We start from the raw sequence: 230686 nt of genomic DNA, 5'->3' as shown, positions 1-230686 counted from the left end.
ACTCATAAGCCATCTCAAGCCTGATTCGCCAACCGTCTTCGCCAGGTAGTTGACTGGGTTTTTCAGGAATATTGTCACCGTAATAAATCACAATTGGGATTTGAGTCAGCTTGTTAAAATCATCCTGAGGGACCTCTACCGCAGTTAATGGGCCACTGCTACTCTGCTTGGGGGCAGGCGCTTCGCCTTTAGGGAAAACAAAGTTACTACCGGGTTCATAAGAAACAATGGCCTTAATGTGCTGACTCTGCATGGCTGCCTGCCACCCCATGCCACCACTGTGTGAATGGGTAACCAGGATGCCATCGCCAATCTTGGTAAATAAGGCTTCAACCGCATCAGCATTTACATTGATATTGATAGGGCCGACATCAGGCACGATTTGTCGAAAATATTGTTCTAACGACGCTTCATCTGTCGGAAACTGCACATTGGGGAAGTAGTCAGGCCATGTACCAACGCGAAAAGTATTGAACCACATTTGCTCATTCGGAATCGGCTCGTAGCTACCAGGTTGTGTGCCTTTTGCGGCGTTACCACGCCGGGGTTGTTCAATCAAATAAACGCCGTACCCTTTGCGTAGGAATATATTCTGGTAACCTTCACGGCCATCTGGTGTAGATTCCCACGTTTTCGAGAACTGCCCGAAACCATGCCACATTACTAACGGGTATTTTCGTTCATTTACTGGAATTTGATAAAAGACATAAGCGTGATCGCCATGTAACGTTTGCCCGGCAGACGTCAATTTTATCGGATCAAATTCCCCTTCTTTTTGAATGACAGTCCCACCCACTGCGAAACTACCTTGTTCTGCGAGCATTAAAGGGGATGCTGAGTCATTTGTCTTATAGGTAGTGCTACATGCACTCAGTACCAGAACTGTTGACGCCACTAGAGTCAACGAACGATAGCTTCTTATGATCGAAATCATGTCATTAACTCCTTACTTCAATACGTCATCAAAGAAGTGGCTGAGTTGCGTCATGGCTTGTGAAACGTATTCAGGCTTCCAATAGGTCTCAATGTGTGTAGCACCCTCGATAAGAAATAATTGCTTATCCTCAGACTTGGTCGCTAATTCAAACGCGTTCTTGGTCATGTACAATGAATCCGCTTTACTACCGGCAATCATCAATAAGGGCTGATTAATAAGATCCATATTCGTCGCCGCATCAAAATTCATCAGCGACAACAAACTGCTCTCTGTATAGCGAAAAGTTGAATTTGGATGGGCATGGGTTTTGCCATAATATTCGAATCCTTGTCGGTAAAGATCGAAGGGCAAGGCTGCAATTTGTTCGTCGGTTAGCTTTGCATCACCGACATAACGGATTTCTCCCGTCTTGGCTTCGATTTCTCGCGCTTCAGAAGCGGACGTTAAACGTTGCTGAATGGTATCTAGCGCAGAGTCCATGTAACCGTTTCGGCGAACACGTCCAGAATTAAACATGCTAAGTGTCGCGATGGATTTGAAACGTTTGTCGGATTGCGCTGCTTTAAGGGAGTAGCCACCGCCACCACAAATGCCAAGAAGTCCTATCTTGGATGTTGAAACCCCAGGGTAGGTAGAAATGACGTCCGCCATGCCGTTGATGTCTTCAATACGGTTAGCCGGTTTATCAATATTTCGAGGCTCACCTCCGCTGGCACCTTGGTAAGCGGCATCAGCAGTGATGGTGATGTAGCCTTGTTCCGATAGTCGTTGAGCATACAGCCCCGCAACCTGCTCTTTCACACCACCGTTAGGGTGAGCGATGACAATCGCAGGATATTGTTTCGACGGGTCAAAACCAGGTGGAGTGTACACATTCGCGGCGATGTCGATGTTATTTAATTTATAACTCACCGCATGAATATTGACCTTACCCTCAACGTTTTTCGTAATGGCCCCTTCGTACGTCAACGTAAATGGATTCTGTCGATAGTCCGCCGACAATACTTCAGCAGACAATAGATTTGCCGCCAGTAGGAATGCAGCCGTTTTAACCAGTGATTTCATATTTTTCCCGTTACTTAAAAAGGTGCCAAATAGCGCTCACACATCAATAGTGAATCTCACGTTATTTAGGATAGTAACGGCGAGGAAAAGTCAGTATTCAAATTCTGTTCGATAATTGCCTATTTCTCTGAGTACAAATTAGATCTATGTATTAGCGCCTTCACAGTGGCTATACTGGCCATATATAAAACACCTGTAATATGGCAAAAAAGATGAAGACCGATCCTGTCCATGTAAACAATATGAAGCACTTAGCATCAAGTATTTCGAAGCTGACCGTACACGATGATTACTGCCCAACAAATGTTCCTGGATTGACGGTATTCAGGAAAGTAGACGCGAACATTCCGATGGCAGGTGCATATGAACCCAGTGTGTGTTTGATTGCACAGGGAGCAAAGCGCGTTCAACTGGGTGAAGAAACCTTTTTCTATGACACAGAGCACTATTTGTTTTCAGGTGTTCATTTACCGGTAGTAGCGCAAGTGACAGAGGCAAGCGCCGAACATCCATATCTTGGTCTTAAACTGACTTTCGACTATCAGGAAATCACGCAATTGATGGCAGACAGCCAATTGCCGCCCCCCAAGGGGCAGCGCTCAGATCGAGGAATGGCAACGGGTAAACTAACGCCAGCGTTAATCAGCGGGTTTCAACGCCTGCTTGATTTGGCTGATGAGAGTGCAAATATTCCGATGCTCGCGCCCATGATAAGACGAGAAATATTCTATCGACTGCTGGTCGGGGAACAGGGAGAAAAGCTACGACAACTCGCCGCAATGGGGACACAAACGCATCAGGTAGCAAAGGCAATCGCATGGCTCAAGTCTCAGTTTTCTCAACACATCAAAGTGGAGGATTTGGCTCAGGTAGCAAACATGGGTGTATCTACTTTTCATCACCACTTTAGAAATATGACTGCGATGAGCCCGCTGCAATATATAAAGCAAATCCGTCTTCAAGAAGCCAGACGTTTGATGTTAACTGAACATCTTGATGCGGCTACTGCTGCGTTTCAGGTTGGTTACGAAAGCCCATCTCAGTTTAGTCGTGAATACGGACGAATGTACGGGCGCTCCCCGGCGAAAGATGTCAACGAGTTGCGATATAAATTGGCGCAAACGGGAAATTAAAGGTAATGAAGTGAATAATCTGCGTGATTCATAGGCATCAGCTTCACTATCTATTTTTCGCAAATTGAAGTCGGACATATTTACTTGAATCCCTGCGAGTGACTATAAATTGTCTAATTGAGTCACTAAAAAAGTCGTATTGACCGGCATTGTGTTGTGAGTTCAACCGGTGAATGCAACGCTATACTTATTTTGAGAACGAGGTGATACCATGAAGTCTCATAAATAAGCTGATATTTGAATTAGAAAGGTATGTCATTAGACCAAAGGTTTGAGAAATTTTTACTTTCATTGCCATCGGTTGAAGGCATCGATTCAATTGAGCTTGATTACGTTGACAGGAAATCTAAAAAAGCTGACTACCTAGCAATGGGGAGAAAGTTTGTCATCGAACAAAAATGCATAAATGAAGACCAAGCAGGCAAGATACAAATCGAAGTGGAAAAATATGCAAACACTGAGGACTACCCAGTTTTCTATGGAAAACGTGACCTTAATCTTGTATTAGAAAAACTTCCCAATAGGGATGAGGTAAAAAGGAAGATTTATTCAAGGGTGACTAAAATGCTTGAGTCATACCTTCGACAAGCTGATAAACAAATTGAATCGACCCAAGCATTATTTAATCTAAAAGAGTCATGTGGAGTTCTTCTTATTCTCAATGACAAAGTCAAAGTTCTCTCACCTGAAGTAGTGACTACTCGGATCCAACAACGGCTAAATGAGAAAAGAGATGATTTCCCACGGTTTAAAAATATCGATTATGTGATTTTTGTTTCTGAGACACATAATGTTAAAGGTGTGCCTGTAATCGTAGTTATAGAAGGTGCTTATGCTTCAAGCAAAAGTTCAGAGATATCCGAACATTTACTACTTAATTCATTCTTGGGGGCAATTCAATGGCGGAGGATGTCAGGAGTTTCAGGATGTCGATGCTTACGTTGAGATGATAGAAGAAAATAGTGAACCAATACCAGAGAAAATGACAAGGTCAGAGGCTCGGATTTTATGGTATAGAGAAAATAGATATATGAAAACTTGGACAAATGACCAAGTATCAATGAGAGCCGCAGCTTTAATCGATAAAATTCAACCTTTTGTAATGAAAGGCGGCCCCAAGATCTCCAAGGAAAAGTTAGCTGACCAAATGATGCAATTTGGTGATTTTATCGAAGAATCAAACCTTAGAGGTTTGGACATTAGAGAGTTTAAAAAATTTCACCAAAAGTGAAAGTCACTTAACAAAATACTTTAATCGTATTCTCAATGCTTGGCGTTGTTGGCTTGCTTCAAGTTAACTTTTTGCGGCAGAATGCTCGAAGTTCAATGATCTGCATAGGTCACTTTGATACGACATTAAAAGGCCACCTTTTTGTCTATTAGTTCCGTAAAATAAGTCTTGCTTGGTCTGCCATACTTAAGTTTCCTTAACAAAAGGGGAAACTTATGAAAAACCAGAATCATCAACCTTGGAACAAAAACCAAATTATTGGTCAAAAAAAGCCTTTGCAGGTCTCCCATATTTGGGGAATTCGTATACGGCTTGAACTTGAGAAGCGGGCACGAGATTTAGTGCTATTTAATTTGGGTCTCGATAGTAAGTTGAGGGGTTGCGACCTAGTAAAACTTAAAGTGTCCGATGTCGTTTGCGGACGCTCGCCACTTAAACGGACAATGGTTGTGCAGCAAAAAACTGGAAGCCCAGTTCAATTTGAAATTACTCCGAATACCGGAGAGTCGATTCTAGCTTGGGTAAAAAAAGCCGGACTGAAGGGAGCAGATTATTTGTTTAAATCACGGATAAACAGTTCTGAACATATTTCAACTCGACAATACAATCGCATTTTTAATGGTTGGATTGAAAAGCTTGGATTAGATTCAACTCTCTACAGCACGCACTCGATGCGCAGAACTAAGCCTTATTTGATATACAAAAAGACTAAAAACCTGCGAGTTGTTCAATTATTACTAGGTCATAAGAAGTTGGAGAGCACTGTTCGCTACTTGGGCATCGAGGTAGACGATGCGCTAGAAATATCGGAATCAATTGAAGTCTGAAGTTACGTGGGCTGCTTATGCAGCCCTAATGTACGTGAAGCAGACATTTCATATTCTTTCCCATGGATATAGTTTTTCAGGGGAAAAGGGTGTTACGATGAAGTTTCGGTAATATACTGTTATGAGTTTTATGTATATGTTTAAAAAATTAGTTAAAAGTATAACTTCAATCTTTACCAATAGTACTAAGCAAGAAATTGCTCCTGTTACGGCTCATCCGCAATCTGAAATTAAAATCAAAAGTGATGAACAATATTCTGAGGAGCTTGTTGATTTATTGCTTGAAGTATTAGAAAAGAATCAATATTTCTTAAATCTGTATCTATTTGGTTCTAGAGCTAGAAGTGATCACAAAAGTAACAGTGATCATGACTTCATGGTCGTTTTCGATAGCAAATCACCTGAAAGTTACCAAAATGGACATTTAGATAACTGGAAAATATTACATGAGATAAAGAGTGAACTAGCAGAGAAAGGGTTTACAGACCATATTGATATATTTACTAATCTTAAACACAAATTTGATGCAGCTAAACATCAACAAGGCTCTTTATCCTATCAGTGCTTAGACTATGGTATTCAATTTAAATAACTCATAACATTTTGCCGTTTAACGGAGCGTTGATAGTCCGTTCCTTGTCTATTTCCGACTGTCAGCAAGACCGAGACTTTACATAATACCGGTTAGCTCATAAAGAACACATCATAGGACGAACATCAGCTTACACAATGCCTTGCTAAGCTAGACCTTAGCGAAAAACTGCCCTAAGGCAGATTGCACTATTTAACTTCAAGCTCCATCACAACACCGTCTTCGTCATCTTCCTCGGTTACAACAAAGCCGAACTGTGAATAGAACTTTCGCATTGCATGGTGCCCTGGCATATAGAGTATTGTTATCTTTTTACAGGCAGGGATTGCGCTCATTTCTTTAATAACTTGTTCGGTCGCAATTTTTCCAATGCCTTGCCCCTGATGTTTGACGTCAACCATAAATTGCGCAATATAAAACTCGTTGGGTAGGTTTTCTTCTAACTCTTGATAATATTGAATAAACCCTACAGCTTCATCACCTTGATAAATAGCTCTGTTAACATAATAAGGGTAGAAGCTTGATTCGGCGATAGATTCCGAATTTAACGCCACATAGTTTTCTTGCTCTTTTGTAATTTCTAGATGAATAATATCTAGCCAATTGTCTTTGGTGACTTCCCGTAAACTAATATCCATATAAATCCTCAATGCTTCCCAAAAGAGATAAAAATATTTAGGCATAGTGATAAAAAAACAATGCTACAAGGAGAAATAGATAATCAGTGAGGCAATAAGATGAGCGGTTCATGAAAATAAAAAAGGAGCAAGTTACGCTAGTAACTTGCTCCTTATATTTTACGTGTTGCAATTTCGCTCAATGAAATTGGGCGATGAACACTTACTTTTGACGTTCCCGCAATACTGACAAGGCATCATCAAGCGACATGTCGCTCGCTTGTAGTAAAACGGTTAGGTGGTACAGCAAGTCAGCGGCTTCGTTTTTAAGCTCTTCTTTATCGTGTACTGTAGCAGCAAGTGCGGTTTCAACACCTTCTTCACCCACTTTCTGTGCAATACGCTTAATGCCTTTATTGTACAAGCTGGCGGTGTAGCTGCTTTTCGGATCTGCGCCTTTACGGGCAGCCAATAAGCGCTCTAAATCAGCCAAAAAGGTAAAACTAGGCGTGTTGCCTTCAAACCAGCAGCTTTCAACGCCTGTATGGCACGTAGGGCCGTTAGGGTTGGCTAACACTAATAGCGAGTCGAAATCGCAATCGGCGGCTACGCTGACTAAATCTAACGTATTGCCTGAGGTCTCGCCTTTTTGCCACAAACGCAGTTTTGAGCGACTAAAAAAAGTGACTTTACCGCTATCTAGTGTAGTGGCTAGTGCATCTTGGTTCATGTAACCCTGCATCAGTACTTTGCCTGAAAGGGCATCTTGTACAATGGCTGGAAGCAGGTTGTCCATTTTTTCCCATGCGAGGGTATTACTGTTTTCGGAAGTGACAATCACGGCTTTATTCCTTGTGCGTTCGGTAGGGCGTGACGCTTACGCATAGGTACGCCGTTAGCGGTTAAATTGGCCTTTAGGTCATCAATGTTAATAATGCCTTTATGGAATACGGAAGCGGCTAGTGCGCCATCAACATCGGCTTGTTGAAATACATCGTTAAAATGTGAAATTTCACCCGCGCCGCCAGAAGCAATAAGGGGTACTTCGCACACTTCACGCACTGCGCTAAGCTGGGCTATATCATAACCTTTGCGTACACCGTCTTGGTTCATGCAGTTAAGCACAATTTCACCGGCACCGCGTGACTGCACTTCTTTTATCCAGTCTAGGGTTTGCCATTGGCTCTTTTGAGTGCGGTTCTCATCGCCAGTAAACTTATACACTTCGTATTGACCGGTAGCGTCATTGTAAAAGCTGTCTACCCCAATGACTACACACTGCTGGCCGTACACGTCATGCATGGCATTAATTAATGCAGGGTTGTTTAGGGCAGGGGAGTTAATTGAAATTTTATCTGCGCCCATTTCTAAAATGCGCCCAGCATCTTGAATGCTTTTAATGCCGCCGGCTACACAAAATGGAATGTCGATAACCTGTGCAATACGGCTTACCCAGCTTTTATCTACCACGCGCTCATCTGAGCTTGCAGTAATATCGTAAAACACCAGTTCGTCAGCACCCGCTTTTGCGTATTGCTCTGCTAAGGGTACGATGTCGCCAATAATTTCGTGGTTTCTAAATTGAACGCCTTTAACGACTTTGCCGTCGCGAACATCTAAACAAGGAATTATGCGTTTTGCCAACATGCGATAGCCTCCTTCACGGTGAATTTACCTTCAAGCAAGGCACGACCCAAAATCACACCGCCAACGTTGGTTGGTTTCAACGCCGAAATGTCATTTAAGCTACCTATGCCGCCAGATGCTTGCCAGCTAACATTAGGGAAGCGTGCACTCATCTCTTCGTAAAGTTCTACATTAGCGCCTTGTAGTGTGCCGTCACGGCTAATGTCGGTGCAAAGCACATGTGTAGCACCAACCGATGCAAAGTCGTTTAGCAAGTCTTCTAGGGCTACCCCTGAGTTTTCCTGCCAACCATGAGTGGCAATTAATTTTTCGCCATTTTCACTAATGTTAATATCTAAGGCCAGTACGATATGCTCAGCACCGTATTTAGTTACCCACGATTTCACAAGTTCAGGTTGTTTAACCGCTAAAGAGCCAATCACCACGCGGCTTACGCCAATATCGAGTAACTGGGCTACTTCTTCTTCATTACGAATACCGCCGCCGGCTTGAAACTGCATGCGCTTGGTATCTACCATTGATTTAATCAAGGTAAGCTGGCGCTTGCTGGTGTCTTTCGCGCCAGTTAAATCAACAATGTGCAGCCAAGTAGCGCCTTGGTCGGCATAGTCATTTACCACGTCTACCGGATCAAATTCGTATTTTGTTTTTTGCTCGTAGTCGCCCTGATACAAACGCACTACGCTGCCATCGATAAGATCAATTGCTGGAATAATCATTATAGGTTCACAAAGTTAGTCAGTAGTTGCGCACCAGCATCGCTGGAACGTTCAGGGTGAAATTGCACGCCAAAGAAGTTGTCTTTATTAATGGCCGCTGAAAACGGGTTACCGTAGTTACAGCTGGCTAGGGTATGGGCGTACTCTGGTACGGCAAAGCTGTGCACAAAATAGAAATAGGTATCTTGCGGAATGCCTTTAAACAAGGTGTCGTCGTTATGAGAAACCGTGTTCCAACCCATGTGCGGCAAACGCAAGCCATTCGCTTCCATACGAGCAACACGACCAGGCATTAGTGACAAACAAGGAATGTCATCCTGCGTGTCTCCTAAGCGGTTCTCTAAGCTACCTTCAGCGCTGCTTTCAACCATTAACTGCATACCTAAACACACGCCTAATACAGGTTGGGTTAGGCTTTGTAATGTGCTTGATAAGTCTTTTTGCGTAATGCTTGCCATGGCAGCAGCAGCTGTACCAACACCGGGTAAAAATACTTTGTCGGCGCGGGTAATCACATCTTTGTCGTCAGATACTTCAACGGTTACACCTAAACGCTCTAGCGCAAAGCGAACCGATGAAATATTTGCGCAGCCTGTGTTCACAATGACTATTTTTTGTCGTTGTGATTTTTGTATTTCAGGCATTAAAGCGCTCCTTTACTGCTAGGCAATGCATCGCCTTGTCGCGTAATGGCTTGACGTAACGCACGGCCAAATACTTTGAATAAACTTTCTACCTGGTGGTGAGCATTTCCTTCGCTGGTGGAAAGGTGAAGCGACAGCCCCATGCTTTGCGCCAAAGAATAGAAAAAGTGCGGCACCATTTCAGTGGCCATTTCGCCCACTTGGTCGCGGCTGAAATCAGCTTCAAACTTAAGGTGAGGGCGGTTTGAGATATCCATAATGCATTCTGCGCGGCACTCATCCATAGGCAAGGCAAAACCAAACCGGCCAATACCACGTTTATCACCTAGGGCTTTCTTAAGGGCTTCACCTAATGCCAATGCGGTGTCTTCCACACTGTGGTGATCATCTATGTGCAAATCGCCATCTACGGTCACGTTTAACTCAAACCCACCGTGGGTCGCAATTTGATCGAGCATGTGGTCGAAGAAACCCAAGCCAGTGTGAATGTGCGACTTCTCGGTAGAGTCTAAATCTACGCGCACCTTAATGTCGGTTTCTGAGGTAGTGCGGATAACTTCGGCAATACGTGAAGACGACAACAAGGTTTTTTGAATATGGTCCCAGTTCAAGGTTTCAGGGTTGTATTGCAAACCTTTAATACCCATGTTCTCGGCAAGTTGCATGTCGGTCATGCGATCGCCAATCACGTATGAACGGGTGAAATCCACCTTTCCTTGCTGAAGGTAGTCTTTCACTAACCCCAGTTTAGGCTTACGGCACGTGCAGTTGTCTTCTTCAAAGTGCGGGCAAATAAGCACGTCGTCAAACGTAATGCCTTGGCTTTTGAAAATGGCCATCATGGCATTATGAGGCGCGTCAAAATCAGCTTGTGGAAAGCTATCGGTTCCAAGGCCATCTTGGTTAGTGACCATGACAAACTTAAAGCCTGCTGCTTTCAGTTTTAATAGCACAGGAATAACGTTTGGCTCGAAAACCAGCTTTTCTAAACTGTCTAGCTGTTTATCTACCGGTGGTTCTTCTACAAGTGTACCGTCGCGGTCGATAAATAAAATGGCTTGCTGACTCATGCCGCTAGCTCCTTTTTAAATTCGTTGATCAGTTGCAATAAACGCTGGTTTTGTTCTTCAGTTCCAATGCTTACTCGCAAGCAATTTGTAAGGTTAAGCTGTTTAGATTGGTCGCGTATTAATAACCCTTTGCTCACCAAATATTGCATGAGTTCGCTAGCACGCTCGTAGCGAAATAGCACAAAGTTTGCTTTTCTATCGCCAACCAATTCAAAGCCGTCAATATCGGCAAGCGCGGTTGCCAGTAGGTCTTTTTCTCTATTGATGGTATCTACCTGCAACTGAATTAATGTCAGTGAGTCAGTAGATAACGCCTGTGAAGCAATTTGTGCCACAGGCTCTGCAATAGGGTAGGGGGCAATGACTTTTAGCAACGCTTGAATAACCGGCGCTTGGGCTAGAGTAAACCCACAGCGTAAACCCGCTAACGCAAAGGCTTTTGAAAGCGTGCGTAGTACTACTAGGTTGGGGTAATTCGCTATTTCATTTGCCCAGGTATTATCGGAATCAAACTCAATATAGGCTTCATCCACTACCACTAAAGCGCTATCGGCAAAGTGGTTGAGTACCGCTCGTATATCGTCTCTGGCAACCTGTGTACCCGTTGGGTTATTTGGCGCACAAATAAAGATAACATTGGCGTTATCAATTGCGCACACACCTTCAACGTCTAAACTAAAATCGCCTTTTAGTGGCACAGTAGTAATACCCACATCACAAGTTTCTGCACTAATGGCGTACATGCCATAGGTGGGCGGGCAAATTACTATGCTGTCTTTACCTGGAGTACAAAAGGTACGAATAAGTAATTCAATGCCTTCGTCTGCACCACGGGTAACCATCAACTGAGAGGTATCAATACCTGCATAAGCCGCATAGCTTTCTACCACCGATGAAGGCTGGCACGACGGGTAACGATTAAAGTTACTTGCATCTATCGCATATTCATTTGCATAGGGCGATTCATTGGCATTTAGCCAATCTTGACCGCCTGAATACAAACGCCTGGCCGACTCATAAGGCTTAAGCGGCACTAAATTGTCGTTAATTAGGTTATCAATAAGGGTATCTACAAGCGCAGACATTAGGCATCTCCCTTATCGTTAGCAAGCTTTTGCATACGAAGCGCTACTGCTTGTTCGTGAGCATCAAGCCCCTCAGCGCTAGCCAATGCCATAATAGCTGGGCCTAAATTGCGCATGCCGTCTGCAGATAACTCTTGAATGGTGTAACGACGCATAAAGTCGAGTAAACCTAAACTAGAATAGTTCTTCGCATAACCGTACGTAGGTAATACGTGGTTAGTACCCGAGGCATAATCACCGGCAGATTCTGGCGACCAAGGGCCTAAAAATATTGAACCTGCGTATTTGATTTTCGGCAGTAAACTACGGGCATCTTCAATTTGCACTATCAAGTGTTCAGGCGCATAGGCATTGCTCACTAAAATAGCGTCATCTACTGAATCGGCCAAAATATAGCGGGCATTTTCCATTGCAGGGCGAGCAATGTCGGCACGTGAAAGGGTCGACAACTGGCGTTCAACCGCTGCCTTCGCACTTTCAATCAGTGCTTCGCTGTTAGACACTAAAATGGCTTGAGAATCTGGGCCATGCTCTGCTTGAGAAAGTAAGTCTGAGGCAACAAATTCAGCATCGGCAAATTCATCAGCTAACACCAATACTTCAGACGGGCCTGCTGGCATATCAATAGCCGCACCATCAGCACGCAAACTTACTTGCTGTTTGGCTTCAGTCACAAAACTATTGCCCGGGCCGAATATTTTATCAACCTGCGGGATAGTCTCTGTCCCTAATGCCATTGCTGCAATGGCTTGCGCGCCGCCACAAAGGTATATGGCTTCAATGCCACATTTTCTTGCGGCATAGGCAATTTCAGGGGCAATTAAGCCTTGCTTGTTTGGTGGCGTACAAAGCAGTTTGTTTTCACAACCCGCTACCAGCGCTGGTACACCTAGCATTAGCACCGTTGAAGGCAAAGGTGCACTGCCACCTGGAATATACAAACCTACTGCGTCTAGTGGGGTGAAGCGCAATTCGCAGTTCACACCAGGCGTAGTGGTTAGCGCAATATCACTTGGCAACTGAGCATCGTGAAACGCTTTAATATTGTTAAATGCAATATCAATCGCACCTGCTACTTCAGCGGTAACCGAACTTGCTAACGTGTCGATGCTTTCTTGCGATAACACTAACGATTGCAAATCAGGGCAATCAAACTGACGAGTGAAGTCGATAACAGCGGCATCGCCTTTACTTTCAACGTTAGCGATAATGTCGCCCACGGTTTGTTTTAACTGTTGGCTATTGGCCATAGCCGGGCGCGAAAGCGCTGTTTTTTTCTCAAGCTTTGATAGAGATGACCAGATAATCATAATCTTTTGCCTTTTAACCCATCATTTTTTCGATAGGCATAACTAATATTGAAGAGCAGCCTAGGGCTTTTAGTTTTTCCATGGTTTCCCAAAACAGGGTTTCAGTAGAAACAACATGAATAGCCACATGCTCTTCATTGCCAGACAAAGGCAATACGGTTGGGTTTTCAGCGCCCGGTAACAAGCTTTTCACTTGTTCTAGGTAAGCTTTTGGTGCGTGAAGCATGATGTACTTGCTTTCTTTTGCCAGCAATACACCATCAACACGTGGCAAAAGGCGATTAACAAGCGTTTGCTTTTCATCACTCATGTTGCCGTCGGCACGTTGAATTAATACTGCTTTTGAGCGGAAGATGACATCTTCTTCAACCAGACCGTTCGCTTCAAGGGTAGCGCCCGTTGATACCAAGTCACAGATAGCGTCGGCAACGCCAGCGCGTGGTGCAACTTCAACCGAACCTGTAAGCATTACTGCTTTAGCATTAATTTTTTGCTCTGCAAAATAACGCTCTAATAGGAATGGGTAAGTGGTAGCCACTTTCTTGCCTTCTAAAGACTGAATGTTGGTGTAGTCCATTTCAGTAGGCACGGCGATAGACAAGCGACAACCGCCGTAGTCTAAACGACGTAATACTTCATAATCAGAAGGCTTGTTAGATGCTTTGCGTTCTAACATTTTTTCTTCAAGTTCGTTTTCGCCAATGAAGCCAAGGTCGGCTACACCGTCCATCACTAATCCTGGAATGTCGTCATCGCGAACACGTAATAAATCGATAGGCTCGTTGGTAGAATGCGCAATCAGCAGGCGATCACGAATGTTCAATTTTATGCCAATAGCCTTAAGTAGAGCGATGCTGTCATCACTTAAACGGCCTGATTTCTGTATGGCAATTCGAAGTCTTTTGCTGTTACTCATTGAAACGTTCCTTACACGTTGTACTACTTTTTACTGTCTTAACGATTACGCCTAAAACGAAAAACCCCCGGAAGTTTCCTTCCGGGGGTCGAGAATTTTTTCTATCTGCGCCACTGGAAGGAATAATAGACCTTCCAGCACGAACCTGAAAGGCTATGCTTTATGATGGTGGTGATGTTTTACAACGCAGTTATTCATTTAATTTCTTAATACCTATTTCCGAACGGCTGAAACATTAGCGGTTTGCCCCCGATTTTGCAAGGCGAAAGTGAACTCTTTTTGCAGTTTCAGTCTAAATTAATATGTATATAGTAAAACTTTTTGATCTGAGCCAATGTGATCGTTTTCCCTATTAGGTAATGTAGTGGATGAAATATCACAGAATTAACCTTAGCGGGTTGGGGTAGCCATGAGTAATGATCTAATTTTTTCCATTTTACCGCGAAATACCAAAGTGCCCATCGAAACTGATAATCGGGTAAAAAAAGTGTCGCGCAGCGAAAAGTCAGAGGCGCTCAACCAAGACGAAAAAGAGCAGCACGATGAAGTGCATATCGTTGATGAAATGGAGCAACGGGAACGGCACGAGCAAAATGAACACCCGAGCAACCAAGAAAATCGCCAACAAGAAGACAGCCAAGGCGACAAATCGATAGGGCGGCAATTGAGCGAAAATGAAAACCGCGCATTAAATACCGCAGATGCAACGGGTACTAAAATACCGCGGGGCATTAAACATGTGGATATTACCATTTAACCGTGCAGGTTGTTTTCGGGTTCCTTCCCGTCATCTCTTAAATGTTGCCGCTCAGTATCACTGAAGTAGAAAGACACATTCAGCGAGCTTATATTATTTACTACCGTTGTCTTTGATCGCACGCTTTAGTTCAGTAGGCAGTAAAAACGCATAGCTGAAAAACATAAGCGCGATGCCAGTCACAATAAACAAATCATCTGCATTTAAAGAAAGTAGCGCTGTCATAATAATACCTCTAGGCGTTGAGAAGGAATGTAATAAACTACAACCCAATATTACCATTTTCGTGTCTATAAAATAGGGGGAGGCTACCCAACTTTAGTTTAAAAATCAGGCGCTTTTAGACTAATTGATTAATCACAGGTTATGGGTGGTAACTGAGGCGGTTGAGGCGGTAATTCAATGTCGTCAACAAGCAGTAAATCTAGTGCAAGGTTAACTTTCCCATTAGAACCCTTAAAGCGGTCGGGATCATTGGCTTCTAAAAACAAGTCATTCTCATACACTTGCTCATCAACCACTTGTTGACGCATTTCAAAGACCCGCGCTGAGCAATCATCCATACCTAATTTTTCGTGTAAACCAACGCTGGCGGGGTTAGGTAGCGTTATACCTCCTAATCATTACCGGCAACACGCATCAGACAGAAAGCCAGATGCAGGGTTGCGAGCACACCAAACCCTCCAGCCACCGCGGAAGGTAAGAAGGCGTTACGGCCAAATACGATCAAAATTGCATTTGCGACTATGGCAACAACACCTACTAGCGCAGTCACTCCACCTAAGGGCTTAGCGCCATCTTTCATTTTTGCAATGCCAAAAATAAGCGCCGCAAAGCCTAGCAGGAGCTTGGCAGCGTAATAAATCATGAAGGACAAGGCTACTACTGCGCTGGCTAACGGCATTAAGCTCTCATTTTGTGTTGCAGCTTCACGAAAGGGTGTAAACATAGTAAGGCCAACACTCACTTGTACTAAGTTGAGGGCTGCACTGAACGCAATGGCAGACCATCCTACATGGTTGTCCTTTGTGTGTTTATCTTCAACGCCGCTAATACTCGAATCTAAAGGCGGTTAAGGTATCTATATTAACCGTACGTTTACCTAGGGGTAAACTCAATACATTAAAGGTGTTAGCTGCACACAAAGTTAGAGTTAGGCGCTTTAAAACATTCTTCGTCGGTAGGATTTTTATAGACTTAAGTCTTAATTTTCGATTGGTCGCAAAAAATTGTTAATTTAACGCTTTACATACGAATGAGAATGCTTATCATCTTCGCTATGTTTGACTTAATCGATTAACTCTAGAATGAAATATCCTCAATCACTCCTTAGCTTGGCGGTTATCGCCTCTTTTTCAACGGCAGCAGAGCAGGCAGTCACAAAAGATGTTGAAAGCATCACGGTGACAGCTTCTGGTTTTGAACAACTTTTGTCGCAAGCGCCTGCGTCAGTAAGTGTTATTGATCGTAAACAGCTTGCTCAGCGTGCTTACAAAGATGTGACTGATGCATTGAGAGATGTGCCTGGAGTAACTGTAACGGGTGGCGGATATCGACAAGATATTAGTATTAGAGGTTTACCTGCCCAGTACACCAGTATTTTAGTTGATGGTAAAAAGCAAACAGGAAGGGAATCACAACCTAATGGCAGTGGCGGTTACGAGCAAGATTGGTTACCACCACTAGACAGCATTGAACGAATTGAAATAGTGCGTGGCCCTATGTCTACTCTATATGGTTCAGATGCCATGGGCGGTGTAATCAATATTATTACACGCAAAAATTACCGTAAATGGAGTGGAAACCTGCGCGCTGAAACCCGGTTGCAACAGCATTCAGATTCGGGCTCAGATAGCCAAGTTCAACTTGCCGTATCAGGGCCGCTAATTGCAGATTTATTAAGTTTGAGTTTAAGCGGCCTTTACCAAAAGCGTGGTGAGGACGATATTGAGCGTGGTTATGCAGAAAAAACACTAAGTAATGTGAGAAGTGCGTTTCATTTAACGCCTACGAAAACCGATGTTTTTTCATTGGAATATGTAACACAAGATCAAACCCGGGCGTCTAACCCTGGACAGTCGCTACCCGAAACAAGTAATGCTTCAGAAACGGAAAGTGAACGAGAGTCTGTCGCTTTAACCCACGAAGCGAACTACGACAGCGTGAAGGGCCGTACTTATGTACAGCAAGAGTCGGTAGAAAACGTTGGAAGAGATATTACTATCGATAACCTTGTCGTTAATTCTCAGTGGTCTTTTTCTGCCACTGACAGTCACAAAGTGACGTTGGGCGCTGAATATCTAGAAGAAACCCTAGATGATTTCGATACTAACGGTGGCGATGCAACTGAAATTAAAAATAGTCAGTGGGCAGTTTATGGCGAAGATGAGTGGGCTATTTCTAAATCTGTGGCGCTAACTGCTGGTATCCGCCTAGACGATAACGAATTGTTCAATTCTGAAATTAGCCCGCGTTTATACGCGGTATGGAATATGAGCGACGATTGGGTATTAAAAGGTGGTGTTTCAAGTGGATATCGAACGCCTGAATTGCGTGAAATGGCAGCCGGGTGGATTCAAGAAAGTCGTGGTGGCGACATTCATGGTAACCCCGAACTGATGCCCGAAACTACTCTTAATAAAGAGCTTGCACTTTATTACATAGGCGCGCAAGGCTTTGAAACGAGCGTTACCGTTTTCCATAACGACTTTGAAGATAAAATTGCCATTACGAGTTGTGAACTGGATACCTGTTTAGACGACGCCGATCGTTACAATATTAATATCGATGAAGCAGAGTCTTACGGTTTTGAATTGGCTTCACGATTGAAACTAGAAGATTGGTCTTTCAATGCTGCGTATAGTTTTACTCGCTCCGAGCAAAAAACAGGTGACAATGCAGGCTTACCATTGGTACAACAACCTAAACATTTATTTACGCTAAATACCACATGGACACTGAGCGAAGATTCAGAACTCTGGTCTAGATGGACGGTACGCAGCGCAGAAACAGCATTAACCTCAGTATCGTCTCGCTCGGTACTGACACCTGGGTTAGGGTTATTTGATATTGGTTTTAACACCAAGTTGACTCGCAATGTTAAGTTGCAAACAGGTCTTTATAACCTGTTAGACAAAACCATGCGATACAGTGAGTATGGTTATGTGGAAGATGGACGCAGATTATGGGTTGGGGTGAATTGGGTATTTTAGAACGGATGAAAATTGATGGAGGCAGAGCGCTCGCGCTTGCCTCCGTTACCACGCTATTGAAATTAATGTGCATGGGACTAGTCGTTAGTCCAATGCACATTGCTTTTGCCAATACCGCCTCATCCTATACAAGCACAAGCGAGACAGTCTCAGGCAACTCATTTCAAGCAAACTTAAAGAGCGAAAAGCCCGATAGCCGTGGTGTTTTTTCTGACGAAATCGCACCGTCTGAAAAATTAACTGAAGCTCGAACGTTTGCAGACACGGGGCTCAGTTTCTCACATATGTACCCCGGTTTTGCTGATTTGTGCGATATCGATTCACCATTGCGTAATATGTCTATAAAGCGAGAGCCAAGATCAAATAAATCAAGTCGCAATAGCAAAAGGCAAGTAAACCAAGATACCGCAAAGCATAAACGTAGCGCACGACAACCTATTGCACCGCAGCGCGTATTCGATAATCTTTATTATGTGGGTGCAGGTAACGTGGCTAGTTGGGCGATAGATACGGGTGATAGCATTGTGCTAATTGACGCCTTAAATAATGCAGCACAGGCAAGCAAATACATTGTTGATGGGCTAGCAACACTTGGCCTAGCAGATAAACCCATTTCACATTTAATTATCACCCACGGACATGGCGATCACTATGGTGGTCAAAAGTGGTTATCTACCCGCTATAACGTTGAAGTGATAATGAGCGACCGTGAGTGGAGGTGGCTGCAAGACGGTGGTGATGGCTTCTCTAGTCCAAGTTGGGGGGCGGCGCCTGAAGAGGGCACCGCGGTTAGCAATGGAAAAATTTTAGAAGTCGGTCATATGCGGTTTCAATTCTTTGATACACCAGGCCATACGCCGGGCACGCTCTCGGTCGTGTTTTCAGTAGTGGATAATGGCGCTGCACACAAAGCCGTATTATGGGGCGGCACCGGGCTAAACTATGGGCCTGATGCAAACCGCATTAAAGCGTATACCCAATCGGCAATTAAAATGCAGCAGGTAGTGAAGGATCAACAGATTGATGTCTTTCTATCTAATCACCCCAAGCGAGATGGCACTTTGGGTAAAATGAAAGCCCTACATCATCGCGAGCCTAATCAGACTCATCCATTCGTGGTGGGAAGTGACATAACCGCCGCAGGTTTTGAAATGCTTGAGAACTGTACCAAAGCGCAGTGGATGAAAATTGAAGCTTTGGCAGAGGAAACTAAGTAGGAACACTCAGTAGAGTGGACTTAATTATAAATGCGCATACGAATTGTGTAGTAGTGGATAGCTCGGTTTACCTAATTCCTAAGCAAACCGAACGAAGTTATAAAGCGGATTTTCAATTAGTTAAGTTCTTTATCTACCCAGAACTTGGTACCTTTCACTGTGGCTTGCAAGGCTAGGCCGCTTTCGGTCATGGTATAAACCGTAACATTGCCTAAATAGCCTTCGCCTTCCGCTGACATACCTTTGTTACCGGCTTTAGCTGCAGCATCAGCATTACCGCCTACTGTCCAACCATTCTCGATAAAGTAGTTCATGGCTTTTTGCGTATGGAAAACCATCACTACGCGGTAATCTTTCGCACCTAGTCCAAGGCCAACACCGCCTTCAGCCATATTCATATATGTTTTTGTGCCAGTGACTTGGTTGTTCACTACGCCATAACCCGTACCAGCAGCAAAGAAAATGACGTTAATATTTGCATTCGTGAATACCGCGTAGCCAGCCGCATCACGAACTTGAGAACGAGTATCAGGCTTTTCTGTGTATAGCCTAGCTAATGCATTTTGCTGCATATCTAATATAGCTTGTCGCTTTTCAGCAACACTGCCGTCACCCATGGAGGCGCAGCCCGTTACTGCGAGTAAAACGAAACCTACCAACGAAAGTGAAGCTAAGTTTTTGAAATTCATATTTTTTCCTTTGATTCAATTTTAAATCGTACAGTCTAAACTTTGGGTTTAGGTATTGAAGAAACCTAAACGGGTCGGTTTAATGGTTTATTGCATGTCACTACAATCGTAGTACGCAAAAAATGTGCTCAAAGGTTAATTTTAAATGTAAATGTTACCGCTATTGCACCTTCTCAACCTTGAAACCATGCTGTTCTAGCATGTTTAATACACCCAATTCACCGGGCAAATGCAATGCGCCTACCAGCACAAATTCAGTGGGCTTTGTTGCCAATGCTTTCACTAAAAATTGCATCCACGCTTTGTTTCTAGATGATAGAAGCGTATCGAATATATCTGGGTATTCGGATTTAAAATCGGCCATGCTTTCTTCGTACATTGTGTCGAGGTCGCCTGCTTTCCAACTCGCTTTTAACTTAGGTAAAACCTGAGGGAGGGTTTTAACGTCTTCAAGGGTGTATTGAATAAATGCATCTTCATCGCCATTGCCCATTTGCTGAATAAATGAAAGTTGTTGCTCGGGGCTTTCTAGCCAAAGAATGGTTTTATCGTCGTTTTTGCTACGATTAAAAAAATGCTTATCTACGCCTTCACTGGTTAGCCCCATGATTTGAAGTTCAATCATACTCAAGGTAATGCTTAAAAAAGCAGGCTTGTACATCATAAAGTTAGAAAGTGATAAACCACGGGCTTCCATGTGTGCTGATAGATTCGCTAAGGTTTTTTCTGAAAGATCATTGGCAAGGCTGCTACCTTGGGTGTAAGTCAGCTTCTTCATCATAGACTGCGCAAATGCTTGTGTTTCTAAGGCATCTAGGTCTGTTTCAAACACTAACGTTTCTGATTGTTGATAAGCAGAGTCGTAGGCATCAGGAAGGGGGTAGTCGCTCTCGCTGAGTAAGTGGAGCGTACCGCCAATGTAAAGGGTGTTTTCGCCGTTACTAACTTTGAAAACAGAAGCAGAAAAGGCTGGCGTGGTTAGCCCTACTACACAACTTGTAAGTAAAAGCGCTAAGCTAAAAGCACGTGGGCTGAACTTCATCATATTGTCCTATTAGATGAGAATCAGCCACTTTACCGAGTAAGTTTCCTCTATTCAACCAGCATGTTGTGTAACTCATTACCGCTGACAATAGGCGAGTTAGCGGTGCCAATCAATTTCGAGCTCCAACGCATCTGGAATCTCTGACTGACCTACCATTTCCTCGTAAGGAGTGGATTGCCGCAGCCATACATGTTCAAACTCCTCGGAATTAAAGTGATCTTTAATTTCATTTAGACAATGAAATGTTTTGGGTCGAGAGGTCTTATCTCTGACTAGCGTGCGAGATGCACCTCGCCCTGTCGCTGCTAAATAACTTCCGCCTTCAATTGACTCTATGTATAGATTCATAATTGTTCTCCGAGATAACACGAATAGACATTACTATTTGTAGTTCATAGGTGGAAAAATGGATATTAAATTTAATTTAAACTTCGCTTCAATAAAGCTAACGCGACAGGCGCATTTTGCAAAACTAGGTTTTCCACCAATGATTACGGCATACCATAATGCCTTCATTACCTAGTGTTTCTTTTAGTAATGCGCGATCCTCAAGATTAAGAAATTCGCCCAAGACAATGCGTTGTTCGCCATCCACTAAGGTAACGATGGGAAGGCGCCAATCGTTTTCATCTTCGGTAAATTCAACGTGCGCGGATGGGCGAGCAAAAGAGATGGTGCGGTGTCGGGTGCAAAAGTGAATAGTGTGGGGGGCAATATCAATGGTTTCCCACCGGTATGTACTGCGAGACACTTGGTACATGATAAAAATAAGCAATACGACTTCTATGCCGGCAAAGGGTAATATTACCCAAACCCCCACCACCGCCCAGCCTATAGCAATAGTGAATACAGCAACGGCAAAAATTAACATCAGCCATTTAGTATCTTGCCAGCTTGCTGAACGGTTAGGCGTGAGCCGCAATCTTTTCTTACCTTGGAGTGAGATTGTTTCTAACATAAAGTTCAAAGGATAAAACGGGAACTACCTAGTAATATTAGTAGGCATTGGGTATTTTGCCGTCGTGATTTGTTTAAATAAAAACACTCGCCGTACACGAGAGTTCCATCTCCATGCGCCGTTTAGGAGAATGTGTTGAATCGTTTATTTCAATGGGTAATACAAAGCCCATTAAAAATTCTTTTGGTTGTACTGTGGGTAGTGGTGATTTTTTCTCAATCCGCGCCGCTAGTGCTTATTGCCGAAAATAGCCTTTTTAGTTTGCTTGGCATTATTGGCGCTATTTTCGCAAACGCGACCGGCGCGGGTGGGGGCGTGGTATTTGTTCCTTTCTTTAACCATTTACAGTTTTCATCTCAGAGTGTGGTGGCCACCAGTTTCGCTATTCAATGCTGCGGCATGACTGCTGGCGCTATTACGTGGTGGCGTTATAAACGTTGTCATCATCAAACCGACAGTCAATGGCGCGCGTTACCTTCAAGCTTAATGCTAAGCGTACCTGCCTCACTGTGTGGTGTGTGGTTCGCTCAGTTTGGCCCAGAGACGTTTAGTGTGCTTTCACCCATCAAAGGAGGAATAGAACAGATTCACTTAGGGTTTGGCGCATTTTCTATATTGCTTGCCGTGGCTATCTTTGCCTCTATTCCTTTTTTAAAACGGGTTGCCTTAAAACACGATGCTGAGCAATTCGATATTGTTGCATTGCCATTTGTTTCTTTTTTCGGGGGGATTGTTACTGCTTGGCTTTCGGTGGGGGTAGGCGAGCTGGTGGCTGTCTATCTTATCATCAGAGGGTTCAACGTGACTATGGCGATTGCTGTTGCAGTCATCTTGTCAGCATTTACCGTTTGGGGCGCTGTAATTTACCACGTTTTAGTAACCCAAGCCGTAGTTTGGGACGTAGTGATATTTGCAGGTGCGGGAGCAATTATTGGTGGCATGCTAGCAAAGTATGTTGTGTTGGCTTTTTCACCCCAAAAACTTAAACTTTTCTTTGGCACTTGGGTTCTTTTGCTCGGCGTATCTGGTTTACCTATTTTCTGAGTGCATATTTTGTAGAGGAATAGTTTGGCAAAAAAGGATGCATGGATGACAATTCAGACAACTCCCAAGAAAATTTATCGTGTAAAGCAGCCCGAATGGTCGAAACATGCCGTTATCTATCAGGTGAACACTCGCCAGTTTTCTGTATCTGGTACATTCAAAGAGGTGACGAAACGCTTAAATCATATTTGTGATTTAGGTGCTGATATTCTTTGGCTTATGCCTATTCACCCTATAGGTGAAAAAAATCGAAAAGGTGAACTTGGTAGCCCGTACGCGGTTAAAGACTATTTGGGTATTAACCCTGAGTTTGGCAATGCAGACGACTTTCAAGAGTTGGTGCAAGAAGCGCACAACCGGAATTTAAAAGTTATCCTAGACTGGGTGCCTAATCATAGCGCTTGGGACAATCCTCTAGTGGATACTCATCCTCACTGGTATGCCAGAGATCACCACGGTGAGTTTCGCCCGTCTCCTTGGTGGGATTGGTCAGATATTATCGAGTTTGATTACGACGAACCTGCGCTACGTGATTATATGATTAATGCCATGCGCTATTGGGTAGAACGCTTTGATATTGATGGTTTTCGATGTGATGTAGCGGGGTATGTGCCGAACGATTTTTGGCATCAAGCGCGTGTTGCCTTAGATGCCATAAAACCCGTATTTATGTTGGCAGAGTGGGAAAATCGCGATTTACACGAAACCGCTTTTAACATGACTTATGCATGGAGCTGGAATGAAACCATGCATGAGCTCGCTCATGGGCGATGTTCTCTTGATAGACTGAGAAAATATTATTCATGGAATGAACGGGCGTGGCCGCACAGTGCTTATCGAATGACGTTTGTGAGTAACCACGATAAAAATGCGTGGGATGGTACTCAGGCAGAGCAATTTGGCGATGCGTTAAAAGGCGCCATTGTATTGTCGGTGTTAGGCGAAGGTATGCCGCTCATTCATAATGGCCAAGAAGCCGGGGAAACAAAGCGGTTAGCGTTTTTCGAACGTGATCCCATTGAATGGCAACCTCATAGCATTGGTGATTTGTATAAAGCGCTCATTAAGATAAAAAAATCTATTCCTGCCTTGGGCAATGGTGAATTTGGTTCACGTATGATTCAGGTGCCAAGTAACGCTATGTCACAGGTATTCAGCTTTGTGAGAATGGATGAACACAATAAAGTGTTAGTGATCATCAATTTTTCAGACACTTTAGGCAACGTCACGTTTAATGACCCTATTCTTAATGGTCATTATTATAAGTGCACGCTCGATTCAAGTTCTTCCCACCACGAGAGTAAAAGCGAAACCGAACACTTGCATATTGATAAGGCCGTTCAAATTGACCCGTGGGGCTATCAGGTATGGATTAGCTCTTATTAATTGGCAAGTATGGCTGAGCTTATATGACTGAGCTTATATAGAACAGCAAGCCGCTATGAGTAAAGGTCAGTGTTAAATGAAATCTGTCATTCGGTATGGAATTTTTGTGATTACTAACCATTTTTCGAAAAACTTTGGCATAATGCACCGCTTTGTGGCCTAGCGGCCAAATCTTCACTTTTACGTTAAGTACACTATGCCAACTATCGATGACATCTTTTCTTCCACGGGTTTACTTGCTAAGACCATCAATGGCTTTGTTCCCCGTGAAGCGCAAACAGAAATGGCGCAGGCGGTAAAAGAAGCCATTGATGAAACCGGCTCCCTAGTGGTTGAAGCCGGGACCGGTACGGGGAAGACCTTCGCTTATCTTGCACCAGCACTGTTGGCTGAAGGCAAAGCGATAGTGTCGACGGGAACGAAAAACCTGCAAGAACAGTTATTTCATCGCGATTTGCCTTTAGTGAAAAAAGCCCTTGGCAACAGGCGCAAAACGGCGTTGTTAAAAGGCCGTGCTAATTACCTTTGCCTGCACCGACTAGAACAACATGGCGGTAACTCCACGTTAGTGGAAAAAGAGGTGTTAGGGCAGCTATCTGAAGTGAAACTATGGTCTACCACTACTAAAACTGGCGATATGGGCGAGCTGAAAAGCTTACCTGAAGATGCTCGGGTGTTGCCATTAGTGACGTCTACCGTTGACAATTGCCTTGGTCGGGACTGCCCCGATTATGAAGAGTGTTATTTGGTTAAGGCACGGCGTAAGGCGTTAGATGCCGACATTATTGTGGTGAATCATCACTTATTTTTCGCTGACATGGCATTAAAAGATACGGGGTTCGGTGAGCTTATTCCAGAAGCTGACGCCATTATATTTGATGAAGCCCATCAAATACCCGATATTGCCGCAGACTACTTTGGTGAATCGCTTTCCACGCGCCAAATTCAAGATTTAGCGAAAGATATTACCCTTATTTTTAGAACCGTGTTGAAAGACGCGGCACAGTTAGATAAAGCAGCCGACAAATGCCGCATGATTGCTGCAGATTTGCGCTTGTTATTTCCTGATACTACTCAGCGAGGAAACTGGGCCGAAGCCTTGATGCGTGACGATGTGCGCTTAGAAGTGGGTAAACTAGCAGAAGCGCTAGGGGTACTACATGAAGTGTGTAAGCTGCATATTGGTCGCGACAAAGATTTAGATAATCTTTATGAAAGAATAGTGTCCGTTAGGGAACAACTTGACTCGTTAAGCGATGAGAAACAAGAAAATGTGAGCTTGTGGTATGAAACCACGACGCGCCATTTAATTATGCATTTAACGCCGTTGTCTATTGCAGCTAAGTTCCGCCGTTTTGTGGCATCGCCGCCTCGCGGGTGGGTATTTACCTCGGCGACCTTAATGGTTAACGGCGGCTTTGAACATTTTCAGCGCAGAATGGGGTTAGAAGACTCAAGAACGCTAGGCTTAGATAGCCCCTTTAACTACCCTGAACAAGCCATGTTGTGTGTACCTCGGTATTTACCCGAGCCGAACAGTTTTTCTATGCGAGAAACGTTGTTGAATACGGCAAAAAGGTTGATTAAAGCCAGTAAAGGCCGGTGCTTTTTGTTATTTACCAGTCATGCCATGTTGCGTGAAATAGCTGGTAAGCTAGAAGATGAAATTGATAACCCGCTATTAGTACAAGGCACAACAACTAAGCAGGCGTTATTAGATGCGTACTTGGCTGACGAAAAAGCCGTGTTAATGGGCACGGGCGCTTTTTGGGAAGGGGTAGATGTACGAGGGAATGATTTGGTGTGCGTCATGATAGATAAACTGCCATTCGCATCACCAGATGACCCACTGTTACAAGCCCGAATGGACGATGTTAAAAAGCGCGGCGCAAACCCGTTTGGTGTTATTCAAATACCCCAAGCTGTGATTGCCTTAAAGCAAGGTGCAGGGCGATTAATTCGCGACCCTACCGATAAAGGCGTACTGGTTATTTGCGATAACCGATTAGTGACTAAACCCTATGCGAAAACTTTTATAGGTAGCTTGCCGAATATGCGCAGAACCCGAAGTTTAGACGAAGTAGAGTCTTTCCTTGCAAGAATTGATGAAGAGTAAAGAATGAAAATTTTAGCCATAGACACGGCAACAGAAGCCTGTTCAGTAGCACTAAATACCGGTGACGCTGTTGTTTCACGTTTCGAAATTTGCCCACAGCAACATAGCCAGCGTTTACTGCCTATGTTGGATGAAGTGTTAAAAGATGCAGGGCTTGTTCTGGCCGATTTAGATCTACTAGCGTTTGGGCGAGGCCCAGGCAGCTTTACCGGCGTGCGCATTGCTACCGGCATGATTCAAGGTTTATCACTAGGTAGTGGATTAAAAGTGGCCGGCGTAAGCACCCTTGCGGCGATGGCACAGCAAGCGGTAATAAGTAAACAGGCTACTTGGGTAGTGTGTGCTACCGATGCCCGCATGGGCGAAGTGTATTTTGCCATGTATAAGTCCGGCAACGGATTATTGAGTGAGGTGATTGCAGAGCAGGTGTGCCCCCCTGAAGCTGCTGTAGAGCTTATCAATGAAGCCATAGCAGCCAATCAAGGTGAGGCTATTGGTGAGTTTGAGCCTGTTGGTACAGGCTGGCAGGCCTATCCGGCACTTAAAGCATTGCTGTCTGAAGACCATGAAGTGTCTATTGAATTTCCTGATGCGGTTTACATGCTTCCACTTGCTGAACAACTCGCGAACAAAGGCGATGTACAAGTGGCCAGTGAGGTAAAACCTGTTTATCTACGAGACAAAGTAACATGGAAAAAGTTACCGGGCCGCGAATAAGGGGGGAAGCCCTCAGGCTGATATACGTTTAAACCACATTCTCTGCCGTTAACTATGTCTTATCCTGCATGGCTCACGATTAAATAAGGAAGCGTGCAGTAACTGGGCGCGATTTTTGCAGTCGCTTCTTGCAACATAGGCTTCTTGAAGCATAGATTGCAACGTAGCGAACAACATTGAACCTTGTATCGCTCAGAAGATGGCTGTTGCGACATTGAAATTCGATGTAGTCGTCTCACTACATATATTAATTGGTTTAATTTAAAAGACTGACACGTTTTGGTATGCATATAACTAACAATTTTTCGATACCTTCATCACATCAATCAGAGCCTTCGCAAGGGCGCGTCGCTAAAGTTAATAAAGATGCGCAGCAGCAGAGCAATAGTGAGGGGAAGCAGCAGAACAACCATATTGTGGTGGCCCCAGATGCGCAAGGCACCGACAATGCACAGGCTTATCAACGTTTTGTACGTGAAGATAGTGCGGGCTATTCTCAACAAGCCATCGCGTCGTATACCAGCTTTGAAAAGCAGCAAGAACGTGAGTCTGTACAAAGCATGTTTGGGGTAGATATTTATGCCTAGTATTCACATTAAATCAGTGCATTTCTTGCGCAGTATTGCCTTCATTTAACGTCTTCCCACTAAGCGTTATAAAACCTAACTAAACTTTTTGTCAAAAATCCCGTCTAAAGATTGATAATCTTTTAAATCAATGTTCTTTATGGCATTTGTTATGTATCAATGCTAACTTTTAAGTCAATGTATTCCATCGGTAATGGTATTTTTTAATGATTGTCTCGAGTGAATGTGCGGGTTAACAGCCTTACACCGTTACTCAGCGCAATGTGGTTCGATTCGTTACTATTTGTAGTACTATATATTTTCTCGGCGCTTAGTTTCAGCTCCAGGTTAAAAGTGCTTAGGCGGCCAAAAGGAGGCTTCATGCTGGTTAGAATGTTAGTGATAGTAAGTGTGGTACTTTTCGCAGGGTGTGCGATTGTGCCAGAAAGCGTAGAGGTGCCTGAAGGTACTGAGCTAGTTTCTTATTCCAAAGCCGTTACCTCTGGCGCCAACGCACAAGGTAAAATGGCGCGGTGGGGCGGTGTTATTGTTGGGGTCGAAAATAAGCCAAACAAAACATTCATCGAACTTGTTCATTTTCCACTAAACAACTATGGCAAGCCTAACAGTAGTGGCGAAACGGTTGGGCGCTTTAAAGTGCAAATAGACGGTTTTGTTGATCCCATTGTTTTTGAAGAAGGTCGTTCGGCCACGTTTGTTGGTAAATTGGTACCGCCCACATCAGGCATGGTAGGTGAACAACCATACATATATCCTACAATATTGGCTGATGACTACCACATGTGGCGTAAACAAGAGGTTTACGACGTGAACATGTATTATTTTGATTATGGTACTGGTTGGTATTCACCGTTTATGCGACACAGACCCTGGGGTTATCCAAGTTATAGAAGAGTTCGGGTAACTCGCTACGATAATTCTCCGTCTAGTCCTAAACCTATAAAGACGCAATCTAACGTTAACACTATTTCAGGCCCGCATGACAAAATGCGCAAGGATAAATCGAAATAGGTAGACTACCAGATGAAAATTTTCGTAAAGATAACCGTATTTAAATAAAAATATGTATTTACTAGGGAGGCAGGATTTTGCCTCCCTATTTTTTTATCTGGCAGTATTTTGTTCTGTGTCGGCAATATATTGCCGCCATATTGTGTAAGGGAGCAACATGATAGAAACTGAATTTACAGCAGGAAATTTACACTTAGCCGCGCTAGAAAACCAAGGTGCTGGAACCGTAGTAATAGGGCTGCATGGGTATTTAGATAACGCAGAAAGCCTACGATTACTTGCTCCGTATTTGCAATCTCAACGCTTTATTGCGCTTGATCTTGCTGGGCATGGCCGTTCATCGCACCGACCGATAGGCATGCACTATAATCAAGCTGATTATTTACAAGACTTGCATGCATTGATAGAAGATCAAGGGTGGGAACAGGTTATACTGTTGGGGCACTCTATGGGCGGCATTTTGGCAACATTATATGCGGGGCTATTTCCTGAAAAAGTGAAAGGTGTGATAAGCCTTGATGCGTGTGGCCCCTTAACGTTAGCGGCGAATACTAGCCAACAGCAAATGCGGGACGCCATTCTTAGCCGCAAGAAAAAACAGCGCAATAAGTTAACCTTGGTTAATTTAGAAGATGCAGTGAAAGCCCGCTGCAAAGTCTCTGATATTCCAGCTGAGCATGCGCGCGCAATTCTAGAAAGGAATCTTACGCAAGATGCCGGTGGCCATTGTTTTTGGTCGAGCGATCCGCGTCTTCGCACTAAATCTGTGCTTCGTTTAACCGAAGAACAGGCAGAAAACATCATGAGTGCGATAGTTTGTCCTATACTTTTCGTTGGTGCGTCAAGTAGCTTTAAAACCTTGGACAGTGTTTATGACAAAAGGCAGTCTTGGTTTAAAAATGCTCGGTTTGAGCAATTAAAAGGCGGTCATCATATTCACATGGAAAAAACTGATGAAGTTGGCGTGCTAATCCGTCAGTTTGTTGAGCAAATGTAAACTGTATAGTTTATTTTTTTTTACACTTCCTATACTATTCGCAAGTTATTAGACCAGTTGCTCAAACGCGCGTGAGACAACACGCGCCTTTGTGTTAAAAATAAGTGAAGGAGGTTTTGGTGGAAAAAACCTGGCTCAAGTTTTACGATCCTCGTGTATCTGCAGAAATTGATGCAGATCGTTACGCATCCGTTGTCGATATATTCGAACAATCAGTAAAAAAGTTTAAAGACAAAGTTGCGTTTATCAACATGGGTCAGTCGATGACCTTTGGCGAACTCGACAAATTATCTGCACAGTATGCTGCTTACTTACAAAATAGTGGGTTGAAGCGTGGTGATGCCGTGGCAATCATGATGCCGAACTTACTACAGTATCCTGTAGCTATGTTTGGTGTACTTCGTGCTGGTATGGTTGTGGTTAATGTAAACCCGCTGTATACCGCAAGAGAGTTGAAGCATCAATTAAACGATGCGAATGCAAAGGCAATTGTTATTGTTGAAAACTTTGCGTGCACTCTTGAAGAAGTGATTAGTGAAACAAATATTCAAGAAGTGTTTCTTACTTCGCTAGGCGATATGTTGCCTATACCTAAACGTTGGGTAGTGAATGCGGTAGTGAAGTACGTGAAAAAAATGGTACCGGCTTTTAATTTGCCTGCTACCACGTCATTCACCAGCGCGATAAAGAAAGGGCAATCTTTAACCTACACACGCCCCAATTTAACCAACGATGAACTGGCCTTCTTGCAGTACACAGGTGGAACAACTGGTGTGTCTAAAGGCGCCATGTTGACGCATCGCAATATGATTGCGAATCTTGAGCAGGTTTCTGGCATTTTAGAAACGGTAATAGAAGAAGGCGAAGACTTTGTGGTAACTGCGTTGCCGCTTTATCATATATTCGCATTGCTTGCGAACTGCCTGATGTTCCTTAAATACGGTTGCCAAAACTTACTGATTACTAACCCACGAGATATGCCTGGGTTTGTAAACGAACTGAGCAAATACCCATTCACTATTCTTCCGGGTGTAAATACCTTGTTTAACGGTTTGTTAAACACACCAGGGTTTAGCGAACTTGATTTTAAGAACTTCAAGTTTGGTTTAGGCGGCGGCATGGCCGTTCAGCGCCCTGTTGCTGAAAAGTGGGAAAAGGTTACCGGTACCGTACTTCTTGAAGGCTATGGCCTTACGGAATGTTCACCTGTTGTAACGGTAAACCCACCACAAATTGACGCTTACAAAGGCGCCATTGGTATGCCAGTACCTTCTACCGACATTAAACTTCTTGATGATGATGGTAACGAGGTAGAAAAAGGCGAACCAGGTGAGCTTTGGGTGAAAGGCCCGCAGGTGATGAAAGGGTATTTAAACCGCCCAGAAGCCACCGACGAAATTCTTAAAGATGGCTGGCTTGCCACCGGAGACATCGCCACGGTAGACGATGAAGGTTATTTCTATATTGTTGACCGTAAAAAGGATATGATCCTCGTCTCTGGATTCAATGTGTTTCCAAACGAAATTGAAGAAGTGGCTGCTATGCATGACAACATTGTTGAGTCAGCAGCGGTTGGTGTGCCAAATGAAGCCAGTGGTGAAGTGGTGAAGTTGTTTGTTGTTCGCAACAACGATTCGCTCACTGCTGAAGCGGTTATTGCGCACTGTAGAGAACACTTAACAGGCTATAAAGTGCCTAAGCAGGTAGTCTTCAAAGAAGATCTACCTAAAACCAATGTAGGTAAAATTCTGCGTCGGGAACTACGAGATTAATTCGGTAAGTGAATTAGGAAAACTGTAGAGCCGGCGTAAGCCGGCTTTTTATTATTATGCAATATGAATTAGTAACCACCTTTGAAAGACTCGATAGTGTGTGCAACCTTGCCCAGCAACAAAAAGCGGTAGCGCTAGACACTGAATTTGTTCGCACTAGAACGCTGTCACCTCATCTTGGTTTAATCCAGTTATATGATGGGCATCAGTTAGTACTTATCGATCCGCTTGCGATTGATGATCTCTCGCCCTTTGTTGCCTTAATGGAAAATACCAGTGTGGTAAAAGTTCTACACTCGTGCTCAGAAGATCTTGAGACTTTCCTGACCGCTTTTAACTCCGTACCAACACCCGTATTCGATAGTCAATTTGCGGCGAGTATTTTAGGCTTGGGAGCATCCCTAGGATACGCAAAGCTGGTGGAGTTGTTGTGCGATGTTAGCCTAGATAAAGGCGAATCTCGTACCGACTGGATAGCACGCCCTTTAAGGGAAGCACAGCTTAGCTATGCGGCCAACGATGTACTGTATTTATTACCTTGCTACGAACATTTAGTAGAAAAAATAAATGAAGCCGGAAAGTTAGATTGGGTATATCAAGAAATAGCCCAGTTAGCAGATAAAAAGCGCAGTCAAATGCCGGAAGAATTTGCGTATATGCAGATTAAAAACAACTGGCGTTTATCAAAAGAGCAGCTTACCGTACTACAAGCACTTGCCGCATGGCGACTCGCCACTGCCCGTAAAAAAGACATGGCATTGAATTTTGTATTTAAGGAAATACATCTTTATGAAGCTGCGCGTCTAATGCCTTCAAGCAAATCGGGTCTGTCTCAACTTCACGGTGTGAACCCACAATCGATTAGGCGCTACGGTGAGACTATAATTACGCTAATAAGCGAAGCTCGAGATAAATATGCCGCTACTTCTGAGCCACAGAGGTTACCTAAAGTAAGTCGCTTAATTGACGTTGCAAGCTACAAGCAAACATTAGCATCACTAAAAGCCGTGAGCGATAAAATTGCCAGCGAAAATAATGTGTCGCCTGAAGTTATAGCGTCTAAAAAACAATTGAACCAGGTGTTAAAATGGTACTGGTTCGACAGTGACGAAACCCGAGTGCTAGGCCTTAAGCCAGATGTATTATCTGGTTGGAGAGCGCCGCTATTTGAACCCCATTTAGAAAAGTTACTAGGTAAAAATCCTAGTCTCTAACGTTGAAGAGTTTACGAAATGATGTTGTGCGCGATTTATAAATCACGAAAACACCTAGGCATGTATTTATATGTGCCTAATAAAGACCAATTTGATGATGTACCTGAAATACTAAAAGAGAAGTTTGGCAAGCCAGAGTTAGTTACGGTGTTATCGTTAGATAAGCACGAGAAACTAGCCGGGGTGGATAAGCAAAAGCTTGTAAATGAGCTTGAAGAGAAAGGTTTTTACCTTCAAATGCCACCTAAAGAAGACGACTTATTGATGGCCCATCGCACGTCTTTGGGTTTGCAAGCTACACCAGATAAAAAGTTTTAAGCATGGCTAAATGGTTAACTGCATCGCTACTTGCAGTAGCGGGGGTTGTGGCAAGCATTGCTTTTGCCCAAGCCGAAGACAAAACAGCACAAGGGTTTGCCGAGTACGTAACAGCGTTAAAAGCCGAAGCCCAGCAAAAGGGCTTTGATGAATCATTACTTAACGACGCTTTTAATGATATTAGTTTCCGCCCAACGGTTATCAAGTCTGATAAAAATCAACCTGAAAAGAAAATTACCCTTGATAGTTACTTAGCCAGTCGTGTGCCTGACTGGAAAGTGCAACAAGCGGTTGAAATGTACAACAAGCACAAGTCACTGCTTGAAGAGATAGGGCAGAAGTTTCAGGTTCAACCTCGCTTTATTGTTGCGCTGTGGGGTAATGAATCGAATTTTGGACGTATTCAGGGTAATTACAGTGTGCTGTCTGCCTTGGCGTCACTCGCGTACGAAGGCCGCCGAGAAAAACTGTTTAAAGACAACCTTTTTGCCGCGCTGACTATCCTTGACGAAGGGCATACCAGCGTTGATGCGTTGAAAGGTTCTTGGGCTGGTGCCATGGGGCAAAGCCAATTTATGCCAATCTCCTTTTTAAACTACGCGGTAGATTACGATGGTGATGGCAGAAAAGATATATGGCAAACGGAAGCCGATGTTTTTGCTTCTATTGCAAACTACCTATCATCAGAAGGGTGGGATAATAACGGCACGTGGGGTAGGCAGGTATCTTTAACTCAGCCTATAAAAGAGTTCGGCCTTTCAAAAAGTCTTTATAAGCCTTTAGCCGATTGGCAACAAGCTGGCGTTAGACGTTTCGACGGTAGCGATTTGCCAAACGCTGATATTCCGGCTTCTCTTATTATGCCTGATGGCAGCGAAGGGCGTGTTTATCTTGTTTATAATAATTTTCATACCTTGATGAAATGGAACCGCTCTAGTTACTTTGGTGTGTCGGTAGGTTACCTTTCAGAACGTATAAAGCGAGGGTATTAATATGTATCAACATTTAGAACTTCAGGGCAATCCCATTGCATTGCCCACAGGTAAAGTGGCGTGTATTGGTCGCAACTATCTTGATCATATTGAAGAAATGAAATCTGTAGTTTCAGCCTCACCCCTGTTGTTTTTAAAACCCAAAGCGGCGTTGTGCGACATGGGCAAACCGCTCAGTATTCCTACCGACCAAGGTGAATGCCATAACGAACTAGAAGTTGCTGTGCTGCTAAAGCTCACGGTGTCTAAAGCAACAGAAGATGAAGTGTTAGCGGCCATTTGGGGTATTGGTCTTGGTTTAGATTTAACCTTGCGTGATGTTCAGCGCGAGCTTAAGGCGCAAGGCCAACCCTGGGAACGCGCAAAGTCCTTCGATTTAAGTTGCCCAGTGTCAGGCTTTGTTCCAATCGATACCATCACTGACTTACAAGATTTACATTTCACGTTAAGTATAAACGGTGAAGTGCGTCAATCAGGGCATACTGCAATGATGCTGCACAAAATAGTGCCGTTAATTGCCCACATGTCGCACACTTTTACCCTTGATGCGGGTGATGTGGTGCTAACCGGCACCCCGAGCGGGGTAGGGCCATTGCTTGCGGGTGACACTATCGAAGCCATCTTACACGATAAAATTACTGTTAATACAAAGGTTGTACGCTAATGACTGCCCCTTTTTGGGAAACCAAAACCCTTGAAGAAATGACCCAGAAGGAATGGGAGTCATTATGCGATGGCTGTGCAAAGTGTTGCTTACACAAGTTTATTGATGATGAAAACGAGGAAGCGCAAGCGCCGACGGATTACATCAATGCCAATGAGCAAATTCATTACACGAATATTGTCTGTTCGCTGCTAAATACAAAAAGTTGTGAATGTACCCAATATGCGAAGCGAACTGAACTTGTGCCAGACTGCGTTCAGTTAACTAAAGCGAACCTAAAAGATATTTTCTTTATGCCAACTAGCTGCGCTTATCGCCGTCTGCATGAAGGGCGAGGTTTGCCGTCTTGGCATCCACTATTAAATAAGGGCAAGAAACATGTGATGCACAAAAATGGCATGTCTGTTCGAAACAAAACGGTGTTTGAAACCGATGTAGATTTAGACACCTTCGAAGATTATATTGCCATTTGGCCATTGGAAGATTTAGATTAAGCGATAATACTGTAAAGTAGCGCATCTCGTCCAAAAATGCGTTTGCGGCAAAGTCCTTCTTTTTCAGCACCAATTCTCTCGGCTACGCGCAAACTGGCTTTGTTGTTAGGTTCAATTAGGCATTCCAGTCGGTGTAAATTCATTTGATTAAAGGCTAATTTCTTTAACGCCTCACAAATGGCCGTTGCTAGGCCTTTTCCACATGAGTCTGAACGAAGCCAATAACCCAAATTCGCGGTTAAATGGGTGTGGTGGATATAGTTGATAATTCCCATGCCCAAACAGCGCTCATCGTGCATAAGCAAGTAGGTTAAGCCATAGCCTGACTCGCGTGCGGCTTCCATCGATTGAATACATTGTTTCGCCAAGGCGGGAGTAACTGGGCACAGTGCAGCACCAAGCCAGGGTTTTACATGGTGAATAGATTGCTGTGAAGCCTCACACAAGGCTTCAATATGTTTAGGGGCTATGCGCTGTATTGTCACCGGCCCCTGTTCTGTGTGGATTGGAGGGAGCCTAGACGGCAAGATAGAAAGGTCTATCAAAAGGGCTTCTTATCCAGCAATCGGCATGCAAACACAATAGCAAAAACCGCAAAGTAAGCGGCAAAGATAATCTGCATCCATTCAGCCATTCCCATTGAAAGAAACTGCCAACTGTCCTCCAAGCAATCACCCTCGGCGGCAAAAATGGCAGGTATCCACTCATGCAATTGCAGCCATGATGGAAAGTTAGGCACTATTTCGCAGCTGGCGAAAAAAGGGTTTGGTGCATTTAAAATACCAATATGTTCTTTGGCGACTAAAAAGCCCCAGCCAGCAGATACTGCCCAACCGGCAAAACCGACCATACGAGTAAGGCCGTTATTTTTAATCAATACAAAAAGTGCTGACAGTACAATGCCGTACATAGCAGTACGTTGGTAAATGCACATGATGCAGGGCTTAAGGCCCATACCATATTGAAAATAAAGTGCGGCTAGTTCTAGCCCCAGAGATGTGGCGAAAAGCACAAGCCATGAAGACTTGTGCTCTGCCCAGTGACTAATGCGATGTACTACTGAACGCATGTCTAATTCCTAGTGTGAAAGAACACCGCTAACAGCTTCTGTTGCGGTATGATGTTCGATTAAGTGCATGTCATACAACCATTGAGTTGCATCGGCTAAGCCTACATAGGTAGCCACCAAGCCCACAATGGTTAGCACAATGGTGTATGGTAACGCCATCATCACCATGCGGCCGTAAGACAAACGTAGTAAAGGCGCAATAGCCGAGGTTAGCATGAATAAGAATGCAGCTTGACCGTTAGGCGTAGCAACACTTGGCAAGTTAGTTCCTGTGTTAATCGCAACGGCTAGCATATCGTACTGGTCACGGGTAATTTGGCCAGCTTGCAGGGCTGCAGTAACTTCTGTGATATACACGGAGCCTACAAATACGTTGTCACTCACCATAGATAGCACACCATTGGCGAGGTAAAACATCACCATCTGAGTTTCACCTTCAAAGCTTAGTACCCAATGAATAACCGGTTGGAATAAGCCTTGGTCTATAATCACTGCTACCACGCCAAAGAATATGCAAAGCAATGCGGTAAACGGAAGGGCTTCTTCAAACGCTTTACCTAAGGCATGTTCTTCAATAATACCGCTCATTGAGGTTGCTAACACAATAACAGAAAGACCGATTAACCCTACTGACGCCATGTGTGTAGCCAAGCCTACTACTAACCATACGCCAATCAAGGCTTGAACCACTAGCTTAGCCGTTTCACGTTTACTGCGGCTTTTATCCATATGTTCGCTGTAATCGGTAAGGATTTTTCTCACTGAATTGGGTAGTTTTGCACCATACGTAAACCAACCTGTTTTCTCTAAAACCATGGTGGTTAATAAGCCGAATACGAAAACAGGTAAGCTAACAGGGGCCATACGGATAAAGAATTCGACGAAATCCCAGCCGGCCTTATCAGCAATAATAAGGTTTTGCGGTTCACCTACCATAGTCATCACGCCGCCCAGTGCGGTACCTACCGCAGAGTGCATCATTAGATTACGAAGGAAGGCACGGAAATTTTCTAGGTCATTGCTGCCTAGCGAATCTACTCCGTCGTCACTTGTATGGTCATGATCTGAGTGGAATTCCTTGCCTGAAGCCACTTTATGGTAAATAGAATAGAAACCTAAACCCACACTGATGATTACAGCAACCACGGTTAGCGCATCAAGAAACGCCGATAAAAAGGCTGATGCAAAGATAAACGATAGTGACAAGACCATTTTGTTTTTAACCCCAATCACTAACTTGGTGAATAAAAACATAAGCAGGTCTTTCATAAAGTAGATACCGGCAACCATGAAGACCAGAAGCAACAACACTTCAAGGTTGACCTCGATTTCGTGCATCATGTGTCCGGGGGTTGTCATCCCAATGAACATGGCCTCAATCAATAGTAAACCACCTGGCTGCAATGGATAGCATTTGAGCGCCATTGCGAGCGTAAAAATAAATTGGATCACTAATGTCCAACCCGCCAAGTAGGGGTCAACCATAAACAATACTGGGTTTATAATGAGAAAGGCGATTATGGTTTGCTTATACCAATTTGGTGCGTGTCCCAGAAAGTTACTATAGACCGCCGAGATCATTGAGGTTTGCATGAGTTCCTATTCCTTTTACAACAAAGGCGCTAACGTGCGTCTTTACGTTTTGAATTTCTGGTTATTGCAAACATAAACTGACTTTCATCGAGGGCAAGTGATTGCAAGTTATCGATAATCGGGCAGTTTTGCTGCTTTCATTATAATAGTCCGAAATTAAGCGTACATGATATTACAACCTTGAGAAAGCAATTCACAGACCCCATAAAAGGAAAGTTAGCGGAAATACTCAAGTTAGGTTGATAATCAACCTAACAATGTAGTTTATTGCGTTGAGGAAGTCTGCTTTTGCGTGATAAAAAACCATTAACGCAAAGGTTTTAGGGTTATTTTAATGAATTGTTAACAAATGTTGTTGGCATGGGATTTTTCATTGTGATAATAAAAGCGCATCTGGTACAATCAGTCGCAGAATAACAATAACGTGCAGGCGAATAGTTATGATTTATAAGGCGCAGAGTCCCGCTGGATTTGCCGAAGAATATATTGTTGAATCGATTTGGAGTGGACGCTTCCCGCCGGGTACAATTTTGCCTGCCGAAAGAGAGCTTTCAGAACTTATTGGTGTAACACGCACAACCTTGCGTGAAGTTTTACAACGTTTGGCGCGTGACGGTTGGTTAACCATTCAACATGGTAAACCTACAAAAGTGAATAACTTTTGGGAAAGCTGTGGCTTGAACATTCTAGAAACCTTGGCTCGTCTTGATCAAGAAGGTATTCCTGAATTAGTGGACAACCTTTTAGCCGCGCGTACTAATTTAAGTGCTGTGTTTATCCGAGGTGCAATTCGTCACAATCCCAAAGCGTCAGCCGAGATTATTGCGCGTTATAAAAACGTGGAAGAAGACGGTGCTGCTTTTGCGCAATTCGATTACCAAATGACCCATGATTTAGCATTGGCATCAAACAATAATGTGTTCGTGTTAATGATGAATGGTTTTAGAGGTATGTACTCGCGTATTGGTGGGTTCTACTTCGATCATCAACAAGCGCGAGACGTGGCTAAAGCTTATTACGCGAAATTGCTCGATGCGGCAGAAAACGAAAGACACGACAAGGTACCTGTAGTGGTAAGAGATTATGGTATCGAAAGTGGCAAAGTTTGGCAGCAAGTACGAGACAGCATGCCTAAAGATATCGTGGATTAGCACAATGGCAGTAGGGGGAAGCGAATTCACCCTCAAGCTAAAACCGTAGTTATTAGCGTATTATTAAAAACGTCCTATTCAGGGCGTTTTTTTGTTTTAAGACACAGCTTGTAACTATTTAGAACTAAGTTTGGTCGCATTAGTGCTTTTTAACCCTATATTAACGTTAGAAATTACCTATACTTTGGGGTTAAGTTTTGTCACATATCATCTCCCGGAAAAGGAACTATCATGAAATCTTTATGGATAGCATCGTTTATGACGTTGACGGCGAGTCTCTCGCTAGGGGCGTGCAGCGATAACAGCACTAGCGTGGAACAATCCTCACAAACAAAATTAGAAAAACAGCAAGGCGTTAAATTGATTACTGATATTCCAGCACCGGTTGCACAGAAAATTCCTCATGAGTTAACGGCTCACGGTGTCGTTCGCAATGATGACTATTACTGGATGCGAGATGATAGTCGAGAAGATGAAAAAGTGTTGGCACACTTAGAAAAAGAAAATGCGTATTTAGAATCTGTTATGGCGCCATTAAAAGCTAACAGAGAAACACTCTATGAAGAACTGATTGCCCGAATAGAGAAAGATGACACAACGGTTCCTTATTTAAAGAATGATTATTGGTACTTCACCGAATACTCTGGGGAAAATGAATACCCTATTTATCTGCGTAAACCATCGATGGATGCAGAGGAACAGGTATTACTGAATATGAATGTGATGGCCGAAGGTCATGATTACTATAATATTGGCGACTACTCAGTAAGCACCGACAATAACTTACTCGCGTACTCTGAAGATACATTGAGCCGCCGAGTTTATACCATTTTTGTGAAAAATTTAGCCACGGGTGAGTTGCTGTCTGACCAACTGACAGGTACCTCTGGTGCAGTAGAGTGGGCTAACGACAATAAACACCTTTTCTATGTGAAAAAAGATCTGCAAACCTTACTAGGCTTTCAGGTTTATCGTCATGTGCTTGGCACACCCCAAGAAGACGACACGCTAGTGTTTGAAGAAACTGACCCTACGTTTTATACCTACATTAGTAAAAGCAAAGATGATGACATGATTTACATTCATCATAGCCACACAGACAAAAGTGCGGTGACCTTAATTGATGCGAATCAGCCCACTAAGGCGCCAGTCCCATTTTTGCCCATTAGAGAAGATGAGGAATACAGCATTGAAAAGTCGGGTGATAGTTACTTTGTTCTGACTAACAATGCAGCAACTAACTTTCGAGTCATGAAAGCGCCAGCTTCTGCAACCGATGACATGTCCAAATGGGAAGAGGTGATTAGCCATAACCCTGACGTATTCATTCAAGATATTGAAGTGCTGGGTGACTTTTTGGTTGTAAAAGAAAAGCAAGATGGTGTTTTACGCTTGGTTGCGCACAATTTAAACACTGATAAAGCCACAGTAATACCTACTGATGACCCTATTTACGGCGCTTACTTTACCGGCAACACTCAGCAAGATACCAATACCTTACGTATTTATTATAGTTCGTTAACTACGCCCGCAAGCATTGTAGATATCGATTTAAACACCTTTGATAAAGCGGTTCTTAAACAAACTAAGGTCTCTGACACATTTTCTTCAGCGGCTTATACCTCTGAACGTGTCATGATTAAAGCGCAAGATGGGGCAAGTATTCCCGTTTCGTTGGTTTATCGTAACGATATGTTTAACAAAGATGGCACTAATCCACTGTATCAGTATGCGTATGGTTCTTACGGTGCCACGATTGAGCCCACATTTAGAAGTAGTTGGTTATCGCTAGTAGATAGAGGCTTTGTGGTGGCGATTGCCCATATTCGGGGCGGCCAAATGTTAGGCCGACAGTGGTATGAAGACGGTAAGATGCACAGCAAAATTAATACATTTACCGACTTTATCGACGTATCAAAAGGCTTGATTGAAAAGCAATATGCCGATCCTAATCGTGTGTTCGCGATGGGCGGCAGTGCGGGTGGTTTGTTAATGGGCGCGATTGCGAATATGGCACCTGAACTTTATTTAGGGATTTCTGCGCATGTTCCGTTCGTGGATGTTGTTACTACCATGAGTGACGACACCATTCCTTTAACCACCGGGGAATATACAGAGTGGGGTAACCCTGCGAATAAAGATGAATTCGACTATATTTTATCTTATTCACCGTACGATCAAGTGAGTGCCCAAGATTACCCTCACATGTTAGTGACAACAGGGCTTCACGACTCACAAGTGCAATACTTTGAGCCGATGAAATGGGTTGCGAAACTACGAGACTACAAAACGAATGATCATTTGTTGTTGTTTCAAACAGATATGGAAGCAGGTCATGGTGGTGCATCTGGTCGGTTCAAACGTTTTGAGTCAACAGCGCTAGAATATGCATTCGTGTTTTACCTGGCAGGTATAGAAATCTAGCGGTCGAGAATTAAGCTAGCATCACTATGTTTTACTGACATAACGAACAGGCAAGTGCTTTAGCATTTGCCTGTTTTTACATTTAGCATTTGTTAATACTAAAAGGAAACATGCTATGAACAGTAATCCCGTTGGTTGGTTTGAAATTTATGTTGAAGATATGCCTCGCGCGCAGGCTTTCTACGAAAGCGTGCTGAAGGTTTCCTTAGAAGCACTGGAAGATCCCTCAGCAGATAAATCCCAAGGCGCATTCAGTATGATGACGTTCCCCTCTGATATGGAAAACTATGGCGCCAGTGGTGCATTAGTTCATATGGAGGGCGCCCCAGTAGGTAAAAACAGCACCTTAGTGTACTTTGCATGTGAGAACTGTGCTGATGAAGCGGGTAGGGTAGTTGGCGCAGGAGGCGTTCTTGAAAAAGAAAAAATGGCGATTGGTGAATATGGGTTTATTGCGTTAGCCACTGATACAGAAGGGAATATGATTGGGTTCCATTCCCAAGTGTAAACTTATTATGGTTTTGTTTTTTTATTAGTATGCGGTTTCTAATTGTACTTTGTATAGTGACTCTGTAATCGAACATTCACAGGAGCTGACGATGACAACCACTGATACCATTAAAGGTAAAATTAACGAAGCAGAAGACATGGCTCGCAAAATTTGGCTAGCAGGGCTTGGCGCGTACGGAAAAAGCGTAGAAGAAGCGCAAGGTCGTTACGAAAAGCTAAGTGAAGACGCGAACAAAATGTTTGATGACTTAGTGACCAAGGGTGAAACGCTGGAAGACGATGCGCGTAGTAAGTTTAAGTCGACCACCAATGATGTTGAAAACCGTGTAGCAGATGTACGAAAAAAATTGGGCCTAGATACCGACCCTGCAGATCATCGTATTGAAGAGCTTTCAGCAAAAATTGACGCGTTAACGGAAGCCGTAGCAAAGCTAGCGGCGAATAAATAGCACATCAGATGCATTGTTGCTATTTTTCAGCAAGGTAGTTGCTTATAGTACTAGTACTTACAAAGGGATTAGCGCAAATGCTAGTGCCAATGCTAGTGTAAACTACCTTGCCCTATTCGTTTTCGAAGCGGGAGGTTACATGCCTAAGAATCACAAATCATCACCCTTATTTGGATGGCTTACAGCAGGTTCTGATTTAATATCAGCGCAACTTGAAAGTACGGCGACTACAGTCAGTAAAAAAATTGACGATACTCACTCTTCAATTGAGGCTATGCAGCGCAAGGGCGCTGAAGTTGAAGGTGAGTTGAAGCGTCGATTCAATCCAGTATCATTAGTTGATAGCGCACAACAGTTAGTGATGTCGACGCCACTTTTTAGCTTACTTTCAGGTGGAAAAGCACGAGTTGAAAGAGAGTATCAGATAGAGCTACTCTCTGCTAAAGTTGATTTATTGGTAGAGCAAGTGGCGTTACTTGCCGCGAAGCGTGCAGCTGAGAAAGCCAAAGCTCCTGCGAAAGCGGCACCAAAGTCGACCGTCAAGGCCGCTCCAAAAGCGACACCTAAAACCGCCTCAAAACCTGCCATCAAAACAACAGCTGCGGCAACTAAAGCGAGTGGGACGACCAATAAAGCTACTACAGCTAAAAAAGCACCTACCACGGTTAAATCAACCACTACTGCTGCTACAGCTTCGAAGCCAGCAGCGGCAAAAACTACAGCGGCTAAGACTTCAGAAGCTAAACCCACAGTAACCAAGCCTGCAACATCGAGCAGTACATCAACGGCGACCAAAGCTTCTGGCGACAGCAAGACCGATAGCGACTCTTAAACCTGAAGTTAAGACAATGCTGATATGGTACTGTAAAGATAGAGCTCAAAAAGCGGATAGCGAAGGCAGTGTTTGGTAGGGTAGGTAATGACTTTTGCCAATGCGGTATCGGTAGAAAGTTACACCCTAAGCGCAACAAGAAAGAAGAGGGTAGACACTCTCTTCTTGTAGCTTGTTCACGCTTTTAGCAGCAGCGGATGGTTGATTTTAACGTTTAGCCATAGGGCTAACTCGTTTTGCTCCACAGACTTTGGTGCTTCTTAAAACTGAAGTAGTCGTAAGGCTCCCAAAAGCTGGGAAGCAAATCATCTATCGCGTCTGGGGTGAAATTACTGGAAAGCTGGCTCATGATTTCTTTCAAGCGGGCTTGATCCACATTCATTAATTTTTTTCTGCTAGCGGGGAAGTAGAGGTTTCTGCTTTTCTCAATAACTTCGATATGACCACTGCTAATATGCTTTTGATTGCGCGTGGTCACTTTGCAGATTGGCTCAGCGGGTTTAGTTGGATTTAATCCCACCACCACCGCACATTCATATTGGTCTTTTTCTTGGCCGTTTTCATTTACGGGAATGAAAGTAACACCGAAGCCTTGCGGGAAGTAACCGACCAAATCAACAAAGTCCTCTGCTAGCTTTTTATTTAAGGCCCCTTTTTTTGATAGCTGCTCAATAAGTAAATAGCCTTTAGGTAAATTTTTTCGGCTGTAATCAGCTTTTGTTGAAAAAATAACAGACGCATAAATTTGCGGTATTTTAATCAGCTCACCTAAGCCAGTTTTACAAACAAAGGCATCTTTTACCAACTGGCTAACAAAATCATTGGCTTCATTGTGGGTTTGCACAAATCGGTCACGTTCTTCTTTCACGTTCCCCACATAGGCAGGAATGCCTAAACCTTCAACCAGGTATTTCATGGTGAATTGATAGTTTAGCTTCAACAAGTCTTTTCGCTGAGACTCTTCAAGTAATCGGAATTCATCTAGATTGTTGTTTGCGCCACGTAATATCGTTAATGCACCTGGGCTTTGTAAACCTACATCTTGTAACAAAGAGGCAGTAATTAGTGGACGGCCTAATTCTACACGCCACTTTTCACGCCAATAGCGGTTACCCCGCATCCGAGAAATTGCGTCACGATATTTTGAAAGGTACTTGTGCGCAATGGTATCGTGTTTAAGTAATTTATCGGTAAGCCTTAGTACCAATACAGCTTTATAAAGAGGCTTAAAGCGCTGGTGAATGCGGGCAAACTTACCCTCAGGGCCTTGAGTGAGTAACATTAAGGTGCCAAGAAATTTTGCACTTAGCTGCTGGGTTTCTTGCCAGCTATCTCCCTCGCATAGCTTAATAAGCTTATTGCTCACTTCATCAATGCGAGCAAGCCGCGCAAGGCGTTCCTCTTCGAGCTTTTGGCTAGAGTTTTTAATTTGCTTTTTGAGTTGATCTATCAGTACTTCTTTCTTTGCTGAAGCTTTCGCTTTTTTTAACTGCGCCTTTAATTCTTCAACGTGCGCTTCCAGCTCAGGGGTTAAAGAAAAAAAATGTTTTGCATCTTCAAAGACTGAACCATAGCCAACCTCTTGCGGGTATACCATGTTTATTAATTGTTTAACTTGCTGCGTGTAGATGCTGTCTGGGCTTTGAGTTTGTGCGCTCACCGATATCCTTCGTGTTTGTTTAACCCCAAAGCTAGCCAAATTCTTGCGTGGGGTGGGTATTTAGGCACTGTGACCTAATTCAACCGCTTCTCTTTGTTTCAATTTACCAAGATAATACCGCAAACTTTCACTAATTTTGGTATTTTTTTCAATAACATCTAGCTGCGGCCAAGTTGCTTTTTCTCCACTCACGATAAGCGCGTTTATACTTTCTAAGCTGGGATTCGCGATAACCTGTGTCAAATTGCGGATTTGTCGCTTGGGAAGAATGTTTATGTTCCCAACATATTGCTGATCGATAATAGACTTCACTTTATGAATAGCAAGTTTAGCGCCCTTATTGTCAGTCATATTTTCAATTATATCGATGGCAAAAATACTGTTACTTTTTAAAAGTTGCCCCACGTGACGCGTTGATAGCCCCCACAATGATTGAGGGTTGATGCGCGTAGATTGAATGAATGGCACGGCGAGCGGATTGGTTTGGCTTACAATGCTGTGATTAACACCGTACAATCTTGCAAGCCTGTCAAAGGGCAAATCGGCCATTAGCGAGCCGTCAGCGAAACGTCGGTTAGGAATATAAGGGACAATATTACCTGCAGGTGTTTTAGCGCGAAGTTGAACAGGGCTGAATACTACCGGCACGGCACAAGACGCTCTTACCGCTTGGGTGATAATGGCGTTAGGCGACGTTTTGGCATTTAGTAGCCTAGAATGCTGGTGTAAATCTGCAGGCGATACCGTTACGGTTACATGGCGACGGGTCTTTTTATAAGCTTCCTCAAAGGTGGTTAAATCGAAAAGGTTGATTAATGCATTCTCTAAGGCAGTGCTATCAAACAAACTATTTCTGCCAAACCCCGCCCAACTTCGCCATTTTTTGAAAGTTTCGTAGATATTTTCAGCACTTAACGCCTCGAGTAGTTCATCATGAGTGCGTGTGCCGACCAAGGCGGCAATAATGGAACCAGCACTTGCGCCTGACACAACAGAAGGTAACAGCTCTTTTTCATTTAACGACTTTACCACCCCGCAATGAAAGAACCCCAATCCAGCCCCGCCAGATAGCATAAGACAGCTGCGTCCGAATGCATGGGCGGTTTCTTCAAAAAATGACAGCTTCTCATAAAAGTCAACATCGTCTTCATTGGCTTGGTAAATTTGATCAAGAGCTAGCTTGACCTCTTCAATGAATTGCACGATGAGATACTTAGTGCCCAACTTGCATTTGCGGCGCATAGCTGGGTTTGCAATATTGCCCAGATTCCCATGCAAGCCTTCATGAATAATTGACATAAGCGCATGCATGTCGCCATTGCCTCTTGCAATTTTTAAGCGCTGAACCCGTTTTTGGATAAGTATGTAATCGTAATCATCTGATGCATCATCGGCTTTCCACGCTTCTGCACCGGAAATTTCGTCATGCGCTAAGCAAGCTTCTTGGTACGCTTGATAACTTGATGCATGGGCAATGTCTTGGTCTAATTTTTTTAAACGTAAGTCAAATAAAGCCATATTTTCATTGTCACGAGTGAGCATACAAAAAGTGTACAAAGGAAATTTAGAATGCGCTACCTAACAAGAATCAACCAAAATTAAGAGGGTTTATTTGATGTATTTTAATAAATTTTGGAAACCTTCGTGCATTTAGAGATAAAACATTGACCAATTCGTAAGCACTCAGTAGCCTGAAAGAGAATAAATATAATTCGAGCAAGTTGTTCGCCATATGGAATGGAATTTAGAAACACTGAGTTTGCTGTCAATTCCGCTGATAAGCGCACTGGTTGGCTGGTTAACAAATTACCTCGCGGTAAAGATGATGTTTTATCCCATCGAGTTTGTCGGGATAAAGCCTATATTTGGCTGGCAGGGGTTAATTCCAGCTAAACGCAGACAAATGGCGGAAATTGAGGTTGAGCTTGTTTTAGGCAAGTTGCTAAGTGTTGAAGAGCTCGCGCAGCGCATCGACCCTAGCGATCTTACCAAAGCAATAGAACGACGGCTTGGCCAGGTTACCCGTAAAGTCGTTAACGACGTTATGTCCGAGTCTGCCCCTCAATTGTGGGCAGCGCTTCCCGTGCAAGGAAAAAACCTTGTATATCAGCGTATCGAAAATGATATTCCCAATGTGGTTCACAAGATGGTGGATGACTTTCAGCACAATGTAGCCGAAATTCTAGACATAAAAGAACTTGTTGTTGAGCAACTGGTAAATTCACCTTCGTTAATTAATGAAATTTTTCTTACCGCAGGTAGTAAAGAGTTTCCCTTTATAGTGCGCTCAGGTTTCTATTTTGGTTTCCTTTTCGGGCTACCCACCATGGTTTTATGGTATTTCTTTCAAAACTGGTGGATTCTACCTCTTGGAGGACTTCTAGTGGGCTATGCAACAAATTGGATTGCGATAAAAATTATATTTGAGCCTAAACGACCCTTTAAGTTTGGCCCAATCACCATACAAGGGATGTTTCTTAAACGGCAAAAAGAAGTGTCTGAGGTGTACGCTGAGATTATTGAGCAGAAGTTGATCACGCCTAAAAATATTACCCACGTTATATTGCATGGCTCTGGATCAGCTCAACTTTTGGAGCTTATAGAGCTTCACGTTAACGACGCTATTGAGCGCTATGTCGCTATCACTCAGCCTTATTTTGCCCTGGGTGTGGGCTCAGAAAATTATCATAAAATGAAAGCCTTGGCGGTGAAGCAGATATTCGATAATTCAGATAAATATCTGTTGTATGCCTATGATTACGCTAACGACGCGTTGCACGTAGGCCAAGATTTAAGCGAACGAATGCAAGCCTTAAGCGCACAAGAGTTTGAAGGGGTGTTACGCCCCGCTTATCAACAAGACGAGTGGAAGCTTATTGTCACAGGTGCCATATTGGGGCTACTGGCTGGCTTCGCTCAGTTGTATTTGGTGTTTTTATAAATGAAAACATCACAGCGAATTTTACTCACGGCACTCACCTTGTTTAATCGGCACGGGGAGAATGGTGTTACCAGTGTGGATATTGCCATGGAGTTGGATATTAGCCCTGGCAATTTGTATTACCACTTCAAGGGCAAAGAAAGCATGGTGAGTGCGCTTATGCGTATGCATGAAAAGCAGATGCAGCGTATGCTGGTACCCAACGCTTTAGATTCACTTACCGCAGAAGATGTCATGTATTACTTGTATCTGCTGGTAGACAGCTTGCACGTATTTCGGTTTTTTTATCGAAGCCCAGCGGATATTGTTGAAAAATATCCGTTAATTGAAAAGCCCCGTAAAAATATTCTTTCAAGTTTACGCAAGCAGCTTTCTCAATTACTGACTACGTTGAGCAATAAGAAGGTATTGGTCGCATCGCATTCAGATCTCACATTGCTGGTTGATTTACTTAGTCTCATTATTACCCAGTCTTGTCAATTTGATGAAACTAACAGCCATATGGATGAAACATCTCAGCGTTATCATGCGCTGTCGCTCATGATGGTTAGCTTACTGCCACGATTAGTACTCAGTGAAACACAACAAAACAGTATTTTAGATGCGTTGCGTTCACATGCATTAGCGAATGTCACTGAGCATGTGCCACAGGATATGTTTAATACAAAGGAATAGTCGATGAGTAAAACACTTAGTTTTCTTGATAAATCCTTTTGGATTACGGAATCCGACGACAACCCAAAACATGTTGGATGTCTTCAATTACTTGAGATGCCAGAAGGGGCGAAAAGCCCTGAATATGTGCCCGCTATTTATAATGAAATTAAAGGTTTTGCAAAAGGGACTTCACCGTTTAATTGCGTTGTAAAAACCGTGCTAGGCTATCCGGTAGGACTTTCTCCAGTGAAACATTTGAACATGGATTATCATGTTCAATTGCATCACGTTGACGATGTGAGTAACCGACAGAATCTAGATGAATTTGTCGCGCAACTGCACGCTGCACGATTAGATCCCGATAAACCTCTGTGGCAATACCATTTCATCTTCGATACTAATAGTAGTACCTATGCCATTTACGCCAAGGTACATCATATGTATGGCGATGGCGCGACCTTAGTAAGGTGGTTTCAGTCTTGCTATGTTTCTGCTTCTAATAATTCTGAATTCACGCCTATTTGGGCGGTGAAACGACTACGACATAAACGCAATGACTCCCCCAGTTTCTACAAACGCTTACTGAGTGTGGGAAGCGCTATAAAAACCGGTTTCGATTTGCTGGTCATCTTAATACGCATTTTTTTGAAGTTGTTGAGAGTGAATCCCCATTATATGCCCGTGCCTTTTTCAGGCACTAAAACTGTGTTAACTGGGCAGGTTGAAGCGGGAAGGGTAGTCACTACAACAGATATCGATTTTAAACGGGTGAAAGCGCTAGCCCGACGCACCCGAGCCTCTGCCAACGAGATACTTTTGTGTGCCTTTGATATTGGCGTGCACCGGTTACTAAAAGATCATGGTCAGGTTTTTAAAAAAGCATTGTTTACCAATATGCCCATCAACCTCAGAAAGCCAGGAGAGAAAACCACAGGCAATAAAATTGCTATTGTGCCGGTACAGTTGGCCCATGGCGATCAAGACCCTTACCTGCGTCTACGCCAGATTATTATTAACCATAGAATAGTTAAACATGCCGCTATGCGAGCCCGACCGGCTTCTTTCAGTGGTTACACCATCGTGATCCAATCCTTAGCATTGGTATTTGAATGGCTTAATATTTCCAATGTGGTTAAACCTATCGCTAATATTTTGGTATCGAACATACCTGGCCCACGAGATACGCGATATTTAAAAGACAGTAAGCTACTAGCCTGTTATCCCATTTCCACCATGACCCCAGGCGGCGGGGTAAATATCACGTTGATGACTTATGCAGGGGTGGCCAATGTAGGTATTGTTTGCTGCAACAAAAATATCAGTACATTGCAGCCGTTAGCCGGTTATGTGCAAGAAGCTTTCGAGATGTTAGAGGCTTGTATAGATAATCCACGACTGCGTATTACTGATATAGGGGAACATGAAGAATCGGTGCCTGTGTCGATTGTAAGCGAACATTAAAAATAGAACCGTAGCGAGGCTTGTTCGACTCTAACCGTTTTTCCATAGCGTGCAAAAAGCACTTCCCGCCATTGATCTTCGCGCATTATATGGTGAAGAGGGAGTGTAGCCATTTTGTCCAATATGGCTTTTTCAATTTGAGGCTTATGGAAATCAAGTACGGCTTGTTTCGAGCCGCTTAAAAATAGCTTCAAATATTCTGCCGCTTGGTCGGAAGTACCCACGGTTACCAGTGATAATATACTTTTAAGCGAGCGGCCCAATAATGCATCTAAATTTCCGGGCACAAAGCGAGAAAGTAAAAATTGCGTGTCTTTTAATAAGGCGTAGTCGTCATTCACCATCGTAATGTTATCTACCTGCTTCTCGGTAAAATAAAGGGTAGATTCATGTTTGTTGTAGTCCGGTGATGCACTTAGCGTAATGATAAGGTGGGCACGATAAATGGTCGTTTCAGCAACGTTAATGGTGATTGACGCTAATAATTGAATGCATAGGCGGTTGCTTGGGGCATTAAAGGTTAATTTGCCACTGTTTACCACGACATGAGCTTGGCCTGCCGGTATGGCTAAGGGGAACGATTGAGGCAGGTTTTCAGACAGTAACATATTGAGTTCATCGGCTGAAAATTGGTCGTAGCGAAGCTTTCCTAGCTTGATTAAAAGCTGGGAAATAAGAAGCATACCTCTGTCGCGCAAACCTAGTTTCATTTTTTCATGCTATGCATTTAATTACTCGGGCGGGCTATGATGGTCTTAACTCGTTATACATAAAACAGTTTTTAAAATATATAACATATCACTTTTAGATGGGCTGTTTATTTTGATAGTCTGGTCTTACCACAATGCTGCATATCATTTTATTTTTGATAATAAGTGACTAATACTAAGCATCTAATAATAAGAGTCGGCACAGCTCAGTCATGCGCCTACAATTCGTAATTGCATAGTAATACAGGCATTAACTGAGTATTTCACCGCGTAAACGTGTTTTGGAGCAATGCATGAATGAGATTCAGGGTAAGTATGACTATATCATCGTAGGCGGTGGGTCTGCAGGTGCGGTATTAGCGGCACGATTATCTGAAAACCCAGCTCTGAAAATTCTTATGCTAGAAGCCGGTACGAAAGACACTAACCCGCTTATTCATATTCCTTTTGGTTTATCGCTATTAAGCCGATTTGAAGGCATAGGGTGGGGGTATCATACCGCACCACAAAAAGAACTATACGATCGTGAGCTATTTTGGCCTCGAGGAAAAACACTAGGCGGCAGCAGTTCCGTTAATGCTATGTGTTACATTCGTGGTCAAAAAGAAGACTACGATTATTGGGTAGAGCAGGGCGCAGCTGGCTGGGGTTTTGAGGACGTGCTGCCTTACTTCAAACGCTCTGAAAACTTCTTCAAAGGTGAAGACGAATTTCATGGAGAAGGTGGGCCGCTGCATGTTTCTCAACTTAAGCACACCAGTGTGCTTTCCGATGCTTTCGTTGAAGCCGCAAGCCACGCAGATTTTAATGTTGTAGATGATTTCAACCGCGATATACGTGAAGGCATTGGCTATTATCATGTTACCCAAGTAAACGGACAGCGTTGCTCAACCGCAAAAGGCTATTTAAGCCAAGCACTTCACCGCAATAATCTTACTGTACTTACCGGTGTGGCCGCGGAAAAAGTACTATTTGACGACAACAGAGCCATTGGCGTGCAAGTACGAGAAAAAGGCAAAATTGCGCGGTATTCTATTAACCGTGAAGCGGCTAATAGCGAAGTAATACTCTGCGGCGGCGCTATCAACTCTCCCCAACTACTTATGCTTTCCGGTATCGGGCCAAGAAACGAATTGGAAGACCAAGGCATTTATGTCATGAATGACCTGCCAGGGGTGGGGCAAAATTTACAAGACCACCTAGACGCTATTGTTCAATTTACCTGTAAAGCACGAGAAGGTTATGCGATTGCTGCTGGTGCATTACCCTCGTACCTAAAGGCCTCGTACGATTATCTTTTTCACCGTAAGGGAATTTATTCTTCTAATGTGGCTGAAGCGGGCGGTTTTGTAAGTTCAAGCCTTGCTACCCGAGGGCCAGACATTCAATTTCATTTCTTGCCCGCTATATTAGATGATCACGGGCGAAAGTTTGCCTTTGGTTATGGATACGGCGTGCATGTGTGTTGTTTGTACCCTAAAAGCAGGGGCAGTATTACACTGCAAAGCAGCCATCCTGCCGATCACCCGCTTATCGACCCAGGTTACCTCACGGAACCTGAAGATAGACAAGTAATGATTGAAGGCATACGAATGGCAAGAAAGCTGTTAGCTGCACCTACGTTTGATAAATTTGAAGGCAGTGAACTGCATCCAGGCACTGATGCTGAGTCTGATGAAGCGCTTCTTGAGTTTCTAAGGGAGCGGGCTGAAACCATTTATCATCCTATCGGTACTTGTAAAATGGGGAGTGAAGGCGACCCTATGGCCGTGGTCGACAATCAGCTTAAAGTGCGCGGCGTAAAAGGCCTGCGTGTGGTAGATGCATCTGTGATGCCAAGCCTTATTGGCGGAAATACTAACGCGCCCACAATCATGATTGCGGAGCGAGCGGTCGATTTTATTAAAGCCGAGCATGAAGGGCGTGTTGCGCCCATTTAGCTAATGCGTTAGTTTTTCGACACTTGCATAAACAAATCGGCGGCGCAGTCACACATTTCATCAATGTGACTGCGATCAGCATAAATCCCATCAATCAATAGCCGTGCAATGCCATGCAAAGTACCCCACGTCACTTGCGCCATGCGAAGCGCATCTTGCCCTGCCGGTAGTAGGCCTGTTTGCTGCCAGTATTTCGTCATATCAACTTGAAACTGAAAGCAAGGGTAAGCCACTTCTTTGAGCCCCTGTGTTGCGCCATTGTCGTGCCAAATAGTACGACCGAACATAAGCTCATACATTTGCGGGTTATCCGCCGCGTACCCTATATATTCATGAATAAACTGACGAAATCGCAACTGGGGTGCCACATCATGCTGATCGAATATTCGCTTGGCGGTGGTATGCCACTGGCTAAAACCTTTTGCCGCAATAGCACTTAACAAGGCGCTTTTGTCTTTAAAATGATGATAGGGTGCGGTTCGCGACACACCAGCATCTTCCGCAAGCTTTCTAAGTGACAAGCTGTCTATGCCGAATTCTGCCACCCGTTTGGTTGCCGCCTCTAATAACGCCGTGCGTAGATCGCCATGATGATAAGTTTGTGCTGCATTTGTCATACTGGTGTAAACCAAACCCTATTTTATGGTTGAGACGAATAGATAACGTTTTATCTTGACAGTGTCAACATTGCATTTTATCTTGACGCCGTCTAGTTTGCAAAAATGTTAACAGGAGAGTGAAATGGAAGCCGAGTCAATGTCACAAGAAAACCCGTATTCTACCCTTGAAGTGATACAAGAAGGGTATATTGCAAAGGTCGTGTTAAACAGGCCAGAAGCCATGAACAGCATGAATCCTGCCTTTTGGACAGAATTCCCCGCTGCCATTCGCGCGATAGACGACGAGGGCACCGCCCGCGTTATTATCATTTCTTCTACCGGAAAGCATTTTTCAGCTGGCATGGACTTGTCGGTATTTTTGAACATGGCACAAGACTTTAAAGGCGACCCATCAAGGCGTGCAGAGCGCATGCGCCGTATGGTGATGCTATTGCAAGATAGCTTTACCGCCATAGAGCAAGCCCGCATGCCGGTAATTGGAGCAGTACAGGGCGGTGCCATTGGCGGCGCAGTAGACTTACTTAGCGCCTGTGACATGCGTTATTGCACCAGTGATGCCTTCTTTACCATTAAAGAAACGCAATTAGGCATGACCGCCGATGTAGGCACATTACAACGTTTACCTAAGCTTATTCCTATTGGTGTAGTAAAAGAGTTGGCGTATACCGGCCGTAATTTTGGCGCCAAAGAAGCTCAGCAGTTAGGCTTCGTGAACAAGGTATTTGATGACCAAGACATCATGCTAAGCGAAGTGACTAAAGTTGCGCAGTCTATCGCGATGAATTCTCCGGTTGCGGTAGCAGGCACTAAAACCATGATTAATTTCGCGACCGAGCACACTATTGCTGAGAGTTTGACTTACATGGCTACGTGGCAAGCCGGTATGTTCCAAATGGAAGATGTGATGAAAGCCATGGAAGCACAGAAAACCCAATCGCTTCCTGATTTTGAGCCACTTCATGGCGCAGTAAATAAGATGAAAGACTAGCGTGCAGGCAACCGAATAGCCTACGAGTAACACGCTGTAAAAGCAGAATATAAAAGCATTAAGAAACAGGCACTAGTTAAGGATTTATGATGAATACGACCGTTACCGATCATCCTGTATACCCAAGTTTATTTCGCCCGTTAGATTTAGGTTTTACCCAGCTTAAAAACCGTGTGCTAATGGGCTCTATGCATACTGGCTTAGAAGAAATGCCAAAGGGCCATAAGCATATGGCGGCGTTTTATGCAGAGCGTGCCAGAGGCGGTGTCGCCCTTATTGTTACCGGTGGAATTGGCCCGAATGAAGAAGGCTCAACCCATCCATCAACTCGCCGACTAGATACAGACGAAGCTATCAATCACCACAAAGAAGTTACCGATGCCGTGCATATTGCAGGTGGTAAAATTTGTATGCAAATATTGCATACCGGTCGTTATGCTTATAGCGATAAATTGGTGGCGCCTTCTGCAGTGCAAGCGCCCATTAATCCGTTCAAGCCAAAGGCATTAGAAGACGACGAAATAGAACAGCAAATTAAAGATTTTGTATTTTCAGCCACTCAAGCACAGCGTGCTGGTTACGATGGCGTTGAAATTATGGGCTCTGAAGGTTACTTCTTAAACCAATTTATTGCTAAGCGCACCAACCATAGAGATGATGACTGGGGCGGCGAATATGAAAACCGTATCCGCCTACCTATTGAAGTGGTTCGTCGTGTTCGCGAAGCAGTGGGTAAACACTTCATTATTATTTACCGTTTATCAATGCTAGACCTTGTTGAAGGTGGCTCAAACTACGAAGAAGTGGTTCAGCTAGGTAAAGAGATTGAAAAAGCCGGTGCAACTATCATCAATACCGGTATTGGTTGGCATGAAGCCCGAATTCCTACTATTGCGACAAAAGTGCCCAGAGCCGCTTTTACCTGGGTAACAGCGAAGTTCCGTGAAGCCTTGAGCATTCCGGTGATAACCTCAAACAGAATTAATACACCGGAAGTGGCGGAAGAAGTGTTGGCGCGCGGCGATGCCGACATGGTGTCGATGGCACGCCCTTTCTTGGCCGATTCGGATTTTGTACGCAAAGCGCAGCAAAATCGCGCAGATGAAATAAACACGTGTATTGGCTGTAACCAAGCCTGCCTTGACCATGTATTTAATGGCAAGTTAACCAGCTGTTTAGTTAACCCTCGTGCCTGTCATGAGTTAGAACTTAACATTGTGCCGGCCGACACCAAAAAACGCATTGCGGTAGTTGGGGCAGGGCCAGCAGGTTTAGCGTCAGCCGTAACGTCTGCCCAGCGTGGTCACGACGTAGTGATTTACGACAGTGCTAACGAAATTGGTGGTCAATTCAATGTAGCGAAACAAATTCCGGGTAAAGAAGAGTTCTATGAAACCTTGCGTTATTTTGCTCGTCAAATTGAGCTGCACAAAAATATTACGTTAAAGCTAAATACCAGAGTTGATGCAGCCATGCTTAATGATGAAGGCTTTGATGAAGTGATGGTGGCCACCGGTATTAAACCGCGCACGCCTGCCATTGAAGGCGTTGAGCATGAAAAAGTGATGAGCTACTTAGACGTGCTTAAAGCGAAAAAGCCAGTAGGGCAGCGCGTAGCCATTATTGGGGCCGGTGGTATCGGCTTCGATACGGCCGAGTTCTTATCACACGGTAAATCGACCCCAAGCCAGGATATTCCTGCGTTTATGAAAGAGTGGGGTATTGATATGACCTTTACCGCGCGTTCAGGAATTGAAGGGGTTAAGCCACAGCCTGAGCCGTCTAGTCGCGAGATATTCTTGCTACAACGTAAAACCAACAAAGTGGGGGCTGGCTTAGGTAAAACCACGGGCTGGGCTCACCGCGTAGGGTTGTTAGCGAAAGGGGTTAAAATGATTCCAGGCGTAACCTACGACAAAATTGACGATGAAGGCTTACATATTACTGTTAATGGTGAAAGCCAACTACTTCCTGTCGATAACGTGATTATTTGTGCTGGCCAAGAGCCAATGCGCGACATCGTTGAAGGGCTTAATATGCCTTATCACCTTATTGGTGGTGCTGATGAAGCGCTTGAGCTAGATGCAAAACGTGCTATCGACCAAGGTACGCGAGTGTGTGCTGCGGTTTAAGTTGATGTTTGGGATTTTGCAGCAGGGTTAGGAAGATACGTTAATATTTACTAACCCTAATATAGATTCCAACATTGATAATTTTCTAAAAGGCCTATTCCTGCGGGAATAGGCCTTTTTATTTGCTGCGGTATTTTATAGGCAGCTAAGCGCCAGTAATAGCCTTTTGGGGCTATTTGGGTATGCGGCAGCTTTGTACGTGATGCAGACCTTGAAGTTATGAATTTTCCACCCTAAAGTTTAGTAGACTCTCACTATTATCAACTGCACACTGATAGACCAGTCTATGGTAGAGAGTGGTTGACTGGTTCAGTCAATGTGGTTTGAGCGTCAGGTTTCTTTGAAGCCAATACGGTCGTCATGCCAGACTTGATCCGGCATCCACTTCAAACAGGCAGTATCAACACTTGCCAATTAAGTGAACAATGACCATGCTAGATAATAGGCAGAAAAATTCACCCATAATTCAATAAACTCGTGTAAAAACAACGGAGTGTATTCACACAATGGTGTCGACTAATACCGAACAGGAATGGAATCGAAAAGAGGTTGAAAAGCGGCTTGATACTTTATGGGAAAAAGACAACTTATGGCCAGCGGTATTAGCCGCCCGTGCCGCTCTGCGTGTATTTCCACTCTTTGGTGTTGAAGGGCATTTTAACTTTTTTATCGGCAGTGAAGGGCATCAGCACGCATCTGAAAAACAGCATGATGACGCAGATGAAAAGGAAAATTCACATCCCGAACAGGATAACCGTGCGCGTTTTTTATTGGCGAGCTTTTTCGCTATTCGCTTAATACTGCAACAGGCGAGTTTACCCACTGAGCAGCGACAAGTGGACAAGCTCGTCGGCTCCCCCGCCAGAGCCGCCGGCGCAGCCATCGACGCCATAGCCTGGGACGCCGCAGCCTTCGACGCCGCCAGAGCCGCCACCGCAGCCATAGCCGCCTTCAACACCGCCTCCTCCGCCAGATCCACCAGAGCCTCCTCCACCTCTTCCGTCGAGGTCGCCTCGTCCGTCGACGTCGTCAGAGGCGCCTTTTTACAGGATCTCAAAACCGCCGAAAATGGAGATTCGACTAATAGTGTACTGAATAGTCCACTTTGGTTAGAAAGCTGCCCGGAAGAAATAAAGGCGATAAAAGACAACAAATTTAGTCCCGCTGTCAACTCCCTTATTCGCGAAATACCCGATTCGAATCCTGACAATGTAAATGCACTGGCACACATGCTAACCCTCTATGAGGGGTATTTGAATGGAAGCGCAACGGCGGATAAAGACACTGCTATCTCGGAAACCTTGTATGAGGCACAGAGTAAACTAACCGCCGAAGACGCCAATAGTAAAAAAGATACCTTAAACCGCGGAGCGTTGGTTAGCGGACTGGCAGGTATTCTTTGTGATGACGCGCATACCCAACCGCTTACTATCGGGTTAATGGGGCACTGGGGTAGCGGCAAAACCCAAGTGCTGGCATTACTGAAAAAAGAACTTAAATCCCGCGACTGTAGACAGCCATTTCTCTTCGGCGAGTTTAACGCCTGGGCCTATGAGCATGCCAAAAATAGTCAGGCGGCGATGGCTCACGAAGTGATTTCGGCGTTAACCTGTTGTGACCGGCTACAGCCTGTTGACACCAAAAGCAAGTGGTACAAGCGCCTAACATGCTCGATGTTGAATCTTGTCCGACAGTTACTATGGACAGTGGGCGGGCGTATTCGGCTTATTTATGCCTTTGCCATGCAAAAGCACTTTACCAAAGTGCTCCAATCAATGGGCTGGTTTGTGCTTTTCGTCGCAGCGTTGTCATGGTTAGTAGCTGATGGGCTAAGCCAAAATACTTTACCTGACTTTTCAAAACCATTAACCAGCGGCGCGCTTGTTGCCTTATTGGCCAGTTTGTGGCAATTCCCTAAACAACTGCGTGATATTGTTTCCCAACCCATGACCAAGGAATTCCTTACCTATATAAAGTTGCCGAACTACGTCTCGCATATTGGTGAAATTACCGAAATGCAAAAGGATATTCGTCTGATCGCCAATATTCGCCTCGGTTTTGTTGAAGAACAATGTCATGATCATTTGGGCAAAGTATCGAAGCCCCGACGTTTATTGTTCGTGGTGGATGACCTCGATCGCTGCAGTCCAAAAGGCATAGTAAAAACCTTTGAAGCAATTCGGCTGGTACTGCATATACCCCAAGTCACCGTGGTTGTGGCGGTTGATCAGCGCATTGCACTGGCTGCGTTGGCGCTGCATTACAAGGATATTGAGCCGTACCATACACTGCAGGATGCGCGTGCCATTGCTCGCGATTATCTGGCGAAAATGATTCAACTGCCTGTGGTAGTAAGTGATGGTGACAACAAATCGCTAACAGGATTTTTAAGTGACATCTGGCAGGAAAAAGGCGATAAAAAACTGAATTGGTTGAAAAATATCGCCGAAGACAGAGAACCAAAAAAACAAGAGATTAATGCTTCGACTCCAGATCTTGATGAACCAGATATCGCTGCCGTGACCACGGAGATGCGGAAACGAGATGCAGATTCAGATATTGAGGGCGAGGGATTTACCGAAGTTGATTGGGTAAAAATGATATTAGAGGATGATCCTAAGCCTGAACCAGAGATTCTTCCCGGCTTAAGTGATCATCAAAAAGCCGCGCTTTACTATTGGACAACCCACTTTGGCTTATGTAACGCAAGGCAGTTAAAGCGTTTGGACAACAGTTATAATCTCATTCGGCTGGTGACTGATAAGGAAGATCAAATCGGATTGCAACAGGCTGTCGGCACTATGAATAGCCAGCAGTCGAAGTTCAGCTATGGCTATTTGGTTACTCTGATGACACTGGAGTTTATTAACGGGATTGAAGTTACTGCACTGCGCGAAGACGCATCACGTTTTCTACGCAAAGGTGATGAAGCCAAATTGAACAGTATGGCTAATCAACAGCACAAAGAAACGCTGATGGTTGCTCGGATTATTATCCAACACACGGCCGAACAACTTTATCTCAAAACAGACAGCCATTTAGCCTTTGATCAACTACTGCGCTACATCGAAAACTTCGTGCTTCCTGCCATCGACGGCTTTGATATTGATACTGAAACTGCCTCAAGCTTTTAACCTGAAACTCATGAACATGCTAAATAAGCGCTAGATTGCTGCAAAATAATGCGCAGGCAGTTCCCACGACAAGGTGAGCAACTCACCATTCCATTGCTGAATAGTCAGCCATATTTTGTCACCTGCTGAGAAGCTTGGTTGGCTTAACGCGTGCACATGATTGCCGTGTTTTGTGCCGTGGAGAATGCTGGGTTTTTCATTGGCCATTTCTTCAATGGGTAGCGCGCTGGCTGCCAATATTTGAGCCTAGAGAGTGACTGTCTTTGTTTTGTTGTTCTTCTGTTTTGCTTGGTGGCCGATACGTGATTGCTGGAAATAATTGAGCTCGATTTGAAGCTTAGCTTTCAAAAAAATTTTAATTAAATCATCAAAGGCAATTAAGCTTAGTTGCTGTGGCTGCAATAAACAACAGCCGTATCACCTATAGAAATCTTATTGCTAATGGCCCATGTGACCAAATTCAGAATTAGGAAAATGACTTCGTTGAATGTCCGCTGTTTGTCTTTTGGTGCCAGTCAGCTTAGCTCATGGGTCTTCAAAGTACGTAGAGCAGACATTTAACCTTTCCCATGAAAACACCAAAAATGGTTTTTCAGTGGAAACGGGTGTTACTATGAAGTCTCAGTAATAAACTGTTATGTTCATGGAGGATAAATCATGTCACCTGAAGAACTGATAATTAAGGCGTTAGAAAAAGCAGTAATTCCTGAACAAAAGAATAATCTTATTGAATTGGCAAAGCAGGTTTTGCCTCTGCTAATCACTTTAGCAGTTGCATGGCTAGGCTTTAAAGCAACATTGAAACAAGCTGAAAAAAGTTTTGATGCTCAATTAAAGACCGCTCTCATCTCTCGAAATACTGAACTAGATAAACAGTTCATAGAAATGAAATTGTCTCACTTTATGGAGGCACAAAATTCAATCGAACAATTCAATAATACCTTTTCTGACTATTGTGCAAATGTTAGGAATTGGAATGATCACCAAAGAGATGGAAATTACGAAAAACTACCATACTGTGATGAAGAGCATACTAAGTTAGAAAGAGAATGCTATGCAGCGTTTTTGATCCTTTCCTGTGCGGAGTCAAAGTTATTAATTTTAGGAAAGTTGGAAGTGCACCAAAACTTTCAAAAGTACAGAGATCATGCGCGTCAAATATATAGAACGGTATACCTTAAAAAAAGTTCTAAAGGGTGGGAAGAAAAAGATTGGAATGAATATACAAAAAATATTCAAGAACAGTCCGATGAGTTAAATGAATATAAAAGAGCGTTAATGAAACAGCTTGGGGAAGAAATTGAAAATGAACATAACAAGCAAATTAACAGGAAAACGTAACGCTTGCTTAGTTTCGTATCTCAACATTTTAGCAAGCGTAACTTAGCCCGTTCTTTGGACGTTAGCACTTAGGAGAGTTCATGCCAGAAAAGAGAAAAAGACCGAATTCATTCAATACCGGTATTGCTGCTGAGTATTTCATCTTGTCTCAGTTATATCGCCGAGGTGTTGAGGCATATGTCAGCCAAGGAAATAAGAAGGCAATTGATATTCGTGTAGTTCTGGAAAATGAAAAAGCCATTTCAATTGATGTGAAAGCTGTTCGGGGTTATTCATCACTAGTAGTTAATAACGTTGTACCTACGGAGAATCATTTTTGGGTTTTCGTTATTTACAATAATAAATTCGAAGATTTGAATGTTTCACCAGATGTTTTTGTGGTTCCAAGTGACGCAGTTCCAACAATCACGAAACAATGGAAAGAAGAAAAGCGCGTGATGAAAGGTGATTTAACACCCTACTTAAACAAATGGGAATTACTGTGCTAAAACCACTCAGAGGGACAGCCAAACCGCTGCGTGCTGTGGCTGCCCGTGCTGGCGGCGTTGACCGTCTGCTCCTTGTCTGAAGCGGTCGCTTAATACCTTCAAGGGTAGTGAAGCGGCTATGAAGTATGTTTCTACAAACTATCTGCCATTCATACAAAACTGTCTAGTAAATGCGTTCTTTAGCTACGCTAACGCTTTCATCTAGTTGAAATAAAATAATCATCAATAAAGCATATAATGAAACGATAGAATCCCAGACATCTATAAATAAAACAGGTTATTAATTTATAAGCGCTGTTTTTTCACTTTAAGCTATTAAATCATTACGAACATGAGATTCATTTATTATGTGGATTGTTTATGCTTTGCTCGCAACCTTTTTCTTTGGTTTGCGAGGGATCTTGTATCAATGGACATCGCAGAAAAGCTTAAATCGCGATCTACTACTATTTGGTGTTTTCTGTATAGGTTTTATCATCAGCGTAGTAGGGGTACTGTTGTTAAATCAACGATGGTACGGCTGGGCAGATGTCGCTGTTGGTATGGGGCTAGGCTTTGGATCTTTCGCCGCTAATACTGTTTTACACAAAGGGTTTTCAGTAGGAAAAGCATCACTCATCAGCGTTCTAGCAGGGTTGACGCCTTTGTTTGTTCTCATCTTTGCCTTTTTACTTTGGAATGAGACGTTAACATCCATTCAATTAATTGGATTTGTAATTATTTTTTGTGGTCTTTGTATTATTAGATATTCTTCAGATATCTCTATTAATAATTTAAAAGGGGCGCAATGGGGGCTACTGGCTGCACTGTGCTTTACGTTTACTGATTTAATGGGTAAACAGTCCACACTTTTAGAGGCAGATGTTTTTGCGACGTTAACGTCTATGTTCGGCTTTGGAAGTTTCCTTTTTGCCATGAGATGGTTAGCAAAGCGTAAGAAATTTATAGGGTCTCAATATTCAGAGAAAACTCATTGGTCAGAAATAAAAACCTTCTCTTGCGGACTGATAGTAGGGGTCGCAAATGTAAGTGGAATGGTTGCAATAATATCCGCTTTTTCTATTGGTAATACTGGGTTAGTTTCCGCAATTTCAGGAATGAATATTTTACTTATTCTCCTTTATTCTCATATTGTTTTGAAAGAAACATTTAGCCGTCAAGAAGTGCTAGGCTTAACCGCTGCTTTTGTCGGCGTTATCGTGCTTAGATTGAATTAAACCTTTTTTGCCAGTAGCTTTTTCTGCCAGTACCTTTACCTGCAAGCACCTTTTTCTGTAAATACCTTTGCGCGCAAAAATACCAGCGCAATCGCGATGGCCGGCTGGTAGGTTTTGCGCTCAAGGGCTTAAGGAAAAGAGTAGCGAACAATGCGTTTTAGTACGCTAGCGTACTGCTTCCAAAAACTGCCAGTGTTGTAGTGCATGCCGTGCTGTTTAAATACGGCTTGTACTTTAGGGGCCATTTCTCGGTATCGTCTGGCGGGAATGTCAGGAAATAAATGGTGTTCTACCTGAAAACTTAAATGCCCAGTAAGTACGTGAAATAAATTTCCGCCCTTGATATTTGATGAGCCTAACGCCTGACGATAGTACCACTGGCCGCGGGTCTCATTTTTGCAATCCTCTGCTTTAAAGGTTTCCACATCACCGGTAAAGTGCCCGCAAAAGATGATGGTAGATGTCCATAAGTTACGTAGCAAGTTGGCTATAAGGTTGCCTGACAATACCCATAAGAACAGCGGGCCAGCCAGCAAAGGGAAGAGCACATAATCTTTTACCAGCTGACGTGCGCCTTTACTGAAAAAGCGTTTTTTAAGCTCGCTATGGGTTACTTGGTTTTTGCGGCTGTCTTTCTTCTTGCCGAAGAATACGCGTTCTGCGGCCATCTCGTGATACGACACACCCCACTGAAACATTACGCTAAGCAAAATATAGGTAGCGAACTGCCAAAGGTTTTTTACCCGCCATCTAAAATCATTCGATAAGCGAAGTAGGCCATAGCCAAAGTCTCTATCCTTGCCAATAATATTGGTGTAGGTGTGATGTTCGTAGTTGTGCACGCGGTTCCAGCTTGCCCCATCGCAGGCAATATCCCACTCATAGCGCTTTGAATTTATATGACTGTCGTTCATCCAGTCATACTGACCGTGCATCACGTTATGGCCAATTTCCATGTTATCCAGTATTTTCGCTGCTGCTAAACTTAGTACGCCAGCTACCCAAAGTAGAGGCTGTAAGAAACCAAGCATTAATAATATGCGGCCACTCCATTCACAAATACGCTGGATAAGTATAATACGTCGAATATAGGCTGCATCTTCAGCGCCGATTTTATCTTTTACTTCCGACTTTATTGCATCAAGTTGAGTTTCCAACATGTCGTAATCGGGTTTGCTTACGCTCTGCGGTGGGGTAGTTGCTTGTTGTAATCGCGCGTCAGTTTTACTAGGCGCTTGTTGTCGTTCCTCGGTATTAATTAAGACGCGAGTGTTCATAGTTGAATCTCCAAATCGGTTACGGCTTGCGATACACACAGCTGAATAAGTTGCTCGGCACTATCGGATAACTCGCCGGTGCGGGTATCGCGCACTACGCCCCGCTTTTTCACACATTGGCATTGATGGCAAATACCCATACCACAGCCATACGTTACAGGCTGTTTGGCTTCTTGAAGCTGCGAAAGCAGAGATTTCTGATTATTCACCGATAAATGCTGGCCGTTGTGCATCAAAGAAAAGGTTTCTTTTTCGCTCAAACTTCCAATGTTCACAGTGGGCAATGCGGCAAAATGTTCACTGTCTAACGTTGCCCTCACCAGTTTTGCTACTTCACGTACCTGCTCGTACATCGCTTTAGGGCCACACACCAACCAGTGGGCATCAGCAAAGTGGGATAGGTAATCCTTTACATCGCCATCTTTTTGTCGAGTTAACACGGCAAAAGTAAAGTTGTTGGCGCGTTTTTGAAGTGCTAGTAATTCGCTTTGCAACACGTGCTCGTTGGGTTTTGCAAAGTAAAGCAGATGAACAGGTGCGCGGTGTATTAGCTTATTTTCATTGGCGTCTTCAAGCATAGCGATAAACGGCGTTATGCCTGAACCTCCAGCCACCATAAGTACGGGTTTATCGGTATTAGGTAAGGTGAAATTCCCCTTAGGCGCTGAAATATTCACCCATGTATTGGGTGTTACCGAGGACAGGTACGGGGTAAGTGCACCTTCGTTATTGACCTTAGTGATAAGCCGAATATTTTTCGTTTCGCGGTGAAAGCTTGCACCACAAGCGACGGTAAATACACGGGTAGTAAGCCTTCCATTCACTTCAATGGTTAGCGCGATATGTTGCCCTGCAATATGACTAGGCCAAGCTTTTTCGGGCTTTAGAATAACTTCCAGCATGTCAGAACTAAGATTTCTGACAGCTTCAACTTGCGCTCTGTAATAGCCATCTCGCCACGCAGGTTTAAACTGCTGTATAAGCACTTCCCAATATCCTCTCCATGAATTGTGATGGAGCAAGCGATGGGCTAGATTATCGAGTAATAGTTTCAACGTTGAGATCACACCTATTAATTTTTCAAAACGGACTTAACTAGAGAGTAAAAATAATTTAAGCGTACAAGTGTATGCTCAGTCAGCGCACAAGTGTAAGCTTAAATTTATTCTCGTCAAGTGAATAGTTAAAAATACGTACTCACGCAGGTTGATTTTTGGCAGGTAGGTTTTTGTAAGGTTTGTAATGGTAGTTGACTGGTGCTGCAGGAACGTTATGAATTCGAGGAAATAATTGGCATTTCGATTAAACCCGAGTTTTGTTCGAAGCGCTACGAGTTCATAAAGCTAGCGCTCTTTGAGCCGTAGCCCTGAGCATAGCCACATGGGAAGCCCAGCAATTGCGGTGTTGGCAGATAATTTCGCGAAGAAAACCGGCCTTCCTTCTAAGAAAACCGTCTTTTTAATGCTTAAGTAGATGTCGAGCTGGTTAAGACGCTGTATTGAGCTAGATATGAATGAGTAGAAGTTAGGATGTACTCGGCCTAGTCTAAAGCGTTATTTTCTTCTCGTACTTTTAACGTAAGCTCGCTGTTTTGGGGGCTAATGGAAAAGTCGAATTTTCCTAATATATTCATTCCTAATAACCCATCTGCGTTGGGTAAAGCGTTTGTTGGTAGCACTAACGCAGAAACGTCGTTAAATCGATAGCCAGCAAAAAGGAAACTAGGTATATGTACCAAAGGGGCATTAATGGTGCCCGACGCGGTATTTACGTCAAAGTTACCAATAAAAGTAAGGCGTCCCAAACCGCCTAATCGGTTGAATAAGTCCGTGGTGATAGCAGTAGTGCTTGCTCCAGTATCTAACACCATGTCGGCGGTTTGATTGAGTGCTTCAACGTTTACCCGGTACTGATCGCCTTCTCGAAGGAGTGCCACGCGAGTAACGTCCTTACCTAAAAGTTCACTTCTTGGCAACGTCTCGTCTGTAGCAACTTCATTGTCATAGTTTCTTTCTCTATATGCGATATTTCGTATAGCATTGGCGGCGTTATCATCGTAAGCCAAGCTTGCAAGAACATCTTCCATTAAGGTTATTTTTTGCTGTCTAGCATAAGCTTCGGCAAGTTGAAGCGTATATCGTCTGTTATCAGGCACTCGCTGGAACAAAGGTTCGTTCAAGCTTGCCACTAAATCCCACTGCCTATTTGCTTTAAGCTCTTCTTGCGCGTTGTCGTATAGGCTAGTAATCCGGCTTTCAACGTTATCTTGCATGTTAGGTGATAATGGTAGTTCAGCTAAATCGTGAAAATAAATAAGCGCTTCGGATAATGGCTGAGTTCTTAATACCAACTCGGCTTCTAACAGTAAAAGATCTTCATTGTTAGGGAAGCGCTGTAATTCATAGTTCAGTTGTTGATTAAGGAGTGCGTAGTTACCGCTACTTAACAGTTGATGTAATGCATCAATGTTCGTTTCAGATATACCTGCCTCACGGTATGCTCTCGCATTATTGGTTGACGAGATAAACCCCTCGCTAGGATCTTGGCCGTTAGTTGACGTTGAGTGCCCAGTACCTTTTTCATTCGCAGCGTTTTCTTTGTATGCAGCGTTTTCATAATCAGACATGCTATTTGACGTAGCTATATCTACAGCCTGGTTTAATGACAGCCATAAATAGCCGTTCAGAAATACGGATGCAGCAAGTACCACAACTAAACATGCTAATAGCCCTTTATTCATAATTAAAAACTCCGTTGGGCTTCGCAATTAAAAATTGGGTTCAATACATGCTTTGCCATAAATCACCTTAAAGGGTTCAGGCAATCGCTTAGGAGAGCCAGTATCTAAACTCACGCAAACAAAGGTGGTTAAAGCTTCAAATACGGTTTTTTGTCTGCGCTCACAAACAAATTGAAAGTGTCGTTTTAGGGTTAGCTTGTTATCACAACTCACAATCCACGTTGCACATTGTAGACTGTCACCTTCGTGAGAGGGCAGGTGGTAATCAAGTTCATGGCGTTTAATCACCATGGCGCGGTTGAGCGACTGATAGTCAGAAAACTGCAAGCCAAGTGAATTGGAATGGGCCCACGCCAATGCTTCTACTTGGGTTAAGTAAGCCACATTATTAACGTGGTTATAGTGATCTAAGTGGCTAGCATCTATTTGCCAAGATTTGATAAAGGGCGATTCATATCGCCATGGTAATAAAGACTCTGGCATTCGGGGTAAACTCAGTTGCTACCTTGGTGCGACTCTATAAAAGCCCACATCAGGTGGTTAAATTAGTAGAAACGATAGGAAGCGGGTTATCTTCTGGCAGAGGGACTGATTCATCAAACAACGTATGCATAAGCACTTCTTCTCGTTCGAGTACAGGATGAATAAAGCTTTGCACATCGCCAATGGCTTTAAATGAGTGGAAACCATTTTCTAGCAATTCGTGAAGCGACAATAAACCAGCTAATTTGGCGGGGCGTCTTGATAAGCTAATCAACATACCGATTCCCCTAATTTTAATCACATCGCCGAGTTGATCGCCAAGGTGTGCAATAATATCGAGTTGGCGTTGCCTGTCTTGCTGCCGGCCCGTATTGCGGTAGGCTAGGGCGTAGCTGTCACGATTTAATGGTGCTCCTTTGAGTTGATGTACCATTTGCATATCTAAATCGAATGACAGGGCGTTAAGTGCCAACGCATCATTCATGGCGTTCATGGCTTTGTCGGGAAGCACTTTGGCAAGCTTGGGGATCACCCTAACTAAGTCAGCGTCACGCTGGCTGAAATCTTTTGGGCCATACAGTTCATCTACAAAAAATTGCATGGCTTTTTGATAGCGCGCTTGTTTGGCTAAATCATCGTGAGACACCAGCAAGCGCTCGCATTGCCAATGCTGAAGTTCGTGAATATTATCCATAATACCCACTTTAAGCGCTAGGTCTCGAAGCGCATTCACTCTGTGTATATGCTTAACGATATTCTGTGACACGCAAATAATATCCTTCCGTAGTGCTTTAATACTAGCTTGACGCAAGCGAGTGGCGCATGCAAGCCGCTAAGCCTATTCCCGCCATATTTTCACTGTTATAATACCCGCCCTTAAATGTATGGCTAACGGGAAACGTCTTTGAATTTTAGTACTCGGTGCAATCTAACTCGGCTAACTTATTCACTCGCTGCTGGAGTTATTCTGCGTGGCGAATGAGATAGACCCTGACGTACCTGCGCTTATTACTTTGTTTAACAGCACCTTTACCGACTTTCAAACGAAGCTGGTATTAGGTGATGACGAGCCTGTTTATCTTCCTGCCACTGAAGATATTCCTTATCATCGCATTGTGTTTGCCCACGGCTTCTTTTCCAGCGCGCTGCATGAAATTGCCCACTGGTGTGTGGCAGGTGAGAAGCGTCGTTTGCTCGAAGATTACGGTTATTGGTATTGCCCTGATGGGCGAGATGCCAAACAGCAAGCCGAATTTGAAAGTGTAGAGATTAAGCCGCAAGCTATTGAGTGGGCGTTTACCGAAGCCGCAGGGCGAAAATTTCAAGTGAGTACCGATAATTTAAATGGTGCAGAGCCCGATAGAAAAGGTTTCACTAAAAATGTAGAAGCCCAGTTAGCGTGGTATAAAAACAATGGCTTCCCCCCAAGGGCGGCACGCTTTATCGATGCTTTAAAAAAACACACAGAAATTAACGGGAGCGCAGTAACCCAATGAACAAGCCGGTATTTCGATTAGGTGTGGTAGTTAACCCTTTTGCAGGTATAGGCGGCGCGCTTGCATTAAAAGGCAGTGACGGTGCCGATGTGCGTGAAAAGGCGTTAGCAATGGGCGCTGAAAAAAAAGCTAACGAAAAAATGGCCAATGCGCTGTCTATAGTAGAGGGCTTGTCAGAACAGTTCACTATCGTTACCGCCGGTGGCGAAATGGGCGAAGACGTGTGTGCTTCTTTAGGTTTACCCTTTGAGGTGGTGTACAAGAGTGCATCGCAACAAACAGAAGGGGAAGATACCGAGCGTGCCGTACAGGCTTTTCTTAGCTGTAATCTTGATGTTATTTTATTTGCTGGTGGCGATGGTACTGCCCGCAATGTATGTAAAATTGTGGGTGACAAAGTGCCGGTGCTGGGTGTGCCGGCGGGATGTAAAATCCATTCGGGCGTTTACTGTGTTACCCCGTCTGCCGCAGGGCAGGTTATTAGCCAAATGATCAAGGGCGAAATTGTCAGTGTGATGGAAGGCGAAGTACGAGATATCGATGAAAACGCATTTCGAACCGGAAAAGTGATAGCAAAACACTATGGCGAGATGCGAGTACCCGCCGAACTAACCTACGTGCAAGCAGTAAAAATGGGTGGTAAAGAGGACGAAGCGCTCGTCCTCGATGACATTGCCGCTACCATTAGCGAATTAATGGACGACAACACAGACACCTATTTTGTTATGGGGTCGGGCTCTACCGTAGGCGCGGTTATGGAGTTTCTGGGTTTAGAAAATACCCTACTAGGTGTTGATGTGTTGCAAGACAAAGCGCTTGTAGCCAGCGATGTAACTGCATCTGAATTGCTTTCGCTTACCCAAGGAAAGCCAACCCAAGTGGTGTTAACCGTTATCGGAGGGCAAGGGCATATTTTGGGGCGTGGAAATCAACAGCTTAGCCCAGACTTTATCCGCGCTATTGGCAAAGAAAATATGCGGGTTGTTGCGACTAAACAAAAGTTACAATCGCTTGGTAATAAACCATTACGATTAGATTCTGGCGATGCTGAGTTAGATGCATCGCTACAAGGTGCGTTCACCATTATTACCGGTTACAAAGACAAGGTTCTTTATAACGCCGAATAGTTTTAAAGTTTTAGATTACGTTTAAGAATAGGAGAAATACGTGTTACCTCCGGCTTCAGCCCCCCAACAAGTAGTAAACCAAATTGCAGCGATAGAGGCTGCGTTAGATGATGTAGTTAATCATGGTAGTGACGATGAGCTGTTTACAGCCAGTTACTTACAAGGCCATTTCGCCGTGGTGTCTCGTCAGCTAGAAATGCAAAGCAGCGCAACTATGCAGCAACTAGATTCAGATATGGCAGCAAGCTTGCAAGCCGCATTTAACAACAAAGAACTAGAGGGCGATGATGCTGCGCAGGTTAAGAGCCTTTGGTCACGATTATTTGACCAGGCGCGCAGCTAAGCGCCAAAATGTCGCACAACAAAGCGCTATGCGTGGAATCTGGAAACGGAATAATTATCCGGCAAATTACGCCTGAAAGCGGCATGGCTTTGCCGCTTAGGCACCCTCACTTTCTCTCAATCGTTGGTGTTATTTTAAACACCCAGCCACGTTGATTGGCGTTCCTTTTCTAAAGGTTGCTAACTACAATACATTCTCTCTAAGCCCCCAAGTAGCGGAGTAATGCGGCGTACGGCTGTGTTTTATAGGCTTTCTGACATCGCTTGCTTTAGCTCGGCACTTGTTAGCGTTAACCTTTTTTCAGTCTTTATGCGCTACATGACACGCCCCCACAGGTTGTGGTGCGAATATTGCTAATTCTTGTTGTTGACAAGAAAAGACAAGTAGTGTGACACAACGCGCTTTTTACAAATGGCTTATTTCTAGGTGAATATATGTTCGGTTTAATTCAACTTGCGAGTTACAAGCGTAGCGCTAGTAACACACCCAAAAGAGCAAGGTACTGCACGGTGCGCTGTACCTTTCGCTGTATTTTGCGCAACACTTCGCGAGCGATTTCTGCCGGATTAATACTTGCCATCATTGGCGGCTGTCAATCGTCGAACGACCCTAAAGCCCAAATGTCACAGTCTGATCCCTTGGCGATTCCAGCCCTTGGGAATGTTGAATATCACACCTACATTTTAGCCAATGAGCTGTTTGCCGATTTGCGACCTTCTAGGCAAGCGCGCTATGCCGTGGCGGGATTTGTGCCTGTTGATACCATGAAATACAACAAGAATGATCAACATCCATTGATGATGTTAGGGCATCAATTAGAACAGGGTATGATGACCGAAGCCACAAAACGTGGTTTTACTACTCAAGAATTTAAGCTTTCGAACGATATAATTGTTAATGACGAAAGCGATAGAGTACTTACGCGCAATATCGACCAATTGTCCGATATCGAACGGGTCGATTTCTATATAACAGGTACCTTGGTTTACCAACAGTCTGGGGCTGTGGTTAACGCAAGAATTATCAATGTTAGAAATAAAGACGTGGTGGCGGCAGCTACCCGCTTTTTTCCCGCTGAGATTTTCTGGGAAGAAGAGCGAGTGACGAGCCGTAATGGTCGACTGTACAGAACTGAAGGTGGAAGGTAACGGGATGAACGCACTATTTAAATGCACGGCATGTATCCTAGCAATATCAACGTTAACCCTGAGCGGTTGCTCTATGATGTTAGGCGAAGAAGAAGTGGCAGTTGAAGAAACGTCTCGACCGGCCATGAATGTAGTAGATATTATGGCGATAGACCGTCCTTCACCACAAAAAGAAGACGACGAACAGTCAGACGAGCAAGAGGGAATGGATGCTTTCGGCGCCTTGGGCCAACCTACACTTTATTCGAGTGTTCAAGGGGCCTATAAAGGGCGACCGCTAACTAAGCATATTGGTGATTACGTAAAAAATATGACCCAAGACCTTATCGCGAACATGGAATATGTGAATGAAAAAACGCCTATAGGCGTAACGCATTTCGCGCTTATTGATACCAATCTTCAAGAAACGGATTTGCTTGGTAAGCAAATGGCAGAATCATTTGTTCACGAGTTACATAAATTTCGTGTGCCCGTTATCGATTTTAAAGCCACAGACTACATTCGTATTACCGACGGTGGCGACTTCGTTCTTAGCCGCGACTATTTAGAGTTAAGCAGCAGTTTACCCATAGATTACGTACTTACGGGCACCATGGCTAAACACCAAGGCGGCGTGTTAGTTAACGCCAGAATATTAGGCATAGAGTCTCGCGCGGTAGTGGCGAGTGCACAAATGCTGGTGCCATTTTATGTGGTAGAAGCGTTGATCCCTAGCGACGGTAGCCAAAAGAACGGCATGCGTGATGGCGTTAAATTAAGTAGAGGTTAATCATGAAAAGGCTTATTGCTTTGCTGGCAATGGGGTTAGTCGCTAACCTCACCGCGTGTACCAGTACTGAATCAATCGGCTCTTTTTGGCTAGGTGATGACGGAGAAATTTCTCACTCCGCTGAGCCTGTTCCTGTGCCAAGGGGATCAGGCCTTGAGTACCACCCAGACTCTCGCGACCGTGAATACCAGCAGCATGTTGCCGTAGACCCAGGCTACAGAGACCCATTGCACCAAGGATTTTCTCCTTCACAAACCCACAAACGCTTAAATGACTATGCATCGCAATTGGCGATGGACTTAATGGATAACGCAACCCGCCTTACTCAGCAAGACATGGTGGGGGTGACCAGCTTTGTGCGCCTGAATGAATCTTTAGGCGATAGCACGGTGTTAGGAAATCAACTTTCTGAATACCTTATTGCCGAACTTCAAGATTTTGGGCTAGCCATTGTTGACTTTAAAATGGCTGGTGGCGTGACAGTAACGCCCTTTGGTGATTTTGTATTAAGCCGCAAAGCGAATGCACTGGCCAAGCAAGTGTCGATGGACCATGTAGTGACAGGCACTATTATTGAAGACGACAGGGGCGTTCGCATTAATGCCCGTATTGTTTCAATGCAAAACAAGCAAGTTGTTGCCAGTGCGAATATCTATATTCCCGCGTTCATCGTGACCGATTTAAATAAAGGCTTAACGGCGCAGGTGCCAGTACAATAACGGGTTACGCATCGGTGAGTTTCTAACTGCCGGTGACAATCGAATTAAACAAAAAAGCGCAGTCTGAAGTGGGCCAGTAAAATAGGCGTTCAGCACTGCGCTTTTTTATTGCAGCTTAAAAAATTGCAGCTTAAAAATAGCGATAAAAGCCATCGCTATTCATCAAAGATATTTCGTATACAGTCTCTCACCATAAACCGTGCAGGATGTACCGCTTGGCACAAATCATTGTTTAGCGGCAAAGGCTCATGGGTTAACGTGCTTGCTAATAATTCCGCCATTAAAGGCGCGGTAGTGAGGCCGCGTGACCCTAAGCAGCATAATGTGCTTACTGGAGTTGCTGGCAACGGGGCAGCGGTATAAAGCGGCTTACCTAACGACAACCCAACATATTGAGTTTTAAGTGCCGAAAAATCTGCAAGCATACCAGACACAGGTTGATGATCTGGTGAACCTAACCGCGTGGCAGCCCTTGCTTCGCCATCATGCTCGAGCTGTTGTACAACATCAGTATTCGCCATGGCTTGCTGGTGGGTTTGCAGGTTTTGTTCACTTTCCTGAGCTCGTACTTCTGTAGATAGGTCGTTTTTGATGTAGGTTGAGCCAAGCGCATGGCGGTTATTTAATGCTGGAGTCATATAGCCTTTGTGGCATATCACAGTGGTTAATGCGTTTATGGGCGCTTGAGTAGTAATGGCTTCTACTTGCCCGCGCACGGGGCGCAGCGGTAACGAAGCAAAGGCACTACTGCCCACAGCACCAGCACCTGTGGCCAAAATAAGATGATCAGCATACAAGGTCTTATTATTTGATGAATCCTCTATGCCCGCCGTTACACTAAACTCCACGGCAAGGTGGTGTGCTTGGGCAAGCGCATCCGATAATGATGTTTTGTCACTGTCATTCAATACAGTGTGAGAAAGGTACTCATGGTGACATAATACGGTCACATCTGCGTACTGTTTTGCTTGCTCAATTAGCGCACGCACTAAGTCAGGTGGCGATATCCAGCCCCCTTGCTCTATAAACAGTCCATCATAAGGTAAGGCGATGCTCGCTTTTTCCGATAGCGCCTCAGGGCTTATTGGTTTGATTAACGCCTCTGGCCATACACCATTAGCCACCAGTTTTTTCTGCCGAACAGCGACCTTCTCGTTAAAGTTAAGCTGCGCAACACCGCAAAAGTCGTATGCCACAGTCGTTTTTTTCAACGCAACGTTTGTTGAATCTTCTTGCTCATCAAGCAAGGTGTGGTAAATATGCGAAGCATACAAAAAGCTATGCGCTTGGATACGGCTGGCAATACTGGCCTCGGAATGAAGCTGAGGGAAAAAACCTCCTTGTGGGTTGCCCGATGCGCCTGTGGCTAAAGCCTCTTGATCATGACATACCGTAACGTTAATGCCACGCTTGGCTAAAGAAAGTGTCACCGTTGCTGCCGCAAGGCCATTGCCCACCACAATAACGTGGCTTTTAGGAGCAATAGCAGCTTGATTGTAACGATAGTAGGGGCCTTCGAAGGCACGCTTTTCAGCTAATGTCGACGCGGCTTCTGTTTCATAAACACCCACCAACATATCGCGTTTTCTACCAAAGCCTTTACGTTTTGATACGGTAAATCCAGCGGTAGCCAACCCGCGCTTTACAAAACCCGCCGCTGTAAAGGTGGCAAAAGTAGCACCTACTTTAGACAATCGCGCCATTTGCTCAAATAACGTGTCGGCCCACATGTCAGGGTTTTTACTGGGGGCGAAGCCATCTAAAAACCATGCATCAATCAGCCCAGCTGTTGGGCTATGCCATTGAGGCAATAAATCGTGTACATCCCCAATCCACAAATCCAACGTGGTATCAAATTCATCGAAATGACGCCTATGGCACCCATCTAGCTCCATAGGATAGCGCGTACTTAATGCGCCAGCTTCTTCTTTCAAAGCGGGAAATGCCAGTAATGCCTTTTCCATATCTGGTTTGGGTAGTGGGAATTTTTCCGTACTTAAAAAGAATAATTGTTTAAGCGGGTGGCTGGGATTGGCGTTTCTAAAGTGTTTAAACGCTTGCATGGCAACCAGAAAGTTAAGCCCAGTGCCAAAGCCGGTTTCAGCAATCACAAAGCTAGGGTTGCTATGTGCCAGCCAACGTTCAACAATGCTATTTCCACCCATAAATACATATTGGGTTTCATTAATACCACTGTCATTGGAAAAGTATACGTCGCCAAAATGGTCGGCGACAGGCGTGCCGTTTTCATTGAAATGCACGCTTGCTTGTTGAGATTTCACCGGTGTAATTTAACTCTTTATGCGGTTGATAACTAACTATTCAAAGACTATCTGATTGCGACCTTGTTCTTTGGCTTTATACAGCCTCTCGTCGGCGACCTTGTAGATTTCAGACAATGCTTGACCATTTTCAGGCCAGCGGGCCACGCCGATACTTACGGTCATTTTAGCGTCAAAGCCTTCTGCGTTTAACGTGTGTTCAACTGAATGCCGTAAGCGCTCTGCAATGCTATGTGCTTGAGAAGGCGTAACATCGGGTATAAGTAAACAAAACTCTTCGCCGCCGAATCGAAAAGCCCAATCGTTTCGTCTGCGCATACTATTGATAATACGAGATACGTCAACAAGTACTGCATCGCCCACGCCATGACCATATTTGTCGTTCACCTTCTTAAAATGATCAAGATCGACTAACACCATAGATACATTTTTTTGTTTCTCGGGCAATGTTTCGCAGAGCATGTCGAAAATAGAGCCTAGAAGCAAGCGGTTGTTCAGCCCTGTAAGCGGGTCTAATGATGCCATTTCCTGCAACCGCTTCACGGTTTGAGCCCGCTTTTGCTCGTAGGTATACGATAACGCCCAAATAGCAGTCAGGGTTAGCGCAATGTTTACAATGGCAATGACAGGCGTGTCGGGGTTATGCACGATATGTCGGTATGTCAGAATACTGCAGCCTGAAAATACATATAAGACAGAGTAGATGGTGCCTAATTTGGTACCCAACAGCAAATAGGAAAGAACTGGCACAATGAATAGCCAACTGTACAGTGCTGAGGTAAATGAGGCAGAAAGAATGCCAATAAGAATAACCGTATACAGGGCGAATAAAAATACGGAAGACCATAATTTTAAGTTCGGTGTCTTTTTATGAATCGCTAGAATAGCGAGGGAAAGAAAGACAACCAGCAACTCAACAAAGGCCAATACTTTGTGGCCTACAATCCAGTTATTGATAGTAAAAATGACACCTGCAACAATGATAACAAGTAGAACAACTCTTAATACCGTACGACGAAACTCAAGTTCGTTGCCCCAGAAGTTAGAAGTGGCCATGGTGATGTGTATTCCCGCACAAATTTTACTAAAGATTTTTATGTTATAAGAACTGCACGCAGTAGAACGCGCTGGTGAATAGTGATAGTACACAATTTTATCTGAATTGATTCAAAGAGTTTATCTTAATTGTTAAAGATAGACGAATGGATAAGAGATGTGAGCAGTTTTGTGAAGTTAAACAACTATATCGATACCCATCAATACAGTTGCCTTGCCATAGACCGAATGAACTGCTTAAAAATTTAGTGAAGCTTTTGTGAACTTGCTATTTTCTTCTAGTATTTGAATGTGCCTTTCATGATACATTGATTGAAGCAATTCACGTGGCGCAAAAATAATTAAAGCAAATGCATCAGGATGCGGTTAGAAAAAGTGAAGTGCTGGGTCTTAAGCTGCAAAGCAGACCACTTTACCAATCAAAATCGTTACCATAGCCGCATCAACGCAAAGGGTAAACTATGAGAAGAGCAGTTATCACCGGTCTTGGAATTGTTTCAAGTATCGGCGTCAATAAACAAGATGTACTTGCTTCATTGCAAGCAGGTAAGTCAGGTATTACACACTCTGAGCAGTTCGCTGAGATGGGCCTAAGAAGCCAAGTGTGGGGTAATATCGATATCGACCTTAAAGAGCACATCGACCGTAAAGCTATGCGGTTTATGGGTGATGCGGCGGCCTATGCTTATGTTGCAATGCAACAAGCCATTGAAGATTCAGGCCTTGAAGACAGCGACATTTCTAACGATCGCACCGGCATTATTGCTGGCTCTGGCGGCGCGTCTTCTGAAAACCAAGTACTTTCGGCAGACATTCTGCGTGAAAAAGGCGTAAAACGTGTGGGGCCGTACATGGTTCCTCGTTGTATGGCGTCTACGGTTTCAGCATGCCTTGCCACGCCGTTTAAAATTCGCGGTGTGAACTACTCAATTGCGTCGGCATGTGCAACCAGTGCTCATTGTATTGGTAATGCCATGGAGCTTATTCAACTGGGTAAGCAAGACGTTGTATTTGCAGGTGGCGGTGAAGAATTGCACTGGGCACTGTCAAGTCAGTTCGACGCCATGGGCGCACTGAGTTCTAAATATAACGACAACCCTTCAGTAGCATCACGTACTTATGATGCAGCACGCGATGGCTTTGTTAGCTCTGGCGGCGGCGGTATGGTTGTGGTTGAAGAGCTTGAGCACGCATTAGCCCGTGGCGCAAAAATCTATGGTGAAGTGGTTGGCTACGGCGCAACTTCTGATGGCTTCGACATGGTAGCACCATCAGGCGAAGGCGCAATCCGTTGCATGAAAATGGCCATGCAGAATGTATCTGCACCCATCGACTACTTGAACACCCACGGTACTTCAACACCTGTAGGAGATGTGAAAGAACTGGCGGCTATACAGGAAGTATTCGGCCAATCTGGTGTGCCAATTAGTGCAACAAAATCACTAACGGGTCATGCATTAGGTGCAGCTGGCGTTAACGAAGCTATCTATAGCTTGTTAATGATGGAAAATAATTTTATTGCGCCATCAATTAACATCGACACGCTAGACGATGCCGCCGCTGGTCTCGACATTGTCACACAAGCACGTGAAGCAACGTTGAACACGGTTATGTCTAATAGTTTTGGTTTTGGCGGTACTAACGCAACGTTAGTGATGCAGCGCTACCAAGGCTAGACTATAACGATAAGCAAGTTCGTATCGGACTTGTTGATATACTTGATGGGGAGCTTGATTTTCCCCATCGAGTTAGTAGTTTTCACCTGCTATCTTGCCGTTCGTACCTGTGACTATCTAACTATCACGCCTCATCTACAAGCAGCGCGAACAAAGCCTTTGGTCGACTGATGGTTATTTTTCCATAATGTAAATGCAGTAATCCTTGGCTTTGCAAGTCGCCTAAGAGTTGGTTCACCGTTTGTCGGCTACTGTTTATCATTTGCGCTAAAGATTCTTGCGATAACGTTAAGGTAATAGCGTTGTCTTGGGGGAGATGCTGGCCGTAACTGGTGGTTAGCATCAGTAGGCGCTTAATTAACTGGTGTTGTAAGTTTAGCCCAGCGCTGGAATCGATAAATTGAAATGCACTTCTTACTCTTGAACACAGCAGGCGGGCAAAGTGTGGGTAAAGCTCAGGGTGAGCCTTTAATACTGCGTTAAACGCACCTTTTGGGATAACCGCAATCACAGTATCGATTTCACACACACTATTGTGAGTGCGGGGTAAATCGTCGAAAAGAGAAATTTCACCAAACCACGTGCCAGGCCCAAGCAATGCAAACAGCATTTCCTTGCCATTAGCACCAATATTCATTACACGCAGGCGGCCTTCGCATACGCCATAAAAACCAATGCCTTCCTCGCCTTTAGCATGCAGTTGTTGACCTACTTTTAAATGACGAATACGTACCTTAGCAAGCAAGGCGCACTGCAAGTTTTCAGGGAGTGAAGAAAACCACATTGAGCTGGTTAAAACGGTTGAGTATTCTTGAGTTAACATTTTCATTACAGTGTCGTTTATCCGACAGTTTAGCCTGTAAATTAGGCGTAAGGTAGAAAAAAATGTAGGAGATGAATTATGAATTCAGAAGTCAAAGCACAGGTGAGTGAACAAGAGTGGCAAACCCGTGTGGATCTAGCGGCGTGCTATCGTGCAGTGGCCATGTACGGTTGGGATGATTTAATTTTTACCCATATATCTGCAAGAGTGCCAGGGCCCGAGCATCATTTTTTGATAAACCCTTACGGCATGATGTTTGATGAAGTCACAGCGTCAAGCTTGGTGAAGGTAGACTTACATGGCAACAAGGTCATGGAAAGTGAGTACGACATCAACCCCGCGGGCTTTACTATTCACAGTGCGGTGCACGAAGCTAGAGACGATGCGAAGTGCGTGATGCATTTGCATACTACTGAAGGGGTTGCACTTTCAGTATTAGAGGAAGGATTACAAGCGTACTCACAGCAGTCTTTGTTTCCGTTAGCCTCTTTGTCTTATCATGCCTATGAAGGCGTAGCCTTGAACCCTGATGAGAAAGCGCGCCTAGTACGCGATTTGGGTGAGACACAATTTATGATTTTACGGAATCACGGCTTGCTTACCTGTGCCGACACCATTCCCGATGCGTTTTTGTTTATGTTCATTTTTCAGCGAGCTTGCGAAATCCAGTTAAAAGCTCAGGCCACAGGCCAGAAGTTAATCCCTATTCATTCTGCTATTTTGCAAGGGATCCGCGCACAAGCGTCTGAAGTTACAAAACAAGCGGGGGGAAGCCTAGCGTGGCCAGGAATTAAGCGGCGGGTTGCCCGACGATTCCCTGGTTTCGACAAATAAGCGCTAAAGTAGACTAAAAAACTGTATTGATTCATGGTGCTCAAGGTTACTAATCCAAAGGATTGAGGTAAACTTAGCATCATGAAAATACTCTTTGAAGATACAATTCCTTTAGGCCGTGAATACTTCAGCGGCTTAGGCGATGTTAGCAGTTATGCATGGCAAACCCTTACTCCGGAAGATATCAAAAACGTAGATATCTTGGCTGTGCGTTCCACTACCAAAGTCAATGAAGCCTTGCTTAGCCAAGCGTCGCAACTCCAGTTCGTTACCACTGCCACCTCTGGCACTAACCACATGGATAAAACCTGGCTTAATAGTCAGGGGATCAGCTGGAATTCCGCGGGCGGTTGTAACGCCGTTGCCGTGGCCGAATATGTACTTAGCGCATTATTTTTGGCTGACCAAGCAGGTAAGATAGACATTAATGCTATTACCGTGGGTATAGTGGGGGCAGGACATGTAGGCACGGCCTTGGCTAAACGATTAGCGGCATTGAACATTGAATATAAGTTGTGCGATCCCCCATTAAATGAGTCGGATGACCCACGCAGTTTTGTTGGTTTTCAAGACATTATCGATTGTGATGTGATCACGCTTCATGTGCCCTATGTGAAGACAGGCAACCATGCCACGGGTAAGTTGATTAATGCTGATGTGCTAGGGCAACTAGGGAGTAATCAGTTGCTTATCAATGCATGTCGTGGTGAGGTGATTGATGAACAGGCTTTGTTAAATCGGCTGAAACAACCAAACGCGCCCTCGGTGGTGTTAGATGTGTTTGAAAATGAGCCCGCCATCAATCTTGAACTATTGCAATATTGTTGGCTTATGACACCTCATATTGCGGGGCATTCAGTAGAGGGTAAAGTGCGAGGTACTCAGTATGTTTACGAACAAATATGCAATTTGCTGAAAGAACCTTGTACTAAAACTCTCGGCGAATATTTATCCGCTGTTGAACCCATAGAAGTAGAATTGACCTCAGCATCAGCTTCCACATTGTCGAAACAAGATTTAATAGGCTTAATGCTAAAAGTTTATAGCTTGCGTGTTGACGATAAAGCATTTCGAGAAGGGGTAGGGGATGTATCGAGGCAGAAAAGTGAAAGTGCGAATAGCGAAAAAATTTCTGCCTGCATTAGCCACACCTTTGCTACTATGCGCAAAAGCTATCGGGTAAGACGGGAATGCAGTGCGTATACGCTGATATTGCCCAGTAACACATCAGATGAAATTAAACAGCAATTGAGAGGGTTAGGCTTTTTGTTGCAAGCCTAGCTTGCCAGCCTAACGTCTTCTATTTTTAAGCAACACTATTAGCAGGAGAAACAACACTTATGTCACAAGCCTTTGACGTTGCCGTATTAGGCGCGACCGGTCTAGTTGGGCAAACCATGATAGAACTACTGGCAGAGCGTGGCTTTCCAGTAAATCGTTTATATCCACTAGCCAGCAAACGTTCAGCGGGAACCAGTATTAGCTTCAAGGGCGAAGATGTAGAAGTGTTGGATGCAGATACGTTCGATTGGTCGTTGGTACAATTTGGCTTTTTCTCTGCAGGCGGCAGTATTTCTGCTGAGTTTGCGCCACGTGCCGCTGATGCAGGGTGTATCGTTATCGATAACACGTCTGAATTTAGGTACGAGCCAGACATTCCGCTTGTCGTGCCAGAAGTTAATGCCCATGTACTGGCTGATTTTCGCAATAGAAACATTATTGCCAACCCTAATTGTTCAACCATTCAAATGATGGTGGCGTTGAAACCAATACACGATGCTGTGGGTATTGATCGTATTAACGTAAGTTCGTATCAGTCTGTATCTGGTGCAGGAAAAGAAGCGATGGAAGAGCTGGTGAAGCAAACTGCTAGCCTGCTAAACGCGCGAGAGCTAGAAACAAAAGCGTTTAGCCGTCAAATCGCCTTTAACGTTATTCCTCAGATTGATGCGTTTCAAGACAATGACTACACCAAAGAAGAAATGAAAATGGTGTGGGAAACACAAAAAATTATGGGCGATGACAGCATCTTGGTTAATGCAACGGCAGTAAGAGTGCCAGTATTTTACGGGCATGGTGAAGCCATTCACTTAGAAACTCGCGCTCCAATTGATGCTGAACAGGTTAAGCAATTACTTGCTGATGCACCAGGCGTAAAAGTTTATGATGCTGCCGATCAGTTTCCTACCCAGGTAAGCAGTGCCAGCGGCAATGATATGGTCCATGTTGGGCGTATTCGAAACGATATTACTCACCCTTGTGGTCTTAACCTTTGGGTTGTGTCAGATAATATCCGTAAAGGTGCGGCGACAAACAGTATTCAAATTGCTGAAACCTTAATTCGCGATTACATGTAATCATAGGGCTAAGTAGGCAAAACCCAAATTAGGGCATTTAACATTGATTTCGCCGAGTAAGTAAACATTTTGCTTGCTCGGCCGATAAGCAGTTATATCGATATTCAACAAATAGATACCGAAAACAGAAGGGCTAACTAGATTGCCTTTAATAACTGGTTTATAGTTTCTTAAACCAGATTACAAATACCGTCGACCCAAGTGGTGTTGTCAATACATCAGCGAAGGTTAAAAATAGCGGTAAGCAATGTAGAAAATCTGTATTGATAGGGCATTTTCATTCGTGCGCAGGCGCTATCAAATGATAAGAATAAAAAGCTGAACCCGTTTGCAGCATTTAAGTGCAAATTAGAAGAGGTTTAGCTACGAATCTCCACCATGACACTTGGTGGTGTTGACGCTTGAGGGCATATAGGATTGCTATGAAATTGCATTTGACGGGCTTAGTTTTACTTACTTTATGTTTACTAGCCCCCCACAATAATGTCGATGCACAGGAACGCGCTACCCTGCTGAAAGGGCCCAAGAACGCGACCAGCCAGTATTCTGGATTAGAATACGGCCCCATTGATTCTCAAGATACTCTTTGGCGTATAGCCGAGCGCTATCGCCAAAATAATAACCTGTCGGTTTATCAGGTTATGTCAGCTATTTATGAACTAAACCCCAATGCATTTGAACAGCAGAACTTAAATTTACTGGTTGATGGTTCAGTACTGAAATTGCCATCAGAACGGTATATTTCTCGTATCGATGCTAGGCAAGCACAAATACGCGCAGAAAGTGACGAGCGAACCTTTGCTGAGTTGCTAAACAAACCTGGTAGCAGCGTACGAAATATCAAACCGCCTGCGCCTTTGGTGAATCAAAACGATTTAAGCCAAACCCAATCCAATATTGAACAAAAAATTACGCGTTTAGACCAAGAGCAAACCCGTCAGTTTGATGAACTTCGGATGCAATTTGCTGCGTCATTAGAAAACGTAGAAGCTTTATTAAATGAAAATCGCAAACTGTATGAGCGGGTAGACGAGGTTAACGGTGAACTTCAAGAGCTTCGTAATCAGGTTGAAGGTGATGTTAAAACACAAATAGATACGCAAGTTGCGCTGCAACAAGAGTTGCTCGAGATGATGAGAGCCGAGCAAATGCAGCGAGAAGCGGAAAAACAAAACTCGATGTGGAGTTCGCTTTCTAGCCCAATGCTTCTCATTATAGGCTCCGGCATTATTACCTTATTGTTGGTCGGCGGACTGATTGCTTGGTTATTGAAACGTAAACCGGCAGAAGCTACACAAACACCAGAAGTTCAAGAAGTTTCTGATGATGTGCCAGTGCCCGATACTGACATGGCCGATTTGGCCAATGCGCTGGAGCCAGATCTTGGCGATAGCATGGAGTTGACGGATGACGATCTGTTTAACGACGACGACTTGCTTGATGATGTGCTTACGTCTGAGTTAGAAGAAAGCCTTGATGATGATTTAGAAACCTTTGGCGACCTCGACGATGACATGCTGGTGCCGGAAGATGATACCGATGATTTATTTGAGTCGGGCAGCGATGAACTCGATCAGAATGAGCTCGACAGTTTGTTCGATGATGATGATTTGTCCGATAAGCTCAGTGAAGATGACAATAACAGTTTAGAAGGGTTTGATTTATCTGGTGATGACGATGATTCACTTGATACCGAGCTTGATACAGACCTAGGTGTAGGCGAAGCACAAGATGAAAACGATATTGAAGAAGCGCCAGATGCGTCTGAACCCGATGCCTTAGATGACGACTTTGATATCGATGATATTTTAGATGGTGCAATGGCTGAAACTGCCACGAGTGACGAAGTAGACGACATTTTCGAAGCAGCACAATCAGCTTCGAATGAAAGCGAAGAGGATATTGCCACCTTACCCAGTGTGGATGACGAAGACGAAACGCCTGAAATCAGTATTGATGATTTGCTTGAACAAAATGCACCAGAGCCCACGCTGCTTGATGAATTAGACAGTAAAGATGAACTTATCAATGAAGAAATGATTGATAAGCTTGATGATGAAATTAATCAGCAGAATCAAGAACTCGATCGAATTACCGATGATTTGCTCAACGAGATTGAGCAAATCGAAATGATGGGTGGCCTAGATGAAGGCGACGAAGACAGCGAAAGCGAAGAGGATGCAATAGAGTCTGTTGCATCAGCACCTTCACCACAAGCTATTCAAAGCCTAGACAGTATTACTGGCGACTTAGAAGAAATTGATGTTGAAGACATGGAGAATGCAGAGGATTTCTCTGATCCATTGTCGGATGACTTAATTTCCGAATTGCAGGCTGAAAGCGAAGAAGAGCTAGGATTCGATGAGAATGCATCTGAGGAAGAGACTGATTCTGAGGTAGAAGAATCCGCAGATGATGATTTTTCTGACCCTGTTACAGATGACTTACTGGCCGAGCTTGAAGCAGACATTGAATCGGATGATGACGATGTTGAGCCTGAATCAGCGGACGCTGAGATGGATGGTGAATCAGACAATGAAAATGCTGATTTTGACGATCCGTTAACCGACGATTTGCTCGCAGAGCTCGAAGCGGGTATCGAGTCGGAAGATGATGCGTTAGCGCCCGAAGCAGCAGATGAAGCTGCGCCTGCCTTCGACGAGAATGGCGATTTTGATGACCCGCTTACTGATGACTTATTAGCAGAGCTAGAAGCTGAAAATCAGCCAGATGAAGCGCCTCATGACTCCCCAGAAGAAAACCCTGTAGTTGCTGAAAACTCTGAGGCCGACAGTGACATTGATGATCCGCTTACCGATGATTTACTCGCTGAGCTAGAAGCAGATATTGAATCAGATGAAGACACAAATTCCGGCGATGCGCTTGCAGATGAGCTTCTCGCTGAACTTGAAGCTGATATCGACAGCGACATCGAAGAAGCTCCGTCCGATGCGCCGTTAGATAATGATGAAACACTATCAATTGACGACCTGAGCGATGAAACCGATGCGCTAGAGAATGAAGTCGTTGAAAATGATACCTTTGAAACTGTAAACACAGACAGTGAAATCGAGCAGCAAGAAACGACAGATTCTGACGAGGCTGGCGAAGCACCTGTTGATGAAGCGCTTGCTGACGAAGAACTTGAGGTCGCTGCACTAGCACCAGAGCCCGAAGAATTAGCACTAGACAATGTAGATGATGCGGCTGCCGAAGAACTGCCAGTTGAAACAAACCCCACCGATGAAGAGCTTGCATCAGACGAATCTGATGACGCTGCACCAGCAACAGAGTCAGAATTTGCCGAACTAGATGAAGCGCTGGAAGATACTCCAGCAGAAATTACGCCTGAAGATGAAGATAACGCCGATGGGCAAGATGAAATCGATACGCCTATCGAAGAAGCGATAGAGGATGCTGGGTTAACAGTACAGGAGCCAGCAGAGTCACCAGAAGAGTCATCAGAAGAGCCAGCAGAAGCACCGGCGGAACTAGAACAAGAGCCCCTCCCCAGTGATGACGCTGTGCAGCCTAAAAGCGACGGTGAAAGTGAAACTCACGATGCTTTAGCAGATGAATTGTTAGCGGCCAGTCACGCCGATAGTGATTCAGAGGTTGAGCTTGGTGTTGATAAGCCGCTTCCAGCAGACGAAAATGCAGATGAGTCAGTTTCAGACGAATCAGAAACAGACGAATCAGAAACAGACGAATCAGGTACTGATGAATTGGATTTAAGCGATGATGAGCCGTCAGACGAACTTGAATCTTTAGGTTCCGCTGAGCAAGTCATTGATGATCCAGATGCAGAAATACAAGATATAGCCTCGTTAGAAGAAGCCGAGTCAGAAGATGACATTGACGGGTTTAATGAAGACGAAGTATTAGATGAAGCACCGCCAGCTGAAGCTCAGCTAGACTTTGATGATGATGATGATGATGATGATGATGACAGGGACGATGCTCTCGAATCTGCTGAACCCGAAAGTGTAGAAGTAGACGGTGCCCACAGCGACGAAGAAAGCAACAGCGATGTAGAAAGCGACAGCGATGAAGAAAGCAACAGCGATGTAGAAAGCGACCGCGACGAAGAAAGCGACAGCGATGAAGAAAGCGACAGCGACGAAGAAAGCGACAGCGATGAAGAAAGCGACAGCGATGTAGAAAACGACAGCGATGTAGAAAACGACAGTGATGAAGACGAGTTACTGACTGAGGACTTACTTTCTGAGCTTGATTCTGACATTGAAGCGGGCCTAGAGGTTGCGCCAGATGAGCCTCAAGTTGATGAAATTAATGAAGATAACTTAGAAGATAACTTTGACATCGAGCCCGATGCTGATGAACGTCTTGCCGAAGCCGAAGCCGAAGCCGAAGCCGAAGCCGAAGCCGAAGCCGAAGCCGAAGCCGAAGCCGAAGCCGAAGCCGAAGCCGAAGCCGAAGCTGATCCACTTGATGATGCATTGGCGGCGTTTGATAAACAAATGATGGATGATATTCCTACATTTGGTGAATCGAGCGATGATGTTGAAGAGCCAGAGCCAGAGCCAGAGCCAGAGGCCGAAAGCAACGATTACGATGACAGTATTCTTGATAGCGCATTCGATGAAATTGATGAATTTGAATTAGAGCATGAAGTCGATGGCTTGGTGGCAGAGCCTTTAGCCAATGAAGAGCCCTTAGCGAATGTAGACCCTTCTACCGATGAAAAAGATCCTAGCGACTTCGACGAGCTAGAAGATGTGCCAGGATTAGATGACTGGTTGTCGGGAACTGAAGAATCAGAACAAGAAGAGATATTTGACGATTTAGATGGTGCAGAATTTGATGAATTGCTGCAAAGCATCGAATCAGAGCAAGAAGATGAACCAAGTATTGAAGCGAATACCGCTGAATCGGCAGAGAGCCTAAATCTTGAAGAAGGCCCCGAGCCTGAACTTAAGCTCGACAACCCAGACTTAGATTTAAGTGCACTATTAAACGATGTGGAGCGCGATGCTGAAACCGAACCACGTACACCGCCAGAAGATTTCTTGGATGTGGAAGCGCTCATGGATGATGGCGAAGATAACGAGATAGATCCAGACAGTGCAGAACTTGATTTAGATGTAAGCCTTTCTGATTTCACCGGTGTTAATGATGCCGATGACGTCATTGATATTGATAAAGATGCTGGGCAAAACGCGAACCTCGACCTCGCACGGGTTTATCTAGAAATGGATGATATCGTTGCTGCGAAGGAATTACTCGAAGATGTGATGAATCTGGGTAGTGAAGAGCAAAAGCAAGAAGCTGAAGGTATTTTAAAATCCATCAGTTAATTGCATGTTGAGTGCGGTATGACTACACTTAGCGGCTTTTCTATTTAGAGGTGTTTGAAACATGGGGCGAATCGCCTTAGGCATCGAGTATGATGGTGCATCGGTACATGGTTGGCAACGTCAAAAAGACGTGGCTAGCGTGCAAGAATACCTAGAGAAAGCACTCACCGTTATCGCAAATAAGCCTATTATAGTATTTTGTGCTGGTCGCACCGATGCTGGTGTACATGCAACTGGCCAGATAGTCCATTTTGACAGCGATGTAGAGCGTCCAGAGCGTGCTTGGACACTCGGTATAAACGCTAACATGCCTGACACGATCGCCGTAACCTGGGCCAAACCTGTCTCTGATGATTTTCATGCCCGCTTTTCGGCTACCCATCGTCGTTATCGCTACGTTATTTATAACTCCCGTATGCGACCTGCTATCCTGCACAATGGTGTTACTCACGAATACCGCGAGTTAGACGCAGAAAAAATGCATGAAGCCGCACAGGCGCTGGTAGGGGAGCACGATTTCACTACATTCAGGGCTTCGCTGTGCCAAAGCAAAACGCCTCACCGAACCGTAAGTAGCGTGAGTGTACATAGGCAAGGTCGTTATGTGGTGTTAGATATCCGTGCGAATGCGTTTTTGCATCATATGGTACGTAACATCACGGGTTCACTGCTTTGCATTGGGGCAGGAGAGCAACCTGTCGATTGGATGGCGCATCTACTTACCCTAAAAGACCGTGCAAAAGCCGCTACCACCGCCAAACCTAATGGGTTGTATTTGGTAGATGTGACTTACCCTGAGCACTTCGGTATACCAAAATCATCTCTAGGGCCTCTTTTTCTTCCAGAATCTTAAGAGCGTGAACGGTAGCAATGGGTTACCGTTCAACTTCTTAGACCAGTTTTGTTTTTTCCATTTTACTGTATTGTGGTCTAATAGCGCGCTATATTAGGTGGTTGTACTAACGTAGTGCGTATTTTTCTCTTGCGCTACAATAAAGTAACCGAAATATTCATGTAGTATTGACACAAAGCACGAATGAAAAAACAGTGTCGGTGCGCTAATAAATATAAAGGATTCCTTTTCCATGAGCTGGATTCAAAAAATTCTTCCGCGTACGCAAACATCCACAAAAGGTAATGTACCTGAGGGGATTTGGACAAAATGCGGCTCTTGCCAAGCTGTGTTGTACAAAACTGAGTTGGAAAAACTTCAAGAAGTTTGCCCTAAGTGCGATCATCACATGCGTATTACGGCCCGTCGCCGTATAGACGGCTTTCTTGATGAAGGCGACCGCGTAGAACTTGGTGGTGAATTTGAACCACAAGATATCTTAAAATTTAAAGATTCAAAACGTTATAAAGACCGAATCGTAGCCGCGCAAAAGCTAACCAATGAAAAAGATGCCTTGGTAGTTATGCAAGGCAAACTAAAAGGTATGCCAGTTGTAGTAGCCAGTTTCGAATTTGCCTTTATGGGGGGCTCAATGGCCTCTGTGGTAGGTGCTCGCTTTGTTGCTGCGGTAAACGCTTGTCTTGAAAACAACACGCCACTTATTTGTTTCTCTGCTAGTGGTGGTGCACGTATGCAAGAAGCGCTTATGTCGCTAATGCAAATGGCAAAAACATCTGCGGCATTGGCAAAAATGAGCAAAAAAGGTTTACCTTACATTTCTGTGCTAACAGACCCAACAATGGGCGGTGTTTCTGCCAGTTTAGCGATGCTAGGTGATGTTAACGTTGCTGAGCCAAAAGCGTTGATTGGTTTTGCTGGTCCTCGTGTTATCGAGCAAACAGTACGCGAAAAGCTACCACAAGGTTTCCAGCGTAGTGAGTTCCTTGTCGAGAAAGGCGCTATTGATATGATTGTTGACCGCAGGGAAATGCGTGATAAATTACACGGCTTGTTACTTAAGCTGCATCATCAGAATTAGTGAATACACAAAAAAATCAAAATACTGACTCAACAACCACGTTGAGTCAGTGGCTTTCTCATCTTGAATCTATTCATCCAAGTGCCATTGATATGGGGCTTGAACGCGTTAAATCTGTGGCAAATGCCATGGGTATCCATCTAAAAGACTCTCTACTTATTACCGTGGCCGGTACTAACGGTAAAGGCACAACTTGCCGCTTGTTAGAGCAAGCTATGCTTGCGCAAGGTAAAACCGTCGCGGTGTTTGGTTCTCCTCATCTAGTGAGTTACTGCGAGCGTGTGCGGCTAAACGGTGAATTGGCTGAAGAAGGCGCATTTTGCCGTGCTTTCGAGCTTATCGAAAAAGCCCGAGGCGATATCACGTTAACCTATTTTGAATTCGGCACCTTAGCTGCAATGAAAATGATGCAGGATTGGGGTGTTGATGTGGCCGTATTGGAAGTAGGGCTAGGGGGAAGGTTAGATGCCACCAATATTCTCGACCCAGATTTAGCCATCATTACTACCATTGACCTTGATCACCAAGACTGGCTGGGTGATACCCGCGAAGCAATTGCTCGTGAAAAAGCCGGTATAATGCGAAAAAATGGTAAAGCTGTTATTGGTGAGCTTTTTCCACCAAGTTCGCTACGTGAAGTTGTGTTTGAATTAGATGTTGATGCTCGATGGGCGCAGCAAGACTTTTTCATTGTTGATAATACCGCGCCTGACTATAGCCTTAGCGCTAGCACCAGTCGAACGTGGCAATGGAAGGGTAAGCATACTGAATTTACCCAGCTACCATACCCGCATATTCCGCAGCAAAATGCAGCAACGGCACTTGCGGCACTGGAATTATTGGACTTACTGCCAGATGAAACAGCGATAAAGCAGATTATTGCCAATACCCGTTTGCCAGGCCGCCAGCAAGAAATTAGCCATAACCCGCTAGTGGTGGTGGATGTCGCGCATAACCCCCAAGCAACCAACGCAATGCGGGAATGGCTTAAACGTTACCCCGCAAGTAAAATACGCGTGGTAGCGGGTATGTTAAAAGACAAATCTATTGTAGAAACCCTTGCGCCTTTGTCATCGCTGAATGCACAATGGTACTTAGCAAGCACTTCAGGCCCTCGAGGGTGCGATGCAGACGTGCTAGCGGATGCACTTTTGGATGCTCAGCTTGATAAAAGCTATATCCAAACCTTCAATGATGTGACTAATGCTTATAAAGCAGCACGTAATGATTACCATGAAGGCGAACTTATATTGGTCTTTGGTTCCTTTGTTACCGTGGCTGAAGTGTTAAATTATACCAACGCAAATGAACAACAATAAAATCGAACAATAAGTTCAACAGGAGATAATAGTGACGTCGGCATTAAAGAATAGACTCGTGGGCACCATCATCATTGTGGCGCTGGCAGTTATTTTTTTACCAGACTTTCTCGATGGCAAGAAGCAAACCAATAAAGAACCGTTTGTATCTGTTCCTGCAAGTCCCCCTAAGAAACCTATTGTAGAGCCCGAAGCCTTTCCAAGTGAGCGGGTAGCTAAAGCTGCACAGTTGCCCGTAACGGTAACGGATGATAAGGCGTTGGATGATGAAGGTGCAACGTCCAATGTGCCCAGTGAGACTCAAGCGTTGCCTGAGCCGGTAGAGGCTTCAATAACGCCAGAAGATTCTCTTGCCAGTCAAACCATTGTTGAAGCACCGGATTCATCTACTGTGGATGACGCAGGTTGGGTTATACAACTTGGCAGCTTTCGCCATGAGAAAAACGTAAAGTCATTATTGAATAAGCTTGAAAAAGCGGGATATCGTGCGTTTAGCCGCCGGATAATGACTAACTCTGGCCCGCTTAACAAAGTGTTTGTTGGGCCAGACTTAGAAAAACAAAAATTAGAGGCAGCATTGCCACATTTACGTGAACTCACTGACCTGAAAGGGAAGGTCACCACGTTTAAAGTAGAATAGTGTAAACCCATTTATACACAGCACTTTCTACGCTATGAAAATCAGAAGCTAAAAATATTACACATTGGTAATCTTTCTGGCTTCTGTTAGAATGCGCGCCATCTCGCCAACGGCATGTCGCTACTAACAACTTCCGCGACTATAACGCAATTAAGAGACAATGAACTGGGTAGACTTTTCCATATTGGGTATCGTTGCGGTATCTACCTTAATAAGCCTTATTAGAGGGTTTGTTAAAGAAGCCATCTCTCTTGTGGTATGGTTTGGCGCACTCTTTATTGCCAGCCATTTTTATGCCGACTTAGCCGTATACTTTACTGCCATCGATGATTTGTATCTTCGAAATGGCGCTGCCATTGCCGCTTTATTTGTATCAACTCTGATGTTAGGCGGCATGTTAAATTTTGCAATTGGACAACTGGTTCAGGCAACAGGCCTGTCAGGTACCGATCGCGTTTTAGGCATTGTATTTGGAGCGCTCCGCGGAGTACTTATCGTTAGTGCGCTTCTCTTTTTCATGGACACTTTCTCTGCTGCTGCCTCATCGCAGTGGTGGCAAACGTCGGTACTTATTCCCGAATTTGGTGTCATTATTGAGTGGTTTTTCACGTATGTGAAAGGCTCCTCCAGTTTCTTAAATCCCGCTTGATATAGGTAACGCACATGTGTGGTATTGTCGGAATAGTTGGTAAAACACCAGTAGCTCAGTCTTTGTACGATGGTTTAACGGTAATCCAACATCGTGGACAGGACGCTGCTGGAATAATGACCATCGACCAAAATATGTTTAATTTGCGTAAGGCAAATGGTTTGGTTCGTGATGTATTTCATACGCGTCATATGAAGCGCTTATCGGGTAATATGGGTATTGGGCACGTTCGCTATCCTACCGCAGGTACCTCGAGTTCAGCCGAAGCACAGCCATTCTATGTGAACTCACCGTTTGGTATTGCTTTTGCGCACAATGGTAACTTAACCAATGCTCACGATTTGCAAGAAGAAGTATTTCGAATTGCCCGTCGTCACATTAACACCACATCTGATTCAGAGTTGTTGTTAAACATTCTTGCTCACGAGCTACAGCAAGTGGCAGGGCTAAGTGTTACTGCTGAACATATCTTTGAAGTAGTAACCAAAGTACACAAGAAAATTCGCGGTGCTTACGCGGTGGTAGCCGCAATTATCGGCCAAGGTATTGTGGCATTTCGTGACCCACACGGTATTCGCCCGTTAGCGCTAGGTAAGCGTATGACAGAGCTTGGCGAAGAGTGGATGGTAGCATCAGAAAGTGTGGCACTGGATGCGGTAGGCTTTCAATTCATCCGCGATGTGTCGCCAGGTGAGGCGGTGTACATTACTGAAAATGGCGAGCTTCATACCAGACAATGTGCTGAGAACCCCATTACCTCACCCTGTATTTTTGAGTTTGTGTATTTTGCACGTCCAGATAGCTTTATCGACGGTATTTCAGTTTATGCGTCTCGCGTGAATATGGGCCGTCGATTGGGTGAGAAAATTTCTCGTGAATGGAGTGATTTAGACATTGACGTCGTTATTCCTATTCCCGAAACGTCTATGGATGTGGCACTTCAAATTGCCAACACTTTAGATTTGCCGTACCGTCAGGGCTTTGTGAAGAATCGCTACATTGGCCGTACGTTCATTATGCCTGGCCAAACTATGCGTAAGAAGTCTGTGCGCCGTAAGCTAAACGCTATCTCGTCTGAATTTAAAGGCAAGAACGTACTGTTGGTTGATGACTCTATTGTTCGTGGTACTACATCAGGCCAAATTATTGAGATGGCCAGAGAATCTGGTGCTAAGAAGGTATACTTCGCCTCTGCAGCGCCTGAAATACGTTTTCCTAACGTGTATGGTATCGACATGCCTTCTGCCAACGAATTGATTGCCTATGGCCGAGAAATTGATCAAATAGCCGACCTTATTCAAGCTGACGGCCTTATCTTCCAAGATATCACTGATTTAGTGGAAGCTGTAAGGGAAGAAAATGATGCAATTCAACGTTTTGAAACTTCAGTCTTCGACGGTAACTACATTACCGGTGATGTAGACCAAGACTACCTTGAACGTATTGATATCTCGCGTGGAGAGAAGTCTCGTGAAGCGCCAATTCTGCAAGCAGAGTTGAGCAATTTAGATATGCACAATATCGATTCAAACGACTAGGCCATTTGCCAGCAGATAGTTATGGCTATGTGGTTAACTCATAAAAAAAGCCGCTATTAAGCGGCTTTTTTGTGTTTATTATTTTATGGCTGAATGGGTAAAGTAATTAACACTTTCTTTTTATTCGCTAGCTGGCGAAAATAGGGCCTGTTGTAATACCCCACAATAGTACTGCGCCAGTCATTAGAATAACCATTAACACGAGTCCACAGGTAACCACTGAGCTGGAATAGATAAACCCTTTTTCTTGTGGCAATTGCATCAACAAAGGCACACCAGAAAAAAGCAGATAGACTGAATAACCTACACCAACTAATAGTGCTGCCATTACCACCCAAAGCTCAGGGTACAAACCAGCAAAGCCCACCATAAATAATGGAGTAGCGGTGTAAGCGGCTAACTCTAATGATTGCGTGAAAGTAGTTGATGATTCAAACGCTTTAGCGAGCTCATGAATGACTACAGCCAAGGCTACTACGCCAGCAACTAAGCCGAAATACATACCCGTCGCCATTAATAGCGCACTGCTTTCGCTTAATTTTATTAGGTCTGAGCCCATACTCCAACCTGTGTAGGCCGTTGAGTAATACGCCACAATAGTGGGTATTAACGCAATAATAGCAATGTGGCTAAAAGCGTAGAAAAAGGTTTCTTGGCGTCGATCGATATTACGGCATTCTTCTTTTGGATGCGTGTACATCCCAATAACATGGTTTAAAAGCATTGTCCTTCGCCTCTGAGAAAGTCTGAAGAGTATTATTTATTATAAGAATCAATGTTAATGCTGAAGTATAAAATGCAACATTTATTTTACACGGCAATTTTGCTACAGGATGATGAATCAGTCAAATAAATAGTGTGAAAAACAGGGCCTAAAATGCACTTATTTAGCTAATTGATGAAGGTGCACCAAGATGGGTCGAAGTCAGGCAGTCATTTGAGAGAAATGATGGCTAAATAGCCTAACAAATATAAGGATTATCTTAGGTAATGCGATGCCATCAATTAGGTATGAGCAACCAGATTTGGACATATTAACAAGAGGTAATAGTAGCTATGCAAGACTAAAAGGGAGTGAAACGAGAAGGTAGCAAGAAACGATGAGTTAAACGCGCGGCATGACACCACGAACTTCCACCCCTTCATTTTAGAAAGCCTGTAAGGGCGTTATAAATACCTTAAGCTGGAAGCCCGCTATGGAATTTAAAATCGCTGTCACTGGTAGTGATTAATTCAGCTTCTACCTCACCAAAGTACGCAATTCTTTCTGAAATATCTTTGCCCGCGATATCGGTGGCCAGCGACAAGTAGTCTTGATAGTGCCTAGCTTCGGAGCGAAGCAAGGAAATATAAAATTCACCAAGCTTTGCATCTACGTGGGGCGCTAATTTTGCGAATCGCTCGCAAGAGCGTGCTTCGATATAAGCGCCACATATTAGTTTGTCGACTAACGCATCTGGCTCATGAGTTTTAACGTGCCTAAGTAATCCTTTTGCGTAGCGCGAAGGGGTGATGCTTCGATACTCAATATCGAAATGGTCCATCATCTCCAATACTTGATAAAAGTGATGTAACTCTTCTTTAATCAGCAGCACCATTTTATCAATAAGGTCTTGGCCGTATTTTGAATCAGAGCGTGGGATAACAGATTTCGACAGTTTATTTTTAGATAGTAAGTCTCGCCAGTCACCTTCACGTTTATACACGTATTGCTCGAAGGGTTGCAGCCACGCCAAAAGGGCATCGCTACTTTCTTTATCGACGGCATATTTTCGAATAAGAAACATGGCCGATTGAGATGCTTTAAGCTCACAAATCAAATGATCTAAAAGCAGCATGGAAAAGTTTTCAGGCTTTGTAGCTTCTTCAACCCATGCATCTGGTGTTGTAGCGTGTAAAAACCTATTTATGGGGGCGAGTAATTCTGCTGTATTCACTGTCTTTAAAACTAAATTAGGGCTAACGTAAACCACAATTGTACCACATTCATACTTCGAACCGATGGGGGACCTAGCAAATACCAAACAATATTTGTAGGGGGAAGCGATTTGCTCGTTAATTGGCGTATAATGGGACAATGAATTACCTCGCTCATCTTTTTTTAGCCCAACCCAATGCTGATTCTCACTACGGCAATTTACTTGGCGATTTTCGCAAAGGTGTAGCACTCGCCACGCTCAGTAATGGCGTTAGTAAAGGCCTAGAAAACCACTATACGGTAGATAAGTTTACTGACAGTCATGCTAGTGTGAAACAAGCAAAAGCGCTGTTTAAACCTGAGCACAGGCGTTTTGCACCCGTGGCGATAGATATGCTGTTCGATCATCTATTAATTACGCATTGGGCGCGGTTCTCTAACATTCCCTTTGAATCATTTTGTGAGCACAGCTTTTCGTTATTGGAAAAGAAGCTGCCTGTTATGCCCACATCTATGCAGCGTAGTGTTTCTCATATGATTACGCACAACTGGTTTGCAGACTACGCGGAGTTTGAAGGGATAGGTTTCGCTATACAGGCGGTAGCGAAGCGCATACGATTTAAAAATGATTTTGCTCAATGCGTGCAAGATATAGAAGCAAACTTCACGCCCTTGAATAGCCTATTTCTAGGCTTTTTTCCTGCCCTAATTGAACATGTTCAGCAACACGGGCCTGAGCGCGGTACTCCCAGCGGACTTATCACGGTTTAGATTCGCTCCTCGGCAAAAATACCTGCCGTCACCAACTGTTGTAATTGGTATTGGCATTGAGTCCTAAGGGTATCTCTTAGCAACCTTACGGCGGGCGTTATGGATTGCCTACTAGGGCAAATTAGCCATAATTGGGTAGGTTTAACAATATAGTCAGGCATTAACGCCACTGCGCGGTTATTAAGTAGGTCGTCGCACATGTCTAAACTAGACTTTACCGCAAGGCCATGACCATTCACACACCATCTTCGCACCATGTCGCCGTCATTAGCAGCACGGTTACCCTGCATTTTAATTTTCACGGGTTGATTGTTGCGGGTAAGTTCCCACTCGTTATAAATAATATCGTGTAGCTGATAAAAAAGGCCGTTGTGTTTAGGTAAGTCTTCTAAGGTTTTTGGTGTGCCGTGCTTCTTTAAATAAGCGGGGGAGGCGACCAACAACCTAGGGACCTCACATATTTTAAAGCCGTATAAACTGGCATCGTTTGGCGAGCCGTAACGAAGGGCGATATCAACAGGGTCGCGATAAAAATCGATATTGCTGTCACTTAAATGCAGCTTCATGGTGATACCAGTGTGCTCATCCATAAAGCTATTAAGCCTAGGGGCAATAACATTGCGGCCTAAATCTGACGATAAGCCTATGCGTAATTCGCCCTCAATATTTCCCGTATCTTCTTGCAAGTTTTGCTTTGCGTGTTCAAGCATGGTGATGGCTTGCTCGCAAACAGGTAAATAACGCTCACCCGCAGCAGAAAGGCGAAGCGAACGAGTTGTTCGAATAAAAAGGTCGGAACCTAGCGTACTTTCAACTCGTTTAACTGCAGCACTAGCAGTTGCTGTGCGCATGTCTAAGCTAGATGCTGCGGCAGTAATACTGCGAAACTCAGCGACCTTTAAAATAACAATGAGATCTTCAAGTAACATAGATTATCTATTTTCTATTGAAAATGTTTCAAATATTGTGCTGTTTAATTTGAAACAGTCAAGGCGTATTATATTCTCATTGCATATGAATATGCACATTCGTTCAGTATTTTACTTAAGCAGAAGGGGATTTCTCGATGAAAGCAATTGGATACACTACATCTTTACCTATAACAGATGAAAACGCACTAACGGATGTAGAGCTTGCCAAGCCTGCCGCGTCGGGACGGGATGTGTTGGTGAAAATCAATTCTATTGCCGTTAACCCAGTAGATTTTAAAATTCGCCAACGTGTATCGCCTGAAAATGGTGAACCTAAAATTTTGGGGTGGGATGCGGTAGGTGAAGTGGTTGAAGCTGGTGATGATGTAGAAACCTTGGAAGTAGGTGATAGAGTGTATTACGCGGGCGATTTAACGCGCCAAGGCACTAATGCTGAATTCCAGTTAGTAGACGAACGCATTGTTGGCCGTGCTCCGAAAAGCTTGTCTGATAGCGAAGCGGCGGCATTACCGCTTACCGCGATAACTGCATGGGAATTATTGTTCCAACATTTGGCGCTTGAAAAACAACAAGCGGGTAATACCAAGAAAACTGACGAAACCGTGTTGGTAGTAGGCGCGGCTGGCGGGGTTGGTTCAATCATGCTTCAACTGCTAAAAACCTTAACCGGTGCTACGGTTATTGCCACTGCTTCTCGTGAAAGTTCTATACAGTGGGTTAAGAGCTTGGGTGCTGATTATGTCGTTAACCACCGCCAACCATTAGCTGAACAAATTACTGCGCTAAATATTGGGCCAGTTACACATGTGGCAAGCTTGAACGCCACTGATGCATATCTCGATGCCTACGTAGAAATCATGAAGCCTATGGGTAAAATTGCGCTTATTGACGACCCTGAAGCATTAGATATTTCAAAGCTCAAGCCTAAAAGTATATCGTTGCATTGGGAGTTTATGTTTACCCGTTCAATGTTCCAAACAGAAGATATGAGCGCCCAAGGTGAGTTGCTATCCGATGTTGCCGCGTTAATTGATGCAGGCCACGTAAAAACGACAGTAGGCAAGCATTTGGGTAAGATTAATGCGGCGAACTTAATTGAAGCGCATAAGACCCTAGAAGCAGGCACAGCAATTGGAAAAATCGTTTTAGAAGGTTTCTAACTTGTTTGTTGGGGGATCGTATATCGAGTTTGATGTGATAAAACTAGCTCAATGCAATTTTGACTAGCGAAACATAACGTATTCAACGTGGCGTACTAAGTGGTACGTCACGTTTATCATCCTATTCACGTTTTTATTTAGTACCTGCCTATACAAGGTTTTTTAGTAAAAATACTACAGCTGATTGCATTTTGAACAAATGATTGATTGTTTTTGCGTTTTCTCCCAGTGGTCAGCTTTTATACCTTAGAGGTTCTGTTATTGTACTAATCCTCAATTCGCTATCTTCTTATTAACAATTTTTACCCTACACCCATTGTTAATAAATTCTAAAAAGGCGAAGTGTTAAAAACGGAACTTATAATATGAATATAAAAAAATTTACCCTTACGTTATTAACGGTGGGCATAACTATGTCGCCTTTTACCCTGCAAGCAACAGAACACCCTAATCTTATTCTTACCAAACCTGGTGTGGAAAGAATGAGAGACAATTTAGGCCAAGTTCCCCTGTTTGACACAACATTATCAAGTGTTAAACAGGAAGTAGATGCAGAAATTGCTATGGGAATAGATACGCCTATTCCTAAAGACTTTTCAGGCGGTTATACCCATCAACGCCACAAGCAAAACTTCTTTGTAGCTCAAAAAGCCGGTGTGTTGTATCAGGTATTGAACGACAAAAAATACGCAAAATACATTCGCGATATGTTGTTTCAGTATGAAGCCATGTACAAAGATTTACCGCTTCACCCTCAAGAACGCTCGTATTCACGTGGTAAATTGTTTTGGCAGTGCTTAAACGACAGTAACTGGTTGGTTTACATGAGCCAAGCTTATGATGCCATTTACGATTATCTTTCTGCTGAAGAACGGGAAACGCTAGAAACGAATTTGTTCCGTCCGTTCGCTGATTTTATCTCACTAGAGAACCCGCAGTTTTTCAATCGCGTTCACAACCATAGCACGTGGGGCATCGCGGCGGTCGGTATGATTGGCCTAGTAATGAACGACGAAGAACTTATTCAGCGTGCCTTGTATGGTATTGAAGATGATGGTTTAGAAGTAGGCGGTAAAGATAACGACGGTGGCACCATTAAGGTAGAAGGTCAGCGCAAAGGCTTCTTTGCTAACTTAGAAGAACCTTTCTCGCCCGATGGCTATTATACCGAAGGACCATATTACCAACGCTATGCAATGTATCCTTTCCTTATTTTTGCTTTAGCAATGGACAACAGCCGTCCAGACTTAAAAGTACTTCAGCACAAAGACAATGTGTTATTGAAAGGCGTAAACGCGCTTCTTAATTTGTCTGATGCTGATGGTGAATTCTTCCCAATTAACGATGCCCAAAAAGGGATGTCTTATTACAAGAGCTCCTTGGTGAGTGCGGTGGATTTAGCTTATTTCTACGGTGATAAGAATCCACAACTGCTTAGTGTTGTTGAAAAACAAGGCGAAGTGTTATTGCAAGAATCAGGGCTACAAGCGGCAATTGACGTTCGCGATGGTAAGGTTGAACCTTTTATCAAGCAATCAGTGAACTTAAGTGACGGCGTGAATGGCAAGCAAGGTGGCATAGGTGTGTTGCGCCAAGGTGATGAAGATATGACCTTGGTGTTTAAGTATGCGGGCCAAGGCTTAAGTCATGGCCATTACGACAAACTTTCTTTTTCAATGTATGAAAAAGGCGAGGAAGTATTACAAGATTACGGTTTAGCTCGTTTTGTAAATATTGAGCAAAAAGGTGGCGGTAACTACTTAAAAGAAAACAAAACGTGGGCGAAAACCACCATTGCGCACAACACGTTGTCAATAAATCAGAAGAAACATTTTAACGGCGATTACGATATTGCAAGTCAGCATCATTCTGAATTATTTACTTTTGATGCTGAACGTGAAGATATCAAAGTGGTGAGTGCGACAGAAGAAAATGCGTACCCTGGTACCTTGATGCACCGCACTATGGCTATGGTCGCTAACGACAACTTCGAAAAGCCGTTCGTGTTAGACATTATGCGTGTTGAGTCAGATAAGAAAAATCAGTATGACTTTCCGTTCTACTATTTTGGCCAAGTATTAGATATGAACTTCAAATACGATACGCCAACGAGCCTGAATCCGTTAGGTGATGATAATGGCTATCAACATTTATACGTTGAAGGAAAAGGCGATGCGGCTGACCACAACACTCAGTTTTCGTGGTTGAGTAATGGTAAGTATTACACCATCACATCTATCACTAACAGTGAAGATGAAGTGTTTGTTACCCGTATAGGCGCTAACGACCCTGAGTTTAACTTACGACGCGATCCTGCCATCATGCTTCGCAGAAGTGATACACAGGATACCCTGTTCGTATCGGTAGTAGAGCCTCATGGGTCATATAGCCCAGTAAGTGAATCATCACAGAATTCAAAAAGTAGTATTACTGATTTGAGCGTGATGATTGATAGCGAAGCCTATACAGGTATTAAAATTACCGACGTTAAAGGCACGGAGCAAGTGTTTATTATCTCCAATGAAGATGCGTCGCAAAACGCGAAACATAGTGTGAAAGTAGACGGTAAAAAGTATAGCTGGACGGGCCCTTACTTTTACCAGTAATTTGGTCGCTATAGAAATTACGGCATAAAATCAAAGCATCGTAATGACAGGTTCAAGGAAAAGTGTAAGTGAACGCTGTTTTTAAATAGCAATGCTTTTCGTAATGAAATGCGCAGTGTAACTAAAGCCGCACCAACTCCAATAGTCGTCGTTAGCATTCAGATGTTATCGGCAATCTAAAGAGCGTGCGGTTTTTCTTTTTTAAATCGCAACATCAAATGCTGAACCAAACATAAAAAGAGGGCGTAGTGAAAAGGTGAACGACAAATATTCAGCTAACTCATGAGCAGTAACGGATTGATAGCTGTACGGTATAGGAAAACGCCATGTCTACACTTTTTGTAAATGAAGAAGCTTACCCCCTCCCTGAAGATCCAAGAACCACGCTACTCGATTTTTTACATCAACATCTCTCTATGTTTGGCGCCAAAAAAGGCTGCGACCACGGTCAATGCGGTGCCTGTACCGTATTAGTTGACGGAGAGCGAATAATTGCGTGTTTGGTTTTCACCTTTCAGCTTGAAGGAAAATCGGTTACCACTATTGAAGGAATAGCCAAGAATGATGAGTTACACCCCCTACAAAAGGCCTTTGTAGAGCGGGATGCTTTTCAGTGCGGCTATTGTACTTCGGGGCAAATTTGCTCAAGTGTGGCATTGCTTGGTGAGCGAGCAGCAAAGAACCCCAGTGCGGTAACCTGTGGTCCTGATTACTCATCTAAAGAAGATATCAGGGAAAGAATGAGCGGCAATTTGTGCCGCTGTGGCGCTTATCCCAATATTGTTGATGCAATACAAGATGTTATTGCTTTGGAGCCACAATAATGAACCCCTTTAGCGTACAGCATATAAAGCATACTCAAGATATTACCGGTTTATCAACCGAAGACCGCGCTAAGTATATTGCTGGAGGTACTAATCTTATCGACTTGATGAAACTTCAGGTTGAAACCCCTTCACAGTTGATTAATTTAAGCCAATGGGAAGATGAGCAGAGTATTACTGAATACGACGATCATTATCGTGTTGGTGCCATGGTTACGAATACGGCACTCGCCAACTATGCCTATCACAAGCCATCACTCTCCTTGCTATCTCAAGCATTATTAAGCGGCGCCACGGTACAACTTCGAAATAGAGCGACCACCGGAGGCAATCTACTACAACGAACGCGGTGCTACTATTTTTACGATACCACTAATGCCTGCAATAAGCGCCAACCTGGTTCAGGGTGTGCGGCATTAACAAGCATGAACCGTATTCATGCCATTTTAGGTACTAGTGATGATTGCATTGCCACTCATCCATCAGACATGGCTGTAGCTATGATAGCCCTAGATGCAAAAGTGCTGCTAACCGCAAAATCAGGTGAGGAAAGGGGGGTACCAGTACGTGAATTTTACTGCGAGCCCGGTAGTACACCTCATATAGAAAATATTCTCGAGAATGAAGAGGTTATTACTGCCGTCATTATTCCAAAACAACGTCATGGCAGCCAATATTACCGTAAGGTGCGTGACCGTTCTTCTTATGCCTTTGCTTTGGTATCGGTAGCTGCTGGGCTTGTGGTAAAAGGCAATAGAATTGAAAAGGTTACATTAGGCTTTGGCGGGGTAGGAACTAAACCTTGGTTCCCTGCGAGCGCTATTAAAATGCTTATAGGCGCTGAGTTTTCTGATGAAGTTTTAGACCTCGCTATTGATGCTGAGTTGGCCGATGCGAAGGTATATGGCAGTAACAATTTCAAACCTGATTTACTCCGTAATACATTCAAAAGCGTACTGAATTCACTTTATGAACATCAGTGTGAAAATGATGATTACGAAGGAGCGCTTTATGAAAATTGATACTTCGAAAAACGTATTAGGAAAGCCGATAAATCGTGTAGATGGTGTTTTAAAAGTAACTGGACACGCACGTTATGCAGCCGAGCAGCAGTTCGATGAAAAAGCGTTAGTGGGGTGGCTGGTAGCTTCCGACACTGCCGTAGGAGAAATTACTCATTTATCAACAGAGAAAGCTGAAAAGGCAGAGGGCGTGCATGCTGTACTAACCTATAAAAATGCTGGACCGCTTAAGCCATTCAGTAAGCCCGCAAGCGAAAGCCGTTTTACGCAGAGTAGGGCTGTACTAAACGAGCCTCATATTCGTCATTTTGGTGCGCCAGTTGCTTTAGTCATTGCTGATACATTGGAGCAAGCCCGTTATGCTGCGAGTTTGGTTGAGTATACGATTGATGCTAAAAGTCCAGATTTGCTTCTATCTTCAGAGCAGGCCACTACCGTGCCTGATTCCCTTGATGGCGGATTTGAAGCTGATGTCGAAAGTGGAAATAGCAGCCATGATAAAAAGGCAGTGGAGATAGAGGCTGACTATACCACCCCCTCTCAAATATCCGCGGCCATGGAGCCACATGCAACCATTGCAAACTTTGATGGCGAAAAGCTAAGCGTGTATACCAGTGTGCAAATTATTGCATCAGCAGTGGAAGCGTTAGCGGTTACTTTCGAATTAGATGAAGAGAACATTGAGGTGAAAAGCCCCTTTATTGGGGGAGGTTTTGGTTCTAAACTAGGTTTGCATTACGATGCCGTATTGGCCTGTTTAGGGGCGCGATATTTGAAGCGACCGGTGAAGGTTGTTCTAAGCAGACGCCAGGTATTTTACAATGCGCCTCATAGAGGACATAGTTTTCAGCAGATGCATTTGAGTTGCGACAGTGATGGTTTGATAGGTGATATTGAACATCATAGTGCTATGCCGAAAGCAAAAGGTTACGAGTTTGCCGAGGCTACTGGAGCGGGAGCACGTGTAACGTATGCTGCAGAATTTATAAACAGTACCCATAGAATAAAGGATGCAGACACCCCGCTTATCGATTCTACACGTTCGCCTGGCGATGCCATTGGCTCGCTGGCGTTTGAATCGGCCATAGATGAATTAGCCCTAAAAGCGGGGATAGATCCGCTTACCTTTCGAATTAAAAACCTACCTGAAGTTCACCCTGTTAGTGGTAAGCGCTTTACTACCCATAGGTTGGGAGATTGCTTACAAGAAGGGGCACAGAAATTTGGGTGGCAATATAAACCAGCGCCCAAGCCTGGGAAATTAATAGGCCATGGTGTGGCAAGTGCTATGCGTATGAACGTTCTGGTACCCAGTGCAGCCAGCATAAGCCTCGACAGCAATGGAAAGCTTACTGTGCGTTCGGATATGACAGATATCGGAACGGGATCTTACACCATTTTGGCGCAGATAGCGGCAGGCGCATTCCATTCACAGCTTGATAGTGTAGATGTACAACTTGGTGATAGCAGCTTGCCACCATCCTGTGGTTCTGGGGGCTCTTTCGGCGCGGCAAGTACAGGCTCAGCATTAATGAAGGCCTGCGAGTTGTTGAAGCAATCGTTGAAGAAAACACTCAAACAAAAGTTGCCAAACCTTACGTCGGAATGTGAGTTGGTGTTAGAAGGCAACATGCTGGTGGTTTACGAAACCGATGTGGACACCCACACTACAACAAATCTGGACACACACATTAAGAGAACAGATGTGGACACACACACTAATAGTAGTGAGCCGCAGCGTTTTCTTTTAAGTGAGCTTATCGATAAGGATAATTTTCCACTAACTGAAATAGGTGAAGTGGGAGAAGATGATACAAGTGAAGACGAACAGTATTCTTGTGGCGCTCATTTCGTAGAAGTGGAAGTGGACACCCACACAGGTGAAGTGCGACTGAAAAGACAATATGGCATTTTTTCAGCGGGTAAAATCCTCAATGTTAAAACGGCGTCTTCGCAAATTAAAGGCGGTATGGTGTGGGGGGCAGGGTATGCACTTACCGAAGCCATTCATCATCACACCGATTCGGCCAGTTTTATCAACCCCGACTTCGGCGAGTATCATATTGCAGTTAACCGCGATATTGCTGATGTCACCTTAGATTTCTTAGAAACGCCAGATTATGAAGCATCTCCTATTGGCGCCAAAGGCATTGGCGAACTCGGTATTACAGGCGCAGGAGCTGCTATTGCCAATGCGATTGCAGATGCAACGGGCGTGCGAATTCGAGAATTTCCGATCACAATGGATAAGGTAATGGAAGGACTGCAAAATAAGCGTGGAGGTTAGGCATGAGGTTCGTTAAGGATATATGGCGAACCAATAGGCTTTAACCGAAAGAGTAGTAACTATTATATTCAATTTTGGAAAGATAAAATTATGTGTGACTCATAATTCGCAAGGACGCGATGAGTCACACGTCGAGAGGTTTGATATAAATTGTGTGATTCATGGACATCATTTCAATATATTATGACTCTATGAACAAAGAAATTAAACAGCGTTTAAAGTGGATTGAGCTATACGAAGAGACCAATAATGCGGGCCTAGTTTGTCGTCGGTGTGGATTGAACAAACACCGCTTTGGGAAGACGTTCACGCTAACTACGAAACTGAAAAAGAACGCATTCAGCTATCGAATTATCAGCGTGATCTTCAACTCCGAAAAATGAAATGATGTCTATGAATCACACATATAAATCACATAGATTATTTTAAAATTATTTCACGTAACATATATTCCCCGGTCAAGGTACGGATTTTGGGGTACCCGGCGCTGAGTTCTTCAGACATAGTTTGATTGTCTTCCCCCCATTTTTTCATAAAAGCTTCATATTTTTTCTTACTGGGCTCCAAATCAGAGAGCTTCTCATAGGTAACGACTAATAGCATATTGAAGTCACCAGTTAATGGGAGTTCACTTGCGTATATTTTCCAGTCCTTGATGTAACCCATATCTTTTTGAATTTGGACTGCTTTAGCCCATGATTGCTGTAACCCGGCTAAATACATGTCTTCCATATTGGGGGCGACTTTAACCATGGTCATTGAGACAAGCTCGGTACCAATATCAAAATCTTCATAGATATCAAGGCGATCTTTGGCTTGTAGGTTTGTACAAACGCCAATTAACGTAAGGATTAAAAGTATAATTTTCATTCATTATCTCCTGATAATATTGAAGTGAGTTAATGCCCCCTACTTCAAATTCCAAGAGACTTGCGGAGTGTAACAGTTTTTATGGGTTGGTTAAATTTCATACAGATTTTATTTTTACTTCAATCTAAAAATCGAGTATCTCGATAGAGCTCCAATATCTAAAAGCTCCAATATTTAGACACCCATACTTCTGCAACGATATAGGGTACTTATCTATCTGAAGTTTTAGTAATTCGCTTAAACCTTCAACCTTGAGACACTCACTCAAGTTCAAACTGCTAATGCAATATAATCACATTTCTCGGGCTATAAAACAGGAGCAAATTAAGACAACCACCTTTAGGGAATGTATAGAATATCTGCTTTTAGGAGTAAATCATTTCCCTTCTCGTTGCTGGAAGTGACTTGTCAGTGAGGTTGGAACAATACGTATATCGCTTGTAACTATTGCTTGAAATCTAGCATTTTTTATAAAATGGAACGAACGCTTAGTTACTATTAGAAGAGTTGCGCTGAGGGTGCCGTTTAGGTTTATACAGTTAGTTAAGCGGTTTCCAGTATCTTCTGTCTCCGTATAGCTATTGAAAGACTAATTGACGATGAAAACTGTTTTTCAATCCCTTGGCACATGCCTTCCCAGTCAATATTTTGTAGTCCAGTGCGAACAAGAATAGGTGAGAGAATATTGGAAATATAGCCATTTTGATCCGAACGGATTTTTCTTCCCAATTTATCGACGAGCTCTAGGTAATCATCGAGTAGAAAAGGGAGCCCTTTAATTGTATTCCCGTTACCTGCAAAAGGTTGTAAATGCCGAGGTTGCTTTCCAATCCTAGCTGCAGCAACTCTTTTTTTGATACTTGTGAAATCAGATTGTTCTGGGGTTTCTGATAAACCTACGCGCAACGGATTCAAATCGACATATGCCATGCAGGCGGCCAAGGCAGCTTCATCAAGTAATGATTGAGATTTAAACCTACCCTCCCAAAAACGTCCGGTACATTCGTCTTCTTTGTTTGCTAGACGCGCAATAAACTCATTTAAAAGCCGCATAAACCAACTGATATCGTGCAACCTTTGACGATATATATTTGCTGTTGCTATTACGGATTCTATTTGGGCGTCTGAAAGTAAGCTACGCTGTTCAGCTTGCATATACTGACGGGTTAAGTTTGTGCCTTTGTGGAGCGTATGCCAACGTTTCAATACTTCGTGAGTAGTCCACGATAAGGCTTCATCTCTGTCGACATGCAAAACGACGTGTGTGTGGTTGCTCATCACTGCATAGGCACAAACGTTAATAGCGAATATACTGGCTAGTTTAATTAGCCTAGCTTCAACCCACTGACGGCGATGCTCGTAGCTCTTTCCGCTGTAATGGTCTTCACCACACAGGAACGCTCTGCGCACGCACCGCGAAATACAATGGTAGTAAGGGGTATCTTGTAAGCAGATGAGCGATTTTCGAGGGCGAGGCATAGCGTAAACTCAGTAATCTTTATAAGTGTCACAATAGTGCCGTTTACATGAATATTAATATACTGAACTTGGGGCGGGTTTGTGTGGCTGTCCAAGCTTAAGTTGCTAGTTTAAGCGAGGCATCGAAAATGAAGTTCGGTGGGTGTCCAAGTTTTGCTTAGAGAAAGTGAAAATAACCTATCGATATGAAATAAAGAAGCCCCTGAAAGGGGGCTTCTTTATGAGTTTATCGGCTACGCAATACTATTCCGCCAATGCATCGGGTTCAGGAGGTTTGGGGGCTTTTATGACAGGTGCGTTAGCAGCTGTACCTGTTAGTATTTCACTTTTGCCAGTAAGTAAGTCATCGAGGGTACCACTTTCACTGTTTACCAAGCCGACTTCCCGAAGCATTGCGTCAACTACAGGCGCATTTGCTCGGTAACTTAAAGCCGCTTGTGTGACCTGGTCTGCTAAACCGCTACCTGTCGCAACGGTTTGGCCACTACCAGATTGACCGCTCCCTTGACCGTAGCCTTGAAGAATTTTAATACCTTCGATGTTCTCAAGAGGCTTAACTGCTTGCGCGATAAGCTCAGGTAAAACTTCCATCATAGCTAGCGACTTTTGAAGTTCGATCTGTTCATCTTTAAGTGTATTTTCTGCTTCATAAAGTGCCTGTTTACCTGCGGCTTCTACGGCAAGCACTTTCTCGTCTGCTTCAGCTTGTAGCATTTTCGCATCAGCGCTGGCTTTTGCTTCCGTTAAAATGGCTTCAGCAGTATTTTCAGCAGCCTCTTTCTTTGCAGCTGCTTCAACAGTAATATTCACCGCATCACGTTCCGCTTCTTTTTGCGCATCAATGACTTCAATTTGCTTCTTACGTTCAGCATCGGCTACCAATTTAGCGGTGATAACAGCTTCTTCTTTTTCTACCTTGGTTTTCTCTGCTTCTGCGGCTTTCGCGCGCGCCGCCGATTCTTCTTCAGACTTATTTGCAACCGCAATTTGTTTTACTTGCTCAGCAACTTCTACTTCTTGCTGTTGACGAATACGCGCTTGTTCAAGAGCCTGACTTTTAGCGATTTCTTGAGTTTCTATCTCGCGAGACTTTTCAATTTCGGCAGCTTCAATTGCGCGATTTTTAGCAATCTCTGCTTCGCGCTCTTCACGCTCTTTCATTTCTCGCTGCTTCGAGATTTCCGCTTTTTGTTCTTGGCGTTTAAACGCAAGGGTTTGCTCCTGCATCAAACGGGCTTCTTCTTCATCGCGCTTTACTTCTAAAGACTGTTTCTCTGCAGCCAAGTTACGTTGTTCAATAAGAATACGGTTCTCTTGTTGAATATCGTTGGTTTCTTTGCGCTTTTCTTCAATAATTTTAGCAAGACGAGCACGACCTTCAGCATCGAATGCGTTGTTTTCATTGAAAAATTCAAGGTCGGTTTGATCGAAACCAGTTAAACTGACTGATTCCAACTCCAAACCGTTCTTTTCTAAATCGTTAGCCACACTTTGTTGCACTTTTTGTACGAAATCGGCACGTTGTTCGTGCATTTCCGTCATGGTCATCTCGGCTGCCACGGCGCGAAGCACGTCAACAAACTTAGACTCCATTAGCTTTTTAACTTCTTCAGCTCGGGTTGTGCGTGTACCTAATGTTTGCGCTGCCATAGAAATTCCGGCTGAATTAGGCGCTACACGAAGATAGAAGTCAGCTTTAACATCAACGCGCATTCTGTCTTTCGTTATAAGCGCATCTTTCTGCGTTTTTTCCACCTCTATCCGCAGTGTGTTCATATTGACTGGAATAATTTCATGTACAACAGGAAGTACAATTGCCCCCCCGTCTTTAATAACTTTTTCACCACCAAGTCCGGTTCGAACAAAGGCGGTTTCTTTGGTCGCTCGAGTGTACAGTTTGGCAAAAATAAGCCCAATAGTGATAAGGGCTACTACAATAATACCTGCAATAAATAGCAATGAAGGTAAGTTTGACGTTTGAAGGGTTTCCATACTCAGTCTCTTATTTATTATTGATAACGGGTGGCTAACCAGCTGTGGGTGGTTTTCTTAACAAGGATTACGCGCTCACCTTGCTTGAAGAGTTCATTGTCTTCAAAAGGTTCGACTAAAACATAGTGGGGCTGTGCATAATCATCGGTGAATTTAGCTTCTGCCGGATTCCCCTTCGATGCAATCCCAATAGTTATATGTGCTACCGCACCTATGAAGTCGTCGTTTTGAATAGCAGAAGTTTGAAATTTTGGAATTACAGCCGCAATTATCACACTTACTTTCGATGTGAGTAAGGTACCGACAATCGCGGAAAAAGGGAGCGTTACCCAAACGGGTAGGGTGGTATTAGCAATAGATTTGGTGGCGTAATTAGTCACAAACCCAAGTAAACCGAAAATGCTTAAAAGCACCACCAGCCATATTAGCAGCGGGACTCTATCTAAATTGAGCCAGCTCCCAAAACTAAGAATAGAGCTACTTTCTACATCAATATTTGAGCTAGGCATGTCGTCAAGCAAACCAATCATGCTTATGCCAAAAACAAGCCCCACAATTTCTATAATGAATAGAATGGCTACCGTGGCTAACGCGATACTAAACCAAAAATTCGCATCGCTCAGCAAAATATCTAACATTTACACCGTCCCTGATGATGTCTTTATTAACCTTTTTATATCACATTCTGTTTATATATCCAGTCAAAAACGACCAAACTAGGGACAGTTTTATATGATAAACCTAAAGTTTAATGACGGTGACCTTCACCTATCGCATTCCCATTTTGGTCATAAAATCCGCTAGCGCCTGCTTCTATAAAACCCTGATTTACCATGTTAGTTAAAAAGGGGTCGGTATGATCATCGCCAATGTCAGCATAATCGGTAGCTTTGTATTTATCACGGCTTTCAAAAAATGCTTCTAAGTTTACATTGTCGTCAACTGAAACTAATGACCACTCTCGGGTAGTATTCTTTTCATTAACACGAAACTGTTGGATTAGTTTTAACTCAGGTAGCCAAGCGAGCGTCATATCCACTTTGCTATTTTGATAAGTTAAATACTCAATTCTCATACAACCTTTGCCTTCAGAACGCTCTAAAGTCATTTTGTTTAGCAAAGTATTGCTAATTAATTGATAACGAAATGAAAAGTCTTTTTCTACTCGGCCGTGAATACTTTCGCCTGGCTGATATTCGATAGCGCGTTCGTGCTTATCAAAATAACGAACAGGCTTGATTAGCTTGTTTCGCACCATTGTCCAAGTTTCAGTAATGCCAACCTGGGGGTACTGATGAGCAACCGTATTGTTATAGCGCAAAAGCGAAATTTCCGTGCTATTGCCGGGAGTGAATCCGCGGCGGGTAGTGACGGTATAGTCAGCTTTCAGGTTGCCTGCTTCAAGTTCGCATTTTGTGTGGATGTCCAAGTTACTGGAGTGGGTGTCCAAATCTGTGCTAACAGACGTCGCGTGGCTAGGCGCGATAGTTAGCAGGGCTGAAATAACATACGTGGCTAAAGCTAACGAGGGTAAAACTAGGTACTTCATGTATATAAAACTCCGAAATAAGGGAGCGCAAACGCTCCCTTACGAACTGACGATAAACGTAATTTTTTATTCCACTACGGCGTCTGCTTGGGTAACGAAGTCACCCGCGAAGTCCATAATATGGAAGATTACGCTTTGTTCGTTTGTGCCATTTACTAAGAAAGCGCCAGGGCCCTTAGCATGAATACTCACGTCTTCTCCTGAGTGAGTTTCTGAGCCCATAGGAACTAACGCTTCTTGGTGATAACCCGGGGTAGTAGTGTCGATATCAGTAAGGTCTTTGCGACCAGTATCGTACGCTGTAGCGTAACCCGCATCTGAATTGGTTTCGTCTCCAAGGTTTCTGAAGCCAAGACCATTGGTGTAACCCAACGTGGTATAGGGTGTACCATCAGACGCTGTAGCGGCTTCGTCAGCGCCAACATTTACCACTTTACCTAATATGGGATTACCACGTTTAGGGTAGCCGGCAATGGTAAATACATGGCCATGGTCAGCAGTAACAATAATGAGTGTATCTTCATCGTTAGTCAGTTCGTCAGCCATGGCAACAGCGTCAGCAAAGGCTAAGGTATCGTATAAAGCGCCATAAGCATTTCCAGCATGGTGAGCATGGTCAATACGACCCGATTCAACCATAAGGAAGAAGCCTTCATCGTTATTATCAAGAATATTGATAGCCGCTTCAGTCATTTCTGCCACCGAAGGCTCACCAGCAATATCGTTGCTGCGATCAGCTTCATACTGCATGTGCGATTCATTAAACAAACCAAATACGCGTTCGGTCGTTTCGGTGTCTAAGCCGTCAAAACCAGATTGGTCGACGATATAAACACCATTTTCATACATATTCTGCCATTCCGCTGTAAGGTCTCGACCATCCGTTCTATCACCTTCAACTTCGCTTGCAGCATCTACACTATTAAACGCAGCATCGTTGGGAAGAAAGTGGCGGCGGCCGCCGCCCATTACTACTTCCAAGCCATCCACGTCTAAGCCTTCATAGTTAGCTTCTAAGTTAGCTTCGAAGTTTACTAGCTGATCGGCTATATCAGGGCAGCCAGCAGTAACCGCATCTTCAGGCATATCAGATACATCTTCCCAGTTGCGATCGGCCGACTTGGCGTAGGTAGCTGCTGGTGTAGCATGAGTAATGCGAGCAGTAGAGATAATACCGGTAGATTTACCCGCTATTTCTGCAAGTTCTAATGCGGTCACGAGTTCGTTGCCAGCAACCGTACTGCATTCGCCGCGCTCAATATCTTCATCAACGCCAATAACACCCACATCGGTTTTTACACCACTAACCATGGCTGTCATGGTGCCAGCAGAGTCTGGAGTTTGCGCATCAACGTTATACGTTTTAGACAATCCAGAGAATGGGAATTTACCAAAGCTAAGCTGGTTTTCTTCGCCATCAAGCCCTTTTAACTGGCCATCTAGAATTCGTGCGGCTGTAATGGTTGAAATGCCCATGCCGTCACCAACGAACAGAATAACGTTCTTCGCTTTACCGCGAAGGTCGGCTACCATAGCCTGTAACTCTTGATCGTTGGCTACTTGAGTAACTTCGATGTTAGCGCTCGAGATACTTGCTGAGGTGCCTGTCGCATCCATCCACACTTGCTTGTTGTTTTCCACTTTTGCACTGGCGGCTATAAACCAGTCGTTGTTCAAAGTGGTAAGCAGCTCACCGGTTGCAACTTCAGAACTGCCGGGTGCACAAACGTAACTTGTATCGGTGATTTCGTCGTCACCTAACGTGCCATCTGCATTGGTATCTAGGCCAGAATCAAACTGTACACCGCTATTCGGGCAGTTTGCATCGCCTACTGCTAACGCAGTTTGCACGGTTAAGCTATTAAGGCCATTTGAACCATCAACACCTGCTGCGCCATCGTTTCCGTCATCGCCTTCAAGAGAGCAGGCGGTTAGTCCGGCAACTGCTAATGCAACAATACTCAATTTAAAAAGTTTCATTGTTCTTCTCCACTTATTCGTTTATCAGGCCAAGGGCTTGGTTGATTAGGTGGAAAACAACATTTTGTTCTATCACACCTTGTGCTAATTGACTTCCTGGTCCAGTTGCGTGTAATGCTATATCTTCACCAGAGTGTGTTTCAGATCCAAGTGGAATAAGTGCTTCTTGGTGATAACCGGCGGTAGTGGTATCTACATCGGTCAAGTCCATACGACCTGCCGCATTGTCGTAGTTGTAACCTTCATCAGAATCGGTTTCTGTTCCTAGGTCACGAAAACCTAAGCCATTGGTGTAACCTAACGTGGTATATGGCGTGCCATCGGACGCTGTTGCGGGTTCTTCTGCTCCAACATTAACCACTTTACCTAAAATGGGATTACCGCGTTTTGGGTAGCCTGCAATAGTAAATACATGGCCGTGATCAGCAGTAACTAAGATAAGTGTTTCAGAAGGGTCGGTATTATCATAAGCGGCCATAACAGCGGCTTCAAACGCCAAAGTGTCTGTAAGTGCACCGGCTGCATTACCAGCGTGGTGGGCATGGTCAATTCGGCCTGACTCAACCATTAAGAAGAAACCAGTGTCGTTGTTATCTAAGATGTTTACCGCAGCTTCGGTCATTTCAGCAATAGATGGCTCGCCCGCTACGTCATTAGCGCGGTCTGCTTCGTATTGCATGTGCGACTCGTTGAACAAAGCAAAAACCCGTTCAGTCGATTCAGTGTCTAAAGTGTCGAAGCCTGCTTGGTCAACAACATAGACACCATTTTCATATATCTCTTGCCACTCTGCGGTAAGGTCACGGTTGTCTGTACGATCGCCTTCTACTTCGCTAACTGCATCAGCACTATTAAAAGCCGCATCATTAGGTAAGAAGTGACGACGGCCACCGCCCATAACCACTTCAATACCGTCAACATCAACACCTGTATATCTGTCTTCTAGGAAGGTTTCAAAATTGACTAGTTGGTCTGCAATATCAATACAGCCGGCCGCAGCAGCCTCTTCTGGCATATCTGAAATATCTTCCCAGTTACGATCAGCCGATTTAGCGTAAGTGGCCGCAGGCGTAGCGTGTGTAATACGTGCAGTAGAGATAATACCGGTTGCTAAACCTTTAATTTCAGCAAGTTCAAGTGCAGTAATAACTTCATTGCCAGCAACGGTAGCGCATTCACCGCGTTCAATATCTTCGTCAACGCCAATAACACCCACATCCGTTTTTAGGCCCGACATCATCGCTGTCATCGTACCTGCTGAATCTGGAGTTTGTGCATCAACATTGTAGGTTTTAACCAACGCTGTGTGAGGGAAGGTTTCAAATGCCAAGTAACCTTCTTCGCCCAACCCGCCTTCTAGCTGCCCTTTGTGGATGCGCGCAGAAGTAAGTGTAGAAACCCCCATTCCGTCGCCTACAAACAAAATCACGTTTTTGGCTTTGAACTGGTTGTTTGTCACTAGTTTTTCAGTAAGTTTGCTTTGCGCATCTGAATACCATTCGTTATCTGTTTGGTGTTCGGGTAAAACAGCTGCTTGCAAACCAGATGAAGCAACCAGTGCAAGAGCACTAAGCTTCGTTTTCCAAGTACGATTCATCGTCGTTCCCTACATTGAATTTAAATTGTGATGGTCAGTTTTATTGTTAATTAGTACGCAAGTCGCCAAATGAAATTGATTCTCGTTATCATTTAAATGCGCTATTTTCAACGATATATCGGGAAAGTGACGTTTATTTGACAGATTTTTGAACGGGCTTTAACAAAGCAACTACTAAGTACAAAATTTAAGAGAAGGAGGGCAAGACTATTTGTAAATTATCTTTACAAATTAGAGTGTTGGAAAAGCGTATTTTGAAGACAAATAATAAAATTAAATTTATGAAATTTTTAGTATGACAGGAAGCTAAATATCAGATATCGCTACTTAAAAGTGTGATGTTGTAACATAACATTGGAGTGTGATACACACAATGTGCTGCCTTGATCATACCAGTCACCTAACACGATTCTGGTTGCAGGTTTGCCATTGGCGGTAAGAGAATGAATGTTAGGGCGGTGTGTGTGTCCATGAATTAAGCGTTGAACATTGTGCTGCTCCATAACCTTAATCACTTCTGTGGGTGTCACATCCATAATATCTGGTTTAAGATGCTTTTGGTTCTCTTTACTTTCCGCTCGACCATTTCTTGCAACGCGGCGTCTGTACCATAAAGGCAAGGCTAGCATTAGCCTAGGCCACCACCAACCGCGAGATTTCTTTCTGAATTTTTGATAGGCCACATCGTTAGTGCAAAGCTCGTCGCCGTGGGTGATAAGTGTGGGTGTCCCGTATAGGTCAATAACGGTGGGTTCGTTGATAAGTGTCATTCCCGCCTTGTATGTCCAGCCTTCGCGTATCGCAAAATCGCGATTGCCATGCATAAAGTAAATAGGCACATGTTGGCTTAAAGTCTTGAATGCCTCTGCAATAGCGGTATTAAATGGGGTAACGTCATCATCGCCAATCCATACTTCAAATAAATCGCCCAACACATATAAGGCATCGGCTTCCTTTGCATCGCTTTCTAAAAATTGCATTAGGCACGCGGTGATGTCAGGGCGGTCTGCACTTAGGTGTAAATCAGCGATGAAGTAGGTAAATGACATAGAAATGGACAACTTTGAAAGGCGTTTCGAAAAAAGAGGCCGCTTTGAATGAGTACGGCCTTTGCTTAATAAGATGTAGCGATAGTGAGCATTTAAGGTTTTAAATGCTCACTTAACAGCACTAAGCTACAACCGCTTTTTCAATAACAACTGGCTCAACAGGTACATCTTGATGATAACCGCTTGAACCGGTTTTAACGTTTTTGATTTTCTCAACTACGTCCATGCCGTCGGTAACTTTACCGAATGCGCAGTAGCCCCAGCCATTCACTGATTCGCTAGTGTGGTTAAGGAAGCTGTTATTACCCACGTTAATGAAGAACTGCGCAGTTGCTGAATGCGGATCATTAGTACGTGCCATCGCAATAGTACCAATTTCGTTAGCAACGCCGTTGTTTGCTTCATTTTCAATAGTATCTTTGGTGTCTTTCTGATCCATATCTGCAGTGAAACCACCACCTTGAATCATGAAACCGTCAATCACACGGTGAAAAATAGTGTCATCGTAAAAACCTTCTTTAACATAAGCTAGAAAGTTCTCTACAGTTTTAGGGGCTTTGTCTTCAAATAATTCTAGGGTGATGTCACCAAAGTTTGTTTTGAGAGTAACCATTTCTTCGTGTCCTGCCTTTAAATAAGTAAATACCCAGTAATATTACCGCATAACCAGCCATGCGGGGAAGTAGCGATGCTAAAAAGCATCGCAAAATCTTACCATTTGGCCACATACAGTGCTAAACTTTGCGGCCATTTTGATACTTAGGAATTCACTTTATGCTACACCTTTACAATACCCGTACCCGTGACAAGGCGAAATTCGTGCCGCTTCAAGAAGGGAAGGTGGGCTTGTATGTGTGTGGTATTACCGTGTACGACCTAAGCCATATGGGGCATGCTCGCACTTACCTTAGTTTCGACATACTTGTTCGATACCTGCGTCATTTGGGTTTTGATGTGAAGTACGTTCGTAATATCACAGATATTGACGACAAAATTATTGCCCGTGCTAATGAAAACGGTGAAACCTTTCAAGCGTTAACTAAGCGCACCATTGGCATGATGCATGAAGACTTTGCGGCTATCAATTTACTTGAGCCAGACGTAGAGCCAACCGTTAGCGGACATATGGTTGAGATCATCGATATTATTAAGATATTGATGGATAAAGGCTTTGCATATCAGGCCTCAAATGGCGATGTATTATTTGATGTAAGCAAATTCCCTGAATATGGCAAGTTGAGCAAGCAGGACTTAGATCAACTTCAATCTGGATCCCGTGTTGAAGTAACATCGGACAAAGATGACCCGCTAGATTTTGTGTTGTGGAAACCCGCTAAAGCCGGTGAGCCTGCATGGCAATCGCCGTGGGGTGAAGGCCGCCCCGGTTGGCACATTGAATGTTCTGCTATGAACAAAAAGCATTTGGGTGCACATTTTGATATTCACGGTGGAGGTTCTGACCTTACGTTCCCGCACCATGAAAATGAAGTGGCGCAGTCTTGCTGCGCATTTGATACACCGTACGTAAACGTGTGGATGCACGCAGGCATGGTGCAAGTAGACGATGAGAAAATGTCTAAGTCGTTAGGTAACTTTTTTACCCTTCGTGACGTACTACAAGAGCACGATGCTGAAACCTTGCGCTTCTTCTTAATGTCGGCACATTACCGTAGCCAGTTAAGTTACTCGCAAGATAACATTACCCAAGCAAAAGCGGCATTAGAGCGTTTATACACTGCGCTTCGTGGTGTATCAGTAGATGAATCTACCGACCTTAGCTACGGTGGTTATTTAGCGCGCTTTGAAACCGCCATGAATGACGATTTAAACGTACCTGAAGCATTTTCAGTATTGTTTGATGTGGCGCGTGAAATAAACCGAAATAAAGATAATACCGAAGAAGCGAGTAAATTAGCGGCGGTGCTTAAAGGTTTAGGTGCTATTTTGGGAATGCTGCAAAGCGACCCAGATGCTTACCTGAAAGGCGGTAGCGAAAACGATGATGAAGCCGCTGAAATAGAAGCGTTGATAAAACAGCGGAACGATGCTCGTGCAGCTAAAGATTGGGCTGCAGCAGATGCTGCGAGAGATGCACTTAACGCTAAGAATATAGTGTTAGAAGATGGGCCTGCTGGCACGACTTGGCGCAGAGGCTAGGTGCTAAAAACAAAAAAGGGCTTAGCTGACATCATCAGCTAAGCCCTTATTATCAAAAAACATTCGCTTAAAAACGCTTTTCAATACCAATTTCAAATCTACGTTGTGCACCATACCAACAGTTATTCGTGTCGTAACATGCACCAACATACTCTTTGTCGGTCAAGTTACTTACACTGCCTGTTAGTTTTAAATCGTACTCTGGCATGTCGTAAGACAATACCGCATCAACCAAGGTGTAAGAAGGCACAGTGTCGGTGTTGTACTTATCTACTTGGGTTTCACCCACGTAACGTACACCTGCACCTAACATTAATCCGTCTAGAGCATCGTCGAAAAAGTAGTTTGCCCAAACAGAGGCACTTTCTTCAGCAACCCATACCGGTGTTTTACCTACTACGTCTGGGTCTAATGTATCTTCGGTCACTTCCATATCAAGGAAAGTCGCATTTGCTTGAACCGATAGTGCGTTGGTCACGCGGGTATTAAGTTCTAGCTCAATCCCTTTAGATTCAACTTCACCATTTTGTGTATATTGCGCAAAGTCTGACGTATTGACCACTACATTTTGTTTCGTCAGTACGAAGTACGCCCCCGTAAACGTGGTTGCGCCATCACCGCTAATATATTTAGTACCCACTTCAACTTGGTCAGCTGTAGTAGGTTTGAAAGCTTCGCCAGTAACTGAGTCGGTGCCTGAAACAGGTTCGAAAGATTCAGAGTAGTTCGCATACATGCGCCACCCTGAGTCAAACGTGTACATAGCTGCTACACGGCCTGAAAACTCATTCTGGTCAATTTCTGTGGTGCTGCCGTAAGGGAAGCCAGCGTACTCATTTTCAGCTACATCGGTACTTTCAAATTGATCATATCGACCATTAAGTAAGAACGTGAAATTATCGATACGAATTTCGTCTTGAAGATAAAAGCCAATTTGCTCAATGTCGATAACGTGATCTTCTTGATAGAAATCCAGTGGCAGCGAACTTACATCGAAAAGGTCGTTATCAATATTGCTTAAATCAAGCACTGGCGTATCTGTGGTTAATGTATCGCGATACGCTACGGTTGAGTCGGAATTTTGATAATCCACACCGAATAACAGGTTGTGTGATACATCGCCAGTTTTCACAAAACCTGCGACCTGCGTATCAACGGTCACACCATCAATTTCTTCATCGGTAAGGTACGCTGAACGGGTAAGGAAAATTCCATCCGTTGGTTCACCAGAATGATACGAGTTTTGCTGCAGGGCATCCGCATCGGTGTAGCGAAATTTTTGTAATACTGACCAGTTTTCACTAAATTCATGGTTCAGTTTATAGCCAAGCATAAGCACTTCGCGAGAATAACTGTTCCAGTTTTTATCACCGGCGTAAACACTAGCGTCAAGCTTGCCATAAGGTGCTTCGTAAAGGGTACCAACGCCTGGAAGTGGGGTAGAGGGCACCATTTCAGGGTCGTCTTGATAGTACGCAGAAAGGGTAAGCTCCGTTGCCTTGCTAATATCTACGGTTACAGAAGGCGCAATGGTGTAGCGCTCATTCTCAGTAGTGTCCTGAAATCCATCTTGTTTTCTACCAAGTGCCACAATACGAAAGCGCGCGTTGTCGGTAAGTTGGCCGGTAGTATCTACACCAAGCTCAAATAAGTTATCTGAACCTACCGCTGCACGAACCAAAGTTTCGTCTTCGTCTTTTGGATATTTGGCCACCTGATTCACCATTCCACCTGGAGGAACTAGTCCATAAAGTGACGATGCAGGGCCTTTTAGAATTTCTAATGATTCAGTGGCGAACGAGTCTACTTGCGGGTACAAATTCCAACTGTTGTTACTTAAAAGGGGTAGGCCATCGTAAAAAGTTTGGTAGGTATCGAATCCACGAATGGTAAATTGGTCAAAAATAGTGATGGTTGGGCGACTTTCAGTCGTTACACCGGAGCTATAGCGCAAGGCTTCTGACACAGATTGTGCTTGGCGCAATTGCAAAAGTTCTTGATCGATAACACTAATACTGACAGGCGAATCGATAGGGCGCAAAGAAGACTTAGTCGCCGTACTTCTGTACGACTGCATAGGGTTAACTTCAATGTGCTCAAGGCTTTCATCGTCTTGTTCTTGTGCAACTGGTGATGTAGCTACCGCTATCGCTAATGCGGTTAAGGAAGGGTAAAACCAACCTTTACGACCGTTCGGCATTCTTTATTTCCTCAAAATGTAAGACTAACAACCAATGGTATTGGTCAGAAGTCTACCATATGAGTATTGAAATGATAATGGTTATCATTAGGTTTTAATTTTGCAAAGGTGTATCTACAAGTTCCTTTTTATTGTTGTATCCTCTGAAGGCGCTGTTACTGGCATCGTAGATTCTTTTTTAGCGAGCTCTGATTTCCAGCGCTGTTGTGCAATGTGTCCTTTCATCAATTCTAAGCATTCATTCACCACCTGTAATACTTCTTTATCTAATGCATCGGCTGTAGGGGTGTAATCATGCATACCCACTGAGATGAAATGGTCGATGCGATCAGCATCTAAATCAGACAACAAATTTACCAGCGACATGGTGACAATATCGGTTACCGATTCCTCCAGTGTGTTTTCAATTGTTTTACCAATTATGGGTAAGTAATTAAGCGTAGACACCTGGGAGTTTCCACGTACCGCTTTGCCTACACTTTTGCGAACATGTTCACGTATCACTTCACCATGTTCGTCGTTACTTATCGATTGCCCTAAGTGATTAATAACACCCGCCATCCATTGGGTAATAACAGGGCGGCGTGGTGCAAGGACTTGCTCGGTAATCTCATCTACCAATGGTGAGCCTGCGGCAATGTCTTTTTGCGCATCGCTTAATACTTTCACCACAATTCTGTCGCTAAGCTCTTCAACAAATACATCGTAATAGAAGGCGAAGAACCGAAAAATTGCGGTGCGGTTTAAATCAATAATTTGATATTTGTGCAGCCGATGCAAAATTGAAAATATGCGTAGGAAGCGGAACAGCCGCGTAGCCCCAAGAGGAATTAGTCCAACTAAATCGTACCAATGCAGAAAAGGGAAAAAATACCAACGCAGGTGCTCTTTGCGCACGATGGCAACAATCCACCTAAAACAAAACTCAGTGAGAAAAATGCCAATGAAGACTAAATCAACCAACAAGAAGTTGTGATGAATGGGGTCGTAAGCGTTAATTAAAGCGGGGAAGAAGGCATCTATTTGAGAATAGATAAAATCGGTAGCGTACAAGGCATCGAAAATTAGCCATGCTAGGTTTAAAAATAAAATACCCAGCATGACTAAATCTAAGATTAACCAGGGCGTTTCATGACTGTTACGTAAATTGTCCCGGTTAATCCTTAGCATTGCTCTATCCTTTGCTATTTAGCCTGTGCTATTTAATCTAGTGACGTCTACAAACAGCTTTAGCTTCTGGCCCGGCTGTAAGTAACGCGATGTATTAATGTTATTCCATTTACCAATATTGCTGATGCTGACATTGAATTTATTCGCAATGCGCGACAGGGAATCACCGTTTCTAACCGTATAGGTTACGCGTTTGGTTATAGCATCAGCGTTTTTTGAGTTGCTATTGTTATTCTGCCAAACCACTAATTTTTTCCCAAGATGGAGCATGTCGCCAGGCGCCATATTGTTCCAACTCGCTAGTTTTTTAGTAGTAACGCCATATTTACGTGCAATATCCCATAACGTATCACCTGAGCGAATAGTATGGGTAACTTTATATGCACCGTGCTTTTTGTTTTGCACACTGGCTAAACGCTGGCCTTGTGATAGGTCGTAATTATCTAGCGCTTTCAAGGCCACAGGTACCATAATGGGTTGGCCAATACGAATAACGTTAGAGTTAAGCTCATTAACTTGCTTAATCACTTTTACAGTGGTGTGATATTTATTCGCAAGTTTCCCTAAGCTATCGCCAGGCTTCACCGTATGACGTACCCAATTCAATCGGTCGGTACGATCAATTTTAGCAAGCGCATCACTAAAATCAGCGGCTTCGGTTAACGGTAACACTAATCTATGCGGGCCCTCTGGAGCAGTAGCCCAGCGGTTAAAGCCAGGGTTCAATGCATGTAACTCTTTAAGCGTCATGCCCGCAAGGTCGGCAGCAAAGGCCAAATCTACCTGTGAACCAATATCAACCACTTCGATAACGGCGACGTTTTCAACTTCAGGCCATGCAAAAGCATATTCATCACGATGTTTTAAAATGTCTGCCAATGCTAATAATTTCGGTACATACGCACGCGTTTCACGAGGTAAGTTTAACGACCAAAAATCGGTAGGCTTACCGGCTTTTTTATTTGCGCGAATGGCTTTTGAAACTCTGCCTTCGCCACTGTTATACGCCGCTAGAGCATGTAGCCAATCGCCATCGAACATGTTCGATAAATAGGTTAGGTAATCTAAAGCACCTTTTGTGGACGCTATAACGTCACGACGCCCATCGTACCACCAGGTTTGCTCCATTCCGAAACGCTTGCCCGTGCCGGGAATAAATTGCCACATACCAGCGGCTCGGCCATGAGAGTAGGCAAAAGGGTCGAAAGCACTTTCAACAATGGGCAATAACACCAATTCCATTGGCATATCACGCTTTTCTATTTCATCAACAATGTAGTAAAGAAACGGCTTGGCACGAGTAACCACACGTTTCATGTACTCTGGATGCTTTAAATACCAGTTTTTTTGCACATCAACGCGGCGATCATCGGGAATGTATAAATCAAGCCCATCGCTTACTCGCTGCCACACGTTGGTAATAATGGCTTCGGTTTCTACTGAAGGATCGTCAATAAGCTCTTCTGCTTCCGACAGCAGATTATCTTTAGGGTGCACTACATCAATAACGCCTTCGCGCGCTATTTCACAGTCTTCAATTGCTTCTGGCGTGTCGTATAATGTGTTGCAAGGTTCAGTAGCGCCTTCAACATTTTGTACATTCGCCACGTCTTCTTGTATTTGTTCTTCGGTGATTTGGCACCCACTTAGCCCTAACGCTAATAAAACGGGTGACAAAACAAACAACTTCAACTGCATGTAGAAGGGACCTCTCGAATACCTGCAAACCGCACATTCTACCTTCAGTGCGTTAGTTTTGCATTAAAACTCATCTTTCCAGCGCCGAACTGCAGCAAATACCGCTACATCGTCGCCCATGTTTTTTTCGCAATAAGCTTCGGCAGCAGTTTGTACAGAAAGTTCATGAGAACGTAAGAAAGGGTTAATTTGTTTTTGCTCTGCCAAATATGAGGGCAGGGTTGGCATACCCATTTCTCGCTTTTTATCTACCCACGATGAATAGTTTTGTAGGTTTTGATTTTCTGGTTCTACTTCTAATGCGAAGCGTACGTTCGATTGAGTATATTCGTGGGTACAGTAAACCAGCGTGTTGTCGGGCAAGCGCTTCAGCTTGTTCAACGAGTGCAACATTTGTTCAGGCGAACCTTCGAATAACCGGCCACAACCTGCTGAAAATAATGTATCACCACAAAACAAAACGTTGTGGCCAAAAAACGCAATATGATCGAGTGTATGACCGGGCACTTCCATTACTTGGAATTCTAAATCTAATACAGGAAGCTGTAAGGTATCGCCTTGCGAAACGGATTTAGTGATGCCACGAATATGTCCCCCTCTTGGGCCGATAACGGGAAGGCCTGGGTTTGCCGACATTAATTTGGCAATGCCACCCGTGTGGTCATGATGATGATGCGTAATTAACACGGCCGCTAAATGTAGGTTTTCACTGTTTAAAAACGAGAGTACGGGCTCCGCATCGCCTGGGTCGACAACGATCGCTTGGTCGTTATTGTGAATACACCAGATGTAATTGTCGCTAAATGCTTCTATTGGAAAAATTGAAATGCCGTGAGGAAGAACGTCAGTCGTCATGGTGCACCTGCTTGTGTAGGTATAATTATGCGATACTATAAGAACTTGTTGTACACAGAGCAACCTTAAGGCACGCTTAGCATCTATGAGATCAGCATTTCGCTCCCAAGCACCCCGTTATCCTGAAGACTGGACCGACTTTCCAGCAGGAGAGCAAATTAAGCAAGCCATCACGCAAGTGTGCGACGACTACACCCAACGCATTTTTGGGTATCACTTCGTGAAACTCGGCAGTTTAAGTGCTCAAATTCCTTTGGTGAAAAGCCCAATACGTAACATTGTTAGCCAAGTGCCATTTAGTGCGATGCATTTAGAGCGTGATGAGATAAGTGAAAGTGCGAGTAATAGTGATGGGCGGATAGAAAGCGTTGATAGTTCAGCAAGCCCCAAAATAGTAGGACAGTCACATCAGCTGCCATTTTCTGAAAACAGCATAGATGGCTTTTTACTAGCCAATGAATTGGACTTTGCGCAAGACCCTCACGAAATTTTACGGGAAGTAGACAGAGTTATTACTCAAAGTGGTTACGTTATTATTAGCGGGTTCAACCCGCTGAGTTTAGCCGGCATCGCCAAGTACTTACCGGTCAAGCGCGACAATAAACTGCATGACGCTCGTTTTTTTACCTCATATCGCATTAAAGATTGGTTGCAGCTGTTGGGCTTTGAAATTGTAGAACAGCGCCAAATTATGTTTTCTACATTGTTTTTTGAACAGCGATGGGGTTACGCGAATAACATTCAGCAATACCTTTCCACTTACTTCCCGTGGTGCAGTGCCGTTTACGTAATATTGGCCAGAAAGCGGGTAATGCCTATGACGGCTATTCGCCCGAAACTTCAACTAAAACGTCAGTTCTCTCCTGTTGGTGCCGCGAGCGCCAGAACCTCTTCCTATAATAAAGCCAAAAGCTGAGACACCCACAGTTTTAGTCTAAGCCGAAACTAACCATGGACACCCACGATATTTCTGGGGCTCAAACTCGGACACCCACGTTAATTTGGAATATTAATCAGTGGATGTCCATTTTTTGATTGGGGTTAAAACATGGATGCCCACCTTTATCACCGATTTGACGAGAGCCAAAAACAAGACACCCACAATTCGCCTTGGCAATATAAAAGTGAGTGTCCGCAATAGAACTGGGGTTTTAAAAGTGGGTGTCCATGTTTTTAGTGGGCGTTAAAACATGGATGTCCACTTTTAAACTAGGCAGAGAAACAAGAAAATCTACATCATTTTCCCACAAACAAAAAAGCCGTGTTGAGACTATCAACACGGCTTTCAAATTTTCTAGCGGTTCGTTTACCTAAAAAGTCAGCAACCCAATATTACTTAACGCGCATACCAGGCAATGCACCTTCGTGTGGCTCTAAGATATAAAGCTCATCCCCCCCCGGGCCGGCAGCTAAAACCATGCCTTCAGACATACCAAAGCGCATCTTACGCGGTGCTAGGTTAGCCACCATTACGGTATGCTTTCCAATTAACGCTTCAGGTGAGTAGGCAGACTTAATACCGGCAAATACCTGCTTTGTTTCGCCGCCTAAATCTAGCTCTAAACGTAGAAGTTTATCGGCCTTTTCAACATGTTCAGCGTTGGCGATACGTGCAATACGTAAATCTACTTTAGCGAAGTCATTGAACGAGATTGTCTCGCTGATAGGATCTTTACCTAACGGGCTGTCTGGGTTAACCGTTGGCTTTGTTGGCTCTAGGTTTTCTTTTGAATCATCAACCATGGCGTCTACTTTCTCCATTTCTACACGTTGCATCATTGGCTTAAACTTGTTGATGGCGTGACCCGTTAGCACGGTTTCAAGAGACGACCACGTAAACTCATCGTTCAAGAAGCCTTCTGCTTTTTCTGCCAATACTGGAAGCACAGGTTTTAAGTAAATGACCAACAGGCGGAACATATTAATACCCAACGAACATACATCGTGAGTGAACTGCTGTTTGGTTTCGTCTTTGATAGTTACCCAAGGGGCGTTGGTATCAATGAACTGGTTGGCTTTATCGGCCAATGTCATGATTTCACGTATCGCTTGATGGTAACGACGGCGCTCGAATAAATCGGCAATAGTGTCGGCTGCATTTTGGAACTCGGCAATAAGCTCGGGCTCTAATACGTTGTCAGACAATTTGCCGTCAAAACGCTTAGTAATAAAGCTGGCACAACGGCTAGCAATGTTTACTACCTTACCTACTAAGTCTGAATTCACTTTTTGAGCGAAATCGGTAAAGTTTAAGTCGATGTCGGTTACGCTATCGCCAAGCTTAGACGCAAAGTAATAACGTAAGTACTCTGGGTTCAAATGGTCTAAATAAGTGCGCCCTTTAATAAAGGTACCGCGAGACTTAGACATTTTCGCCCCATTCACCGTAACAAAACCGTGAATATTTACACCAGTAGGCTTACGGTAACCCGCACCTTCTAGCATCGCAGGCCAAAAAAGGCAGTGGAAGTAGGTAATGTCTTTACCAATAAAGTGGTAAAGCTCGGCGTCTGAATCGGCTTTCCAGAAATCGTCGAATTCCAAGTTATTTTGGTCGCAGAAGTTTTTAAAGCTGGCCATGTAGCCAACGGGGGCATCTACCCATACATAGAAAAACTTATTCGGGGCACCTGGAATTTCAAACCCAAAATAAGGGGCGTCGCGGCTAATATCCCACTGCTGCAAACCTTCGGTAAACCACTCTTGAAGCTTGTTGGCCATTTCTTCTTGCAGGGCACCCGAGCGGATCCAGCCTTTAAGCATGTCTTCAAACTTAGGAAGGTCGAAAAAGAAATGTTCAGATTCTTTCAATACTGGCGTAGCGCCAGATACCACACTGCGTGGGTTTTTAACCTCAGTAGGGCTGTAGGTTGCGCCGCACACATCACAGCTATCGCCGTTTTGATCTTCAGCACCACAGCTAGGGCAGGTACCCTTAACGAAGCGGTCTGGCAAAAACATTTCTTTTTGCGGATCGTATAATTGATTAATCGTACGCTTGCTAATGTAACCGGCGTTATCTAAACGAGTGTAAATTTCTTCACACAACGCCCTGTTTTCAGGCGAATGGGTTACATAGTAGTTGTCGTACTCTACGTGAAAATCGAGCAGATCTTGGTGATGCTCTGCACGAGTTCTGGCCACCATTTCTTCTGGTGTAATACCCAGTTCCTGCGCTTTAAGCATAACAGGTGTACCGTGTGCATCATCGGCACAAACACTGTAACATTCGTTTCCACGCAGACGCTGAAACCGTGTCCAGATATCGGTTTGAATGTGTTCAAGCAAGTGGCCTAAGTGAATAGAGCCATTGGCGTAGGGCAACGCACTGGTTACCAGAATGCGGCGATTTTCAGACATAATAACGTATAGATTCTTCGCGTTTCAAAATGGCTGCAAATACTAGCGGAAATCCGCGTTTTTTGCATTACGAAATTCACAAAATACCCCGTAGACAGGATAATTTATGTTCTTTTCCCGTAAAGCTAAGCCACTCATAGACAGAGTTGCGGCTATTTTAGCCAGCTATTTCAGTATTGAAGCCGACATTACCGCACAATGGTGTGCAGATAAGTTAGGTTCAGATCAAGCCATTGGTGACAAAAAAGCTGGTAGCGAAAAAGCTGACAACAAGAAAGCTGATCACGAAACTCCTTCCAACACATTCACCATCAACTTACCGTTTTGTTATAAAACTCAGCAAGCAACAATTAAAGCTTACGTGCTAGAAGCACTAAAAGGCGAGCTTTCCGAGCAGCAACTCATCGTTAGCCAAAACATAGCGTCGGGCGAAACTAAAAACACTGCCGTAAATAATATTAAAAATATTATTGCCGTGGCATCAGGCAAAGGCGGGGTAGGGAAGTCGACCACAAGTATTAATTTGGCCTTTGCACTTATGCAAGAAGGGGCAAGTGTAGGCATTTTAGATGCTGACATTTACGGCCCATCTGTGCCTATTATGTTGGGCAATACGGATGCACACCCTCATAGTAGTGATAACAAACACATGCAGCCGTTAAGCGCCCATGGATTGGTGGCAAACTCTATCGGCTACCTAGTGCCACAAGAAGACGCAGCAGTATGGCGCGGCCCAATGGCGAGTAGGGCATTAAAACAGCTTATTGACGAAACCTTGTGGCCAGTGCTCGACTACTTAATTGTAGACATGCCACCGGGTACTGGCGACATTCAGCTTACTATGGCACAACAAGTGCCGCTAACTGCTGCGGTAGTAGTAACCACACCCCAAGACTTAGCTTTAGCCGATGCCCAAAAAGGCATTAGCATGTTCGAAAAAGTGAGTGTGCCAGTATTGGGGCTAGTTGAAAACATGAGTTATTACCAATGTCGCGCCTGTGGCACCAAAGACTATGTGTTTTCAAAAGATGGCGGCGAAATCTTAGCTGAGCGACATGGCTTGCCACTACTAGGCCAATTACCACTCGATATCACCGTGCGCGAACACGCCGATGCGGGTACGCCACTGTTGGTAAGTGCACCTGAGAGCCCATTAAGTGAAAGCTACCGCGAAGCCGCTAGAGCGTTGTCGATGCAATTAGCGTTAACCGTTGTGCCCAGAACGCAGCAAAGCAAGCATATTAAAGGCGACCCCATTGGCGTTAACAGTAAGCTGTAAATGATAAATTTAAACAGAAATTAGTCACTTTTAACCGTCTCAGTTATTAATTTTGGTATTTAAAGTAAATAGTCGCTTATAGCCAGTTGATTGGCGAGTGCTACATACGCATAATACCGCACACTTTATAGTAAGGACTTACCGCTTATGCGCCTTTGCGATCGCGATATATACAAACATTTAAAAGCTGGGAAAATAAAAATAGACCCAACCCCCGACTACGAAGAAATTAGTGGGGTGACGGTAGATATTCGCCTAGGTAATAAATTTCGCGTATTTGAAGATCATCAAGCACCTTACATCGATTTAAGTGGCCCTAAAGCGCAGGTACAAGAAGCGCTAGACCATGTAATGAGTGACGAAATTGAATTACCTGAAGGTAAAGCATTTTTCTTGCACCCAGGCGAGCTTGCACTGGCAATCACTCATGAATCTGTGACGTTGCCAGATTATATTGTAGGCTGGTTAGATGGGCGCTCATCGCTAGCAAGATTAGGCCTGATGGTACATGTAACCGCGCACAGAATCGATCCAGGTTGGTCGGGTAATATTGTGCTGGAATTCTATAACAGCGGAAAACTGCCTTTAGCCCTTCGCCCAAAAATGAAAATTGGTGCGTTAAGCTTTGAAGTGTTATCGAACCCCGCCGAAAAGCCATACAATGCCCGCGTAGATGCCAAATACAAAGGGCAAGACGGTGCCGTGGCCAGCCGTATATCGTCAGACGATAAAAACAGCGCCTGAATTCTACAGCGAATAAATTCTATAAAGCAAAGCATGTAACAAAACATGAAATAAAGTATAAATAAGGATGCGCAATGAGTGCCGATAAGCCGTTCGACAAAAGCTCGTTTATTATTCTTGTTGCCCTTATTACTTCACTAGCGCTTGGCTCAGGTATTTATTTTTCAAATATAAGCGCTGATATTGCCCTTACCGCAGGCATTACCTTGTTTGTGGCTATATTATGGGTGACGGAAGCACTGCCCATACCAGCCACTTCACTTATCCCGTTTGCACTATTTCCTCTTGCCGGTGTATTGACCCATACCGAAGCGGCTTCATCGCTAGGTAGCCACGTTATTATCTTGCTAATGGCGGCGTTCATGCTATCGAAAGGGTTAGAGAAAGCTAACCTGCATCAACGGTTCGCTATTTATATGCTACGAGTCACCGGGGCGGGAAGCCCGCTAAAGCTAATATTAAGTTTTATGCTGACCACCGCTATTTTAAGTATGTGGATAAGTAATACCGCCACCATTTTAATGATGCTACCTATGGCCATGGCCATTATTAATGCTATGGAAAACCCACGATTTGGTGTAGCCCTTATTTTAGGTATTGCTTATGCCGCAAGTCTAGGCGGCGTGGGCACGCCCATTGGCACGCCGCCCAATATTATTTTTATGAGCGTTTATGAAGAAACGCAAGGGCATGAATACAGCTTTATTGAGTGGATGAAAACTGGGGTGCCCATTGTACTGGTCTCTATTCCGCTAATGGCGTTGTGGCTAGCACGGGGATTGACGCAAGTGGGTAACATTGCTTTACCTCAACCAGGCAAATGGGCAGTGGCCGAAAAGCGCGTTTTGGCGATATTCGGCACCGTCGCCATGGCATGGGTATTCAGGCCGTTCTGGAGTGCGTGGTTAGGTATTACCACTATTAGCGATAGCACCATTGCGGTAGCCGGTGTTGTGGCCATGTTTATGACCAATAACGGTGAAACAACGCCTGCCACTGAAACGCGCAAAGGCCAACACGACAAATTACTCGACTGGAAAACCGCCAATAATATTCCTTGGGGCATGTTGTTATTGTTCGCTGGTGGTATTTGTATTGCTAAAGCGTTTAGAACATCGGGCTTGAGCGTGCTAATGGGGGAGTGGCTTACCGGGCTTTCAACCCTACCGGTAATTTTCCTTATTCTGGGTATCTGTTTATTTGTAACCTTCTTGACCGAAATTACATCGAATACCGCCACAGCCACACTACTTATGCCAATATTAGCGGCAGCAGGCTTTGCGGTAGGTGTAGATCCTAAACTACTAATGATACCCGCCGCTATTAGCGCTAGTTGTGCGTTTATGCTGCCAGTAGCTACGGCGCCAAACGCAATTGCTTATTCCACCGAGAAGTTTGATATAAAAACCATGGCACGAGAGGGCATAGTGCTTAACGTAATTGTCGCCGTAGTGGTAACCGGTGTATGTTATTTAACGTTATAAAAACGGCGTTGTGCACCAAAATTTGCAGTATTATTTTACAAACTGATTAGCAATTAAGCGCTTAACCAAGGATTTGTGTAATTGTCGTTGCATTGTGACTAAAAATAAGTAGACTTATCGGCTCTTTCGGTCGGTGTGTGGCGCAGCTTGGTAGCGCACTGTCATGGGGTGTCAGGGGTCGGAGGTTCAAATCCTCTCACACCGACCAACTTCTCTGCTCCCCGCAGTATACATGACCAAATCATATCTATTTATTCAAGTACACCAAAATCACGTTAAGTCCACGCCAGAACCAATTGTCCTAAAGAATTAAGACATTTTTCGTTCAACGAAGCGCTTTAAACAAGCCCATTCTTTTTTTGCTGAAGCCTTAGTACCATCAAGAGTCATGAAGCTGGCAAACCAACCTAGTGTTAAAATCATCAGTACAGCTCCATTCGTGTCTTTATCATCAACAACTAAAGCCATAGCAAGCATTACGCTGGCCCATATTATCGCATGACCGAGCACTAATGGTGAATCTGACGAGGAATTGCCTTCAATTTTATTTATTACTCGACATATTCTTTGAATAATTTTGGCTCGGCCAGAAGACGCCTCCATCTCTGCTTCGGGGTAGCCCAATTCACTGGTCGCTTTTTCGAAAGCGAGCTGTTCATTGGTACCTGAATTTACATCTTGTTCGATAATGCAATATAAGTGGTCTTTCAATTCATCAATTTTATCTGCATCCCAAATGTTGTGAGAGACAACCTTATTACACCAATTTTCAACAGCGTTATCGAGATCAAACATACGTTATTCTCCTTTAAAAGACATAAGTAAAGTGTATAGCTGATGCCACTGCTCTTGCATCTTGAGTAATTCTTTGCGGCCTTCATCCTGCAAGGTGTAATACTTTCGCTTTCTACCCGTGTCGGCCTTACCCCAATAGGATCTAATGAAGTCGTTTTTCTCCATGCGATGTAAAATGGGGTATAGCATTCCATCTGCCCATTCAAGCAAACCGTTCGAATGCTCTTTTACCTGCTGAATAATTTCGTAACCATAACTGTCACCATTCTTCAAAATAGAGAGTATCAACGGTGTTGCCGAAGCCGCGACTAAGTCTTTTGCAATTACTGAAGCCATAGCGTCTCTTTGCATAGAAGTGTTATGTATAACTTACATAATACTTCTATGTATGGCAATGGTTATTTTTTGAGCGGGAGCTAAGCTGTTAAAACGTAGAAGAAAATAGCAGTGTTCAGTAAGTTTATATTTGATTATCCGCTGGCGGTGGTTGTCCAATGATTGCCGCGCTCACTAGTCAATTGAAACGTTCCATCACAATTTAACTGCTTTTAGTGTTTACTTATTGTGATATAAACACTTATTGAAGCCATTGTATTAATCGTTCAGGAGTACGTAAATGGAATTAGACACCTTACTGGGATACGTTTTTTCGTATCAAATTATCTTACTTGTGCTAATTGTTATTACCCTTAAATCGTCAATAAAATTTGTACCTCAAAACCGCGCGTACATTATTGAGCGTTTTGGTAAATACAACACTACCTTGGAAGCCGGTCTTAACTTTATTGTTCCGTTTATTGATAAGGTTGCTGCAAATCGCTCTTTAAAAGAGCAGGCGGGCGACGTTCCAGAGCAATCTGCCATTACTAAAGACAACATCACGTTAAGCGTTGATGGTGTGTTGTATTTCAAAGTGGTAGACCCTTACAAAGCCACCTACGGTGTAGAAGATTATACGTTTGCGGTAACGCAGTTGGCGCAAACCACCATGCGCTCTGAACTTGGAAAAATGGAATTGGACAAAACCTTCGAAGAGCGAGACTTATTGAATACCAATATTGTGTCTGCGCTTAACGAAGCCGCTGCGCCATGGGGCGTTCAGGTATTGCGTTACGAGCTAAAAGATATTAACCCGCCGAATTCAGTGCTAGATGCGATGGAACAGCAAATGAAGGCGGAACGATTAAAACGCGCCCAGATTTTAGAATCTGAAGGTGATCGTCAAGCAGCCATTAACCGCGCCGAAGGTGATAAACAAGCCATCGTTCTTGCTGCTGAAGCCGATAGGGAAGAGCAAATACTAAAAGCCGACGGTGAAGCGCAAGCGATTATTCGTGTTGCTCAAGCAGATGCAGAAGCCATTGAAACGGTGGGTAAAGCGGCCGCAACCCAAGAAGGGCAAAAAGCGGTGCAGCTTGAGCTAGCGAAAGGCGCTATTCAAGCGAAAGAGAAAATTGCAAAAGAGTCTTCCATTGTATTGCTGCCTGATAGTGGAACAGAAATAGGTAATGTTGTGGCACAAGCAATGACGATTGTGAACACAATAGGTAAGAAGGCGTAGCCATGGACAGTATGTTTACCAACTTACCGCACTTTTTAATTGGCATAGGCTTATTATTGCTAATTATCGAAGTATTAATGGGTTTCACCACAATACTCCTGTTGACGTTGGGCATTGCAATGATGCTGGTGTCAGGTCTTATGTATATTGGAATACTCAATGAGGCATTGTTAGATGCGTTTATTGCCATCGCGATTATTGATGCAATCCTTACATTAGTGCTTTGGCGTCCATTGAAGCTACTTCAAAAAGATCGTGCTCCTAAAGAGGTAAAGTCAGACTGGATAGGAACACAGTTCGATTTAGAAAGTGACGTGGCTCCTGGGGCGCCCGGTACCGCGCGATTTTCTGGCGTGGTATGGACAGTTAAATCTTCATCGGCCATAAAAAAGGGCGCAACGGCAGAAGTGGTGAAAGTGGAAGTAGGCGTTCTACACGTTCAGCCGGTTTAACAAAAAACCAAAAGGGTCAGAGTTAATTCAACATTTCAAAGTACTCTGATCCTCTTATCCCTTTACCGTTTTCCTCCTTCACGCTTTCCCTCTCATCAAATACTGGCGGTGGGTATCCACAAAATCTCCAATTTGATTGTAGCTCGCTGTGGGTGTCCATAAAGTTAGATGTCCGTAAAATTATTGTGGGTGTCCACAAATCCCCTCTCAAATTTTAACTCGATTTCCACATCTTTATTTGCGAGTTTGGTGTAAAATACGGTTATCACACATGAGGTGTTGTTCTAGCTTATTTGTGCGAAGGCATCTGAGTATATCTAAGTATAAAGGGTGCGCTTATTTCTGATCTTTCCATCTTTTTTGAACGGTGCAGGAAGTTGAACCGCTACACATCTATTCACGTTGAAAGCTAGAACCGCTGTAATATTGAACATACAAAACATGAGATTTATAAATGACAAAATTTGATGACAGAGTTAAAGAAATAGTGGCTAAACACCCTAACTTAACGCAAGAAGAAGCGATTAAAATTGTAACCGACAAGAACGAGCGAAAGAAAAAGAAAAGAGCGGAACGTTCTGATAAGAAATAGCCCGTTTAAAACCTAGCGATAAAAGTGGGTGTCATAGCTATAAAATATTAGGCATTGTGTAGTTCAACTCCCACGCATCTTTAAGTTTCGTTCTTATCTAATTTGAATATCAATAAAAAGCCCCAAACACTTCGTGTTTGGGGCTTTTGTGTAGCTATTTAAAATAACGTTAATTCAAACGTTACCGATTGAAATTAGTTATCTTCAATCGGCGTATTTTCGGTGATAGGCACAGTATTAACGTCGGTATCCAAGGTTTCTACCGCGTGCTTCACACCCGCAGCATAATCTGGATGTACTTTTTCTAACACGGCATACCAGCGCTCTTTTACGCTATCTGAGCATGGGCCCATCGCCGCCGCGTAGTTTTTATACATACGCTCTTTTTGTGCGTCATCGAACATCTCATAAAGTTTACGAGGTTGAACGTAATCAACATCCGCATCTTCTTGATGATATCTGTCTGCATCGCCGTCTATGCGAAGTGGCGGCTCTTTAACCGAGAAATCTGCCACAGGGCCTTCGTGTTGGTTTGGCTCGTAATACGCATCTGGATTGCCAAAATCATTGGTAAAGAAGCGCATTGCACCGTCTTTATGATAGTGGTTCACCTTGCTGTTTTTAGGCGCGTTAGCGGGTAACGCTTCATAATGCGTACCTAACCGGTATCTGTGTGCATCAGCATACGAAAAGATACGAGCTTGCAACATTTTGTCAGGGCTGAAACCAATGCCAGGTACAACGTTGGATGGGCTGAATGCCGCATTTTCAATCATTTGGAAATAGTTTTCAGGGTTTTGATTCATTTCCAGCTCGCCTACTTGAATAAGCGGGTAATCATCATGCGGCCACACTTTCGTTAAGTCGAAAGGGTTAAAAGCTTGCTTACCCGCATCTTCTTCAGGCATAGCCTGAATGTACATGGTCCATTTAGGGAAGTTCCCTTCATCTATGGCGCTATACAGTTCTTCTTGATATTTCTCACGGGTACTACCAATAATTTGCTCAGAGGTTTCATTGGTGTAATTCTTAATGCCTTGCTGTGTTTTGAAATGGAATTTCACCCAATGGCGTTTGCCGTCTTTGTTCCACATGCTGAAAGTATGGCTTCCATAACCATTCATATGCATAGGCGATACGGGTATACCTCTATCAGACATCAGAATAGTCACTTGGTGTACACTTTCTGGCTGGCCTGCCCAGAAGTCAAACATCGCTTCTGGAGAGCGAAGGTTGGTTTTCGGGTGGCGTTTTTGGGTGCGAATAAAATCAGGGAATTTGTAGCCATCACGAACGAAGAACACCGGGGTATTGTTACCTACCATGTCCCAGTTGCCTTGTTCGGTATAAAACTTCAGGCTGAAACCACGCACATCGCGCTCGGTGTCAGCCGCGCCAGATTCGCCTGCTACGGTTGACCACCTGCTTAGCACTTCAGTTTGCTTGCCTACATGTGAAAAAATATCAGCGCAAGAATAGTCAGTAATATCATGGGTAACCGTGAAAGTACCTTGAGCTCCCCAGCCTTTAGCGTGAACAACGCGCTCTGGAATACGCTCTCGGTTTTGGTGAGCTAGTTTTTCTAGCAATTGATAATCTTGAAGAAGAGCGGGGCCGCGTGCTCCTGCCGTTTTAGTTGTTTCATTACTCGCAACTGGCGCACCAGCTGACGTTGTTAGTTGGGGGTTTTTAGCCATTGTAAATATCCTTCAGGGCTTTGAATAAAGCCAGTTTCCGTTGCAATCATGGTCGCTCGACCGTGGGCTTATTATTGCTACGGCACAATGCGTGAAAGAGTTTAGAAATGATTACGCAGGTGAAAGAATAAAATCAGAAGCGGGTGGGGAAGTTTACTTACTCTTTGTTCATTGACGGCTCTATAAGGTTAACAATCTGCCTCTACAATAGATGTCAGTATGGTATTAATAATATCTGGAAGTGGTTCACCGATAACTTGCTCGGCAGCTAACGACACTTTGTAATTGGCACTTTGCCCCTGCATAACCAGGGCTGCATTTATATCGTCAGATAAATAGGGCTGTACAAGAGTTTGAACGTCCGACCAAGCGATATCTTTACATTCCACGACAACCTTGTGTGATTGTCGTGTTTGCTTGGGGTCAAAAGCGTAGCTGTTTACTGAAAGTGCCGTCAGTATTAATGCAAATGCAACGTACTTCATTGCTGGTGCCTTATAAAGGTAATTAGGAGCGTAGTGAAAAGTTACACTATTGCGGCAAGCAATAGCCAGTAGTAATAACGTTTTTTGTTCAGTTTAAGGCAATCGTAAAAGGCGCTTTAAATTGGGGTTTTGGCTTCCCGTCTGCATCCGTTTTCCTAATTAACCATGCTTGAACAGTCATGTTCACTTTGCCGTCTATTTTGTTAAAACCAATTGTCATCATGTGTTCATTCGTTTTCTCCCGCCAGTATGAAGAAAACCATCGGCCTTTCGTTGTGGTGAGTTTGTATGGCTTATCATAATAGTCAACGTCACTATCTGGCCAATTTACATCTAGCTTGGCTTTCGGGTCGGGAAATTTCTCGGGGCAATAGCTTGGCTTAGATGAGGCAACAGAGTTTACCCCAGTAAGGTTCGATGTTGGCGATGCAACGACTTCAATGAGTTTAATGCCCTGTGTACCAATATCTACCGAGCATATACGGCCAAAGTGCACATCGCCCGCCAGTACAACAATGTCATGGCTGGCAGTAGCAAGGGCATTTAAAAGCGCGGTGTATTGTTTTTTAAAGCTTAGTAAATTGCGTTCTAGTTTATTTTCTTGGGTGACTAAAACCTGTGGAATGACCAATACCCCAGGCATTGTAAGCGTGGTTATCCATCCAATGAGCTCAGCAAATCCCGCTTTGTTGATAAACTGGGTTTTTGACCGTGAAGAGCGTAAATCGGCGATGCAAAAAGACAAATCGTTACCAATGGTGAAGGTTTCAACCAGCGCTTTCGTTTGCTGAATGCGCTTAACACCATCTTCAGATGCGCCTTTCCACGCAGCGCGAATTTTAGGAATTCTCAACATGTATAGGGTAGGTACTATGCCATCATAAAACGGGTAATCATTCCAATATTCGTGGTCGTCCGGTAGCATCCAAGTGCCGCCACGAGAAAGCATGCTTCCTAGTGCTTGCCAATGCTTGGCGTAGTCATCGGCAATTCTAAGTCTTACTTCGTTGGTTAGCGGGGAAAGAGAGTCAGCGCCAATATCTAAGTAAACTTGGTCGCCTACCATGAACTTTATGTCGGGTTTAAACACCTTATCATTGTTTGCGTACAGCGTTTTGAAGGCTTGGGCAGTTTGGCCATAGTCTTTGTGCTCATAGAAGCAGCTGCTTAAAGAAACCGTAAAAGCGTTTGCCTCGCTGGTGGGAAGTGCTAAAGGTAAGGTACTGAAATAAGCCGTTTTTAACAGAAGCCAATCGCCTGCGTAATCCAGTGCATCGTCTTCTAATTGTTGAAAAAGAACTATTTTATATTCTTGATTTGACTGCAAGTTATCCAGCGTTAAAAGCGTATAAAATCGCTTGCTGACACGGCGAAAAGGGCGTTGCCATTGGTCTAGGGTAATATCTACTCGGCTTATTTCGGTATTATTTATATATACAATTATACGGCTAAGCGCCGGTTTTCTTAAATAAGGGAATAAAGTGCCCGTCCAAATTTCAGCACTGTGTTCAGAAACCTTATGAGGCACTAGGCTCCAAACCGATGTGTCTGAAAAAAGATCGGGGATCTCGTTCTCAATACTGCTCCGATTGACTATTTCCATATGAAGCCCACGTGAGTTAGTGGTAAATTGACAGTAATGGGTTAGTGTCGTTGTCGTGTTAACACCTCGATTACGGCTTTGGGTTATACGTGCAATCTAGTCATCCATTTGTTCTCTTATTTCTGCCGACTTTTTGGCCTTGGCGTAAAAGCTGAATTTTTCTCTTAGCTCGGGATGCTCCATGATTAGTTGCTCCATGTGAGCATTTGCGGCTTCTTTAGTGTTGGTAGTTAAAAAAAGTATATCGTCAGAATTTGGCGCGCTGCTCAATCTGATTGAGCCATTATTCGTACTGCCATTATTGATATCGTTTTGCGTTCGATTGAACATTGCGTGCTTGAAGAACATGGGTTCACATACATTTCGCTTGATGTTCGAACCAATTGGTTTTTCTGCTCTGCAAACCATTCTAAATTTTTCAATTGTATTAAGTTGATTAAATAAGTCGTAGAAATCAACTTTAGCCTGTTCAGCTATTTGGCCCCACTTTGCTGCAGAAAATTGACCTATAATTTGAATAACTTCCATGTCTTCTTGGCTGCTTGTTTGTGTGTTTTTAGCCGAGGCTACGTGTGAAAGTAAAACAAGGGGGATTATTAACATCATCCTAATTTTCATTAATATTCTCTCGTCAAATATGTTTTTTTCAATTTGTTGTGAATAGAATAAAGGTTAAATGTTTGTTCGAATTTTGTTCAATTTGAAACGTAGCAAACTTTCTCTGATTTAACAATATGCTGTTGGGGCGGTGAACAGGGAAAAGGAAATTGCCTGTCGCCAAGCTTGTGGCCTGTCGCAAAGCCAAGAGTGTGATCGCGAACAATTTCCAAACATTTTACTGCGAGTTAATAAGCTTGAAAGGCCGATTAAACTATTCGTTAAGGTAATGATGTGCAATTGAAATTGGGTTATACAGATACGAGTGAATTAACGTTAAACGTCGTGCTTGATAGTCGTGTAGACGAAAGTATAGTGCCTAAACATGCGCGGGGCTGAAATTTAATTTTCCACAAAACGCCGTTGATAATCCTTCTCTGGTTGAGTAAAGTGTCTGGCAAAATAATTACAAAAAAATCAAAGGAATGAACTGCGTGAAAGCTGTATTAATAGCAATATTTGCCTTATTTTCGGCTGAGGTATTTTCAGAAATAGAACCCCTTGGACCTGATGAAGGATACGTTGCCATTGCACTGTATTCTAAGGGCTATTCAGAAAGCATTGTTTTAAAAGGCAGCGGCTTCGGGAACAAACTTACTTTTGGGCCGTTAAATTACTCCCAACATATCGAAGTCATAAAAATGCCAGCCGGTACGTATTCGTGGACCGAAGTATACGAACGTACGGGTTCCAGAAAAAAAGGTAACTTACTAAAAGTTTATTACGATTTATCTGACGATAATTTGACCTTTTCCGTTAAGCCTGGCGTGTTGAACTACACAGGCTTATTGATGATTGAAAAGTTGGGTAGCCGACTTCAGGTACGACAGCTAAATAGAGCGTCAATTATCCTCAAAATTCTAGAGCAAGATCACCCTGGTTACATAGGGAGTTTCGATGTAGTAAACGGTCTTTATCCAAACGATCACTATATCGACTTTTATCTCACTCATGCATTAAAAGAGGGGGAGTAATATATGTCACATCTTAAAATTATACTTTTGGTAATGTTTTCAAGCTTAGTGTTTATTTGTGCTCCTGTTCAGGCTGTAGATAAGGAAGCCAATGGTGAAGATATAAGCGACTTTTTCAAAGCATCTAAGTACAAGTTATTTTCCATAAACCCTTCAGGCACCGCCGTGGCATTTATCGAGCCTAAAGCAGCCACTTACGACCTTATTATTTATGATTTGAAACGGGGCACTATGGACGACCCAATAACGTTCGAGCGCCAGCAACTTCAAGTACAGCACCAAAACAAGATAATGAGTTGGGAAACTCATTATAATAAAATTCATGAATTAAAGTGGCTCTCAGATAGCTTTCTTTCACTTAAGCAACATTCTAACGGCCGTTTTCACCGTTATGTGCTCGTTGAGTTCGCAGATAGAAGTCAGCAGCCTAATCCGGCTTTTAGACTTTCTTATATTTCGCAGGAAGGTTATTGGGTAGATACATTACCTAATCAGGCACACAAGGCTATTTTCGCCCGTTATGAATACTCTGATGATTACGATTATTACATCAACTTATTTAAGCTAGATCTCACTAAAAAGATTTCTGAGTCTAATTTTCGTAGAAAGCTACGACTCAATAAAACGGGGCCAAAACTGCACAACTGGGTGTTCGACAGCAAAGGTTGGCGATTGGCTGGAACCAGAACCGTTGATGAAGTCACTGAACTGTTTGCAAGAACGGGAAGCAAACCCAAGAAATACCGTTACAAAGCAGTGTGGAAGAGCAATGAAGGCGATGTTTTAAAAGTCGTTGGCGGTAATGCAGACAAATTGCTTTTACTCACCAATCACAACAGCGATAAAATCAATTTACGTGCCTTCGATATTGAATCTCAACAGTTTACTGAGGTTGTTTTTGAGCACCCCTCTTACGATTTAACTGCTGCCATTAGGCACCCTGAGACGAAAGATATCATCGGTGTATCTTTTATTGAAAAAGGCATGGCGAAGCAGGTCTATTTTTCTGATGGCTACAACGCGCTAACATCTCGGCTTAGTAAATCAAGTCAAACGGAGGGGGTTTATGCGGTAGATATGGATAAGTCGGGGAACAATATTATTTTCGTGGCTGACGACAGCGCAAATCCTGGGCAAACCTATTACTACAACCGCACCACTGACAGTTTTAGCCACCTTATTGATTTGTACCCTTGGCTTGCCAAAAAGTCCCTCAGTAAAACAAAGCTATTGCGCTTAGAAGCTGAAGACGGAGTATCGCTAGAAGCATTCCTAACCCTTCCAAATAGCGAAAACCCTCCATTGGTGGTTATTCCCCATGGTGGCCCCATAGGCGTGAGTGACTCGCGTCATTATTCAGGTAACATACAAGTGTTGGTTGATGCAGGCTTTGCTACACTTCAGGTTAACTACAGAGGCTCTTCAGGGTATGGAAAGGCCTTTAAGCAACAGGGGCTTCAGCAATGGGGGCGCCTTATTGAAGATGATATTGAGCAAGCTCTCGCTTACACCAAAGAAAATTACGAGGTAAACCCAAACCAGGTCTGTATTGTAGGGGGCAGCTATGGCGGCTACTCAGCCTTGTACAGTGTTATTCGTTCCCCGCAGCTTTATAAGTGTGCAGCGTCTTTCGCAGGGGTTACTGATCTCGCTTTGCGATTCCAACGAAGTGATGCCAAAAGCGATGACATGATGCGGGCACTTACAGAAATAATGGGTGATCCCAAAACTCAGCAAGATGAGCTATTTAAATATTCACCATTGTATCAATTCAAAGATATAACAAAGCCCGTTTTTATTGCCCATGGTACAGACGACAATACGGTTGATATTGAGCATTCTTATCGATTACATTTTGCGTTAAAAGACCATGGTATAAAACACGATTGGATGGTGATGGATGACGTGGGCCACGGCTTTATAAATCCTGATGATGCGGGGTTGTATTACAATGCACTCATTGAGTTTCTTAATACGCATCTTGAAGAAGAACAAACCAATATTAATCACTAAGCATCTACCCGAGCTTGAGCACGGGTTATCGTTATCAAGATAACCCGTGTTTTTCAGCGGTTTCACATTAGCCTTTTCTACTTCATTTTTTTCCATTTTAAATCAATGCCCTTGGCAAGTGTTTTGCTTTCTTTCGTTTTAATTTGCAATATAAACCGAGTGTCTTGCAGTAAAGTCGGATATAACCAAAAACACATTGAGGAATGGGCATGGTGAACAACAAACTCAAACGCCGAGAGTTTATACAAGGTATTGGCGCAGGAACGTTAGCAGCATCACTTGCAGCGTGCGCTACATCAGCAACTAAAACCTCAACAAACCACGTGTTTCAGCGCCCATTTTCTCGTAGGCCCATGGTGGCGCCTAAAATTTCTGCCAATAATATCGTTACCGAAATAGTGGGGCATCGTCCTTATAGACCTGAAGGCTTTGTGGTAAAAAGCGAAGCATTCGGGAATAAAACATTGGTGCACAATTACGGGCATGGTGGTGGGGGGATTTCCCTATCATGGGGCTCTTCGGCACTGGCAGTGAATGAAGTTGCTAATTTTGAAACTAAAGAAGCAGCTATTATCGGTAGCGGGGTGATGGGGTTAACCACAGCCCGTTTGCTGCAAGAAGCGGGTTGGAAGGTGACTTTGTACACTAAATCTATGCCGCGCTTTACTACTTCACAAGTAGCAGGTGGAGAATGGGGGCCATATAGTGTGCACGACCCATTAATATCTAGCAGCACGTTTAAAACCCAATTGCAGCAAGCAGCAAAAATAGCACACAGCACCTTTGCGAAGATGGTGGGGAAGGACTACGGCATTCAATGGAAAGAGTTATATACCGCCGGAAACACAAAGCCTGATAGTGAAGGACCTTTTCGGCGATACTACCCTTATACACAAGTGTATGGGCCTGAGCAGCACCCATTTCCAACCGATTACTGCATATCATCTGCCACTATGCTGGTGGAAACCACCACCTTTTTAAGGCGCTTAGTAACTGATATTCGATTATCGGGTGGTGAGTTTGTGATACGTGAATTTACCAGCCAAGACGATATACACTCATTAGCTGAGCCAATTGTATTCAACTGCACAGGTTTAGGCTCAAGAGTATTGTTTAACGATGAAGGTATTATGCCAGCTAAAGGCCAATTGGTATTGTTACCGCCAGACCCCGCCGTCGATTACCTTACGGTAGGTGGCGGTTCTGACGTTTTGTATATGTTCTCTAGAAACGACTATATGATATTAGGCGGAAGCTTTAAACTGAACGATTGGACTACCGAACCCGATCCTATCGAGACGGCAAGGATCATCAGCGAAAGCCAAGCTTTCTTCTCTTCTATTACTTAACAATAACCGTTAGCAAGCGCGTATGCGAGACTTGATATAGAGAATTGATATCGAGAATTGATATCGAGAAGATAAACAGAAATATGCTGTTTAAAATGACTCGCTAAAATTAAACATCTAAATTTGGAAAATACGTGAAATTCATAAGTACTTTACTGCTTATTTTGATAGTAAGTGGCTGTCAGGCTCATCAAAACGCGCAAGAACACAGTCAAAAACAAAAGCAAGCTCAGCAAGACATTCAATCATCAATAAATACTATTTCACCGGCTTTTGAACTTATTACCTTAGGTGACACGGGCGGTATTGAAGATGGAAACCTAAGTTCGTTTTTATTGCGCAGCGTAGAAGATGAGAACTTTATTAGCTTAGACGCAGGCTCTTTAGTGAACGGCATTAACGTGGCGCTTGAAAACAAAGCTTTTGATAGCTTAACTACCACACCAGACCCTTCGTTAAACCCAAACGGTAATATTCTGCATCATCATGTTAAAGCTTACTTACTTAGCCATGGTCACCTCGATCACGTCGTTGGACTTTTAATTGCATCCCCTGATGACAGCAGTAAGCCTATTTATGCGCTTTCGTCGGTAAATCAAACCATGAGCGATACTTATTTTAACTGGCAGGCATGGGCCAATTTCACCAACCGTGGTATCGCGCCAATGTTAAATAAGTACGAGGTTATCGACTTAACGCCTCAGAAAACGGTAGAAATTAAAGACACAGCACTTAGCGTTACGGCGTTTAGTTTAAGCCATCCATTAGAGTCCACCGCATTTGTGATTGAGCATAATAACGATATGTTTGTGTATTTTGGTGATACCGGGCCTGATGAAGTAGAAAAGCAAGGAAAGCTAGATGCAGTGTGGCGTTATCTCGCAAAGCAAATGCAGCATAAAACCCTTCGCGGTATTTCCATTGAAGTCTCGTTCGACAACACACGGCCTGATAATCTGTTATTTGGCCACCTTACGCCTAAATGGTTGATGCAAGAACTCACAACGTTTCATGCATTGGTAGAAGACAAAGAACAACTTAGCAATATGAAGGTTATCATCAGCCACATAAAATACAGCTTAAAGCGAGGCACAGATCCGCGAGCAGTTATTGCACAGGAATTAGAAAGTGCTAATGCACTAGGCTTTAACTTTATATTAGCGAAACAAGGGCAAGTGCTAGCGTTATAAAATGATTTTTTGACTAAATGGTCAATATTTTTATGGAGAGCATTGTTGTTTCAGTTCTAACTCGGTATAAAAGAGTATTACTAGCACCTAGGTCTAAGAATTGAATCGACTTTTACTTACCGCAATAGGGTTCATTAGCTACATGATAATGTCGGGTTTACTCACCCAAATTGGCGTTATTTTGAATGCGGTATCGTCTTCGCTAAATGCCACGCCAGCGGCAACCGTCGGCGTGTTTTCATGGCTAACTGGTGGCGCACTGTGCGGTACATTCGCATCACTATTCTTGTACGCTCGCCATTCGCTAAAGCAAGTACTTATTGCTAATTACACGCTATTTTTGGCGATCATGCTGGTATTGGTCGTCGTGGCGCCTACTTCCTATTGGCCGCTTGCAATAGTGCTTTGGGGGCTTGGTGTAGGCTGTGGTTGTGGGCTTGCTGGTGGGGCAGTCATTTTATCCAAGATTTATCATGAAGCAAAAAGAGCTTCGGCATTTTTAGCCACCGACTGCGCGTTCAGTGCTGCGGGGTTTATCTTTCCTTCTTTAGCTGCCGTAATCATTGCCGAGCAAGTAGATTGGGTTTATAGCTTTGGGGTTGTGGGGGCGTTGGCACTAGTACTTTGGGCAACCTTATTTTTTGTTCGCTTTCCTGCCACTGAGGCAGACGATACTAACGCGGCATCGGCATTGTCACAATTTAAACGGGTATTAACCCCTAGGGTGTGTTTAATTGCCGTGGGCGTTTGTACTTATTTAATGGCCCAAACTACTTTTCTTACTTGGTCTCCAAATTACTTACAACACACGTTCGGGGTAAGCGAAAAAATATCGGCGCAGGCCGTTGGGAATTATTGGGGTATGTCTATTTTCGGATTAATTACCGCAGCTATTTTTGTGAATAAAATTCCGCAGCGCTCGTTATTGATGTTGGTAACCGTGTTAGCAAGCCTGATCACTTTCACATTTATGTTAGCTTCCTCTGCGGAGTGGTTTCTCTTAACCAGTTACCTATTTGGGTTAACCACTACCTGCATATATAAAATTGCGATATCTGTTGGTTCTCAGCAGCTAACTTCAGCGCCCGCTGTGCTCGTCACCTTTTTATTATTCAGTGGCAACGTAGGCAGTACAATTGCACCCATGTTATCTGGTTGGGTGGTGCAGCTATTTGGCGTACAAAGCGCGATTATTATGACATGGGTTGGCTACACCTTTGTGGCGCTTGTGTTTGGTTTTTGTTTATTTTTGGAAAAACGTGAGCTGCGTGCCCACGCGTAAGGAATTAAAAATGGAAAAGATTATTTTTGATACCGATCCAGGTATTGATGACGCTATGGCGATTTTGTTTGCACAGGCAAGCGCCGATATTGATTTGGTGGCCATTACTACAGGCTTCGGTAATGCGAATATCGACACCGCCACGCGTAATGCCTTGTACCTTAAAAAGCGCTTTAATTTAAGCGCAGATGTGGCCCGTGGTGCAAAAGAACCATTAGTCATTCCGGTAGACGAGCCTGCCGATTTTGTACATGGCGATAACGGCTTGGGCAACGTCGATATTGATGAAACCGACTTACCAAGTGAAGTGTCACTTGCCGCTCACGATTATATTATCGAGAAGGTGAAAGCAAACCCCGGTGAAATCACGTTAGTAGCCGTTGGCCGTATGACTAACTTAGCGTTGGCACTTCGAAAATGTCCTGAGATTATTAATTTAGTGAAGCGTGTGGTGATCATGGGCGGTGCATTTGGTTACCATGGTAATACAGGAAACGTGAGCCCCTTTGCTGAAGCCAATATTATTGGCGACCCTCATGCCGCCGACGAAGTCCTTACCGCTGACTGGTCGGTAACCGCAGTGGGGCTTGATGTCACTAAAAAGGTGATAATGAGTAACGACTACTTAGCAAGCCTTGCTGAGTGTTCGCCTAAATATGGGTCTTTCATTTATGATATCACTCGCTTTTATGCCAATTTCCATCAAGAAACAGACCAAGTTGATGGCATATACGTGCACGATTCATCAGCGATTATGCAGGTGATTGCGCCACAATTGTTTGAAACGGTAGAGGGGCCAATTCGTGTGATCACAGAAGGGCCTGCCATAGGTCATACTATGCAAAAAACGGTAGCAAAGCGTTTCCCTATCGACGAGTGGGCCAATTATCCTGCGCAATCGGTTTGTTCAGATGTGGATGTAGATGCCTATTTGGCCAAGTATAAAGATATACTTAGCCAAGCGGCTTTTGACTAACGGGTTGCTAAGTTACTAAATTAACTGACAAGTTTCGCCGCCACTGCACGGTGGCGCGCCATTAGCGTTTGGGTATCTAACCCAATAATTTGCCCTGCTTTTACCCGCCATTTTCCGCCAATCATTACCTGTTCGGCTTTATCTGCTCCGCATAACAATAGTGCAGATATAGGGTCGTGACTGCCACTAAAACGCAGCTCATCGAGTTTGAAAAAGGCAAGGTCGGCTTGTTTGCCCACGGCAATTTCGCCTATGTCACTGCGGCCTATAAGCGATGCAGAACCCTTAGTCGCCCAGCCTAGAATTAACTCTGGGGTGATTTTTGCTGCACCATACTTTAAGCGCTGTAAGTAAAGTGCTTGGCGGGCTTCGTACATCATATTCGATGCATCGTTAGAGGCTGAACCATCTACACCCAAGCCAATGGGGGCACCCGCTTCAATCAGTTCAAGGGTAGGGCACATGCCGGAGGCTAAGCGCATGTTTGAAACCGGACAATGCGTTATGCCTGTGCCCGCTGCGCCCAAGCGGCGAATTTCATCTTTGTTAAAATGAATACCATGAGCCAACCATGTTCTATCGCTTAACCAGCCCACACTTTCTAAGTAATCGACGGTGCGCATGCCAAACATCTTCAAACAGAAGTCTTCTTCATCTAAGGTTTCAGCGAGATGAGTATGCAAACGTACATCTTCGTCTATTGCCATTTGCGCGCTGTCGGCCATAATTTCCCTAGTAACCGAAAACGGAGAGCAGGGCGCTAGAGCTATTTGCATCCACGCGCCGTCACCACGTTCATGGTAGGTTTCTATTAGCCGTTGGCTGTCTTTTAGTATTGCATCACCACTTTGCACCGTGTGCCTAGGGGGCAGTCCACCTTCATCTTCACCCAAGCTCATGGAGCCTCGAGTAAGAAGGGCGCGCATGCCCATACGCTTTACCGAGTCTACTTGCACATCTATGGCATCTTCCATACCGGTTGGGAACAAATAGTGATGATCGGTCGTGGTAGTACATCCAGACAGCAACAATTCAGCTAACGCCACATCGCAGGCTAGCGACAACGCATCGGGGGTAAGCTTTGCCCAAACTGGGTATAAGGTTTTAAGCCATGGAAATAGCGGCTGATTGACCACAGGCGCCCATGCGCGGGTGAGGGTTTGGTAAAAGTGGTGGTGAGTATTAATAAGCCCCGGAAGCATAACCAATTGAGAGGCATCTTCTGTTGCATCGATAGGCGTTACTGGTGTTTTTCCCGCCCCTACAAGCTCAACAATTTTATTGTCTTGCACCACAATGCCGCCTGCAGCATCGAGCTCGTTGCCGGTGAAAACGGCTTGCGGGTTTTTAATCCAAAGTGATTTAGATTTAGATGAAGGTTTAACTTGAGGCTTATCTTGAGGCTTAAATAAGGACGACAATTCAGACATAACTTGGCTCCATAAAATAATAAAATTAAAGATGCCAGCTCAGTTATGCCCTGTCTGCTGATCCAGGGAGCGTTTGTTTTACAAGTCTTTGCTAATTAACACTGCTAATAAACAAAGACTATTAACGATTAACGCAATATAGGATTGTAATGCTAATGCATTTTAGGTTCGATTTAAAGCCCTTCTACGAAGGGAGGATTGTACTGTTGTGGTATTACGCTAAACTTCATTTTAGCTGTTACATTAAAAGCAGCAGCCTAATGGAGAGATGGAAACCACATGCCTGACAATAAATTTAGACTAGTTACTCGAAGCGACTTTGACGGATTAGTTTGTGCCGTTCTTTTGAAAGACTTAGGTCTCATCGATGATATTTTATTTGTGCATCCAAAAGATATGCAAGACGGTAAAATAGATATTACCGAAAGTGATATAACCACTAATCTGCCTTATGTGGCAGGCTGTCACATCGCGTTCGACCATCATCTCAGTGAAACAGTGCGAAACGCGAGTGATATTAAAAATCATGTTATCGACCCTGATGCGCCTTCTGCTGCGCGAGTGGTATACGACTATTATGGCGGCGCAGAAAAGTTTCCTAATATCTCCCTTGAAATGATGGAGGCCGTAGACAAAGGTGATGCCGCGCAGTTTTCCGAGGAAGAAATATTAGAGCCAACCGATTGGGTATTGATGAACTTCATTATGGATGCGCGTACTGGTTTAGGTCGTTTCCGTGATTTCAAAATTTCGAATTATCAGCTAATGATGAAATTGATTGATGCTTGTAAAGACAAGAGCATTGAAGACATTCTGGAAATAGAAGATGTTGCCGAGCGTGTTGCTTTGTATCACGAGCACAATGAGCTAGCGAAAGTGCAATTGGCTAAATGTGCAACTGTTCACAAGAACCTTGTTGTGCTTGATTTAACAGAAGAAGAAACCATTTACGCTACAAATCGCTTTGTTATTTATGCCATGTACTCCGACTGTAATATCTCTATTCATAAAATGTGGGGTATTAAGAAGCAAAATGTGGTTTTCGCTATTGGTAAATCAATCACGAACCGTACTTCAAACACGAACGTAGGTGAACTATGCCTTAAGTATGGAGGTGGTGGTCATTTGAACGCCGGTACGTGCCAAGTAGAAAGCAGTAGAGCGGAAGCCGTTCTAGACGAGATAATTGACACTATCACGTCTGATGGTTAATCCATACCAATAAAAGTACGCTGGGGGGGTTGTTAAAAATCATTGGTAACGCACCCTGGCTTTCCCCTCGAATACATATCTATAAAAACAAACAATCCAATATCTGGTTAGCGCTTATTGCATACCTATCTTGCTGTGTTTACTCTATTTTAACAATTGAGCGTAATGACTAAAATAGGAAGTAAGTATGAACTTTGCTGAATTTGCTGCATCACGTAAGAGCGTACGTGGTTTTACGAAACAAGCTGTTACTAAAGAAACCGTTGATGCCATAATTAACGCAGCAAAATGGGCCCCTTCGTCTTACAACACCCAAACGTGGAAAATACATGCGGTATCGGGTGACGTGCTTGATAAAATTCGTGAAGGTAATACAGAGAGAACATTAGCCGGTACGCCTTACGTGAGAGACTTCCCGTACAAGGAGGATTATGACGGCGTTCATAAACAGCGCCAGCGTGAAGTTGCCATGCAGTTATTTGATGTAATGGGTATAGCCAGAGAAGACAAAGAAAAACGTATGGACTGGATGATGCGTGGCTTTCGCCAGTTCGATGCGCCTGTATCGCTCGTATTAACTTACGATAAAGCTCTAGAGCCTGCAGGTATCACGCAATTTGGTTTAGGCTCTCTAGCTTACGGTATTGTATTAGCCGCGTGGGATTTAGGGCTTGGTTGCGTAATTAACGGTCAAGGCATAATGCAGTCTGATGTAGTGCACAAACATGCGCAAATACCAGACTCTGAGGCCATTATGATTTGTATTGCGCTAGGTTACCCTGATGAAAACTTTGCTGCTAACGAGGTAAGGTCGGTACGTGCCGACAATGAAGAGTTCGTCACGTACCACGGTTTTTAGTTCTAAATTAAACTTAAATTACGTCTCTAGCTAATCTTTGACGGCTAGCAATTGACGGGTAGCAATTGTTGGTAAGTAATCGGCGGTTAATCTTCGTTAGTAATCACACCGTAGGCCGCCGTTCCCCATAAAGGCACGGTTGATAAGCTATGTTTATAACTTCCTGATGTTTCTTTTGTAGAATACGAAAGATACATCAAGGTTTGTGACTTGGCGTCAAAAATGCGTCTCACTTTCATATTCTTAAAGAAAATACTTTTCGACTTTCTGAAAATAATATCGCCTGAATCTGACTTATCGATATCTCTGAGCATTTGCGCGGTAATTTCACCGGTTTGACGGCAAGCGATAGAGCTATCGGAAGGATCAGACACATCTAAATTCGCTTCAATGCTAGAGATGTGGCAAGTTACGCCCGTAACGATAGGGTCTTGCATGGCATCTAATTTAATATCTTTAGTGGTGAATACGCCTAACGACACATCTCCCACTTCGTTATCACTGCACGCGGCTAAGCTGGCTGCTGCGACCATCACGGCAATTATCTTTTTCATTTTTCTATCCTTTTAAAGCACGTTCTAATAGTGCGTCTACCCCTAATACGGTAATCACTTAAAAATCGATTTTTATCCCCAAATGACACAGGCACTCTAGCATAGATGGTGCATAGTTTTATTGGCTCACTTAAGCTTATTCACAACTAACTCGGCGACTTGATCGCAAAAGTCGAAACCGGAATAGTCTGGATTAAACCCACTAATATAGGGTACTGCCATAATAAAATAACGTTCATCCACGCTGCCGTTCGCTAGAAGGGGCTGAAAATCATCATTAATAGCAAAACCACCTGTTTCTAAATAGTATTCATTGTCGGAACCTTTGCATACGCTATTAGGGTTGTCTGCTAAATGCTTTTTACCTTGGTGCTTGTCTTTAAACCGTACTTTAGCGACCAATGGCTCGGCATCTGCAAACATAGATTTAAAGGGAAATTCGTCTATTGGCAGCGACTTCTGCCCAGTGCAATCGATAAAAGTTTTATATGTGTTTTCAGCAGGCTTGTTATCCTCGTCCTTAAAATGAAATTGAAAATCGCCATCGCCATCGCCTTCAATTTCAAGGTGACTACTGCTATCTACAGCAACAATATCGAGTACGCCACTATCGTGCAGGGCAAGTAATTGAGAAGCGGATGATTGCGGAATGTTCGCAATCATAAGGCCAATGAGTGGTAAAAGGTGATTGCGTAGTCGTAGGGTATCTTCTGCGCTAAAATACTTAGCGGGGTGGTTCATCGTGAAGCTTAACAATGCGAGGGCTTCTTTCCATTCTAAGGTGTGCGTTTGTTTAATCGACTGCTCAGCTTGCAGGTACTCAATTTTAAATAAGGTGAAGGGCTCATACGCTTTACGAGACTCAAGCATCCATTGGCAAAACGCTTCTACATTCATGTCTTCGATTTTCTGATGAAAGTGAGGGGCGCGTTTTTTTAATGTCGCTTTGAAGTTTCGCTCAAAAATAAAGTCTAAACTTAAGAAACCATCGTTATCAGCCCTATGTTGAGCAATTTCTTGCTCGCTTAGCATGCCTTCATCAGACACTAGTGGGTCGTCTAAGTGAAAGCGAATATTCGGCAGTAAGCCCGCTAAAGAGTGCATGATTATCTTGAAATCTGGTACGTCGTCGAATAAACGATATTTTAGTTGGTTATCAGATTGATAAAACTCACCATTAGCTTCGCTTAATGTACGAATTGCATCAATAGCGGTAAGGGAACTGCCTTTAAGCGCTATTGTATGGTTATATTTTTGCTGCAACTTAGTGGGCGGGTAGGGAGAATCAAAATACCCTTTTACTTTACCTTCGTGGGTCTTGGGCCAAATATGGCCAGTGCAGATCACCACGTTATCGAATCCTGTTACCCATCCACTGTCAGTTAATATGTTAGTGCCAGTATGACTGTCGGTGTTTGTAAGCTCAGGGCTGTTTTGACGCTCATGGCTGTTATTACGCTCAAGGCTGCCTACACGCTCAGGGCTATTATTACGCTCAAGGCTACTTTCATCTGCAGTGCTGGGTTTAATGTCCAAAATGTTGCACTGAAGATGCACGTTCACGTGTATCCCTGCTGAACGGCATTTGCCAATTAGTTCACAAAATTGGGCCTGTAAATATTCCCCAAAGAGCAATCGGGGTACCACGTGTTTTTCATGTAGTTTAGTTTTTACAATTTGATATTCCGCGAGGTGCTCGGAGCTTTGTTGGCGCAGCCATTCAAGTAGTGTTTCATCAAACGGAGCCAGCTCATCAGATGAAATGTTGGTAATATGTTCCCACGACGCCCCATCTTTACTATAAGGCATGCCTTTGCCAAGGGCGGTATTTCGCTCAAAGATATCGAAGGTTAAACGAGGAGGTGCTCTGCCATTTACACTCTCGGCATCATCAAGCTGCTTGTCAAAAAAGCGCAATACTTTTTTTAGAATAGAAAGGGCGCTGGGGCCGCCACCAATTAACGCAATCCTTGTTTTTGTCATCATTATCCTGCCCGTAATAAAGCACGCTATTTATTAGAAATATATTATCTCCACGGTGTTGTCGAGCCTATACTTCAAGCACGTAACGCAGGCTATTCACATTGGCAAACACGGGGAATAAGTTAGCTAGTCATCATAAATAAGCAGGTTATATGCCTTATTTTCAAGCTGCATTGCACTGGTTTTTTACTCGGCTGTAGGGGGCAGGTTAGACAGTACTGGTTTATATCAGGATTGAATCTGGTTCAACGTTCTATATCGAATAGTTGGCGGATTATACGCGGTGGATTACTGATTTATCGGCAACGCAATTGCAACGCTTAAGCCACCATCGGCAGGGCGAGTCATTTGTAATCTTCCACCATGTTTTTCAATGGCTTTTTTCGCAATGCTCAGCCCTAGTCCGAACCCTGATGTATGCATTTGGTTGCCTGCACGGTAGAAAGGTTGAAGCAACTTTTCTATTTCATCACTATCAACGCCAGGGCCATGGTCGCGCACGGTAATTACAGCCATGTTATTCTGCTTTTCCGTGCTCACCTCAACCAATTCACCGCGAGATGAATATTTGCAGGCATTGCCGATAATATTTTCCAGTGCTTGATGAAGGGCTTCTGCATAACCTGAAATTGTTACATTTGGCTCGCAGTTAAGGGTTAGAGGAATGCCCGGGTAGTGCACTGCCATATCGTCGGCTATACGTTCGCACAGGGCATTAATATCGCAAGCTTCTGGGGTTGGCTTACCTTTTTCTAACTTTGAATAATCCAATATTTGTTGAATAAGTGCATCCATACGAACGCAATCATTATGAATTTGCTTCACATGGCGACTATCAGGCGTGTGCTGCTCTATAATGGCTGCTGATGCTTGCAAACGAGCCAGCGGCGCGCGAAGTTCATGGGAGACATCATGCAACAGTTGTTGCTGATTCGTGGCAGCTTGATGCGTTTTATTGACCATAAAGCTAATATCAGCGGCTAAGTCGCCTAGTTCATCACCACGAGTCAGAATGGCTCTAGGCAGCGTGGCAACTTCTTGTTGGTTGGCATAACGTCGACTAAACGCACCTAGGTAGTTAATAGGGCGTACGATGCCCCAACTTAATAGCGCACTGACAATGGCTGAGGCAATAAAGATAAAAACGAACTGCAGAGATTGAAACCGGTAAAGTACTTGTTTATAGATGCGAGGCGCTTCTGGCAATCGGGTTTCTACCCGGTAGGGCAGTGCAGATAGGCCATAAACTAATTTTACTGTGCGATCCCGTTGAGGCACTTTGTTCATACGATAATGATAGATGGTTCTACCCGTGTTATCCGATATCTGCATAGCAATGAGATCGCCACGATGTCTGACATTATGGCTTATCCAATCTTTTATTTTCCCTTTAGGGACATTACCGTTTGCAAGGTCTTGCTCGTAACGCCACACAATGCGTTCGGCTTGGCTAAGTACACCATTAAAATAACGTTGGTTGTATTCATCAGAAGTGTATTTACTAATCAGTACATATCCTGTGGCAGTCATCACGAGTAGGCTAGCTAACCAGAACGTAAGGAATATTCGCCAAAACAGGCGTTTGAACCCAAACGTTTGTTTTATTGAATGCCAAACCTCTGAACGCTTCATGCTATACCTTACTGTTGCGTTGGTGGGGTAAGCATTTGATAACCCACGCCACGAACCGACTTAATCACGTCGTTTATACCTACCGCAGTCAGCTTCTGGCGTATTCGGCTTACGTGTACATCCATCGCGCGGTCGTAGGCTTCAAGTGGCCGATTAAGCACTTCTTCTGTCATTTCTTGTTTAGTAATGGTTTGTCCAACGCGTTCCATTAACAAGCTTAGCGCATTGAACTCTGCGCCAGTTAAAGGCAGAGGGGTGTTGTCTACTAACGCCGTTCTAGCGCCGCTATCAAGTACAATACCGTGAAGTTGAGCATGCACAACCGCTTGGGTTGGCGCATTGCCATTTTGGGTCCGGCGAATAATGGCGCGAATACGCGCGCCGAGTTCCCGTGGGTTACAAGGCTTCGCTAGGTAATCATCCGCCCCCATTTCTAAGCCAAGAATTCTATCTATGTCATCACCACGGCCCGTAAGCATGAGAATAGGCGTTTGCTTTTTTGCGCGAACATTACGCAGTACATCAAGGCCTGACATGCCGGGCATCATAATATCTAATACTACCGTATCGAACTCATCGCTTTGCAATAGGCGGGTAACGGCGGCATCGCCACTATTTAAGGTTTCAACTGCAAAGCCGTCGGTCTGCAGGAATTCACTGAGTAGCGCGCAGAGTTTTGCGTCGTCATCTACCAGTAAGATTTTGTATTTTTCATTTTCCATAAAATAGAGCTTAACCGTTTTATTTTGAGGGCTTTTCAACTTTACCGAACTTTACACTAGCTTAACCCTACTTATCGAATCGTTTATGCATACTTAGCTTCGTTGATGAAACAAAACGTTTCCACCATGTCATGCAGCATCATGACCAAAACAAGTAGGAATATTAAGATGAAAAAATTAATTGCCGGTGTTTTATTGAGTGCATGTATCGCCACTACTGCTTATGCAGGTGGTAAACATTCTGATGATCGTAAAGGTCCCGACTTCTTCCCCATACACAAAATGACGAAAGTGCTAGATTTAACTGACGAGCAACAAGATGCACTAAAAGCATTAAAAGCTGAACTTAAAGCGGAGCGTAAAGCAAACCGCCCAGAGAAAGGTAGTGAAGACTCGTTCAGAGCGCAATTTAAGGCACTCGATCCGTCAGACGCTAATTACGAGCAAGACCTAAATGAACTTGCAAACCTAAAAGCCGAAAAAGCGAAAGCACGTTTCCTTAAAATGGCCGATGTACGTGTCAAGGTAAGTGAAATTCTAACTGACGAACAGCTAGAAAAGTTCGAGTCGATGAAAGAAAAGCGTGGCAAGCGTGGTGAGCGCGGCGACCGTGGTGACAAGAGAGAAAGAAACAGTTAGTCGTATTATAGACTTTGTTTTTAATAAAAGCCCCCGCAGTTGGAAAGTCCAACGAGCGGGGGCTATTTTGTTGACTATTACTGTTTTATGTTCAGCAAAACTCGCCTTGGTGTTCTTTATTATTGCGAGTTACTAGGTTGTTGAACTTGCGCGTAGGTAAAAATAGATGAAGGCGCTTTGGCAACCTTTTCTAGTGCCTTTCGGTCTGTGCTTGATGGAATAGACGTTACTCCCATCCATGTGTTGCGGCGATTATTTTTCGCGCCATAAAGCGCGGTATCTGCAAACCCTATTGTGGTTTGCCAATCAAAAATATTGTAGTGCTGCTGAGAAAGCGGGTATGCAGCATAGCCAATTGAACAGGTGACGTGTTTGCGTGTTTCTTCTGTAATTTGGAAAGTAGTCGAACCCACAATATCCACCGCTCGCTCTGCCAACACGCAAGCTTCTTCTCTAGGCGTGTTATGGACGACGACTAAAAACTCTTCACCACCCCAGCGAATAAGGTAATCAGTCTCACGAAATATATGCTTTAAGCGTTTTTGTGTTTCAATTAGAACCTTGTCACCAGCCTGATGACCATAAGTATCGTTAATGTTTTTAAAGTGGTCTAAATCGACAACGAAGAATAATATATCGTAGTCGTTATTGGGAACAGTGTACGTTTGATCGCAGTTATCGTAATAACGCTGCACTAGGGCAATATCGCGCTCAATATGTTGTGTTAGATAGCGCCTGTTGTGCAACCCAGTCAGCGGGTCAGTCAAGCTGGCCTCTTTGAGCGCGGCGGCTTGTTCACTGAGTTGCTTATTGGCTGTCAATAACTCAGCGGTTCTTGCGTTCACGAGTTTTTCTAAAAATGCTTGACGGTGTCTGTGGTGTTTTACCCCTAGTAAATGGCCTATGTACACAGCGACACATAAAAATAAAATAGCGGCAAATTTTGCTAGCGGGGTTTGATACCACGCTGGCAAAACAACTAACTGTCGATGCAATGCGTTTTTTTCCCACGTGATCCCATCGTAAGAGTACTCAATTTGCAAAGTATAGTCGCCAGGTTGTGGCATAGTAATGACGGCTAAACGTTGCTCAGCATTTGCTTGAACCCAGTTTCCATCTAATCCCAATACGCGATAGCGATAGTGAGTATGTTCAGGGGTAAGGTAATCAAGCGCCGCAAATTCGAAGGTTATTCGTTTTATCAGCGGAGGAACTGTCAAATCAGTCGCGATTAGCCCTAGCGATTCGATGCTATCGTCATGGTGAACCACAGTAACATCAGTGAGCAAAATCGGCACAGACGACTTCGAAAACGTAAAGTTAGCACTGTCAATAATGGTTAAGCCGTTGATGCCTCCAAAAACAATGTCGTTCTCATCTGTCGTTGCAGCTGCTGAATGTGCATAAGGCGCATTCACCACGCTTGGTGCAGCGACTGCGTGACTGACAACAAAAGTATGGCGATTTATTGCCGCAATGCCCTGTGTAGTACTTACCCAAATATGATCTTCGCTTTCTCCCGCGATAGCAGCAATATTATCGCCTGGTAAGCCACTAGAGCTCTCTATTTGAATCCAGTCGGCTTTGTTAGGGTTAACAAATAAACCTGCAGAGCCTGTACCAACCCAAAGGTAACCTTTATCGTCAACGAATAAGCTAGATATATATTGTTGTTTTAGAATGGGATGAGCAACGTGAGTTGTAGCCAAGTTGATAGTTCGATCCATTCGAATATCGCCTTCGACCAATCCTTGCCACGTACCAATCCATAAGCGATTCTCATCAATGGCCAATGAGGCGATACGTCTCTCGGTAATACTGTCAGCAAATTCAATTTGTTTTTCTGTAGCGTTGTGCTGCACCCATAAGCCGTCTGTGCCGCCTAGCCACAAACTCGTCCCTGTCGATAAAAAGGCAGTGGTAAATGTTGTAGGGCTACGTGCTGAAACCGCCAACGGTCGGCCTTGTTTAGTGACACGGTCAACTTTCACTGTTGCAAAGTTGCTTGACGCATATACATCACCATTTTTAGAGACATGCAAGGTTTCAACGGGGTTTTCTGAAGTTTCCCAAAGCGGTTCTGTTTTGCCGTTTACTGGTGACAGTATTTCAATACCAGCATTACCAGAACCGACGAACAGTTCGCCATGATGAGACTGTACCGAATGTACTTTTCGGTAACTCAAGCTTTTATCAATATTTGCACCACCAAATATATTGATTATTGAATGGTTATTCGCATCGAAAATATTCAGTGTGTGCCCAGCGCCAATCCACACTAGCCCCTTGCTATCGGTAAAGGTAAACCAGATATTGTCGTCAGCAAGCGAGGCTGGTTGAAGTGGATTGTGCGAAAACTGGCGGGTTTCGTGAGTCTTAATATTCACTTCTATCAACCCTTGCCCAAAAGTGCCAAGCAGCAGCAAATCAGGTTTTATTTCGCTCATTGTGAAAAGCCAAGGCAATGTCGTGCTACCAATCGCTAATTGGCGAAACGGTGCATCCACATTTTTGACGAACAAGCCTTTGTCGGCGGTGCCTACGACGAGTGAGCCTGAAGCGGTCGAAAGAATACTACTGATACGGGGTTGTTTATCACTACCAACTTCTACTAGTTGCGGAGCATGTTTTATGCCGCTACTTGCGATATCAACAAGCGGAAAATGAAACAGCCCATGTTGAGAGCCAACCCACAACTGGTGCTTGTTATCTACATGAAGAGCATGGATCCTCGCTTTATTAGGTAGTTCAAATCTCAATAGTTTTTTCGTTGCATCATTAAAAATGAACAAGGCTCTATCTGATGTAAAAGTGAAAATATTATTATTGGCAACCGAGGTGACGTTAAGGTGGAGTATCGATACATCCGAAAGTAAACTTTGTTCATAAGCAATGAGTTGAAGTTTTCCTTGGTGTAAACGGTAGAGACCTTGTTGAGTACCTACCCATACTTCGCCATTGTTTGTAGCAAAGGTGGCTTGAATTTGAGGCGATGGCGTATCGCTTTGCTTATTTTCAAATGTTACCGCTTTCAACGACTGGGAATCCCATCGCCATAACCCTTTGGAATCAACAAACCAAATAAACCCGTCTTTAGTTTCCAATACCGAAAGGATAGGGCCGTCAATGAGTGAAGTCTCGGCTAGAGGCGTGTAAAACGTAGGCTGATGAAGCGTATGCCAGCTAGTGCTAGCTAAAGCAGGGATGCAGAAAAATAATGGCAACACTGATAAAGTGCGAAACAGATTAAAAACTCTAGTTAACAAAGTAGCGTACCACGTTAATCGTTAGTATTAACCCAATGCATACTGATGCACTAAATCTCTTTTGTACTTTGAGAATAAAGCGTTGTTATTCGTGTTGCAACGAGAAACAGGCGGCAGCAGTATTAATATAGACTTCATTGAATAAGCGCTTGTTTGCGTAAAGATTACACATCACCAGTTAAATCGTTACACCTATTCAAAGGCAACGGTAACGCTTAAATTATCGAGATCCTATTAATGTTTGCTTTTCATGTGGTTATAGCGAATTAACCACTTATGGTGCAAATTATGCTGCTCTTAAAAGTAAGTTGTAATGCAAGCTCGCCTAACAATTGCACGGGTACGGGTACGGGTACGGGTACGGGTTTCATTAATACGAATTTTAAGCAGAGAAGGAGAACGCGATGAAAAAGCTTACGTTAACCGCTATGGTGGGTGCAATCTCACTAGCCTTAAGCGCAAATAGTTTCGCAGGCCATCATGAGGATGAAGGGAAAAAGATTATGATGAATAATCTGAAAACAGGCGAAGCTATCGGCAGCGTGATGGTAAGTAGTTACGACGATGACGGTGTGGTATTTACGCCAAAATTATCAGGGCTAACCCGAGGTATTCACGGCTTTCATATACATGAAAATGGCGACTGCTCTGCGGCGATGAAAGATGGCAAAAAGGTGCTAGGTGGTGCTGCAGGCGGGCATTTCGACCCTGAAAATACGGGTAGTCACAGTGTACCTTGGTCTGAAGAAGGTCATGAAGGTGATTTGCCAACCTTGTACGTTGATGAAAGTGGTAATGCGACTCAACCTGTGTTCGCACCAGAATTGGAGCTTGAAGACATCGAAGGGCGCGCCATTATGATTCATGCCGGTGGCGATAACTACTCTGATTCCCCAGCCAAACTTGGCGGTGGCGGCGAGCGAGTGGCTTGCGGCGTAATCGGTAAATAGATAGCCTCTAAGAGCAATATTAGTAACCAAAGCGGCAGGAATGCCGCTTTTTTTGTGTTTAAGTTCCTCACAACTATCAAAGCCGTTCAAACCTGAAAAAGGGGGAATAGCGAACTTGCGTTTTACCTCAATGCACTATTGAATACGGTAATACGCTTTTTAAGGAGATGTAAGGTGTTTACAGATAAGTTTGTGTCTACTGTGCTAAAGTCAATGTTAACTGTATTAATAGTAATAGTCTCAACCAATGCTACGAGTGCAGATGACATTTCAGATGTTGTGGGTGAAATTAGCGGTGAAGCATTGCTAGCACAGTATCCAGCCTTTATGGACGAATATAAGTCGTACCAACCTAGCGACGCTGAGATTAAAGCAGTATCTGCTTTAGAAGACGATACGCTAATCATACTATTTGGCGCATGGTGCCATGACAGTGAAAGGGAAGTGCCCCGACTATTAAAAACACTAGATGCTAGCGGGTTAGATGTACCTCAATTTACTTTATTCGCCGTTGATAGAAAAAAGAGCGACCCAGAGGGAGTGGCAGAAAAGCACGGGCTTAACTATACGCCTACCTTCATATTAATGCGCGATGGTGAAGAAATAGGGCGAGTAGTAGAACGTGCGGAAACCAGTTTAACCCAAGATTTACAGGTGCTGGCGTTAGCGGCCGAGTGAAGCAGCGGATAAAGAAGTAGTTGATAAGATGGTATTGAATAAAAGAAGCAGCAGGCCTCTGTTAGCCTGCTGACTTATCCACTAATTTTTTACAATCGCCTTGTTCAAGAGCTAGCCTTAAACCTTAGTTCAATAACCTAACCTAGTCGCTAATTCAAGAACCTGGTCAAAAGACCTAAGCCAAGAGTTAAACTCAGTAGCTATTAATTAATAACATGACGAAAACTGTTACTGGTTAAGCGTGTACTCAAGGGTGATTTTCGTATCTAAAAGCTGCGAAACTGGGCAGTTATCTTTTGCTTCCTGAGCAATTTTAGCAAATTCGTCTTCGGTAATACCCTCAACGCTCGCTTCTAGGCTCAACGCTGACTGACTAATCTCATAACCATCGTCTGTCTTGTCTAAACTAATTTTAGCCGTAGTGTTTAGTTCTCCGTCATCATAGCCTGCGCTTGATAATGCAAAAGATAAGGCCATGGTGAAGCAGCTAGCATGTGCCGCCCCTATGAGTTCTTCGGGGTTGGTGCCTTTGCCATCTTCAAATCGTGTATTAAATCCGTAGGGTTGATTAGATAATGTGCCTGTTTCGGTCGAAATACTGCCTTTGCCTTGTTTGCCTAAAGGTTTGTATGCCGCACTGCCTGATTTAACTATGCTCATTTGCTATTTCCTTACGTTTTTGACCAAACTGGTTATACAGTTTGAATTTTAAAAACGTAACGATGCAAGTGCTCTGCCGTTGTCACTAATTTTCTGCAAACCTAAGCCATGCAGGCGATAGCGTTATAATGCTGATAGTAAACGCCACGAGTGTCGTAAGTTAAATGTGGTGTCATCACGTTATGGTTACAGAGATACATGAAAATTTTACGTGCAATTATAATGTCACTGAAAATGAAAGTTTCTAAGGCTTAATCCGTTCTGTATTAGTGAGCCGTATATTTTGTCTTCGATAGTTAATTTTAAGGTTAATAATGAAATCTATTTTGCCCGCATTATTATTAAGCACTTTTATCGCTGCCCCAATTGCCAATGCTGACGAGACTGTTCTGGCTGGTGGGTGTTTCTGGTGCATGGAATCTGATTTTGAAAAATTAGAGGGGGTAACCGATGTGGTCTCGGGTTTTACCGGAGGAACCGCGCCCAATCCTACCTATAACGGCAGCCATAAGGGGCATTATGAAGCGGTGAAGATAACCTATGATGAAAGCAAGGTGTCGTATCGAGAGATACTCGACCATTACTGGGTGAATATCGACCCCTTCGATGCAAGAGGGCAATTTTGTGATAAAGGCCCTAGTTATTTAAGTGCCGTGTTTGTGGCTAGTGAAGAAGAACGTGCCATCGCACAAGACACTAAAAATGCGGTAAAGGCGCAATTTCCAAATCAAACAGTGGTTACGCCTATTTTAGATTCATCGACGTTTTATCCCATTAAAGGTGACGAGATAGGTCATCAGGATTTTTATAAAAAAAGCCCAGTGCGCTACAAATTATATCGCTGGAACTGCGGCCGCGATCAGCGCTTAGAAGAGATTTGGGGTGATAAATCAACAGGTGAGTCTTAATTGGTTTCGTGCGGTGATCATTATTGAGTGCCGCTGCAGTGGACTAAAACACAGGTCTGCTTTGTGTGGCATTATCCGATTTGTATTTTTATCTCGCTATTTTTTCTTTATAGTTAATTTTAAAAGACACATAAACGTTGTTTAACATTTAATAGCGATGAAATTATCAAAACGGCTGGAAGTTGTACATGAAGAAGTACGTTGTGGTTAAGCTTATCTTGCTGTGTCTGGGATTTTCATCTTACGTTAGTGTGGCTGAAAAAAGCCAGCTACCTATGCCGAAAGATGGCGATACACTGTTAACCACAGGTTCGAGCTATTTCCCTTATGTTGATAAGAAGGCGCAAGACGGTGGCTGGTCTGTTTCCTTAGTGAAAGCTATTTTCAAGCGTATGAATACCCCCATTTATATCGATTATTTACCGTGGCAGCGCGGTTACAAATGGGCGCTTGAAGGCAAGTACCAAGGTACATTTCCCTATGTTTATACCGACGAGCGGGCTAAGTCGTTTATTTACTCTAAAAAAATTAATTCAATTCCCGTACGTATTTACACCTCGAAAGAAATGAAAGTGAATACATTAGCTGACGTTACAGGGGCTCGCCTGTGTTTGCCCTATGGTCATAGCTTAAGTAGCGAACAGTCGGCGTTTATCAAAGCTTATAAACTTTCTGTTCAACGAGCGGCCGATGCAGGAGGGTGTATTGTTCAAGTATCGAAAGGCTGGGGCGAAGTAGGCTTTACTAACGGTTATCTGCAAGGCGATTACAATTCAGCGCTATTTGAAGTGTTAGATAGTGTGAATATTATCGATATTCCTGTAGCCACTATTCCGCTTTATTACATTGTCTCTAAAGAGCTTGAAAATGCGCAAGCGCACATCGATAAATTTAATGCAGCATTAGCGTTTATTGAACAGTCCGGCGAGCGCCGCCAAATAGATGCGCGGTTTGAAGCCATAGCCAATCAAAAATAGCACTGGTTGAAATACTGCAAGCAATTAGGCGCTGTCATTGCGCTTAATCAATGTAAATGTGCTTAATAGATAACCATATTAACTGGCGTAAACCGCTAACTAAATACTGCCTCAATTATCATCAGTTGACTGAAATTTATGACTATCTCCATGCTAATAGCGTGGTAAAGTGAGTTGAGATTTTGTTAAGGGTAGTATTAGGAAAGGAAGTTGGTATGGTCATCGATGGTGTAGTGCTAGCAGGTGGGATGTCAAGCCGAATGGGGGAGGATAAAGCACTTTTGAAACGTGACGAGCGCGATATGCTTACTTACACGGCAGACTTAGTTTCCTCATTACCTATTGAGTATTTATTGATTAGCCGCAATGAAGCGATCACTGCTAATTATCTGACTAATGAGGCTGATGACTGCGCTCAGAACTATAAAGTGGTCAATGATGTTGTGGCAGATATTGGGCCTCTGGGTGGGATATACTCTGTCGCTATTCAGAGCAACGCTGACGCATTGATTATCACGCCCGTTGATTTGCCACTGTTACGAAAAGAAGATTTAGAAGCGCTTATCAACAGAGGAACTAGCGCAAAACGTCCCGTCTATTATTCCCATCATTATCTACCCTTATTTTTGCCATTAACCATAGAGATTCGTCAGTACCTGGAAGATGTTGTTAAAGGAAAAGTGCCGCAGCGTTCGGTCAATACAATGTGTACAAATTTTGGTGCAATTGAAGTAACACCTAAAAAAAATTCGCGGTTAACCAATGTGAATACGCCAGCACAGTGGAATGCCGCAAAAAAATTGCTATTACTGGCCGGAAATTAACGACATTTCAACGAACATTACTTTCTTGTTAGTGTGTTTAATCATCAGCTGGCTTATTATTTAAGCGCGTAAACAAATCGCTTTTTGCCAAAGCGCATCAATTTCACCGAATTCAATATTGCTTGTTCAATACATTTAAGGGTTAATGCAATGCTTTGTACCTCTTTATCATCCGCTAAATCTTATATGCAGATAGCTGGCTTGTGCATTTGCTGCGTTGTCTTCTCTTTCTCGGTGAGTGCCGCTAATGCCAACGGTCAGGCTTCCACTGATGGTGAAGTTCGTCAGGAACCACTATCCCCCAGTTTGGTTGACGTTGAACGCTACCCTGAAGCAGATGTTACCCAACCAGTCCCTCAATTTAGTGCAGATGCAAGTTGGCCTACAATGCCGAAAACATTGATTATTGGTCAGGTGCCGGGGTTGTCTGTAGATAAAAACGATAACGTGTGGATACTACATCGACCAAATTCACTGAGTAAGCTTGATGTAGGGCTTTCCAACAAGATGGGACTGTGCTGTGAAGCTGCCCCTCACGTCTTACAATTCTCTGCGCAAGGCGACTTACTGAAAGCGTGGGGCGGGCCTGAAATATCACCTTCAATAAACGGCGAAAACCAGTGGCCAGCAACAGTCCATGGACTTTATGTGGATGAAGAAAGCACGGTGTGGTTAGGCGGCAATGGCGATGGCGATCATGTGGTGCTTAACTTCACTGAAAATGGGGAATTTATACGCCAGTTTGGCACTCGCGGGAAAACCGACGGCAACTTAAGTAAATCAATGTTAGGTAATCCTGCCGACATTTTTCATAACACCCTGACTAACAAAGTTTTTATTGCCGACGGGTATATTAATAAACGCGTGGCGGCGTTTAACACAGATGCCAACGAGTTTGACCAACTATGGGGTGCGTACGGCACTGCACCCGGCGGCGGTACGCGAGAAGGCGCGTTCGATGTTTCTCAAGCTACCGCCAATGCCGGTGCTACCAGCACACAAGCGCAAAATTTTGGCGACATTGTGCATTGTGTAACCCTAGCAACTGACGGCAGAATATATGTGTGCGATAGACGGAATAATCGGATTCAAGTATTCAAAGCTGATGAGAGTGGCACGGTTAATTTCGTGCAAGACGTGATAGTGGCTGGCGAAACCGGCGGCTTAGGTACAGCTTCTGACATCGCATTTTCGCCAGACAATAAATACATGTACGTGGCCGATATGATGAATGGTCGCATTTGGATTTTATTACACGAAAACTATCAAGTGTTGGGAAGTTTTGGTCGTCCTGGCCGCTACCCTGGTCAGTTTACTTGGTTACATAGTGTGGTAGCTGACAGCAAGGGTAATCTGTACACCTCGGAAGTCAGTACAGGCCGACGAGTACAAAAATTTGTATTAACAGGCTTTGAGAATAATCAATAGCGCTAGGCAAATCGGCTAAGTAAAAAAGTTGAACAATAGCGGTAAGCACCAGAACTAGACACCAAAGCCAAGCCATAGAATAAGTCACAGCAATAAGGATAATAATGGTTCGACATAAAAGCGTTAAATCACACCATGTAAGAAGAAGGCTTAATGTAAGTTTGCGCCTTGGAGCTGGGGCATTAAATACAGTGCTAACTAATTCGGTGCGATTGAGTGAATGGTTATTAAGCCTATTACTATTAAGTACAGCGACCGCTGTATACGCTGATGTCGATATAAGTAGCCAAGGCGAAAGCAATATTGCAACCTTAAGCCAAAACGTAACCTTAAGCCAAAACGTAACCTTGAGCTCGGGTGCCAATGGGGTACTGGAAAAGCCTGGCTGCACCGTTAAAAACGATTCAAATGTTAATGTAAAAGGCGCAGTGCTGTTAATTCACGGTTGGGCAGGGCAAAAAGACGAAGTAGGCGACTTATATAAAGATTTGGCTCATCAGTTAAGTACGCATTGCATAGCCTCTGTTAGATTTGATGTTCGAGGTGAAGCTGAGCGTGAAGCAAGTAACTATACGTTGTCGAGTACCTTTAAAAGCCGCGTAGAAGATGCTCAGGCTGGGCTAGATTACTTGCAAGCGCAATACCCTAGTACACGACTGGTAGTGGTAGGGTTTAGTTTAGGGGGCGCGACAGCTATGGAGTTGGTCAGTACGCACCCTAAAGTTTTCGATGGTATGGTGTTATGGTCCACAGCGCTAAACCCAAATGAAATAGTCACGAATGCGCAGAACTATAAAGAAGTTCGACAAGCGTTAGAAGAGGGGCAGAGCACGTTAAAAAGCTGGGTTGATTTGACCCTGACCCGCAAGCACGTAGTGGGAATGTTAGGTTACAACCCTATTCGAAACTTAGGTGATTTTGAAGGGGAGTTATTAGCGATAAGAGGCTCGAACGACTATTTACCTGCCCATGAAAAAGTCATTTTTGAGGCGAGTAATGCGGTTCGTGAAGATGCCTATTACCTAGGTGGCGCCGATCATATATTCAACGTTTATGAGCCTGATACGAGCAAAAAAGAAGAAGTGCTGACTTTATCAGTTAACTGGATCAAGCAGCTACTTAATTAATGAAAGTTGTTTTTCAGACAAAGGCTGAAAACACAGTGCAGGAAAAAGCCGCCATGTTAAGTGTTACGGTTTAACAAAAATTCTATTAACGCGTTTTCAGGCAATGGTGTAGACCAGAAATAACCTTGCCCAATGTCGCAGCCAAGTGACAGGAGCTTTTGCAAGGTTTCTTCATCTTCAATCCCTTCCGCAACCGTCTTCAAGCCTAAACTGGCTGCCATATTGATAATCGCGCCTACCAGAGACTCATCGTGCTCAGAGAAACATAACGGGATAATAAAAGATCTATCTACTTTCAGCTTGGAGGCGTTAAAATTTCGAAGATAACCCAAGTTAGAATAACCAGTTCCAAAGTCATCAATGGCAATGGTAATGCCAAGCTCACTCAGTGACGCGAGCTGCTTTTGTATTTGCTCGGTTTCGTCAATCAATAAGGATTCGGTAAGCTCTAGTTCTAAGGCTTCAGGAGGTAAACTTGCTTCATACAATGCACTTTCTATAGTGCGTTGAATCTGGCCGTCTTTAAACTGCATCACCGATAAATTCACCGCCATGCGTATGTCATGATGACCTTGCTGGCGCAATTTGGCACAAAATTGGGTGGCTTGACGTATTACCCAGCTACCTAGTTCATTAATTAAGCCGCTACCTTCTGCCAAGGGGATGAATAGGTCCGGTGGGATCATACTGCCATCAGGTTGAGGCCAGCGTAATAGTGCTTCTAAGGTGTCAACTTTGCCACTTTTTAAATCTACAATGGGCTGGTAGTGCAGTTCGAATTGCTGTTCACTCAGCGCGGGGCGCAAGAGCTGTAGCATTTTAAACTTGTTTTCGCTGGCTTTGTCTAAGCTCTCATTGTAATGGTGATAGGTATTGCGGCCATCTTGTTTCGCTTTGTACATGGCGATATCGGCTTTACGGCACAACTGCTTAAAATCAGTGCCATCTCTAGGTGCGCTAGCTGTACCTAAAGAGGCTGAAACCGTTACCTGGGTTTGAAATATATCGAAAACAGATGCGCACTGCTCAATCAGAGAATTAGCGAGGGACGTCAATTCATTAGTTTGAGGGGTGATTGGGGCAATAACCAGAAATTCGTCACCGCCGAAGCGGATGAGATATTGTTTTGGCGACAAGATTGCAGTTAGCTGTTGGGTAAGTAGTTTAAGCAATTGATCGCCAGCTGCATGGCCTAAGGCATCGTTAATAGGCTTGAAATTATCTAAATCAATAAACAGAATTGCTAATGACAGCCCATTTTCTTCACACTCGCTTAGCGATAAGTTAAATAGGGTTTCACCATAAAGCCGGTTAGGTAAGTTTGTTAGGCTATCGTGGTGCGCTAAATGCTGAATTTGCGTGCGACTTTGGGCCACTTTTATATTTTCTCGCTGCAGAGATGTCATCAGATTTTTGATATCACGAACTAAAATGTAAACACTAAAACCCGTGACGATAAATATTACTAATGTAAAAATTAAATGCTCCCAGCTAAGCGACGGGATATTGGGGCTAATAACGCCTTGAAGTGATAACCCGACAATCAGAACACATTGCAAAATAACGAAAGAAAGTAGCGTTAAAAACAAGCCTACACCGCCTAAAATAGCAGCGAAAATTATCAGGGTGGGGTAACCCAAAATAGCTAGGTCGAATAACCCTGCACCGGTTGCCGCTAGCGCGAACAACATGGAAGACAATGACACCAGCAGGGTAGAAGCCGAGGCAAGTACTTTATGTTTATAAGCGAATACAAACGCAGCAATTAGGCAGGTAAGGCCGGCGGCAATAATGAAAAAGGTAATGTTTCGAGCCACAGAAAGAGAAGCCACTAGCCCGAGGGCAGACACTCCACAAATTTGCATGAGTCTACGGCGACGTATTTGATTAAACGCGTCTTTATCTATGGTTAACGCAGAGTTAGAAATTGTGAGCTCTTTCTAGTGACTAAAGGCCTTGGGATATGTATTTATAATAGCTCACTTTTCCGGTGAGGTAGATTAATTCCAGCACTTGTATTAATACCTTGAGCTGCCTCCCGATACTTATGCACAACGTCGGAATGTGCTATAGATGGTGTTAAACCATTTCTTGCTCATTTACTCACTCTCTCTCAGTTCAATATATTAGCCACTTCTTTTGACACTTTTTCATACTCAATTGATTCGATAAAGCCTATCGAGAACGTTTTAGGCGTATTCAGAAACTTGTTTTTTCCTTTTCCGACCGAAACCGAGCACCGTCATATTGCCCTTACTACCGAACTTTTAGCGCACTTAAAACCAAGAAGGGGTGAGTGTTCCTGACGAGGTTTCTTTGTGAGGTTTTGATGATATTCCCATGACAGCGTTTTTTAAAGTACCTGTTACGGTAGTAAAGCAAGAGCCTTACATTATAGGAAAAGAAGCTGCACAACTGCTTCTTGAATTGATAGAAGATAAAGACAAGCATTCACAAAAAATTGTGATTTCCTGCTCAGTAACGCAAAGAGACTCTTGCGCTAGCCCGAAGAGAAAAGGGTAAGCAATAAACCTTGCCGGAGTAAGTGATTAATGATGTGAGGCCTGCGAATGACATTCGTGCTTATTTGGGAATAAAAAAGCGCTTTCAATGTATTCATTAAAAGCGCGCTTGTTGCGTGATTTATAGAGTTAGAAGCTACCGACTACGGTGACAGAGTCATTCGCTAAACTCTCATCCACAAAGCCAATAGTGTTTGGATTATCAGCAACAAGTTGCAGCATTTCTTCTTGTGTAGATACCTCTTCCGGGGGCGTTCCTTGGCCAGTAAAAACTAATTTAGACCAAAACGCAGAGTATTGGCTCTCTGATTTACCTAGCACGCCAGTATTAAAGGCACCACGAACGTCATTACCTTGTTCAAATGTTAAAGGAAGTGCTTTGCTTCCGTCAGGAAATGCTTTCATTTTGCCAAGATAGATTCTTTTGACGGATTCGGCATCAATACCCGAACTATTTTTTGCACTAACGATAATTACGTTTGCTGCACTTACAGGAAGTGCACACATTAAACTAAGTAATAGGACCGCTTTCGCTTTCATTTTCATTATTCCTTAAAATACTAAATCTAAAGATACTGCTATTGCAGGGGGCGATTGCTCTATCGTAAGGCGTTAGTCGATAGCGCCGTTGCGTCTGTGTCGTCGAATCCAGCATGTATCCTGCTAGGCGCGATAATTACGTATTAATTCTTCGAACTTAGAATAGTATAAGTTCAGTATATTAGCAGTGAAAGCTTATGCAAAATGTTAAATCCTCCATACTGAACGTTAATGTGCCTACTTTTACCTTTTACCTTTAAAAAATAAACAAAGATGCAGACTTCCACTACGACATACCCAGAATAAATACCTAAAACCGAATACCTCACATAATTACCTGAGTGTTATTATGGAGATATGAGCCTTAATACCATAATAGGTGAAGTTTTCGGGAACTTCCATTAATGACAAGCTAAGCGTGTGCCCAATAGGTTTATGGATTGGTGTATTATCAATAATTAGCGTATGTGGAAAGGATGCTTGTTGTTACCACAGATGTTTAAATTTAGCATCGCCAGGAACGAGTTGATTCATAAAGTGGGCAGATATGGCAAAACCAAACAAAAAGGGGCCAGTTCGAACAGTGCAAATAGCCTGCGCGAAATGTAAAACCCCCATTTTTAAATACCGTAAAGGTGGTAAAGGAGCATTAGTAAAGTGTTTTAAGGAGCGTATTGTTGAAAACTATACCACCACACCTTGCCAATGCCCGGGCTGCGAGCAGTCTTTTGCTCGAGAAGCTCTCGTGCGGGGCGCTCCTGCTTATAAAATAATTGGCGGCAAAGTGACTATGAAATAGTAAAACTCGCGTTATTTGCCAACGCTAGTTTCTATGGTTGTAACTACCGACATGCCCACCCGTAAATCTTCAATATGTTCTTGTGTCCCGTCTAAACCAATGCGTATGGGGAGGCGCTGAACAATCTTTGTGAAATTTCCTGTCGCATTGTGTGGGGCAACTGCAGAATAACTGACATTACTTGCTGGTCCTAAGCTGGCTACCTTACCCTTCAGGGTGATACCCGGTAAGGCATCGACTTCAACGTTTACGGTTTGGCCCGCTTTAATATGTGCCAATTGCGTTTCTCGGTAGTTTGCCGTGATATATAAAGTATTACTAGGGACGACTACCATCAAAGGTTCCCCTGTATTTATGTACTCACCAACCCGCGCTAGTTTCTTCCCAATGATACCGTCTATAGGGGCATAAAACTTTGTGTAGGACAGTTTAAGCGTTTGAGTGTCAAGGTTTGCTTCGGCAAGTTCAAGCGCAGCTCTGGCTGCATCCAAACTTGCTTTAAGTACCTGGGTTTGCTGCTGTGTAAAGGTTAGTTCTGCTTTACTTTTCGCTACGTTAGCCTGAGCAATAGTAAGTTGAGCATCCGCTTGTTGTAGTGCTTGCTTACTACCTGAACCATCTTGGGCGAGGTTGCTGAAACGAGTTTGATTCGCTTTTGCTAAGGCGAGCGCGGCTTTACTCGCTTTATACGTTGCCTCTGCTTGTTCAATCTTTGTGTGTTGTTGAGATAATTTCGCTTTAATACTCGCGAGGTTCGCATTAGCACTATGGGCTTTCGCTTTGCTAGCGGCAACGGCAAGCTTAACGTCATCATCTTCAATTAAAACCATTAGGTCACCTTGTTTGACCTGCTGGTGTTCCTCGACTAAAACGGCTTTAACCGTACCTGATAACTTTGCTCCCACCGAACTGAAGTCGGCTTCTATGTAAGCGTCGTTTGTGGTTTGGAAGGCGCTGTTAGATTCTGGTTCATTTAAATAAACTACAGTGCCCACTGCTAAGACGACAAGTACGCTAGCGATAGTCAATTTGATAGGGCGGGGTAATGCCATAATTTGTTATCCTTGCTAAAAATGATTAATTGGTTACAGGTGAGCTGGGCGCTGGCACGTGAGTCATACTGAGCACGATGGGGATCAGCAGGCATGCAAGCACACCAAATAGACGGTAAATATCGGCTATTGATAGCGTAAGCGATTGCTGAGCGAAAACGTGTGACAACTCTGCAGGGTTCAGTATGGGTAAATATGAACTTGATGTTGACGCGTGCCCGATAAGCGTATCTGTATGCAAACTGCCGCGCTGCGTCAAAAGGTGGCCTACTAATGCGCCGCCTAACAATGTTCCTAATACCCGCAACGTATTGATAATACCTGAGAAGTAAGGGCCTTCGTGTGGTTGAACCACGCTTGTCATCAGAAACAGCATAGACACCACCGCCATAGGTTGCCCAATGGCTTGCAAAACTTGCGTTACTAAAAATTGATCACGGTTCCAGCTGCTGGTAATACCGGCACCTATGAAACACGCGATACCAATAGTTAATAAACCTATGGCGAACACAACACGTGCATCAACCCACTTTTTATATAGCAGTATGGCTACCACAGAACCCAACACTAGCTGAGGCAGGGCGATGATCAGTGCAAGTTGAGACGATTGGAGTACTCGATAATCTTGTACTGCAGTTAAAAAGTTCATGGGTAGTACCGTCGCTGACATGAACACAATTAGTATTAGAGTAAAGATGAGCGATCCTAACCCTAAATTTCTGCGTCCGAGTAGTCGCAAACTTATAAAGGGAGTAGGGTGGTACCACTCAGTAATAAGATAAAGAGCGAGCAAAGCGCCCCCATTTATTGATGCTAGGGTGATTAAGGTGGAATTGAACCAGTCTAAACGTTCCCCTTGTGTAAGAGCGATAGTTAGCAGCGCCATGCCAATTACGCCTAAGCCCATGCCTAGCCAATTCCCTTCTTTAAATCGCGCATACTTGGTGGCTTCCTTCGGTGCCCCCCAACGTACCAACGTAATAGCCACAAAACACAGCGGGATAACTTGCCAATATATAAGGCGCCAATTGTTTACCTCATCAGTCCATTGTCCGGTTAACCAAATAGCAATATTAGGCGAAAATGTCGCTGTCATGGCGTATAGCGCTAGCCCATGCAAACGTATATGCAGCGGCAATGCTTTTAACGCCATCATCATCAATAGTGGAACAAGAGCCCCACTGGCTACGCCTTGAACGAACCTGAGCGCGATAACCAGTGATAAGTCATTGACGAAGGGCAAGGTAAGCGCAATCAATGCGATAATTATCACCATGTAGGTGTGAAAACGACGAACCGAAAAGGTAATGGCAAACCATGTCGCAAAGGGGGTAATGAGTATTTCCCCTGCTAAATAGCTGGTGGTTATCCATGAGCCACCATCTACCCCAAAGCCAAGCGCGCCACGCACGTCCACTAATCCCAAGGTGCCAACTCTGTTGTTAAGACCTGCCATCATCGCACTGATAAATATACCAAGTAACGCTGCTAGAATTTTGGTGGGTGGTAAAGCAGGTTTACTCATCGCTCACCTCTATTGCGTTCCAGCCGCCGCCCAACGATTTATATAAAGACACCAAGCTTAAGCTTGTACTGGTCACACTTTCGCTCAGTGCAAGTTGGCTATCGAGTAAATTGCGTTGTGCGGTTAATACATCAAGATAGTTTCCCGCTCCTTGTTCAAAACGGCGTTCTGCAAAGTGAAGCGCCTGTTGATAGCCATGGTAGGCTTTTTCAAGGGCATCATGATGGCTTCGCATAGACGCAAGTCCATCGAGGGCATTGTCTACTTCGTGCCACGCATTTAGTACGGTTTTTCGGTAAGTGATAGCCGCACTTTTTTGAGCTTCTTCGGTTAGCTCTAAGCGTTTTTCGAGCTTCCCACCTTGGAAAATAGGTAAGTAAATAGCTGGGCCCATACTAAAAAAACTGGCATCCCATGTGGCTAAGTCGCCACTTTCAAATGACTCGAACCCCGTGCGGCCAACTAAGGTAATGCGCGGATAGAAGTTAGCTTGTGCCACCCCAATATCAGCAGTGGCTTTATGAAGCCTAGCTTGGGCAGAGAGCACATCAGGGCGTTGTTGCGCTAACTCACTGGGTATGCCAATGGGAATGGTATTAGGTAGCGAAGGTTGGGGCATGGCATCAATAAGCAGTGCATCGAGTGCGTGCGGCGATTCACCAAGCAAGATAGCAATACTGTTCATTTGCGCATTTCTTTTTGCAATAATTCTGGGGATTTGCGCTTCCACCGTGGCTAGCTGAGCCTCTGCCATCGACATATCATAGCGCGTAGCAAAACCATTGTTAGCTTGGTTACTAACCAGTTTTAGTTTATGCGCTGCAATAGCTTTATTGTGTTGCACAATCTGTAATTGGCTTTGCGTACCTCTAAGTTGTAGATATTGGTGGGCAACTTCGGCCATCAAGCTAACCTTAAAGGCTTCTCGGTCTAGAAGCGTTGCCTTTAACTCAGCCATAGCACCTTCTTCGGCACGCTTGATATGACCCCACAAGTCGATTTCCCAGCTTGCATCGAAGCCTGTTTGCCAGTAGTTGTTTCCACTGTCTTTAGCGCCAAGCGCTGCAAATTTACTCTTGTCACTAATATCTTCACGGGTGTAGTCACCAAAAAAAGATACTTGGGGGAGTTTATTGGCTTTGGTTATTCCTAAGCGTGCTCGGCTTTGCTCAATGCGACTCGCGGTAAGTTGTAAATCCAGTTTGGCGTGTTCAGCTCGCGCGGCAAGTTCAGTCAGGATAGGGTCATTAAATTGCGACCACCATGAAGCGGAAATCATGGTATTAGAGACATTATATTGCTGAACGTAGTCTCTATTATTCTCTATATCCGTTATTGAATAAGCTTCTTTAGGAATAGTAAAGGTTGGACCTACTGTGCAACCAGCAAGAAGCGCAATGCCTACAGAAAGAGTCAGACTTTTAAGCCTAAGGGCTGTTTTGAAGTAGTGGGTGCGCATAGCAATAGAATCTCTTGGTGTTGGTTATTACAAATCATAAAATCGAACCGAACTTATCGGTACAGTTTAAAGTCGAAAGAAAATCAACTCACTATTTAATAGTGAATCGATTTTCAGGGAATTCGTGGTCTTTTAGACTTAGTGTTATTAATTCTCAGAAAAATTTTTGGGAAGAGAATAATATTGAACTGTACCGCTCAGTTCGGTACTATAAGGTTGAATTGAAGAATTGTCAATAACGCTTAGGGTTGGGTAGTGCACAATGACGATAGCAAATGAACAAGAAAACGTAGCGCAAGCGCTTGGTAAGACACTAGGGGCAAAGGCCATCACGGTTTTACAGGCGGCAAGAAAGGTATTTTTAGCCCATGGATTTTCTAATGCTACCACTGACATGATTCAGCGAGAAGCGGGAGTATCTAAGTCTACGGTTTATGCGCATTTTGCCAACAAAGAAACCCTTTTCAGTGCGGTTGTACAGACCGAATGCTTTTCCACCTCGACTAGTATGCGTACCATTCGATATAAACCCGGACAGTTACGCGACGTGTTACGCGAGGTCGCTAACGTGTACTTGAATGTTGTTCTATCTAAATCAGGGGCAGCATTAGCGCGTATGGTCATTGCAGAGGTAGAGCGCTTTCCGAATTTAGGTAAAATTTTCTATGAATCTGGCCCGCGGGCGAGCATTAAGGTTGTCGCAAATATTATTGTTTCAGCGAATGAAGCAGGTGATCTAGAGCTCGGGTCATTAACGAGTGAAGAAGCGGCGAGAATATTTATTGGTTCAGTGAGAAGTGAGTTACAACTCTATTATTTAACTCACCCAGATGATATGCCTACAAAAGCACAAAAAGAGCAGTGGATCACGTTAATTGTCGATACCTTCACGCGAGCTTACGGTAAGAGCGCTTAGTGTAAAACGAACATTCATACCCCCTGTTGTACTAAGTAATACGTGCAACAGAGGGCGTAAGAAATTACCTATTAAATCTGCTTATTATTTACGTTGCTGCTTGTAACTTGTTGTACAGCGTATCTTTGAGTACTGCGCGATCATGCTTCATTTGATGCAGTGTTTCGTCGCTGGTTGGACCGCCTTTTAGCTCAAGCTTGCGGATTTCTTCATCTAACGCGTTGTATTGTTTGGTCTCGCTGGCAAACGTACTGTCGCTTTCTACAAGTTTTTCAATAACGGCTTTGTATTCTGGAAAGTCAGATTGTAACGAGTGGTTTTCACCTAACATAATATGCTCCTAAAATTTTTGTTCACTAAAATGTTTCAAGTAGTGTTAGTTAATATCTTGTACGGCTACAACGAGATCATTCCAATTACGTTGATTTTCCATGTCGTATTCCATGCCTTTAATGTCGGCTTCGTTAAATCGTTTAACGGCAGGGGTTTTACTGGTTGCTTGATAGAGCCAGTAAGCTTCTGCACGTAACGCTTCATCTATAGGTTTATCGATAGACTCATAAACGGCTTGTTTACAGGCATTAATCGATTCTGCGGGAAACAGCGCAATGCGTTTAGCAAGGGCGTCTACATATGGGCCTATTTCATCGGGCTCCAGCGCTTTATTAATGGTGCCGTAAGCTTCGGCTTCATCGGCGCTAAAATCACGGGCACTTAAAATTATTTCTAGAGCACGGCCAAGGCCTGTTTGACGAGCCATCCGAGATGCGCCACCACCACAAGGTAATATTCCCATGCCTACTTCCATTTGCATGAACTTGTATTTGCCGCGAGCGGCGAAACGCATATCGCAAGCTAAGGCAAATTCATGACCACCACCTCGGGCAAACCCTTCAAGTTTCGCGATTGTGGCCTGTGGCAATTTGCTGATACGTTCTAATACCACTTGAAGGTCGAGCAATTTCACATCGCTGCGAGCTACCGCTTCGGTAGACATATCTTTTAGAAGGTTAGTGTCATAGTGACAAACCCAAATTTCCGGATTAGCTGATTGGAACACCACAACCTTGACGGTGCGATCGCACTCAAGTCGCATAGCAAGACCCATTAGGTCTTCTAGCATTTCTTGGCCCTGAACATTAACGGGGCCGAAATCGAAAGTGACGGTAAGTATTGCACCGTCTTGCTTTGCGGTAAAAGTGGTATAGCCGTTATACGCCATGATAGTTTCCTCTGATTGCTTAATTGTTAAGTCATTCTATAGATGTGTTTAACTTTCCATTAAAAGACTAGCAGTGATTGGGTGGCTAAATAATCGGTAAAACCGTGAATACAGTTTATGTATTTTGTTGAAGATAGGATTTGTGCTGCGAATGTCATCACTGCGTGTTTGAGGTGAAAGGAAGGCGGGGAAAGTTGGTAGTAAGATGGAGGAACTCTCTGTTGTAACGGACATTTTTCGTAACAATTTCAAGTTTGATTTGCGACCGCCTACGTTGCGTACCGTGACAAACCTGATTATGCTCCCTCGCGATTATACTTGGGGCAATGCTCCGGCTTCAGGGACTCAGTTCCCTCTCTACATGGAATTATAAGATATGAGACGAATCATAACGTTGTTCAGTTGTGTTTTGGCGCTGCTAACAACACAAGCGATAGCAAAAGATGTGGAATACCGTTTACCCTCTTCCGTTACGCCAACCTTTCAAGATATTCATTTACACCTTGATCCCGATGCACCAGATTACTCTGGTTCTACTCGCATAAACCTTACGGTTAATTCAGCCACTAAAAAAGTAGGCTTTTATCAGCAAGATCTTGTCGTCACTCATGCCGAGCTTATTCAAAACGAGCGCGTAATAGCACTTAATGTTGAAGAAGGCGAGTACAACATGAATTGGGGTATGGCTGATGCTAACATTGCACCAGGTAAATACACGCTTGTCATCAACTTCGAAGGTAAGGTAAATACTTCATCTGATGGGATGTATTTATCTCGTTTTGAAGAGACAAACTACCTATTTACGCAGTTTGAAGATATGCATGCACGTAAAGCCTTTCCTAGCTTCGACGAACCTGCATTTAAAATAGCGTATCAAATGACAATTACAGCCCCTGAAAAACAAGTTGTTGTGTCGAATACGCCCGTGGAAACTCGAGAAGTTAGCGAAGGCATGCAAACGGTTAAGTTTGAAAAAACCAAACCTATGCCAACCTACTTAATTGCTTACACCGTAGGGCCGTTCGATAGCGCAGAATTAAAAGGCTTGTCGGTACCTGGTAAAATCTACGTGCCTAAAGGCTATGCAGATAAAACAAAATTTGTGGTGAAACATACCCCTGAAATTTTAGCCACGCTAGAAGATTTCTTTGCTATTAAATACCCTTACAAAAAACTCGATTTTGTTGCAGTGCCTAACTTCACGCACGGTGCGATGGAAAACGTAGGGCTAATTACTTATCGCGACAGCTTATTGTTATTAGAAGACGAGCCGGGTTTAACGGAACGCAAAGGCCCGCTTAACGTTATTGCACATGAATTGGCACACCAATGGTTTGGTAACTTAGTTACCATGGCGTGGTGGGACGATTTGTGGCTAAACGAAGCGTTTGCCTCGTGGGCTGCCAGCTATACCATGATGGAGCTGTACCCAGAGCTTAATTTTGCCGATCGTATCGTGCAAGAATCTGCGTTCGGTGCCGACGCAAGCCCTACCGTTAAACCGGTTAAGAAAGTGGTTCGTACTCAGCCAGATGTAATGGATGGCTTGGGACTTAATTACTCAAAAGGCGAGTCTATTTTGCAAATGATAGAGTCGCTAATTGGTACTGAAAAGTTCCGTGAAGGTGTACGTAACTATATGAACACCCATGCGTGGGGCAATACGGTTGCTGACGATTTATGGGCTGCCCTTGATGGTGTTTCAGATATTAATCTAAGTGCCATGATGAAAGCCTACTTAGAACAACCTGCTTACCCACTTATTAGTATTAACGATAACGGCACTATCACCCAAGAGCGCTTTCATTATGCGGGCGCTAGCGTAGAAGCTCAAACATGGGCTGTTCCACTCAAACTTACTTATAAAGTAAACGGAAAAGTGAAGCAGGAAGTGGTATTTATCGATAAAGCCAAAACCACATTGCCACAACTTGCCGAAGCAGAATGGGTGTTTCCTAACGATAACGCCACAGGCTATTTTCGTTGGGCCATTTCAGCAAAGCAGATGGGCAAACTTCTAAACGACCTCAATGTACTTAATAACCGCGAAAAGAAAAATGTGTTGTATAACATGCAAGCATTACTTAACGCGGGCAAGGTGAGTATTGATAGCATAATGCCAGTATTAACGGCATTGGCAAAAGACAAGGACCCTGTTGTTAAACGTGCCGCGGTAGGCGTTTTGGGTGAGTTTGACTACTTAATTAACGACGATAATAAAGCAAATTATGCTGCCTTGTTGAATCAAGAGTACTTACCTTTGCTAAACGAACTTACACTAACGCCAAAAAGCGGTGAATCAGAAAGTATAATCAGTCTTCGAAATCAGCTTTATAGTTTGCTTGGAAACAGAGCAAACAACGAAACACTGATAAAAAAGAGTGAATTGATAGCCAAGCAATACATCGAAGATAGCAGTGCAGTTCCTGCGGGTATTGCTGGCACCGCGATAGGTATCACCACGAAGTATACTGAAGATGATCTTTACGATACGTTAGTGGCCGCATTCAAAGAAGCGCAACTACCAAATGTTAAACGCACTTTGCTTTATTCAATGCGCTACACCGATGAAGCTACGGTAAATAAGATGCTAGATTTAGCATTAACCGATGATATTACGCCTGCCAACACGCTTTATATGTTGGTAAGAGTATCGCGTAATCTTGAGCTTAAAACCGTATTGTATAAATGGTTAAACAAAAATTTAGATGCATTGATTGCCAAGATGCCTGATTACCATGTATCTCGTATGCCTGAATTTGTATCTACTACCTGTAGTGCTGAAAACTTAGACATGGCTAAAACATTCTACGAGCCAATCAAAGATGAGCATGAAGGAATGGCGCGTAGTTTCGACATTATGTTGGATGAATCGAACCAGTGTTTGCGTTTAAAAGCGACATACCAAGAAGACTTTAATAAATTCTTAGCCAAATACGGTAAGTGAATATAAGATTTAATTAATGTCTTTATAAATCAACAGCATTACTGTCACTCAACGCAAGAGGCTGCCATTCGGTAGCCTCTTTTTTATTTTCTACTCCAAAATGTCATAAAAGAGGGCGGTAAGCTTCAATTTTGTTACGACCCTAGTTTTTGCACGAAATTTACACACTTAGTTTTACCTGTACCAAAGTACACTTGAGTTAAACAAAAAATAAACTTATTTAAAAGAAATAAAGCTTTGTTTTTTATGGCTAAATAAAAAACTGTTATTATTTTGCACAAGTTCTTGCTGTGTATACGCAAGTATATAAATTTATACGTTCCTAAAAAAAGTGGACGACAACAACATGGCGAAACTGGGTAGGCAAGGGCGAGCGAAGTTGAGTAAGTCAGCTTTGTGCGTGAAATTAATATTGGGTAGTGTGTTAACGCTGCCACTTTCTTTTAATGCTTTTTCCGATGTAATTTGGGAAGAGAACTTCGATGAGGCTGCATTAGACGGTAAGGGAGCTACCGGAGGCGACAGCGTCGCAATTGATATGGAAGGCGTTTCGCGTTGGAATATTGATGTTTCTGCAGCGGAATTAACTGCAACATCGGATTGGTTTAAAGTTGTGAATGAGCAACTCAGTGCCCGCGATGTTGATGGCGAAGCAGTATGGTTGTCAGAAGTTATTATTGTTAATGGCTTAAGCGACTTGCAGCTCGACGTAACCGTTTCTGAAAGTGGTACGCAAGAAGCTGCTGATTACTTTGACGTGATGTATTCCGTTGATGGTGGAGAGTTCGTTCTAGTCACCAACGATTTAGGTACAGACAGCCATACTCTTGTAGATGATTATACTAGCGCCGTGATTAATGCCTCTATCCCAGAGGGAAGTACGGTTCAAATAAAATTAGCCATGATAAATAATTCTGGCAGCGAATATCATCGCGTTGACAGTGTTGTATTATCAGGTTCGACTGGCTCAGAAGGGGAGGGTGAGGGCGGCGATGATGGCGAAGCATCTGAAGACACACTTCGTACCCTAACCGATACCTGCTTTAACTGCCCTGATTTAACCGCAGTTAAATTACCTAGCGACTATGTTGAAGCGGATTATTATGCGCAGCTTGATACTGCAATAACTAACAATGAAAGTGCTGAAACACTTAAAGCGCTGGCTCAAAATATCATCTCACTCGATCACCATCAGCTTTCTTATTCAGAAGCATGGACAGCCCTAACTGACACCGATCAAGACCCTGCCAACCCAGACAATGTCGTGTTGTTCTACATGGGAACATCGTTAGCTAAATTCAGTAACGGTAGTGGCACGCAAAGCACTAACCAAGACAATTGGAATAGAGAGCACGTTTGGGCTAACAGTCATGGTTTCTCTAGCAATAGCCTAGCGGCATATTCAGATATTCATCACCTTCGCCCAACCGATATTTCAGTAAACGGTTCTCGCGGAAATCTAGATTTTGATTTCAGTGATGGTGCTTTGTCTGAAGCGTCAGCTAACCGTATCGACAGCGACTCGTTTGAACCGCGTGATGCCGTAAAAGGCGATGTAGCGCGTGCTATGTTCTACATGGACGTACGTTACGATGGCAGTGATAGCAGCGAGTCGGAAGAAGACTTGGTATTGGTTGACCGTTTAACCAGCACTGACGAAGCTGCCCATGGCAAATTGTGTGTTCTTTTACAATGGCATGAGAGCGACCCTGTTGATGAATTCGAACTTGAAAGAAACAGCAAAGTTTTCGAATTCCAAGGTAACCGTAACCCATTTATCGACAAGCCTGAGCTTGCTTCACTAATATTCAATGCAAGTTGTGATGGTACAGACGCTGGCGATTCAGATGGCGGTGATACGGGAGAAGATTCTGGTGACTCAGGTGATGATGCTACCGACGGAAGTGCAGGTTCAGGCCACGCGGTTTTCATTTCTGAATACATTGAAGGCAGCAGCTATAACAAAGCGGTAGAAATTTACAATGGCTCAACTGAAGCAGTAGATTTAAGTAACTATAAGCTTAAACTACTTTCAAATGGCGATACCAGCGTAGGTGATGAGAAAGTATTAGAGCTTAGCGGCACGTTAGCCTCTGGTGCCGTGGCTACCTTTAGTCATGCTAGCGCTGATGATGCGCTGACTACAGGCTCGACGTTGAGTAGCTTTGTAATGAACTTCAACGGTGACGATTACATCGAGCTAAGTTACGGTGATGTCACCATTGATGCTGTTGGTACGTTTGGCGTAAAAACCAACTGGGGTAAAGATGTAACCCTAGTGCGTAAAGCTTCAATTACTGAAGGTAATGCAACACGTAACGCTGCTTTTGACCCAGACAGTGAGTGGGATAGCTACAGCCAAAACACTTACGATTATTTTGGTTCGCATAATGGCAGTGTGGTCGACCCTACAGATCCAACCGACCCAACTGATCCGACAGACCCAGTTGACCCAGTCGACCCAACGGTAGAACTGGTACTTATCAGTGAACTGCAGGGCGAAGGTGATGCATCACCATTAGCTGACACTACCGTGATTATTGAAGCAGTAGTGACTAAAGTAGCTGAAGACTTATCTGGTTTCTTTGTTCAAGAAGAAGCGGCTGATTCAGATGGCAACGACGCAACCTCTGAAGGTGTGTTTGTATATGCTACTTCCCTCGAGACTTTCCCAATGGTTGGCGACTTGGTTCGCATGCAAGGTGATGTGGTTGAATACAACGACTTAACCGAGTTTGTACTATCAGGCGACGTTGAATTGTTAGGCGCAGGTGGAAGTATTCTATATACCGAACTTAGTATGCCATTTAACATAGATACCAACCTTGAAACCTATGAAGGTATGCAAATTACCTTTACCCAATCGTTACTGGTTAATGACGTATATAACTTAGGTCGTTACGGTCAGTTTAACGTGGGCTCTGAGCGCGTGATGATCCCGACTAACCAATATCCTGCGGGCACAGTCGAAGCGATAGCTTTAGCAGAACAAAATGCCCTCAATACATTGTTGGTAGATGATGCTTCAAACAGTCAAAATCTAGATGGTATTCCATTCCCTGTGGGCGGACTAACGCATGCTAATCCTCTTCGTTTAGGCGATACAGTTGAAAACCTCACAGGTGTAATGCATTACTCGTTTAGCGAGTATCAATTGCTACCGGTAATGGACTTAGAATTAGTTCGCACTAATGCACGTACGGCTTACCCGTTAATTGGGTTAACTGGCGATGTGAAAGTGGCTAGCTTTAACGTACTTAACTATTTCGATGGACCAGACTTCCCAACCTCTCGCGGCGCTACCAATGAATTCGAATTGGTTCGCCAAGAAGCGAAAATCGTTGCAGCACTAGCAGCAATGGATGCAGATGTTGTGGGTCTTGTAGAAGTTGAAAATGATGGTCATGGTGAAGATTCTGCCATTGCAACGTTAACCGCAGCGGTTAATGCTGAAATGGGCGGCGATGTTTATAGCTATGTGTCAACCAGTGAAGCATTAGGAACCGACGAAATTGCAGTAGGCATGATTTACAAGCCTGCAGTAGTAACACCATTTGGTAACGCTGTTACATCGTCTGAGTCACCGTTTGACTATGGTAACCGTCAGCCGCTTCTTCAATCATTTACAGTGAACGCCAACGGTGAAGCATTCACCCTTGCCGTAAACCACTTTAAATCGAAAGGAAGTTGTTCCAGTGCTACCGGTGATAATGCCGATTCAGGTGATGGCCAAGGTTGTTGGAACGCATTGCGTACCGATGCAGCAAACGGTTTGGTTGCTATTGTAGAAAACAATAGCGATACCTTATCTGACCGCTTATTAATTATGGGTGACTTAAACGCGTATGCAGCAGAAGAGCCTATTTTGGCCCTTGAAAGTGCTGGCTATACCAACCTGGTTAACACCTTTGGTGGCGACTCGGCATACTCATACACCTTTGGCGGCGAACTAGGTTACCTAGATCACGCATTATCAAGCCCAAGTCTAACTGAATATGTGGTTGATGCGACGGTTTGGCACATTAACTCAGATGAGCCTCGTGTGTTTGATTACAACGAAGAGTATAAAACTGACGCGCAAATCACGGATTATTACGGCGCTGATGCATACCGCTCTTCAGATCACGACCCAGTATTGGTAGTGCTTAACTTCCCAGATGCGGTTCAACCTGGCGATTTTGATGGTGACAACGACGTAGATTATGACGACATTATGGCGTTCTACGGCTTGTTCTTATCAGGTGGTGCTAGTGACTTACAGTATGATTTTAATAATGATGGCGTGGTGAGTGCTTACGATATACGTGCCCTTATGACGTTATGCAGCCGCGCTGGTTGTGCAGTAAATTAATAGGAATTTTAATAATGAAAAAGTTAGCTTTAATCTTAATCATGGCTTTTACAGCTAATGTAAACGCTGCAATAATTAATGTTAGTACCGATCAGGCAACTTATAATGTTGGTGATACAATACTAGCTACTGTAATGCTTAACGTCGATGAATTACCAGACTCGGCAATTGGTTTTGGAGAAACACTGGTCAGTGGATATGACTTGAACTTCACATTTGACGATTCGCTATTGTCATTCATTAGTGGTTCTGAGTCGTACGGAACTGGGTTAGGGGGTGTGGCTTTTTCTTTTCCTGTACTTGCTTTCGCTGGCGTCGCTAACGTATCTCAAGCTGCTGACATCTTCGCTGATTTAGCCACATTACAACCTGATTTTGGAGAGTTCATGCTGTTCTCTTTACAGTTCACGGCGACCAATGTAGGAAGCGGAATTTTAGATGTTGTTAGCAATTCTCCCATTGCAATGCTAACCGATTTTTTCGGCGATGAAATTCCTAGTGTAACAACACAATCTGCGAGTTTTTCGGTTGAAGCGACCTCAGTCCCAGCGCCAAGTACTGGAGTTTTGGCATTACTTGCTTGCTTCGGTATGGCGGTATCACGGGTTAAGTCGCGTCGCTAATCGAGATATCGTAGCAATGTAACCCAACACGCTTATTACTAAGCATGTTAATAAAAACCCAGCATCTGCTGGGTTTTTTATATTTTACACTCGCTAAAGCATTTAAGACTTCTCATAGAAAACACCCACAAAGAATACGACAAAAATTTTTATTTACAGTGTGCTTAAAATGAACCACACTGGCTAAAAATACAGTTAAATGGAAATGTTATGTCTGCCACCCAAATGCTAGGTAATGAAGGGCGAGATTTCGGCCTTAGCGATGCTTCACCTTCAGAAAACGTAAGTCTTGATACTATCAGCTTTGCTCAGCGCCAGCGGTTGGCTTATATCGATTTTTGTTTGTTGTTTAAAGGGGCGATTTATCGCCAAGATCTTATAGGTCGCTTCGAAGTGGGCTTGTCTGCGGGATCTCGAGATTTCAGCCTGTATAAAGTGCTGGCACCCAAAAATCTTACCTACGACGCGCGAGACAAGCGTTATTTCCAAACCGATACTTTCGTACCTTTGTTCGAGCACGACCCTCGAAGAACCTTGGTGAAGTTGGCAAACGATATTTCTGATGGCTTCGATGCTATCGGCGACATTCACTTTCCCGTTGAAAGTGCGTCTTCATTGAATGTACCCGACATTTATGTGGTAGCAAAATTAGTGCAAGCCATTGTTAACAATAAAGCTGTCAGTGTTATTTATACATCGCTTTCAAGTGGTTCGGGAGCACGAGAACTGGTGCCTCACAGTATTGTGGATAATGGTCAACGTTGGCACGTACGCGCGTTTGATAGAAAGACGGGAAGCTTCAGAGACTTCGTGCTAACCCGTATTAGTAAAGTTACGTTAAAGGCCGATCCTGCACTCAGCGAACAGAGCCTTGCTGATGAAGCATGGCAGCGAAAAATAGCTTTGGAAGTCGTACCGCATCCGAAGAACATAAACCATCCGACTGCCATTGAGCTCGATTATGGTATGGAGGAGGGGGTACTTCACCTTGAAGTGCGCGCTGCTATGGCAGGCTATTTACTGCGCCGGTGGAATGTAGATTGTACTAAACATGCTAGCCTGCGAACGGGTGAGTACCAGCTATGGTTACGCAATCAAGAAACACTGGAAAACACCGATAACCTTGCCATTGCGCCTGGGTATAGTGGCGAGGAAAAACGCTACCAGTAAAAGGGTTTTCTCTAACGGCAGGTATGTCGGTCGCTTATACGTGCGTTACCACTTTTGCGTAAATTGCTTAATACTAGAAAGCAGAAGCTCTTTATCTAATGGCTTGGTAAGAAAATCATTCATGCCTGCATTTAAACATTCTTCTTTATCTTCAGGGAAGGCGTTGGCAGTAAGAGCGGCGATAGGGGTGTGTACCTTTAATTCGTTTCGAATGATGTTAGCGGCCATAATGCCGTCCATTACAGGCATGTTGCAGTCCATCAATATGAAGTCGAACAAGTTTTTGGCGCAGGCTGCAACGGCTTGCTCTCCATCTTTCACATGCACAATTTTAAAACCTTCGCCTTCAAGCATTGCCTTTACAATTTCGGCGTTAATATCATTATCTTCTGCAATAAGAATGCGCAACCTAGGCGCTGCTTTATTGGGGAAGCCGATTGGCTTGCTCGCTTGGGACACTAGGTTTTGTAAATCGAGCTCTAAATCTTTGCGGATGATCGGCTTTGCATGTGAGCGCCAAATAAGGTCTTTCACGGCCTCTTCACAATCTAATCGTTCAAGCTCTGCTGAAATCAAAATGATTTTTGGAAATGGCGAGATATCTGATTTTACTAATTCTCGTAACAAATCAACGCCGCTCATCTCTGGCATCGCTAAATCGAGAATAATAACATCGTAATTGTTGGGCGTATCTTCCAGAAAGTCCTTTGCGCTTGAATACGACGTTGGAATAAGCGACATTGCGGCAACCACGTGTTCTAGATATTCTCGGCTTGTAAGCAAGTCGTCCACAATAGCGCAGCGCAATGTGGCATCAGTTTTAACCTTGATGGAAGGCAGAGACTCTTCAATCACTGGAAGGGTTAGCGTAAATTCACTACCCGCGCCTAAGGTTGAGGTGGCTAAAATATTACCGTCCATTAATTGTGCTAATTCTTTGGCAATACTTAGCCCTAGCCCAGTGCCTCCATAATGGCGGGTGGTAGATTGATCCGCTTGCTCAAATTTTTGAAAGATGGACGACAATTTATCGGAATCAATACCAATACCGGTATCTTTAACCGAAAATAGCAAGGTATTGCCACTCGCCGTGGCAGCCTGGCTAACCGATAAGGTTACGCTACCTGACTCGGTGAACTTAATGGCGTTACTTAATAGGTTATGTAAGATTTGTGCAATACGGGTGATGTCACCTTGAATAATGGGCGCTAGCGTTTGCTGTTTATTATAATAAAAATCTAAGCCTTTGTTCTGGCAATAAATACGCTGTATAGATACCACCTCATCAAGCAGTTGGAGCAAGTCGACAGGGCCTTTTTCAACGACAATTTTTCCCGCTTCGATTTTTGATAAATCGAGAATGTCGTTAATAAGGGTAAGCAGTTGCCGTCCAGCGGTTTTGGCCTTTCTTAAGTAATTTTCACTCTTGCTTGGGTTATCCATCGCAAGTTCAATCATGCCAAACAACCCATTCATTGGTGTTCGTAATTCGTGACTCATACTCGATAGAAACTCAGATTTAGCTCTATTGGCTTCCTGTGCCTTTTGCGCTTCTGTTTCTGCTTTTTCAGAGGCTTCATATAGATGCTGTATTGTCTTTTTTATTTTTCTATCCATGGGCGCGAAAATGAAAAAAGCTTCAACCCCTAGTAAGAATATAGTGGCAAGCCACAAATAGAATTCAAGAGACGAGACCTTATCAACATGATTTTTCGCCTCTTGTTCGAACATATAAACCACACTATTAAGTTGCTTTAGCAGCCTGGTGGCTTGTTCTATAGTAATAACAATTGAAGAAGAACATTGGGGTGAATTCACAAGTGCCCTTGCTTGTGCAATATATTGATTAACCTTTGCATCAAGCTGGCTAGTACCGAAATACATATTGGAGATAGAGTCTGGTAAAGAGGGCAAAGAGATTAGTTTTTGATGATTACTTGAAAAGGTATTAATGGCCGTTTCAAATATGTCGGTAGACGATGCGCTGTCTTCACCACAGGCATTTATTTTTTGTACGAGTAGGGCAATGCGTTGAGAGAGCATTCGCTGCTGCCCCGCAATATTGATAATTTCAGCATCAAGACGCTGACCGATCAGCAGTGTTCGCATTGTGAATACAGATGCCGTAACAAGACAGGCAATGAGAAGCAGCGCTAGCGTGTACCGTATGCGAATGGACATAAAAATAACGTTTTTCTTAGAGTATCTAAAAGATAATTGATACCAAGCATTTACGCAATTTAAGATCTTCTGAATTAGCCACAAGTAGTAGATGTTGTGCTTACATGGGGTGCCAGTCTTGTAAAATGGCTGCTTTACTATAAAAAAGAATTTCTACGTTAGTAAGGGTAGGGCGAGCTTCGTTTTCAATTGCGCCAGGGCCATGGCTTTTAAATTCAGCAAACCTAGCATCGGTAAGCGGATTAAAGAATTTTTTATCACCTTCTTTTGTCTTACCCGACATGCTACTCCAACCGTTTGTTGCAATGTGGGTATCCATATAGGTGTTGATATAAAGTGAGTGTCCAATAGCGTAAGGCGACGCATACTTTCCATCGGAAAAGGTGGTAGTAGGATGCCAAGGGCGCCCAAGGGCAACGGAATGGTTGGGTACGCCGGCTTCGCGAGCTAAGGTGCAATTAAAGAACACAAAGCCAAATGGCCGAGTGTTAAGTGTACTTGGCGCCGTGATATAGCCTGTAATGCCATTCCCTGTATGTCGTTTTCGCGAGACAACATCTACGCCATCGAAAAAAGCGGTGCCACCGCCGAAGATAAAATCGATATGGCCCGCCACTAAGCCACCTTTTATGTAGGCTCTGTTTCCTTTGAGATAAAGCGTATCTTGATAGCCCCAAAGCGCAATATTATCTAAAAAGGTTTTATCTGCAGTTACTGCTGTTTTTAACGCGACCGCTTGGGTACCTGATACTCGATTAGGATCATCTTGTGAGCGAAGTTCATTGGCGGGATAGTCAAAGCTATTCAGTATGCTTAGGTTCGAAAGATGAACGTTTGATGCGGTTATCTCGACAGTGGCTGTTCTTTGAGTGCCAAAAACTTCATCGGTATCTGGGTGTATTGCTTGACCAGCGTACCGCGAAAAGACAATTTTAGTCGTTTTTCTGTCTACGCCTCTTACGTGGATGTTGGGTGTTTGAATAACTATCGATTCCTGATAAATGCCAGGCTGAACTTCAATGACCCACGTCCCAGAATGCTGAGTAGGAATAGCGTTAAGTGCATCAGTCACACGTGTGTATTGGGGAAGGTGGGAATTAAGTGTAACTTGGCTAACGAGCGCATTCGCGTCGGGCTGTTGCGTTGCTTGAGCGCAACTTATAAAGCACAAACAAAGCAGGGCCAACCGCCTTTGTGAAAAAAAGCTAGCCATAAAGAATGCTATGTACATCCGCTCCTGCCATTCACTTTCGATTAAAACGCATAGCCTTTTAAGCATCACGTAAACCCACTTTCTTTCCTGCGATGACAATATTAGAGGTGTCTATTGCCTTCACGTTCTCAATAATAGATGGCTGTTCAACAGAGGCAATAGAGATATCGTGCAGGGACAACCCCGTAATTGGAGTATGGTCATAACCTCTTAACATAAAGGCTCTGTCTGCTCGTTTTACCGTCAAATGTTCTACCGTAATCCCCTCTAGTTTCGGTGGGAAATTCCCAGCATCCCCTTCTTCATAAAAGAAGTTCACTACTATCGCGTCTTTTACATCGCCAATCGAGATATGCCGATAATTTAAATTTTTAAGATGGCCGCCTCGTATACTGTTGGTTTTAATTCGTATACCTCTGTCTAAGTTAGGGCTACTCATCACGCAGTGCTGTGCATAAAGGTTGCGAACCCCGCCGGAGATTTCACTCCCAATGACTATCCCGCCATGACCGGCTTTCATTTCGCAATCTTCTATGATGATGTTCTCACTCGGTTGATTTAGCCGTCGGCCGTCTGCATTTCGTCCCGATTTGATGGCAATGCAATCATCACCAGTGTCAAAGACACAAGATTGTATGAGAACATCAGTACAGCTTTCTGGATCACACCCGTCTGAATTTGGGCCAAAACTTTGGCAGTAAATATTGCTTACCGTCACATTTTTACATAACACAGGGTTAACCAACCAAAAGGGAGAGCGAAGTATCGTGACTCCCTCGATGAGCACGTTTTCACACAAGTAAGGTTGAATAAAAGGAGGGCGAAGATAGTTCTCATCAAATACTCGTTCAGAAACAGGAATGCCATCTTCAACCATAGCTTGGAGTATATCTCTGGTGTATTTTTGATTCTCAACGGCATGATCGCCCCATTCAGAGGTTTTCCACTTTCCTTTCCAAGGCCACCAATTATCGGCAGAAGCGCCTCCATCTAATGTGCCTTCACCAGTAATGGCAATATTCTTCTGCTTGAAAGCGTAAATTAAAGGGGAGTAGCCCATTAATTCCATGCCTTCCCAACGGGTGTGTACATAGGGCTTGTAGTCTTGACTATCGGTAGAAAAGTGAAGCGTGGCTCCTTTTTCGATATGCAGATTAATATTGGATTTTAAGTGAATAGGCCCTTTGCAAAAGTATTCCCCTTTTGGCACCACAACCATACCACCCCCTATTGATACGAGATGCTCTATAGCCGCATTAAGAGCGGGTAGGCTGTCGCTACTTAGTGCATTGGGTAAGGCGCCAAACTGCTCAATAAGCACGGTATTATTTGCAAAGGTGGGCCGGGCTATACGGTCTCTAATTAACAGGGCCTCTTTATCCCATTGTGCTTGGCTTCTTGTCGTACTTGGGGCGGATACAGAACAGCCTGCTGAAAATGGGATAACAGGGGCTAACGTAGCGGCCAACCCAGCTCTCAAAAGATGACGGCGGTGTTTATTTAATGTCATAAAAACTCCGTGGGGCAATACAACATAATGATCAGAATTACTTGCCTAGGTATAATGCAGCAAGAATAAATGGACCTACGCCTTTTGCGTCATTAGCGCGAATAGGCTCGCTAAGATAGTAATCAAAAGAGCCATCTCGATAAGGTTTACCGCCAAGTCCTGCAACAGCGCAAACTTGGTTTAAGCTGATGATATTATTCGATGGGTTTACGGAAATCATCTGATCAATAAGTCCTGCAAATCCTTTTTCTGCGTGGTCTCGGTAATGTTCTGGTAACAGTTTTAACGCAACACCCTTTGCGATAGCGTAGGTGATCATCGACGTCCCAGAGGCTTCTAGATAATTCCCTTCTCGCTCTGCAAGATCGGTAACTTGATACCACGCGCCCGTTGTATCTTGATAGGCTAAAGTTGCATCAATAAAGGTGTGGAACTTTGATCTCAGCCATGCCGATTTAGGGTGCTTTGCTGGCACAATTTCTAAAACATCAACCATTGCCATGGCATACCACCCTAACGCCCGTGACCAATGATGCGCCGACAAACCGGTAGTTTCATCCGCCCACTTTTGGGCTCTTGATGAGTCCCACCCATGACGAGGTAATCCAGTTTTTTCGTCGTATAAGTTCGCTTCTATAAGTTCGAATTGAAGAAAAACATCGTCAAGTTCTGCCATGTCGCCATATCGAACGATATATTCAGCATAAAATGGAGCGCCCATATAAAGCCCATCTAACCACATTTGCTCTGGGTAACGCTTTTTGTGCCAAAAACCGCCTTCGTTGGTTCTTGGATGGCTAACAAGTTGTTTTCTTAATAAATCAGCTGCTTTTTTATATTTAGGTTGACCAGTTTCTTCGTATAGGAAAAACAATACCTTTCCTGGATTGACCATATCAATATTGTATTTCTCTATATCGTAAGTATTAATACTCCCATCGTCATTCACTAGCATGTCGTAGTAGCCAAGTATGTAGTCTAAATAGCGTTGGTCTTTCGTATGCTGGTACACCTTAGAGACTGCTAGAAGGTTCAGGCCATGAACATAATCCCACTGCGCTGATTCATCCCAATCTATTTGCCACGCTTCTGGAAAACGCACCATTTCAGATTCAATCATCCGTTGCGACCATGGTTTGGTGTTATCCAAGGCTGAAGGCTGCGCAACAATAAGAGGAGAGACAAGTAATACAGTGGCCATCGAAACCACTTTGGCAATACGTTTAATCATAATATGACCTTAAAACAATGTTGAAACGATAAATGCTACCGGTAGCATAATGAGGCGCATTTATTACTCTGTCAACGAAAAAATACCCCATTTTTAACAGATTGTTTACGCAGTGCTGTTGCTGTTTTAAATGAGTTAACTAATTGAAAAAAATGAATAATAGTTATTTTGGTTACTTTCAGGCGCTATTGCAGTCGTCGCCCATTTTTAAAGGGCTGTAGCTGAAATGTTAACAGTGAAATGATAATTTAGTAAAAATTGTTGCCACCGGTAGCATTTGAATATAGGATGTAAATCAAATGTAAATCATGTTGCTATTTATACATGATTTATGTTTCCCCGAGAAGGTATGTGTATTTAAGAAATACATACTGTATTGCCCTACAGGCCCTAAAATTTATCGGGTTAGGAATGCTGGAAGTTTAAAACTAGAAGTTAATTGGTGTGAAGTTAACAGGAATGATTAAAGGCTTTGAAGATAATTGATAAGTCGTCTGTGCTACCGTATATTTACTCAGTTTGTAAATGAAATGTTTCACGGTGGCAAAAGGCTGGCAGTGTCTATTTTTTGAAAGAGCCACACGGCATGACGTTGTAATTCCTGCACCTCAATAAAATATAAAAACCGGAGAAACAACCATGGTACTTAGAAGAAAACAGCTTGCTGTACTTGTTGCGTTAGCGTTGTCAGGTGCTCACGTGAATGCTCAACAAGTCGCTAACGAAGGCGCCAAACTACAGGACGAAAACCTAGAGATTATTGAAGTTTCAGGATTTCGCGGCTCGCTGAATAAGTCGCTTATGGAGAAGCGTACTTCAGTTAATAATAAAGAATCTATCGTTGCTGAAGACATAGGTAAGTTTCCCGATTTGAATATCGCTGAGTCTATTCAACGCGTTCCAGGTGTGGCTATTTCTAGAGAGGGTGGAGAAGGAAGACAAATAACGTTGCGTGGCCTTAGCCCTTCATTTACCCGCACCACATTAAACGGGATGGAAGTGCCCGCGAGTACAGATGGCACCGATTCTGGTGGCGGTGTTAATGGTGGTCGCGGGTTCGATTTTAACGTATTTGCTTCTGAACTATTTAACCGAGTCGATATTCAGAAATCTCCAACAGCTTCAATGGAAGAGGGGGGGATTGCCGGTACTGTCGATTTATATTCTGCCAAGCCTTTCGATTATGAAGGATTTAAACTAGTCACTTCGGTACAAGGTGGATACAACAGCATTACCGAAGAAACCGATCCTCGCGCAGCATTTATGGTTTCAAACCGATTCGCTGACGACAAAATTGGTGTGCTTTTTTCTGCTGCACTGTCTGAACGTACTGTTCGCCAAGAAGGCTTCGGTACTGTTCGTTGGACTACTCCAGTTCGAGACGGGGGCGGTTTATATGCAGATACGTCTGATACGGTTGTTTCAGGTACACCCGATGTAGGAAGTTGTACAGATAACGATGAAGCGGTAGATCCACTTAATTGTTTATGGACACCACGATTACCTCGTCCTGATTACTTTGGCAACGAACAAGAGCGAGTAGGATTTACTGGCTCTATTCAATGGGCGCCAAGTGAAGATTTAACATTTACGCTTGATGGTTTGGTGTCATCGCTAGAAAACACGCGGACGATGTATAACTTTTTCCACATGTTTAGAAGTACGTTCGATGAAATCACTCCTACAGCAATTACGGTACACCCGAATGGCAAGCAAGTACTTGCAGGTTCTTATGAGGGCATAAAATCAAGAATTGAAAGTAGATTACAAGAATCGACGACTGATTTTAGCCAGTTTGTTTTGTCAGGTGAGTGGTTTGCTCTTGATAATCTTCGCGTAGAAGCGATGTTTGGCACCGCTGAGTCAGATGCTCGCTCCGAGCAGTACCGGTACAACATGACATTGTTAGAAAGCACATCATATGGCTTCGATTTTACTAACAATGCTAATGCGCCAGAGATTACTTATGGTTACGATGTTAACGATGCCAGTAACTATAACCTCAGTGATGGACGCTTACGGGCTACTGATGTTGAACGCGAAAATGACACATTTAAAGTTGACGTTTCCTACCTTGGTGATGAAGTAACCATTAAAACGGGTTTTGCGTATAACGATAGAGTGGTGACCTATGCTGAAGAACAAATCAACGGTTTCCCTGATCAAGACTCAGCCGTAGGTTACGCCGAAATGATGCCGGTTGATGATTTTGGAAGTGGTTTTGATGGTCCACTTGAGCCTTTCCTTGTTGCGGATTTTGATGCAATAAATGCCAATTTGTTGGATGTGGTTTGGACACCTCGCTCAGCTCAAAGTTGGCAAGTAGGAGAAGAAACTAGCGCTTTGTATTTGGAAATGGACACAAGCTACGACATTTCAGATATGTTACTACGTGCCAATTACGGTGTGCGATACGTAAAAACGACTACAACGTCTGAAGGGTTTATTCAGGGAGAAACCGTTCAAATTGAGAATGACTACAGCAATTTCCTTCCTGCTGTAAATTTAGCGCTAGAAGCCACCGATGATGTAGTGGTTCGACTTGCAATAACCCAGTCGATGACGCGTCCTAGCCTAAACTCGTTGAACCCAGGTAATCCGAGTTTCGACTATATAAATGGCTCAGTATCGGTAGGTAACCCTTTCTTAGACCCATTTACATCAAACAACGTGGATTTCGGTGTTGAGTGGTACTTTGACGATGAGGCGTTATTAGCCGCTACGGTTTTCTATAAAGACATTGACAACTGGATAGTGCGTGCATCGGAAGAGCGGTTTGTCGACCCTGCTTACTTCGACTTTATCGATAATGATGCTCAGTACGACCCGCAAATAGCGTTAGATCCTCGTGAGGTGGCGTATGAGCACAGCAGCCCTAATAATGCAGAAGAGCGCAGTATCAGTGGTTACGAACTTATTTATCAGCAACCCTTAAGCTTCTTACCTGGCATGTTTGAAAATATGGGGGTGGTGTCTAACTATACCCATGTGAATGCCGATGATATTGAAGGAATGAGTGAGACGTCTTACAACTTCACGCTTTATTATGAAACAGATGTTTACGGTGCTCGTGTGTCGGTCAATAAGCGAGATGACTATCTAACTGATTTTACAGGAAGTAATGGAAACGTCGCTCATGGCACGACTGGTCCTACCCAAGTAGACTTCTCATCGTTCTATAACCTCAATGAAGCGTTAACTTTCACCTTTGAAGTGATTAATCTTACTGATGAATATGAGCGATTGTTCACCACAGGTGATGGCTCACTGAATCTTGTACGCGAGTACAACCATACGGGTAGACAGTTTTTCTTAGGGGCGCGTTACTCCCTTTAGCCTAGTGTGTGTAAACCGCTAACTGCGGTTGTGTCCTGGCCATCATTTTGATGGCCTTTTTTTTAATAAAGGCAACGCTAACAAAATAGAGTAAAAATCATGAGACGAAAACGAACGATTGCGTTTTTGCTGTTAATTGGAATGGCCAGTGCAACGGCTGAAACACAGCTGTCATCAATTAGTCTTCATCTGGTGGGCGACTCTACCATGTCGGATAAACCTAACGTAGCTTATCCCGAACGAGGTTGGGGGCAAATTTTACCTGAATTTGGGTTGCCTCAGCTTAGGATTAAGAACCACGCAGCGAATGGCCGCAGCACAAAACGTTTTGTTGATGAGGGTAGGTGGAATAGTGTGCTCTCTTCATTATCTGCGAATGATTATGTACTTATTCAATTTGGGCACAATGATCAGAAACGCGAAGACCCTGCACGCTTTGCCAGTGCTGATACAGATTATGCCAACTACTTAAGTCAGTTTATTGATGATGTGGAAAGCAAAGGCGCCAACGCCATCATTGCCAGTTCTATTTGCCGGCGTCATTACACGGATGCCGGTGTGCTTAAAAGAACGTTAACCGACTATGCCGCGGCTGCACAGCGTATCGCGCGTGAAAAAGAGGTTTTATTTGTGCCCATGAATCACCGTACCTGTCATTTTTTTGCAAATATAGGCGAGGCTGAAAGCCAACAATACTTCATTCAGGTTCCGCCCGATTTGTATGGGCGATACCCACAGGGCAAGGTTGATAATACACATTTGAATGTAGTGGGCGCAGCCAAAGTCGCCCAGTTTTTTGTAAGAGAATTGGAAGCGTTAGCGCACCCTCTAAGCAACTACTTTTATAGAGATAGCCTTTAAAGCGCTCAATTGAGCGCAGCGGTGGGGAATCAGATTATTCGGCAAAGGCTATTACTTAAGTGGCGGTATATGACTTGAAAATATACCTGAAGGAATAATCGCGCCAGGGTAGGTAATCACCGTTGCGGCGACTTTTGCCCCAAAGCTTGCACTTTCAACGGCGGGCTTGCCTGACAAACGAGCTGCCATAAAGCCTGCATTAAAAGCATCTCCTGCAGCTGTCGTATCTACCACGGCGCTAACGTGTTCAACGGGCACAATACACTGCTCTTTTTGTGCAAGAATGTGAACACCAATCGCGCCGTTTTTCATAACAACCTCGGTAATATTCTTATCCTCAAGATAGGCGAAAATATCATCGGCACACGTGTGGCGGAACAACATCAAATGGTCATCTGCCCCAGGAAATGCTAAATCGGCTTCTTGGTACGCTTGAGTAGTCCAATATTGAGCGGTTTTTTCATCTTCCCACAGGCGAGGGCGATAGTTGGGATCAAAGGCTATTTTACAGCCTTGTGATTTTAGTTTTTTGATTAAACTAAATAGATTTTCACGCTGCGCATTGTCTAAGATTGCGATAGAGATCCCACTAAAATAGAACCAGTCGGCATTGATATTATCATCGGGCATGAGGTTTATGGTTTGTGTTGCGGCAGACTGAGCGCGCCAATACGCAAAAGTGCGTTCCCCCTGATTATCATTGCGAATCATATACAAACCCAAATTGCGCTCAGTAGAGCGAAATACAAGGTCGGTGTTAATCTCGTGCTCGCCCATCTTTAGTAGTAATTCGTTACTTAAAAAATCGGCACCGATGGCGGTTAAGTAACTTATCGATGACACGGGTAAACAACGCTTGAAATACACCGCTGTATTATAGGTATCACCGGCGAAACTTTTCGCCATGGTATCGCCGTGTTGAGTGCGAAGTTCAACCATGCACTCGCCAAATATAATTAGTCTTTTCATACTAAAGCCTCATAAAGCTCACAAATGCTATCAGTAGAATGTTTCATTACAGGTCTCCCAAAATCGGGTTTAACGTTTCATCAACACCTAGTGAAGAGCACTCACTTAGTGTTTTTACATGCGCTAATACATGGCTGCGAAATACCGAATTTGTACTGAGTTCAGCAAAAATTGCGGCTTCATTGAGTAAAGTATTAGTCACTGCAACGGGATCGAAGGCATGTTGAGAGGCCATGTCGATTAGTGCGGGCGCTTTTGGGTCGGTAATGGCGTCACCCGATTTAGCCTTGCGAGTAACAAACAAACACCATGCTGCAATAGGAACGCACAGCAAGTTAATATCTCGGTTGGCATGTAGATTGTCACGAATGGTGTCTAAAACCCGAAAAGGCAGCTTTTGTGAGCCATCCCACGCAATCTGGGAAAGCATGTGACGAATATGCTTGTTGTGATAGCGAGCGACGATGTCATCAGCATATTGATTTAGGGTTTCAATGTTATCGGTTTCAATCGACGGTATTATTTCTCTCTCTAAGAGCGCGCTAATTAGCGCCTGTATTGCAGGGGTGGAAATGGCGTCATAGACAGTTTCCTTGCCAAATAGCAGGCCTACATAAGCCAGTGTAGAATGGGTACCATTGAGTATCCGCAATTTTGCTTTTTCAAAGAACAAAACGTCTTTGGTAAAGGTAACACCTACTTCCCCCCAAGGTGGCCGAGGCCCTGAAAAATTGTCTTCGATAACCCATTGAGTGAACATTTCACGCTGTATAGGCCAATCATCTTGAATCCCTAGATTGGCACTGACGTTAGCTTTTACTTCATCATCAGTCGCTGGGGTAATGCTATCTACCATAGTACAAGGGAAAGCGATGCTGTCTTGAATCCACTGAGCCAACGCTGGTGAAAGGTGATAGGCAAAATCAATGACCGCTTTTGCTAGTTTCTTGCCATTATCGGTTACGTTATCACAGCTTATGATGGTAACGTCGGCATTGCCCGAATATTTCCGCGCTGTTAACGCTTGAGCAATAAGGCCTACAGCACTAATAGGCAAGTCTGGGTTGGCAAGATCGTGTTGGATATCAGGGTTCTCAACATCGAGACAGCCGGTGTTATTTAAGCAATACCCTTTTTCGGTCACGGTTAAAGAGATTATCTTAGTGGCTGGCGAACATAAGGCCGCGGTAATGACATCTCTATCTTCACTTAGCGTTGAGAGGGTCTTTATTGCACCTATCACTCGTAAAGATGGCGTATCATCGACAACAGCGAGGGAATAAAGGTTATCTTGGGGGGCCAGCGCTTTTTTTAGCGTATCGCTTCGCATCGATACACCGTGAATGCGCCAATTTCCACCATAGGCCAATGCTAAATCAGTATAGTAGGCTTGATGTGCACGGTGAAAGGCGCCGGGGCCAATATGTACAATACCGCATTGTGAATTAAGCAAATCGTACTCTGGAACGGCAACATTACTGTTGAGCTGGTCGAGTGTTTTAATACTAAGTTGCTTTTCCATGCTTATCCTAACTTATACGCTTGTTTCGCGAAATCGTATGTGACCTTTTTAGCGATACTAGCGGCTTCCGTTTCGCTGATGCGGTGCTGAACAACTAACTCTGCTAAGAACCGACAATCTATACGGCGGGCAACGTCATGGCGGGCAGGAATAGACAAGAATGCACGAGTATCATCGTTGAAACCTACGGTGTTAAAAAAACCAGCTGTTTCAGTAACTTGGTGACGAAAACGTAACATACCTTCTGGGCTGTCGTGAAACCACCAAGCAGGCCCTAGTTTTAAACACGGATAATGGCCGGCCAGCGGCGCTAACTCACGGCTATAAGTGGTTTCGTCTAAGGTAAATAAAATAATATTTAAGCTAGGCTCATTTCCATACTTTGAGAGCAAAGGGCGAAGCGCGCGAACGAAATCCGTTTGCATGGGAATATCGTGACCTTTGTCACGACCAAACTGGTTAAACAGTGTAGCATTGTGATTTCTAAACGATCCTGGATGAATTTGCATAACCATGCCATCTTCAACGCTCATGCCTGCTAATTCCGTTAGCATTTGAGCTCTAAATAGCTCTTGTTCCTGGCTATTACTTTGTCCGGTGCGAACCTTATCGAACAGAGCAATACACTCGTTAGTGCTTAAATCTGCGGTATTAGCAGTTGGGTGACCATGATCGGTGGCTGTGGCGCCGTGGTCTCTAAATACAGCGCGTCGGGCTCGAATAGCGTTTAAGTAACCGTGCCAAGTTTGCGTGTCTTCGTTGGTCATCACTCCTAATTTTTCGATATTGGCGACGATGTCTTCCCGTGAAGCATCAACCACATCATCGGGTCTAAATGTGGTAATAACCCGCTTATCCCACCCCGTACCTTTTAGTGCTCCGTGATGAGGAAGCTGATCAAGCGCCCCTTCGGTGGTTGCGATGAGTTCTATGTTGAACCTGTCCATTAAGGCGCGTGGTTTGAAACTGACGTCTTGAAGTTTGGTGGTAATATGCTCGTAATATTCGCTGGCGTTATTGCTGCACAACATGTCGGTAAGCCCAAACACGTCATGAAAAACGGTATCTAGCCACATTCTTGATGGGGTAGCAGCAAACAAATAATAATTGTCTGCAAGGATTTGCCAAATTTTTCGCGGGTCAGACTCAGTTGCGCCGCCATCCCACCGAGGAACGCCTAATGATTCTAGTGAGATTCCCTGACTATACAACATCCTGAAAACATAATGGTCAGGGGTGATGAATAGCTCAGTGGCGTTAGTAAAATTTTTATTTTGTGCAAACCACCGCGGATCTGTGTGCCCATGGGGGCTGATAATTGGCAAATCTCGTATTTCTTGGTAAAGCGCACGGGCTACTTTTTTAGTGGCTGAGTCAGATGGGAATAGTCTGTCTTCATGTAATAAAATTGATTCCATAACAATCTCTTCTTAAAGCGTGACGCCACGTTTCCAAATAGCAATTTCATGGCTGCCATTTTTCTCGTTGCAGGTTAATTGACCCGATGCTACTGCAAGACATTGTTGGAGCAGCGCGTTGGCACACTTATCGATAGACATGCCTTCCAACACCTGACCGGCGTTAAAATCTATCCAATGTGGCTTCTTATTAGCGATATCTGAATTTGAGGATATCTTTATTGTGGGTACAGGGAAGCCGAGGGGAGTACCTCGACCTGTGGTGAATAAAACTATATGTGCGCCAGATGCGGCCAATGCAGTTGCACTGACTGCATCATTGCCTGGCGCTTGTAGTAAATTTAAACCGTTAACTGTTCTCGGTTGACCGTAATTGAGCACGGACTGTACCGTTGATTGTCCACCTTTTTGCACCGCGCCTAACGATTTCTCTTCTAACGTGGTTAGGCCCCCAGCTTTATTACCTGGCGATGGGTTTTCGTAAATAGGTTGATTGTGTGCAATAAAATACTGTTTAAATTCGTTAATTAAGGTTTCTATATCATCAAAAACAGCCTTGTTTTTGGCGCGGTTCATCAGGAGTTGTTCGGCGCCAAACATTTCTGGTGTCTCAGTAAGAATAACCGAGCCCCCTAATTGACAGGTTAAATCAGTGACTCGGCCCACCGTCGGGTTTGCAGTAATACCGCTAAATGCATCGCTACCGCCACACTTCATGCCTAGCACTAACTCATTTGCACCAATAGGCTCTCGTCTATCCTCGTTAAGGGTTTTCAATAGGGAATAAACAGCATCTACGCCAGCTTCAATCTCGTCTTCCACTTCCTGTGCATTGTAGAAACGTAGCCTCGAGTCGGGCTTATCAATTTCAGGTAACATTGATTTAAGCTGATTGTTTTCACACCCCAGTCCAATAACCAGAACCGCTCCGGCATTGGGATGCGAGGCGAGCGAGGCGAGTATCGTTCTTGTATCATCTAAATCGTCGCCTAACTGAGAACAGCCGAAAGGGTGGGTGAATGCTCTAAAGCCATCACATTCACCAAAGTAACGACGCTCACATTCTTGCGCAATGCGTTCGGCAGTTCGATTGACACAGCCCACCGTATTAATGATCCAAACTTCGTTGCGGATACCTACTTTACCGTTCTCTCTGCGATACCCCATAAAAGTGGGGATATGGGCAGGTTTCGCTAATGCTGCTCGTGTCGGTGTGTATTCGTATACTTCACTGCCATCAAGTTTTGTCTTTAGATTGTGGCTATGAACGTGCCCTCCCAATTTAATACTTTGCGTGGCAGCGCCAATTTGAAATCCATACTTAACAACTGGGGTATTCACCGCAATATTGTGAAGTGCCACTTTGTGGCCAGCAGGGATGTGCTCGGTGATGAAAAGTTGATGACTTTCAATGAAGGTACGTGCGGCTATATCCTGTGTTGCCACGGCAACATTATCACTGGCATGAACTTTCACTAATAAGGTTTGTAAACTCATCGCGTACCCTCAGATTTTGCGTTACTAGCACCAAAAACTTGGGCTAACGGACGGACTTAACAGATTGGTTGATTTTAACACTTTGTAATATACGTGCCACCGGTGGCATAGTAAAGCAAAACCAACTATTTATTAATTTAAGCGGCTAAAAATCACACTCTTTTTATAGAGTCACGAATAATAAGGTGGGGTTTTACTAAGTAGGTCTCAGTTTCGCTCACTTCAGTGCCTTCAATTTGAGCGATTATCTTTCGAGCTGCAAGCGCGGCCATATCGCCTACAGGCCTTTGTACTGTAGTTAATGCAGGAATTACTCGTGCTGCCAGCAAGTTGTCATCAAAGCCAGCAACCGACAATTCATCAGGAACAGTAATGCCCATTTCATGTGCGACCTTGAGTACACCAGCGGCCATTTCATCGTTGTTAGCGAAAATAGCTTTCACACGGGGAGATTGAATGAGTAGGGTTCTGGCGCACTCAATACCACTTTCGTAACTGTTTTTACCTTCGATAATGCGGTCGATGGGAACTTCAACGTGCAGGTCATTCAATGTTTCTAAAAAGCCTTCAAGTCGCTCTTTAGATGAGTAATAGCGCTGTGGACCGCTAATAATACCGATGTCTCTATGTCCTAAAGACACCATGTAGCGGGCTAAGTCTCGAAGGGCTGCCCGATCATCAGAGACAACAATGTTACTGTGATCATCTAAGTCCACCGAGGCCATCCGAACGTAATTTATCTGCTTTTCTCTGAGTGTTTCAGCTAACTCTTTAGCTTCAGATACCGGTGGCAGTATAATGACACCATCTATTCGAGAGCGACTAACGAATTGAATACAGTTACTGATAAAGTCGTCAGTGTTGTAGTTGCAAGGATGAACGACCAGCTCATACCCTTTTTCTGAACAAACGCTTAGTACCCCGCGCTGAACTTGATCGATATACAGTGCATCGGGGTTATCGTAAATAAGCCCAATAAGGAATGATCTACTAGCCGCAAGCCCTCGGGCTTGCTTGTCAGGTGAAAAGCCAGTTTCTTTTATTACTGCATCAATTCTCTCGCGCGTTGCTTTGCCCACATTAGATGCGCCGTTAATGACCCGAGATACCGTTCTTTTCGATACGCCAGCAAGGCGGGCTACATCATTAATAGTGGGGCGTTTGTTCATTATCGGTATGTTTCCGCAGTTTGAGTATTGAATTTACTGAACATTATTGAATGAATAGTACCATAAAATAAAGTCATTCCATTTGACACCAGTTCGTTGTCATATTTTAAAAGCCAAGTGCCCTAGGTAAGGCTTCACTAAACCAAGGAACGTAGGTGACTAACATCAATACAACGAACATGGCAAAGTAGAGGGGCAGTAACGGCTTGATAATATTTTCTAATTTTGTTTTCGCAATCGCACAGGTGATAAAAAGCACAGCGCCTACTGGCGGAGAACACAGCCCAATAGACAAGTTCAACACCAGCATTATACCGAACTGTAGCTCAGACATACCCAGTTGAACGGCAACGGGTAAAAATATGGGGGTAAAAATAAGCACGGCTGGGGTCATATCCAAAAAGGCACCCACGACAATAAGCAATAAGTTGATTAATAGTAAAATTAGAATGGGGTTGTCGCTAATTGCCAGCAATGCATTGCTCAAGGTTTGCGGAATATTTTCATACGACAGTAACCAACTCATTGCGGTAGATGCCGCAATCAATAACATAACAATCGCTGTGGTTTCTGCGGATTTCAATAAAATACTAGGCAGTGCTTTTACCTCGACTTCGCGATAAAAAACGACCGCAAGTAACAGGGCATAGACCACAGCAATCGCACCTGCCTCTGTGGCAGTAAAGATACCGCCCACAATTCCACCTATGACTAAAACAATGAGAAACAAAGAGGGCAGGGCAGCTCCCACTTTTTGTAATACAATTGATAAAGGTAGTCGGGCAGACAATGGATAACCTCTGGCTTTGGCGTAGCCAAAACACACCATCATTAATGCTAGGCCCACCATAATTCCCGGTACATAGCCTGCCATGAATAAAGCGGCAATCGACACACCACCACTGGCAATAGCATAAACAATAAGGATATTGCTAGGAGGGATCAGCATCCCTGTAGTTGAAGCGGCTGCGGTTACCGCAGCACTGAAGTTTGGTTCGTAACCTGCTTTTTTCATTTCAGGCAGCATAAAGCTGCCAATAGCAGATGTGGCTGCAACCGCAGAGCCTGATATAGCGCCAAATAGCATACAAGACACCACGTTAACCAATGCCAACCCGCCTGGTAAGGCGCCAATAAGGGCCATAGCGCATTCGATTAGCCGCTTCGCAATGCCACCTCGTCCCATAATTAGGCCTGATAATACGAAGAAAGGGATAGCCAAAAGAGCAAAGCTATTTAACCCTCCAGCCATTCGCTGTGCAATAGTAATGGTTGCTGGCGCCAAATCCATACTCATCAGCATCGCGATGAGCGTAGCTAGGCCTATACTAATAGAGATGGGGACATTCAATAGTAAGAGTACAAAGAAGGCTACCAAAAGTACTATGCCTGTTAATTCCATTCGTTAAGCTCCTTTTCAGGTGAATGCCATAGCGCAAAAATATTCACTATGCTGTAAATAACAATGAGTCCGCCTGAAAGGGGCAGTACCAGATAAATCAACCCCATCTTTATGCCTAACGCAGCAGAAATTTGATCTAGTTCTAGTGTTAACATCACTAATTCAGTTCCACCGTAGCCCATTACCAACGTACAAAATGTGATAACGCATACTTCAACTAGGGTTAACAGAACGCGCTTTACTAGGGGGGATTGACGCTCTACGAGTAAATTAAACCCAAGGTGAGCATGCTGGCGGTAGGCATAAGCTGCACCTAGTATGCCTATCCATATGAGAAAGAAACGTGAGAGTTCCTCTGTCACTGACGCCGGATCTTGTAAAATATATCGCGATATCACCTGCCAAATTACGGTGAGTAATATACTTGTCATCGCAACAATTAAGGTTCCAGCCAGTAACTTATCTAGCGTTTTAATAATCATTAACTTACATCGCTTTTATTTGCGTAATGAGCTTACCAATGTGGGTGCCGGTGAAACTATCGTGAAAGGGTTCGACTGCGTCTACGAATGGCTTCTTATCTGGGCGAATAACGGTTACACCTTCTGCTTCAACTTGTGCGAGTGACTCAGTGGTTGAGGTTGTCCAAAGCTGGCGCTGAAACTGAACTGAGTCTTGCATCGCTTTGGTTAACCATTCTTGTTGTTGTGTGCTTAAGCCTTCCCAAACGTGGAGTGAACACAGCATAACGTCGGGAACGCTGGTATGTTCATCCAAGCTGTAGTATCTGGCGATTTCGTAATGCCTAGAGAGGTGATAACTAGGCGGGTTATTCTCTGCACCATCTACTACGCCTTGTTGAAGTGCAGTATAAAGCTCTCCCCAAGAAACGGGTGTTGCTGCGCCGCCCAGAGCTCTTACTGTCGCCACAGCGGTAGGGCTATTGAGTACTCTAATTTTCATCCCTTTTAAATCGCTAGGTGTTCGAATAGGACGATCGTTGGTATAAAAACTTCGGCTTCCTGCATCGTAATATCCCAACCCTTTTAAACGAAAATCTTCAACGCCACTTAATAGATCACTACCAAGTTCACTGTTTAGCACTCGCCAAAAATGGTCATTGTTTTTGAAAATATACGGAATGCTGAAGATTTTCATGTCAGGTGAAAAGCCTTCAAGGGGGCTCGCCGAAACCTTGGTCATCGACAAAGAACCAATTTGTAATAGCTCTATCATTTCCCTTTCAGTACCTAATTGGCTGCCGGGGTAAATGATGACTGTCATCTTACCGTCTGAATAGTATTCAAGGCGTTCACCCAAAAACTCCATGGCTTTATGCACCGAGTGCTGAGTGTCTAGGGTATGACCTAAACGCAGTACGGTGATTTCGCCGCTATTTTCGTGCTGAGAGCATGAAAATAGCGCAAATACGCTCATCACTAAGATCATAAACTTGCTAAAACACTGCATAATACTATCCATGCCATTTATTAACGTAAGGCTGAGGGAGGAAACTTATCCATGTCATCGTAGTCGAGATTTTCACCCGCCATACCCCATATGAACGCATAGCTTCCTGTACCTACGCCGCAGTGAATTGACCAGGGTGGCGATATAATGGCTTCTTCATTTGCAACGAACAAATGGCGTGTTTCATGGGGTTCACCCATAAAATGACATACACGATTTTCTTCGTTCATATCAAAATAGAAATATACTTCATTCCTTCTATCATGCTGATGTGCCGGCATTGTGTTCCAAACACTGCCATTGTGAAGGCGTGTAAGGCCCATTTGTAATTGACACGTGTCTACAACGGTATTAATCAGTAATTGCTTTATATCTCGCTCATTAGAAGTTTCTTGGCTGCCCAAATGCAGCACGTTGGCATCGTCCTTACCTACTTTTTTACAGGGGTAGGCATGATGGGCAGGCGCTGAATTCATGTAATATTTAGCGGGGTTATTTGCATCGTCAGACGCAAAAGAAATCTGCTCATTTCCTTTACCAATATACAATGCTTCTTCGGGAGCAAGATGGTACTCAGCACCATTGACTGTGACCGTGCCTGCACCGCCAATGTTGATAATGCCAACTTCACGGCGGGCAGTGAAATAAGGCATTTTTAACTGGTCTTCAATAGTATCAAGGGTAAGTGCATCGGTGGTTGGTACTGCGCTCCCCAGCATGAATCGTTCATAATGGGTATAAATCCAAACCACTTCTCCCTTCGACATGAGTGAAGAGGCTAAAAAAGCATCTCGTAATTCTTCGGTGTTATAAGCGTTTGCTTCTTTTTTTCCTATAGCATAGCGAACATCAATTTCTGGATTCATCATCTTTTCCTTCATTTATCTTGCGAGAAAACCGCCATCCACTGCGAGGGTGTGGCCGCTTACGTAATTGCTTGCTGAGCTAGCTAGAAAAACAGCAGCCCCAGCTAAATCGTCAACTTCGCCCCATCTCCCTGCGGGAATTCGTGAGAGAATTTCTGCGCTGCGTTTAGCGTCGTCTTGGAGGGCTTGGGTGTTATCGGTTTTGATATAACCTGGTGCAATAGCGTTAACTTGAATATTTGAAGTACCCCATTCATTGGCAAGCGCTTTGGTTAAACCCGCGATAGCGTGTTTACTAGCGGTGTAGGCCGGAACTGTTACACCACCACTAAAGCTCAGCATAGAAGCAATATTGATGATTTTGCCACCGCCATGAGAAATCATATGCTTTCCAATGACTTGGCTCAGTAAAAATGAAGCGTCAAGGTTCACTTTCATCACTTTCTGCCAAGCGTCTAAAGGAAACTCTGTCGCTGGAGCTCGAAATATGGTTCCGCCGTTATTGACCAATATATCGACTCGTTTACCATGTTCGATGGCTGACGTCGCTAAATTGGTTACTGCGTCGAGGTCGCTTAAATCAGCACTGATTGCCTGTGCACTACCACCTATTGCATCTATTTCGTGAAGGGTGTTTTCACATCCACCTTCTTTCGAACTTGAGCATATAACGTGGGCGCCAGCGCCAGCTAGCGATAAGGCCAGTGCCCGACCAATTCCTCGACTCGCTCCGGTAACGAGGGCAGTCTTCCCTTCTAAACTAAAGTTCACCATATTCATTACCTCTCATTCTCAGAAAATCTGATTTTATACTCTAACCAAATTGACACATTAAGTTAACAATTTATAAAATAATTGCCACCGGTGGCATTTGTCAATATATTGTTTAAGAAATATTGTATTGTTAACCAGCCATAGGAGATGGAATTATGAGATTTATTATGGGCTTAGCATTAATTTTACCAATAATATTAACGGCGTGTTCTAAAGACAAAAACAGTAATATACCGAGTGTGATGGTTAAAAACCCAGCAGAAGGAGGGGGCGTCACTCAAGAGGTTTCAATACCATTGGAAGAAAAGTACCGTGGTTGGTTATTAAAAGAGGTGGCATCGGAATGGCGTGAGAACGCCAATGGTGAGGCTACATTGTACGCGTACATCGAGATGAACCCCGGTGAGGAAAAAGCATTCTCTTTGGTTCAAACCAAAGAGGCGGTAACCGATTCCGCCCACGCTGAGCTATCAGTGCGCTCAGGGGGGCAATGGGAAGGCGCGGTGTATACTGCAGATGGTTTTGCATTTCAGCCTGTAGAATCCTTTACTGCACCTTCACAGCTAACCGATCACTCATATTTTTTAAAGTATGAAGGGCCCGGTTGGGAGAACGACCAGATAGGCTATCGGCTTTACCTAGACTGGCGAAATGCTATCGACGTTTTTGCAAAAACGAAGGATGAAGTGGTATTGCCGCATGTAGGTAATGACGGTTATGACGCTTACCATAAACTTGCAGATTGGGGCGGCGATGCGTTGAAAGTAGGGAAGTCATTAGGGCTGGGTGCATTAGGAAGAAAAGTTGAACAGGGGGTTATGCACTTTCAACATGTAGATGATACCCATTGGGTATTAACTGAGAACACCCATTTAACGGCGGCTTTCGATGTTAGCTACAGTAATTGGCGTACACGTGAAGACTCAGAGGACGGGGTTGATGTGGTAACCCGTTATAAGATTAATACTGGGGATGCATCAACCCGTATAACGGTTAATACGTCATCTCCCACATCAAATATAGTTACAGGATTAGTAGCACATGACGGTATGACGAAGATCGCATTTGAAGAGGGCGAATGGGGCGTTATTGCTACATGGGGCGAGCAGAGTGTGTTAAGTGACAATGACTTGCTTGGCCTCGCTGTGTTTTATCAACTACATGAGGTTAGTGGTGTAGCTAAAGGTGAGTTCGATCATTTGATCACTTTTAAACCCACTACCACGTTCGAGTATGAAATAATGGCGTACTGGCCGGCAAGAGAAGGGGATGAAAACCCCAAGGCTAGTTTTGAAACTTTACTGCGTCAAAAGGTTCGCGCCTTAAATCATGGTCTACAGGTGATGTAATTCGAAATTGCTGGTGATTTTACAATCGCCAGCAATTTGTACGTTATGCGGTGGCCATTTTAGTATAGTCTTCCTAAACTGTGGCATGACCCACATGAAATGACATTTTTATTCTTACCTATAAAGCGGGTAAAATTTCAAATTGAATAGGTTTATAGCGAAAGTTATTCGATTCGCCCGCAGAGCATGCAGTAAGACCTACAATCATGTCCATTTTTGCTTCAAAAATAGTGTAATCACCGGCTTTACTCGTAGGCGGTAGCACGGCAAATTTCCCCTCGGGGCTCACATCCACGTTCATAAAGGTATTGAATGTAGTGCCAATATGATGTGCAGGAATGTCGAACTCAGCGAATGCGGCCACTAAGTTCCCATGGCATCCAGGTACCGGTGTTTCACTGGGATAAAAGTGTTTGAAGGTATCCACACTGCAAGGGGTTAAAAGAAAATCGTGTTCTTCCACCGTATCTTCAATAATGTCAAACATCACCTGACTTTCATTGGAATAAAGCTTACATCCTGATTTAAAGTGGGTGCTTTCATTATAGTCTAGCGAACGGCCTGACGACATGAACTCATTTTTATCGTGGGCATTAAAAGCATATAAATCGGCAACTTGTTCGCCTTCAGGATCAATAACCTTAAGTCGTTCCCCTTTATTTATGGTGAATGCCGTGCCGCTTCTTGGTTGAATGGTTTGTCGCATTGCTGCCCCTTTATTTTCTTTATTTGAATCAATGTAGATTAGATTAGTTTTGACTCGCGTGGAAAGGACATTGCCAACGTTTAGGTTGCTGCTTTCCACTGTACTGATATGCTTCTGATTGCTCACCATGATTTTGCAATAAGGTATTTTTTGAGCCACAGAAGGCTTCGTCTTGCTGACGAATGTGGTCCCTTAAATCTTCAAATTTTCCTTGCTCGCGAAGTAGCTCGAATTGCTCATGCAGATTAAACACTAGCGCGGGGCGCTCAAAGCGTCTGCTTTTTCGCTTCGCACCTGGGTGGAGGCCAATGATAAAAAACGCTTTACCGCCCAGACTAAAACTAAAATTAGGGCTATGCGGATTTTCGTCTACTTGGTTATCCCAGTCGTGCATGCAGGTATCGATGTCATGAAGTTGCTGAAGCTTGCGCCACATCAATTTATCAAAAGCAACCTCGCTTAAAATCTCTGGTTGTTCAAACGTGAGTACCAAAGAAGAATACATGTCTTTTTCTAGCTCAAAGCGATGAATGAAGTCGTAGATGTCCGTCAAGATGTCGGTGTCACTCATGTCGCATCGAAAATTATCGTACTGCTTTACAGTAATCTTACCCTTGTTTAGAGCGGTTTTGGCTCCTACACAGGGATAATCAGCTTGATTGATGAAAGCTGATACTTTTTGCGCTAGGTCAGGTTTTAATATAGACATAGTCACTCCTTGAACAGTCTTACCACGATTTTTAAGCAGTTTGCTTTATCAGCGGGATATCATGCGCTTGCGATGAAACTTCTTTTTCAGGTGACGGCTTTTCGCGCTTCGGCAATTGCAGTACATGAATACCGGCAGTTTCAAAATCTTTATTGATATAACCGGCTTCTGCGTAAGCATTTAGCACATCGATACATGGGTTAACTCCCCACTTGGCGTGGTAACGCTCAGCGTTTCTGACAAAATCTAGAAGGTGGTTAATCGGGCAACGGTAATTGGGTCGCTCTGGCGCAAAAGTCTGCATTTCGATTTGATTTAAAGAAAAGCCCAATGAACGGCAATTGGTAAAAAAGTCTTCGTCATTTAGTCCGAAGCCGTCGTAACCTTCATCGAAACCGCCGGTTTTCTTAAAATCTGTCTTGCTAATAAAAAACACTGTAGAACAAATGCTATCGTCACTAAACTTTCCATGATCATCTTCCTGTTGTCTTGACGGAATTTCGTTATTGTCTTCGTCTGGTAATGCTTGGCTTTTAATGTGGCATAATGTGTCGTGGGGAAAGGTCCATTGCGACTCTGGAACGAATGTTACTTTGGTATATACCACTGAGCCTGGGCACCATGCATTCATTCCCTTCGCAATGAAGTTTTTATCCACCACGGCATCGACATTTATGTAAGCTAAAAGATTACTTTTAGCTTCTTGTAAGCCACGATTGCGTGCTCTAGCAATGGGTAACGCCCCGTTAGCCACAAACTTATGTACGATATTAAACTTCTCACTTTTCGCTAATGAAAGCGTTGAAGGAGAACACATCCAAACAATGACAAGTTCATCGGGTAGTGGGTTACACGACTCAAGCTGTTCAATGAGTCTGCAGAGTTTTTCTGTACGACTTTTTACTATCGTGACAACACTGACGGGTGAATGCATGTGAACCTCCTAATTTCCTTTTGGTGATTATTTGATAACTTAACTTCAGTGGCTGTTACCAAACGCCGCACTAACTGTCTTAGCTGTTATGCTTATTTTGTATGTAAGCTAGCAATTATTAGACCTTAGTCTAATATATTGAATAGTTTAGAGATTATTTCTTTTCATGGAAGTGGCCAATGCTCACGCCTGCAAAGAATTCACTCAGTGTGAATCTATTTCATAGTGACAAAAAGGGGCCTGGCGGCACATTTGGGAAAGGGGGAGTTATTCACTTAGAAAGGGTGGTGGCTGAATTTATCACATTGGCTTTAGAAGTTTGAGTGGGTTCTATACTTACCCTAGACGTTCTAAATTCTACCTCTTCATTTGGTATTGCTTGCAAATACTCAATGGGCTTATTTCGAACACATACCGATTTTGTGTTAAAAACTTGGCAAGTGCCTGTGTAACGCTGCGCATTGGCCACAAGATAGCTGCATTTATCGCCTTTTGTTTTTGCTATACAGGCTTGGGACGCCTCGTTGTGAATATGACCGCTATGAGCCAAAACTGTCGTCGAGCATGCCATTGCTAGTAAGGTTACCGATGAGAATAAAGGTACTGTACCGGCTAGTGACTTGCCTAATTTTACACGTATAGACGTCATTAATTTACCTCTATACTGCCTTGGGCACCTTGATAGCAGCCTATAAACATATTTTCGGCGGCACTCGCTGCATGGTAATGGTAGCCTCTTGTATCGTCCTCATGGCATCTACATTCATCAAGATCATAGTCTTCTTCGCCATTGGCGTTCAACATGCCGTAGATGCCGTAGCCATCAAGGGCATATCCCATGAGATTGGCATGATCATCAAGACTGGTTACCACTTCGCTACAGCCTAATGAAGCATGATAATGATATCCCTCGGCGGGGTTCACATGGCCACCACAGTCGTCAAAGGCGGCAATGGTATTTGCAGCTAATATTTGAGAGACGGGGGCAGGGCCTGCTATCACTACACCGTTTAATGAAACGCCCAAGTCAGCTCCTAAAGATTCGGGGTTTGTTAAAGGTACTGGCGTGACTGGAATTAAAATGGATTGTTGCATACCACCGTCATAGTAGCTAATTGAGCACTCTACACAGTGATTTTGATATTCTTCGGCTACGTTGGGACGGGCTGCAGCTTCACAGGCTACCTGAGTATCTGTAACGAAAATTTCGCCAGTATCTTCATCGTATAATTCCCAGTCATCGCCATAAAGTGTCTTTACATCAACAAAGAATTGTCCCTCTAGGTTGTACACTTCGCCATTTCCATCGAACCATATTCCGCCTTGGGTTGCATCGTCAGTAATAGTAGACGGGCAGAACGGCCCTATGTCTGCATTTGCTGGTGCGCCGTTGATAACAACCTTGTAGCAATCGGTAGAGGTTCCATCGGTAAGTGTACAAGACGTAGTCGTAATAGTTTCGGCCAAACCCGCAGCTAGAAAGTAGTCAGGGTTTGCGCCAACAATACTATTGCTTGAGTCGCTATCGCTATCTGAGTCAGTAGACGTATCACTATCCTGTGTCGTGGAAGTGTTGTCGGAGTTATCGCTATCAGAGCATGCTGATGCGCCCAGCAGCACGAGCATGAGCAGTGCGTAGAATGACGTCTTCATATATAGCCTCAGAATTGTGTTTTATGTTCGAATGCTTATCGAAATACCAAATCAAAGGCTATCGCTAAAATGTGCAGTTTCTGTGCAGGTTTAAAGAGGCTTTAGTGAAGATGTATCAGAGGCTACTGTACTTTGTAGCCTATGCCGTATACCGCATGAATAGGGCTGGTGTGTTCAGCCGTCGCTAACTTGTGACGAAGGTTTTTCATATGGCTGTCGATGGTGCGGTTACTCACCACTCTGCCGTCGTCGTAGCCTAGCTCCATTAGCTGGTCTCGAGAGTAGACCACGCCAGGTTTTGTCATCATGGTTTTCAATAATCGAAATTCTACCGGTGTAAGCTCAATAATGTTGCCATCCACGGCACATTCAAATCGAGACATATCCAACTCGATATGGCGAAAAGTGAGCTTTTCTGATGACGACTCGGTTTGGTTTTGTTGCGTGGCTCGCCGCAATACCGCTTGTATCCGTGCTACGACTTCACGGGCTGAAAAAGGTTTGCAAACATAGTCGTCAGCACCTGCTTCTAAACCAATAAGTCGGTCTATTTCATCGACACGGGCGGTCAACATGATAATGGGCACCATAGAAAAACTACGCAACGATTTGCAAATGGTGAGTCCGTCCACTCCGGGTAACATTCTATCTAAAATAATGGCTGCCGGTACTTCCTTTTTTACCGTATCAACCACATGTGTGCCTTCATTCAATACGGTAGATGTGAATCCTTCCAAAGCAAGAAATTCAACTAAAATTTGCGCAATTTTATCTTCATCTTCAACAATGAGTACGTGTTTGTGCGGTGTCATTAGTTATTATCCGTAGTGAAATGTTTGGGCAGTTCTGCCGTAATTTTAACGCCGCCGAGTGACGAAACTGACGCGCTAATTTTGCCACCATGGGCCTCAATAATTTGTTTACTAATTGATAGACCAAGGCCAGCACCTTGTGTTCGACGTCTACGTGAGGCATCTTCTCTAAACAAAGGTTCAAATAATGCCGCCGCATTTTCTTTCGCGATGCTTGGCGCTGAATCTTGGACAATAATAACGATAAAGGAAGGTTGTTCTGAAACCACTACCTCCACGGTACCTGGTGCATCGGTATACTCACATGCGTTAACTAACAAGTTGAGCATAAGCTGTTTCAAGCGCTGGTGGTCGGCATTAATGGTGATGTTGGGTGGGCAGAAACAAGTGAAGGTAAGCCCTTTTGTATCAAAAATATGCGCCAGGCTTTCGCTTTGTTGCACGATTACTTGGCTCAAATCCACTGACGAGAAATGATAAGAAAGCCCGCCAATATCAGACAGTGATAATTGGTATAAATCTTCAACCAATAAAGACAAGCGTGTGACCTCTTGGTCAAACGAGGCCAGTTGTTTCTGATCAAGTGGTCGAATTCCTGCTTTTATCAATTCAATTTCGCCCGATAAAATGGTGAGAGGCGTACGGAGTTCGTGAGAGATATCAGCTAGCCATTGGCTTTTAGTATTTTTGTGCGCTTCAAGGGTATTTCCCAATGTATTTATGTGCCGCATCAGCTCGCCAAATTCATCAGGACGGTTTTCTGGCAAGTTGGTTTTATACTGATGGGCGGTTAGGCCTTTAACGCTTTGTAATATTGCCTTAAAAGGGCTTAGCATGCGCGGCGTAACGCCTAATGCCAGTATAAGCGAGGCAATAAGCGACAGTAGGCCTATAAGGATAATGGCTTGCAGCTGTTGTTCAGAAAAAGCGCGAGCCACATCAGAATCAGGTGTCTTAGGCGGGTAACTGGTAAGCTGACCGATGAGCTCGCCGTTCAATTCAAGTTTTACGTTCACTTCATTTCGTTCGTTTTCGTCTGCATACGAACTTTGCCCTGATATAATGTTTCCATAAGCATCAATAAGTAGTGTGGGCGGACCGACAGATACATCTTCAATTTGATGTCTAGGGGGAGGGAAGCCACCAGGTCGAGGTCGCATTCCAGGGCGTCGATGGGGCATGCCAGTAGGCGCTACACTCTCTATTTGAATGTTATCCCAACTGTTATTATTGCTGCTGTATTCTGCAATAAGTACGCGACTCAAACTCCTCAGACGCTCTCGCTCCTGATTTTGAATAAATTCATTAAAGCCTTGCTCGAAGCTCCAACGTGCGAGTGCTAGCGAAAGCGACAAAGATACACAGGTAAAGCCAACAAGAATAACAAGCAGTTTATGGGATAGTTTCATTATGTTGAGTATATCTATGCTAATGCCTTGCTAGCAATTGTTTCTGCTTTAATTCCGTTACTTCTACATGCTTCTTACACAGAATCTGCACATTTGACGCGTATGCTGAATGTGAGTTAATTAATCTTCTTAGGAAATTCATGAAATTGTTAAAGCTTGTATTCGTTGCCACGCTTATCACAGGAAGTTTAAGTGCATTCGCCCAACAGGGGCGTCCAAATGGTCCACCACCCGAAGCTATTGAAGCATGTGAAGATAAATCTGAGGGAGATAAAATCTCTTTTGAAACCCGTCGTGGTGAGAGTGTGGAAGGTACCTGCGAATTAATTGAGGATCAATTAGTAGCGGTTCCTGAAAACCATCGCGAACAGCGTTAATTCCTCACTCTATTATTTTTATACCCGTCTAAAAATGTAAGCTGGCAGTGTGAATATACACCGCCAGTTTTTGCTTTATTATTACAGAACGCTCTAACAAAAAAATACCAAATATGTCATACTCCTCAATTATTAAGCTTAGTATTTACAGTGCGCTTTTTTATCCGTTTTTTCACCGCGCATTAGCTTAAAGCATCTTAATGGAGGCCGTGTATGCAATACAGTGACGAGCGCCTTAACGAGCTAGTAAACGCCAGAAATTCAGAGGTTCCCGATGTATTTAGCATCCAATGTGATGGCATTGAACTTTATGTTCACGTTAGCCCTTACGTATGGATCCGCCCTTGGGAAGGACGTAACCACACCGCTTTTTCTGTGGGGTTAGCGCCTGGGTGTCCAAATGCATGTCGGCTGTTTGGTAAAATTGATGTGCCTTATTTGCATATTTCGCTAGAGACCCTTAAGCAGGCTGCGGTCAAGCGCGTGACTGAAGCAGGAATATCGTTTTTAACGAAACGAGGAGCGGGGGTGAAAAGCTTTGCCATTTACCCAAGAGGCGGTTTGACATCAGTAGATGAAAGCCGTGCTTACCAAGATGCTTATGTAAATGGCTACCGCTATGTAGTGCATGTTTATCAGCTACGGAGTGGGGGACTTGGAAAGCGCTTTGCGGAATGGTTCTTTTTTGGGGAGCCAGAGCCGGCTGTAATCTTAGCAAAATTACGTCGTCAGCAAGATAACCTTGCAGACTCAATGCACTTTGAAATATGTCAATTGTCGACGGAACTTCCTAAGTCAGCGTAAATCGTAATTAGTATAATAAACTATGGTTCACTTGTGAGCGTAATTAGATATTTATAAAGTGAGTAAAAATCAAGTGGAGAGAGTTGTGAACTCTGAATCGGTAGTTGAACTTCGCAACTATGACAAAAGCCAGTTAAAACAGGTTAGTGTTATTTCTGGTATTTCGCCCAATGCCATGCGAAGGGTATTTGGTGGATGGATATTGTTTGCTGCGTTAGTAGGAATAATTGTGTCTGTTGCGCCGGATTTAGACAGTCAGTTTATTGGTTTAACCTTGTTTGTTTTAGTTGCCTTCACTGTGGTTATGTTCTGGCAAAGCCGAATCTCTGAAGGGTGGCCGGCCATTATTTGTGATGATGAATATATTGGTGTGGTTAGAGATCCCGTGCTGCGTGAATATGTGTGCGTCAAAAAAAGCATTATCACCGATGCGCAACCGTCGCTGATCAAACCCAATAAAAAAGCGGTTGAAATGAGTTTAGATACCAGCGCACTTAGCGAAACTGACACCGCTATTTTGAAACAAGCGGTGTGGCCGCGGGAAGATAAGCTTATTGGGCTCGCTCACTTTAAACGTCGTGAAGAGGCGTGTGAAAGCGTAATGTGGTGTGTCAATCATAATACGAAAGCGGTGAGGTCAGCTCCCGCACATCATGTGCCCACCTAGTCGTGTATTTGCCTAGTGCTTTTCAATATTAAGCCGCTTTATAGCGGCTTTTTACTTTCTGTGATCAGGCTTTTGGCTTCAATTTCAATCGCGTTAGTAGCGGGTAGTGATCTGAGCCAATATCAGGCAGCTTTCTAATATCTTCCAGCATAAAGTGACTTGAATGAAACACGTGATCCAGTGGCCATTTAATCAGCGGGTAATGGGCGTGAAACGTATTGAAAAATGCGCGACCAATTCTTGGGTCCAGCATACCGCTTATTTTTTTGAATTTTCGGGTAGTAGGCGACCATGCCACATCGTTCAAGTCTCCAGCAACAATAATAGGCCCGTGCTTTTTAGCTATTTCATCGCCTACCATAGTGAGTTCTACGTCTCTGGGCTTAGCCGATTTGTTTTCTGTGGGGCTAGGTGGCTTCGGATGTAAAAAGTAAAGTATCACATCTTGTCCCTTCATATCGATGGTGACAAGCATGGAGGGCACATCATCTTCAACTAAGTAGTTCAGCTTGGCGGTTTTCAGTGGGTATTTACTGTAAAGGTGCATGCCATATAAGTTTTCCAACGGGCAATGCTGCTGGTGAGGGTGAGTTTCGTTTAACGCAGACAAAGCGATTTCCCAGCGTTTATTAGATTCAAGGGTAACGACAAAGTCTGGATTGGTGTCACGTACATGCTTCAGTAGCTTGTCGTAATCTTCATTAGGCATAAAGACATTGCTCGACAAAATACTGATACTCTCACCGGCATCTTGAGAAGATGCTTTAACCACTTCCTTTTTGTAAAAGAGCGTATAAGGCAAGATCCAAATAGCCTGGTAAATAGCGCAGGCTATTAATCCGATATAAAGCACGGCGGTAATAAGTGTGTTAAATCCAGAAAGCTCAGATGGATACATAACGCCTCGAGCAATTATTACCATCACCATCAAGCCTAGCAATTGAAGCCGTGGAAATTCCCATACCCTCACGAGCCAATGTTTCGATGGTAGTGATGGCGCTAAAGTGACAGCAATAAGAAATATCGCCATGGTGTTCAGTAAAATATTCATTGTCGTTCCTGACTAATTTGTTTTTCGCGTTATTGACTTGCCCACAAACCCTTAAAACAAGACAAGCATAGCTATTGCTCGATTAATAATATGTATATTGGTTAATGAATATTCAATTTTCGTTCCGGTTAGGCAAGATGTAGGTAAAAAATGCTCATAGACCGAAAAGTTTGCAGGAATGTTGATAAGTGTTTTTCGAACAAAATTCATATAAATCTATATTAATCAGTTGCTTGCTATGTTGGCTCGGGTTTCGCATTACCTACTACGAGTTTCAACAAAGGAGAACTGTTATGAAACGTACATTACTTTCTATACTTGTAGCGACCTCGATGACAACTGCAGCATTTGCTGGTGACATGGAGACAGATAACAAATGGGAAAAAGGCGCTAAGGATGCGTGGATAGACGGCAAAGCCGAAGCAACGTTACTATTCAACGGCAACCTTGATTCATTCGATATCAATACAGATGTAAACAACGGAAACGTTGTTCTAACAGGTAAAGTAGATCATTCAGTTGATAAGAAATTAGCGGAAGAGCTAGTATCAAATATCGACGGTGTTATGTCAGTAGATAACCAGCTTTCTGTTATTGAAGAGAAAGACATGGACGAAATGGCAAGCAACATGTCAGATGACGCTGAGTCAGAATACGATGAGCAAACAGGTACACTTACTGATGCCAAAATTGCTACCGTAATTAAAACCCGTCTGCTGATGGATAGCGACATCTCTGGTTTTGATATCGATGTAGATGTTGAAGCTGGCAACGTTACGCTAACAGGTAACGTAGATTCAGATGCCGAGCGTCAGCTAGCTGTCGAAATAGCGAAAAACGCGTCAGATGTGAAAAATGTTGAAGATAATTTGCAGGTCATTACTGAAACAGCAATGAAAAACTAAGCCGTTATCGGTAAAGTGAAAGGGGCCAATTGGCCCCTTTTTTACGTCTAGTAAATGCTATATTTTTACAATAACACTCTGTATTGAGTGAAGAAGTGAATTTAACGTCTTTTTTGAATATCCCGTTTTTTCGCGGCAATATGTAGTATTTTCCCATCTACTTTACAACTTTTGTCTTACAACCTTTGTCGGGTTTTCTTCCTATCCGTTGCTGCGTATACTCCTCGCCGTAATTAGGTGGCAGTAAGAAATTTGGAACACAATGTGCAATACAACTTGTAATTGATTTTTTTAAATTACAACGTGCAGTAGTCATTTAGAACCATCGCGTTCTTACATGGATAATCGCAAGTTAGATGTAAAAGGAAGTGAATGATGAAAGTATTAAATTGGTTAGTTTCAGGTGTCTTAATTTCTCTGCTGGTTGTGCTTGCAGGTGTGTTAACGAATAACATGGCTTATGTAGGTAAAGCTAACGCTGATGATTCAAACAAATCCCATCACGCCTCTATTGTAAAAATAGAGCGCATACTTGCTCAAACCGAGTTCGATGTATCTCAAAAGCGTGATTTATTACGTAAAACTCGTATCGAGTTTTATCTTGCAGAGGCGAAGCAGGCAGACCTACGAAATTGGACATTTAAGCGTGATGACTTAATTGGCCGCGCAAAGAATATTTTAGTTCACCATCAAACACAGTATGCTGTCGCGACTAGTGAGTTTGCGAGCATCTAAGCTCGCCAACTCTGTGCCGTTCATTTTTCTATTTTTTAACGGTTCAAGGTTTGTGCCCTTAATTTTATCCTTATTCTAAATCCTATCCTCACTACTATTATTTAATAGGCAAAAGTTACCCATAAGGTCGGAGTCTTGAGGCCTTCATTAAGCGCTAACGGTGTTCACCCCCACGCTAATGGCTTCATCCAATGCTGTTGGCATACATTAGTTTTCAAAGTCCACGTTGGGTTTCTAAGTAGGTGGCAAAGCTACCAAGCCAGTGACTTCCCATATAATGCATATCGTTTATCACCGCATCTACTCCTGCAACTTTATGTGCTTGTGCCGCACTATTTATTGCTGCTACACGCTTATCACCCGAAGGTAGCGCAGAAGCGATACCTTCAAGCATCCATGCACGACTTAAATTTAAGCCATCGAGGTGCGCAAGTTTACCGTCACTTTTATCCACTACAGTGGCTACGTTTATCCATGAAGCTTCGCCATCAATGGGAATGCTGGGTAAAAAAGCAGATAGCCACTTGGCGTAATTTTCAGTTGAATACACTCGGCGCATCAAGTCAGCTTCTGCAATACACGGAGATAAGAAATCTTGTCCTGAAGGTTCATAAGTCAAAGGGCAATTCACATCATTTGCGTATAATCGCGTGATGGTTTTGGTGAGCAAATTTTCAAATGCAACGTCGCCAGCAGTGCGGCTCCAATCTAACATAAGGCCGAATGCAAACGCAGTTTGGCTATGTTCGCCCACACGAATAGGAAACGAAAGTTTAGGGAGCCAATCTGTTACATTGGCCACGATTTTTTGCTCAAGTGGCAGTAGGGTGGTTAACCATTGTTTAGCTTCGGGCGAATTCCACTCACGTAGTTCACTAGTTAGTTGTAAAAACCATGCAAGCCCATAAGGACGCTCAAAACTTGTGCCTGTACCCTCACGGCTAAAGTAGGCGACTTCCCCAGTAATGTTTTCTTTGGTAAAACTGATATCGAGGTGTTTTACAATGTCTTGGTAGTGTGGCGTTTCTGGATATTGGCTGGCGATTCGGGTTAATAACCAATGGCCATGTACAGAAGAGTGCCAATCAAAGCAGCCGTAAAACGCAGGGTACAGCTGTTTAGGCGGCTTAACATGTTCTGTCCCTGTCATCATGTGTTTAATAATGTTTGGGTACTCTTTATGAACGCAGGCTAAAGCGAGTTGCGCAAAACGGTTTACAACCGTTAAGTCACTTGATGAGACGTTGGTGTTTACAGTCTTTGCTATCAGCGATGGTGTAACGAGGGTGAGCACGAGTATAAGCTTACGAAGCATAGTTAATTTCATAAAATAAATGCCAATCTGTCTTAAGGGGGGAGTGCCACGTTATTCGTCGTAAAAGTAAAATAACGTGGCGGCAAATAATGGGGTTAATCTTTCAAATGCGCTCGCTAAGGTTTTTATAAAGGCTTTTGCAACGACGCGATATATGCTTCAACAACGGTTTTGACGAACACTTGGCAAGCCTCTGCCGTGTTAGGGTTATACTCGCCATGATTGGTAATGTTGTTCGACAGAATACGAATACCAAGAAAAGGTACGCCATAAGCATGAGCAATTTGCGCTGCCGACGCAGATTCCATTTCTTCTACGCTGGTACCTAGATTTTTGTGAAGCCATGCAATGCGGTCAATTTCGTTATTCCAAAAATTACCGCTGCCGATGGTGCCTTTCACAACGTTTCCACTTTTGTGTTCCTTGCTTAAGGACATCGCGAGCTCAAGTAAGATTTCATCACCTGCATAAAAACGAATCTTTTCAGCATCTGATGCACTGTCACCTTCGCCTGCACTGCCTTCTGAAGCCATTAAATCCATTGGGATCCACGTAAGAGGGCGCGAACCTTCGCCCGCTTCTAGCTTAGGGGTCTTGAAATTACTCGCGTTTACGCTTTTTTCGCCCAATACGATATCACCGACTTTAAGCTTAGGATCGTGTCCGCCCGATGTGCCCTGGTTAATAATGATTCTGGGCTGATAACGACTTATGCCTATGGCCGTTGCCGCAGCAGTGTTCTCTAAACCTTTTCCTGTTTTAGCCACTACGATAGGGTGACCGTTTAGCGTCCCTAAATAGAATGTGGCGTTACCTGAATGTTCAACTCGTACGTCGGTTAATAATGATGCGAAATATTCTGCTTCAATAGGCATTGGGCCTTGAATCATGATTGGCGCTAATGGGGTTTCAGAAGAGGTTACGGTTACGCTCTTCATGGAAGATTCAGCCATGCTGTTAAAGCAAAGTAGCGCAAAAAACGCGGAAAAAAGTGGAGCGGTTATTTTCATTGTTATTCCGTTTAAAGTAAGAAGAGTAAGTAAACTGCGAGTAAAAGCGCCTTTCATTTCTACCAGTTCGTTATGTGAATTACAATGTGAATAGACAGTAAGTGAGGGGGAATGCAGAGTGTAGGATGCGCATAAAAAAGGCAGCCCCTGGCTGCCTTTTAAAAAGTGCTAAGTAGGAATAACGCTTATTCTACTTCAACAATCTTAAGCGTATTGGTGGCACCAATTTTTTCCATTTCATCACCATAAGTTAAAATGATGTTGTCGCCGCTTTGCACTAAACCTTTGGCTTTTAGTGCTGCAACTACGTCATATTTCAACTGACCAGGCTCGCTTTTCGATGAATCGAAATAAACCGGCTTAACACCTCGGAACAATGCCATAGTATTTAATGTGCCTTCATGACGAGACATCGCGATAATAGGCAAAGAAGTAGTAATACGCGACATTAACTTAGGCGTATTGCCGCTTTCGGTTAATCCTACAATAGCTTTTACGCTAGGTAAGTGGTTTGCTGCGTATACTGCTGATAAAGCAATTGATTCGCTGGTAGATGAGAAAAGCTCATCCATACGATGCTTAGAAATTTTAACGCTAGGGTGCGTCTCAGCACCTTCACAAACCCGCGCCATTGCTTGTACAGTTTCAATTGGAAAGCTACCCGCCGCTGTTTCAGCTGAAAGCATAACCGCGTCAGTACCATCTAGTACTGCGTTAGCAACGTCCATAACCTCTGCACGCGTAGGCATAGGGCTATCAATCATCGATTCCATCATTTGCGTTGCAGTAATAACGATTTTATTAAGTTGGCGTGAACGGGCAATAAGCTTCTTCTGAACGCCCACTAGCTCGGCATCACCAATCTCTACACCTAAATCACCACGCGCAACCATTACAGCATCTGACGCACTGATAATGTCAGTAATGGCTTCATCAGTGGCTACGGTTTCTGCACGCTCAACTTTGGCGCAGATTTTCGCAAAACAACCCGCTTCTTCGGCCAGCTTTCTTGCGTAATTAAGATCTTCACCACTGCGAGGGAATGAAACCGCAAGGTAATCAACACCAATCTCAGCAGCAGTAATAATATCTTTCTTATCTTTTTCTGTAAGGGCTTCAGCAGACAAACCACCGCCTTGACGGTTGATGCCTTTATTGTTTGATAATTTACCGCCAACAGTCACTTCTGTTAACACTTTGCGGCCTTCTACGCCGGTTACTTTAAGTTGAATACGACCATCATCGAGTAACAAAATGTCGCCAGCACTTACATCATCAGGTAGTGCTTTATAGTCGATACCAACTTGCTTAGCATCACCGGCATCGCGATCTAATTCAGCATCAAGAGTGAAACTATCGCCAATAGACAACTGAACCGCGCCTTCAGCAAAACGTGCAACACGAATTTTTGGCCCTTGCAAATCGCCTAAAATGGCAACGTACTTACCTAAGTTTTTAGCTGCTTCTCTTACGCGCTTCGCACGCTCGATATGATCTTCTGCTTGTCCGTGTGAAAAGTTCATGCGAACCGTGTTTGCACCGGCGGCAATCAGTTCTTGAATTTTTTCGAGTGAATCAGTGGCAGGGCCAAGCGTAGCAAGAATTTTCGTTCTTCTGGTCATTAGGAGTCCGTCGCAATTTTTAAGTGATGAAGCACAAATAGATATATGGCTAGCCTATGCATATTGTACAAAGGTTGACCTGTAATCGCTTTACGTAATTTTATTACAGAATAGTAGATGAATCTGACATAAATGTGAATGAAAGATGAAGAAATGAGAACTGAGCCGACCAGTTACGTCATTCACCTCAATAAAGAGTACTAATGCCATTCACTGCCTTTTCTGTATTTTAAATAATCAATAGTTAAGCTTGTTTCACTTAACTAGGGTAGCAGGTATGGTGAAAAAATGTGGTTAATTACCGTATAGGGTAGGGCGCTAGTCGTTTAACAAATCACGACAAATGTAGCCATCCGAGTTAGGCTGCGCAGAATGTGCAGGCGCTAACTCGAATGCAATAACAAGAAGTATCTATTCGTTGCGCTTTTCGTAGCGTGAACCGCGTAAGGTGTCTTTCACCCGCTTTAAATTCTCTCTGAATTTGTTTCCGCGGCGTAGTGTGAACCCGGTGGCCAGCACGTCAATAAGCGTAAGTTGTGCAATTCGAGACGCCATAGGCATATACATATCGGTGTCTTCTGGTACTTCAAGCGACAAAACGTACGTACACTCATGTGACAATGGGCTGTCGGCTGATGTTATACCTACTACTGTTGCATCGTTCATGCGGGCAATCTGTGCAATTTCTACCAAGCTTTTTGTACGGCCGGTATGTGAGATAAGCACCACAACATCACCCGTAGAACAGTTCATGCAACTCATACGCTGCATCAAAATATCCTCAAAGTAGACAACAGGCACGTTGAAGCGGAAAAATTTGTTTAGTGCATCGTGTGCCACAGAGGCAGATGCGCCAAGTCCGAAAAACGAAATTTTCTGTGCTTGGGTTAACAAATCTACAACGCGATTAACCACTTGCACGTCTACAGACTGTCGCGCAACTTCAAGAGAAGCCATGGTCGATTCGAAGATTTTGTTGGTATAATCCTCTGGCCCATCGTTTTCATCAACATGACGGTTTACGTACGGCGTTCCATTTGCGAGACTTTGTGCTAAGTGAAGTTTAAAGTCTGGGAAGCCTTTGGTATCTAACCGTCGACAAAAGCGATTAACAGTCGGCTCACTTACATCCGACATTTTAGCCAAGGTTGCTATACTCGAGTGAATAGCTGTCTGCGGATTCGCAAGGATCACATCAGCCACTTTTCGTTCTGATTTGCTGAATGACGCTTTATTTTGTGTAATTTTTTCTAAAATATTCATACAGAAATAGCAATTAGTAAGGGAAAATTGATGTAGGTTACCCGACTCATAGTACCCAATGTGACGGAAGTGACAAGAAAAATGTAATTTTTTGACATTTTTTATCGCTGACAGGTAACAAAAGGGGTCAAGATAGGGGACTAACCCTTTAATATACAGAAATGAGATTCAATAGCTCCCAAAAGTTGTAATTTTACTACATTTAGTGTTAACTATATGCTAATAACACGTGGATGGCGTTAGAAGGTACGTCTACCTCACGTTAGTTTCACACATACATTTAAAAGGTCGACGAAAATGGTATTGGAAAATTCCTACGAACCCTGTGATTTCGTGCTATTTGGCACATTGGGTGATCTTTCACGACGCAAATTACTGCCGTCATTATATCAGCTTGAGAAAGCAGAGCTCATCCACCCAGACACTACGATTGTAGGTGTAGCCCGCCATGCAATGGAGTTAGAAGACTATATCGCCGAAGTGCATGCCAACTTAGTGAAGTTTGGTGATAAAGCGCTTTGTGAAGAAACGTGGGAGCGTATGAAAGCGCGTCTTCATTATGCGTGTGTCGATATGAAAGATATCGCTAGCTACTGCGTTTTAGAAGACCATGTTGATCCGACTCGTACTATGGTGTGTTACTTAGCAACACCACCTTCTATCTATGGCGATATCTGTCGTGGTTTGCACGGCTGCAAAATTATTGATTCAAGTGTGCGTGTGGTGCTTGAAAAGCCGATTGGTCACGACCTTGAATCTTCAAAGGTAATCAACGAACAAGTTGCCGAATACTTCGACGAGAAACAAATTTACCGTATCGACCATTACTTAGGTAAAGAAACGGTACTTAACCTCGTTGCACTTCGTTTCGCTAACTCTATTTTCGCGACTAATTGGGATCATAACTGTATTGATCATGTCCAGATATCAGTAGCAGAATCGGTCGGTATTGAAGGGCGTTGGGGATATTTTGATGATGCTGGTCAAATGCGCGATATGGTGCAAAACCACTTACTTCAAATTTTAAGCCTAGTGGCCATGGAACCGCCTACCACGCTTGATGCAGATAGCATTCGTGATGAAAAGCTTAAAGTACTTAAAGCATTACGTCCGATCAACTCAAGCAATATTAGCGAAAGCACGGTTCGTGGTCAGTACACCGCAGGTTTCGTCAAAGGTGAAGAAGTACCAGGCTACTTGGAAGAAGAGGGTGCAAACACCCAAAGTAGAACGGAAACCTTTATTGCGATTAAGGCTGAAATAGACAACTGGCGCTGGGCAGGGGTTCCTTTCTACCTTCGCACCGGTAAGCGTATGCCGTCGAAAGTCAGTGAAGTCGTTATTTACTTCAAGCGTCAGCCTCACAACCTGTTTGGCGATAGCTTCAAGAACTTACCGCCGAATAAATTGGTTATTCGTCTTCAGCCAGATGAAGGCGTTGAAATTACGGTAATGAACAAAGTGCCTGGCTTAACCAGTTCTGGTTCTATGGATTTACAAAAATCTAAATTGAACTTGAGCTTCTCTGAAGCCTTTGCCGACGATCGCATCCCTGATGCTTACGAAAAGCTACTTCTTGAAGTGATGTTAGGTAATCAGGCGCTGTTTGTTCGCCGCGATGAAATAGAACAAGCCTGGACATGGGTTGATTCAATTCTAGAAGCATGGAAATCGTCTAATGAACCACCAGAGCCTTATCAAGCGGGCACGTGGGGACCGGTAGATTCAATTGGCCTATTGGCTCGAGCCAATCGCAGTTGGTACGAGAGTAAAACGGCAAGGAAGAAGAAATAATATGGCATTAACAACCCTTTCATTCGAAACACCCGATGCACTTACCTCAGCATTTGCTGAAGACCTAGTGAGTATTCTTAACACGGGCATTAAAACCCGCGGACGTGCATCACTCGTGGTGAGCGGTGGCAGAACGCCGCTTGCTTTGTTCAAGCAATTGAGCGAAACCGACATAGAGTGGGACAAGGTAGACATTACCCTTGCCGACGAACGTTGGGTGGAAGAAGGCCATGAAGCCAGTAATACCAGCTTAGTAAAAGCGAACCTTATTCAAAATAAAGCAAGTGCAGCACATTTCGTTGAATTAAAAAGTGATGTCGACGATGCCAGTGAAGGCGTAAATGCTGCTGAAACCGCGATTGCTAGTATGTCCCAGCCTTTTGATGCGCTTATTTTAGGCATGGGTGAAGACGGTCATACTGCGTCGCTATTCCCTTGTTCTGAGCAAGTCAACGATGGCTTGAGCATGAACAGCGGTCGCACGTGTATTGCTGTACAACCTACAACTGCACCCCATCAACGTATTTCACTTACGTTGCCGGCGTTGCTAAATAGTCGACATATTTTTCTGCATTTAACCGGTGATAAGAAAAAGCACGTACTGCTTGATGCACTGGATAATGCTACCGAAGCGCAAAAGCCCATCACGGCCGTGGTAAACAGAGCCCCGGTAACCTTGATGTGGGCGCCATAGGAGACAATGATGGATTCAAGAATTGCAGAAGTTACGCAGCGTATTATAGAGCGTAGCAAAGACAGCCGTAAGGCCTACTTAGAAAAAATTGAACACGCGCGCCGCCAAGGCCCTCACCGTGGTGTGCTTTCTTGCGGTAACCTAGCGCACGGTTTTGCAGCCTGTGGAACAGAAGAAAAATCTGATCTGCGCTCGATGACCAAAGCGAACGTGGCGATTGTATCTGCTTACAACGACATGCTTTCGGCGCACCAGCCATACGAAACGTATCCAGCGATAATTCGCGATGCAGTAAAAAGCGTAGGTAGCGTGGCTCAGTTTGCTGGCGGTGTTCCCGCTATGTGTGATGGTGTGACTCAAGGTCAAACCGGTATGGATTTGAGCTTAATGAGCCGTGACAACATTGCCCAAGGGGCTGCTATTGCGCTCTCGCACAATATGTTCGACTCAACCCTTATGCTAGGTATTTGCGATAAAATCGTACCTGGATTATTAATGGGTGCGTTAAGCTTTGGTCACTTGCCAACGGTCTTTGTGCCCGCGGGTCCTATGCCTTCTGGCTTACCGAATAAAGAAAAAGCGCGTGTTCGCCAAGAATACGCAGAAGGTAAAGTAGGGCGTGATGCGCTACTTGAAGCTGAATCTCAGTCTTATCATTCTGCGGGTACATGTACTTTCTATGGTACGGCAAACTCTAACCAGTTAGTGGTAGAGATGATGGGCCTCCACTTACCAGGTTCTTCGTTTGTAAACCCAGGTACAGAGCTTCGTGATGCCCTAACGAAAGCGGCTTCTATCCAAGCGACACGTATTACTGATTTAGGCGATACATACCGCCCAATCGGAAATATCGTTGACGCAAAAGCCATTGTTAACGGTTTAGTAGGCTTGCTAGCAACCGGTGGTTCAACGAACCACACCATGCACTTAATCGCCGTTGCACGTTCAGCGGGTTACATCATTAACTGGGATGATTTCTCAGACATTTCTAATGCTGTGCCATTGCTTACTCGTATTTACCCTAATGGCTCTGCTGACATTAACCACTTTGTTGCTGCTGGCGGTATGTCATTGCTTATCAAGCAACTGCTAGATGCCGGGTTGTTACATAACGACGTTAATACAATTTGTGGTGAAGGGCTAGACTTCTACACCAAAGAGCCAATGTTGAAAGACGGTGAGCTTGAATGGCGTGATGGTCCTACTGAGTCTTTAGACAAAGAAGTACTTGCCACGGTAGAAACGCCGTTTAAACCAGATGGTGGATTAAGTGTACTAGAGGGTAACCTTGGTCGCGGTGTCATTAAAACATCAGCGCTTCGCACCCCACATTGCACTATCAAGGCGCCAGCAGTTGTGTTTGAAGATCAGTTTGACTTAGACGCAGCATTTAAAGCGGGCGACTTAGACAAAGATTGCATTGTAGTCGTTCGTTTCCAAGGGCCTTCGGCTATTGGTATGCCAGAACTGCACCGCTTAACACCACCTCTTGGCGTGTTACAAGACAAAGGTTTCAAAGTAGCCTTGGTAACTGACGGTCGAATGTCTGGTGCATCAGGTAAAGTCCCTGCTGCAATTCATGTTACTCCAGAAGCCTATAAAGGCGGTTTGCTTGCTAAAGTACAAGCAGGAGACTTGATTGAGTTGAATACTGAAACGGGCGCACTAACCCTGCATGTTGATGAAGCCACGCTAGAAGCTCGTGAAGCGACACCTGCTGATATTGGCCATCACCATATTGGTATGGGCCGTGAAATGTTCGGCGGTATGCGTGCCATCCTAACAGGTGCTGAAGAAGGTGCATGCTCGTTGTTCTACAACCAGGAGCAGGCGCTATGAGCCAGAAGTTTGTGGCCGATGTAGGGGGCACTAACATTCGCGTTGCTCGGGTTACCGAAACAGGCGTAGCCGATATAAAGAAATATATGTGTAATGATTTTGCCAGTATCGACTTGGCAATTTCACAGTATTTTACCGATATGCCTGAATACCAATTCACCGAAGGGTGCATTGGTATTGCCTGCCCAGTCTTGGGCGACCAAGTGGTGATGACTAACCATAGCTGGGCGTTTTCGCAAAATGCGCTACGCTCACAGTTAAAATTAGACTCACTGTTTGTGATCAACGACTTTACCGCAGTAGCACATTCATTACCGGTATTGAATGAGTCACAGGTTGTCCAAATTGGTGATGGCACGGCGAAAGCCGGTGGCAATATTGCGGTATTTGGCCCGGGTACTGGCTTGGGTGTAGAGCATATCACTATGACCTCTTCTGGGTGGCAAACCCTAGACGGCGAGGGTGGTCATGTTGACTTCTCTCCCGTTGATGAAACCGATGTTGTGGTGTGGCGTCACCTGCAAAAGAGTTTTGGCCGCGCTTCTGCCGAAGAAGTAATGTCAGGCAGGGGATTACATAATATCTATACCGCACTAGCACAAGATGCAGGTAAAGAGGCTACATTCGCTGAACCTGCTCAAATTACCGAAGCCGCATTAGCAGGTACCTGTGATATTGCTGCTGCCACGTTAACGCAGTTCTGCAGAATTATGGGCAGCTTTGCCGGTAATTTGGCGTTAAATATGGCCACAACAGGTGGCGTTTTTATCGGCGGTGGTATAGCTAACCGTTTCCCTAAATTCATTCAAAATAGTGACTTTAGAGCTCGTTTCGAAGCGAAAGGGCAAATGAAGCACTATGTGAAAGATATTCCTACTTATTTGATAGCAGAGCCTGATCACGGCTTATTAGGTGCAGCTGCTTATCTTCAACAACATACTGCGAGCTGATTTATGACAAGTAAATGGAAATATTCGCCAGCTGATATCTTTGCTGCTGGCCCTGTTGTACCTGTATTGGTTATCAACGATGTGGAAAAAGCAGTTCCGCTAGCAAAAGCGCTAATGGCCGGCGGTATTAAAGTATTGGAAGTAACCCTTCGTACGCCAGCTGCCATTGACGTAATTAAACGTATTGCTGACGAAGTGCCTGATTCGCTTATCGGTGCTGGAACAGTAACAAATGCACAGCAGCTTAAAGCGGTTATTGAAGCGGGTGCTAAATTTGCAATTAGCCCTGGCATGACAGCTGATTTGCTAAAAGCGGGTATGGAAGCAGAAATTCCACTTATCCCAGGTATTTCATCAACGTCTGAACTAATGAAAGGGAAAGACGCGGGTTACACCCATATGAAATTCTTCCCAGCTGAAGCGTCTGGTGGAGTGAAAGCGATAAAAGCGATCAGTGGCCCATTCCCCGAGTTTACGTTCTGCCCAACAGGTGGCATTGGCCCAGGTAACTACAATGATTACCTTGCCCTTAAGAATGTTGTTTGTGTTGGTGGCTCGTGGTTAGCGCCAGACGATGCCATTGAGTCTGGTGATTGGGATCGTATTACGCAACTTGCCAAAGAAGCCGTTGCGGGTGCCAACATCAGCTAATAAAAATGCTTTATAAAAGCCCCGATAATAATGACTGGTATGATGTCACTTATTATCGGGGCTTTTTTATTAAAGACGATTTACCTGTTATGACGAATAAATCGGGCTAAATGCGGCATTAGTGGGAAGCACTTGTGCTGGCGAGTTCATACTTGTATACATTTGTATTTACCAATAAGCACGCAGTATGCCGTTAGACGGCGCGCTAAAGCATTATACAGGCGTTATCGTTTGCACCATGGCGTGAGACTCACTTGGCTGTAGTGTCTTGCCCTGCGTGATAGACGACTCTACACAAAGCATATGTTTGTAGCCAAACGGATCCATATCAGAAATTGACGCAGCGCCCTGCCATGGGTTCCAAACCACCAATGAGTCGTGGCCTTTTGAACCTACATCGGTAAATGGTGTATCTTTTACCACAATAGACGCTTTCTCTACCGCACTCATATGAATACGGTCAGTCTCTGCCGTAAAGGTATAGTTCTCAGGTGTGGGTTTTATCGTCCAGTCATCCAGTTTATCTTTATAGTCGCCGGTTAAGCCTAAAAGGCGAACCGCTTGAATATGATCAACATGGAAGTAACTGTGTAACGCACAGTTGTAGGTAAATGGCACTACGCCTGTGTTTTCCGTTATTAACGACACGGTGAGGGTATCACCTATCGTAATTGATAGGGTAACCGCACAGTCATGTTCAAACCCTTCTGCTCTTGTGAAGGAAGGGGTAAGCGTAATATGCGTGCCAGTTTCATCTTCACTAGATGATGTTAATTGCCACACTTGTGTGCGCAAAAAACCATGGGAAGGTAGCTCACCTTTCGCTTTACCATGGTCATCACTAAACCATGGCCAGCAGACAGGTATTCCGCCACGAATGGGGCGTTCACCGTTAAGGTAGGCATGGGGGCTCACCCATAAGCGTTCTTGTTCATCTTTTTTGGGAATAAAAGATAAAACATGTCCACCAAATAAACTGATTTTTGCTGAAGCGAGGTGGTTATCTACCTCTAAAAACGTCAATCCGTTTGATTCGCTTACTTGCAATGATTCTGTTGACATAAATCCTCCATGAAGCAACGTGTTGATTGTACCGTTGTCGAGATTTCCACAAGGTCCCGCATTACCATTTAATAATGGCTCATTGTGCAATGAAAACAAAAAAGGTGCGAATATTATTCGCACCTTTTTTCAGTCTATTAACAATGTCTTCAATAACTGACCAATAGTGTTGCCGTTATTGATAAACGTGATTACTTAGAAATGTGAGCAACCAAGTCTAGAACTTTGTTTGAATAGCCCCATTCGTTGTCGTACCAAGAGATAACTTTTACGAATGTGTCAGTAAGTGCAATACCTGCTGTTGCATCAAAAATTGACGTATTGGCGTTGCCGATAAAGTCATTTGATACTACCGCGTCTTCAGTATAGCTCATGATACCTTTAAGCTCGCCTTCAGACGCTTCTTTCATTGCCGCACAAATAGCGTCGTAGCTAGTTGGTGTGGCTAGGTTAACAGTAAGGTCAACCACTGAAACGTTTGGTGTAGGTACGCGGAAAGCCATACCTGTTAGTTTTCCGTTAAGCGCAGGAATAACTTTACCTACTG

General features: G+C 43.8%; 202 protein-coding genes, 1 tRNA gene and 1 other annotated feature (2 of these 204 cut by a window edge). Of the genes, 104 read left to right on the top strand and 99 right to left on the bottom strand.

Features of this window, described 5'->3' with window-relative positions:
* Together FLAVO9R_RS13030 and FLAVO9R_RS13025 are read right to left on the bottom strand one after the other, a co-directional pair.
* Nucleotides 1–934 carry the 5' portion of an alpha/beta hydrolase gene (locus FLAVO9R_RS13030; RefSeq protein WP_159531968.1) on the bottom strand. Its footprint begins 158 nt before the window's first position, so only the first 934 of its 1092 coding nucleotides appear in the window; it begins with the start codon at nucleotides 932–934; its stop codon lies off the left edge, out of view.
* Nucleotides 935–946: 12 nt separating this feature from the next.
* Nucleotides 947–2002, bottom strand: a complete 1056-nt coding sequence (locus FLAVO9R_RS13025) for an alpha/beta hydrolase (protein WP_159531967.1) — start codon at nucleotides 2000–2002, stop codon at nucleotides 947–949.
* Between the two features lie 200 nt (nucleotides 2003–2202).
* Between FLAVO9R_RS13025 and FLAVO9R_RS13020 the strand changes: the two genes are divergently transcribed.
* From FLAVO9R_RS13020 to FLAVO9R_RS13000, 5 genes are all read left to right on the top strand, one after another.
* Nucleotides 2203–3135 carry an AraC family transcriptional regulator gene (locus tag FLAVO9R_RS13020; RefSeq protein ID WP_332310871.1) on the top strand — a complete coding sequence of 311 codons (933 nt, stop codon included), beginning with the start codon at nucleotides 2203–2205 and terminating at the stop codon, nucleotides 3133–3135.
* Between the two features lie 252 nt (nucleotides 3136–3387).
* Nucleotides 3388–4080 (top strand): hypothetical protein, encoded by a 693-nt coding sequence (locus FLAVO9R_RS13015; RefSeq protein ID WP_201299267.1) that lies wholly within the window; start codon nucleotides 3388–3390, stop codon nucleotides 4078–4080.
* A 1-nt stretch (nucleotide 4081) separates the two neighbouring features.
* Nucleotides 4082–4366 carry a hypothetical protein gene (locus FLAVO9R_RS13010; protein ID WP_201299266.1) on the top strand — a complete coding sequence of 95 codons (285 nt, stop codon included), beginning with the start codon at nucleotides 4082–4084 and terminating at the stop codon, nucleotides 4364–4366.
* Between the two features lie 215 nt (nucleotides 4367–4581).
* Entirely contained in the window at nucleotides 4582–5193 is a 612-nt protein-coding gene (locus FLAVO9R_RS13005; RefSeq protein WP_159531963.1) for a tyrosine-type recombinase/integrase, read from the top strand.
* A 136-nt stretch (nucleotides 5194–5329) separates the two neighbouring features.
* On the top strand, nucleotides 5330–5785 hold the full coding sequence (locus tag FLAVO9R_RS13000) for a nucleotidyltransferase domain-containing protein (RefSeq protein ID WP_159531961.1): 456 nt from the start codon (nucleotides 5330–5332) through the stop codon (nucleotides 5783–5785).
* Between the two features lie 188 nt (nucleotides 5786–5973).
* Here FLAVO9R_RS13000 and FLAVO9R_RS12995 read toward each other — a convergent pair whose 3' ends face one another.
* The 9 genes from FLAVO9R_RS12995 to hisG form a co-directional block, all read right to left on the bottom strand.
* Nucleotides 5974–6423, bottom strand: coding sequence for a GNAT family N-acetyltransferase (locus FLAVO9R_RS12995; RefSeq protein WP_159531959.1), 450 nt, complete (start codon nucleotides 6421–6423; stop codon nucleotides 5974–5976).
* A 202-nt stretch (nucleotides 6424–6625) separates the two neighbouring features.
* A complete protein-coding gene (gene hisIE, locus FLAVO9R_RS12990; protein ID WP_013783419.1) occupies nucleotides 6626–7243 on the bottom strand; it encodes a bifunctional phosphoribosyl-AMP cyclohydrolase/phosphoribosyl-ATP diphosphatase HisIE in 618 nt (205 codons plus the stop codon).
* Nucleotides 7240–8049 (bottom strand): imidazole glycerol phosphate synthase subunit HisF, encoded by an 810-nt coding sequence (hisF, locus tag FLAVO9R_RS12985; protein ID WP_159531957.1) that lies wholly within the window; start codon nucleotides 8047–8049, stop codon nucleotides 7240–7242. Before hisF ends, hisIE begins: the two co-directional genes overlap by 4 nt.
* Complete coding sequence (gene hisA, locus FLAVO9R_RS12980) at nucleotides 8031–8768, bottom strand: 1-(5-phosphoribosyl)-5-[(5-phosphoribosylamino)methylideneamino]imidazole-4-carboxamide isomerase (RefSeq protein WP_159531955.1); 738 nt, start codon at nucleotides 8766–8768, stop codon at nucleotides 8031–8033. Before hisA ends, hisF begins: the two co-directional genes overlap by 19 nt.
* Nucleotides 8768–9412 (bottom strand): imidazole glycerol phosphate synthase subunit HisH, encoded by a 645-nt coding sequence (hisH, locus tag FLAVO9R_RS12975; RefSeq protein ID WP_129739330.1) that lies wholly within the window; start codon nucleotides 9410–9412, stop codon nucleotides 8768–8770. The genes hisA and hisH overlap by 1 nt, the downstream gene beginning before the upstream one ends.
* A complete protein-coding gene (hisB, locus tag FLAVO9R_RS12970) occupies nucleotides 9412–10482 on the bottom strand; it encodes a bifunctional histidinol-phosphatase/imidazoleglycerol-phosphate dehydratase HisB (protein WP_129739328.1) in 1071 nt (356 codons plus the stop codon). The genes hisH and hisB overlap by 1 nt, the downstream gene beginning before the upstream one ends.
* Nucleotides 10479–11567 carry a histidinol-phosphate transaminase gene (hisC, locus tag FLAVO9R_RS12965; RefSeq protein WP_159531953.1) on the bottom strand — a complete coding sequence of 363 codons (1089 nt, stop codon included), beginning with the start codon at nucleotides 11565–11567 and terminating at the stop codon, nucleotides 10479–10481. The genes hisB and hisC overlap by 4 nt, the downstream gene beginning before the upstream one ends.
* The gene (gene hisD / locus FLAVO9R_RS12960; RefSeq protein ID WP_159531951.1) at nucleotides 11567–12877 is read right to left on the bottom strand and encodes a histidinol dehydrogenase; all 1311 of its coding nucleotides are present in this window, start codon (nucleotides 12875–12877) and stop codon (nucleotides 11567–11569) included. Before hisD ends, hisC begins: the two co-directional genes overlap by 1 nt.
* A gap of 13 nt (nucleotides 12878–12890) precedes the next feature.
* The gene (gene hisG, locus FLAVO9R_RS12955) at nucleotides 12891–13793 is read right to left on the bottom strand and encodes an ATP phosphoribosyltransferase (protein WP_159531949.1); all 903 of its coding nucleotides are present in this window, start codon (nucleotides 13791–13793) and stop codon (nucleotides 12891–12893) included.
* A gap of 59 nt (nucleotides 13794–13852) precedes the next feature.
* Nucleotides 13853–13971, bottom strand: a sequence feature (His leader region).
* Between the two features lie 231 nt (nucleotides 13972–14202).
* On the opposite strand from hisG, the gene FLAVO9R_RS12950 reads away from it, so the two are divergent.
* Complete coding sequence (locus FLAVO9R_RS12950; RefSeq protein ID WP_159531947.1) at nucleotides 14203–14550, top strand: hypothetical protein; 348 nt, start codon at nucleotides 14203–14205, stop codon at nucleotides 14548–14550.
* Nucleotides 14551–14643: 93 nt separating this feature from the next.
* Here FLAVO9R_RS12950 and FLAVO9R_RS20530 read toward each other — a convergent pair whose 3' ends face one another.
* The 3 genes from FLAVO9R_RS20530 to FLAVO9R_RS12940 all read right to left on the bottom strand — a co-directional run bounded on the left by FLAVO9R_RS20530 (nucleotide 14644) and on the right by FLAVO9R_RS12940 (nucleotide 15499).
* Nucleotides 14644–14775, bottom strand: coding sequence for a hypothetical protein (locus FLAVO9R_RS20530; RefSeq protein ID WP_269748491.1), 132 nt, complete (start codon nucleotides 14773–14775; stop codon nucleotides 14644–14646).
* Between the two features lie 128 nt (nucleotides 14776–14903).
* On the bottom strand, nucleotides 14904–15113 hold the full coding sequence (locus FLAVO9R_RS12945; RefSeq protein WP_159531945.1) for a hypothetical protein: 210 nt from the start codon (nucleotides 15111–15113) through the stop codon (nucleotides 14904–14906).
* A 53-nt stretch (nucleotides 15114–15166) separates the two neighbouring features.
* Nucleotides 15167–15499 (bottom strand): hypothetical protein, encoded by a 333-nt coding sequence (locus FLAVO9R_RS12940; protein ID WP_201299265.1) that lies wholly within the window; start codon nucleotides 15497–15499, stop codon nucleotides 15167–15169.
* 358 nt (nucleotides 15500–15857) lie between these two features.
* Between FLAVO9R_RS12940 and FLAVO9R_RS12935 the strand changes: the two genes are divergently transcribed.
* Nucleotides 15858–17762, top strand: coding sequence for a TonB-dependent receptor domain-containing protein (locus FLAVO9R_RS12935; RefSeq protein ID WP_159531943.1), 1905 nt, complete (start codon nucleotides 15858–15860; stop codon nucleotides 17760–17762).
* Nucleotides 17735–18979: an MBL fold metallo-hydrolase gene (locus FLAVO9R_RS12930; RefSeq protein ID WP_159531941.1), complete on the top strand. Its 1245-nt coding sequence runs from the start codon at nucleotides 17735–17737 to the stop codon at nucleotides 18977–18979. Before FLAVO9R_RS12935 ends, FLAVO9R_RS12930 begins: the two co-directional genes overlap by 28 nt.
* 116 nt (nucleotides 18980–19095) lie before the next feature.
* Here FLAVO9R_RS12930 and FLAVO9R_RS12925 read toward each other — a convergent pair whose 3' ends face one another.
* From FLAVO9R_RS12925 to FLAVO9R_RS12910, 4 genes are all read right to left on the bottom strand, one after another.
* A complete protein-coding gene (locus tag FLAVO9R_RS12925; RefSeq protein ID WP_159531939.1) occupies nucleotides 19096–19668 on the bottom strand; it encodes a YSC84-related protein in 573 nt (190 codons plus the stop codon).
* A 160-nt stretch (nucleotides 19669–19828) separates the two neighbouring features.
* A complete protein-coding gene (locus FLAVO9R_RS12920; protein ID WP_232370646.1) occupies nucleotides 19829–20713 on the bottom strand; it encodes a TraB/GumN family protein in 885 nt (294 codons plus the stop codon).
* A 96-nt stretch (nucleotides 20714–20809) separates the two neighbouring features.
* Nucleotides 20810–21061, bottom strand: a complete 252-nt coding sequence (locus FLAVO9R_RS12915; RefSeq protein ID WP_159531937.1) for a DUF6482 family protein — start codon at nucleotides 21059–21061, stop codon at nucleotides 20810–20812.
* A 124-nt stretch (nucleotides 21062–21185) separates the two neighbouring features.
* The gene (locus FLAVO9R_RS12910) at nucleotides 21186–21671 is read right to left on the bottom strand and encodes a DUF2244 domain-containing protein (protein WP_159531935.1); all 486 of its coding nucleotides are present in this window, start codon (nucleotides 21669–21671) and stop codon (nucleotides 21186–21188) included.
* A 135-nt stretch (nucleotides 21672–21806) separates the two neighbouring features.
* Here FLAVO9R_RS12910 and FLAVO9R_RS12905 point away from each other — a divergent pair, with 135 nt between their 5' ends.
* From FLAVO9R_RS12905 to FLAVO9R_RS12845, 13 genes are all read left to right on the top strand, one after another.
* Entirely contained in the window at nucleotides 21807–22715 is a 909-nt protein-coding gene (locus tag FLAVO9R_RS12905; protein WP_159531933.1) for a sulfite exporter TauE/SafE family protein, read from the top strand.
* A 45-nt stretch (nucleotides 22716–22760) separates the two neighbouring features.
* Nucleotides 22761–24101, top strand: a complete 1341-nt coding sequence (locus FLAVO9R_RS12900) for an alpha-amylase family glycosyl hydrolase (protein WP_159531931.1) — start codon at nucleotides 22761–22763, stop codon at nucleotides 24099–24101.
* A gap of 196 nt (nucleotides 24102–24297) precedes the next feature.
* Nucleotides 24298–26217, top strand: a complete 1920-nt coding sequence (locus tag FLAVO9R_RS12895) for an ATP-dependent DNA helicase (protein WP_159531929.1) — start codon at nucleotides 24298–24300, stop codon at nucleotides 26215–26217.
* A 3-nt stretch (nucleotides 26218–26220) separates the two neighbouring features.
* Nucleotides 26221–26934 carry a tRNA (adenosine(37)-N6)-threonylcarbamoyltransferase complex dimerization subunit type 1 TsaB gene (gene tsaB / locus FLAVO9R_RS12890; protein ID WP_159531927.1) on the top strand — a complete coding sequence of 238 codons (714 nt, stop codon included), beginning with the start codon at nucleotides 26221–26223 and terminating at the stop codon, nucleotides 26932–26934.
* A gap of 284 nt (nucleotides 26935–27218) precedes the next feature.
* Entirely contained in the window at nucleotides 27219–27521 is a 303-nt protein-coding gene (locus tag FLAVO9R_RS12885) for a hypothetical protein (protein ID WP_159531925.1), read from the top strand.
* A 360-nt stretch (nucleotides 27522–27881) separates the two neighbouring features.
* Nucleotides 27882–28532, top strand: a complete 651-nt coding sequence (locus FLAVO9R_RS12880) for a Slp family lipoprotein (RefSeq protein ID WP_232370645.1) — start codon at nucleotides 27882–27884, stop codon at nucleotides 28530–28532.
* A 157-nt stretch (nucleotides 28533–28689) separates the two neighbouring features.
* Nucleotides 28690–29529, top strand: a complete 840-nt coding sequence (locus tag FLAVO9R_RS12875; RefSeq protein WP_159531923.1) for an alpha/beta fold hydrolase — start codon at nucleotides 28690–28692, stop codon at nucleotides 29527–29529.
* Between the two features lie 119 nt (nucleotides 29530–29648).
* The gene (gene fadD, locus FLAVO9R_RS12870; RefSeq protein WP_159531921.1) at nucleotides 29649–31301 is read left to right on the top strand and encodes a long-chain-fatty-acid--CoA ligase FadD; all 1653 of its coding nucleotides are present in this window, start codon (nucleotides 29649–29651) and stop codon (nucleotides 31299–31301) included.
* A gap of 56 nt (nucleotides 31302–31357) precedes the next feature.
* A complete protein-coding gene (rnd, locus tag FLAVO9R_RS12865) occupies nucleotides 31358–32515 on the top strand; it encodes a ribonuclease D (protein ID WP_159531919.1) in 1158 nt (385 codons plus the stop codon).
* Between the two features lie 21 nt (nucleotides 32516–32536).
* On the top strand, nucleotides 32537–32833 hold the full coding sequence (locus tag FLAVO9R_RS12860) for a YcgL domain-containing protein (RefSeq protein WP_159534603.1): 297 nt from the start codon (nucleotides 32537–32539) through the stop codon (nucleotides 32831–32833).
* A gap of 2 nt (nucleotides 32834–32835) precedes the next feature.
* The gene (locus tag FLAVO9R_RS12855) at nucleotides 32836–33825 is read left to right on the top strand and encodes a lytic murein transglycosylase (protein ID WP_159531917.1); all 990 of its coding nucleotides are present in this window, start codon (nucleotides 32836–32838) and stop codon (nucleotides 33823–33825) included.
* Between the two features lies 1 nt (nucleotide 33826).
* Entirely contained in the window at nucleotides 33827–34489 is a 663-nt protein-coding gene (locus FLAVO9R_RS12850; RefSeq protein ID WP_159531915.1) for a fumarylacetoacetate hydrolase family protein, read from the top strand.
* Nucleotides 34489–34983, top strand: a complete 495-nt coding sequence (locus tag FLAVO9R_RS12845; RefSeq protein WP_159531914.1) for a YcgN family cysteine cluster protein — start codon at nucleotides 34489–34491, stop codon at nucleotides 34981–34983. The genes FLAVO9R_RS12850 and FLAVO9R_RS12845 overlap by 1 nt, the downstream gene beginning before the upstream one ends.
* Here FLAVO9R_RS12845 and FLAVO9R_RS12840 read toward each other — a convergent pair.
* From FLAVO9R_RS12840 to nhaB, 3 genes are read right to left on the bottom strand one after another with little or no spacing between them, the layout of a single operon-like run.
* Nucleotides 34980–35528 carry a GNAT family N-acetyltransferase gene (locus FLAVO9R_RS12840; RefSeq protein WP_159531912.1) on the bottom strand — a complete coding sequence of 183 codons (549 nt, stop codon included), beginning with the start codon at nucleotides 35526–35528 and terminating at the stop codon, nucleotides 34980–34982. The two genes, FLAVO9R_RS12845 and FLAVO9R_RS12840, sit on opposite strands and share 4 nt — an antisense overlap.
* Nucleotides 35525–36052 (bottom strand): disulfide bond formation protein DsbB, encoded by a 528-nt coding sequence (dsbB, locus tag FLAVO9R_RS12835; protein ID WP_159531910.1) that lies wholly within the window; start codon nucleotides 36050–36052, stop codon nucleotides 35525–35527. The genes FLAVO9R_RS12840 and dsbB overlap by 4 nt, the downstream gene beginning before the upstream one ends.
* A gap of 9 nt (nucleotides 36053–36061) precedes the next feature.
* Entirely contained in the window at nucleotides 36062–37645 is a 1584-nt protein-coding gene (gene nhaB, locus FLAVO9R_RS12830; RefSeq protein ID WP_159531908.1) for a sodium/proton antiporter NhaB, read from the bottom strand.
* A gap of 440 nt (nucleotides 37646–38085) precedes the next feature.
* On the opposite strand from nhaB, the gene fadR reads away from it, so the two are divergent.
* From fadR to FLAVO9R_RS12805, 5 genes are all read left to right on the top strand, one after another.
* Nucleotides 38086–38796: a fatty acid metabolism transcriptional regulator FadR gene (fadR, locus tag FLAVO9R_RS12825; protein ID WP_159531906.1), complete on the top strand. Its 711-nt coding sequence runs from the start codon at nucleotides 38086–38088 to the stop codon at nucleotides 38794–38796.
* A gap of 231 nt (nucleotides 38797–39027) precedes the next feature.
* The gene (locus FLAVO9R_RS12820; protein ID WP_232370644.1) at nucleotides 39028–41220 is read left to right on the top strand and encodes a S9 family peptidase; all 2193 of its coding nucleotides are present in this window, start codon (nucleotides 39028–39030) and stop codon (nucleotides 41218–41220) included.
* 115 nt (nucleotides 41221–41335) lie between these two features.
* On the top strand, nucleotides 41336–41728 hold the full coding sequence (locus tag FLAVO9R_RS12815) for a VOC family protein (RefSeq protein ID WP_159531904.1): 393 nt from the start codon (nucleotides 41336–41338) through the stop codon (nucleotides 41726–41728).
* 91 nt (nucleotides 41729–41819) lie between these two features.
* Nucleotides 41820–42179, top strand: a complete 360-nt coding sequence (locus tag FLAVO9R_RS12810; protein WP_057790879.1) for a phasin-related domain-containing protein — start codon at nucleotides 41820–41822, stop codon at nucleotides 42177–42179.
* Nucleotides 42180–42318: 139 nt separating this feature from the next.
* Complete coding sequence (locus FLAVO9R_RS12805; protein ID WP_159531902.1) at nucleotides 42319–43011, top strand: hypothetical protein; 693 nt, start codon at nucleotides 42319–42321, stop codon at nucleotides 43009–43011.
* Nucleotides 43012–43237: 226 nt separating this feature from the next.
* Here FLAVO9R_RS12805 and FLAVO9R_RS12800 read toward each other — a convergent pair whose 3' ends face one another.
* Together FLAVO9R_RS12800 and FLAVO9R_RS12795 are read right to left on the bottom strand one after the other, a co-directional pair.
* Nucleotides 43238–44671: a hypothetical protein gene (locus FLAVO9R_RS12800; protein ID WP_159531900.1), complete on the bottom strand. Its 1434-nt coding sequence runs from the start codon at nucleotides 44669–44671 to the stop codon at nucleotides 43238–43240.
* 60 nt (nucleotides 44672–44731) lie between these two features.
* Nucleotides 44732–46189 (bottom strand): DUF3336 domain-containing protein, encoded by a 1458-nt coding sequence (locus FLAVO9R_RS12795; protein ID WP_159531898.1) that lies wholly within the window; start codon nucleotides 46187–46189, stop codon nucleotides 44732–44734.
* Between the two features lie 214 nt (nucleotides 46190–46403).
* On the opposite strand from FLAVO9R_RS12795, the gene FLAVO9R_RS12790 reads away from it, so the two are divergent.
* The 3 genes from FLAVO9R_RS12790 to FLAVO9R_RS12780 are packed head-to-tail and all read left to right on the top strand — an operon-like array spanning nucleotide 46404 to nucleotide 49730.
* Nucleotides 46404–47612, top strand: coding sequence for a DUF445 domain-containing protein (locus FLAVO9R_RS12790; RefSeq protein WP_159531896.1), 1209 nt, complete (start codon nucleotides 46404–46406; stop codon nucleotides 47610–47612).
* On the top strand, nucleotides 47613–48287 hold the full coding sequence (locus FLAVO9R_RS12785; RefSeq protein ID WP_159531894.1) for a TetR/AcrR family transcriptional regulator: 675 nt from the start codon (nucleotides 47613–47615) through the stop codon (nucleotides 48285–48287).
* A gap of 3 nt (nucleotides 48288–48290) precedes the next feature.
* Entirely contained in the window at nucleotides 48291–49730 is a 1440-nt protein-coding gene (locus FLAVO9R_RS12780; protein ID WP_159531892.1) for a wax ester/triacylglycerol synthase domain-containing protein, read from the top strand.
* Here FLAVO9R_RS12780 and FLAVO9R_RS12775 read toward each other — a convergent pair.
* The gene (locus FLAVO9R_RS12775) at nucleotides 49727–50440 is read right to left on the bottom strand and encodes a DUF1439 domain-containing protein (RefSeq protein ID WP_159531890.1); all 714 of its coding nucleotides are present in this window, start codon (nucleotides 50438–50440) and stop codon (nucleotides 49727–49729) included. The two genes, FLAVO9R_RS12780 and FLAVO9R_RS12775, sit on opposite strands and share 4 nt — an antisense overlap.
* Before the next feature lie 293 nt (nucleotides 50441–50733).
* Here FLAVO9R_RS12775 and FLAVO9R_RS12770 point away from each other — a divergent pair, with 293 nt between their 5' ends.
* A complete protein-coding gene (locus tag FLAVO9R_RS12770) occupies nucleotides 50734–52380 on the top strand; it encodes a GMC family oxidoreductase (RefSeq protein ID WP_159531888.1) in 1647 nt (548 codons plus the stop codon).
* An 8-nt stretch (nucleotides 52381–52388) separates the two neighbouring features.
* Here the strand turns inward: FLAVO9R_RS12770 and FLAVO9R_RS12765 are convergent, their stop codons facing one another.
* Nucleotides 52389–52997: a TetR/AcrR family transcriptional regulator gene (locus FLAVO9R_RS12765; RefSeq protein WP_159531886.1), complete on the bottom strand. Its 609-nt coding sequence runs from the start codon at nucleotides 52995–52997 to the stop codon at nucleotides 52389–52391.
* 124 nt (nucleotides 52998–53121) lie between these two features.
* On the opposite strand from FLAVO9R_RS12765, the gene FLAVO9R_RS12760 reads away from it, so the two are divergent.
* The 3 genes from FLAVO9R_RS12760 (at nucleotide 53122) to FLAVO9R_RS12750 (ending at nucleotide 59254) form a co-directional block, all read left to right on the top strand.
* On the top strand, nucleotides 53122–53988 hold the full coding sequence (locus FLAVO9R_RS12760; RefSeq protein WP_159531884.1) for a crotonase/enoyl-CoA hydratase family protein: 867 nt from the start codon (nucleotides 53122–53124) through the stop codon (nucleotides 53986–53988).
* An 89-nt stretch (nucleotides 53989–54077) separates the two neighbouring features.
* Nucleotides 54078–56120 (top strand): NADPH-dependent 2,4-dienoyl-CoA reductase, encoded by a 2043-nt coding sequence (locus FLAVO9R_RS12755; protein WP_013783466.1) that lies wholly within the window; start codon nucleotides 54078–54080, stop codon nucleotides 56118–56120.
* Between the two features lie 506 nt (nucleotides 56121–56626).
* Nucleotides 56627–59254: a KAP family P-loop NTPase fold protein gene (locus tag FLAVO9R_RS12750; protein ID WP_159531882.1), complete on the top strand. Its 2628-nt coding sequence runs from the start codon at nucleotides 56627–56629 to the stop codon at nucleotides 59252–59254.
* 30 nt (nucleotides 59255–59284) lie between these two features.
* On the opposite strand, the gene FLAVO9R_RS12745 is transcribed toward FLAVO9R_RS12750, so the two are convergent.
* A complete protein-coding gene (locus tag FLAVO9R_RS12745; protein WP_159531880.1) occupies nucleotides 59285–59491 on the bottom strand; it encodes a hypothetical protein in 207 nt (68 codons plus the stop codon).
* 420 nt (nucleotides 59492–59911) lie between these two features.
* On the opposite strand from FLAVO9R_RS12745, the gene FLAVO9R_RS12740 reads away from it, so the two are divergent.
* The 3 genes from FLAVO9R_RS12740 (at nucleotide 59912) to FLAVO9R_RS12730 (ending at nucleotide 62300) form a co-directional block, all read left to right on the top strand.
* The gene (locus tag FLAVO9R_RS12740; RefSeq protein ID WP_159531878.1) at nucleotides 59912–60595 is read left to right on the top strand and encodes a hypothetical protein; all 684 of its coding nucleotides are present in this window, start codon (nucleotides 59912–59914) and stop codon (nucleotides 60593–60595) included.
* 80 nt (nucleotides 60596–60675) lie between these two features.
* Nucleotides 60676–61083 (top strand): hypothetical protein, encoded by a 408-nt coding sequence (locus FLAVO9R_RS12735; protein WP_159531876.1) that lies wholly within the window; start codon nucleotides 60676–60678, stop codon nucleotides 61081–61083.
* A 347-nt stretch (nucleotides 61084–61430) separates the two neighbouring features.
* The gene (locus FLAVO9R_RS12730) at nucleotides 61431–62300 is read left to right on the top strand and encodes a DMT family transporter (protein WP_159531874.1); all 870 of its coding nucleotides are present in this window, start codon (nucleotides 61431–61433) and stop codon (nucleotides 62298–62300) included.
* A 128-nt stretch (nucleotides 62301–62428) separates the two neighbouring features.
* Here the strand turns inward: FLAVO9R_RS12730 and FLAVO9R_RS12725 are convergent, their stop codons facing one another.
* From FLAVO9R_RS12725 to FLAVO9R_RS12705, 5 genes are all read right to left on the bottom strand, one after another.
* Nucleotides 62429–63460, bottom strand: a complete 1032-nt coding sequence (locus tag FLAVO9R_RS12725; protein WP_373996590.1) for a fatty acid desaturase family protein — start codon at nucleotides 63458–63460, stop codon at nucleotides 62429–62431.
* 113 nt (nucleotides 63461–63573) lie between these two features.
* Nucleotides 63574–64632 carry a flavin reductase family protein gene (locus FLAVO9R_RS12720; RefSeq protein ID WP_232370643.1) on the bottom strand — a complete coding sequence of 353 codons (1059 nt, stop codon included), beginning with the start codon at nucleotides 64630–64632 and terminating at the stop codon, nucleotides 63574–63576.
* A gap of 485 nt (nucleotides 64633–65117) precedes the next feature.
* Nucleotides 65118–66317 carry a retropepsin-like aspartic protease family protein gene (locus tag FLAVO9R_RS12715; protein WP_159531870.1) on the bottom strand — a complete coding sequence of 400 codons (1200 nt, stop codon included), beginning with the start codon at nucleotides 66315–66317 and terminating at the stop codon, nucleotides 65118–65120.
* A gap of 27 nt (nucleotides 66318–66344) precedes the next feature.
* Complete coding sequence (locus FLAVO9R_RS12710; RefSeq protein ID WP_159531868.1) at nucleotides 66345–66800, bottom strand: acyl-CoA thioesterase; 456 nt, start codon at nucleotides 66798–66800, stop codon at nucleotides 66345–66347.
* Between the two features lie 49 nt (nucleotides 66801–66849).
* On the bottom strand, nucleotides 66850–67566 hold the full coding sequence (locus FLAVO9R_RS12705; RefSeq protein ID WP_159531866.1) for an FFLEELY motif protein: 717 nt from the start codon (nucleotides 67564–67566) through the stop codon (nucleotides 66850–66852).
* A gap of 205 nt (nucleotides 67567–67771) precedes the next feature.
* Between FLAVO9R_RS12705 and FLAVO9R_RS12700 the strand changes: the two genes are divergently transcribed.
* The 6 genes from FLAVO9R_RS12700 (at nucleotide 67772) to FLAVO9R_RS12675 (ending at nucleotide 72402) form a co-directional block, all read left to right on the top strand.
* Nucleotides 67772–68296, top strand: a complete 525-nt coding sequence (locus FLAVO9R_RS12700) for an elongation factor P hydroxylase (RefSeq protein ID WP_159531864.1) — start codon at nucleotides 67772–67774, stop codon at nucleotides 68294–68296.
* Nucleotides 68293–69423, top strand: a complete 1131-nt coding sequence (locus FLAVO9R_RS12695) for an ATP-NAD kinase family protein (RefSeq protein WP_159531862.1) — start codon at nucleotides 68293–68295, stop codon at nucleotides 69421–69423. The genes FLAVO9R_RS12700 and FLAVO9R_RS12695 overlap by 4 nt, the downstream gene beginning before the upstream one ends.
* Before the next feature lie 40 nt (nucleotides 69424–69463).
* A complete protein-coding gene (locus tag FLAVO9R_RS12690; RefSeq protein WP_159531860.1) occupies nucleotides 69464–69766 on the top strand; it encodes a YfcL family protein in 303 nt (100 codons plus the stop codon).
* Between the two features lie 434 nt (nucleotides 69767–70200).
* Nucleotides 70201–70914, top strand: a complete 714-nt coding sequence (locus FLAVO9R_RS12685; protein ID WP_159531858.1) for a FlgO family outer membrane protein — start codon at nucleotides 70201–70203, stop codon at nucleotides 70912–70914.
* Nucleotides 70915–70918: 4 nt separating this feature from the next.
* A complete protein-coding gene (locus FLAVO9R_RS12680; protein ID WP_159531856.1) occupies nucleotides 70919–71683 on the top strand; it encodes a FlgO family outer membrane protein in 765 nt (254 codons plus the stop codon).
* Nucleotides 71684–71685: 2 nt separating this feature from the next.
* Nucleotides 71686–72402 (top strand): FlgO family outer membrane protein, encoded by a 717-nt coding sequence (locus tag FLAVO9R_RS12675; protein ID WP_159531854.1) that lies wholly within the window; start codon nucleotides 71686–71688, stop codon nucleotides 72400–72402.
* 155 nt (nucleotides 72403–72557) lie between these two features.
* Here FLAVO9R_RS12675 and mnmC read toward each other — a convergent pair whose 3' ends face one another.
* Together mnmC and FLAVO9R_RS12665 are read right to left on the bottom strand one after the other, a co-directional pair.
* A complete protein-coding gene (gene mnmC / locus FLAVO9R_RS12670) occupies nucleotides 72558–74684 on the bottom strand; it encodes a bifunctional tRNA (5-methylaminomethyl-2-thiouridine)(34)-methyltransferase MnmD/FAD-dependent 5-carboxymethylaminomethyl-2-thiouridine(34) oxidoreductase MnmC (RefSeq protein WP_159531852.1) in 2127 nt (708 codons plus the stop codon).
* Nucleotides 74685–74720: 36 nt separating this feature from the next.
* Nucleotides 74721–75740, bottom strand: coding sequence for a GGDEF domain-containing protein (locus FLAVO9R_RS12665; protein ID WP_159531850.1), 1020 nt, complete (start codon nucleotides 75738–75740; stop codon nucleotides 74721–74723).
* Nucleotides 75741–76201: 461 nt separating this feature from the next.
* Between FLAVO9R_RS12665 and fabB the strand changes: the two genes are divergently transcribed.
* Nucleotides 76202–77416: a beta-ketoacyl-ACP synthase I gene (gene fabB, locus FLAVO9R_RS12660; RefSeq protein ID WP_159531848.1), complete on the top strand. Its 1215-nt coding sequence runs from the start codon at nucleotides 76202–76204 to the stop codon at nucleotides 77414–77416.
* A gap of 124 nt (nucleotides 77417–77540) precedes the next feature.
* Here the strand turns inward: fabB and FLAVO9R_RS12655 are convergent, their stop codons facing one another.
* Complete coding sequence (locus FLAVO9R_RS12655; RefSeq protein ID WP_159531846.1) at nucleotides 77541–78245, bottom strand: Crp/Fnr family transcriptional regulator; 705 nt, start codon at nucleotides 78243–78245, stop codon at nucleotides 77541–77543.
* A gap of 72 nt (nucleotides 78246–78317) precedes the next feature.
* On the opposite strand from FLAVO9R_RS12655, the gene FLAVO9R_RS12650 reads away from it, so the two are divergent.
* The 10 genes from FLAVO9R_RS12650 to purF all read left to right on the top strand — a co-directional run bounded on the left by FLAVO9R_RS12650 (nucleotide 78318) and on the right by purF (nucleotide 92825).
* Entirely contained in the window at nucleotides 78318–79073 is a 756-nt protein-coding gene (locus tag FLAVO9R_RS12650; RefSeq protein ID WP_159531844.1) for a class II aldolase/adducin family protein, read from the top strand.
* An 81-nt stretch (nucleotides 79074–79154) separates the two neighbouring features.
* Nucleotides 79155–80354: a 4-phosphoerythronate dehydrogenase gene (locus FLAVO9R_RS12645; RefSeq protein ID WP_159531842.1), complete on the top strand. Its 1200-nt coding sequence runs from the start codon at nucleotides 79155–79157 to the stop codon at nucleotides 80352–80354.
* Nucleotides 80355–80413: 59 nt separating this feature from the next.
* Nucleotides 80414–81430, top strand: coding sequence for an aspartate-semialdehyde dehydrogenase (locus FLAVO9R_RS12640; RefSeq protein WP_159531840.1), 1017 nt, complete (start codon nucleotides 80414–80416; stop codon nucleotides 81428–81430).
* Between the two features lie 422 nt (nucleotides 81431–81852).
* Nucleotides 81853–86748 (top strand): FimV/HubP family polar landmark protein, encoded by a 4896-nt coding sequence (locus FLAVO9R_RS12635; protein WP_159531829.1) that lies wholly within the window; start codon nucleotides 81853–81855, stop codon nucleotides 86746–86748.
* A gap of 61 nt (nucleotides 86749–86809) precedes the next feature.
* The gene (gene truA, locus FLAVO9R_RS12630; protein WP_159531827.1) at nucleotides 86810–87601 is read left to right on the top strand and encodes a tRNA pseudouridine(38-40) synthase TruA; all 792 of its coding nucleotides are present in this window, start codon (nucleotides 86810–86812) and stop codon (nucleotides 87599–87601) included.
* A 232-nt stretch (nucleotides 87602–87833) separates the two neighbouring features.
* Nucleotides 87834–88679 (top strand): acetyl-CoA carboxylase, carboxyltransferase subunit beta, encoded by an 846-nt coding sequence (gene accD, locus FLAVO9R_RS12625; protein WP_159531825.1) that lies wholly within the window; start codon nucleotides 87834–87836, stop codon nucleotides 88677–88679.
* Nucleotides 88679–89998: a bifunctional tetrahydrofolate synthase/dihydrofolate synthase gene (gene folC / locus FLAVO9R_RS12620; RefSeq protein WP_159531823.1), complete on the top strand. Its 1320-nt coding sequence runs from the start codon at nucleotides 88679–88681 to the stop codon at nucleotides 89996–89998. Before accD ends, folC begins: the two co-directional genes overlap by 1 nt.
* A 31-nt stretch (nucleotides 89999–90029) precedes the next feature.
* Nucleotides 90030–90638 carry an SPOR domain-containing protein gene (locus FLAVO9R_RS12615; protein ID WP_159531821.1) on the top strand — a complete coding sequence of 203 codons (609 nt, stop codon included), beginning with the start codon at nucleotides 90030–90032 and terminating at the stop codon, nucleotides 90636–90638.
* Between the two features lie 160 nt (nucleotides 90639–90798).
* Nucleotides 90799–91287, top strand: a complete 489-nt coding sequence (locus tag FLAVO9R_RS12610; RefSeq protein WP_013783505.1) for a CvpA family protein — start codon at nucleotides 90799–90801, stop codon at nucleotides 91285–91287.
* A 14-nt stretch (nucleotides 91288–91301) separates the two neighbouring features.
* Complete coding sequence (gene purF / locus FLAVO9R_RS12605) at nucleotides 91302–92825, top strand: amidophosphoribosyltransferase (protein WP_159531819.1); 1524 nt, start codon at nucleotides 91302–91304, stop codon at nucleotides 92823–92825.
* A gap of 127 nt (nucleotides 92826–92952) precedes the next feature.
* Here the strand turns inward: purF and FLAVO9R_RS12600 are convergent, their stop codons facing one another.
* Both FLAVO9R_RS12600 and miaE read right to left on the bottom strand, forming a co-directional pair.
* A complete protein-coding gene (locus FLAVO9R_RS12600; protein ID WP_159531817.1) occupies nucleotides 92953–93549 on the bottom strand; it encodes a Yip1 family protein in 597 nt (198 codons plus the stop codon).
* A gap of 454 nt (nucleotides 93550–94003) precedes the next feature.
* On the bottom strand, nucleotides 94004–94762 hold the full coding sequence (gene miaE / locus FLAVO9R_RS12595) for a tRNA isopentenyl-2-thiomethyl-A-37 hydroxylase MiaE (protein WP_159531815.1): 759 nt from the start codon (nucleotides 94760–94762) through the stop codon (nucleotides 94004–94006).
* A 140-nt stretch (nucleotides 94763–94902) separates the two neighbouring features.
* Between miaE and FLAVO9R_RS12590 the strand changes: the two genes are divergently transcribed.
* Nucleotides 94903–95514, top strand: coding sequence for an acyl carrier protein phosphodiesterase (locus tag FLAVO9R_RS12590; protein ID WP_159531813.1), 612 nt, complete (start codon nucleotides 94903–94905; stop codon nucleotides 95512–95514).
* Here FLAVO9R_RS12590 and FLAVO9R_RS12585 read toward each other — a convergent pair.
* Nucleotides 95511–96443 (bottom strand): LysR family transcriptional regulator, encoded by a 933-nt coding sequence (locus tag FLAVO9R_RS12585; RefSeq protein ID WP_159531811.1) that lies wholly within the window; start codon nucleotides 96441–96443, stop codon nucleotides 95511–95513. The two genes, FLAVO9R_RS12590 and FLAVO9R_RS12585, sit on opposite strands and share 4 nt — an antisense overlap.
* A 137-nt stretch (nucleotides 96444–96580) precedes the next feature.
* Between FLAVO9R_RS12585 and FLAVO9R_RS12580 the strand changes: the two genes are divergently transcribed.
* The 5 genes from FLAVO9R_RS12580 (at nucleotide 96581) to FLAVO9R_RS12560 (ending at nucleotide 104345) form a co-directional block, all read left to right on the top strand.
* Entirely contained in the window at nucleotides 96581–97606 is a 1026-nt protein-coding gene (locus FLAVO9R_RS12580; RefSeq protein WP_159531809.1) for a zinc-binding alcohol dehydrogenase family protein, read from the top strand.
* A 365-nt stretch (nucleotides 97607–97971) separates the two neighbouring features.
* On the top strand, nucleotides 97972–100212 hold the full coding sequence (locus FLAVO9R_RS12575; RefSeq protein WP_159531807.1) for a heparinase II/III domain-containing protein: 2241 nt from the start codon (nucleotides 97972–97974) through the stop codon (nucleotides 100210–100212).
* A 326-nt stretch (nucleotides 100213–100538) separates the two neighbouring features.
* Nucleotides 100539–101036, top strand: a complete 498-nt coding sequence (locus tag FLAVO9R_RS12570) for a (2Fe-2S)-binding protein (RefSeq protein ID WP_159531805.1) — start codon at nucleotides 100539–100541, stop codon at nucleotides 101034–101036.
* A complete protein-coding gene (locus FLAVO9R_RS12565; protein WP_159531803.1) occupies nucleotides 101036–102058 on the top strand; it encodes an FAD binding domain-containing protein in 1023 nt (340 codons plus the stop codon). The genes FLAVO9R_RS12570 and FLAVO9R_RS12565 overlap by 1 nt, the downstream gene beginning before the upstream one ends.
* Nucleotides 102048–104345, top strand: a complete 2298-nt coding sequence (locus FLAVO9R_RS12560; RefSeq protein WP_159531801.1) for a xanthine dehydrogenase family protein molybdopterin-binding subunit — start codon at nucleotides 102048–102050, stop codon at nucleotides 104343–104345. The genes FLAVO9R_RS12565 and FLAVO9R_RS12560 overlap by 11 nt, the downstream gene beginning before the upstream one ends.
* Nucleotides 104346–104765: 420 nt before the next feature.
* On the opposite strand, the gene FLAVO9R_RS12555 is transcribed toward FLAVO9R_RS12560, so the two are convergent.
* The 9 genes from FLAVO9R_RS12555 to FLAVO9R_RS12515 form a co-directional block, all read right to left on the bottom strand.
* Nucleotides 104766–105215, bottom strand: a complete 450-nt coding sequence (locus FLAVO9R_RS12555) for a hypothetical protein (RefSeq protein ID WP_159531799.1) — start codon at nucleotides 105213–105215, stop codon at nucleotides 104766–104768.
* 543 nt (nucleotides 105216–105758) lie between these two features.
* Nucleotides 105759–106694 carry a transposase gene (locus FLAVO9R_RS12550; RefSeq protein WP_159531797.1) on the bottom strand — a complete coding sequence of 312 codons (936 nt, stop codon included), beginning with the start codon at nucleotides 106692–106694 and terminating at the stop codon, nucleotides 105759–105761.
* A gap of 243 nt (nucleotides 106695–106937) precedes the next feature.
* A complete protein-coding gene (locus FLAVO9R_RS12545; protein ID WP_159531795.1) occupies nucleotides 106938–108686 on the bottom strand; it encodes a flotillin family protein in 1749 nt (582 codons plus the stop codon).
* Between the two features lie 17 nt (nucleotides 108687–108703).
* Nucleotides 108704–109324 (bottom strand): OB-fold-containig protein, encoded by a 621-nt coding sequence (locus FLAVO9R_RS12540; RefSeq protein WP_159531793.1) that lies wholly within the window; start codon nucleotides 109322–109324, stop codon nucleotides 108704–108706.
* Between the two features lie 110 nt (nucleotides 109325–109434).
* Nucleotides 109435–110235, bottom strand: a complete 801-nt coding sequence (locus tag FLAVO9R_RS12535) for a hypothetical protein (protein WP_159531791.1) — start codon at nucleotides 110233–110235, stop codon at nucleotides 109435–109437.
* A 66-nt stretch (nucleotides 110236–110301) separates the two neighbouring features.
* Nucleotides 110302–112215: an alkaline phosphatase gene (locus tag FLAVO9R_RS12530; RefSeq protein ID WP_159531789.1), complete on the bottom strand. Its 1914-nt coding sequence runs from the start codon at nucleotides 112213–112215 to the stop codon at nucleotides 110302–110304.
* 13 nt (nucleotides 112216–112228) lie between these two features.
* The gene (locus FLAVO9R_RS12525; RefSeq protein WP_159531787.1) at nucleotides 112229–113812 is read right to left on the bottom strand and encodes an alkaline phosphatase; all 1584 of its coding nucleotides are present in this window, start codon (nucleotides 113810–113812) and stop codon (nucleotides 112229–112231) included.
* A 323-nt stretch (nucleotides 113813–114135) separates the two neighbouring features.
* The gene (gene lpxH, locus FLAVO9R_RS12520; protein ID WP_159531785.1) at nucleotides 114136–114861 is read right to left on the bottom strand and encodes a UDP-2,3-diacylglucosamine diphosphatase; all 726 of its coding nucleotides are present in this window, start codon (nucleotides 114859–114861) and stop codon (nucleotides 114136–114138) included.
* Nucleotides 114862–114982: 121 nt separating this feature from the next.
* Complete coding sequence (locus tag FLAVO9R_RS12515) at nucleotides 114983–115474, bottom strand: peptidylprolyl isomerase (RefSeq protein WP_159531783.1); 492 nt, start codon at nucleotides 115472–115474, stop codon at nucleotides 114983–114985.
* A 161-nt stretch (nucleotides 115475–115635) separates the two neighbouring features.
* Between FLAVO9R_RS12515 and cysS the strand changes: the two genes are divergently transcribed.
* Nucleotides 115636–117018, top strand: a complete 1383-nt coding sequence (gene cysS / locus FLAVO9R_RS12510) for a cysteine--tRNA ligase (protein ID WP_159531781.1) — start codon at nucleotides 115636–115638, stop codon at nucleotides 117016–117018.
* 67 nt (nucleotides 117019–117085) lie between these two features.
* Here the strand turns inward: cysS and FLAVO9R_RS12505 are convergent, their stop codons facing one another.
* The 4 genes from FLAVO9R_RS12505 to gloB form a co-directional block, all read right to left on the bottom strand.
* Complete coding sequence (locus FLAVO9R_RS12505; protein WP_159531779.1) at nucleotides 117086–119218, bottom strand: TonB-dependent siderophore receptor; 2133 nt, start codon at nucleotides 119216–119218, stop codon at nucleotides 117086–117088.
* 114 nt (nucleotides 119219–119332) lie between these two features.
* Nucleotides 119333–120388, bottom strand: a complete 1056-nt coding sequence (locus tag FLAVO9R_RS12500) for an ion transporter (protein WP_159531777.1) — start codon at nucleotides 120386–120388, stop codon at nucleotides 119333–119335.
* A gap of 18 nt (nucleotides 120389–120406) precedes the next feature.
* Nucleotides 120407–122086 carry a lytic transglycosylase gene (locus FLAVO9R_RS12495; protein ID WP_159531775.1) on the bottom strand — a complete coding sequence of 560 codons (1680 nt, stop codon included), beginning with the start codon at nucleotides 122084–122086 and terminating at the stop codon, nucleotides 120407–120409.
* Between the two features lie 63 nt (nucleotides 122087–122149).
* Nucleotides 122150–122941 carry a hydroxyacylglutathione hydrolase gene (gene gloB / locus FLAVO9R_RS12490; RefSeq protein ID WP_159531773.1) on the bottom strand — a complete coding sequence of 264 codons (792 nt, stop codon included), beginning with the start codon at nucleotides 122939–122941 and terminating at the stop codon, nucleotides 122150–122152.
* A gap of 85 nt (nucleotides 122942–123026) precedes the next feature.
* Between gloB and FLAVO9R_RS12485 the strand changes: the two genes are divergently transcribed.
* Nucleotides 123027–123857, top strand: coding sequence for a class I SAM-dependent methyltransferase (locus tag FLAVO9R_RS12485; RefSeq protein ID WP_159531771.1), 831 nt, complete (start codon nucleotides 123027–123029; stop codon nucleotides 123855–123857).
* Nucleotides 123858–124273: 416 nt separating this feature from the next.
* Here the strand turns inward: FLAVO9R_RS12485 and metG are convergent, their stop codons facing one another.
* Nucleotides 124274–126301, bottom strand: coding sequence for a methionine--tRNA ligase (metG, locus tag FLAVO9R_RS12480; RefSeq protein ID WP_159531769.1), 2028 nt, complete (start codon nucleotides 126299–126301; stop codon nucleotides 124274–124276).
* A 106-nt stretch (nucleotides 126302–126407) separates the two neighbouring features.
* Here metG and apbC point away from each other — a divergent pair, with 106 nt between their 5' ends.
* The 4 genes from apbC to FLAVO9R_RS12460 all read left to right on the top strand — a co-directional run bounded on the left by apbC (nucleotide 126408) and on the right by FLAVO9R_RS12460 (nucleotide 130016).
* Entirely contained in the window at nucleotides 126408–127580 is a 1173-nt protein-coding gene (gene apbC, locus FLAVO9R_RS12475; RefSeq protein WP_159531767.1) for an iron-sulfur cluster carrier protein ApbC, read from the top strand.
* A 147-nt stretch (nucleotides 127581–127727) separates the two neighbouring features.
* On the top strand, nucleotides 127728–128324 hold the full coding sequence (gene dcd / locus FLAVO9R_RS12470; RefSeq protein ID WP_159531765.1) for a dCTP deaminase: 597 nt from the start codon (nucleotides 127728–127730) through the stop codon (nucleotides 128322–128324).
* 74 nt (nucleotides 128325–128398) lie between these two features.
* On the top strand, nucleotides 128399–129808 hold the full coding sequence (locus tag FLAVO9R_RS12465) for an SLC13 family permease (RefSeq protein WP_159531763.1): 1410 nt from the start codon (nucleotides 128399–128401) through the stop codon (nucleotides 129806–129808).
* Nucleotides 129809–129939: 131 nt separating this feature from the next.
* A tRNA-Pro gene (locus tag FLAVO9R_RS12460) sits at nucleotides 129940–130016 on the top strand.
* Nucleotides 130017–130117: 101 nt separating this feature from the next.
* On the opposite strand, the gene FLAVO9R_RS12455 is transcribed toward FLAVO9R_RS12460, so the two are convergent.
* Nucleotides 130118–130603, bottom strand: coding sequence for a hypothetical protein (locus FLAVO9R_RS12455; protein WP_159531761.1), 486 nt, complete (start codon nucleotides 130601–130603; stop codon nucleotides 130118–130120).
* A gap of 3 nt (nucleotides 130604–130606) precedes the next feature.
* Nucleotides 130607–130939 (bottom strand): PadR family transcriptional regulator, encoded by a 333-nt coding sequence (locus FLAVO9R_RS12450; protein WP_159531759.1) that lies wholly within the window; start codon nucleotides 130937–130939, stop codon nucleotides 130607–130609.
* A gap of 280 nt (nucleotides 130940–131219) precedes the next feature.
* Here FLAVO9R_RS12450 and FLAVO9R_RS12445 point away from each other — a divergent pair, with 280 nt between their 5' ends.
* The 3 genes from FLAVO9R_RS12445 to FLAVO9R_RS12435 all read left to right on the top strand — a co-directional run bounded on the left by FLAVO9R_RS12445 (nucleotide 131220) and on the right by FLAVO9R_RS12435 (nucleotide 133208).
* A complete protein-coding gene (locus FLAVO9R_RS12445) occupies nucleotides 131220–132164 on the top strand; it encodes a slipin family protein (protein WP_159531757.1) in 945 nt (314 codons plus the stop codon).
* A 2-nt stretch (nucleotides 132165–132166) separates the two neighbouring features.
* Complete coding sequence (locus FLAVO9R_RS12440) at nucleotides 132167–132616, top strand: NfeD family protein (protein ID WP_159531755.1); 450 nt, start codon at nucleotides 132167–132169, stop codon at nucleotides 132614–132616.
* 454 nt (nucleotides 132617–133070) lie between these two features.
* Nucleotides 133071–133208, top strand: a complete 138-nt coding sequence (locus tag FLAVO9R_RS12435) for a hypothetical protein (protein ID WP_167347523.1) — start codon at nucleotides 133071–133073, stop codon at nucleotides 133206–133208.
* Between the two features lie 194 nt (nucleotides 133209–133402).
* On the opposite strand, the gene FLAVO9R_RS12430 is transcribed toward FLAVO9R_RS12435, so the two are convergent.
* The 4 genes from FLAVO9R_RS12430 to FLAVO9R_RS12415 form a co-directional block, all read right to left on the bottom strand.
* Complete coding sequence (locus FLAVO9R_RS12430; protein ID WP_159531753.1) at nucleotides 133403–134905, bottom strand: catalase; 1503 nt, start codon at nucleotides 134903–134905, stop codon at nucleotides 133403–133405.
* Between the two features lie 188 nt (nucleotides 134906–135093).
* A complete protein-coding gene (locus FLAVO9R_RS12425) occupies nucleotides 135094–135390 on the bottom strand; it encodes a hypothetical protein (RefSeq protein WP_159531751.1) in 297 nt (98 codons plus the stop codon).
* Nucleotides 135391–135478: 88 nt separating this feature from the next.
* Nucleotides 135479–136993 carry a hypothetical protein gene (locus FLAVO9R_RS12420; protein WP_232370642.1) on the bottom strand — a complete coding sequence of 505 codons (1515 nt, stop codon included), beginning with the start codon at nucleotides 136991–136993 and terminating at the stop codon, nucleotides 135479–135481.
* A 96-nt stretch (nucleotides 136994–137089) separates the two neighbouring features.
* Complete coding sequence (locus FLAVO9R_RS12415) at nucleotides 137090–137521, bottom strand: hypothetical protein (protein ID WP_159531749.1); 432 nt, start codon at nucleotides 137519–137521, stop codon at nucleotides 137090–137092.
* 563 nt (nucleotides 137522–138084) lie between these two features.
* Between FLAVO9R_RS12415 and FLAVO9R_RS12410 the strand changes: the two genes are divergently transcribed.
* The 6 genes from FLAVO9R_RS12410 to FLAVO9R_RS12385 all read left to right on the top strand — a co-directional run bounded on the left by FLAVO9R_RS12410 (nucleotide 138085) and on the right by FLAVO9R_RS12385 (nucleotide 145434).
* The gene (locus FLAVO9R_RS12410) at nucleotides 138085–138624 is read left to right on the top strand and encodes a hypothetical protein (protein WP_159531747.1); all 540 of its coding nucleotides are present in this window, start codon (nucleotides 138085–138087) and stop codon (nucleotides 138622–138624) included.
* 3 nt (nucleotides 138625–138627) lie between these two features.
* On the top strand, nucleotides 138628–140637 hold the full coding sequence (locus tag FLAVO9R_RS12405) for an alpha/beta hydrolase family protein (protein ID WP_159531745.1): 2010 nt from the start codon (nucleotides 138628–138630) through the stop codon (nucleotides 140635–140637).
* Nucleotides 140638–140846: 209 nt separating this feature from the next.
* Nucleotides 140847–141986, top strand: coding sequence for an FAD-dependent oxidoreductase (locus tag FLAVO9R_RS12400; protein ID WP_159531743.1), 1140 nt, complete (start codon nucleotides 140847–140849; stop codon nucleotides 141984–141986).
* Nucleotides 141987–142120: 134 nt separating this feature from the next.
* On the top strand, nucleotides 142121–143176 hold the full coding sequence (locus FLAVO9R_RS12395; RefSeq protein ID WP_159531741.1) for an MBL fold metallo-hydrolase: 1056 nt from the start codon (nucleotides 142121–142123) through the stop codon (nucleotides 143174–143176).
* 100 nt (nucleotides 143177–143276) lie between these two features.
* Complete coding sequence (tsgA, locus tag FLAVO9R_RS12390; protein WP_159531739.1) at nucleotides 143277–144458, top strand: MFS transporter TsgA; 1182 nt, start codon at nucleotides 143277–143279, stop codon at nucleotides 144456–144458.
* A 10-nt stretch (nucleotides 144459–144468) separates the two neighbouring features.
* Nucleotides 144469–145434 carry a nucleoside hydrolase gene (locus tag FLAVO9R_RS12385; protein WP_159531737.1) on the top strand — a complete coding sequence of 322 codons (966 nt, stop codon included), beginning with the start codon at nucleotides 144469–144471 and terminating at the stop codon, nucleotides 145432–145434.
* Between the two features lie 20 nt (nucleotides 145435–145454).
* Here the strand turns inward: FLAVO9R_RS12385 and FLAVO9R_RS12380 are convergent, their stop codons facing one another.
* Nucleotides 145455–146864, bottom strand: a complete 1410-nt coding sequence (locus FLAVO9R_RS12380; RefSeq protein ID WP_201299264.1) for an 8-oxoguanine deaminase — start codon at nucleotides 146862–146864, stop codon at nucleotides 145455–145457.
* Between the two features lie 279 nt (nucleotides 146865–147143).
* Between FLAVO9R_RS12380 and FLAVO9R_RS12375 the strand changes: the two genes are divergently transcribed.
* Nucleotides 147144–148076, top strand: coding sequence for an exopolyphosphatase (locus tag FLAVO9R_RS12375; protein ID WP_159531735.1), 933 nt, complete (start codon nucleotides 147144–147146; stop codon nucleotides 148074–148076).
* 187 nt (nucleotides 148077–148263) lie between these two features.
* Nucleotides 148264–148935, top strand: a complete 672-nt coding sequence (locus FLAVO9R_RS12370; RefSeq protein ID WP_159531733.1) for a nitroreductase — start codon at nucleotides 148264–148266, stop codon at nucleotides 148933–148935.
* 86 nt (nucleotides 148936–149021) lie between these two features.
* Here the strand turns inward: FLAVO9R_RS12370 and FLAVO9R_RS12365 are convergent, their stop codons facing one another.
* The 4 genes from FLAVO9R_RS12365 to FLAVO9R_RS12350 all read right to left on the bottom strand — a co-directional run bounded on the left by FLAVO9R_RS12365 (nucleotide 149022) and on the right by FLAVO9R_RS12350 (nucleotide 153826).
* A complete protein-coding gene (locus tag FLAVO9R_RS12365) occupies nucleotides 149022–149489 on the bottom strand; it encodes a CreA family protein (RefSeq protein WP_159531731.1) in 468 nt (155 codons plus the stop codon).
* 126 nt (nucleotides 149490–149615) lie between these two features.
* Nucleotides 149616–151475, bottom strand: coding sequence for an FAD/NAD(P)-binding protein (locus FLAVO9R_RS12360; RefSeq protein ID WP_159531729.1), 1860 nt, complete (start codon nucleotides 151473–151475; stop codon nucleotides 149616–149618).
* Nucleotides 151476–151760: 285 nt separating this feature from the next.
* Complete coding sequence (locus tag FLAVO9R_RS12355) at nucleotides 151761–153104, bottom strand: sensor histidine kinase (RefSeq protein WP_159531727.1); 1344 nt, start codon at nucleotides 153102–153104, stop codon at nucleotides 151761–151763.
* 8 nt (nucleotides 153105–153112) lie between these two features.
* Nucleotides 153113–153826 (bottom strand): response regulator transcription factor, encoded by a 714-nt coding sequence (locus FLAVO9R_RS12350; protein WP_159531725.1) that lies wholly within the window; start codon nucleotides 153824–153826, stop codon nucleotides 153113–153115.
* Nucleotides 153827–153994: 168 nt separating this feature from the next.
* Between FLAVO9R_RS12350 and FLAVO9R_RS12345 the strand changes: the two genes are divergently transcribed.
* Nucleotides 153995–154465, top strand: a complete 471-nt coding sequence (locus tag FLAVO9R_RS12345) for a Spy/CpxP family protein refolding chaperone (protein WP_159531723.1) — start codon at nucleotides 153995–153997, stop codon at nucleotides 154463–154465.
* A 119-nt stretch (nucleotides 154466–154584) separates the two neighbouring features.
* On the opposite strand, the gene FLAVO9R_RS12340 is transcribed toward FLAVO9R_RS12345, so the two are convergent.
* Entirely contained in the window at nucleotides 154585–157731 is a 3147-nt protein-coding gene (locus FLAVO9R_RS12340) for a ligand-binding sensor domain-containing diguanylate cyclase (protein WP_159531721.1), read from the bottom strand.
* 404 nt (nucleotides 157732–158135) lie between these two features.
* Between FLAVO9R_RS12340 and FLAVO9R_RS12335 the strand changes: the two genes are divergently transcribed.
* Nucleotides 158136–158681 (top strand): superoxide dismutase family protein, encoded by a 546-nt coding sequence (locus tag FLAVO9R_RS12335; RefSeq protein ID WP_159531709.1) that lies wholly within the window; start codon nucleotides 158136–158138, stop codon nucleotides 158679–158681.
* Nucleotides 158682–158855: 174 nt separating this feature from the next.
* A complete protein-coding gene (locus FLAVO9R_RS12330) occupies nucleotides 158856–159359 on the top strand; it encodes a thioredoxin family protein (protein WP_159531707.1) in 504 nt (167 codons plus the stop codon).
* 228 nt (nucleotides 159360–159587) lie between these two features.
* On the opposite strand, the gene FLAVO9R_RS12325 is transcribed toward FLAVO9R_RS12330, so the two are convergent.
* Nucleotides 159588–160019, bottom strand: a complete 432-nt coding sequence (locus FLAVO9R_RS12325; protein ID WP_159531705.1) for an OsmC family protein — start codon at nucleotides 160017–160019, stop codon at nucleotides 159588–159590.
* A 314-nt stretch (nucleotides 160020–160333) separates the two neighbouring features.
* Here FLAVO9R_RS12325 and msrA point away from each other — a divergent pair, with 314 nt between their 5' ends.
* The 5 genes from msrA (at nucleotide 160334) to FLAVO9R_RS12300 (ending at nucleotide 165283) form a co-directional block, all read left to right on the top strand.
* Nucleotides 160334–160927, top strand: a complete 594-nt coding sequence (gene msrA, locus FLAVO9R_RS12320; protein WP_159531703.1) for a peptide-methionine (S)-S-oxide reductase MsrA — start codon at nucleotides 160334–160336, stop codon at nucleotides 160925–160927.
* 188 nt (nucleotides 160928–161115) lie between these two features.
* Nucleotides 161116–161904 carry a substrate-binding periplasmic protein gene (locus tag FLAVO9R_RS12315; RefSeq protein ID WP_159531701.1) on the top strand — a complete coding sequence of 263 codons (789 nt, stop codon included), beginning with the start codon at nucleotides 161116–161118 and terminating at the stop codon, nucleotides 161902–161904.
* Between the two features lie 215 nt (nucleotides 161905–162119).
* On the top strand, nucleotides 162120–162728 hold the full coding sequence (gene mobA / locus FLAVO9R_RS12310) for a molybdenum cofactor guanylyltransferase (protein ID WP_159531699.1): 609 nt from the start codon (nucleotides 162120–162122) through the stop codon (nucleotides 162726–162728).
* A 150-nt stretch (nucleotides 162729–162878) separates the two neighbouring features.
* Complete coding sequence (locus FLAVO9R_RS12305; protein WP_159531697.1) at nucleotides 162879–164156, top strand: beta-propeller fold lactonase family protein; 1278 nt, start codon at nucleotides 162879–162881, stop codon at nucleotides 164154–164156.
* A 104-nt stretch (nucleotides 164157–164260) separates the two neighbouring features.
* Complete coding sequence (locus tag FLAVO9R_RS12300; RefSeq protein WP_159531695.1) at nucleotides 164261–165283, top strand: alpha/beta hydrolase; 1023 nt, start codon at nucleotides 164261–164263, stop codon at nucleotides 165281–165283.
* Between the two features lie 56 nt (nucleotides 165284–165339).
* Here FLAVO9R_RS12300 and FLAVO9R_RS12295 read toward each other — a convergent pair whose 3' ends face one another.
* Nucleotides 165340–167148 carry a putative bifunctional diguanylate cyclase/phosphodiesterase gene (locus tag FLAVO9R_RS12295; protein ID WP_220099891.1) on the bottom strand — a complete coding sequence of 603 codons (1809 nt, stop codon included), beginning with the start codon at nucleotides 167146–167148 and terminating at the stop codon, nucleotides 165340–165342.
* A 475-nt stretch (nucleotides 167149–167623) separates the two neighbouring features.
* Between FLAVO9R_RS12295 and FLAVO9R_RS20480 the strand changes: the two genes are divergently transcribed.
* Nucleotides 167624–167806 (top strand): substrate-binding domain-containing protein, encoded by a 183-nt coding sequence (locus FLAVO9R_RS20480; RefSeq protein ID WP_232370641.1) that lies wholly within the window; start codon nucleotides 167624–167626, stop codon nucleotides 167804–167806.
* Nucleotides 167807–167934: 128 nt separating this feature from the next.
* Here the strand turns inward: FLAVO9R_RS20480 and FLAVO9R_RS12285 are convergent, their stop codons facing one another.
* Nucleotides 167935–168312: a phosphate ABC transporter substrate-binding protein gene (locus FLAVO9R_RS12285; RefSeq protein ID WP_159534591.1), complete on the bottom strand. Its 378-nt coding sequence runs from the start codon at nucleotides 168310–168312 to the stop codon at nucleotides 167935–167937.
* Between the two features lie 580 nt (nucleotides 168313–168892).
* Here FLAVO9R_RS12285 and FLAVO9R_RS20475 point away from each other — a divergent pair.
* Nucleotides 168893–169144, top strand: coding sequence for a hypothetical protein (locus FLAVO9R_RS20475; RefSeq protein WP_159531693.1), 252 nt, complete (start codon nucleotides 168893–168895; stop codon nucleotides 169142–169144).
* An 11-nt stretch (nucleotides 169145–169155) separates the two neighbouring features.
* Here the strand turns inward: FLAVO9R_RS20475 and FLAVO9R_RS12280 are convergent, their stop codons facing one another.
* Genes FLAVO9R_RS12280 through FLAVO9R_RS12270 form a run of 3 tightly spaced genes read right to left on the bottom strand, consistent with a single transcriptional unit; the run spans nucleotide 169156 to nucleotide 173180 of the window.
* Nucleotides 169156–170196, bottom strand: a complete 1041-nt coding sequence (locus tag FLAVO9R_RS12280) for an HlyD family secretion protein (RefSeq protein ID WP_159531691.1) — start codon at nucleotides 170194–170196, stop codon at nucleotides 169156–169158.
* Between the two features lie 25 nt (nucleotides 170197–170221).
* Nucleotides 170222–171721, bottom strand: a complete 1500-nt coding sequence (locus tag FLAVO9R_RS12275) for an MFS transporter (protein ID WP_159531689.1) — start codon at nucleotides 171719–171721, stop codon at nucleotides 170222–170224.
* The gene (locus FLAVO9R_RS12270) at nucleotides 171714–173180 is read right to left on the bottom strand and encodes an efflux transporter outer membrane subunit (protein ID WP_159531687.1); all 1467 of its coding nucleotides are present in this window, start codon (nucleotides 173178–173180) and stop codon (nucleotides 171714–171716) included. The genes FLAVO9R_RS12275 and FLAVO9R_RS12270 overlap by 8 nt, the downstream gene beginning before the upstream one ends.
* A 262-nt stretch (nucleotides 173181–173442) precedes the next feature.
* Between FLAVO9R_RS12270 and FLAVO9R_RS12265 the strand changes: the two genes are divergently transcribed.
* Nucleotides 173443–174096 (top strand): TetR/AcrR family transcriptional regulator, encoded by a 654-nt coding sequence (locus FLAVO9R_RS12265; protein WP_159531685.1) that lies wholly within the window; start codon nucleotides 173443–173445, stop codon nucleotides 174094–174096.
* 88 nt (nucleotides 174097–174184) lie between these two features.
* On the opposite strand, the gene FLAVO9R_RS12260 is transcribed toward FLAVO9R_RS12265, so the two are convergent.
* Both FLAVO9R_RS12260 and FLAVO9R_RS12255 read right to left on the bottom strand, forming a co-directional pair.
* Nucleotides 174185–174427: a YdcH family protein gene (locus FLAVO9R_RS12260; protein ID WP_159531683.1), complete on the bottom strand. Its 243-nt coding sequence runs from the start codon at nucleotides 174425–174427 to the stop codon at nucleotides 174185–174187.
* 45 nt (nucleotides 174428–174472) lie between these two features.
* Nucleotides 174473–175318: an enoyl-CoA hydratase/isomerase family protein gene (locus FLAVO9R_RS12255; RefSeq protein ID WP_159531681.1), complete on the bottom strand. Its 846-nt coding sequence runs from the start codon at nucleotides 175316–175318 to the stop codon at nucleotides 174473–174475.
* Between the two features lie 376 nt (nucleotides 175319–175694).
* Here FLAVO9R_RS12255 and FLAVO9R_RS12250 point away from each other — a divergent pair, with 376 nt between their 5' ends.
* The 4 genes from FLAVO9R_RS12250 to FLAVO9R_RS12235 all read left to right on the top strand — a co-directional run bounded on the left by FLAVO9R_RS12250 (nucleotide 175695) and on the right by FLAVO9R_RS12235 (nucleotide 184409).
* The gene (locus tag FLAVO9R_RS12250; protein WP_159531679.1) at nucleotides 175695–178265 is read left to right on the top strand and encodes a M1 family metallopeptidase; all 2571 of its coding nucleotides are present in this window, start codon (nucleotides 175695–175697) and stop codon (nucleotides 178263–178265) included.
* 346 nt (nucleotides 178266–178611) lie between these two features.
* Nucleotides 178612–182616, top strand: coding sequence for an ExeM/NucH family extracellular endonuclease (locus FLAVO9R_RS12245; protein ID WP_159531677.1), 4005 nt, complete (start codon nucleotides 178612–178614; stop codon nucleotides 182614–182616).
* A gap of 14 nt (nucleotides 182617–182630) precedes the next feature.
* Nucleotides 182631–183239, top strand: a complete 609-nt coding sequence (locus FLAVO9R_RS12240; protein WP_159531675.1) for a hypothetical protein — start codon at nucleotides 182631–182633, stop codon at nucleotides 183237–183239.
* A 210-nt stretch (nucleotides 183240–183449) separates the two neighbouring features.
* Nucleotides 183450–184409 (top strand): WYL domain-containing protein, encoded by a 960-nt coding sequence (locus FLAVO9R_RS12235; protein WP_232370640.1) that lies wholly within the window; start codon nucleotides 183450–183452, stop codon nucleotides 184407–184409.
* Nucleotides 184410–184454: 45 nt separating this feature from the next.
* On the opposite strand, the gene FLAVO9R_RS12230 is transcribed toward FLAVO9R_RS12235, so the two are convergent.
* The 4 genes from FLAVO9R_RS12230 to FLAVO9R_RS12215 all read right to left on the bottom strand — a co-directional run bounded on the left by FLAVO9R_RS12230 (nucleotide 184455) and on the right by FLAVO9R_RS12215 (nucleotide 190544).
* A complete protein-coding gene (locus FLAVO9R_RS12230; RefSeq protein WP_159531673.1) occupies nucleotides 184455–186590 on the bottom strand; it encodes a response regulator in 2136 nt (711 codons plus the stop codon).
* Nucleotides 186591–186690: 100 nt separating this feature from the next.
* A complete protein-coding gene (locus FLAVO9R_RS12225; protein ID WP_159531671.1) occupies nucleotides 186691–187821 on the bottom strand; it encodes a pectinesterase family protein in 1131 nt (376 codons plus the stop codon).
* A 40-nt stretch (nucleotides 187822–187861) separates the two neighbouring features.
* Nucleotides 187862–189313: a glycoside hydrolase family 28 protein gene (locus tag FLAVO9R_RS12220; RefSeq protein ID WP_159531669.1), complete on the bottom strand. Its 1452-nt coding sequence runs from the start codon at nucleotides 189311–189313 to the stop codon at nucleotides 187862–187864.
* Between the two features lie 37 nt (nucleotides 189314–189350).
* Nucleotides 189351–190544, bottom strand: coding sequence for a glycoside hydrolase family 88/105 protein (locus FLAVO9R_RS12215; protein WP_159531667.1), 1194 nt, complete (start codon nucleotides 190542–190544; stop codon nucleotides 189351–189353).
* Nucleotides 190545–191183: 639 nt separating this feature from the next.
* Here FLAVO9R_RS12215 and FLAVO9R_RS12210 point away from each other — a divergent pair.
* The gene (locus FLAVO9R_RS12210) at nucleotides 191184–193880 is read left to right on the top strand and encodes a TonB-dependent receptor (RefSeq protein WP_159531665.1); all 2697 of its coding nucleotides are present in this window, start codon (nucleotides 191184–191186) and stop codon (nucleotides 193878–193880) included.
* A gap of 141 nt (nucleotides 193881–194021) precedes the next feature.
* On the top strand, nucleotides 194022–194741 hold the full coding sequence (locus tag FLAVO9R_RS12205) for a rhamnogalacturonan acetylesterase (RefSeq protein ID WP_373996591.1): 720 nt from the start codon (nucleotides 194022–194024) through the stop codon (nucleotides 194739–194741).
* A gap of 51 nt (nucleotides 194742–194792) precedes the next feature.
* Here FLAVO9R_RS12205 and FLAVO9R_RS12200 read toward each other — a convergent pair whose 3' ends face one another.
* The 10 genes from FLAVO9R_RS12200 to kduD all read right to left on the bottom strand — a co-directional run bounded on the left by FLAVO9R_RS12200 (nucleotide 194793) and on the right by kduD (nucleotide 205828).
* Nucleotides 194793–195710, bottom strand: coding sequence for a sugar kinase (locus FLAVO9R_RS12200; RefSeq protein ID WP_159531661.1), 918 nt, complete (start codon nucleotides 195708–195710; stop codon nucleotides 194793–194795).
* A gap of 46 nt (nucleotides 195711–195756) precedes the next feature.
* Complete coding sequence (locus FLAVO9R_RS12195; RefSeq protein WP_159531659.1) at nucleotides 195757–197232, bottom strand: mannitol dehydrogenase family protein; 1476 nt, start codon at nucleotides 197230–197232, stop codon at nucleotides 195757–195759.
* Nucleotides 197233–197234: 2 nt separating this feature from the next.
* Entirely contained in the window at nucleotides 197235–198650 is a 1416-nt protein-coding gene (gene uxaC / locus FLAVO9R_RS12190) for a glucuronate isomerase (protein ID WP_159531657.1), read from the bottom strand.
* A 12-nt stretch (nucleotides 198651–198662) separates the two neighbouring features.
* Nucleotides 198663–200147: a UxaA family hydrolase gene (locus tag FLAVO9R_RS12185; protein ID WP_159531655.1), complete on the bottom strand. Its 1485-nt coding sequence runs from the start codon at nucleotides 200145–200147 to the stop codon at nucleotides 198663–198665.
* 152 nt (nucleotides 200148–200299) lie between these two features.
* Complete coding sequence (locus FLAVO9R_RS12180) at nucleotides 200300–201316, bottom strand: LacI family DNA-binding transcriptional regulator (RefSeq protein ID WP_159531653.1); 1017 nt, start codon at nucleotides 201314–201316, stop codon at nucleotides 200300–200302.
* Between the two features lie 106 nt (nucleotides 201317–201422).
* A complete protein-coding gene (locus tag FLAVO9R_RS12175; RefSeq protein ID WP_159531651.1) occupies nucleotides 201423–202718 on the bottom strand; it encodes a TRAP transporter large permease in 1296 nt (431 codons plus the stop codon).
* On the bottom strand, nucleotides 202709–203200 hold the full coding sequence (locus tag FLAVO9R_RS12170; RefSeq protein ID WP_159531649.1) for a TRAP transporter small permease: 492 nt from the start codon (nucleotides 203198–203200) through the stop codon (nucleotides 202709–202711). The genes FLAVO9R_RS12175 and FLAVO9R_RS12170 overlap by 10 nt, the downstream gene beginning before the upstream one ends.
* Nucleotides 203201–203204: 4 nt before the next feature.
* A complete protein-coding gene (locus tag FLAVO9R_RS12165; RefSeq protein ID WP_159531647.1) occupies nucleotides 203205–204188 on the bottom strand; it encodes a TRAP transporter substrate-binding protein in 984 nt (327 codons plus the stop codon).
* A 20-nt stretch (nucleotides 204189–204208) separates the two neighbouring features.
* Nucleotides 204209–205054, bottom strand: coding sequence for a 5-dehydro-4-deoxy-D-glucuronate isomerase (kduI, locus tag FLAVO9R_RS12160; protein ID WP_159531645.1), 846 nt, complete (start codon nucleotides 205052–205054; stop codon nucleotides 204209–204211).
* 15 nt (nucleotides 205055–205069) lie between these two features.
* Nucleotides 205070–205828 carry a 2-dehydro-3-deoxy-D-gluconate 5-dehydrogenase KduD gene (gene kduD / locus FLAVO9R_RS12155; protein ID WP_159531643.1) on the bottom strand — a complete coding sequence of 253 codons (759 nt, stop codon included), beginning with the start codon at nucleotides 205826–205828 and terminating at the stop codon, nucleotides 205070–205072.
* Between the two features lie 155 nt (nucleotides 205829–205983).
* On the opposite strand from kduD, the gene FLAVO9R_RS12150 reads away from it, so the two are divergent.
* Nucleotides 205984–207177 carry a DUF4861 family protein gene (locus FLAVO9R_RS12150; protein WP_159531641.1) on the top strand — a complete coding sequence of 398 codons (1194 nt, stop codon included), beginning with the start codon at nucleotides 205984–205986 and terminating at the stop codon, nucleotides 207175–207177.
* Between the two features lie 118 nt (nucleotides 207178–207295).
* Here the strand turns inward: FLAVO9R_RS12150 and FLAVO9R_RS12145 are convergent, their stop codons facing one another.
* The 7 genes from FLAVO9R_RS12145 to FLAVO9R_RS12115 all read right to left on the bottom strand — a co-directional run bounded on the left by FLAVO9R_RS12145 (nucleotide 207296) and on the right by FLAVO9R_RS12115 (nucleotide 213400).
* Nucleotides 207296–207883, bottom strand: coding sequence for a DUF1989 domain-containing protein (locus FLAVO9R_RS12145; RefSeq protein WP_159531639.1), 588 nt, complete (start codon nucleotides 207881–207883; stop codon nucleotides 207296–207298).
* Nucleotides 207884–207926: 43 nt separating this feature from the next.
* On the bottom strand, nucleotides 207927–208592 hold the full coding sequence (gene gntA, locus FLAVO9R_RS12140) for a guanitoxin biosynthesis heme-dependent pre-guanitoxin N-hydroxylase GntA (RefSeq protein WP_159531637.1): 666 nt from the start codon (nucleotides 208590–208592) through the stop codon (nucleotides 207927–207929).
* A gap of 31 nt (nucleotides 208593–208623) precedes the next feature.
* Nucleotides 208624–209526, bottom strand: coding sequence for a glycosyltransferase family 2 protein (locus tag FLAVO9R_RS12135; RefSeq protein ID WP_159531635.1), 903 nt, complete (start codon nucleotides 209524–209526; stop codon nucleotides 208624–208626).
* Nucleotides 209527–209797: 271 nt separating this feature from the next.
* Complete coding sequence (locus FLAVO9R_RS12130; RefSeq protein WP_159531633.1) at nucleotides 209798–210175, bottom strand: hypothetical protein; 378 nt, start codon at nucleotides 210173–210175, stop codon at nucleotides 209798–209800.
* Nucleotides 210175–211179, bottom strand: a complete 1005-nt coding sequence (locus FLAVO9R_RS12125; RefSeq protein WP_159531631.1) for a YHYH protein — start codon at nucleotides 211177–211179, stop codon at nucleotides 210175–210177. Before FLAVO9R_RS12125 ends, FLAVO9R_RS12130 begins: the two co-directional genes overlap by 1 nt.
* Nucleotides 211180–211301: 122 nt before the next feature.
* The gene (locus FLAVO9R_RS12120) at nucleotides 211302–211991 is read right to left on the bottom strand and encodes a response regulator (protein ID WP_013783629.1); all 690 of its coding nucleotides are present in this window, start codon (nucleotides 211989–211991) and stop codon (nucleotides 211302–211304) included.
* On the bottom strand, nucleotides 211991–213400 hold the full coding sequence (locus FLAVO9R_RS12115) for an ATP-binding protein (RefSeq protein WP_159531629.1): 1410 nt from the start codon (nucleotides 213398–213400) through the stop codon (nucleotides 211991–211993). The genes FLAVO9R_RS12120 and FLAVO9R_RS12115 overlap by 1 nt, the downstream gene beginning before the upstream one ends.
* A gap of 140 nt (nucleotides 213401–213540) precedes the next feature.
* Here FLAVO9R_RS12115 and FLAVO9R_RS12110 point away from each other — a divergent pair, with 140 nt between their 5' ends.
* From FLAVO9R_RS12110 to FLAVO9R_RS12100, 3 genes are all read left to right on the top strand, one after another.
* A complete protein-coding gene (locus FLAVO9R_RS12110; protein ID WP_159531627.1) occupies nucleotides 213541–213777 on the top strand; it encodes a hypothetical protein in 237 nt (78 codons plus the stop codon).
* 213 nt (nucleotides 213778–213990) lie between these two features.
* On the top strand, nucleotides 213991–214581 hold the full coding sequence (locus tag FLAVO9R_RS12105) for a hypothetical protein (RefSeq protein WP_159531625.1): 591 nt from the start codon (nucleotides 213991–213993) through the stop codon (nucleotides 214579–214581).
* Nucleotides 214582–214666: 85 nt separating this feature from the next.
* Entirely contained in the window at nucleotides 214667–215248 is a 582-nt protein-coding gene (locus tag FLAVO9R_RS12100) for a hypothetical protein (protein WP_159531623.1), read from the top strand.
* Between the two features lie 64 nt (nucleotides 215249–215312).
* Here the strand turns inward: FLAVO9R_RS12100 and FLAVO9R_RS12095 are convergent, their stop codons facing one another.
* On the bottom strand, nucleotides 215313–216299 hold the full coding sequence (locus FLAVO9R_RS12095; protein ID WP_159531621.1) for an endonuclease/exonuclease/phosphatase family protein: 987 nt from the start codon (nucleotides 216297–216299) through the stop codon (nucleotides 215313–215315).
* 293 nt (nucleotides 216300–216592) lie between these two features.
* On the opposite strand from FLAVO9R_RS12095, the gene FLAVO9R_RS12090 reads away from it, so the two are divergent.
* Nucleotides 216593–217204 carry a BON domain-containing protein gene (locus FLAVO9R_RS12090; protein ID WP_159531619.1) on the top strand — a complete coding sequence of 204 codons (612 nt, stop codon included), beginning with the start codon at nucleotides 216593–216595 and terminating at the stop codon, nucleotides 217202–217204.
* A gap of 372 nt (nucleotides 217205–217576) precedes the next feature.
* The gene (locus FLAVO9R_RS12085; protein WP_232370639.1) at nucleotides 217577–217939 is read left to right on the top strand and encodes a hypothetical protein; all 363 of its coding nucleotides are present in this window, start codon (nucleotides 217577–217579) and stop codon (nucleotides 217937–217939) included.
* 214 nt (nucleotides 217940–218153) lie between these two features.
* Here FLAVO9R_RS12085 and FLAVO9R_RS12080 read toward each other — a convergent pair whose 3' ends face one another.
* From FLAVO9R_RS12080 to FLAVO9R_RS12065, 4 genes are all read right to left on the bottom strand, one after another.
* Nucleotides 218154–219266: a DUF2891 domain-containing protein gene (locus FLAVO9R_RS12080; protein ID WP_159531617.1), complete on the bottom strand. Its 1113-nt coding sequence runs from the start codon at nucleotides 219264–219266 to the stop codon at nucleotides 218154–218156.
* A gap of 113 nt (nucleotides 219267–219379) precedes the next feature.
* Complete coding sequence (locus tag FLAVO9R_RS12075) at nucleotides 219380–220264, bottom strand: 5'-methylthioadenosine/S-adenosylhomocysteine nucleosidase (protein ID WP_159531615.1); 885 nt, start codon at nucleotides 220262–220264, stop codon at nucleotides 219380–219382.
* 185 nt (nucleotides 220265–220449) lie between these two features.
* A complete protein-coding gene (pyk, locus tag FLAVO9R_RS12070; RefSeq protein WP_159531613.1) occupies nucleotides 220450–221886 on the bottom strand; it encodes a pyruvate kinase in 1437 nt (478 codons plus the stop codon).
* Nucleotides 221887–222297: 411 nt separating this feature from the next.
* Nucleotides 222298–223149, bottom strand: coding sequence for a MurR/RpiR family transcriptional regulator (locus FLAVO9R_RS12065; RefSeq protein WP_126873424.1), 852 nt, complete (start codon nucleotides 223147–223149; stop codon nucleotides 222298–222300).
* Nucleotides 223150–223446: 297 nt separating this feature from the next.
* Here FLAVO9R_RS12065 and zwf point away from each other — a divergent pair, with 297 nt between their 5' ends.
* From zwf to FLAVO9R_RS12040, 5 genes are read left to right on the top strand one after another with little or no spacing between them, the layout of a single operon-like run.
* Entirely contained in the window at nucleotides 223447–224943 is a 1497-nt protein-coding gene (zwf, locus tag FLAVO9R_RS12060; protein ID WP_159531611.1) for a glucose-6-phosphate dehydrogenase, read from the top strand.
* Nucleotide 224944: 1 nt separating this feature from the next.
* A complete protein-coding gene (gene pgl, locus FLAVO9R_RS12055) occupies nucleotides 224945–225637 on the top strand; it encodes a 6-phosphogluconolactonase (RefSeq protein WP_159531609.1) in 693 nt (230 codons plus the stop codon).
* Between the two features lie 9 nt (nucleotides 225638–225646).
* Nucleotides 225647–227476: a phosphogluconate dehydratase gene (edd, locus tag FLAVO9R_RS12050; protein WP_159531607.1), complete on the top strand. Its 1830-nt coding sequence runs from the start codon at nucleotides 225647–225649 to the stop codon at nucleotides 227474–227476.
* Nucleotides 227473–228426 carry a glucokinase gene (locus FLAVO9R_RS12045; protein ID WP_159531605.1) on the top strand — a complete coding sequence of 318 codons (954 nt, stop codon included), beginning with the start codon at nucleotides 227473–227475 and terminating at the stop codon, nucleotides 228424–228426. Before edd ends, FLAVO9R_RS12045 begins: the two co-directional genes overlap by 4 nt.
* 3 nt (nucleotides 228427–228429) lie before the next feature.
* Nucleotides 228430–229077: a bifunctional 4-hydroxy-2-oxoglutarate aldolase/2-dehydro-3-deoxy-phosphogluconate aldolase gene (locus FLAVO9R_RS12040; protein ID WP_129739037.1), complete on the top strand. Its 648-nt coding sequence runs from the start codon at nucleotides 228430–228432 to the stop codon at nucleotides 229075–229077.
* Nucleotides 229078–229290: 213 nt separating this feature from the next.
* Here the strand turns inward: FLAVO9R_RS12040 and FLAVO9R_RS12035 are convergent, their stop codons facing one another.
* Nucleotides 229291–230139: a D-hexose-6-phosphate mutarotase gene (locus tag FLAVO9R_RS12035; protein ID WP_159531603.1), complete on the bottom strand. Its 849-nt coding sequence runs from the start codon at nucleotides 230137–230139 to the stop codon at nucleotides 229291–229293.
* A gap of 191 nt (nucleotides 230140–230330) precedes the next feature.
* Nucleotides 230331–230686, bottom strand: the 3' portion of a protein-coding gene (gene gap / locus FLAVO9R_RS12030) for a type I glyceraldehyde-3-phosphate dehydrogenase (protein WP_159531601.1). It continues 640 nt past the right edge of the window; only the last 356 of its 996 coding nucleotides appear in the window; the start codon falls outside the window, past its right edge; the stop codon is at nucleotides 230331–230333.

Source organism: Alteromonas sp. 38 (assembly GCF_902506055.1).
GTDB lineage: Bacteria > Pseudomonadota > Gammaproteobacteria > Enterobacterales > Alteromonadaceae > Alteromonas > Alteromonas lipotrueae.
The sequence above is the reverse complement of the archived record's forward strand: the minus strand, read 5'-3'. Positions and strand labels throughout refer to the sequence as shown.

Excerpts from the sequence above, each read along its gene's own strand:
- FLAVO9R_RS12345 (WP_159531723.1), top strand. The coding sequence starts at position 153,995 with ATGAAAAAATTAATTGCCGGTGTTTTATTGAGTGCATGTATCGCCACT.
- mobA (WP_159531699.1), top strand. The coding sequence starts at position 162,120 with ATGGTCATCGATGGTGTAGTGCTAGCAGGTGGGATGTCAAGCCGAATG.
- FLAVO9R_RS12915 (WP_159531937.1), bottom strand. The coding sequence starts at position 21,061 with ATGAATCTATACATAGAGTCAATTGAAGGCGGAAGTTATTTAGCAGCG.
- FLAVO9R_RS12785 (WP_159531894.1), top strand. The coding sequence starts at position 47,613 with ATGAAAACATCACAGCGAATTTTACTCACGGCACTCACCTTGTTTAAT.
- FLAVO9R_RS12695 (WP_159531862.1), top strand. The coding sequence starts at position 68,293 with ATGAACAAGCCGGTATTTCGATTAGGTGTGGTAGTTAACCCTTTTGCA.
- FLAVO9R_RS12445 (WP_159531757.1), top strand. The coding sequence starts at position 131,220 with ATGGAATTAGACACCTTACTGGGATACGTTTTTTCGTATCAAATTATC.
- FLAVO9R_RS12260 (WP_159531683.1), bottom strand. The coding sequence starts at position 174,427 with ATGTTAGGTGAAAACCACTCGTTACAATCTGACTTTCCAGAATACAAA.
- FLAVO9R_RS12315 (WP_159531701.1), top strand. The coding sequence starts at position 161,116 with ATGAAGAAGTACGTTGTGGTTAAGCTTATCTTGCTGTGTCTGGGATTT.
- FLAVO9R_RS12400 (WP_159531743.1), top strand. The coding sequence starts at position 140,847 with ATGGTGAACAACAAACTCAAACGCCGAGAGTTTATACAAGGTATTGGC.
- FLAVO9R_RS12845 (WP_159531914.1), top strand. The coding sequence starts at position 34,489 with ATGACTGCCCCTTTTTGGGAAACCAAAACCCTTGAAGAAATGACCCAG.
- FLAVO9R_RS12780 (WP_159531892.1), top strand. The coding sequence starts at position 48,291 with ATGAGTAAAACACTTAGTTTTCTTGATAAATCCTTTTGGATTACGGAA.
- FLAVO9R_RS12275 (WP_159531689.1), bottom strand. The coding sequence starts at position 171,721 with ATGAGTAAACCTGCTTTACCACCCACCAAAATTCTAGCAGCGTTACTT.
- FLAVO9R_RS12525 (WP_159531787.1), bottom strand. The coding sequence starts at position 113,812 with ATGAATCGTACTTGGAAAACGAAGCTTAGTGCTCTTGCACTGGTTGCT.
- FLAVO9R_RS12095 (WP_159531621.1), bottom strand. The coding sequence starts at position 216,299 with ATGAATATTTTACTGAACACCATGGCGATATTTCTTATTGCTGTCACT.
- FLAVO9R_RS12770 (WP_159531888.1), top strand. The coding sequence starts at position 50,734 with ATGAATGAGATTCAGGGTAAGTATGACTATATCATCGTAGGCGGTGGG.
- FLAVO9R_RS12685 (WP_159531858.1), top strand. The coding sequence starts at position 70,201 with ATGTTCGGTTTAATTCAACTTGCGAGTTACAAGCGTAGCGCTAGTAAC.
- FLAVO9R_RS12675 (WP_159531854.1), top strand. The coding sequence starts at position 71,686 with ATGAAAAGGCTTATTGCTTTGCTGGCAATGGGGTTAGTCGCTAACCTC.
- FLAVO9R_RS12725 (WP_373996590.1), bottom strand. The coding sequence starts at position 63,460 with ATGTTGGAAACTCAACTTGATGCAATAAAGTCGGAAGTAAAAGATAAA.
- FLAVO9R_RS12270 (WP_159531687.1), bottom strand. The coding sequence starts at position 173,180 with ATGCGCACCCACTACTTCAAAACAGCCCTTAGGCTTAAAAGTCTGACT.
- FLAVO9R_RS12735 (WP_159531876.1), top strand. The coding sequence starts at position 60,676 with ATGCCAGAAAAGAGAAAAAGACCGAATTCATTCAATACCGGTATTGCT.
- FLAVO9R_RS12205 (WP_373996591.1), top strand. The coding sequence starts at position 194,022 with ATGGCCAGTGCAACGGCTGAAACACAGCTGTCATCAATTAGTCTTCAT.
- FLAVO9R_RS12810 (WP_057790879.1), top strand. The coding sequence starts at position 41,820 with ATGACAACCACTGATACCATTAAAGGTAAAATTAACGAAGCAGAAGAC.
- FLAVO9R_RS12850 (WP_159531915.1), top strand. The coding sequence starts at position 33,827 with ATGTATCAACATTTAGAACTTCAGGGCAATCCCATTGCATTGCCCACA.
- dsbB (WP_159531910.1), bottom strand. The coding sequence starts at position 36,052 with ATGCGTTCAGTAGTACATCGCATTAGTCACTGGGCAGAGCACAAGTCT.
- FLAVO9R_RS12740 (WP_159531878.1), top strand. The coding sequence starts at position 59,912 with ATGTCACCTGAAGAACTGATAATTAAGGCGTTAGAAAAAGCAGTAATT.
- gntA (WP_159531637.1), bottom strand. The coding sequence starts at position 208,592 with ATGTCTATATTAAAACCTGACCTAGCGCAAAAAGTATCAGCTTTCATC.
- FLAVO9R_RS12590 (WP_159531813.1), top strand. The coding sequence starts at position 94,903 with ATGAATTACCTCGCTCATCTTTTTTTAGCCCAACCCAATGCTGATTCT.
- FLAVO9R_RS12755 (WP_013783466.1), top strand. The coding sequence starts at position 54,078 with ATGAATACGACCGTTACCGATCATCCTGTATACCCAAGTTTATTTCGC.
- kduD (WP_159531643.1), bottom strand. The coding sequence starts at position 205,828 with ATGGTGAACTTTAGTTTAGAAGGGAAGACTGCCCTCGTTACCGGAGCG.
- FLAVO9R_RS12555 (WP_159531799.1), bottom strand. The coding sequence starts at position 105,215 with ATGAAAATTATACTTTTAATCCTTACGTTAATTGGCGTTTGTACAAAC.
- msrA (WP_159531703.1), top strand. The coding sequence starts at position 160,334 with ATGAAATCTATTTTGCCCGCATTATTATTAAGCACTTTTATCGCTGCC.
- FLAVO9R_RS12145 (WP_159531639.1), bottom strand. The coding sequence starts at position 207,883 with ATGCGACAAACCATTCAACCAAGAAGCGGCACGGCATTCACCATAAAT.
- FLAVO9R_RS12220 (WP_159531669.1), bottom strand. The coding sequence starts at position 189,313 with ATGACATTAAATAAACACCGCCGTCATCTTTTGAGAGCTGGGTTGGCC.
- gloB (WP_159531773.1), bottom strand. The coding sequence starts at position 122,941 with ATGACGACTGACGTTCTTCCTCACGGCATTTCAATTTTTCCAATAGAA.
- FLAVO9R_RS12485 (WP_159531771.1), top strand. The coding sequence starts at position 123,027 with ATGAGATCAGCATTTCGCTCCCAAGCACCCCGTTATCCTGAAGACTGG.
- FLAVO9R_RS12125 (WP_159531631.1), bottom strand. The coding sequence starts at position 211,179 with ATGAAGACGTCATTCTACGCACTGCTCATGCTCGTGCTGCTGGGCGCA.
- hisA (WP_159531955.1), bottom strand. The coding sequence starts at position 8,768 with ATGATTATTCCAGCAATTGATCTTATCGATGGCAGCGTAGTGCGTTTG.
- FLAVO9R_RS12540 (WP_159531793.1), bottom strand. The coding sequence starts at position 109,324 with ATGTTAGATATTTTGCTGAGCGATGCGAATTTTTGGTTTAGTATCGCG.
- hisG (WP_159531949.1), bottom strand. The coding sequence starts at position 13,793 with ATGAGTAACAGCAAAAGACTTCGAATTGCCATACAGAAATCAGGCCGT.
- uxaC (WP_159531657.1), bottom strand. The coding sequence starts at position 198,650 with ATGGAATCAATTTTATTACATGAAGACAGACTATTCCCATCTGACTCA.
- apbC (WP_159531767.1), top strand. The coding sequence starts at position 126,408 with ATGTTCTTTTCCCGTAAAGCTAAGCCACTCATAGACAGAGTTGCGGCT.
- FLAVO9R_RS12610 (WP_013783505.1), top strand. The coding sequence starts at position 90,799 with ATGAACTGGGTAGACTTTTCCATATTGGGTATCGTTGCGGTATCTACC.
- FLAVO9R_RS12210 (WP_159531665.1), top strand. The coding sequence starts at position 191,184 with ATGGTACTTAGAAGAAAACAGCTTGCTGTACTTGTTGCGTTAGCGTTG.
- FLAVO9R_RS12170 (WP_159531649.1), bottom strand. The coding sequence starts at position 203,200 with ATGATTATTAAAACGCTAGATAAGTTACTGGCTGGAACCTTAATTGTT.
- FLAVO9R_RS12515 (WP_159531783.1), bottom strand. The coding sequence starts at position 115,474 with ATGGTTACTCTCAAAACAAACTTTGGTGACATCACCCTAGAATTATTT.
- FLAVO9R_RS12600 (WP_159531817.1), bottom strand. The coding sequence starts at position 93,549 with ATGCTTTTAAACCATGTTATTGGGATGTACACGCATCCAAAAGAAGAA.
- FLAVO9R_RS12565 (WP_159531803.1), top strand. The coding sequence starts at position 101,036 with ATGAACCCCTTTAGCGTACAGCATATAAAGCATACTCAAGATATTACC.
- purF (WP_159531819.1), top strand. The coding sequence starts at position 91,302 with ATGTGTGGTATTGTCGGAATAGTTGGTAAAACACCAGTAGCTCAGTCT.
- FLAVO9R_RS12465 (WP_159531763.1), top strand. The coding sequence starts at position 128,399 with ATGAGTGCCGATAAGCCGTTCGACAAAAGCTCGTTTATTATTCTTGTT.
- FLAVO9R_RS12455 (WP_159531761.1), bottom strand. The coding sequence starts at position 130,603 with ATGTTTGATCTCGATAACGCTGTTGAAAATTGGTGTAATAAGGTTGTC.
- FLAVO9R_RS13020 (WP_332310871.1), top strand. The coding sequence starts at position 2,203 with ATGGCAAAAAAGATGAAGACCGATCCTGTCCATGTAAACAATATGAAG.
- FLAVO9R_RS12930 (WP_159531941.1), top strand. The coding sequence starts at position 17,735 with ATGGGTTGGGGTGAATTGGGTATTTTAGAACGGATGAAAATTGATGGA.
- FLAVO9R_RS12265 (WP_159531685.1), top strand. The coding sequence starts at position 173,443 with ATGACGATAGCAAATGAACAAGAAAACGTAGCGCAAGCGCTTGGTAAG.
- accD (WP_159531825.1), top strand. The coding sequence starts at position 87,834 with ATGAGCTGGATTCAAAAAATTCTTCCGCGTACGCAAACATCCACAAAA.
- FLAVO9R_RS12650 (WP_159531844.1), top strand. The coding sequence starts at position 78,318 with ATGAATTCAGAAGTCAAAGCACAGGTGAGTGAACAAGAGTGGCAAACC.
- zwf (WP_159531611.1), top strand. The coding sequence starts at position 223,447 with ATGGTATTGGAAAATTCCTACGAACCCTGTGATTTCGTGCTATTTGGC.
- FLAVO9R_RS12820 (WP_232370644.1), top strand. The coding sequence starts at position 39,028 with ATGAAATCTTTATGGATAGCATCGTTTATGACGTTGACGGCGAGTCTC.
- FLAVO9R_RS12640 (WP_159531840.1), top strand. The coding sequence starts at position 80,414 with ATGTCACAAGCCTTTGACGTTGCCGTATTAGGCGCGACCGGTCTAGTT.
- FLAVO9R_RS12150 (WP_159531641.1), top strand. The coding sequence starts at position 205,984 with ATGAGATTTATTATGGGCTTAGCATTAATTTTACCAATAATATTAACG.
- FLAVO9R_RS12200 (WP_159531661.1), bottom strand. The coding sequence starts at position 195,710 with ATGAAAAGACTAATTATATTTGGCGAGTGCATGGTTGAACTTCGCACT.
- FLAVO9R_RS12880 (WP_232370645.1), top strand. The coding sequence starts at position 27,882 with ATGCTGGTTAGAATGTTAGTGATAGTAAGTGTGGTACTTTTCGCAGGG.
- FLAVO9R_RS13005 (WP_159531963.1), top strand. The coding sequence starts at position 4,582 with ATGAAAAACCAGAATCATCAACCTTGGAACAAAAACCAAATTATTGGT.
- FLAVO9R_RS12040 (WP_129739037.1), top strand. The coding sequence starts at position 228,430 with ATGACAAGTAAATGGAAATATTCGCCAGCTGATATCTTTGCTGCTGGC.
- FLAVO9R_RS12225 (WP_159531671.1), bottom strand. The coding sequence starts at position 187,821 with ATGTACATAGCATTCTTTATGGCTAGCTTTTTTTCACAAAGGCGGTTG.
- FLAVO9R_RS12355 (WP_159531727.1), bottom strand. The coding sequence starts at position 153,104 with ATGAAGCGTTCAGAGGTTTGGCATTCAATAAAACAAACGTTTGGGTTC.
- FLAVO9R_RS12075 (WP_159531615.1), bottom strand. The coding sequence starts at position 220,264 with ATGAAAATAACCGCTCCACTTTTTTCCGCGTTTTTTGCGCTACTTTGC.
- FLAVO9R_RS12370 (WP_159531733.1), top strand. The coding sequence starts at position 148,264 with ATGAACTTTGCTGAATTTGCTGCATCACGTAAGAGCGTACGTGGTTTT.
- FLAVO9R_RS12505 (WP_159531779.1), bottom strand. The coding sequence starts at position 119,218 with ATGCCGAACGGTCGTAAAGGTTGGTTTTACCCTTCCTTAACCGCATTA.
- hisH (WP_129739330.1), bottom strand. The coding sequence starts at position 9,412 with ATGCCTGAAATACAAAAATCACAACGACAAAAAATAGTCATTGTGAAC.
- FLAVO9R_RS12035 (WP_159531603.1), bottom strand. The coding sequence starts at position 230,139 with ATGTCAACAGAATCATTGCAAGTAAGCGAATCAAACGGATTGACGTTT.
- FLAVO9R_RS12645 (WP_159531842.1), top strand. The coding sequence starts at position 79,155 with ATGAAAATACTCTTTGAAGATACAATTCCTTTAGGCCGTGAATACTTC.
- lpxH (WP_159531785.1), bottom strand. The coding sequence starts at position 114,861 with ATGTCATTTACCTACTTCATCGCTGATTTACACCTAAGTGCAGACCGC.
- FLAVO9R_RS12245 (WP_159531677.1), top strand. The coding sequence starts at position 178,612 with ATGGCGAAACTGGGTAGGCAAGGGCGAGCGAAGTTGAGTAAGTCAGCT.
- FLAVO9R_RS12045 (WP_159531605.1), top strand. The coding sequence starts at position 227,473 with ATGAGCCAGAAGTTTGTGGCCGATGTAGGGGGCACTAACATTCGCGTT.
- FLAVO9R_RS12380 (WP_201299264.1), bottom strand. The coding sequence starts at position 146,864 with ATGTCTGAATTGTCGTCCTTATTTAAGCCTCAAGATAAGCCTCAAGTT.
- FLAVO9R_RS12080 (WP_159531617.1), bottom strand. The coding sequence starts at position 219,266 with ATGAAATTAACTATGCTTCGTAAGCTTATACTCGTGCTCACCCTCGTT.
- hisF (WP_159531957.1), bottom strand. The coding sequence starts at position 8,049 with ATGTTGGCAAAACGCATAATTCCTTGTTTAGATGTTCGCGACGGCAAA.
- FLAVO9R_RS20475 (WP_159531693.1), top strand. The coding sequence starts at position 168,893 with ATGGCAAAACCAAACAAAAAGGGGCCAGTTCGAACAGTGCAAATAGCC.
- FLAVO9R_RS12730 (WP_159531874.1), top strand. The coding sequence starts at position 61,431 with ATGTGGATTGTTTATGCTTTGCTCGCAACCTTTTTCTTTGGTTTGCGA.
- dcd (WP_159531765.1), top strand. The coding sequence starts at position 127,728 with ATGCGCCTTTGCGATCGCGATATATACAAACATTTAAAAGCTGGGAAA.
- FLAVO9R_RS12570 (WP_159531805.1), top strand. The coding sequence starts at position 100,539 with ATGTCTACACTTTTTGTAAATGAAGAAGCTTACCCCCTCCCTGAAGAT.
- FLAVO9R_RS12335 (WP_159531709.1), top strand. The coding sequence starts at position 158,136 with ATGAAAAAGCTTACGTTAACCGCTATGGTGGGTGCAATCTCACTAGCC.
- FLAVO9R_RS12185 (WP_159531655.1), bottom strand. The coding sequence starts at position 200,147 with ATGAGTTTACAAACCTTATTAGTGAAAGTTCATGCCAGTGATAATGTT.
- FLAVO9R_RS12215 (WP_159531667.1), bottom strand. The coding sequence starts at position 190,544 with ATGATTAAACGTATTGCCAAAGTGGTTTCGATGGCCACTGTATTACTT.
- FLAVO9R_RS12360 (WP_159531729.1), bottom strand. The coding sequence starts at position 151,475 with ATGATGACAAAAACAAGGATTGCGTTAATTGGTGGCGGCCCCAGCGCC.
- FLAVO9R_RS12365 (WP_159531731.1), bottom strand. The coding sequence starts at position 149,489 with ATGAAAAAGATAATTGCCGTGATGGTCGCAGCAGCCAGCTTAGCCGCG.
- FLAVO9R_RS12715 (WP_159531870.1), bottom strand. The coding sequence starts at position 66,317 with ATGAATAAAGGGCTATTAGCATGTTTAGTTGTGGTACTTGCTGCATCC.
- FLAVO9R_RS12440 (WP_159531755.1), top strand. The coding sequence starts at position 132,167 with ATGGACAGTATGTTTACCAACTTACCGCACTTTTTAATTGGCATAGGC.
- FLAVO9R_RS12940 (WP_201299265.1), bottom strand. The coding sequence starts at position 15,499 with ATGTTTACACCCTTTCGTGAAGCTGCAACACAAAATGAGAGCTTAATG.
- FLAVO9R_RS12790 (WP_159531896.1), top strand. The coding sequence starts at position 46,404 with ATGGAATGGAATTTAGAAACACTGAGTTTGCTGTCAATTCCGCTGATA.
- FLAVO9R_RS12950 (WP_159531947.1), top strand. The coding sequence starts at position 14,203 with ATGAGTAATGATCTAATTTTTTCCATTTTACCGCGAAATACCAAAGTG.
- FLAVO9R_RS12635 (WP_159531829.1), top strand. The coding sequence starts at position 81,853 with ATGAAATTGCATTTGACGGGCTTAGTTTTACTTACTTTATGTTTACTA.
- FLAVO9R_RS12090 (WP_159531619.1), top strand. The coding sequence starts at position 216,593 with ATGAAACGTACATTACTTTCTATACTTGTAGCGACCTCGATGACAACT.
- FLAVO9R_RS12240 (WP_159531675.1), top strand. The coding sequence starts at position 182,631 with ATGAAAAAGTTAGCTTTAATCTTAATCATGGCTTTTACAGCTAATGTA.
- FLAVO9R_RS12535 (WP_159531791.1), bottom strand. The coding sequence starts at position 110,235 with ATGAAGTACCTAGTTTTACCCTCGTTAGCTTTAGCCACGTATGTTATT.
- FLAVO9R_RS12230 (WP_159531673.1), bottom strand. The coding sequence starts at position 186,590 with ATGTCCATTCGCATACGGTACACGCTAGCGCTGCTTCTCATTGCCTGT.
- truA (WP_159531827.1), top strand. The coding sequence starts at position 86,810 with ATGGGGCGAATCGCCTTAGGCATCGAGTATGATGGTGCATCGGTACAT.
- FLAVO9R_RS12900 (WP_159531931.1), top strand. The coding sequence starts at position 22,761 with ATGACAATTCAGACAACTCCCAAGAAAATTTATCGTGTAAAGCAGCCC.
- FLAVO9R_RS12175 (WP_159531651.1), bottom strand. The coding sequence starts at position 202,718 with ATGGAATTAACAGGCATAGTACTTTTGGTAGCCTTCTTTGTACTCTTA.
- edd (WP_159531607.1), top strand. The coding sequence starts at position 225,647 with ATGGATTCAAGAATTGCAGAAGTTACGCAGCGTATTATAGAGCGTAGC.
- cysS (WP_159531781.1), top strand. The coding sequence starts at position 115,636 with ATGCTACACCTTTACAATACCCGTACCCGTGACAAGGCGAAATTCGTG.
- FLAVO9R_RS12085 (WP_232370639.1), top strand. The coding sequence starts at position 217,577 with ATGATGAAAGTATTAAATTGGTTAGTTTCAGGTGTCTTAATTTCTCTG.
- FLAVO9R_RS12350 (WP_159531725.1), bottom strand. The coding sequence starts at position 153,826 with ATGGAAAATGAAAAATACAAAATCTTACTGGTAGATGACGACGCAAAA.
- FLAVO9R_RS12280 (WP_159531691.1), bottom strand. The coding sequence starts at position 170,196 with ATGGCATTACCCCGCCCTATCAAATTGACTATCGCTAGCGTACTTGTC.
- FLAVO9R_RS20530 (WP_269748491.1), bottom strand. The coding sequence starts at position 14,775 with ATGACAGCGCTACTTTCTTTAAATGCAGATGATTTGTTTATTGTGACT.
- FLAVO9R_RS12885 (WP_159531925.1), top strand. The coding sequence starts at position 27,219 with ATGCATATAACTAACAATTTTTCGATACCTTCATCACATCAATCAGAG.
- FLAVO9R_RS12450 (WP_159531759.1), bottom strand. The coding sequence starts at position 130,939 with ATGGCTTCAGTAATTGCAAAAGACTTAGTCGCGGCTTCGGCAACACCG.
- pyk (WP_159531613.1), bottom strand. The coding sequence starts at position 221,886 with ATGACCAGAAGAACGAAAATTCTTGCTACGCTTGGCCCTGCCACTGAT.
- FLAVO9R_RS12375 (WP_159531735.1), top strand. The coding sequence starts at position 147,144 with ATGCCTGACAATAAATTTAGACTAGTTACTCGAAGCGACTTTGACGGA.
- FLAVO9R_RS12560 (WP_159531801.1), top strand. The coding sequence starts at position 102,048 with ATGAAAATTGATACTTCGAAAAACGTATTAGGAAAGCCGATAAATCGT.
- FLAVO9R_RS12325 (WP_159531705.1), bottom strand. The coding sequence starts at position 160,019 with ATGAGCATAGTTAAATCAGGCAGTGCGGCATACAAACCTTTAGGCAAA.
- FLAVO9R_RS12920 (WP_232370646.1), bottom strand. The coding sequence starts at position 20,713 with ATGATGAAGTTCAGCCCACGTGCTTTTAGCTTAGCGCTTTTACTTACA.
- FLAVO9R_RS12795 (WP_159531898.1), bottom strand. The coding sequence starts at position 46,189 with ATGGCTTTATTTGACTTACGTTTAAAAAAATTAGACCAAGACATTGCC.
- FLAVO9R_RS12165 (WP_159531647.1), bottom strand. The coding sequence starts at position 204,188 with ATGCAGTGTTTTAGCAAGTTTATGATCTTAGTGATGAGCGTATTTGCG.
- FLAVO9R_RS12405 (WP_159531745.1), top strand. The coding sequence starts at position 138,628 with ATGTCACATCTTAAAATTATACTTTTGGTAATGTTTTCAAGCTTAGTG.
- FLAVO9R_RS12300 (WP_159531695.1), top strand. The coding sequence starts at position 164,261 with ATGGTTCGACATAAAAGCGTTAAATCACACCATGTAAGAAGAAGGCTT.
- FLAVO9R_RS13025 (WP_159531967.1), bottom strand. The coding sequence starts at position 2,002 with ATGAAATCACTGGTTAAAACGGCTGCATTCCTACTGGCGGCAAATCTA.
- FLAVO9R_RS12420 (WP_232370642.1), bottom strand. The coding sequence starts at position 136,993 with ATGGAAATAGTCAATCGGAGCAGTATTGAGAACGAGATCCCCGATCTT.
- FLAVO9R_RS12910 (WP_159531935.1), bottom strand. The coding sequence starts at position 21,671 with ATGTTAGAAACAATCTCACTCCAAGGTAAGAAAAGATTGCGGCTCACG.
- FLAVO9R_RS12575 (WP_159531807.1), top strand. The coding sequence starts at position 97,972 with ATGAATATAAAAAAATTTACCCTTACGTTATTAACGGTGGGCATAACT.
- FLAVO9R_RS12545 (WP_159531795.1), bottom strand. The coding sequence starts at position 108,686 with ATGGAAACCCTTCAAACGTCAAACTTACCTTCATTGCTATTTATTGCA.
- FLAVO9R_RS13015 (WP_201299267.1), top strand. The coding sequence starts at position 3,388 with ATGTCATTAGACCAAAGGTTTGAGAAATTTTTACTTTCATTGCCATCG.
- FLAVO9R_RS12130 (WP_159531633.1), bottom strand. The coding sequence starts at position 210,175 with ATGACGTCTATACGTGTAAAATTAGGCAAGTCACTAGCCGGTACAGTA.
- nhaB (WP_159531908.1), bottom strand. The coding sequence starts at position 37,645 with ATGCAAACCTCAATGATCTCGGCGGTCTATAGTAACTTTCTGGGACAC.
- FLAVO9R_RS12875 (WP_159531923.1), top strand. The coding sequence starts at position 28,690 with ATGATAGAAACTGAATTTACAGCAGGAAATTTACACTTAGCCGCGCTA.
- fadR (WP_159531906.1), top strand. The coding sequence starts at position 38,086 with ATGATTTATAAGGCGCAGAGTCCCGCTGGATTTGCCGAAGAATATATT.
- FLAVO9R_RS12305 (WP_159531697.1), top strand. The coding sequence starts at position 162,879 with ATGCTTTGTACCTCTTTATCATCCGCTAAATCTTATATGCAGATAGCT.
- FLAVO9R_RS12180 (WP_159531653.1), bottom strand. The coding sequence starts at position 201,316 with ATGAACAAACGCCCCACTATTAATGATGTAGCCCGCCTTGCTGGCGTA.
- FLAVO9R_RS12580 (WP_159531809.1), top strand. The coding sequence starts at position 96,581 with ATGAAAGCAATTGGATACACTACATCTTTACCTATAACAGATGAAAAC.
- FLAVO9R_RS12195 (WP_159531659.1), bottom strand. The coding sequence starts at position 197,232 with ATGGAAAAGCAACTTAGTATTAAAACACTCGACCAGCTCAACAGTAAT.
- FLAVO9R_RS12255 (WP_159531681.1), bottom strand. The coding sequence starts at position 175,318 with ATGGCGTATAACGGCTATACCACTTTTACCGCAAAGCAAGACGGTGCA.
- FLAVO9R_RS12530 (WP_159531789.1), bottom strand. The coding sequence starts at position 112,215 with ATGAAACTTTTTAAATTGAGTATTGTTGCATTAGCAGTTGCCGGACTA.
- FLAVO9R_RS12710 (WP_159531868.1), bottom strand. The coding sequence starts at position 66,800 with ATGCCAGAGTCTTTATTACCATGGCGATATGAATCGCCCTTTATCAAA.
- FLAVO9R_RS12765 (WP_159531886.1), bottom strand. The coding sequence starts at position 52,997 with ATGACAAATGCAGCACAAACTTATCATCATGGCGATCTACGCACGGCG.
- FLAVO9R_RS12120 (WP_013783629.1), bottom strand. The coding sequence starts at position 211,991 with ATGACACCGCACAAACACGTACTCATTGTTGAAGATGAAGATAAAATT.
- hisC (WP_159531953.1), bottom strand. The coding sequence starts at position 11,567 with ATGTCTGCGCTTGTAGATACCCTTATTGATAACCTAATTAACGACAAT.
- FLAVO9R_RS12805 (WP_159531902.1), top strand. The coding sequence starts at position 42,319 with ATGCCTAAGAATCACAAATCATCACCCTTATTTGGATGGCTTACAGCA.
- FLAVO9R_RS12860 (WP_159534603.1), top strand. The coding sequence starts at position 32,537 with ATGTTGTGCGCGATTTATAAATCACGAAAACACCTAGGCATGTATTTA.
- hisD (WP_159531951.1), bottom strand. The coding sequence starts at position 12,877 with ATGATTATCTGGTCATCTCTATCAAAGCTTGAGAAAAAAACAGCGCTT.
- FLAVO9R_RS20480 (WP_232370641.1), top strand. The coding sequence starts at position 167,624 with ATGACAGCGTTTTTTAAAGTACCTGTTACGGTAGTAAAGCAAGAGCCT.
- FLAVO9R_RS13000 (WP_159531961.1), top strand. The coding sequence starts at position 5,330 with ATGTTTAAAAAATTAGTTAAAAGTATAACTTCAATCTTTACCAATAGT.
- FLAVO9R_RS12855 (WP_159531917.1), top strand. The coding sequence starts at position 32,836 with ATGGCTAAATGGTTAACTGCATCGCTACTTGCAGTAGCGGGGGTTGTG.
- FLAVO9R_RS12775 (WP_159531890.1), bottom strand. The coding sequence starts at position 50,440 with ATGAAACTAGGTTTGCGCGACAGAGGTATGCTTCTTATTTCCCAGCTT.
- FLAVO9R_RS12665 (WP_159531850.1), bottom strand. The coding sequence starts at position 75,740 with ATGGCCACTTCTAACTTCTGGGGCAACGAACTTGAGTTTCGTCGTACG.
- FLAVO9R_RS12065 (WP_126873424.1), bottom strand. The coding sequence starts at position 223,149 with ATGAATATTTTAGAAAAAATTACACAAAATAAAGCGTCATTCAGCAAA.
- FLAVO9R_RS12110 (WP_159531627.1), top strand. The coding sequence starts at position 213,541 with ATGAAATTGTTAAAGCTTGTATTCGTTGCCACGCTTATCACAGGAAGT.
- FLAVO9R_RS12115 (WP_159531629.1), bottom strand. The coding sequence starts at position 213,400 with ATGAAACTATCCCATAAACTGCTTGTTATTCTTGTTGGCTTTACCTGT.
- FLAVO9R_RS12425 (WP_159531751.1), bottom strand. The coding sequence starts at position 135,390 with ATGAAGTACGTTGCATTTGCATTAATACTGACGGCACTTTCAGTAAAC.
- FLAVO9R_RS12385 (WP_159531737.1), top strand. The coding sequence starts at position 144,469 with ATGGAAAAGATTATTTTTGATACCGATCCAGGTATTGATGACGCTATG.
- FLAVO9R_RS12925 (WP_159531939.1), bottom strand. The coding sequence starts at position 19,668 with ATGAATTTCAAAAACTTAGCTTCACTTTCGTTGGTAGGTTTCGTTTTA.
- FLAVO9R_RS12430 (WP_159531753.1), bottom strand. The coding sequence starts at position 134,905 with ATGGCTAAAAACCCCCAACTAACAACGTCAGCTGGTGCGCCAGTTGCG.
- FLAVO9R_RS12655 (WP_159531846.1), bottom strand. The coding sequence starts at position 78,245 with ATGAAAATGTTAACTCAAGAATACTCAACCGTTTTAACCAGCTCAATG.
- FLAVO9R_RS13010 (WP_201299266.1), top strand. The coding sequence starts at position 4,082 with ATGATAGAAGAAAATAGTGAACCAATACCAGAGAAAATGACAAGGTCA.
- metG (WP_159531769.1), bottom strand. The coding sequence starts at position 126,301 with ATGTCTGAAAATCGCCGCATTCTGGTAACCAGTGCGTTGCCCTACGCC.
- FLAVO9R_RS12750 (WP_159531882.1), top strand. The coding sequence starts at position 56,627 with ATGGTGTCGACTAATACCGAACAGGAATGGAATCGAAAAGAGGTTGAA.
- FLAVO9R_RS12495 (WP_159531775.1), bottom strand. The coding sequence starts at position 122,086 with ATGCAGTTGAAGTTGTTTGTTTTGTCACCCGTTTTATTAGCGTTAGGG.
- pgl (WP_159531609.1), top strand. The coding sequence starts at position 224,945 with ATGGCATTAACAACCCTTTCATTCGAAACACCCGATGCACTTACCTCA.
- FLAVO9R_RS12760 (WP_159531884.1), top strand. The coding sequence starts at position 53,122 with ATGGAAGCCGAGTCAATGTCACAAGAAAACCCGTATTCTACCCTTGAA.
- FLAVO9R_RS12250 (WP_159531679.1), top strand. The coding sequence starts at position 175,695 with ATGAGACGAATCATAACGTTGTTCAGTTGTGTTTTGGCGCTGCTAACA.
- FLAVO9R_RS12895 (WP_159531929.1), top strand. The coding sequence starts at position 24,298 with ATGCCAACTATCGATGACATCTTTTCTTCCACGGGTTTACTTGCTAAG.
- FLAVO9R_RS12285 (WP_159534591.1), bottom strand. The coding sequence starts at position 168,312 with ATGTGTGCACTTCCTGTAAGTGCAGCAAACGTAATTATCGTTAGTGCA.
- FLAVO9R_RS12585 (WP_159531811.1), bottom strand. The coding sequence starts at position 96,443 with ATGTTACTTGAAGATCTCATTGTTATTTTAAAGGTCGCTGAGTTTCGC.
- FLAVO9R_RS12435 (WP_167347523.1), top strand. The coding sequence starts at position 133,071 with ATGACAAAATTTGATGACAGAGTTAAAGAAATAGTGGCTAAACACCCT.
- FLAVO9R_RS12415 (WP_159531749.1), bottom strand. The coding sequence starts at position 137,521 with ATGGAAGTTATTCAAATTATAGGTCAATTTTCTGCAGCAAAGTGGGGC.
- FLAVO9R_RS12135 (WP_159531635.1), bottom strand. The coding sequence starts at position 209,526 with ATGCATTCACCCGTCAGTGTTGTCACGATAGTAAAAAGTCGTACAGAA.
- FLAVO9R_RS12550 (WP_159531797.1), bottom strand. The coding sequence starts at position 106,694 with ATGCCTCGCCCTCGAAAATCGCTCATCTGCTTACAAGATACCCCTTAC.
- FLAVO9R_RS12500 (WP_159531777.1), bottom strand. The coding sequence starts at position 120,388 with ATGCTAAGGATTAACCGGGACAATTTACGTAACAGTCATGAAACGCCC.
- FLAVO9R_RS12105 (WP_159531625.1), top strand. The coding sequence starts at position 213,991 with ATGCAATACAGTGACGAGCGCCTTAACGAGCTAGTAAACGCCAGAAAT.
- FLAVO9R_RS12935 (WP_159531943.1), top strand. The coding sequence starts at position 15,858 with ATGAAATATCCTCAATCACTCCTTAGCTTGGCGGTTATCGCCTCTTTT.
- FLAVO9R_RS12995 (WP_159531959.1), bottom strand. The coding sequence starts at position 6,423 with ATGGATATTAGTTTACGGGAAGTCACCAAAGACAATTGGCTAGATATT.
- fabB (WP_159531848.1), top strand. The coding sequence starts at position 76,202 with ATGAGAAGAGCAGTTATCACCGGTCTTGGAATTGTTTCAAGTATCGGC.
- hisB (WP_129739328.1), bottom strand. The coding sequence starts at position 10,482 with ATGAGTCAGCAAGCCATTTTATTTATCGACCGCGACGGTACACTTGTA.
- FLAVO9R_RS12680 (WP_159531856.1), top strand. The coding sequence starts at position 70,919 with ATGAACGCACTATTTAAATGCACGGCATGTATCCTAGCAATATCAACG.
- FLAVO9R_RS12945 (WP_159531945.1), bottom strand. The coding sequence starts at position 15,113 with ATGGATGATTGCTCAGCGCGGGTCTTTGAAATGCGTCAACAAGTGGTT.
- rnd (WP_159531919.1), top strand. The coding sequence starts at position 31,358 with ATGCAATATGAATTAGTAACCACCTTTGAAAGACTCGATAGTGTGTGC.
- FLAVO9R_RS12235 (WP_232370640.1), top strand. The coding sequence starts at position 183,450 with ATGTCTGCCACCCAAATGCTAGGTAATGAAGGGCGAGATTTCGGCCTT.
- FLAVO9R_RS12815 (WP_159531904.1), top strand. The coding sequence starts at position 41,336 with ATGAACAGTAATCCCGTTGGTTGGTTTGAAATTTATGTTGAAGATATG.
- tsaB (WP_159531927.1), top strand. The coding sequence starts at position 26,221 with ATGAAAATTTTAGCCATAGACACGGCAACAGAAGCCTGTTCAGTAGCA.
- FLAVO9R_RS12295 (WP_220099891.1), bottom strand. The coding sequence starts at position 167,148 with ATGCAAATTTGTGGAGTGTCTGCCCTCGGGCTAGTGGCTTCTCTTTCT.
- kduI (WP_159531645.1), bottom strand. The coding sequence starts at position 205,054 with ATGAATCCAGAAATTGATGTTCGCTATGCTATAGGAAAAAAAGAAGCA.